Below are 224082 nucleotides of genomic sequence, written 5' to 3'. Positions count from 1 at the left end.
CACCATCCAGCTGATGAACTCTTCGGCGCAGAAGCTCCTGCTCGAAGATCCCCGCGTCTCTGCCGATGGCCGCACGCTGACCGAAATCGCGCCACAGATCGCGCAGCTTGTTGCCAACGGCGAAAGCAGCGGCATCGTACAATATGCCCGCCAAGGTGAACTGCTCACCCTCGCGGTCAAGGCACGGGCCGATCGCCACGGCCACGTGATCACGTTCGAGGACATCACCCGCCAGCTGATCACCCAGCGCCGCGCGGCCTGGTCGGACGTCGCCCGCCGCATCGCACACGAGATCAAGAACCCGCTGACGCCGATCCAGCTGGCGACCGAGCGCCTCAAGCGCCGCTATCGCCGGCAGATCGTGACCGATCCCGAACTGTTCGAGGAACTGACTGCCACGATCATCCGGCAGGTGGGCGACTTGCGCAAAATGGTGGACGAGTTCTCCTCGTTCGCGCGCCTGCCCAAGCCGGTGTTCCGCAGTGAGGATGCCAGCGATCTGGTGCGCCAGGCGCTGTTCCTTCAGGAAGTGGCGCATGGCGAGGTCAGCTTCAGCTTTACCAGCGATGCGCCGGCCGTGCCGTTCCAGTGCGATCGGCACCAGTTCGGCCAGGTGATGACCAACGTGCTCAAGAACGCGGTAGAGGCGATCGAGCAGCAGCGCGCCAAGGTGTCTGACCTTGATTACCGCGGCCGCATCGCGGTGCAGCTTCATGCCGATGATGCGGCCGTCGTGGTCACCGTGATCGACAATGGCGTTGGCCTGCCGGTGGAGCGCGAGCGCATTCTCGAACCCTACGTCACCACGCGTGAAAAGGGCACCGGGCTGGGCCTGGCAATCGTCAACAAGATTGTCGAGGAGCATGGCGGCGACATGGCCTTTGCCAACGAGCCGGAAGGTGGCACCCGCGTGACCATGCGCTTTGCCCGCGATCCCCTGGCCCAGGCCGGGGGCGTGGCCCCTGCCAATGCACCGCCCGTCGATACAGTGGCTGCCGCGCCGCATTGATCCTTTCTGGACCGCACGATTCCATCAGGCTTTTTCCACAGGACTCAGAAATTCCCATGGCTCTCGATATCCTGATCGTCGACGATGAACGTGACATCCGCGAACTCGTGGCGGGCGTGCTCAGCGACGAAGGCTATGGCTGCCGCCTTGCCGGTGACAGCACTTCGGCCCTGGCAGCGGTGGACGAACGCCGCCCCAGCCTGGTCCTGCTCGACGTGTGGCTGCACGGCAGCCCGATGGACGGGCTTGAAGTGCTGGACGAGATCAAGAAGCGCGAGCCGGAACTGCCGGTGATCATCTTTTCCGGCCACGGCAATATCGATACCGCCGTTTCGGCCATCAGCCGCGGCGCGATGGATTTTCTCGAAAAGCCGTTCGAGGCCGAACGCCTGCTGCTGCTGGTGGAACGTGCCACCGAAACGGAACGCCTGCGCCGGGAAAATCAGCGCCTGCGCCAGGGCTTCGTCGCCTCGGAAGAGTTCACCGGCAATTCGGCGGCGATCAACCAGGTGCGTGCCACGCTCAAGCGGGTGGCCAACACCGGCAGCCGCTTGCTGATCACCGGCCCGGCCGGATCGGGCAAGGAAGTGGCCGCGCGCCTGCTCCACAGCTGGAGCCCGCGCGCGCAAAACGCCTTCATTACCGTCAATTCCGCGCGCATCACCCCCGAACGCTTTGAACAGGAACTGTTCGGCGAAGAGGCCGATGGCAAGCTGGTGCGCGCCGGCTTGCTGGAAATGGCCGATGGCGGCACGCTCTTCCTCGATGAAGTGGCCGACATGCCAGCCTCGAGCCAGGCGCGTATCCTGCGCGTCTTGACCGAGCAGGCATTCGTGCGCGTGGGAGGCCATCGCCAAATCCGCGTGGACGTGCGGGTCGTTTCCTCTTCCTCGCGCCCGCTCGAAAAGGAAATCGCCGAGCGGCGTTTCCGCGAAGACCTGTTCTACCGCCTCAACGTGGTACCAGTCGCGATCCCGCCGCTGACCGATCGGCGCGACGACATCCCCTCGCTGGTCGATCATTTCTTCACCCGCTATGCCAGCGAGCAGGGCGTTTCGCCGCCGGGCATCACGCCCGAGGCCATGGCCGCGTTGCAAAGTTATGATTGGCCGGGGAATGTGCGCCAGCTGCGCAATGTGGTGGAGCGCACGATCATCCTCACCCCGCGCGAGCGCCTGGCCCGGATCGAGGCAGACATGCTGCCCGCCGAAATCGTCTCCACCCGGCTTGGCGCCGATACCGGCACCTCGGCGTTGATGGGCGTGCCGCTGCGCGAGGCGCGCGAGAATTTCGAGCGCGAGTACCTCAAGGTGCAGATCCGGCGCTTTTCCGGCAACATCTCAAAGACCGCCAGCTTCATCGGAATGGAACGCTCTGCCCTGCATCGCAAGCTCAAGCTGTTGGGCATGGCCGAGCGGCGCGAGGACGAGGAAGACGACTGACCGTCTGGCGGGCGTTCCACCAGGCTTTTACGCACAAGCGAACGTTTGCGACAAAAACCCGGTTTACGCAGCCGCAAAGCGGCCATAAGACAAGGTTCGAAGCCGGCCCATGGCCATTGCCGTGTCATCTTGCACCGCAATGATCGTGAGCCAGATCGCGAAGCCCCGGAATAGCGCCGAAAGGACCGGGGCCCGCCAATAGAACGGAGTCACAAGAATGACCGGAAAGACCCTGTCTGCGCGTCCCCGCGCCAAGTCCGAAGCCGCAGCCCCTGCCGAGGCCGCTGCGCCTGCGACTACGCCCGCACCTGTCGCCAGCGGCGGCGCCGTGAAGGGCCAGAACCTTCAGGACGTGTTCCTCAACCATCTGCGTAAGAACAAGATTCCCGTCACCATGTTTTTGGTGAAGGGCGTCAAGCTGCAGGGCATCGTCACCTGGTTTGACAATTTCTCGATCCTGCTGCGCCGCGATGGTCAGTCGCAGCTGGTCTACAAGCATGCGATCTCCACGATCATGCCGGGCCAGCAGCTTTCGGTTGCCCACTTCCAGAGCGGCAACGACGAAAACGGCAAGAAGCGCCTGTTGCAGGAAGTGTTCCTGTCGAGCGTGCGCGATGCCGGCGTGCAGGTTACCATGTTCCTGGTCAACGGCGTCATGCTGCAGGGCAAGGTCGCGGCCTACGACCTTTTTTGCATGCTGCTGGAACGCGAAGGCTATGTGCAGCTTGCCTATAAGCATGCCGTCTCGACGATTCAGCCGGCCGGCCATGTCGATCTGACGGGTGACTGGGAAGGCGAAGCGAACTGAGCACTTTCGAATTTGGACGCAATGCGGGTGACATCGAAGGCGAAGTCACCCGTGGCGCGCGCGCCATTGTTGTTCTGCCCGATATTCGCCAGCGCGGCGGCTTGGGCGAGGATGCCGAAGCGCGCCTGGAAGAAGGGCAGGGCCTGGCCCGCGCCATTGGCATCGAAGTGGTCGACGCGTTCATCGTGCCGATCCGCGCGGTGCGCCCCGGCACGCTGTTCGGGGAAGGGCAGGTCGAACGCCTCGCCGTCAGCGCCACGCAGAACGAGGCCGAATTGGTCATCGTCGATGGGGCGCTGTCGGCGATCCAGCAGCGCAACCTGGAAGACAAGCTCAAGCGCAAGGTGATCGACCGCACCGGGTTGATCCTCGAAATCTTTGGCGAACGTGCCGCCACCGCCGAAGGGCGGCTGCAGGTGGAACTCGCCCATCTCGATTACCAGGCTGGTCGCCTGGTGCGCTCTTGGACCCACCTCGAACGCCAGCGCGGCGGCTTTGGCTTCCTGGGTGGCCCTGGTGAAACCCAGATTGAGGCGGACCGGCGGATGATCCGCAACCGCATGGGCCGCTTGCGCCGCGAACTGGAACAGGTGCGCCGCACCCGTGGCCTGCACCGCGAACGGCGCCAGCGCGCGCCATGGCCGGTGATTGCCCTGGTCGGCTATACCAACGCTGGTAAGTCCACGTTGTTCAACCGCCTGACCGGCGCTGCGGTGATGGCCGAAGACCTGCTGTTCGCCACGCTCGATCCCACCATGCGGGCCATCCGCATGCCGGGGGTGGAAAAGGCGATCCTGTCAGACACGGTCGGCTTCATTTCCGATCTGCCCACGCAGCTGGTCGCGGCGTTCCGCGCCACGCTGGAAGAAGTGACGGCGGCCGACGTGATCGTGCACGTGCGCGATATCGCCAACCCGGCGGCGGCCCAGCAAAAGGCCGAGGTGGAAGAAATCCTTACGGACCTGGGCGTGATCGGGGAGGGTGGCAGCGAGATCCCGATCGTCGAGGCCTGGAACAAGTGGGACATGCTCAGCGCCGAAGAGCGCGCCATGCGCGAGGCGATGATTGCTCATGGCGTACCCGAGCAGAAGGTCGTGCCGATTTCCGCGATGACGGGGGAGGGCACAGATACCCTGCTCAGCGTCTTGAGCGACATGCTGACCGGGAATGCGCAAGTGCTGGAACTCACTGTGCCCGTCAGCGATGGCCAGCGCCTCGCCTGGCTGCACGCCCATGGTGAAGTGCTGCGCGAAGAGCCCAACGAAGACCAGACGGCACTGCGCCTCAGCGTGCGGTTAAGCCTCGCTGATATCGGCCGCTTCACTACGCTCTGACACTTTCACCGCCTGCCACAGTGCTTCCTGGGCATCCAGGTCCAGCATGGCAAAGCGGCCTTGCGCCAATGCCTCCATCGCGCGGAAACGCCGCTCGAACTTGGCATTGGCGTGGCGCAGCGCGTCTTCGGGGGCAATGCCATAGGCGCGCACGGCGTTGACCGCGGCAAACAGCAGGTCGCCGGCTTCATCCAGCTGTTCCGCTGTGGTTTGCGCCGCGGCCAGCTCGTCGAGTTCCTCGATCACCTTGGCGGTGGGGCCGGCCGTATCGGGCCAGTCGAACCCCACGCGCGCGGCGCGCTTCTGCAGCTTTTCCGCACGCATCAGTGCGGGCAGGGCGAGGGCGACGCCATCCATCGCACTCTGCGCGCCCTTGGCGGCGCGTTCGGCAGCCTTGCGGTTTTCCCAGCGTTCCTCGCGCGATTGGCCGTGATCGTCCTCGCCGCCAAAGATGTGCGGATGGCGATCCTCCATCTTGTCGGCGATCGCGGCGGCAACATCGTCAAAGGCGAAATGGCCAGCCTCCTGCGCCATGCGGCTGTGAAACACCACCTGAAGCAGCAGATCGCCCAGTTCCTCGCGCAGCGCGGCGATATCATCCCGCGCGATGGCATCCGCCACCTCATAGGCTTCCTCGATCGTGTAGGACGCGATCGAGGCGAAATCCTGCGCCAGATCCCATTCGCAGCCGCCGTGCGGATCACGCAGGCGGGCCATGATCGCCAAAAGGCGGATCAGCGAGGGAGACGATAAGGCGGGTGCGGAAACGGAGTCAGACATGACGCTGTTTCTAGGCTGCAAACGGTCAAATGGCACCCCTCTAGCAATCCGACATGATCACTTTCCATTCTGGAAAATTATCTCTTTCCGAATCGGAAAGTCTGCTGTATCGCTTTCCAACATGGAAAGTGAGGAATGACATGATGAGCGCAATTGGAAAAGATGAAGCCCGCGCCGCCTTGGGTGCCGTCGTTGGCGCCCAGCGCGAGCTGGCCACGCTCGCCTGTCCGCCCTGGCGCCACGCGGCTTTCGCCTTGTGCGAAGCGGTGCTGGTGGCGACGCCAGCGGTGGCGTTTGGCTGGCGCATCGCGCTGTTTGTCGCCGTCATGGCCGGGATCATCGCCTGCGTGATGTCCGACCGCCGCCGGCTCGGTGTGTTCATCAATGGCTATCGCCGTGGGCGCACGCGGCGCGTGGCGCTGCTGCTGCTGGTCGCTATCGCCGCGCTCTACATCGCCAGTGTCTGGGCCAGCCTGCATGCCGGCATGCCGCTGCTCAGCTTGGCGCTGGCCGTCATCACCTTTGGCATCAGCTATTGGGGCAGCGTGACGTGGCAGCGCGTGTTCGTGCGCGAAATGCAAGAGGCGTGAGCATGGCCACCGAGGCTGAAACCACGGCTGATCTCGATGGGCTGGAACCTTTGCTCCAGGCGCCCGCGCGGCTGCAAGTCATGGCGGTGTTGAGCCACGTGCAGGATGCCGAATTTGCCCGGCTGCGCGAGATTACCAAGTGCAGCGATTCCGTGCTGTCCAAGCATCTGTCGGCCTTGGCTGACGCAGACCTGATCGCACTGCGCAAGGCGCCGGTCGATGGGCGGCAGCGCACCTGGGCGCGGATCACCGCAACCGGGCGCACGCGCTTTGGCAAACACGTCGCCGCGCTCAAGCAGATCCTGGCGGGCGCGGCGGTGTGATCGGCACCGTCCTTCACGCGCGATCCGCTGTATGGATAAGATATATTATGTAAAATGCACTTGGCTTGAAGCCCGGATCAGCGGGCTTTGAGCCAGGTATATACCAAGGCCGTCAGTACGATGATAACGCCCCAGATCAGCGCCATCTGGAGCCGTGCCGGCCATTGCACGCGGCGCAGCGCGCCGTTGCGGGATACCAGCACCAGCGCCATGATCAGGCCGATCAAGGCAACGATGCGATCGGGCGTGATCATGGCGCTATCCTTTCAGTGCGCTCAAAGGCTGATTTCCAGGCCATCATAGCCTGGCTGGACGTTGTCGGGCGTTTCGCCGCACAGGGTGCGATAATCCATCGACTTGTCGAGATGCGTCAGAACCGCCTGGCCTGCCCGGCAGGTGTCGACCAGTTCCAGCGCCATCGCCAGATGGGCATGCGTGGGATGCGGCTGCCGCCGCAAGGCATCGACTACCAGCACGTCAACCCGATAGAACAGGTTGATCATCTCATCATTTATTTCAGAAAAATCCGTCGCATAGCCAATGGACTTGCCATTCTGGTCGAACCGGAACGCGGTTGATTGCGCCGGGCCATGGGCCATCTGGCAATGGCTGATGGCAATGCCGGCGACCATGCGCACGCGATCGAGATTATCGAGGTTGCAGATCGTGTGATAGCCGTGCTGCCCGGCAAAGACATAGCCAAAGCGCTGGCGCAGCCGGCGCACGGTCTCATCGGCGGCATAGCCCGGGATCGGTGCGCCGCGGCCCATGCGCAGCGGGCGCAGATCATCGATGCCGTGCGTGTGATCGGCATGGTCGTGCGTCCACACCACCCCATCGATCCGGTCGATTTCGGTGGCGAGCAACTGGTGGCGCAGATCGGTGGGCGTATCGACCAGGATGCGTGCGCCATCGGCGCCTTCCACCACGATCGCCACGCGGGTGCGGCGGTTGCGCGGCTCGGCCGGATCGCATTCCCCCCAGTCGTTGCCGATGCGCGGCACCCCGGTGGAGGTGCCCGATCCCAGCATGACCAGCTTCATGCCGCTGGCCTTTCGGCCTTGCTGAACAGGCGGAAGAAGTTGTCGGTGGTCATCGCGCCAAGTTGTTCGATCGTGACGCCACGCAGCGCGGCGACGAACGCGGCCGTATCGGCCACGAAGGCCGGTTCGCACTTCTTTCCCCGATGGGGGATCGGCGCCAGGAACGGGGCATCGGTCTCCACCAGCAGGCGATCATCGGGAATGTCGGCAACAAAGCCTTGCAAGTCCTTGGCGTTCTTGAACGTGACGATGCCGGAAATCGAGATCGTCAAGCCCAGGTCGAGCACCGCGCGGCCAAAGCCGGCGCTGGCGGTGAAGCAATGGATCAACGCCGGGAAGGCGCCCTTCCCCATTTCTTCGGTCAGGATGCGCAGCGTATCGTCTTCGGCATCGCGGGTATGGATGATCAGCGGCAAGCCGGTGTCTCGCGCCACCCCAATGTGCATGCGGAACAAGTCCTGCTGCACCTGGCGGTCGGAGTGATCGTAAAAGTAATCAAGCCCGGTTTCACCGATGCCGATCACGCGCGGGTCTGCCGTGGCCGCTGCCAGCACCGCAGCGCCCAGATCAGCGTGGCTATCCGCCTCGTGCGGGTGGATGCCCACGCTTGCCCACACGTCCGGCTCGCGATGGGCCACGGCCACGACTTCTTCCCACTCCCGCTGTCGTGTCGAGATGTTGAGGAAGCCGCGCACACCGCGCGCGCGGGCTGCCGCCAGTGCCTCGGCCTGGCGATCAACCAGGCCTTCGTAAATGAGGTGGCAATGGGAATCGATCAGCATCAGGCGCTCGCGCTTTCCTCGGCCGGCAGCTCGAGCCGCGGGAACGCGCCGACCGGCTGTGCCAGCGCTTCACCGGTGGCCACGCGCTCCATGTACCAGCTGGCATGGTGCAAGGCGCCATAGCCGCGCTCGCCGGCCGGAATGCCCAGCTGGTCAAGCACTTTGCCCGCAGCCGTCGGCACGATCGGGGCGATGGCAATGGTCAGGTCGCGAATGGCCATGAACAGGGTAAGCAGCACGGCGCGCATTCGTTCCGGGTCGGTCTTGCGCAGCGTCCACGGTGCCTGCTCGTCGATATAGGCGTTGCAGGCAAAGACCGCGCGCATCCACGCATCGATCCCGGCCGAGAAGTTGAGCGCGGCAAATTCGCGCGGCAGATCTTCGGCAGCGGCAGCGTGGACCGTGGCGAGCAGGACATCGTCGGCCTCCGTGCTCGAAAACGTGTCGAGCTTGCCGTCCATGTTCTTGAAGATCATGGAAAGAACCCGCTGCACCAGGTTGCCATAGCTGTTGGCCAGCTCGGCATTGCAGCGCGTCACGATCGCTTCGGCCGACCACGAGCCGTCCTGGCCGAACGCCACCTCGCGCATGAAGAAATAGCGCACAGCGTCGACGCCAAAGCGTTCGGCCAGCGCGATCGGGTCGGTCACGTTGCCGAGTGACTTGGATTCCTTCTGCCCCCGGTTGAGCAGGAAGCCATGGCCGAACACCTGGTGCGGCACCGGCAGGTTGGCGCTCATCAGGAACGCGGGCCAGTAGATCGTGTGGAACCGCACGATATCCTTGCCGATGAGGTGCAGGTTTGCCGGCCAATACTTTGCAAAGGCGTCGGTTTCTTCCGGCCAGCCGAGGCCGGTAAGATAGTTGGTCAGCGCATCGACCCACACGTACATCACGTGGTTGTCGCTGCCCGGAACCTTGACCCCCCAGTCAAAGCTGGTGCGCGAGACCGAAAGGTCGCGCAGTCCCTGCGAGACAAACGCGATCATCTCGTTGCGGCGCGCCTCGGGCCGGATGAAATCGGGATTGTCGGTATAGAGCGCGAGCAGCTTGTCCTGATACTTCGACAGGCGGAAGAACCAGCTTTCCTCCACGGTCCATTCCACCGGGGTGCCCTGGGGCGAGAGCTTGCTGCCCCCTTCCCCTTCGACCAGTTCGCTTTCGTCGTAATAGGCCTCGTCGCGCACCGAGTACCAACCTTCGTAGCGATCGAGATAGAGATCGCCGTTGGCTTCCATGCGCTTCCAGATTTCCTGGCTAGCGGTGTGGTGGCGTGGCTCGGTGGTGCGCAGGAATACGTCATAATTGACGTTCAATGCGGCGCACATATCAATGAAATGCTGCGACATCTGATCGCTCAGCTGCGCCGGCGTCAGATCCAGGTCGCGCGCCTTCTGCGCCATTTTCAGGCCGTGCTCGTCCGTGCCGGTCTGCAGGCGCACGTCGCGGCCCATCGCCTTGTGGAACCGCGCGATCACATCGGCGGCGATCGCTTCATAGGCGTGGCCGATATGCGGCTTGCCGTTGGGATAGGAAATGGCGGTGGTGATGTAATAGGGTTCGCCCATGGCGACAGTCGCTTCCTTCAGCGGGATGTTGCCCCCGCTCTAGTGCGCGCAGCGCGCGCCAGCAACCCGCCGATTTCCATAACCAGCAATGCCGGATCAAAGTTGTGCGTTGGCACCTCGCGTGCCAGGTCGACCAGATGCTGGTGCGCCGCGATGATTGCCAGACGGTTGTCGGCGCCGGCCTGCGTCACTTCTTCGGCCAGAACGGTGCGCGCCGCCTCGATCGTCGCCAACAATCGCTCGCGATCGGGCCGTGCGCCCAAGGCGCTGCCCAGTTCGCCGCGCAGGCCAAGGTCGGGATCTCCGGTGCGCAGTATCTCGCGCAACAGCGCCAGGGGGCGCCCAAGATCTTGCGTTGCAAAGGTCAGCGCAGCCCCGGGCGAGCCATGCGCCACGGCAATGGCGGCAGCGCGCGTTTCGCCATCGAGTTCGGGCGCGGATAATGAAACGGCTTCGTTCATTTCCTTGAGATCGAGTGGGCGAAAGCGCAGCACCTGGCAGCGCGAACGGACCGTGGGCAGCAGACGGCCAAGCTGATGCACCACGAGCAGAAAGAACGTGCCCTGAGGCGGCTCTTCCAGCCCCTTGAGCAGCGCGTTGACCGCGCCTTTTTCCAGATGATCGGCCGCGTCCACGATCACCGCGCGGCGCGCGCCCAGTGTCGGCCGGGTGTGCAGGCGATGGAGCATCGTACGGATTTGATCGACGTTGATATTGCGCTTGCGGGCATAGGGACGCCCGTCGTCACGCTTCTTCGCTTCATCATCGTTGGCGGGGAGCGGCTCGAGCACCAGGATATCGGGGTGATGCAACGCCGGTGGCTGCGGCACGCCCGGCTCGGCCACCAGCTTGGCTGCAGCTTCGAGCGCAAAGCTGGCCTTGCCCAGCCCTTCACGACCAGCCAGCAGCCAGCCGTGGTGCATGCGCTGCCCGGCCATGGCTGCGTTCCAGGTTTCCCAGGGGTGTTCGTGGCCGATCAGCATGCTGGCGGCATCCATGGCGCCAGCGCGTCAAGAATGCGCGCGCCGACTGCTTCGGGGGTGCCTAGCGCGGAAACGCGGGCAAAGCGCCCTGGCTCGGCAGCGGCGAAGCCATCGAATGCGGCGGCAACGCGCGCATGATAGGCGGCATCGCGCCCGCCGATCCGGTCTGCCTGGCCCTGGTCACGCAGTGCGCAGCGGGCGGCGGCCTCTTCGGCGGGTAGTTCCAACAGGATAGTGCAATCTGGCAGCAGCCCTTCGCTGCCAATGGCGTGCAGTGCCATGACATCGGCATCGGACAGCCCGTTGCCGCCGCCCTGATAGGCGCGGCTGCTATCGATGAAGCGGTCGCAGATCACCCAGTCGCCGCGCGCCAGCGCCGGGCGGATCAACCGCTCGACATGGTCCGCGCGCGCGGCCGCAAACAGCAGCGCTTCGGCCCGCGCGCCCCAGCCTTCGCCGTGCGTGCTCAACAGCAGGTTGCGGATCGCCTCGGCGCCGGGGGTTCCGCCCGGTTCGCGGGTGAGCACCGCGCCGATCCCACGCGCGGCCAGGGCCTGGACCAGAAGGCGCGCCTGGGTCGACTTGCCGGCGCCCTCGCCGCCCTCGAACACCACGAAACGGCCGGTGGGACCAGTGCCACTCATTGCCCGGCCATCGCGGCAAAGCCGTTGCGCAGGCGATCGAACAGGCCGCCCTTGGGCACCGCCTCGGCCGCCGCCAATGGAAGGCGTGCGTCGGGCTGGCCTGGCGCATGCACCACCAGCGTGGCCACTTCCTGGCCCTTGGCGATCGGCGCGCGCAGCGGCCCCTTGTAACGGATCGACAGCGTGGGCCGCACCGTCTGGCCGTGGCCGACGAGCATCGCCAGCGAACGCGGCGCCACCAGGCCAACGCTAGAAATCGTGCCGCCCTGCACCCGCGCACTGCCGACATGGTCTCCGGCGGCAAACAGCGGCTTTTCGTCGAACGCGGCAAAGCCCCATTCGATCAGCGCCGCGCCGTCGCGGGCACGGTCCTGCGGCCGGTCATAACCGCCCACCACCATCATCAGGCGGCGGCCGTTGCGCTGCGCCGATCCCACCAGACCATAGCCGGCCTCGTTGGTAAAGCCGGTCTTCACGCCATCAGCGCCGTTCACCACGCCATAGAGCGGGTTGTGGTTGCGCTGCTCGATCCCGTTCCAGATCATCGTTTCGTGGCCATAGAACCGGCGATAGAGATCCGGGTGTCGGGTGATCAGTGCCGTACTCAGCGTAGCAAGGTCTGCCGCCGAAACATAGGTGCGGCCCTCGTCCATCCAGCCATTGGGCGTGTTGTAGTGGGTGTCACGCATGCCCAGCGTGCGGGCCTGCGCGTTCATCAGCGCGGTAAAGCCGGGCACGTTGCCCGAAACGCCCTCTGCCAGCACGACGCAGGCATCGTTGGCCGAGACGGTGACGATGCCTTCCAGCAGATCGGCCACGCGGGTCTGGCTGTTGTTTTCCAGGAACATCGTGCTGCCGACGCCATGCCACTGGCGGAAGGTTTCAGGCCGCATGGCAAAGCTCGCATCGAGCTTGAGCTTGCCCTGCGCGGCCAGTTCGAACGCGACATAGCTGGTCATGATCTTAGTAAGCGAAGCCGGCACGAAGCGGCGGTGTGATTGCCTCTCGAACAGCACCCGCCCGGAATTGACGTCAATCAGCAGGGCGATCGGCGCCACCACTTCGGGCGGATGCGCCGGATCGGCCGACACCTGCACGTGCGGAGACTTCATGCCCTGGGCAGGCACGGCAACGGTGGCCACAGCGGCCAGGGCAACGGCAACGGAAAGCAGACGGCGCAAGCAAAACCCCGAATTCACGATGGGACCAGCCCGCCTGCCTTATGGCGCGCGCTGGATCTGGGCATCGGCATAGCCCGCCCGCTTCGCCTTGCCCAGAGCCGCCTTGGCATCGTCTTGTGAGCCAGCGGCAATGCGCACGCGGAAGAATTTGCCGGCCGATGCCACCGTGCCCCCCACTTCGCGCGCGGCTTTCTCGGCGTTGGCGCGCGTGGAGAAAGCGCCCACCTGGACGACATAGGCCGTCGAATGGGCTGATGCGGTGGCCTGATGCTCGGCCTTGGGCGCCGGCTTTGGCTCTGCCTTTGCCGGCGCCTTGGGTTCGGGCCGGGGCGTGACGGGCTTGGGCACCGGCGCCTTTGCGGCAACGGCCTTTGGCGCCGCCGAGGGGGCTGACGGCGCTGGCGGGCGCAGCGCGGGCATGGGCGTGGTGTTGCGCACGACCGGCTTGGGCGCCGGGGCTGGCGGCGTTGGTGTCGGCACGGGCGCTGGCGGCTGCTTGCCAGCGAGGGCGGCGGCGAGCAGTTCGGGCTTGGGCTCAGCGGGCGGGAGAATGCCGAGCTTGCGCTTGAGCGCGGTGAGCAAGCCGGGCGGCGTATCCATACGGGCCGGCGCCTGTTGGCCGGCGCGCAGCAGCGCGCGCTCGGCCTCTGGCGGGTTGACGCGGCGCACGCGCACCGGCGAATGCGCTCCGCTCAGCCCGAGTTGCGCGATGGCGCCGGGCGAAAGTGCCACCAGCCCATCGCCTTCCATCGGCCCGCGTCGTTCCAGCCGCACCAGGATCGTGCGCCCGGTATCGAGCGAGGTCACTTCGACATAGCTCGGCAATGGCAGCGTGCGATGCGCGCCGCTGATCCCGCCGCCGCCTTCGGCATCGGGCACGGCATAGCCAACCGCATCATAGTTCATCGTATCGGCGGGGGTATAGGTCACCCCGCCAACCGCGAACGGCGCGCCCAGCACCATGGGATAATCGGCCGCCGGGCCGCTGACCGCCTGGGCCAGGGCCATCTGCGCTGTGCCGCAGCCCAGCATCAGGGGAATGGCCAGGGCGGCGGCGGTCAGGCGAAGGCGATCAGCGGCTGATTTCATCGGCGAGCAATCCCACGGACAGGGCGTAAAAGTTCGAGCAGTTGTAATCGAGGATGACCCGATAATTTCCGGTTAGCAAATAGGCGGTGCGGCCTGGTCCGTCCGGCTCGAAAAATGTGGCGAGCGTATCGTCGCCCGCAGGCCAGACGCCGGCCTGGGGCATGATGCCCATGGCGCGCCATTCACGCAGGGTGCGCCAGCGGCTGTGCCGGGCGAACACCAGCGGGCAGCGCGGGCTGGCCAGCGCGGTGCCCAGGCGGCTGCGATCGAGCCCGGCCGGCGCCGTCACGGCAAAGCCCCAGGGTTCGCCCGGGCGCCAGCCGGCATCGCGGAAATAGTTGGCGATCGAGGCGATGGTATCGGCCCGGCTCGCCCAGATATCAGGCAGGCCATCGCCATCGGCATCCTGGGCCACGCGCAGATAGACACTGGGCAGGAACTGCGGATTGCCAAAGGCGCCGGCCCAGCTGCCGACCAGCTTTTGCCGGGGAACGCCGCGATCGATCATCTTGAGTACGGCGACGAACTCGTCAGCGAACAGATCACGCCGGCGTCCTTCAAAGGCGAGCGAGGCCAGCGAACGCGGCAGATCGAAATCGCCAGTATAGCTGCCAAAATTGCTCTCATGCCCCCAGATCGCCAGGATCACCGGGCCGGGCACGCCATAGCGGCGGCTGACGGCCTCGATCTGCTGCATCGATTCGGCATAGATGCGCCGCCCCTTGGCAATGCGCACGGAATCCACGTGGCGCCTGCGATACGGCTCAAACGAGGGCGTGCCCCCGCCCGACTGCGCGCCGCCGGGCTGGCTGCGATCGAAGGCGATCACGCGCGGGTTGAACGTGAGCCCGGGCAGCACGCTGGTAATGGTCTGCTCGCGCACCCCCGCCCCGCGCGCCTTGGCGGCTAGGAGTTGCAGATAGCCTTGAAATCCGGCTTCTTCGGTATCTTGCGCCACGGCCGGCCCAGCCAGTGCCGCCAGCGCCAGCGCCGCGCCCATCGCCACGCGGCGCCAGGCCCGGCGGCCCCAAGCGGCGGGCGGCATCGGGCGCGAAGAATTAACGGTTGAAACGAAAGGGATCGGTTGGGCCATCATTGCAGGCTGTCTTGCATGCCTTGCCCGACAATGGAACACCCCCGCGCCCAGGTGAGGCGCCAAGCCTGCCGAAAATCGCCCCTTTTGCGCATTTTGCGAGGATGACCGTGCAAAACCTCTTTGCGCATCGCATGACAACCGCTATCGGCGGCGCGCCGGAGGGGTGGCAGAGTGGTCGATTGCAGCGGTCTTGAAAACCGCCGATGTGCAAGCATCCGTGGGTTCGAATCCCACCCCCTCCGCCAACCCAGCCCGTCGGATCAGCCGCCGCGCAGGCCGAGGTCGCGCAACGCGCGGCGATAGAACATCGAACTCATGTCAGCGGTCAGGTGCGCTTCGGCGCTGGGATCGAGCGGCAGTTGTGCGGGCCATTGCGCCTCTACCATGGCGCGGTCTTCCTCGAACACCTGGCGGTTGAAGTCATAGACGCCCTGCACCGGCTGATCGGTATCGAAATTGCGGGCAATCGGCACGAACAGGCGGGTTTCCGTGGCTGAAACCGGTGATGCCGCATTGAGGATCACCAGGCGATCATCGCCGGGGAAATGCACTTCGAGCGTGGCCGTGAAGGGAACGTGGCAGCGGAAGTGGCGCAGCCAGCGAAAGCCAGGCGGCGCCTTGTCCACCCCCTTGGGATAGTTGGCCACGTTGCTCCAGTATTCCGCCTCGAAACCCTGCGCCGTGCGGCGCGGCCGATAATCGGGCACCTGGGCATTATCAGGATCGGCAAAGCTTTCGCTGTGGATGAAGGCAAAATGCGCGACGTCGAGAAAGCCCTCCATCTGCCGTCCGGCCGAGCCGCGAATATCGATCCACGGGCAGACAATCTGCTGAAAGCCAGCCTCGTCCCAATGTGGCATGGCAATGATCGCGTCAGTATCCTGCGCGGTCGCTGCGGGGTCAAGGCAGGTCCAGATCAGGCCGTAGCGTTCCACCGCCGGATAGGTGTGAAGGTGGAACTGCGTTGGGATCGACCGTTGCGGTTGTGCAGGAATATGCACGCAGCGCCCGCCGGCGCCAAAGGTCAGTCCGTGATAGGGGCATTCCACTCCGCGTCCGTTGCCCCGCCCCATGCTGAGCGGAACGCCGCGATGGGGGCAACGGTCAGGTGCGATGACCAGCGTATCCTGGGCGCGATAGAGCACCAAAGGCTGATCGAGCAGCCGCGCCTTGATCGGTGCCTCGCCTACCTCGCGCGCCAGGGCAACGGGATACCAATGGCGCGATAGGATCGCCCAATCCCGCGGCGTAAAGGTGCAACCATGCGGGAGGACCGGTTCGAAAGATGCGAGCGGGGCCGTGGCCATGGGCAGCATTACCTTATCGTTTCAACGCGATGGCAATATGATGGCGGCGCGATGGTGTGCGATCAAACGCAATGATTCTGACGCGCTGTTGCAAAAATGCGCGCGGTCAAATCTCTTTGGGCAGCACCAGGTTGAGCACCAGCGCGATCACGGCCACCGGCATGACGCCCGATGACAGCAGTATCCGGGCGGTTTCCGGCAGGTGGCCCAGCGCCTCAGGCTCAAGCTGGAGCCCGAGCGCGACCGAGAGCGCGGTGCCGGCTACCAGCATGTTGCGCTGGTTCCATGCGACGCTGGAGAGCATGGCGAGCGCGGAGGACGCGACCATGCCGAACATCACGATCACCCCGCCGCCCAGCACTTCGATCGGGACAGTGGTGATCACCGCGCCGATCTTGGGTAGCAGGCCGCAGAGGATCAGGAACAACGCGCCGAGCGTCACGACGAAGCGGCTCATCAGGCCCGACATGGCGATCAGGCCCACGTTCTGGCTGAACGTGGTGTTGGGCATGGCGCCGAACAGGGCAGAGAGCGCCGTGCCCACGCCGTCGGCCGCAACAGCGCCCATCACTTCCGTGTCGGTGGCGCGCCGCCCTGCCCCGTTTTCGCAGATCGCCTCGACATCGCCGATTGATTCGATCGACGAGACGAAGCCGATCAGGCAGAAGCCGACAATGGCAGAGGGCGACAGTTCCCAGCCAAAGGCCAGGAAACGCGGCAGCATCAGCCAGTGCGCCTGCGCCACGGGGGCGAAATCCACGCGCCCCATGATCAGCGCCACGCCATAGCCAGCGAGCAGGCCAAGCAGCACGGCTGCGGTTGAAAACACCCCGCGCCCGAAGAACTTGAGGCCAAGCGTGGCGAACACGACCACCCCGGCCAGCAGCCAGCTTGACGCCGCACCATAGGCCGGCAGCCCGCGCAGCGTTACCCCGCCAGCGGCATATTCGACGCCAACCCGCACCAAAGACAGCCCGATCATCAGCACGACCAGCCCGGTGACGAGCGGCGGCAGGGCAAAGCGGATCGGCCCGACCAGGCGGCTGAGCCCGGCATGGAGCAGACCGGCCAGGAATGCAGCAGTGGTCAGCGCGGCCATGCCCTCAACGCCCTTGCCGGCCACGATCGGGATCATCACCGAAATGAAGGCAAAGCTGGTGCCCTGCACCAGTGGCAGCCGCGCGCCGATCGGCCCCAGCCCCACTGTCTGCAACAGCGTGGCGACCCCGGCAAAAAGCATGGCCGCCTGGATCATGTAGATCAGCGCAGAAGGATCGGCCGAGCCAAAGCCGAACCCGGCCGCGCCGGCCACGATGATCGGCGGGGTGATGTTGGAAACGAACATCGCCAGCACGTGCTGCACGCCCAGTGCCACGGCCATGGGCAGCGGCGGCACATAGGCAGGATCACGCCGCTCGCTTTCGGTCGGCCCGGATAGGGGCGCGGCGCTTTCGGGTATCGCTGCTGTTGCCATGGCTGCCTCCGTCATGCCGATCATCCGTTCCTATGCCATCAGCCGGGCGAGCGCGGCTTGCGCGCCCGCGACGACTTCTGCCTGCGAAGACATCACCAGTTCACCCCCGCGCACCACACCGCGCCCTTCGACAAAGACATCGCGCGGCCCTGCCGGCGGAGCAAAGACCAGCGCTGCCAACGCGTCCCAACTGCCGGTCGAGGCGATCTGCGCCACGGGCCAGATGGCAAGATCGGCGCGTTTGCCCGGTTGCAACTGGCCGCAATCGGGGCGGCCGAGAATTTCGGCGCCGCCGCGCGTCGCCATGCGCAGGGCCTCGCGCGCGGAAAGCACCCCGGCCCCGCCAGCCACGCGTTGCAGCAGCATGGCCTGGCGCGCCTCGGCCAAAAGATGCCCGCTATCGCTCGAGGCGGAACCATCGACGCCCAGGCCCAGCGGCACGCCGGCATCGAGCATGGCGCGCACGGGCGCGATCCCCGATCCCAGGCGGCAGTTCGAGCAGGGGCAATGCGCTACCCCGGTGCGGGTCCGGGCAAACAGCGCGATTTCGTTGGGATCGAGCTGCACGCAGTGGGCATGCCACACATCCGGCCCGGTCCAGCCCAGGCTTTCGGCATAGTCACCCGGTCGGCAGCCGAACTTCTCCAGGCTATAGCGCACGTCGTCGGCGTCTTCGGCCAGGTGAGTGTGCATCATCACACCTTTGTCGCGCGCCAGGATCGCGGCATCGCGCATCAGTTCCCGGCTTACCGAAAAGGGCGAGCACGGCGCCACGCCGACGCGGACCATGGCGCCCTCGCCGGCGTCATGGAACGCATCGATCACGCGGATCATGTCATTGAGGATGGCCGGTTCGGCCTCGACCAGGCTGTCTGGCGGCAGGCCGCCCAGGCTTTCGCCCACGCTCATCGCCCCGCGCGTGGGGTGAAAGCGGATGCCGATGGTCTGCGCTGCGGCGATCGTGTCTTCCAGCCGCACGCCGTTGGGAAAGAGATAGAGGTGATCCGAAGACAGCGTACAGCCCGACAGCGCGAGTTCGGCCAAGCCCAGCCGCGTGGCGGCAAAGACATCATCGGGCGTATAGCGCGCCCAGATCGGGTAAAGCGTCTTGAGCCAGCCGAACAGCGAGGCGTCCTGGCAGCCCGGCACCGCGCGGGTGAGAGACTGGTAGAGGTGGTGGTGCGTGTTGACCAGGCCAGGCGTGACGACGCAGCCGCGCGCGTCGATTGCCTCGATTCCGGCGAGTTGCGGCGCCAGCTCGGCAGTGGGGCCGCAGGCAACGATGGCGCCGTCGCGCCAGATCAGCGCGCCATCGGCAATCTCGGTGCCGGCATCGTCCATCGTTGCCAGCACATCGGCATGGATGATCGCCCCGCTATGCAGGCCGCCGTTGCTCACTTGGGCGGCGCCTTGGCATAGCGTGGCCAATCTGCCAGCAGCGTATCCACCACTTTCGATCCCACGGTATAGAGCGCTTCGAGCGAGGCGCGCATGCCGGAATAGTTGTTGTTTTCCTTGAGCAGATAGTCGGCCGGCGCCACGCCGGGCGGCGGCATGGTGAAGTTGGACGCGCCGCGCAGCACCATCACCCGGTCGCGATCGGCCCGGCCGATCCGCGCCAGATAGTCGATCGATTGGAACGTGCCGGTTTCTTCCATGGCAGAGGTGACGAACACGCCCTTCCCGCCGGTCCAGAAATCGACCCAATCGTGCGCCCACTGCGTCATCATGCCGCCGTGCCAGAAGGTCATCGCGGCCAGATTGTCGCCGGTCATCACGCGCGGCGGAGATTGCGCCGGGGCCATGCCCGTGAACGGCGCGCGCGCGGCGGCCAGTTGCGCGCTGTCGGGCAGCGCGATGTCCTTGGTCAGGCCATAGGCCCAATCGGCCAGCGCGGGGTTGAGTGCAAACATCTCGCCCTCGTCCGCTTGCTGCGGGCGCTTGTCGCGTACTGTGTCATTGGGCCCATTGGAATGCAGCGCGAAATAGCCGCTTTTCCAATCGGCGGGGATTTCGCGGGCATCGATTTCGTGCGCCAGATCGCCATCGACCAGATAATGCGCCCACACGGCCGAGCCGATCGTCGCCTGGTGCGGATCGACCCCGGCAATGCCGGCGACCAGCCAATAGGCGTGTGACAGGTCGAACCGCTGGTCGAGCCCCAGTGCCAGCGTGGCCGTGGCCGAGCGGATCGAGCCCATGCCCGTCACAATGCCCAGTATCTGGCTGTCGGGATTGTAATAGAGATCATGGTGCGACTGCGGGAACGGAATGCGCACGTCCAGCTTGCGCCGCTCGCGCCAGAACTGGAATTCGCCCGGCGCGTCACCCGTGTCCTGCCCCACTTCGAACATGGTGACGATCACCACTTTGACTGGAATCTTGGCCGCGCAGGCTGCGCCCGGCGCACATCGCAAGGCCTTGGCCACCGCAGGCGGAACGGCCGGAGTGGTGGCGGCACGGGCGCCAGTGGCCATGCCAGCGAGCGCCAAGGCGATGGCCGCGTGGCGCAGGCCCTTCATCTGCAACATCATGAATATCCGATAGGCAATTGACAGGGCGGCAAAATATCGCCGCCCTGTACTGAGGATCAGAACTTGTACTGAATGGTCGCTTGGAAATTGCGCGGCACCTGCGGCAGGGCGATATCGGCCCCGAACAGATCCTGGCCACCGGCCCGGAAATAGCGCGCGTTGTTGAGGTTCTTGACCACGGCACGGAACATCCAGTGGCCCGTGGTGAACGAAGCACCGGCATTGACCAGCCAATAGGCCGGCAGGCGCACCGTCTGGCTATAGCTGGAGAAGACCGAGTCCACGTGGCTGACATCGGCGTTGATCGCGATGCCGTTGTCAAAGGCATAGGTGCCGGTGGCCGACACCACGTTGTGCGGAATGCCGGGACGCCGCGCCTGGGCGTTGGTCGAGGGGAACAGGTAACCGATCTGGCTGCCGCCGAGATAGAGCGACGGATCCTTGACGTTCACCATGTCACCGATGCCGAAGTAGTTGAAATAGCCGCCGCTGGTGAGCGCCGAGATATTCACCACGTCGATATAGGTGTAGTTCGCGGTGACCAGCGCGTGCTTGTCGATCGCCCAGCGCAGTTCCGCTTCCACGCCCTTGGTGCGGATCGACTGGTTGGTCAGCGGGCTGTCGGAAACGACGTCGGTGCGCTCCTGCTTGTAGACCGACAGCGCCGCATAGAGCCGCTTGTCGAGGAACTCACCCTTGATGCCGGCTTCATAGAGGCGCGAGGCCGACAGGAACGTGCCCCCAGCAATCGCGGTCGGCTGGATTTCGGCGCCTTCACCGGCCACCACCGTCGATTGGCGCGACGCGGTGACATAGGGAATGATGCCGATCGGCGTCTTGTAGGAAACGCTGGCGTTCCACGACAGGCCGCTGTTGTTGCCGGTGGCTTGGGCCACGCTGGGGTAATCGGCCGGATCATACTTGGTAAGCAGCGCGGTGGACGTGGCGTGGACATGGTCCCAGCGCAGGCCGGCAATCACGTCGAGGCCGAAATCGAAATCGGCATCGACCAGCCCGGCCAAACCGACGTCGAGATAGTGGCCCTTGAGATAGTCGGAATAGTTGCAATCGCAGTCGGTGGAAAGCTGGCGGGTGGATGCGGCGGTATAGCCCGTGGTGATATCGGGACGGTTCCACAGTTCGACGCCAAAGTCATCGGCAAAGTTGAACTTGGTGTAGCGCAGCGAGGGGGCTGCCTGGATCGAAAATTTGCCGGCAGACGTGGTGAAGCTGTCGCTGATCACCACCTTGTCTTCCAGAACGTAGGAATCGATCTTTTGCGAGAAGCCGTAGTAGTTCTCGTTGAGGTTCTTGGTGCCGTCGTAGAAGACCTGGTTCTTGATCTCCAGCTTGCCCGGCCCGGTCCAGATCAGGTCGAAGTAGAACGTCTTCTGATCGTTGTTGAGCTTGTCGTTGGGGCCGGTCAGCGTGTCGCGCTTGCTCAGCTTGGTGGTGCCGGGGTTGACCAGCGCTAGGTCGGGATAGTTGGCCTTGAGGCAGGCGTCGGTCCAGCCCGAAGCGCCGATGCCGCCGCCGCAGCCAAACGAACCAAAGATGCTCAGGCCCTTGCCGCCGTTGGCCGCCCGGGCTTCGGCGCGGGAAATCTGGCCATCGCCATTGGTGTCGAGGTTGTTGGCCGCGTTACCGGTGACGTAATTGCCATTGTCGATCAAGTCTTGCGACAGGCGGTTCCAGCCGCCGTTCTGCTGGCCGCGGAACTTTTGATACATGCCGCCGAATTCGGTGCGCAGGTTGCTGGTGATGTCGGTGTCGAACGCGGCCGACAGCACCAGGTTGCGCGGGTGGATGTTGCGGTAATAGCTGCCCGAATCCTCGGATTCGGCATAGAGGCTGTAGCCGAACTGGTGATCGCCGATCCGGCCCGGTCCAGTGATGCTGCCCTTGAGCACGCTGCGGGCCCAGCTGCCGGTGTCATAGGCAATGAAGCCATGCGGATCGGGCGCATAGGTGCCATTGGCGGCGCGCGCCGTCTTGGGCACGAAGTTCATGTAGCCGCCGGTCTTGGACGGGCCATAGATCGGCGAGGCCGGGCCGCGCACGATGTCGATGCGATCGGCGGCGGCAATCGGGGTGGGATAGTTGCCGGGATTTTCCAGGCGCAGCATGCCGCGGAAATAGACTTCGCCGGGCGTGCCGCGAATATCGAGCGCGCCGCCGGTGCCGAAGAACGAGCTGGTAAACGTGCCGGGCACCTGGCTGACCAGGTCATAGATCTGCGTGATGCCAAAGCGTTCGAGCTGTTCCGAGCTTACCGACGATGCCGCGCGCGGCGTTTCGGCCAGCGTCTTGTCGAACCCGAAAACCGAGCCGACATCCTTCAGCGGCAGCGCGCCGAGCGAGCCCGACACGACGATTTCGGGCTTTTCATCGCCGGCTTCGGGTGCCGGTGCGGCCTGGTCGGCCAAGGCCGGCCGGGCCAGCGCGGTTCCCGCCAGCAGAGCGAGAGCGACCATCGCGCGGCGCGCGGGCTTGGGCTTGTGCAGCCGTGCTTGAAACGTGCTCATTCTTCGTAACCCCCATGATCGGGCCACGCCGCTGTGGGCGTGCCGTCCGTTGCTGTTTTTCTGCCTTCACGCCCCTCCCTGGGCATGATCTTGTTTTTATGACTTTTTATTATTCATTGCGGCGGCCTTGATGGCGTCGTCCTCAAACGCGTCGAGCCGCTGTTCCAACGCCATCTGCAGGCGCGCCTTCTCGCTGGCCGCCAGAAGTGCGCGACACGGCGTGGCCGAGGCAGCCTGCCCCGTGCCACTGCACGGCGCGGCCCATTGCCCGACATGGCGATCGCGCCACAGGCTGGCGCCGCGCACGAAGCTGTATTCCAGCGAAGCGCGCGCAATGGCCTTGAGATCGCCATAGCCCAGGCCCTGCTCTTGCACGCCGCGCTGGAACTCGTTGGTGATGTCGGTGCGCAGCACGCCCTGATCATCGGTGGCAAGAACCACCGGCACGCCGTGGCGGCGATAGAGCGAGAGCGGATGCGCCGGCCCTTTCACGCCCAGGATCACGGCGTTGCTGGTGAGGTTGATCTCCACCGCCACGCCCTGGCGCGCCATCTGCGCCAGCGTCTCGCGGCCCTGGTCTTCAAACGCGATATCCACGCCGTGGCCGATGCGCCGGGCGCCGGCCGCCACCGCCTTGGTGATATGGTCGCGCATGTCGGCCGGCGGCACCTGGCCGAAGGCGAGTTCGCCGGCGTGCATGGAAATGGCGACGCCCGGATGGCGCTGCGCCAGGAAGCGGAACATCGCCATGTGCAGATCGTAATCCGCGCGCGCCACCGGCCAGTCTTCGGGCTGGACGATATTGACGCCGACAAAGCGCGGATCGACTTCTGCCAGGGCAAACGCCAGGATCAGCGCGCGAAACACGGCGGCCGGCGCCACGTCGCGCAGCGCCCAGGCAAGATAGTGCACCGCCACGCCGCAGCCAGGCTCGGCCTGCGGCGTGGCACAGTGCATGCCAGTGCGCGCAGCAGCTTCCTCGGCATCGATCTGCGCGCGCAAGGCGGGCACTTGCGCCAGCAGGCGCGGCGCCTCGGCGGCGTGGAACGCGGCAAGGCCGGCACTGTCGAGCGGCGGCAATGGCGCGGCCAAGGCGGTCTCGAGCAGGCCGGGCGGGTTGTGATCCAGCTCCAGATAGAGCAGCCCCTCCCCCGCCGCCTGGCGCCGCGCAGCGATCATCGCCTCGGCCTCCTGCCCCAGCAAGGCAGGGGTGAAGCGATCGAACGTGGCAAAGAACTGGTCGTGCCCGCTGATGGTAGGGGCGCCCACGCCGTTCTGCCAGCCGCGCGTGGATAGGCTGTCCACCAGCCGGGCATAGCGCGCCGGCTCGGTGCGGGTCAGCGTCGCGATATCGGCATCGGGCGCGCAGGGGGGCGCAGCAAACTCGCTGCCATCGGCAGACAGGCACAGCCCCTTGGCGCCCGCCCAGGCAATCATGTCTTCGGCATAGAGCGCGCCCGACAGGTGATTGTGCAGATCGCCGCCTTTGGGCATGCGGTGCAGGAACAGCCGCAATTCGCCCGGATCGCGTGCGGTCTTGGCCATGATCGCCGCAACCTGCGCGCTGCGCGTGGCATCGCCACCAAGCGAACGCGCCGCGACGGGCGCCGCGCTGCCCAGGGCCAATGCCATGCCGGCCAGGGCCAGCGACACCATGGCGCGTCGGTGGGTCACCATGTGCCGTTCATGGCTGAGCGGCATCTGGCACGCTGTCACGATAACGGACCCAGTCGGCAAGCAGACGGTGCACGACCACCGCGCCCACGCGATAGTTCGCCTCGTAGGCAGCCACCTGCCCCGGCCCTTCGTCGCCCACGCTGGCGAGCGGCGAATGGCCCGGCGGCGGCATCGACGGGTTGCTGGCGCTGCGCAGCACCATCACGCGCTTCATGTCGACCAGGCCAGCCTGGCTGGCGGCGAGCATGGTGCCGGCCATCAACTGGCTTTCCATGTTGGTCATCACAAAGCGGCCTTGGCCGTGGGTCCACAGCTTGACCCAGTCGCGCGCCCACTGCGTGCGCCCGGCGCCGTGCCAATAGCGCAGCGTGCCCAGCGTTTCGCCCATCAGCACGAACGGCGGACGCTGCGCCTGGGGAAAGCCTTTCCATTGCGCGCGCGCGGCCTTGAGCGCCGGCGTATCCGGGATCGGTGTGTCCTTGCTCAGCGCAAAGGCCCAGTCAGCCAAGCCCTGGTTGAGCGGCACAGCCATGCCCAGCGAACCGGTATCGCTCATTCCGGCAAAGCTGTCTGCCGCCTGCGGCAATTGCCCGGGCGCCTTGGCGCCGATGGCGAACAGGCCATAGCGCCAGCCCTTGGGCACCTCGCTTTCGGCAAATTCGCGCAGTGCGTCGCCGCTCACCACCCAACGCGCCCAGGCTGCGCTGCCGACCGAGGCGACCTGCGGGTCGACGCCGGAAATACCGGTGAACAGCCAATACGTGTGGGTGAAATCAAAGCGCGGATCGAGCAGCAGGGCCATCAGCTGCACCTCTGGCGTCACCACCAGCGAATGCGCGTCGCCCCAGACCATGCCATAGAGGCCAGCCGCGTTGCGGCGCAGCGGGTGCAATGCGCCACGCACCGGGATCACCTCGTCCAAATGCTCCCGCTCGGCCCAGAGCTGAAACTCACCGGGGGCATCGCCGGTGTCGGCGCCCGGCTCGAAATTGGCGATGACCATGACTTTGACCGGGATCGGCTGCACCGCCGGTACGACCGGTAGCGCCGGCTCCGCCGCGCGCACGGTGGGCGCAGCGGCAAAAAGGCCCAGCGCCAGTGCCACGCAGACCGCACGGCTTCTGGCCACAAGCCTTTTCCTGCCCCCGGCCGGCCTGCCGGAGAGTCTTGCCGTGATACGCCCCAAAACACGTTCCCTGAATGATATTTTGTGTCTGGAACTTGCTAAAGGACATAGTGTGTTGCAATCAATCACAATGAATTTGACAGAGCGTTGCAAAAATTAGAGAGCCCTAGATGCCAGCGTTTTCCCGCTTCCTGCGCTATTTCATGACCGTTGGCCGGCTCGGCTCGATCCGCAAGGCGGCCGACGAGCTCAATGTCTCGGCCTCGGCCATCGACCGCCAGATCCTCAATGCCGAGGCGGAATTGGGCATGCCGCTGTTCGAGCGCCTGCCCACCGGCCTGCGCCTGACGGCAGCGGGTGAAATCGTCATGGCCGCCGGCGCCCGCTGGCAAAAGGGACTAAGCGAGGTGCGCGCCCAGATCGAGGATCTGCGCGGGCTCAAGCGCGGGCATGTGACGCTGGCGATCATGGACGCGCTGACCAAGGGCTATATCCCGGCGCGCCTCCGCGCGATCCAGAACCGCTATCCCGGCATTTCGGTGGATGTGCGGGTCATGGCCAACGAACACATTCGCGGGGCGATCGCCAGTGGCGAGGTGGATTTCGGCATCTGCTTTGATCCGCAGACGTTTCGCGATCTCACCGTGCTGGCCTATGCCAACATTCGCCTGGGTTTCGTCGTGCCGGCCGATCATCCGTTTGCCCGGCAAGGTTCCGCCCGGTTTTCCGCCTGCGCCGGCATGCCGATGATCCTGCCCGCCCCGCCACTCGCGGTGGCCCAGCAGGTCCAGGTGCTGGCCGGCACATCGAAGATGCCGCTGGATCGCAAGTCTTCGTCGGACAATATCCAGATGATCACCTCGCTGGTGCTGGAAGGGGTCGGCATCGGCCTGTTGACCTCGCTCGACGTCGCCAATGAAGTGCGCGCCGGCCAGTTGGCGTTCGTGCCGCTGACCGATCCGGTGCTAAAGCCGATGACGCTGGCGCTGTGTACGGCTACGTCCCGCGCGACGTCTTATGCCGCCGATGTCGTGCTGCAGGAAATCCAGAACAGCTTTGCCGCGCTGGACTATATGGACCCGAGTTGAGCAAGCCTGTAAGGGCGGCTTCTTCGAATCGGGGGCCGCCGCATCGGCAGGCATCCGCCACCAGACCTTCCCCTTTCCACGCGGACATGCGCCATGACCCAGCCGGTTTTCGATTACATCGCCTATGAGGATTTCCTGGCGATCGTGCGTACGCTGTCGCAAACCGTGGGCACGGGTGACTGGAAGCCGGATTTCGTCGTCGGCATCGGCCGTGGCGGTCTGGTGCCGGCGGTTTACATGAGCCAGATTCTCAACGTGCCGATGCTGTCGATCGACCAGTCGGCCAAGGTTCCCGGTTTTGCCGACGAACTGTTGGTCAAGCTCGCCACGATGACCAAGGCCGGCCAGCGCATCCTGATCATCGATGACATCAACGATTCCGGCCGCACCATTGCCCAGGTCCGCCGCCTGCTCCGCGCGCACGACACGGTGGAAGACAATCTGCGTTTTGCCGTGATGATCAACAACGCGGTGTCGCAGGAAACGGTGGACTATGCGGTGCAGACGATCGATCGCACCACCGACAAGCGCTGGTTCGTGTTTCCGTGGGAAGCGGTCGCCACCACCGAAACCCTCACCGGCCAGGCCAACGAAGTGCCCGAGCGCCTGGCCTGACCTCGGCCGCCTGGTCTACTTGCCCACCAGGCGCGCCAGCATCGTTTCCATTTTCGGCACGTCGATCGCCAGCACCACGTCCTGCGCCTGTTCACCCAGGCCGGGATGATAGGCTTCGTCCCAGCTCAGCGTGTCGCCATAGCCGGCGCCCTGCTGGCTTTCGAAATCGATCCACATCCGGCGCTGGGTTTTCACGATGGCGGGGTCGAGCCAGGCGGCTGCGGCGATTTCATCCCATAGCGGAAAGCCCGGCTCCAACTGCTTGATGAAGCGATCGACACCGGGGCGCGCAGCCTGGCCCAACCTGGCGATCAGGGCCGGGCTCAATTGCGTTGCCGTGGATGGATCGACCGGCACCATGGTGATCCTGCGCCAAGGCGATCGCGCCATGATGCTGGCCGCTTCGGGATCGAAGCGGATGTTGAACTCGCGCCGCGGATTGTTGACGAACTCACGGGCGAAATCGGCTGCCGCCCGGTTGTTCAGCACCTGGCGCGGGGCAAGGCTGCCGCCCATGTAGACCAGTTCCTTGGCCAGGCCGGCAAAGGCGGGATCGAGCCGCTGCGCCAGGGCCAGGTTGGTCATCGGGCCGCAGGCAACGATGGTGATCTGGCCGGGATACCTGTGCACCATGCGGATCAGGAAATTGGCGGCGATCTCGTCGGCGGGATGCGTCGTGGGATTGCCGCCGGGCAGATCTACCGCATCGAACGGGCTGTGATAGGGCGGCGGGGTTTGCTGCGTGTCTTCCACCCAGCGTTTCATGAACGCGCCCTTGAACACCAGGGGCCCGTGCGCCTGCTCCCACCGCTCGGTCCCTGCCTCGGAATTGAGCAGCGGAAACGTGGCGCCCGGCACCACCGGCACATCGGTGCGACCGATCCATTCGAGCCCGCGCAGCGCCTGTGCCGTCACCCGGTTGGCCCAGGCATTGCCAGACACGGTGGTGAGGCCCAGCACATCCACATCGGGCGATGACAGCAGCATGACCTGCATCAGGCCAAAGCCATCATCGTCAATGATCACTTTGCGGCGCTCCGGCGCGGCGTGGGCGGCGCTGGCCACCAGCAGCAGCACGCTTGCTGCCAAAAGGCGCGCCGCGCCCTGCTTAATGCGCTGCAACAGCATAGGCATCGATATCCTTGATATGGCCGGCAATCACTTCTTGCGGCAGGAATGACCCAGCAAAGCTGTTGCGCGCCAGCTGCGTCAGTTGTTCATTCGACAGGCCGCGCGCCCGCGCCACGGCGAGGTAGTTGTCGACCACGTAACCGCCAAAATAGGCCGGATCATCGGAATTGACCGTGGCCGCAAGGCCCAGGGCCAGCATGCGATCGAGCGGATGATCAGCCAGGTCTTCCACGACGCACAGCTTGTGGTTCGACAGCGGGCACACCGTCAGCGTCATGCCCTGCGCGGCCAGGCGGGCGACCAGGCCTTCGTCTTCCAGCGCGCGGTTGCCGTGATCGATACGGTCGACATGCAAAAGGTCCAGCGCTTCGTGCACATAGGCCGGCGGGCCTTCTTCCCCTGCATGGGCCACGCGCTTGAGGCCCTTGGCGGCAGCGGCGGCAAAGACCTGCTCGAACTTGCGCGGGGGATGCCCCACTTCCGAGGAATCAAGCCCTACGGCCGTGATCTGGTCCAGCCAGGGTTCGGCCATGGCCAGCGTGGCAAAGGCCGCATCTTGCGAGAGATGGCGCAGGAAACTCATGATCAGCGCGCTCGTCATGCCATGGCGGGCCTGCGCCTCGGCCTTGGCCGAAAGCAGGCCTTCGATCACTTCGGCAAAGGGCACGCCGCGATCGGTATGGGTCTGCGGATCGAACATGATTTCGGCATGGCGCACGCCATCGGCGGCCGCGCGATCGAAATAGGCCATGGCCAGATCGTGGAAATCCTGCCGGGTCTGCAACACGCCCGCGCCGGCGTAATAGATATCGAGGAAATCCTGGAGGTTGGAAAAGGCATAGGCCGCGCGCACTGCCTCAACACTGGGATAGGGCAGCGCGATGCCATTGCGCTTGGCCAGGGCGAACATCAGTTCCGGTTCAAGGCTGCCTTCGATGTGCAGGTGCAGTTCCGCCTTTGGCAGGCCGCGCACAAAGGCTTCAAGATCAACCACACAATGCTCCTTCCTGGCGCGCGGGGGCGGCGCGCTTGTCCCACGCGCATTCGCCCATGATCCAGGTTTGCGCAACCACCCTGTCATCCCCCAGGATCTGCATGGCAAAGAGCCGCTCAGCCAGGCTCGCCCCGGCGCAGCGCCGTGCCAGCAACGGGGTTGCTGCCGCATCCAGCACCACGAAATCTGCCTCTTGCCCCACCGCCAGGGCGCCCACCTTGTCAGCAATATGCAGCAGCCGCGCGCTGCCCGCCGTGGCAAGGTAGAGCGCCCGGAACGGATCGAGCCGTTCTTCGCGCGCCAAGGCCGCCTGATAGGCCTGCCCCTGGGTGTAGAGCATGGAAAAACTGGTGCCGGCGCCAATATCGGTGCCCAGGCCCAGCTTTACCCCGTGCCGGTCTGCCTGGCCAAAATGAAAGAAGCCCGATCCCAGGAACAGGTTGGACGATGGACAAACGGCAATCCCCGCCCCGCTTTGCGCCAGGCGCGTGCACATGCCGTCTGACAGGTGGATGCCGTGGGCAAACACGCTGCGTTCGCCCACCATGCCAAAGCGATCATACACGTCGAGGTAATCGCTGGCCTGGGGAAAGCGAGCTGCCACCGCCGCGCACTCGTGGCGGTTTTCCGCCAGGTGGGTGTGCAACAGCACATCCGGGTGCGCGGCGAGGAGCGCGCCGGCCATGGCGAGTTGCGCGTCGGAGGAGGTTAACGCAAAGCGCGGGGTGATGGCATAAGACAAGCGCCCTTTGCCCGCCCAGCGCTCGATCAGCGCCTCGGTCTCGCGGCGGGCACTTTCCGCGGTGTCTTTGAGGCCATCAGGCCCCAGGTCCATCAACACCTTGCCCGTCGCCACGCGCATCCTGCGGGCCAGCGCTGCTTCGAACAGCGCATCGACCGAACCTTCGTGGACGGTGGGGAACACCAGCGCCGATGTGGTGCCATGGCGCAGCAGTTCGTCGAGGAACGCCGTGGCCAGGGCATCTGCATGGGCCCGATCGGCAAAGGCCTTTTCGGCGGGAAAGATGTGCCGCTCCAGCCAATCGAGCAGCTGTTCGCCGTGCGAGGCAATGCGATCCATTTGCGGATAGTGCACATGGGCATCGATGAAGCCGGGCACGATCAGGCCTGTGATCGGCGTCACTGGCACATCGGCAAAACGCGCAGCCAACGTGGCATGATCGCCGCGTGCGACGATGATCCCGTCTTCCACCACCAGCAGGCCATCGGCGTGGTGGACGACGGCATCGGGCGTGTGCAGCGGATCATCGCCCACGCTCAGGATTTCGCCACGAAAGGCGCACAGATTACCCAAGGATCGAAACTTTCTCTTTCTTTTCTGCCGCTTCCTGCGGCAATTGAAGAAGCTGTGCCAAGACCGCAATCGCGATCACGTCCGGCTCCTTGCCGGTGATACCGGCCATGCCGATCGGGCAGGTGAGCCGGCCGGGCGTGGTTGCATCCAGGCCTTCGGCTTGCAGACGCGACACGAAGCGCGCCCGCTTGGTGGCCGAGCCGATCAGGCCGACGAAGCCAGGCGATGGCCGCTGCAGCGCGGCGCGGGTCAATTGATAGTCCAGCGCATGATCATGCGTCAGGATCACGATCGCCGCTTCCGCCGGTGCCTCGGTCACGCAGGTGGCGATCGCGTCTTCCGGCACGATGGTGACACCGTCCAGGCTTTCGAACATCGGCCGGGTATCGAACCAGCACAGCCGCAACGGCAGGCCAGCCATGTGGCGGGCGATCGCCTGGCCCACGTGGCCTGCACCAAACAGATAGACCGGCCGCCGCCACTGCCCCACTGCCTCGAGGATGCGAGTGCCGGCTGTGGGCCGCTCGCCCCGCGCGGAAAGCGCGCTGGGCTGCCCTTCGATAATCCAGTGCCGGTCGATCCGTGCCGCCCCGAACTGGCTGACCAGCAGCGCGCCTTCAACCATGCCCTGCAACGGCACCAGACCTTGCGCATCAAGGTGTTCGACCAGCAGCCGCACCCGCCCGCCACAGCATTGGCCCAGCAAGGGGCCGAGCGGATAATCCTGGATGCGCCAGGCGCCGGCCGGCAGTTCGAGCACGCGGCGCGCCTGTTCCTGCGCCTGGAATTCCAGCGCGCCGCCGCCGATCGTGCCCCAGGCGCGTGTAGCGCTGACCAGCATGCGCGTACCCGGCCCGCGCGGCGCCGATCCTTCGCACGCCAGGACGGTGATCATCGCCAGCGGCTCTTCCTGCGCCCAGCCGCGCGCCATGTCCCACCACATCATGATGCCGTACCCCGCTGCCGCGCCAGCGCAGCCAGGATGCGTTCGGGCGTGGCCGGGGCATCGAGCGTGGGCCAGCCCGCCGCCGGATTGCAGGCGGCAATCGCGGCACCCAGCGCGGAAAATACCGCGTTGGCCAGCATGAACGGCGGTTCTCCCACCGCCTTGGAACGATGGATCGTCGGCCGGTGGTTGGCGCCGTCCCACAGGGCAACAGTCAGGCGATCGGGCCGGTCGTTGGCGGTGGGGATCTTGTAGGTGGACGGCGCGTGGGTCAAAAGCGCGCCCTCGTCGTTCCAGACCAGTTCCTCACTAGTCAGCCAGCCCTGCCCCTGAATGAAGCCGCCCTCGATCTGGCCCTTGTCGATCGCCGGGTTCAGCGATCGCCCGCAATCGTGCAGGATATCGGCGGCCAGCACGCGGTGTTCGCCGGTCAGGGTATCGATCACCACTTCGACCAGCGCCGCGCCATAGGCAAAGTAATAGAACGGCTGCCCCTGGTGCGCCGCGCGGTCATAATGGAGATCGGGCGTGGCGTAAAAGCCGGTGGACGATAGCGAAATGCGCGCCATATGGGCGCGGCGGCACAGCACCGGCCACGGTATCGTCTCGCCGCCGGCGCTAACCTGCCCATCGGCAAAGACCACGTCTTGCGCCGCGCCGCCAAAAGTCCGCGCGCAGAATTCGGCCAGCCGACCACGGATCGTCTGCGCCGCATCGAGCGCGGCCATACCGTTGAGATCTGCCCCCGAAGAGGCCGCCGTGGCCGAGGTATTGGGCACCTTGTCGGTGCGCGTGGCGGTGATCCGCACGGTATCCAGTCCCACGCCAAAGGCCTGCGCCACCACTTGCGCCACCTTGGTATAGAGACCCTGGCCCATCTCGGTGCCGCCATGGTTGATCTGGATCGAGCCATCGGCATAGACGTGCAGCAGCGCGCCCGCCTGGTTGAGGTGGGTGGTGGTAAAGCTGATCCCGAATTTCACCGGGGTGAGCGCGAGCCCTTTCTGGAGGATCGGGCTGGCGGCGTTGAACCGCACCACGGTTGCCTGCCGCTCGTCATACCCGGCCTCTGCCCGCAGCCGCGCGATCAGGTCTGGCGCGATATTGTCGGCCACGACCATGCCATAGGGCGTCACGTCACGCCCAGGCCCATAGAGATTGGCGACACGCACCGCGAGGGGATCGCGGCCGAGGTGCCCGGCCACGGCATCCATCACCCGCTCGATCGCCAGCATGCCCTGCGGCCCGCCAAAGCCGCGAAACGCCGTGGCCGAGACCATGTTGGTCTTCAGCCGTTCCGAAACGATTTCCACCGCCGGCAGGAAATAGCAGTTATCGGCATGGAACATCGCGCGGTCGTTGATCGCCGGCGAGAGATCGACCGTGGCGCCGCAGCGCGAGGCAAGGCGCAACTGCAGGCCTGCGATCCGCCCCTCGTCATCAAAGCCGACCTCGTAATTCACCAGGAAATCGTGGCGCTTGCCGGTCTGGACCATGTCATCGTCGCGGTCAGCGCGGAACTTGGCCGGGCGGCCGGTGTGATGCACCACGAGCGCAGCGGCGGCAGCATAGAGGGCGGCCTGGCTTTCCTTGCCGCCAAAAGCACCGCCCATGCGCCGCACCTCAACCGTAACATCGGCCAACGACCGACCGAGCAGGTGGGCGACAAGATGCTGCACCTCGCTGGGATGCTGGGTGGATGACAGCACGTGGATCTGGCCGTCTTCGAGTGGCCGGGCCAGGGCAATCTGCCCTTCGAGATAGAAATGATCCTGTCCGCCCATCGCCAGTTGCCCGGCAAGGCGATGCGGCGCGGCGGCAAGGGCGGCGGCAGCATCGCCCCGCGCCATGCGCTGGGTCGGCTCGATCAGGCTGTGCTGTGTGCGGGCCTGCTCGATCGTCAGGATCGGCTCTTGCGCGGCATAGGTGATCTTGCCCAGGCGCGCGGCCTGGCGTGCCGCGCGGCGGCTCGTCGCGGCCACCAGGAACACCGGCTGGCCCAGCCATACCACCTCGTCCTGCGCCAGCAGGCGATCGTCCCCCGCCACGGGTGATACATCGTTCGCGCCGGGAATATCGGCGGCGGTATAGACCGCCACTACGCCCGGCGCCGCGCGCACGGCGGCAAGGTCGATCGCCACGATCTGTGCGCGGGCCGTGGTCGAAGTGCCGAACGCCAGGTGCAGCAGACCGGGCAGTTCCGGCTCGTCATCGATATAGCGCGCTTGGCCCGCGACGTGCAGGTGCGCGCTATCGTGGCGCTGGCCCATGCCGACCACCGGGCCGGCGGGTGGGCGTGACAGGGTGTCAGCCATGGGCCACCTCCTGCACGCGGACCGGCAAACCCTGGGCCTGATGCCACAGGCGCCACACCAGATTGCCGGCGGCTTCCAGCCGATAGGCCGCGCTGCCGCGCACATCGCTGAGCGGCGCGAAATCGCTGCGGATCGCCTGGGCCGCAGCGGCGATGGTTTCTGCCGACAAGGGCGCGTTGGTCAGCACCGCTTCGGCTTGCGGCGCGCGACGCGGAGTGGCCGCCATGCCGCCAAAGGCCACGCGCGCAGCGGTGATCACGCCCTGTTCCACGCGCAGGCAAAAGGCACCGCACACGGCCGATATGTCGCTGTCAAAGCGTTTCGAAAGCTTGGAAATATGTATGATATCCTGCGGGCCGGGGCGCGGAATGAATAGGCTTTCGACGAATTCGTCGGGGCTGCGGTCCTGCTGGCCATAGGCGATGAAGAAATCGTCGAGTGGCATCGTCCGCCGCCCGCGCACCGATCGCAGCGTTAGCATGGCGCCTAGCGCGATCAGCGCTGGCGGGCCATCGCCGATCGGTGAGCCATTGGCGATATTGCCGCCGATGGTGCCGGCGTTGCGCACCTGCAAACCGCCGATGCGCCTTACCAGTTCGCCCAGATCGGGACTGAGCCGGGCCAGCGCCGCATGGGCATCGGCATAGCGCACCGCGCCGCCGATCGTCAGGCCCTGGTCGGTTTCCGTGATCGTGCCGAGTTCGGCGACGTCGCCCACGAAAATCACCGTTTCCAGATCGATCAGCTTCTTGGTCACCCACAGGCCCACGTCGGTGGCGCCGGCGACGATGCGTGCATCGGGATATTGCGCCAGCAGCGTGGCAAGGGCATCGGCACTGTCGGGAATGAACCAGCGCGCCGTGCCGCCATCGGGCAGCCGCGCTTGGCCGCAAGCCGGCCCGGCTACCGCCACCTGGCGCAGCAGGGCGAGCAGCGCGGCATCGTCCTGCGCCAACTGCGCATGCTGTGCGCCAGCGTCCAGCAGCGGTCCATAGCCGGTGCAGCGGCAGAGGTTTCCGGCCAGCACGTCGCCCACCGGCAGGTCTGCCCCCACCGCGCCAATCGCGCGGCCATGGAGCGACATGACGAAGCCGGGCGTGCAGAACCCGCATTGCGATGCGCCGTTGCAGGCCATGGTCTGCTGCAACGGGTTGAGTCCGGTTCCGAGCCCGTTCACAGTCAACACCGCCTTGCCATGCAGCATTGGCAGGAACTGGATGCAGGCATTGACCGCGCGCCAGATCAGCCGATCCTCGCGCGCCAGCGGCGTGCCCACCAGCACGGTGCAGGCGCCACAATCACCCTCGCCGCACCCTTCCTTGGTGCCGGTCTTGCCGGCCCGCCCGCGCAGGAAATCGAGCACGGTGTCGCCGGGCGCGACATCATCGAGCTCTACCAACTGACCATCGCAGACAAAGCGCAACGCCATGTCAGCTGCCCCGATAGGTGGAATAGGCATAGGGCGAGGCCAGCAAGGGTACATGATAATGCCCTTGCACGCTCACCCCGAAATGGATCGGCACGACATCGAGAAACGGCGGATCGGGCAGTTCTGCGCCCTGCGCGCGGAAATAGTCGGCGACGTGGAATGCCAGGGTATAGGCGCCCTGCTCCAGCGCGGGAAAATCGCGCAGGCGTCCATCAGCGTCGGTCTCGCCCTCGGCCAGCAGGCTGTCTGCCGACCACAGCATCACGCGCATCCCCTGCGCCGGGCGGCCGCTCGTGGTGTCGAGCACATGGGTGGATAGCGTCGTCATGCCGCTGCCTCCGCCACAGAGGCCGGGCGTGGCCATTGGCCCACGAACTCTTCCTCGTCATAGGCGACGAATTGCGCGAGCAGTTCCTCGCGGTCGTCCAGGAACAGCTGGTCGGCGATGCCACGCACCAGGCGGGGCAGCGCGTTCTTCATCCCCGACAGCGCCGAAGCGGACAGCCCCAGGCTGATCAGCGCCGAATAGTTGAATGCAAACAGACCGTGCAGCAGCGGCGCATCGGCCGCGTGGCGCGGGGTGAATTCGAACGCAGGCCCGAGGTAGGGATGCGCGTCGATCAGCGGGTTACGCTCGCCGTCGGGCATGGCCACGACATCGCCCCACAGCGCGATGTGTGGTGCCAGCGCGGCCAGTTCAGGCCGCAGGCGGGGGTCTGAAACGAGGCCGGTCGACAGGATCACGAAGTCGAAGGCAAAGCGATCGTGTGGCGTCGTCACAATCACCTGCCCGTCTTCATAGGCGACGCTTTCCCACGGGCTGGCCAGATGCAGGGCAAAGCCTGGCCAGCTTGCCGCGCGGTTGAATGTATCGTTGGTCGGCGGCTGGTTGTGCGACAGGAATGCTGCCATCGCGCGATACTTTTCGACGTCAGACAGCGCGGGATAGCGCGCGGTGAAGCCCACACGCTCCATGAAGCGGATCGGGTTGATGCGCGGCAAAACGCTGCGGCGCATGAACACGTGGACTTCGCCTACGCCCTCGCCCAGCGCCCAGTTGGCATTGTCGAACGCGCTGGCGCCGCCACCTAGAACGCCAATGCGCTTGCCCTGCAGACGCGAAAAATCGATCGGCTCGCTGGTGTGGGCATAGGCCTGGCGCGGCAGGCTCTGCCGGATCATGTCCGGCGTGTGCCATTCCCCGCCGCCCTGAATGCCGGTGGCCAGCACGACCTTGCGGGCCAGCACTGTGCTTCCATCCCCCAGTTCCACGCTATAAAGGCCGTCGCCCACATGCGTGATTCCCGTGACCTTGGCGCTGTTGCGCACCGGCAGGTTGAGCACGCGGCGATACCAGCGCAGATATTCCATCCACACTCCGCGCGGGATCTTGTCGAGCGCATCCCATGCCGCTGCGCCGAAACACGCGCTAAACCAGGCCTGCGGCGTCAAAGCCGGAATGCCATAATCGATCGGCGTCAGCCCCTTGGGCGTGCGCAGCGTGATCATCCGGGCATAGGTTTCCCATGGCCCTTCAAACCCTTCCGGATTCTCGTCGAGCACCAGGATGTTGTTGATCCGCTCGCGCCGCAGCCCGAACGCGGTGGCCAGGCCGCTCTGCCCGCCGCCCACGATCACCACGTCATAGACATGGCCCTGCGGTGCCGTGCGCGGGCGGGTCCAGTCCGGGCCGAAGCAATCGACCAGCGCCAGTTGGCGTGCCAGTTCGGCTTCCAGCGCGGCAAGCGCCTGGGTATCGATCGCGTGCAGGTCGGTCATGCCATGTCCTCCAATCGGAGCCGGGTGATCTTGCCGATTTCGGCAAGCGCCGTGGCGATTTCGGTATCGGTGTCGTGCTGCGTTCGCGCCGCCATAGCGGCCAGGATGCCGGCCTTGTCGGTTAGCCGCACGCAGATGATGAACGGCATGGCGTGCGCGGCGCGATAGGCAGCGTTGAGCGCGTGGAAGCGGGCGAATTCCTCCGGGGTCAGCCGGTCGAGCCCGGCCGAGGCCTGCTCGGCGGCCGAAGCCTGCGTGAGCGTGCCATCGATCGCCGCCTTGCCGGCCAGTTCGGGGTGCGCGCGGATCAGGGCAAGCTGCTCTTCACGCGTGGCGGCATATACCACCGCCATCAGATCGGCATGGCGATCGCCCGACGCTGGCGCGGCATCGGCGCGTTCCTCAACCCAGGGCGAATGCTCGAACAGGGCGGTCAATGGCTGTTCCCTTCCAGGCTGACATGGGCCGACACGACTTTCCAGCCATCGGCAAACTTGACCCAGGCCTGGCTCTGCCGGCCGCGCTGTTCAGACCCTTCGCGAAAGAATTCGGCGTCGGCCGTGGCAAACCCATCGCCATAGACGGTAATCGCCACGCGCCCCAGGCGGCGTTGCGGCGATCCGCCGCGCCCTTTGCGAAACTCGCGGATCGCGTCGATGCCATAGAGCACTTCGCCCACGCCAAAGCGGTTGGTGGTGGGGGCATCGTGGAACAGCGCGTCCATCGCCGGAATGTCATCGGCCATCAGCGCGCGCTCATAGGCGGCAAAGGCAGCCTCCACCTCGGCCAGCAGTACGGGATCGTTGATCGTCACGCCGCTTGCTCCGCATAAGGGTGGGTGGCGATCCAGTGGCGGGCGATATCGAGCCGCGTGGCGATCCACGCGCGCCCGTCGGCCATGACATGATCGACAAACCGCGCCACCGCCCGCGCCCGGCCCGGCCGCCCGGCAATGCGCCCATGCAGGCCCACGCTCATCATCCGCCCACCTTCTTCGGCAAGCTGGTCATAGGTATCGCGCAGATAGCGGAAGAACTGCTCGCCCTCGGTAAAACCATTGAGCGCGACCATCTTCATGTCGTTGGCATCAAGGCTGTAGGGCACGATCAGCTGCGCCCGGCCGTGCCTGGCGTCCCAATAGGGCACGTCGTCGGCATAGCTGTCGGCATCATAGACAAACCCGCCTTCCTGCGCGACGAGCCGCGCGGTATTGGGGCTGGTGCGGCCCTGATACCAGCCCAGCGGCCGGCTGCCGGTCAGCTGGGTATGAATGGCGATGGCCTGCGCGATGTGCGCGGCCTCTACCTCTGCTGCCACGTCCTGGTAATCGATCCAGCGATAGCCGTGGCTGGCCACTTCCCACCCGGCGTTCAGCATGGCGTCAACCGCCGCCGGGTTCATCGCCATGGCCGCTGCCACGCCGAACACCGTCACCGGCACGCCGCGTTCGGCAAACAGGCGGTGCAGCCGCCAGAACCCGGCGCGGCTGCCGTATTCATAGAGGCTTTCCATTGCCATGGCCCGACCGGGATGACGCGCGGCGCCGACCATGTCTGACAGGAACCCTTCCGACAGTGGATCGCCATTGAGCACGCAGTTTTCCGCGCCCTCTTCATAGTTGATGACAAAGTTCACGGCGACGCGCGCCCCGCCGGGCCAGTTGGCCGCCGGCGGCACCGGGCCATGGCCGATCAGGTCGCGCGTCATGCCGCCATCACCGCGTCCCAGGCCGCGAGCGCGGCGGGCACGGCCGCCCCCATCGGCAAGGCCACGCCCTGGGCGGCAAGGCAGGCTTCCAGTGCGGCGAGCGTGATCAGCACCTTGTGCTTCATGGCGTTGTAACCCATCGCGCCCAGGCGCCAGATCTTGCCGATCAGCGGGCCGAACGCGGTGCCGATCTCGATCTCGAACTGCTCGCGCATCATCGCGCGCACCGCCTCGCCATCGACGCCTTGCGGGATATAGACACCGGTCACGTTGGTCATGCGGTGCGCGTCGTCGCCAAACAGCGTCAGGCCCATGGCGCGCAGGCCGGCGCTCATCGCGGCGCCCGCCGCCTTGTGCCGGGCAAAGCGCGCGTCGAGCCCCTCGCCCAGGGCCACCCGCGCGCACTCACGGGCGCCATAGAGCATGGTGGTCGCCTCGGTATGGTGGTTGAGGCGCTTTTCGCTCCAGTAATCCATGATCATCGCCAGGTCGAAATAGTTCGACGGAATGCGCGGGCCCGCGCCATCCACCGCGTCGGCCGAGCGGATACCCTTTTCATCATGGCGGCGGGCAAAGATCGCCTGCGCGGCGGCATCCGACACGGTGATCGGCGCACTGCCCGATGGCCCGCCCAGGCATTTCTGCAAGCCACCGGTGATCACGTCGGCGCCCCAGCGGTCAGCCGCGATTTCCATCCCGCCCAGCGTGGCCGTGGCATCGACGTAGACCAGCGCGCCCACCTCGCGCGCGATCGCGCCGATATCGTCCAGCGGCTGGGCCATGGTGGTAGAGGTATCGCCATGCACAGTGCAGATCAGGCGCGGGCGCACCCGCAGCGCAGCAGCGCGGATCGCCTCTGCCGGGACGACTTCACCCCAAGGCGCGTCCACCGTTTCGAAGCGCGCGCCAATTCGCAGCAGGATTTCCTGCAAGAGCAGGCCAAAGCGCCCAAAATTGATTACCAAGGCGGTTTCGCCGGGCTGGATCAGGCTGACGAGCGATGCCTCGATGGCGGCACGGGCGGTCCCGTCGATCAGCATCGTCCAGCGGTTCTGCGTGCCGAAGACCGGGCGATAGAGCGCCATGACCTGGTTCATGTAGCCGGTCATTTCCGGGTCGAACTGTCCCAGCAGATCGGCGCTCATTGCCCGCAACACGCGCGGATGGGCATTGACCGGCCCCGGCCCCATCAACAGGCGCTGCGGCGGGTCGATTTCGCCAAATAGCAGGGGATCAAGCACAGGACGCTCCCAGATTGTCGATAAAGCCCAGCATCACCGCCAAGGCGCCTTGCGCGTCGGCCGGTTCTACATGCTCGGCGGGGTTGTGGCTGATGCCGTCGCGGCAGCGGATGAACAGCATGGCCGTGGGGGCCAGATGCGCGAGGTTCATGCCGTCGTGACCGGCACCGGAAACCAGGCGGCGCGGAGGATGGCCGGCGGCCACCAGCGCGGATTCCAACTGCTCCATCAGCGCCGGATCACAGGGCGAAGGCGGCAGATCGTGGATCAGGCGGTGGCTGACGCCCAGGCCGCGTTGCGTGGCAATCGTCGCGATTTCCGCCAGGATGGCCGCTGCCGCGCGGTCGCGTCGGGTGGCCTCGCCAGCGCGCACGTCGATGGTAAAGCGCACCTGCCCGGCGATGACGTTGGCCGCGCCCGGCGCTGCCTCAATCCGGCCCACCGTGGCCACCAGGTCGCTGGCATCGGCCCGGGCGATACGCTCGATCGCCAGGATCATTTCGGCGGAACCTGCCAGCGCATCGCGGCGCAGCGCCATGGCCGATGTGCCGGCATGGCCAGCCAGGCCCACGACCGTCACCTCGTAGCGCAGTTGCGCGGCGATGCCAGTCACCACGCCCAGCGCCAGCCCTTCGGCTTCCAGTACCGGTCCCTGCTCGATATGTGCCTCGAGATAGGCCAAGGCGCCGGGATGGCGTGCGGCCAAAAGGGTTTGCGGGGAAAGGCCCCATTCGCCCAGTGCCTCGGCCAGTGCAACCCCTTGGGCATCGGCCATCTCGGGCACTGCATCGAGCAGGCCGGCCAGCGCCTTGCTGGTCAGCATCGCGGCGGGAAAGCGGCTGCCTTCCTCGTCGCCAAAGGCGATCACCTCGATCGCAAAGGGCATCCGGCGGCCGGCGGCATGAAGCGCGGCCACGCATTCGATGCCCAGCATCACGCCAAGCGGACCATCATAGACGCCGCCATCGCGCACACTGTCAATGTGGCTGCCAATGATCAGCGGCGGCCCGTTGCCGGTGCCGGGATAGCGCCCGATCAGGTTGGCCGCGCCATCGACATGGGTGGTCATGCCTGCCGCTTCCATCCACGCGGCAACCTGCGCCACGCTGGCGCGGTGCGCGGGGGACAGCCACCCGCGATAGAGCCCGCCGGCCATGTCGGAAAAGGGCGCCTGGCCCAGCGCCCGGCAGCGCTCCACCGCGCGAATACCGCCACCGCTTACCATGCGGCCACGCCCCCGTCGCTGCGCGGATCGGTGGCACCGTAAAGCGCGCCATCGGCCTCGCGCACCACCGCGCCGGCATGCCCCATCATCGCCGTCAGCGGGCCGACGCGTTCCACCACATGGCCGGCTTGCTCCAGCGCGGCATAGACGGCCGGATCGAACCCGTCTTCGATCTTGAGCGCGGTGCTGTCCTCGCCCCAGGTGCGGCCCAGCAGCCAGCGCGGCGCTGATATCGCCGCTTGCAGGTCCATGCCGTGCCAGACATGGCGCGAGAACAGCGCAGCCTGGGTCTGCGGCTGCCCTTCCCCGCCCATCGTGCCATAGGCCATCACCCGCCCGTCGGTCAGTTCGGCCAATGCGGGGTTGAGCGTATGAAACGGCTTGCGCCCGGGCTTGAGCGCGTTCCAACCGGTTTCGGCCAGGCGGAACGAAGCGCCGCGGTTCTGCCAGGTGATCCCGGTTTGCGGCAGGACCAGGCCAGAGCCGAATTCGAAATAAGTGCTCTGGATCGCCGAAACCACCTGCCCCTGCGCGTCGGCCGCGCCAAACCAGCAGGTATCGCCCCACTGCGAAGGCTGCGGCCAGGGCAGCGCGCGGGCCGGATCGATCTGCGCGGCCATGGCGGCGCGTGCGTCGGCATCATCGAGCAGGCCTTGCGCATCACGCGCCATGTAAGCTGGATCGCCGCAGTGGGCGTCACGCCACAGGAAAGCCTGCTTGGTCGCTTCCACCAGCGTGTGGACATGGCCAAAGCTTTCGCCAGGGCCGCAGTACGCCTGTTCCGCCAGGGCCAGGATCAGCAGCGAGGCAACGCCCTGCGTGGGCGGCGCGCTGTTGTAAAGCCGCCCCGCCCGGGTCGCGACCGAGAGCGGCTTGGGCCGCAGTGCGCGGTGGGCGGCCAGGTCTGCGGCGGCCACCGGGCTGCCCAGCGCGGCAAGATCGGCCGCCACGGCATCGGCCAATGCGCCGGTGTAGAAATCATCAATCCCCGCCTCGGCCAGGCGGCGCAGGGTCTGGGCCAGCGCGGGCTGGCGCAGCACATCGCCCGCGCGCAACGGGCGTCCGTCCGGCTCGAACGTGGCCGCATAGGCGCCAGGCTGGGCAAGCAGTTCCGGCCCTTTGGTCAGGGCCAGCGAGGCATGGCCGGCAGTGACGGCAACGCCGGCTTCGGCATGGGCAATGGCCGGGGCAAGCAGGCGGCTGAGCGGCAGTGGCGCCGGTTCGCTGGCGAGCACGGCCTGCCAGGCAGACAGCGTGCCCGCCACGGTGTTGGCGGCAAGCGGCCCACGCCAAGGCACCGTGGCATGCCCGGCATAGAGCGCCAGATCAGCAGCTTGCGCCGCGCCGCCCACACCATGGACGCCGTGAACGCGGCCGTCGTTTTCGCGGATCAGCCAGAAGCCATCGCCGCCGATCCCGGTCATGTGCGGATAGACGACAGCCAGCGTCGCGGCGACGGTGATCGTCGCCTGCGCGGCGCTGCCGCCGTCTTTCAGCACAGCGAGCCCAGCCTCTGCGGCCAGGTAATGCGGCGCGGTAACGATGCCGCCACGTCCGCTAACGGTGTGAAGGGTTCGTGCCATCGCCGCGCTCAATCCGGCAGGCCAGCGACGAACGCGCGCACCACCGTGGCGGCGTTCACCGATGCCAGGTGATCGAACACATATTCCATGTTGCGATCTGCGTCCCCACCCGCCAGGTCAGACAGCGAGCGAAACACGATGGCCGGCACGCGGTTGGCGTAGGCCACCTGGATCACCGCGGCGCTTTCCATGTCGAGCAGGCGGGCATGCCAGGCGCGGAAAAGGTATTCGCGGAACTGGGCATTGTCGGCATAGACGCCGGCCGAAACGCCGGTGCCGCCCACCTCCACCTTGGGATCATGCGGCAGGCACAGCTTGGCCTCTGCGCTCATCCCGGCCGAAGGCGCCACGCACCGCTTGAGTGTGAGGCCGGCAGTCACCTTGCGGGCCAGCGCGACAAGCGCGGGATCCGCATCGAGCAGGATGTGGTTGGTAGCAGGCTGCGCCGCATTGCCCACGCGCGTGCCATTGGGAAAGATGAACTGCCAGTTTTCCGGCGCGCCGGCCGGGCTCGGCGCCGGGGTCTGCCAGCCGTGATCGGTCTGGCGGGCAAACATCACTTCCAGATACTGGCCCCAGTGTTCGGGCACGGCAACGTCCCCGATATTGAGCGCCGGGTCCACCCCGCCGGCCACGCCGGAAAAGACCACGCGCTTGACCTTGAAATGGTCGATCGCCAGCTGGGTGTTCATCGCCGCGTTGACCATGCTGACGCCGCTGGACATCAGGATCACCGGGCGCCCGGCCAGCGTACCCAGCACGATCTCGCGATCGTTGATCTTCACCCGGCGGCCATGGGTGATCACCGCCGCCATGGCTTCCCATTCCGGGGCATAGGCGGTGAGCACCAGCGTGCGCGGCGTGGGATCGAGCACAGTGGCTGTGGCGTGGGCCGCCTGCGGCAGGGCGAGCAGCGCGGCAGCGGCCGCCAGGATCGCTTTCATCCGCCGCATCACGCTGCCCCCATCCACACGAAGCGGGCGACGAACAGCGCCGCCAGCACGAACAGGAACCAGTCGCTCTTGCGCGCCCGGCCGCGCAGCAGGGTCAGCACGGCATGGGCGGTGATGCCCAGCGCCAGGCCATTGGCGATCGAGAAGGTGAGCGGGATCATCGCCACGGTCAGGAACGCCGGGATCGCCGCCATCGGGTCTTCCCATTCCACCTCGGTCAACGGCAGCAGCATCAGGCCGCCCACGATGATCAGCGCCGGGGCGGTGGCCGCCAGCGGCACGAGCTGGGCATAGGGCGCCACGAACATCGTGGCGAAGAACAACACGCCGGTGACGATCGCGGTCAGGCCGGTGCGCCCGCCGGCCTGCACGCCGGCCGCGCTTTCCACGTATGACGTCACCGTGCTGGTGCCGGCAAGCGCGCCCACCATCGTGGCCACGGCATCGGTGATGAGAATGCGGTTGAGGCCGGGAATGCGCCCCGCCTTGTCCATCAGGCCGGCGCGCTTGGTCACGGCCACCAGCGTGCCGATATTGTCGAACAGATCGACGAACAGGAACACGAAGACAATCTCGACCACCCCGCCCGACAGCTTGAGCACGCCGGGCAGATCGAGCTGGAAGGCGGTGGCCGTCAGCGCATCGAGCGAGTAGGGCTGCGGCGCCACATGGACCATGCCGGCAAACCACCCGACCAGCGTGGTGGCAACGATGCCCAGCAGCATGGCGCCGCGCACGTTCCACACCGACAGCACGCCGATGATCAGCAGCCCCAGCAGCGCCAGCGCCGGCCCCGCGCTCTTGAGGTCACCAAGCGCCACCAGTGTGGCGGTATTGCCCACGACAATGCCCGCATCCTTGAGGCCGATAAAGCCGATGAACAGGCCGATCCCGCCGGCCACGGCGGCAAACAGATAGTTGGGAATGACCGCAACGATCAACTGGCGCACGCCGGTCAGCGTCAGGATCAGGAACACCAGTCCCGAAATCATCACACAGCCCAGGCCCACCTGCCACGGCACGTGCATCTGCCCCACCACGGTAAACGCGAAATAGGCGTTGAGGCCCATGCCCGGCGCGAGGGCCAGCGGCGTATTGGCGGCAACCCCCATCAGGATCGAGGCAAAGGCCGCGGCAAAGCATGTCGCCGCCGCCACGGCCGCCACCGGCATGCCGGCCTGGCCCAGGATCGAAGGGTTGACCAGGACGATATAGGCCATGGTCAGGAACGTGGTGGCCCCCGCCACCACTTCGGTGCGCAGGTTCGTGCCGCGCCCGGAAAAATCGAAATAGGCGCCGATCCGCTGCGCCATGCCACCTGTCATTGCCGTTCCCCTGCGAATTCTTGTGGCGCGAGTGCCCCCGGCGCGGTTGCCCCGACCACGCCCCGTTCTTCCAGCATTTGTGCACACGCGAAAAGAGCCGTTTCGCCATGGCGCCTGCCGATCAGTTGCAGCCCCAGCGGCAATTGCCCGGGCCGCGCCAAGGGCACGCACAACGCGGGCAGCCCCAGAAAAGTGATCGGCTGGGTATGAATGCCCAGATCGGCCCGCGCCGGCACCATGGCGCCATCGATCAGGATGCGTGGATCGGCGATAAGCGGCGCGACGCAGGGCGCGGCGGGCGCGACCAGCACATCGACGCCCTGCGCTTCGAACAGCGCGTCGACATCGGCCCGCGCCTGCGCCCGCAACGCCTGCGCCGCATCATAGAGCGCGCGGGGCAGCAGGCTGCCGGCAATCAGCCGATCGCGCACCGCCGGATCATACTCCAGTGCCGCGCGCGCCAGATCGGCGCGATGCAGGGTGCCGCCTTCATAGGCCGTAATCAGGAACGCCGCCGAACGATACCGCGCGAGATCGGGCAAGGTGAGGCACGGCCCCTGCCCCACGACAGCGGCGATCGCCATGCGCTGTGCCGGGTCGAGGTTTTCGGCAAAGCGACCGCCCAGCATGCCCAGGCGCGGCGGCGCCAAGGGCGCGGCGTCGGCATGGCCTGACAGGATCATCCAGATCGCGCGCAGATCGGCCAAGTTGCCAGTAAACGGCCCGATGTCGTCAAAGCTGTGGGCAAAGGGAAAGGTGCCATCCACGGGCAGATCGGCATGCGTGGGTTTCAGCCCATAAAGCCCGCACAGGCTGGCCGGCACGCGGATCGAGCCATTGGTGTCCGATCCCAGGGCAAAGGCCAGATGCCCGGCCGCCGCCACCGCCGCCGATCCGCCGGATGATCCCCCTGCCAGGCGCGTGGGATCGTGCGGGTTGCGCGTGGTGCCATGGTGAGCGTTGATCGTGGCAAAGCCATAGGCGAACTCGTCCATGTTCAGCGTCGCCACCAGCACGGCCCCGGCATCGCGCAAGCGCGTGATCGCCACGGCATCGCTGGCGGCCGGCGCGGCATTGGCGCGCACCGCCGAACCGGCCGTGGTTACCTCACCCGCCACATCGAACAGATCCTTGACGCCATAGGGCACCCCGGCAAGCGGGCCAGGATCAATCCCCTGCGCCACCTGCGCGTCGATCCGCGCGGCTTCGTCCAGCGCGCGGGCGGGCAGCAGGCGGGTAACCGCAACATGACGATCGGCCGCCAGGCGCGAAAGCGCCGCCTGCGCCAGATCGACCGCGCGCACGCGCCCGGCGCGCACTGCCGCCGCCTGCTCCAATGCCGCGATCATGCGTGGTCGTCCCCGGCAAAGATCGCGGCATGGCGCGCCAGCAGCGCGAGGTTCGCCATAACGCCGGGCAGGCACGGCGCCGGAATCTGCCACCCGTCTTGCCCGGCGCGGGCTTGCGCCTCTGCCTCGGTACGGGGCAGCGCTTGGGCGTCGTGCGGCGCTGCGGCGCGGTGGTTCGGGACGGGATCGGCCATGTCGGTGGCGATGATAGCCGCCACCCCCCTATCGATCCAACGCAATGATCGGAACGGATCGTTGCAAAAATTAGCGCAGGGTGCTGCCCGCGGCTGCCTGTTCCCGCGCCGCTTCGGCTTGCGCAGCGGCCAGCACGCGCAGCACGTTGCCCGACCAGATCTTGGCCACGTCCGCCTCGCTATAGCCGGCATGCAGCAGTGCAGCCGTCAGCTTGGGCAGATCGGCCACGTCATCAAGGCCTGCCACCCCGCCGCCGCCATCCCAATCCAGCCCGATGCCGACATGATCGACACCCGCCACTTTCAGGGCGTGCAACAGATTGGCCATCACGTCATCAAAGCCCGCGCGCACCTCGGGCCACTGCCTGTCGATCGCGTGGCGCTGCGCCAGATAATCGGCCCGCTCTGCCGCGCTCAACACGCGATCTTCGGGAAAGCGTTGCTCCAGCGCATCGAGCGCGGCCTTGCGTTGCGGGCTCTGCACCAGCTTTTTGACATAGACCGAGTTGATCTGGATGACGCCACCCTGCGCCGCCAGCGCGCGCAGATGCGCGTCGTCGATATTGCGCGGATGGTCATAGACCGCCTTGCAGCCCGAATGGGTCAGGATGATCGGCGTCTTTGACAGGCGCAGCGCATCGTCGAGCGCGGCGTCTGAACTGTGCGAAAGATCGGGCACCACGCCCAGGCGGTTCATTTCCGCCAGCAGTTGCACCCCTGCCGGGCTCAACCCGTCCCACTTGGGCATGTCGGTGCTGCTGTCGGCAAACTGGTTGGTCTTGAAATGGGCAAAGCCGGAAATGCGCACACCCAGCGCGTAGAACGCCTGGAGCAGCGTGGGATCATCGCCCAGCGGCCAGGCGTTCTCGATCGACAGATAGACCACGCGGCGCCCGCTGGCGGCAATCTGCGCGGCATCGGCGGCGCGGTCAGCCAAGGCAAAGGCCTGGGGATTGGCCGCGACCATCGCGTGGATCGCCACCGCACGGCGCAGCGCATAATCGCGCGCGGCGCGCGTGCTGGCGGGATCCAGCGGCCCTTGCGGCGTATAGATTGCCCAGAACCCACCATCGAGCCCGCCCGCCACCATGCGCGGCACGTCAACCTGGGTATAATCATCGGCGGCGCTGTGGCGCTGCACGATCGACCAGCCCGGCAAGACCAGCGAAGCCGGCGTATCGAGGTGGGTGTCGAGCGTCAGCAGGCGTTCGTGCAGCGTGCGCTCTGCCTTGGTGGGCACAGGGGCATCGGCCATGGCCGGCAAGGCCAGCAGGGCGGCGAGCGGAGCGATCGCGAGGGAGAGGAAGCGCATGGCCCTTCATCCGGCTTTCCCTCTGGCGGCGCAAGGGGTAGAGGCGCACCCCATGTTGCGTCTTACCGAACTCAAGCTGCCGCTCGACCACGCCTCCGAAGCCATGCTGCCGGCCATCGCCGCGCGCCTTGGCGTGGGCGAAGCGCAGATTCTGCGCCATGCCGTGGCCAAGCGCGGCAACGATGCGCGCCGCAAGAATGCCATCCAGTTGGTCTATGCGGTTGACGTCACGCTCAGCCCGCAGGACGAAGCCGAAGTGCTCGCGCGCCTGGCCGGCGACACTCATGTGCGCCCCACGCCCGATACCTCCTATCGCTTTCCCGTGCGCGCGCCCGAAGGGTGGCAGGCGGGCGAAGGCGAGCGCCCAGTGGTGATCGGTGCTGGCCCGTGCGGCCTCCTGGCCGGGCTGATCCTGGCGCAGATGGGCCTGCGCCCGATCATCATCGAGCGTGGCAAGGCCGTGCGCGAACGCACCAAGGACACTTGGGCGCTGTGGCGCAAATCGGTGCTGACGCCGGAATCCAACGTGCAGTTCGGTGAAGGCGGCGCCGGCACCTTTTCCGATGGCAAGCTCTACAGCCGGATCAAGGACCCGCGCCACCTGGGCCGCAAGGTGCTGGTGGAGTTCGTGAAAGCCGGCGCGCCCGATGATATCCTGACCGAGGCGCACCCCCACATCGGCACGTTCCGCCTGGTCACGATGGTCATGTCGATGCGCGAGACGATCGAAAAACTGGGCGGCGAATACCGCTTTGGCACGCGGGTGGACGATTTTGCGGTCGAGACCGACGCCGCCGGCGAGCGCCGCCTGGTGGGCCTGCATCTGTCGAACGGCGAATTTCTGCCCGCGCGCCGCGTCATCATGGCGGTCGGCCATTCGGCGCGCGATACGTTCGAAGTGCTGTATCAGCGCGGCGTGCATATCGAGGCCAAGCCCTTTGCCATCGGCGTGCGGATCGAGCATCCGCAAAGCCTGATCGACCAGGCCCGCTATGGCGCCTGTGCCAAGCATCCCATCCTGGGCCCGGCGGCCTATGCTCTGGCGCACCAGGCCAGCAATGGCCGCTCGGTCTATAGCTTCTGCATGTGCCCGGGCGGGCGCGTGGTCGCTGCCGCCAGCGAGGAAGGCCGCGTGGTGACCAACGGGATGAGCCAATATTCCCGCGCTGAATTCAACGCCAATTCGGGCCTGGTGGTGGACATCACGCCCGAGCGCGATTTCCCCGGCCATCCGCTGGCCGGCATTGCGCTGCAACGCCACTGGGAAGAGCGGGCCTTCGTGGCCGGCGGATCGAACTATCAGGCGCCGGGCCAGAAGGTGGGCGATTTCCTGGCCGGCAAGCCCAGCAGCGCGTTCGGCAGCATCGTGCCATCCTATCAGCCGGGCGTGCATCTAACCGCGCTGGAAGAATGCCTGCCCGATTTCGTCACCGACGCGCTGCGCGAGGCGCTTCCCGTCTTCGGTCGGCAGATGGCGGGCTATGATCATCCCGATGTGGTGATGACGGGGGTGGAAACGCGCACGTCTTCGCCAGTGCGGATCACCCGCGGCAAGGATCTGCAAAGCCTCAATACCCGGGGGCTCTATCCGGCAGGCGAAGGCGCTGGCTATGCCGGCGGCATTCTTTCGGCGGCGGTCGACGGCATTCGCGCGGCAGAAGCGCTGGCGCAGGACCTTTTGGCCGGGTGATTCGCGGCCTTGGCGACGGTGCGCGACGGCAGGAGCCATCCTGCAAGGCCGTTGCGGCCAGTTGCGGCCACAGATGCATACCAATGCATTTTGGATTGGTATTTTTTCTGGGCTGGATCGCGGTCTGAGAGCGCTGCGCTGCAAAATCATAAAATCGTTTGCATTTTCAGGGATTCTGCTTGGCTGCCGCTGTCAATCCAGCGTTTTCAAGGAAGTGAATTGCATTAAATGCATGTTGCGTTGCGTGAAACGCATTTGCCTCGCCGCGGCGATTGGGTCATCCAGATAAGGCCTTTCAGGCATCCTCTCCCAAAACTTCCCGGGCCGATCGGATTTCCGACCGGCCCTTTTTTTGTCCGTAGCCTGCGCGAGATGGCGAAATTTGTATGCAACACATACAATGTTTGCGATAGGAGCGCGTGCTGCACCAAGCCGCATTGGCAAACTGTCAAGGGAGAGAACATGGCGACGCTCATCGATGGCAAGGCAATCGCCCGCGCACTGTCGGTCACGACGGCAGAGGCGGTAGCGCAGATGGTGGCTGCAGGCCACAGCGCTCCTGGCCTGGCCGTGGTGCTGGTCGGCAATGACCCGGCCAGCGAGGTCTATGTCGGGCGCAAGATCAGCCAGTGTGCCAAGGTCGGCATCCATTCGATCGAGCATCGCCTGCCCGCCGACACGGCAGAGGAAGACCTGCTTGCTCTGATCGCCGCGCTCAATGCCGATGCCACGGTGCATGGCATTCTGGTGCAGTTGCCGCTGCCGGCGCAGATCGATGCCGGCAAGGTGCTCGACGCGATCGATCCGGCCAAGGACGTGGATGGGTTCCATCCGGTCAATGTCGGGCGCCTGTCCACCGGCACCGGCGGCCTGGTGCCCTGCACGCCGCTGGGCTGCATGATGCTGCTCGATACGGTGATCGACAACTATCGCGGGCTCGATGCCGTGGTCATCGGCAAGTCCAACATCGTGGGCAAGCCGGTGGCTATGCTGCTGCTGGAGCGCGAGTGCACCGTCACCGTCACCCACATTGCCACCCAGGGCCTGCCCGATATCGTGCGCAAGGCCGATATCGTGGTGGCCGCCGCCGGTGCGCCGGAACTGGTCAAGGGCGATTGGATCAAGCCGGGCGCGGTGGTGATTGACGTTGGCATCACTCGCGTGGCCCAAGCCGATGGTACTACTCGCCTGGTGGGCGATTGCGCCGCGCACGAAATGGCCCATGCCCGTGCCGTCACACCGGTGCCCGGTGGCGTCGGCCCCATGACCATCGCCTGCCTGCTGAGCAACACGGTCCAGGCCGCACGGCACGCATGACCGTAAAGAGCCCCCTCTTCTTCAGAGGAGGGGGTTGGGGGTGGTGCGAGGCACAGCGCAAGGCTTCCCCCCCGCCCCCTCCTCTGAAGAAGAGGGGGAGAAAAGCCTAATCACCGTTGGTGAACAAAAAAGGGGCGGTTCGGACTGATCCGAACCGCCCCTTTTTGTTGCTTTGCCAGATGGCTCAGTTGGTCGCCGCGGTGCGGTTGGCCCACAGCGCCACGATCGTGCCGATCGCGCCCGACAGGAGGTAGGCACCCGAAGCCAGCAGGCCATAGTTGGCCGACAGCCACAGCGCCGCATAGGGCGCAAAGCCCGCGCCAAGCAGCCAGGCCAAGTCGCTGGTCAGCGCCGAGCCGGTGTAGCGGTGGCGGGTTTCAAAGGCATCGGCCACGGCACCCGAAGACTGTCCGAACGAGATCCCCAACAGCACGAAGCCGGTGAGCATGAACGAGACTTCACCCGCGACGCCAATCCCCAGCAGCTGCGGAGCAAAGCCCGAGAACGCGGCAATCGCGGCGGCCGAGAAGCCCAGCAGGGTGCGGCGGCCAACGCGGTCGGCCACCACGCCCGAAACCACGATCGCGGCCACGCCCACGGCAGCGGCGATGGCTTCGATGGTGAGGAAGCGAGTCGGCTCTTCCGAGGTGAAGATGAACACCCACGACAGCGGGAACACCGTGACCATGTGGAACAGCGCAAAGCTGGCGAGCGGTGCAAAGGCGCCGATCAGGATGGTCTTCCACTGTTCGCGGATGGTGACGAGCGCGCTTTCGGCGACAAGGTCACGCGATTCGAACAGGCGCTGGAATTCCGGCGTCACCACGATGCGCAGGCGCGCGAACAGCGCCACCACGTTGATCGCGAAGGCTACGAAGAATGGGAAGCGCCAGCCCCACGACAAGAAGTCGTCAGCCGGCAGCGAGGCGGTGAAGAACGCGAACAGCAGGCTGGCCACGATCAGCCCAAGCGGCGCGCCCAGCTGCGGGATCATGGCATACCAGCCACGCTTGCCCGCCGGCGCATTAAGCGCCAGCAGCGAGGCCAGGCCATCCCACGTGCCGCCCAGCGCAAAGCCCTGGCCCAGGCGGAACAGCGCGAGCAGCAGCACCGCGTTGTGGCCGATTTCGGCATAGCCGGGCAGGAACGCGATCGCCGCGGTCGAGCCACCCAGGCCAAACAGCGCCACCGTCAGCTTGAAGCCACGGCCGAATGCACGGTCGAGCCACATGAAGAACAGCGAGCCGACCGGGCGGGCGATGAACGCCAGCGGGAACACCGCAAACGACGCCAGCGTGGCGTTGAGCGGGTCCAGGTAAGGAAAGAAGACCTTGGGAAACACGATCACCGAGGCGATCGCATAGACGAAGAAGTCGAAGAACTCCGAGGTCCGTCCGATGATCACGCCGATGGCGATCTCGCCCGGGGAAATCGAACCGTGCCCGGCGTGGGAATCGCTCCCCAGCCCTTCGTGATTATCGACTACGGCAGCAGTCATGACTGACACAAACTCCTTGGATCCCGCGCATTTCTCGCAAACGCGCCGACCGGCCGGCCGCACGCATGCGACCTGCCCTTATGTGCCCTATTGTCTTTGTGCAGCCGCGAAGGGGATTGGACAAAATGTCCTATCGTTTGCACGGCCCAGCGCTTCTAGGTGCGCCACATGCGTGCGAAACTCTTGAATCGGGCGCGCCTGCTGCGCTGCGCCATCGTCCCGCTCCTGGCCCTGCCGCTTGCCGGCTGCGACTGGGTCGTGCTCAACCCCGCGGGCGATGTCGCTCGCCAGCAGGGCGATCTGGTCATTGTGGCCACGTTGCTCATGCTGTTGATCGTCGTGCCTGTCATGGCCACGGTTGTCATTTTCGCGTGGCGTTACCGCGCCACCAACACCGAGGCCAAGTACGATCCAGACTGGAACCACTCCACCCAGCTGGAACTGATGATCTGGGCCGCACCGCTGATGATCATCATCGCGCTGGGCGCGGTCACCTGGGTCGGCACTCACCTGCTCGATCCCTATCGCGCGATTTCGCGCATTGATGCGCAGACCCCGGTCGCCGCCAATGCCAAGCCGGTAGAGGTCGAAGTGGTGTCGATGGACTGGAAGTGGCTGTTCATCTATCCCGAACAGAACATCGCTACGGTCAATGAACTGGTGGTTCCCGCCGGCCGGCCGCTGCGCTTCCGCATGACCTCGTCCACCGTGATGAACACCTTCTATGTCCCCGCGCTGGCCGGCATGATCTACACCATGCCCGGCATGGAAACCAAGCTGCACGCCGTGTTCAACCAGGAAGGCGCGTTCAAGGGTATTTCCGCACACTTCAGCGGCGCGGGCTTCTCGCAGATGCACTTTGCCACGCGTGCCGTGTCCGATGCGCAGTTCGACCAGTGGGTGGCCAGCGTGAAGGCCGGCAAGAACGACGGCATGCTCAGCCGCGATGCCTATCTCCAGCTCGACAAGCCCAGCATTGCCGATCCGGTGCGTCACTATGCCGGCGTCGCTCCCGATCTGTTCAACGCCGTTGTCGATCTCTGCGTGCAGCCCGGCAAGATCTGCATGAGCCAGATGGCCATGCTCGACGCCAAGGGCGGCGTGGGCAAGGAAGCAGCGCGCCTGAACGTGGCCGCGCTGACCTATGACAAGAACGGCCGCGCCACCGAAACGGCAGTCCTGCCTGGCAGCGTCGTGGCCCAGACCGACCGCTTCGTGAAGGCCTATTGCAGCGACAACCGCCCGATGGCCGCACCCAGCGGTGACGCGCCTCTGCCCAAGACGCTCGATCGCCTGCGTGGCGCCGGAATCAACCAGGCAACTGGTCCCCGGGTCAGCCTGGCCGGCCCGCTACTGCAGCCTGCCTCTTGAGGCAGGTTGCCGATCCGATACGCCGCACCAGATTTGATCCGGCCCCATTTTTCTGACCGATGGATATTGCGATGACCGCTGTCCCCCTTCCCGCCACTGCACCACCGCCGTGGTCTCCGCTCCTGGGACGCATTTCCCTTGAGCAGCTTCCCTTCCTCCACGAACCGATCGTGGCGGTCACCTTCGTTGGTGTGATCCTTGGCGGGATCGCGCTGGTGGGGGCCCTCACCTATTTCCGCCTCTGGGGCTATCTCTGGAAAGAATGGTTCACCAGCGTCGATCACAAGAAGATCGGGGTCATGTACATGATCCTGGGCCTGGTGATGTTCATGCGCGGCTTTGCCGACGCGCTGATGATGCGCTTGCAGCAGGCGATGGCGTTCAACGGCAGCGACGGCTATCTCAACGCGCATCACTATGATCAGGTGTTCACCGCCCACGGCGTGATCATGATCTTCTTTGCCGCGATGCCGTTCGTGACCGGATTGATGAACTATGTCGTGCCGCTGCAAATCGGCGCGCGCGACGTGTCGTTCCCGTTCCTCAACAACTTCAGCTTCTGGATGACCACGGGCGGCGCCGTGCTGGTCATGGCCTCGCTGTTCCTGGGTGAATTCGCCCAGACCGGCTGGCTGGCTTTCCCGCCGCTGTCAGGCCTGGCCTACAGCCCCGGCGTTGGCGTGGACTATTACATCTGGTCGCTGCAGGTGGCAGGTGTCGGCACCACGCTATCGGGCATCAACCTGATCGCCACGATCATCAAGATGCGTGCCCCGGGCATGACCCTGATGCGCATGCCGGTGTTCACCTGGACCGCGCTGTGCACCAACGTGCTGATCGTCGCCTCCTTCCCGGTGCTGACCGCCGTTCTCGTGCTGCTCTCGCTCGACCGTTACGTGGGGACCAACTTCTTCACCAACGACTTCGGCGGCAGCCCGATGATGTATGTCAACCTCATCTGGATCTGGGGCCACCCGGAAGTTTACATCCTCATCCTGCCGATCTTCGGCGTGTTCTCGGAAGTCACCTCCACGTTCTCGGGCAAGCGCCTGTTCGGCTATACCTCGATGGTCTATGCCACCGTGGTTATCACCATCCTGTCCTACGTCGTGTGGCTGCACCACTTCTTCACGATGGGTTCGGGCGCCAGCGTCAACAGCTTCTTCGGCATCACCACCATGGTGATCTCCATCCCCACCGGGGCCAAGCTGTTCAACTGGCTGTTCACGATGTACCGCGGCCGCATCCGCTTTGACCTGCCGATGATGTGGACGGTGGCGTTCATGCTCACCTTCACGATCGGCGGCATGACCGGCGTGCTGCTCGCCGTGCCTCCGGCCGACTTCGTGCTGCACAACTCGCTGTTCCTGATCGCGCACTTCCACAACGTGATCATCGGCGGCGTGGTGTTCGGTACGTTTGCCGCGATCAACTACTGGTGGCCCAAGGCCTTTGGCTTCAAGCTCAACCAGTTTTGGGGCAAGGTCAGCTTCTGGTGCTGGGTGCCGGGCTTCTGGCTGGCGTTCACCCCGCTCTACATCATGGGCCTGATGGGCGTGACCCGCCGGACCCGCGTGTTCGACGATCCCAGCCTGCAGCCCTACTTCATCGTGGCCCTGCTGGGCGCGGTGTTGATCGCCGCCGGCATCGGCGCGATGGTCGTGCAGTATGGCGTGTCGATCTGGAAGCGCGAAGAGCTCAAGGACGAAAGCGGCGATCCGTGGAATGGTCGCACGCTGGAGTGGGCCACCAGTTCGCCCCCGCCGGCCTACAACTTTGCCTTCACCCCGATCGTGCACGATCTCGATGCCTGGGAAGACATGAAGCGCGCCGGCGTCGGCCGTCCGCTTGATGGCTACCGCCCGATCCACATGCCCAGCAACACCGGCGCTGGCGTGATCCTGGCTGGCATCAGCACGGCCCTTGGCTTTGCCCTGATCTGGCATATCTGGTGGATGGCCGGTGCCAGCTTCGTGGCACTGCTCGTGAGCGCCATCGCCCACACCTTCAACTACAAGCGCGATTACCACATCCCGGCCGAAGACGTTGCCGCCGTCGAGGCGCAGCGTACGGCCCAGCTGGAACGCCTTGCCCAGAACCAGGGAGCCGCCGCATGAGCGATGCTGTCCATAGCTCGGGCCATTCGGCTCCCCTGCCTGCCTCGCTGACCAAGCTGGGCAAGTTCTGGGACTTGAACGAGCATGACCATCCCGAAGGCCACAGCACCATGCTGGGCTTCTGGATCTACCTGATGAGCGACTGTCTCATCTTCGCCATGCTGTTCGCAGCGTTCGGCGTGCTCGGCGGCAACTATGCCGCCGGGCCTGGCCCGCGCGAGCTGTTCGAGCTGCCCCTGGTGGCGGTGAACACCTCGATGCTGCTGTTCTCGTCGATCACCTATGGCTTTGCCATGCTGGCGATGCAGCGCGGCTCGGTCAGCCAGACACAGATGTGGCTGCTGGTCACCGCCGTGTTCGGCGCGGCGTTCCTGTCGATCGAACTCTACGAATTCTCCAACCTCATCCACGAGGGCGCCACGCCCCAGCGCAGCGCGTTCCTTTCGGCGTTCTTCACGCTGGTCGGCACCCACGGGCTGCACGTCACGTTCGGCCTGATCTGGCTGTTCACGCTGGTGGTGCAGGTTTCGCGCAAGGGCCTGATCCAGGCCAACAAGCGCCGCCTGATGTGCCTGTCGCTGTTCTGGCACTTCCTCGACGTCGTGTGGATCGGCGTCTTCACCTTCGTCTACCTGATGGGGATGCTGCGATGAGCGCGAAGAACTATACCGACCTGGCCCACCGCCACGCGCACGGGGATGCCAATCCCCACGCCATCGGCCACCACCATGACGAACCGCACGGCTCGCTGCGCGAATATGTCATCGGCTTCGTGCTGTCGGTGGTGCTCACCGCCATTCCGTTCTGGCTGGTGATGAGCGGCGCCATTGCCGACAAGAACACCACCGCCATTGTCATCGCGGCCTTTGCCGTGGTCCAGGTCGTGGTCCACATGATCTACTTCCTGCACATGAACGGCAAGGCCGAAGGGGGCTGGAACATGCTGGCCCTGATCTTCACCGCCGTGGTCGTGCTGATCGTCATCTCTGGTTCGATGTGGGTGATGTACCATATGAACCACAACATGATGCCGATGCACGCCGAGCAGATGGACTGATCATGACTTCGCAAACGGGCAGCAGGCAGCGCTTGCTGCCCGTTTCGATTCTGCTGGTCCTGGCGCTGGTGTTTGCCGGCCTGGGCATCTGGCAGGTAAAGCGCCTCGCCTGGAAAGAAGCGCTGATTGCCGATGTGACGCGCGCCGTGCATGCAGCGCCTGTCTCCATCGCCGCCGTGCCCGCTGGCGCCATTGATCGGCTTGCCTATCATCGCGTCGCGATCACCGGCCAGTTCCTGCCCGTCGCCACCGTTCTGGCCACGGCCACCAGCACGCTGGGCAATGGCTATTGGGTCATGGTGCCACTGGCCACGCCCGGCCAGGCCCCGGTGTGGATCAACCGTGGCTTCGTGCCGATGGGCACCCGGCTCGATACCGCCCGCCGCGCCGTTCCCGTTACCCCCGTTTCCATCATCGGCCTGATCCGCCCGAGCGAGCCCAAGGGCACGTTCCTTCGCGCCAACCGGCCCGAGGCAGAGCGCTGGTATGCGCGCGATCTGCCGGTCATGAACATGCGCCGCGGGGTCGTGGCAGAGCCGCGCTATTTCCTCGACGCGCAAGTGGAAACGCCGCGTCCCACAGCCCAGCCCGTGCCGGTGCCCGGCCTCACGGTCATCGCGTTTCCCAACAATCACCTGTCCTATGCGCTGACCTGGTTTGCCCTTTGCGCCCTCTCGCTTGGCGCGGCAATCATGGTATGGCGCAAGGCGCGATGAGCGCCACCCCGCCCCTTTCCTCCACCCGTCCGATCTATCCCGCGGCCAGCGCGCGCAACATGGCGCTGCTGGTGCAACTGCGCTGGGTTGCCGCCGTGGGCCAGCTCGTGGCGATCTGGGTCAGCGTGCGGGTGCTTGGCGTCAAGCTCGATGTGGCGCCGCTGGTGGCCGTGCCGGTGCTGATGGTGGTGATCAACGGGCTGACCCTGCTGCTCGATCGCGGGCGCGAGGGATATAGCCATGTCGAACTGCTCGGCGCGCTCACCCTCGATATGCTGGCGCTGGCCTGGCAGCTCTATTTCAGCGGCGGCACGTCCAACCCCTTCACCTTCCTGTTCCTGATGCAGATCGTGATCGCGGCAATCCTGCTCCCGCCAAACTGGAGCGCGATCGTGGCGGGCATGGCCGCGCTGATCGTCACCCGGCTGGCCTTCGTCCATCGCCCGCTCGATCTGCCCACCGGCACCTTCGATGGCACGATCGAGCTGTTCCAGCTGGGCAATCTCGTCTGCTTTGCGCTGGTCGCCGCGCTGCTGGTGTTCTTCGTGATCCGCATGGACCGCAACCGGCGGCAGAGCGAGACGGCGCTGGCCGCCTTGCGCCAGCAAGCGACCGAGGAACAGCATATCGTGCGCCTGGGCCTGCTTGCCTCAGGCGCGGCGCACGAACTGGGCACGCCAATGGCGACGATGTCGGTCATCCTGGGCGATTGGCAGCGCCATCCCGCAATCATGGCCGACCAGGACCTGCGCGAAGAGTTGCAGGACATGGCTTCCGAACTCAAGCGCTGCAAATCGATCCTCTCGGGCATCCTGCTCAGCGCCGGGGAAGCGCGCGGCGAAAACCCGCAGATCACTACGCTGGGCGATTTTCTTGCCACCATCGCGGCCGAATGGAACGAGCGTGGCCATGGCGTGATCCGCCTGCGCAACATGGTGGAGACCGATCACCCGATCGTGGCCGATCCCGCGCTGCGCCAGATCATCGGCAATGTCATCGACAACGCCCTGGAAGTATCGCCCGATTTCGTGGAAATCCGCGCCGAGATGACCGGTGGCGACATCGTTTTGACCGTGCTCGATCTCGGCCCCGGTTTCGCGCCCGACATGCTGGAATCGATCGGCCGCCCCTACAATTCCACCAAGGGCCGTGACGGTGGCGGGCTGGGGCTGTTCCTGGTCGTCAACGTCGTGCGCAAGCTGGGCGGCCGGGTCGAAGTGAAGAACCGCACGGCACGCGGCGCGATGGTGCGCCTGGAAATCCCGATGGCCTCGCTGGCCTATCGCACGGGGGAATGAACATGCCCGATCCCGAACTGGAACTCACTGCGCAGGACGAAGCCCTGCCCCTGGTGATCGTGGAAGACGATCCCGCCTTTGCCCGCACCCTGCGCCGCTCGTTCGAACGGCGCGGCTATGCGGTAGAGCATGCCGCCAGCCCCGATGAACTGGAAGTGCTGCTCGATGCGCACGATTTCCAGTTCGCGGTGGTGGACCTCAAGCTCGGCACTGGCTCTGGCCTCACCTGCGTGCAGATGCTGGCCGAACGCGATCCCGAGACGCGTATCGTCGTCCTTACCGGCTTCGCCTCGATCGCCACGGCGGTGGAAGCCATCAAGCTGGGCGCGGCGCACTATCTGGCCAAGCCCGCCAACACCGACGATATCGAGGAAGCCTTTGGCCGCGTCGGCGGCGATCCCACCGTGCCGCTCGATACGCGCAAGACCTCGATCAAGACGGTGGAATGGGAATATATCCACTCCACCCTGGTGGAATGCGATTTCAACATTTCCGAAGCCGCGCGGCGCCTGGGCATGCACCGCCGCACCCTGGCGCGAAAGCTGGAAAAACGGCCTTTGCGGTAACTGCCCACGTGGCGATCTGGCGGCCGCAGGCCAGCAACGACAAGTCATCAATTCAGTTCGCGCAGAGGCGCAGAGAGCGCCAAATCTCTGCGCCTCTGCGCCTCTGCGCGACAACCACTCTATCTGAAAACGGGGCGGCTTGGTCAGCAGATTTGCACACCCGCAACTAAGCCGCCCATTCTATCAAGCCGCCAAACCACGCACCCGCAGCAGCGCGCCAGGATCGGGCGCGCCGCCGCGAAACGCCACATAGTTGTCCATTGCCGGGCGGCCACCGCCTTGCGACAGCACTTCGCGCCGGAACGCGGAGCCCAGTTCGGCCTGCCGCTCCGGCGCCGCAGCAAACTGCTCGTAGGCGTCGGACGAGAGCAGTTCGGCCCAGAGGTAGGAATAATATCCCGCCGCATAGCCGCCAGCAAAGATATGGCTGAAGGCATGGGCAAAGCGGTTCCACGCCGGATAGCGCATCACCGCCACTTCGGCCCGCACGGCATCGAGCAGGCCCTGCACATCTGGTGCATCGGCTGCGGCGCGGTGCAGGCGGATATCAAACAGCGCGAACTCGATCTGGCGCAGCACCGCCAGCGCGCCCATGAAGCCGCGCGCGGCGTTGAGGCGCTCGATCAAGGCATCGGGCAGCGGTTCGCCGGTTTCCTCGTGCGCGGATGCCGCCTTGAGCACGGCAGGATCATAGGCAAAGTTTTCCAGGAACTGGCTGGGCAGTTCCACTGCATCCCATTCCACCCCGCTGATCCCGCCGATTGAGGGGATGTCGCCCTCGCCCAGCAGATGATGCAGGCAGTGCCCCATCTCGTGGAACAGGGTCACCACGTCGGCATGCTGGAGCAACGCCGGCTTGCCCGGCGCGGCCTGGGCGAAATTGGTGATGAGGTAGGCCACCGGCATCTGCGCCCCATCGGCGGCCCGGCTGGGCGAGCGGCACACGTTCATCCAGGCGCCGCCGCGCTTGCCCTCGCGCGCAAAGAAATCGGCATAGAGCCGGGCAAACGGAGCATCCGCGCCGGCGCGAAACAGGTCGAACTGGCGCACGTCATCATGCCACAGGCCGCTGCCCGGCACTTCCTTGAACACCACGCCGAACAGCCGCTCCACATGGCCGAACAGCGCCGGCAATACCCTGTCGAGCGGCAGGTAGCGGCGCACTTCGGACTGGTCGAGCGCATGGCGGGCAAGGCGCGCGCGCTCGGTGGCAAAGCCCATATCCCAGGGTTCGAGCGTCTCGATGCCCAGCTCGCTACGGGCAAATTCGGCCAGATCGGCCAGTTCGGCCTGGGCCAGCGGGCGGGTGCGCGCGGCAAGGTCGGTCAGGAACGCTTCCACTGCATCGGGGCTTTCGGCCATCTTGGTGGCCAGCGACAGGCTTGCGGCATCGCCCTGGCCCAGCAGCTGCGCCGCCTTGGCGCGCAAGGCCAGCAGCGCGGCCATGCGCGGCCCGTTGTCAAACTCGCCGGCGTTGGGCCCCTGGTCCGATGCGCGCGTGGCATAGGCTTGCTGTACCTCGTGGCGCAGCGCGCGATCCTGGGCATAGGTCAGCACCGCCACCACCACCGGGGCATGCAGCGTGATCAGCCAGCCCTCGTCATGGCCCTTCGCCCGCGCCGCTGCTGCCATGCCGGCAAGGTCAGCCTCCGGAATGCCGGCCAGGCGGCTGGCATCGGTCACGTGCAGGCTCCAAGCCTCGGTCGCGTCCATCACGGCATTGGCATATTCGGTCGCCACGCGGCCCTGCTCCACCTGGTTTTCGGCAAAGTCGCGCGCGTCATCGCCATCCAGCGCCACGCCCGAAAGCTCGAAATCGCGCAGCGCCAGTTCGCGGGCGCGTGCCGCCAGCGGATCAAGCGCGGCCGGATCGATCGCGCGGATCGCTTCATAGAGCGCGCGGTCCTGGCCCACGGCGGCAAAGTGCGCGGCGATCAGCGGCTGCGCCTGTGCTTGCGCGGCACGCAATTCCGGGGTGTTGGTCACCGCCAGCAGATGGCCGACCACGCCCCACGCCTCGCTGATGCGGCGATCGGCCTCTTCCTTGAACGCCAGCATGGCTGGATCGCCGGCGCGCGCCACGCACGCGGTCATGGCGGCCTGGTGATCGGCGATCGCGGCGGTTACGGCCGGCACGATGTCATCGGTGCGGATTTGCGCAAAGCGCGGTTGGCCATGCGTGGCCAGCAGGGGAAAGGCAGCGTCGAGCGTGGCAGTATCGGTCAAAGGTGCGCTCCGGCAAGGTGTCTTGCGGCCTAGATAGGAAGGCCATCTGCGCTTGTCTGCCCCGGCACCTGCTTATTTTGCGTTGCGCGCGGCCCCATATCCGGCAGCATGCGCGGCTTCTTCCAGGAATTCCGCCACGGCGCGCACCCGTGGCAGGCGGCGCAGTTCGGCATGCACCACCAGCCAGTAGGCGCGCGGCACAGCCACGTCGGGCAAGACCCGCACCAGGCCAGGATCGCCATCGGCGGCAAAGGTGTGCAGCAGGCCGATACCCCCGCCGGCCTGGACGGCGGCCAGTTGCACCGTGGCCGATGTGCAGCGGAACTGTGCCTGCACGCCCGGCGCCACTTCATCGAGATAGCGCAGTTCGGGCCAATCGATCAGATCGTCGATATAGGAAATCAGCCGGTGCTGCGACAGGTCTGCCACGCTGCTGGGCACACCATGCTGCTCCAGATAGGCCGGCGCGGCATAGAACCCTACCGTGAACGCAGCGAGTTGCCGGGCATAGAGCCGCCCGCGCGGTGGCCGCTTGAGCGTTACGGCCAGGTCTGCCTCGCGCTGGGACAGACTGACTGCGCGGGTTTCGGGCGCCAGTTCCAGCTCGATGCGGGGATGGCGGGCCATGAACAGCGGAATGCGCGGCGCCACCAGATAGGTGCCAAAGGCGGCCGGGGTCGCCACCCGCACTGTCCCGGTCAATTCGGTATCCACCCCGCCCAGCGCGCTGTCTGCCGCATGGGTTTCCGCCTCGATCCGCTCGGCATGCAGCAGCAGCGCGCGGCCCGCCTCGGTCAGCCGGGCGCCGCTGGGCGAACGATCGACCAGACGTGCGCCCAGTCCGCTTTCCAGGCCATCGAGCCGGCGCGAGACGGTGGAATGATCCAGCCCCAGCGCCCGCGCCGCCCCGGTCAGGCGGCCGTGGCGGGCCACTTCCAGAAAGATCCTCAAATCGTCCCACTGGCGAATGCGCATGGTGTTCCTGTAAATTTGCACAGCCTGTTTGGCAAAATTGTCTGTATCAGGATATTCCTGCACGTTCTACAACCAGGCATCAGACTTTTCCCGGGAGTGTTGCCATGCGCCAGATCGACCATTTCCTGAACGGTGCCGCCGTTGCTGCCACCTCTGGCCGCAAGAGCGACGTTTTCGATCCCAATACTGGCGAAGTGCAGGCCCAGGTTGGCCTGGCGAGCGAAGCCGATGTGGATCAGGCGGTTGCCCTCGCTGCCGCCGTGCAGCCGGAATGGGCCGCGCTCAATCCGCAGCGCCGTGCCCGCGTAATGTTCGAATTCAAGCGCCTGATCGAGCGTGACATGGACAAGCTCGCCCATGCTCTCTCCGCCGAACATGGCAAGGTGATCGCCGACGCCAAGGGTGATGTGCAGCGCGGGCTGGAAGTGATCGAGTTCGTCTGCGCCATTCCCCACCTGCTCAAGGGCGAATATACCGAAGGCGCCGGGCCGGGGATCGACGTGTTCTCGATGCGTCAGCCGCTGGGCGTGGTCGCCGGCATCACCCCGTTCAATTTCCCCGCGATGATCCCGCTGTGGATGTGCGGCCCGGCGCTCGCCACCGGCAATGCCTTCATTCTCAAGCCGTCGGAACGCGATCCCTCGGTGCCAGTAATGCTGGCGGAACTGTTCATCGAGGCAGGCGGCCCGGCCGGCCTGTTCAACGTGGTGCATGGTGACAAGGTGGCGGTCGATGCCGTGCTCGATCACCCGCGCATCAAGGCGGTCAGCTTCGTCGGCTCGTCCGATATCGCCAATTATGTCTATCAGCGCGGCGCCCAGGCGGGCAAGCGCATGCAGTGCATGGGCGGTGCCAAGAACCATGGCATCGTGCTGCCCGATGCCGATTTCGACCAGGTAGTCAGCGACATTCTCGGCGCCGCCTATGGCTCGGCAGGCGAACGCTGCATGGCCCTGCCGGTGGTGGTGCCGGTGGGTGACAAGACCGCCGAGGAACTGCGCGCCCGCCTGATCGACGGGATCGCCGGCCTCAAGGTGGGCATTTCCACCGATGAAGCCGCCCACTATGGCCCGGTCGTGACCGCCCAGCACAAGGCGCGGATCGAAAGCTATATCCAGATGGGCGTGGACGAAGGCGCCGAACTGGTCGTCGATGGCCGCGGCTTCTCGCTGCAAGGCTATGAAAACGGAAATTTCCTGGCCCCCACGCTGTTCGACCGCGTGACACCGGAAATGCGCAGCTATCAGGAGGAAATCTTCGGCCCGGTGTTGCAGATCGTGCGCGCGCACGATGTCGATGAAGCCATCGCGCTGGCCACCAACCACGCCTATGGCAATGGCGTGGCCATGTTCACCCGCAATGGCGCCGCCGCCCGCAACTTTGCCGCCAAGGTGGAAGTGGGCATGGTTGGCATCAACGTGCCGATCCCGGTGCCGGTCGCCTATCACAGCTTTGGCGGGTGGAAGCGCTCAGGCTTTGGCGATCTCAACCAATACGGCATGGACGGCGTGCGCTTCTACACCCGCACCAAGACCGTGACCCAGCGCTGGCCCAGCACCTCGGGCGATGTGGTGGACCAGAGCTTCGTGATCCCGACGATGAAGTGAAGCATCACGGTAGAGCCGCGATCAGCGTCTCTATGGGCAGGAACAGGGTTCGGCTATCGGCCGGATATTCCAGGAAGTCGGCGCATTTCAGGTAAAAGCGCCGAGCCTGCTCATTCTTGGCGTGAACCATCACCGCGCCGATGCCGATGCTTTGTGCCGCCAAGGCTATGCGGCGCAGGGCATCGGCCAGCAAATCGCTTCCCAAGCCCTGGCCGGCATGGCGCCGATTCACCGCAAGGCGCCCGATGATCGATACCGGGATCAGATCAGGCGCGTTTCGGCGCAGGCGGGATGGTGCTTCCCGCCGCTCTACTGCACCTGCCAGGATACACACATAGGCCGCCACTCTGCGATCATCGCATACCACATAGGTACGCGCGAAGCGCCCCTCGTTGCGACGCGCCTTCTGCCGCAACCAGGCATTGAGCGCCGGCTCTCCGCAATCGAACTCGTCAACCTCATGGTCATCGGCCAGAGGGACTGGCGCAGTCAGTCTTCCCGTTGCCATGTCGGCACCCGCCGCATCAGTGCCTTCAGCCTTGGGCCAGGCTCGGGCGGATTGTCCAGCGCGGCCATGAAGGCCGCATGGTCCTGGCTTTCCAGTGCGAACAATCGCTGATCGAGCAAGACGTCGATCGCTTGTTGGCGCGCGCTTTCGATCATGAATTCGGTGCGGGTCTTGCCCAGAATGGCCGCTGCTTCGTCAATAAGCTGGCGGGTGGCAGCCTCGATCCGCAGATTGATGCTGCCCTTGCTTGGGATCATTTGGGGAGACTGGTCCATGGCGTGAATATCCGCCTTTGTATGTACAATGTCAATACAATCGCAACCCTATCCCCACCTGTTCCAACGGCCAGCCTCGACAGGGAGTGAGAAATGGAACATAATAGGAACATGGAAAGTGTTTCCGCCTCGATCCTCACCACCCCGGCCTGGCGCCTGCGCCCGGCCTTGCAGCGTCCCGTGCCTATGCTGGCGGCGGGCCAAGTGCATGAAGTGCATGGGCAAGGTGATGATCGCGCGGCGGGGCTTGCCTTTGCCTTGGGGCTGGGCGCGGCGAATCGCAGTGGCACCGTGCTGATGGTGCGCAGTGGCAGGCGCCAGTCGCTGGCGCTCTACGGTGAAGGACTGATGCTGCTGGGTATCGATCCGGCGCGGCTGCTGCTGGTAGAGGCAGGCGACGCCGCCACTCTGCTGCGCGCTGGGCTGGAGGGCGCGCGTTGCCCTGGCCTGGCGCTGGTCTTGCTGGAAAGCGAGGGGCCCTTGAAAGGCTATGACCTGACGGCCAGCCGGCGCTTCGTGCTGGCTGCCGAACGCACGCAAACGCCGGTCGTGCTGTTGCGCCATGCCGCCAAGGCGCAGCCCAGCGCCGCACATACCCGCTGGCAGGTTGCCAGTGCGCCGTCCCAACCCCTCGCAGCGCCACCGGGTGCGCAAGTGCGTCCGCCCGGCTTGCCGGCTTTGGCGGTAGAGGCGCTGCGCTGGCGGGGTGGGCCGGCGGGGCAAACGTGGCATTTGCAATGGGATGAACAACATGGCGGTTTCCGGGACACCACCGGCACCTCCAACCGGAGCGAAAACGGACAGGCGGCGCCATCTGGCGCTGTACTTCCCCTGGCTGCCCTGCGAGCGGGTTAGGGCCACATCGGCAGACCCGCTGCCCGCAGGCGTGCCGCTGGCCCTGGTGGCGCGCAGTGGCCAGGCCTTGCGCCTGATGGCGGTAGAGCGCGACGCCGCTTGCCATGGCCTGGCTCCTGGCATGACCCTGGCTGATGCGCGTGCCCGCTGCCCCGATCTGCTCACCCTGCCCCATGATCCGGCCGCCGATGCCACGCTGCTGGCGCACCTGGCCACGGCGATGCACGCGCTGACCCCCAGCGTCATGCCCGATCCCCCCGATGGTTTGCTGCTGGATATCAGTGGCTGCGCGCACCTCTTCGGATCGGAAGCCAATATGGTGGAAAAGGCTTCTGAAATTACAGCACTTTCCACGATCCATGCCCTCGCCTGCAATCCGGCCGCGGCGCGCGCCCTGGCCCGTCACGGCACGCCGGCGCAACGCCGCGCGGAGGATGTGGCAGCCCTGCCAGTGGCCGCGCTCGACCTGAGCGAGGAGGCCGCCAGCGCACTGCGCCGCGCCGGACTCAAGCGTCTGGGCGATCTGGCCACACGCCCGGCCCCGGCCCTGGCGGCGCGCTTTGGCGAAGGGGTGGTGCTGCGCCTGCGCCAGTTGACCGGAGACGTTGCTGCCCCCTTGGCCCCGCAACCCATGCAGGCCCCGATCCGGGCCGAGGCACGCTTTGCCGAACCCATCGCCCGCACCGATGACGTGCTCGAGGTGGCCGAGGATCTCTTGCGCCAGGTTGCCGCGCAGATGGAGCAACGGCGGTTGGGCGGGCGGCGCTTTGCCCTGACCCTGCATCGCAGCGATGGCGCGCGGCGGCGCCTGCAGGTGGAGACCGGCCAGCCCACGCGTGATCCGCCGGTGCTGGTGCGCCTGCTGCGCGAGCGGATCGACAGCCTGGCCGATCCGATCGATCCCGGTTTCGGGTTCGATGCCATCACCCTGGCGGTCAAGCGGGCCGAACCCCTGGCTGCGCGACAGACCGGACTGGACCAGGCCGAGGAAAACCAGGACAATCTGCAGGCGCTGATCGATCGGCTAGGCGTGCGATTGGGCCAGGATGCCGTGCTGCGCCTGATCCCGGCCGATCGCCATATGCCCGAGCAGGCGCAGGTTCAGGCCCCGGCCACCAAATGGAACGGAACCGTTTCGTTTTCCCTTGCCGCCATGCCCCGCCCCCTGCTGCTGTTCGATCCGCCGCAAGGGATCGAGGTGATCGCCGGGGTGCCCGATGGCCCGCCCTTGCGGCTGCGCTGGCGCGGCACCGTGCATGAAGTGGTCCACGCCGAAGGGCCCGAGCGCATCGCGCCTGAATGGTGGCGCCAGCGCGGCGGGCATATGGGCACCGGCGCAGAGCGCACCACGCGCGATTATTACCGGATCGAGGATGGGCGCGGCCGCCGCCTGTGGGTGTTCCGGCGCGGCCTCTATGGCACGCAAACCACGCCGGCCTGGTATGTCCACGGGTTGTTTCCATGACCGGGGTTCCATTCTTTGCAGAACCTGTTGCTGCCACCAATTTCAGCTTTCTGCGCGGGGCGGCCCATCCGGCGGAAATGGTGGCGCGCGCCCATGCGCTGGGCTTGAAAGGCATCGGCATCGCCGATCGCAACAGCGTGGCCGGTGTGGTGCGTGCCCATGCCGCGTGGCAAGAGATTGGCGGCAAGGCAGGTGGCTTTGCCCTCAAGGTTGGCGCGCGGCTGTGCTTTGCCGATGGCACGCCCGATATCGCCGCCTATCCCACCACGCGCGCGGCATGGGGGCGGCTGACGCGCCTGCTCACCATGGGCAATCGCCGCGTGGAGAAAGGCGAGTGCCACCTTACCCTGCCCGATCTGCTGGACCATACCGATGGCGTGGCCCTGATCGCGATGGACGGCAGTGCCGATCTGCTCGCCCGCCTGACCGAGGCTGCGCCCCACCTCTGGCTGGCGGCCACGATGCCGCGTGCCGGGGCCGATGGCCGCGATCTTGCCCGGCGGATGGCCTTGGCGCAAAGCGCCGGCGTGCCGCTGATTGCCAGCAATGATCCGCGCTATGCCGTGCCCGAAGACCGCCCCCTGCATGACGTGCTGACGGCCACGCGGCTTGGCACCACCGTGCATGCCGCCGGGCGCCGCCTTGCCGCCAATGGCGAGCGGCATATCAAGCCGCCGGCCGAAATGGCCCGTCTTTTCACCCTGTGCCCAGAGGCCCTGGAAGCGACACGCGACTGGCTGGATTGCATCGATTTCACGCTGGACCAGATCGTATATGAATACCCGCACGAGCCGGTACCGGAAGGCTGGAACCCGCAGGCTTGGCTCGAACATCTGGTGCGGGAGAATGCAGCACGCCAGTTCCCCCATGGCCTGCCGCCTGGATACCAAGAGGTTCTGGATGAAGAGTTTCGCCTAATCTCTTCAAAAAATTATGCTTATTATTTTCTGACGGTGCACGATGTGGTGCGCTATGCGCGCAGTCTTTCCCCGCCGATCCTGTGCCAGGGTCGTGGATCTGCGGCCAATTCCCTCGTCTGTTATCTGCTCGGCATCACGCCGATCGATCCGGTTCAGGAAAAGCTGCTGTTCTCTCGCTTCCTTTCCGAAGAGCGCCATGAGCCGCCCGATATCGACGTGGATTTCGAGCATGAGCGGCGCGAAGAGGTGATGCAATATATCTACCACCGCTACACCCGCGAGCGCGCCGGGATCGTCGCCACGGTGATCCGCTATCGCCAGCGCAGCGCCATTCGTGACGTGGGCAAGGCGCTGGGCCTGTCGGAAGATGTCACGGCGCGGCTTTCCGGCACGGTGTGGGGCAGTTGGGGGCGCGGCTCGCTGCCCGAAGAGCGCCTGTCGCAGGCCGGGTTCGACCCTGAAAACCGCGAGATCGCCCGCCTACGCGACATGGTCGATCGGTTGCTGACGTTCCCGCGCCACCTTTCGCAGCATGTCGGCGGCTTTGTGCTGTGCCAGAGCCGGCTGGATGAACTGGTGCCGATCCACAATGCCGCCATGCCCGATCGCACGTTCATCGAATGGGACAAGGACGACATCGACGTTCTCAAGCTGATGAAGGTGGACGTGCTGGCGCTGGGCATGCTCACCTGCATCCGCAAGAGCTTTGACCTGATGGAGCGCCACGGGCTGGGCCGCTTCACGTTGGCCACCGTCCCCCGCAAGGACAAGGCTACGTTCGACATGCTGTGCCGGGGAGACAGCGTGGGCACGTTCCAGGTGGAAAGCCGCGCGCAGATGGCGATGCTGCCCCGGATGAAACCGCGCAAGCTCTATGACCTGGTGATCCAGGTGGCGATCGTGCGACCGGGGCCGATCCAGGGCGGCATGGTTCATCCCTATCTGCGCCGCCGCAATGACGAAGAGAAGGTGGAGTACCCCGGCCCGAAAGGCGAATTGCAAGAGGTTCTGGAAAAAACCCTGGGCGTGCCGCTGTTTCAGGAGCAGGCGATGAAGCTGGCCATCGTGGCCGCCGGCTTCTCCCCGCCCGAGGCCGATGGCCTGCGCCGCGCCATGGCCACGTTCCGCAACCATGGCACGGTCACCAATTACCAGGAGAAGTTCATCACCGGCATGGTTTCGCGCGGCTATCCGCCCGATTTTGCCGAGCGCTGCTTTGAACAGATCAAGGGTTTTGGCGAATACGGCTTTCCCGAAAGCCATGCCCAGGCCTTTGGCTGGCTGGCCTATGTCTCGTCATGGCTGAAATGCCATTACCCCGGGGTTTTCACCTGCGCCCTGCTCAACAGCCAGCCCATGGGGTTCTATGCGCCGGCCCAACTGGTGCGCGATGCGCGCGAACACGGCGTGGAGGTGCATGGGTCCGATGTGAACCGCAGTTGGTGGGATTGCACGCTGGATGATGCTCGCACCCTGCGGCTTGGCCTGCGGATGATCGATGGCTTCAAGGAAGAATGGGCCGCCGCGATCGTGCGCGCCCGCCTGGCTGGCGTGTTTGCCTCTCCCGAAGACTTGGCGCGCCGTGCCGAACTGCCGCCGCGCGCGCTGGCGCTTTTGGCCGATGCCGATGCCATGGTCTCTCTGGGCCGCGATCGGCGCCAGGCTGGCTGGGACATACGCCGCGTGCCGCCCAGGCAACTGCCCCTGTTTGCCGCGCTGGATGCGCCCGAACTGGCGGCTGAACCCGATGCCGCCCTGCCCGCCATGCCCCTGGCCGAAGAAGTCGTGGCCGATTACCAGACCCAGCGGCTTTCGCTCAAAGGCCATCCGATGCAGTTCTTGCGCGCCGGTTTTGTCCGGGAGGGCGTGCTATCGTGCGCGCAAGTCAATGCTGGCAAGGATGGGCAGAAAGTGCGCGTGGCCGGCGTGGTGCTGGTGCGGCAACGGCCCGGCAAGGGCAACGCCATTTTCATTACGATCGAAGATGAAACCGCCGTGGTCAATGCCCTGATGTGGGCCCGCGATTTCGAGAAGCAGCGGCGCCCTGTCATGGCGGCGCGGCTCATGGTGATCGATGGAGAGGTGCAACGCAGCAAGGAAGGCGTGGTGCACCTGATGGTGTCTTGCGTTCATGATGCCAGTGCTGCTTTGGCAGAGTTGCAAGAGGATGGTGGAGTGCCAGCGCCCGATCCCGCCTTGGCACGGCATCCGCGGCAGGTGCGGGTGTTGCCGAGATCACGGGATTTTCATTGAGGGGCAAACCTCGCGTAGGGCCCCGGATCAAGTCCGGGGCGACGGGAGACTTCAAACTGACGAATGAGATCCCACAATCATCGCCCCGGACTTGATCCGAGGCCCCACGCAATCTCGAATGCCAACAAAAAAGCCCGGCCACCCCTCTGGACAACCGGGCTTTTCCATCATGCTCAAATCAATCAGCTTGCCGGCAGCAAGTGCCGTTCGCCGGCGATGCGCTGCATCGCCTTCTGCAGCTTTTCAAAGGCGCGCACTTCGATCTGGCGCACGCGTTCGCGGCTGACGTTATAGACCTGGCTCAGTTCTTCCAGCGTCTTGGGGTCATCTACCAGGCGGCGATCGGTCAGGATGTGACGCTCGCGATCGTTGAGGCTGCCCATCGCTTCGACCAGCATGTCGTGGCGATAGTGCGCTTCCTCGGCGTCGGCCACCGTCTCGTCCTGCAAGGGGCGATCGTCGGTCAACCAATCCTGCCAAGTGCCCTCGCCGTCTTCGCGCAGCGGCACGTTCAGGCTGGCATCGCCACCCATGATCATGCGCCGGTTCATGTTGATCACTTCCTGCTCGGGCACGCCCAAGTCGGTGGCGATCTTCTTGACGTCTTCGGGCGACAGGTCGGTGTCTTCGAACGCCTCGAGGTTCTTCTTCATGCGGCGCAGGTTGAAGAACAGCTTCTTCTGCGCAGCGGTGGTGCCCATCTTGACGAGGCTCCACGAGCGCAGAATGAACTCCTGCATCGAGGCCTTGATCCACCACATGGCATACGTCGCCAGGCGGAAGCCGCGATCGGGCTCGAACTTCTTGACGCCCTGCATCAGGCCGATGTTCCCTTCGGAAATCAGCTCGGACACGGGCAGGCCATATCCGCGATAGCCCATGGCGATCTTGGCCACGAGTCGCAGATGGCTTGTCACCAGCTGCGCTGCGGCTTCAGGATCGGCATGTTCCTGATAGCGCTTGGCGAGCATGTATTCCTGCTCAGCCGTAAGCACCGGAAATTTGCGAATCTCAGAGAGATAGCGGTTGAGGCTAGCTTCCCCGCCCAAGGCCGGAACGGTCGCGGGGGCTTTGGCCACTGCTGTCTTGTTGCTCACCTGAACACATCCTTTCGTCGCGTCAGTTCCCCGATGAAGAACCTCTAGCGAGCATTCCCCGGTGGGGCCACACATCCTTTTGGTACACAGTAATCGATTTATACCATGATCAAGCTCAAGAACCGCCCAGTTCGACAATCAGTTCCGTCATATCGACGGGCGTCGAGCTGGTGAAATGGAGCGCTTCACCGCTAATCGGGTGAATGAAACCCAATTCTGCCGCATGCAGCGCCTGTCGGGCAAAACCGATACGGGCCAGAATGGGGCGAATTCGTGCGGGTGCGCGTCCATAGACAGGATCACCCAATAGCGAATGGCCGATTGATGCAAGGTGAACGCGGACCTGGTGGGTTCTCCCCGTTTCCAGGCGGCATTCGACCAGGGCCGCACCATCGAGCGGCGAAAGCGTGCGATAGTGCGTGACGGCATGCTTGCCGCGACCATCATCGACCAGGGCCATCTTCTTGCGATCGTGCACCGAACGCGCAATCGCGCCGCGGATCGTGCCAGCAGCGGGCATGGGCCGGCCGGCGGTAACCGCCTTGTAGGCGCGCACGATCGAGTGATCGGCAAACTGGCGGGCCAGCCCCTCGTGCGCGGCATCGCTCTTTGCCACCACGAGCAGGCCGGAGGTATCCTTGTCGATCCGGTGTACGATGCCTGGCCGTGCCACACCGCCGATACCCGAAAGCTGCCCGCGGCAATGATGCAGCAGCGCGTTGACCAGCGTGCCATCGGGATTGCCGGCGGCCGGGTGAACGACCAGCCCGGCCGGCTTATCCACCACGATCAAGGCATCGTCTTCGTAGGTGACCGACAGCGGAATATCCTGCGCCACCGCCTCTGCCGGGACCGCGGCGGGAACGCGCACGACGAATGCAGCGCCAGCGGCAACCTTGAGCGAGGCCTGGCGAACGCCCTGCCCATCCAGCGTAATGCGCCCCTCGTCGAGCAGCGCCTTGACCCGCTCGCGCGACAGGCCGCTGGCGTCGGCCAGAGCCTTGTCAAGGCGGCCGGGCGCGGCGATCGTGCCGGTCAGAATGTCGTCTAATTCCCCCATTGGATTGAGGATATGGGTATTCTTTGGCATGGGAACAAGGGGGTAGGCGATAGGGATAGACCAAGTATGGTTGGCCCCTTATCTCACAGCGCTATGGCCTTTCATGCCTACCTGCTGCTCTGCGCCGACGGATCGTTTTATGCTGGGCATACAGACGATCTGGAGGCGCGCATGGCGCAGCACCAACACGGCATAAGCGGCTATACGGCAAAGCGCCGCCCCGTCCGACTGGTCTGGCAGCAGGACTTTGCCACGCGAGACGAGGCGTTGTCCGCTGAGTTGCGAATCAAGGGTTGGTCGCGGGCCAAGAAGCAGGCTTTGATCGACGGTGACCGGGATCGGTTGAAGGCTTTGGCGCGCAATCGGCAAGGCAGTGGGGTTCAGCCAGGGGGCTTCGACAGGCTCAGCCCGAACGGAGGGGGGGATAATGAAGTTGTTGTCACCCAAACGCCGTTCGCCCTGAGCTTGTCGAAGGGCGCCAGCGCAACGCTTGATATGACCCTATCCCCCGCCGCCCTTACCGCCATGCTCGACGCAGCGGCGCGGGCGCACCCTCGGGAGGCATGCGGGCTCTTGCTCGGGCATGGAAATCATATCGCCTTGGCGCAGGAATGCACCAATGTGGCACCAGATCCGTCGCATCATTTCGAGATCAATCCGGTCGGATTGATCGCCGCGCACCGCGCCGCGCGTGCCGGTGGGCCGGCATTGATCGGCTATTTTCATTCGCATCCCAATGGTTTGGCGCGTCCTTCTGTCACCGATTCTGCCCAGGCGGCGGGCGATGGCAGGATATGGGCAATCGTGGCGCAGGGACAGGTGAGCCTGTGGCGCGATGCGCCATCTGTATTTCAGGCGCTTTCCTATCACGTCGCAGACGGTTAAGGCGCATTGCTGGGGAGAGGATGCAGCAGCAGCCAATCCCGACGCATTGCATACCCCGGAAGGCTTCCCAATCTGCCATGACCATTGCCACGCTTGATCTCGCCAGCCTGCTCTGCTCGCGGCTTTGCCACGACCTGTTGAGCCCGGTGGGCGCGCTTACCAACGGGCTGGAACTGCTGGCCGAGGAACGCGATCCGGAAATGCGGCAGAAGTGCATGGAATTGCTGGAGCAGAGCGCCACCAGTTCGGCCAACAAGCTGCGCTTTTTCCGCCTGGCGTTCGGTGCTGCTGGCGGCTTTGGCGATATGGTGCCCGTGGCCGAACCGCGCGCGCTGGTCGATGCGCTGGTTGCAGTCAATCCGCGCATTTCAGTGGCCTGGGCCCTGGCGGACGACATGCTGCCCAAGGCGGCGGTGAAAACGCTGCTGAACCTGTCCCTGATCGGAATCGAGGCGCTGGTGCGTGGCGGCAGCCTGGATATCGCCGGCGAAGTGCGGAATGGCGCGACCGAGCTGGTGATCCGCGCCAGCGGGCCGCGCATCGCGTTCGATCCGCTGGTCGCCCAGGCCCTGGCCGGCACGCTGCCGCCGGCCGAATTGTCCAGCCGCACCGCGCCGGCCGCCATGCTGTATCAATTGGCGCAGAGCCTGGGCGGTGGTTTCCAGACCCATGTTGCCGCCGACGCCCTGGTGCTGGGCGCCGTGCTGCCGGTTCGTTGACAGACCGCCGCGCCGCATGAACCGCTGGCTGGTCCATCGCGAGGAGCCGTCGCCCAATTTCAACGAGCGACGGCTGCCGGTAACGATGATCGTGCTGCATTATACCGGCATGCAGAGCGCGGCCGAGGCGCTGGAGCGCCTGAAAGACCCGGCTGCCGAGGTTTCGGCGCACTACCTGATCGATGAAGACGGCACGGTGATCCGCCTGGTGGACGAGGCCAAGCGTGCCTGGCACGCCGGGCGCAGTTTCTGGCGCGGGATCACCGATGTCAATTCCGCCAGCGTGGGGATCGAACTGGTCAATCCCGGGCACGAGTTTGGCTATCGCCCCTTCCCCAATGCCCAGATGGAGGCGCTGGTGCCGCTGCTGGGCGATATCATGCGGCGGCATGATATTCCGCGCGCCAACGTGGTGGGCCATTCCGACGTGGCGCCGGCCCGCAAGACCGATCCGGGCGAACTGTTCGATTGGGACATGCTGGCCCGCTATAATCTGACCCTTCCCCGCCCCCGCCCCAAGATGCGCCTGCTGTATGACAACGAAGGCGCGTTTTTCCTGGCGCTGGAACGCTTTGGCTATGATGTCAGCGACAAGGAAGCAGCCGTTGCGGCATTCCAGCGGCGCTGGCGGCCACACAAGATCGACGGCGAGGTCGATGGACAAATCGGCGCATTGCTGTTCGAACTGCTGTTGGCGCGCGATCTGGGCCATGCTAGGTGACCGCTTCGCGCCGGGGAGCCGGGCAGCCGCGTCATCACTTCGTCTGATGCCGAGGAAAGTCCGGGCTCCACGAGACAAGGGTGGCGGGTAACGCCCGCCGGCCCGGTGCAAGCCGGGCAAGGGAAAGTGCCACAGAGAGCAAACCGCCGACAGGGCTTTTCAAGCCTTGGGCAAGGGTGAAAGGGTGCGGTAAGAGCGCACCGCGCGACCGGCAACGGAAGCGGCAAGGCAAACCCCACCCGGAGCAAGACCGAATAGGGGCAACGCGCATCCCTCGTGGATGCAGGCGTGTTTCGCGCCAGTTGCCCGGGTTGGTTGCTAGAGCGGCCTGGCAACAGGTCGCCAAGAGGAATGGCTGCCCGTGCCGATACGGTCCACACGTGGGATACCGTCGGTGCGACAGAACCCGGCTTACAGGCTCCCCGGCGCGTATTCAGTCAGACCAGGCAAATGTTAGCTCCACTAGGCCGGTGCGGCGTCTGTCAGTCGTAACAGCCTCAGCCATCTGCCGAGACGTTGAAATCGGCCTGTTTGCAGTATCGTATTCAGGCCATTTGGACTGAGCGTCTGGCAAGATTGGGCCAATGGCCTGCGTACGTCATGATACCATGGCCGTATGGATCAGCCCGCGCCCCGCCCGTTCGCCCGCTTCTTCGCCCCGCTCGCCGGGGAAACCCCGCTGCGCCAGGCGATCACCGCCGCCACGCGTCGCAGCGAGCGGGCCTGCATTGCAGCGCTTGTGCCGCAAGCGACCGTGCCGGAAGACCTGCGCGCGCCGATCGCGGCCACGGCCAGCGCCCTGATCAGCCAGTTACGCGCCGATGCCCGCCCCGGCGCGGTGCAATCGCTGGTGCAGGAATATGCGCTGAGCAGCCCGGAAGGGGTCGCGCTGATGTGCCTGGCCGAAGCGCTGCTGCGCATCCCCGACGTGGCCACGCGCGATGCGCTGATCCGTGACAAGATCGCGCCTGGTGATTGGCGCGGCCACGTGGGCAAGGATCGCCCGCTGTTCGTCAATGCCGCCTCGTGGGGCCTGCTCGTGACCGGTCGCCTGGTCCAGGCCGAGGACGAGGCCGGCCTCGGCGCCAGCCTGACTCGCCTGATCGCGCGGATGGGCGAGCCGGTGATCCGCCGCGCGGTGGACGCGGCGATGCGCATGATGGGCGAACAGTTCGTCACCGGCGAAACCATCGAGGAAGCATTGCGCCGTGCTGCCCCGCGCGAGGCCAAGGGCTTTGCTTTTTCCTACGACATGTTGGGCGAAGCGGCGATGACCGCCGCCGATGCCGATCGCTATAACGCGTCGTACGAGCAGGCGATCACCGCGATCGGCAAGGCCAGCGCCGGGCGCGGCATCCATGGGGGCCCGGGCATCTCGATCAAGCTGTCGGCGCTGCATCCGCGCTATGCCCGGGCCAAGGCCGAGCGGGTCAAGGCCGAACTGCTGCCGCGCGTCAAGGCGCTGTGCGTGATGGCCAAGGGCCATGACATCGGCCTCAACATCGATGCCGAGGAATCCGACCGGCTGGAACTGTCGCTTGACCTGCTGGAAAGCCTGGCGACCGATCCCGACCTCGCCGGGTGGAATGGCCTGGGCTTTGTCGTGCAGGCCTATCAGAAGCGCTGCCCGTTCGTGATCGATTGGATCGTCGACCTGGCGCGGCGCGCGGGCCGGCGTATCATGGTGCGGCTGGTCAAGGGCGCCTATTGGGATGCCGAAATCAAGCGCGCGCAGGTCGATGGCCTCGCTGATTTCCCGGTCTATACGCAAAAGGTCCATACCGACCTTGCCTATGTCGCCTGCGCACACAAGCTGCTGGCCGCGCGCGACGTGGTGTTCCCGCAATTTGCCACCCACAACGCGCAATCGGTGGCGACCGTGCTGCACCTGGCGGGACCCGATTTCACGATGGGCGACTATGAGTTCCAGTGCCTGCACGGCATGGGCGAAGGGCTCTATGACCAGGTCGTCGGCGCCGACAAGCTCAACCGCCCATGCCGCGTCTATGCCCCGGTGGGCACACATGAAACGCTGCTGGCCTATCTGGTGCGGCGCCTGCTGGAAAACGGGGCCAATTCCTCGTTCGTCAACCGCATCAACGATCCGGCTGTCTCGATTGACGAACTCGTGGCCGATCCGGTGGCGGTGGTGACGGCACAGGCAGATCCCGGCGCGCCCCACCCGGCGGTGGCCCTGCCCGCCGCGCTCTTTGCCGATCGCCGCAATTCGAGCGGGCTCGACCTGGCCGATGAAGCGATCCTGGCCGATCTTGCGCCGCGCCTGATGGCGAGCACGGAACGCGCATGGCAGGCAGGGACGCCTGGCGAACCTGGCACGGGCGAGGCGGTGCGCAATCCGGCCGATCACCGCGATATCGTGGGTGAAGTCTGGCCGCTGGACGCCGCAGGTGCGCAAGCCGCCGTGGCCAGCGCCCAGGCCGCCGCGCCGATGTGGGCAACTACCCCGGTGGCCGCGCGCGCGGCGATGCTGGAACGCGCCGCCTGCCTGCTGGAAGACGAAGGCCGCGCCTTGATGGGCCTGATCATGCGCGAGGCCGGCAAGACTGCCGCCAATGCCGTGGGCGAAGTGCGCGAGGCGGTCGATTTCCTGCGCTATTACGCGGTGCAGGCGCGCAGCACCCTGGCCCATACCAGCCCGCTGGGGCCGGTGGTGTGCATTTCGCCGTGGAACTTTCCGCTGGCGATCTTTGCCGGGCAGATTGCCGCCGCGCTGGTGGCGGGCAACCCTGTGCTGGCCAAGCCGGCCGAGGAAACGCCGCTGATCGCGGCACAAATGGTGCGCCTGTTCCATGCCGCCGGCATTCCCGCCGATGTGTTGCATCTGGTGCCCGGCGATGGCGCGATCGGCGCTGCGCTGGTGGAGGCGCCAGGCGTTGCGGGGGTAATGTTTACCGGATCGACCGAAGTGGCGCGGATTATCCAGCGCACCTTGGCCACGCGCAGCGATGCGAGCGGCCGGCCGATCCCGCTGATCGCCGAAACCGGCGGGCAGAACGCGATGATCGTCGATTCCTCTGCCCTGGCCGAACAGGTCGTGGCCGATGTCATCGCCTCGGCATTTGATAGCGCGGGCCAGCGCTGTTCCGCGCTGCGCGTGCTGTGCCTGCAGGAAGACGTGGCCGATCGCACGCTGGCGATGCTGCGCGGCGCGATGGCAGAGCTGACTGTCGGCAATCCCGATGCGCTGGAAACCGATGTGGGGCCGGTGATCACCGCGCAGGCGCGCGACGGGATCGAGGGACACGTGGCAGCCATGGCCGAGCGCGGCGCGCGGGTGCACCGCCTGCCCCTGCCCGATCAGTGCGCCAACGGCACGTTCGTGACGCCGACGCTGATCGAGATTCCTGGCCTTGCTGCCCTTGGTCGCGAAGTGTTTGGCCCCGTGCTGCATGTCGTCCGGTTTGCCGCGCGCGACATGGATCGTCTCGTCGCGCAGATCAACGCCACCGGTTATGGCCTCACCTTTGGCCTGCACACCCGGCTGGATGATACCGTGGCGCGGGTGACGCGGGCGGTGGAAGCGGGCAATCTCTATGTCAACCGCAACACCATCGGCGCGGTGGTTGGCGTGCAGCCGTTCGGCGGCCGGGGCCTTTCGGGCACGGGACCCAAGGCGGGTGGCCCGCTCTATCTGGCGCGACTGGTGCGCGGCGCCACGGGCAACCCGCCCGTTCTGGCTGGCGCGCTGGGGCAACCGGGGCCTGAGGCGGCCATACTGGCCGATTGGCTGGACCAGCATGGCGAGGCCGCAACCGCCCGCGCCGTGCGCCACGATGCCGCGCGCAGCAAGCTGGGCGTCGACGTGGAACTCGCCGGCCCGGTGGGGGAAAGCAACCGCTATCGCCTGGCGCCGCGCGGCCGCATTGCGCTCTATGCCACGACCACCGCTGGGCTGTGGCGACAGCTGGGCGCGGCGCTGACCACGGGCAACCACGCCGTGATCATGCCCGGCGCGCCGCTTGCTGCCCTGCCCGCCGATTTTCCGGCGGCGCTGGCCGCGCGGATCGGCTTTGCCCGCAGCGAACCGGTCGATGATCTGGCAGCCGCGCTGGTCGAACATGTCGGTGCGCCGGCACGCGCAGCGGCAGAGGCGCTGGCCGCGCGCGAGGGCATGATCGTGGCCCTGCACGCCGCCGATACGACAGGCGCCTACCCGCTCGATCTCTTGGTCGAAGAAGTGAGCCTGTCGATCAACACCACCGCCGCCGGCGGCAATGCCAGCCTGATGGCCATGGTCTGAACCCAGGCACCCTTGCGCGTCAGCCCAGGGCCTCGGCCAGGGTGGCGCGCAGGGCGATGGGGGTGATCACCAGGGCCAGCACGGCGCCAAAGCCAAGCTTTGCGGCGAGGGCCACGGACCACGGCAATTGCGCAAGGCCCAGCGCAAGGCACACGGCGGCGGCCCCAGCCAATGCCAGCATGGCCGAAGGCACCGCGAGGATCAGCCCGCGCAACAGCAGGTTGCCCGGCAGGCGCAGCGCGCTGGGGCGCGAGGCCACGCGGCCGGCGCGCAGGGCCTTGCGCGACAGGGCACCGGGCACCAGCGTGCTCATGAACGCCACGGCAAAGGCCTGCGGCCCGAAATCGAAGACGTAGTGGCCCATGCCCCAGATCGGCACCGGCCCGTGCAGTCCGAATACGGCAAGGAAAAATACACCGCTCAGCACGGTATTGATCACCATGCTGATCGCCGTTTCGCGGCGGATATGCAGGTCTGCATTGGTCATCTGCGCTTCTCTCCCCCAGGCACGCATTCCTATGCGGCCCGTGTTACAGCAACGCGGTGGCCGGTCCATCCCCTTCGCAGCGAACCACATCATGAAATGCATCGATCAGCCAGCGCAGGCCGGCGTCTTCGGCGCGGGCCCGGTGGAACTGTGCCATTTCCAGCATGGGCGGCATGGCAAAGGGCAGTGGTGAAACGGACACGGGCCAATGCCGGGCCGCCTTGGCCGCCAGGCGCGCATGCATCACCGCCAGGCGCGTGGTGCCCACCAGCAGTTCGGGAATGATGGTAAAGCCGGAAACCCGCACTTCCACCCGCCGCGTGATGCCCTGGGCGCGCATATAGCTTTCGGCAAAGGACACGCGGTTGAACCGCCCGATCTCCACCGCCACATGCCCGGCGGCCACGAACGCTTCCACATCGATCGGCTTGGCCATGACCGGATTGTCACGCCAGCCGACCACCACGTGGTGTTCTTCAAACAGCAGTTCGGCGGGATGTTCGTCGCTGACATAGCTTTCCGGTGTCAGCAGCAGGTCGATCTCGCCCCGATCGAGCCGCTGCGTGGCATCGTCGCTCAGCGGGATCACGTCGATCCCCACGCCCGGCGCCACCCGCGCCAGATGCGGCAGCAGCGGCGCCAGCAAAACGCTGGCTAGATAGTCTGACAGGCAGATGCGGAAATCGCGCGTGCTGGTGGCCGGATCGAAATGTGGCGAACTGCCGACCAGGCCATCGACATCGTTGAGGATGGCGCGGATGGCCGGCTGCAGGCGCAGGGCAAATGGCGTGGGCATCATGCGCTTGCCGTTCTGCACCAGCAGCGGATCGGCGAAGAACGTGCGCAGCCGGGACAGCGCCGCGCTGATCGCCGGCTGGCTGAGGCTGAGATGCTCGGCGGCGCGCGTGACGTTGCGCAGATCGAGCAGCGCATCGAGACAAACCAGCAGATTGAGATCGAGTCCCTTGAAGCGCATTGCACACCATAATTCTGACAAATCGAAACCGATAAAAACAAATCATTTCCATTATGGCAAGGCGGTGGCGATGCTTGCGCCCATAAAAAGCACAAGAGGGAGAGGCATCTTGCACTTCGACATTCGCCCCGCGGTATCGATCGTGGCCCTGGCCGCAGCGATTGCCATGCCGGCCGCTGCCCACGCCGCATCGGCCCAATCGCCAGATGGACCAGCCCAGCAGCCACCTGCTGCCGCCGCGCCGGAACAACCGCAGGCTGGCCTTGCCGAAATCGTGGTGACCGCCCAGCGCCGCACCGAAAACCTTCAGCGCGCGGCCATTCCGGTCAGCGCCGTGGCCGGTGACGTGCTGACCAAGCAGAGCGTGACGCGCGCCGATGACCTGACCCGCCTGGTCCCGGCACTGCAGGTAGCGCCGGCGGCCTCGTTCACCCAGATCTATCTGCGCGGGATCGGCACGTTCGGGGCGAATGCCTTTGCCGAACAGGGCGTGGCGTTCAACCTCGACGGCGTCTACCTGTCGCGCCCCGCTGCCCCGGCGGCGCTGTTCTATGATCTTGAGCGGATGGAAGTGCTCAAGGGGCCACAGGGCACGCTCTATGGCCGCAATGCCACGGGCGGCGCGGTCAACCTGATCACGGTAAAGCCCAAGCTGGGCGAGGCATCCGGCTTCGTCACCGGGGAATACGGCAATTACAACGCGATCAAGGCATCGGGCGCGATCAACCTGCCGCTCGGCAGCCAGGCAGCCCTGCGCATTTCGGCCCAGCATGCCCAGCATGACGGCTATTACAGCGACGGCTATGACGACGAGGACACGACCGCCGTGCGCGGGCAACTGCGCTTTGACACCGGCGACGGCTTCAACGCCAACCTGATGGTCGATTATGGCGATGTTGGCGGCAAGGGCCTGGGCGGCACGATCATGCCGCTGCTGGCGGGCAAAGACCGCCTTGGCCCCAGCGATCCGCGTGTCCTCGCTGAATACCTGTCACGCGCGCCCACCGCGCCCGTGCCGCAGATCATCGCGCGCGGCGATGGCTATCAGAACAACAAGTATTACGGCGCGCTGGTCACGGTGAATGCCGATCTGGGCTTTGCCAAGCTCACGGTCATCCCGGCGTGGCGGCGCACTGACCTCGACTTTGTCAACTACTCGTCCAGCTTCCTGATCGACGTGACGGAAAAGTCTGACCAGATGTCGCTCGAAGCGCGTCTGGGCAACCAGAATGCCCAGCTCAAGTGGGTGCTGGGCAGCTATTATTTCACCGAAAGCGTCAAGGCGAAGCAGTTCTTCGACCAGGGCAACAACGGCACGCGGATCAATTCCAACCTGGGTACGGACAGCTATGCCGTGTTTGGCGAGGCGACCTATTCACTGACCCCGCGTTGGCGGCTGACCGGCGGCCTGCGCTATACCCACGATACCAAGACGCAGCAGACCGAAGCGCACACCTATCCCTTCGTCGGGTTCGTGCCCCCGGCCTATCCCAACTTCACGCCGATCGTCCTCGACCTGACGACCAATGCCACCACCGATGTGAATTTCAGCAAGGTAACGTGGAAGGCCGGCATGGAATTCGATGCCGGGCCGCATTCGCTGCTCTATGCAACCGTGTCCACCGGCTTCAAATCGGGCATCCTGTTTTCCGCGCTGGGGCAGAACTATTCGCGCCCCGAACGGCTGACGGCCTACACCATCGGCACCAAGAACCGCTTCTTTGCCAATACCCTGCAGGTCAACGTCGAAGGTTTCTACTGGGACTATCGCGACCAGCAGATTTCCCACCTTGCGCCCGTGCAGGTGGCGGCAACGCCGGCCGGCGCGATCTATGGCCCGGTATTCGCCACGGAAAACGCGGGCGCGGCCAAGCTCTATGGCGCAGAAGCCGAAGTGCTGTGGCAACCCACGCGCAACGACCTGTTTTCGCTCAACGTGCAATACCTGCACGCCACGTATGACAGCCTGCAGTACAAGGCCTACTCCACCACTGGGCCCGCGCCCGTGGTGGGCTGCGCGATCACGCCCACGGCACTGATGGGCGCGAGTGCGGCGGCGCGCATCTACAACGTCGATTGCTCGGGCAAGTCGCTGGTCAATGCGCCGCGCTGGGTGGTCAATGCGGGGTATGACCATACGTTCGACATGGGCAGCGCCGGCCGGATCATCGCGGCGGTTGACACCCGCGTGGAAAGCTCGCGCTATCTTTCGATCGACTATCTCGATCTGGGCCGCCAGGGCGCCTACATGATGTCGAACGCGCGGCTGACCTGGGAAAATGCGCCCGGTTCGCTGGCGATCACCGGCTTTGTCAACAACCTGGAAAACGCGCTGGTCTTTGCCAATTCCACGCAAAGCCCAGGCAAGCCCGGCGTGATCTACAACCAGATGCGCCCACCGCGCACCTATGGCGTGCGCGGAACGCTCAAGTTCTGAGCGATCGCTGGGGCCGGTGACAGCACCGGCCCCAGGATATAGCAAATCGTCGCGTCGATCATGGCATCCGCGCGCGTGTCACAATCAGCCAGGCGCTTGATCAGGTCATGGTTACCAAAAGTGATCAGCGCCGCGCCGACCAGGTTGAAATAGGCCACGGCCGGTGGTGCGCCCGATAGCAGCCCTTTGGCACGCAGCGCGACAAACAACGGCTCAAGCAAGTGCCAGACCGGCGCACCAAAGGTTTCCACCACCCAATCGTGACGCTGCGAATGCACCGAAAATTCCTGCAGCATCAATCGGGTAAGGCGCGGGTTGCGGGCAAATACGCGCAGCAGCCCAGGAAGCACGCGTGCGGCGGTTTCGGCGGGCCGCTCCAGATCGTCACCCTCCAAAGCCGCGCGCAGCAGATCTTCGCCCTCGTGGGCAAAGGCTTCCACCACATTCTGCCATAGCGCCGCCTTGGATGGGAAATAGTAGGCCAGGTGCCCCTGTTCGATGCCCGCAGCAGCAGCAATCGCGCGGGTGCTCGCCGCCTCGAAGCCCAATTCTGAAAACACCGTCAGCGCTGCATCCAGCACGGCACGGCGATTGTCGGCCCCGTCATACCGTTGCGGGCGGCGGGCCTTGGCAGATGCGCGCGTGGTCATGACCATGTCATGCCGGCTTGAACAGTTTTGGTCAATTGACAAACATAGTTTGTCGCGCGACAAAGATGATCTAAGCACACCTCGGGAGAATGCTGCCATGGTTCACGCCGCCTATCCGCTCACCGTCGATCAACCCTATCCGCGCGAACAATGGTGGGTTGCGGCCTATGGCGCCGAAATCGGCCGCAGCCTGATGGCACGCGACATTCTGGGCGAGCGGGTGCTGCTCTATCGCACGCTAGATGGCACAGCCGTGGCACTATCGGGGATATGCCCACATCGCGCGTTTCCTCTGGAAATGGGCCGCCTGGTGGGTGACGCCGTGCAGTGCGGCTATCACGGTTTCACGTTCGGTAGCGATGGGGCCTGCCACAAGGTGCCGAGCCAGTCCGGCGTACCGGGCCACGCCAGCCTGCGGCGCTACCCGGCGGTGGAGCGCGGCGGCATGGTGTGGGTCTGGACCGGCGCTCCTGACCGCGTAGACCCCGCTCTCCTGCCCGATCACGATCGCATCGGTCTGGGCGGGTCAGGGTGGACGGTGGATTACCAGAAGATGGTGACGATCGAGGCGCGCTATACCCTGTTGATCGAGAACCTGCTCGATCTCAGCCATGTGACGTTCATCCACAGCCAGACCATCCCCGGTGGTGAAAAGGTGGCCGCGCTGCCTGTGGATGTGGTGCAGGACGGTGACCGGCTGACCGTGCGGCGCAAGGCTGTCAGCATGCCAGCCAACCCGATGATCCGCGCGCAGTTCCCCGGGCAGGAAGGCGCTGTCGACCAGGAATTCGATGCCGAATACTGGGGTCCGTGTCTTATCCGCACTGGTGGCACGATCAGTGACCATGCAACGGGGCAGGCACTCGGCACGCAGAACTTCATCCACATGATCACGCCGGCCATGCCCGGCCGGCTCCACTACTTCGTGGCGACGACCCGCGATTTCGGCTCCGACAACCGGGCGTTGAGCGCGATGAACCTGGCCATGGGCGAACGCATTCAGCCTGAAGACGTGGCCGCGATCACCGCCATCGAGCAAGTCCTGCGATCGGGCACCATACTGCCGCGGGAAATCAGCGCGCGGGTGGACAATGGCGCGCTGCGGGTGCGACGCCTGCTGGAAGCGCAGATCCGCGCCGAGTCAGTACCGGCAGCTGCCTGAAGCGCAATGAAAAAAGGCGGCCGGGCAATGATGCCCGGCCGCCCCTTGCAGCACTATTGAGGCGTGCGATCAGAACACGATGACGCTGCGGATCGACTTGCCGGCGTGCATCAGGTCGAACGCGGTGTTGATCTCTTCCAGGCCCATGACGTGGGTGATCATCGGATCGATCTCGATCTTGCCCTGCATGTACCAGTCGACGATCTTGGGCACATCGGTGCGGCCCTTGGCGCCGCCGAACGCCGTGCCGCGCCAGTTGCGGCCGGTGACCAGCTGGAACGGACGGGTAGCAATTTCCTTGCCCGCTTCGGCCACGCCGATGATGATGCTGGTGCCCCAGCCACGGTGGCAGGCTTCCAGCGCGGTGCGCATCACTTCGGTGTTGCCGGTGGCGTCAAACGTGTAATCCGCGCCGCCATCGGTCATTTCCACGACCTTGGCCACGGTTTCCTCGCGGCTCAGGCCCTTGGAATTGAGGAAGTCGGTCATGCCGAAGCGGCGGCCCCATTCCTCACGCTCGGGATTGAGGTCGACGCCGATGATCTTGCCGGCGCCAGCCAGGCGCGCGCCCTGGATCACGTTGAGGCCAATGCCGCCCAGGCCGAACACCACGACATTGTCACCCACCTGGACCTTGGCAGTGTTGACCACCGCGCCCACGCCCGTGGTCACGCCGCAGCCGATATAGCAGCTGGTCTGGAACGGGGCGTCTTCGCGGATCTTGGCCACCGCGATTTCGGGCAGCACGGTGAAGTTGGAGAACGTGGAGCAGCCCATGTAGTGATAGATCGGCTGGCCCTTGTAGGAAAAGCGCGTGGTGCCATCGGGCATCAGGCCCTTGCCCTGCGTGGCGCGGATCGCGGTGCACAGGTTGGTCTTGCCCGAAAGGCAGCTTTTGCACTGGCGGCATTCCGGCGTGTAGAGCGGGATCACGTGATCGCCGGGCTTCACGCTGGTGACGCCGGGGCCAACCTCGCGCACGATGCCGGCGCCTTCATGGCCCAGCACCGACGGGAAGATGCCTTCACTGTCCAACCCGTCGAGCGTGTAGGCGTCGGTGTGGCACACGCCAGTGGCCATGATTTCCACCAGCACCTCGCCCGCCTTGGGGCCTTCGAGATCGAGTTCAACGATCTCAAGCGGTTTCTTGGCCTCAAAGGCCACGGCGGCACGGGTCTTCATGAAGGTATCCTCCTTATCGATCGCAGTGGCCTACATCATTGCATGGCAGGCACAAAGAGCGCATTTGCGCAAAAGTTCGTTGCTTGCTTGGGATAATGCCATGTCGGACTGGGATGGGCTGGAAGAACTTGTCGCGATTGCCGAAAACGGCACTTTCGCGGCCGCTGCGCGCAAGCTGCGGCGTTCCACCTCGCACGTTAGCCGGGCGATTGCCCAGTTGGAACACCGCACTGGAACCACCCTGCTGCACCGCACGACGCGCCAGGTTTCGCTGACGGCGGCCGGGCGCGAACTGACCGAGCGCGCGCGGCGCATCATCGACGAGCGCGATGCAGCGCTGGCCGTGGCCAGCGGCGATACCGGTCTGCGCGGATCTTTGCGCATCACCTGCCCCACGGCACTGGGGGAATACTTCATCGCCCCGCTGGCGCTGCGCCACGCCATGGCCAACCCCTGGCTCGACGTGACGCTCGATTTCAGCAACCGCGTGGTCGATATCGTCGCCGAGGGGTTTGATGTGGCGATCCGCACCGGGCCGCAGGGCGATTTGCGCCTGGCGGCCCATCACCTGGGCGGGCGCAACCTGGTGACCTGCGCCGCGCCGGCCTATCTCGCGCAGCGCGGCCGCCCGGCCGAGATCGAAGAACTGGATCACCACGACTGCCTGGTCGGATCGGCCGATGTCTGGCATTTCCGCCGCCATCGCGCGGAAACGACCTATCAGCCGCAGGGCCGCTGGCGCTGCAACAATGGCCCGGCGGTGACGGCGGCGGCGGTGGCCGGGCTGGGTATTTGCCAGGTGCCGGATTTCTATGCGGCGGCTGCCTTGACCCAAGGGCGGCTGGAGCCCGTGCTGGAGGCGTTCCGCGCCACCGAGGAAGCCGTCTGGGCCATGCACCCACGCCGCCGCCTGGTGCCGCGCAAGGTCACCGATTTCATTGCGCTTCTGGCGGCCGAACTGCCTGCCGCGATGGCGCGTGGCCTTACGCCAGCGGATCATCCCGGCGCGTGTCCTTGAGCATCAGGCCCGCGACCAAGGCAACAGCGGCCAGCACGGTAACATACCAATAGAACCCGCTTTCATGGCCGATCTGCTTGAAGCCAAGCGCCACGTTTTCCGCAGTGCCACCAAACAGTGCGTTGCCCACGCCATAGGCGAGGCCCACGCCCAGCGCGCGGACGTGCACTGGAAATAGCTCTGCCTTGAACAGCCCGCTGACCGAGGTGTAGAAACTGTTGATCACGAGGCCGGCCATGACCAGCAGCCCGGCCACCCACGCGCTGCGGCTTGCCGCCAGCGCGGTGAAGATCGGTACGGTCAGCGCCATGGCGAGCGCAGCGAACAGCACGATGTTGGAGCGGCGACCGATCCGGTCTGACAGCGCGCCCATGACGGGCTGGATCAGCATGAACGCCACCAGCACTACCGTCATCAGCAAGGTTGCGTCGGGCTTGGTCATGCCCACGGTCAGGACGAGGTATTTCTGCATATAGGTGGTGAAGGTATAGAACGACAGGCTGCCCCCCGCCGTGAGCGCCATGACCAGCAGGAACGGGCGGGTGTGATGGGCGAACAGTTCGCGCAGGGTGCCGGCACCGGCCCGCCCTTGCGCGGCCTGCCCGGTTTCGTGCATGTGCCGCGACAGCCACAGGATCAGCGCCGCACCGCCCGCGCCGATGACAAAGCCGATGCGCCAGCCATAGGCTTTCATCGCGCCCTCGCCCAACAGATGTTGCAAGGCCAGGATCACCAGCGTGGCCAGCAGTTGCCCGCCAATCAGCGTGACATACTGGAACGAGGCCCAGAACCCGCGCCGCCCGCGCCCGGCGATCTCGCTAAGGTAAGTGGCCGCCGTGCCATATTGCCCGCCGGTGGAAAAGCCCTGGAGCATCCGTCCCAGGAGCAGCAGCGCGGGCGCGGCAATCCCCACTTGGCGATAGGTCGGCAGCGCCGCGATCAGCAGGGCGCCCAGCCCCATCATCAGCACCGAGACGACCATGGCCCGTTGCCGCCCGTGGCGATCGGCAAAGCGGCCGAAATACCAACCGCCGATCGGGCGCAGCAGAAAGCCCACGGCAAAGATGCCACTGGTCGCCATGACCTGAACCAGCGCGTTGCTTTCCGGGAAAAATTCCGCCGAAAAATAGAGCGCGGTAAAGGCGTAGATATAGAAATCGTACCATTCGATCAGATTGCCGGCCGACCCGGCCAGGATCGCGCGCAGGCGCTGCGCATCGGTGATGGTGGCAGCATTGCCCCGGTCTGCATGGCTGGCCATGGCCCACATTCTCCCGTGATACGATCAGGTTGCCTTCCCGCTTTAGCTGCCTGGCCTGTCTCCGCAACCACAATGCCCTTGCGATCTCAGATGCAAAGGCCCTATGCAGACGGCGAGGACGGAGCAGCGGCAGGGACGATACGGTGGCAGGATTGGCAGTTCATGATGCACTCGACGCCATTCCGCCAGCCTTTCCGCTGCAACAGGTGCAGGAGCGGGTTCACGCCGAGTGGGGATTGCGCGGCCAGTGGCGTGCGATCAACTCGGAGCGGGACCAGACCTGGCATCTCACCGGTGACGCTGGATCGGATTACGTGGTCAAGCTGTCGCACCGGATGGAGCAACCCGCCACGGTGGATTTCCAGATCGGGGCGCTCGATCATATCGCGCGGATCGACCCGCAACTGGCGGTGCCACGGATGGTGCCCACGCTTGCCGGCGCCAGGCGCACGACGATTACCGCCGATGATGGCACGGTGCACATCCTGCGCATCCTGACCTATCTCGACGGCAGGATCGCCCAGGATGCCTTTGCGGACTGCACCGATCCGGCAGCACTGCGCCGCGCCACGGGCGCCTTCGTGGCGCGGTTGAGCCTGGCGTTGCGTGGCTATTTCCATCCTCATGCAGCCAGCAACCGGCACGATTGGGATCTTTCGCGGGTGACCGCGCTGGCCCCGGCCCTGCCCCGCATTGCCGATCCGGCCCTGCGCGCGCAATGCGCCCAGGTTCTGGCCGAGGCCGACAGCCGCATCTATCCGGCGCTCGCCCGCACGCGCCACCAGGTGGTGCATCAGGACGCGCACATGGGCAACCTGCTGGTCGATCCGGCACAGCCCGCAAACATCGTGGGCGTGATCGATTTCGGCGACATGCTTTATGGTGCGCTGCTGGCCGATCTGGTGACGGCGGCAGACTGTTTTCCCGATGAAAGCGCCGATCCGCTGGTTATCCTGGCCGAGGTGACGCAGGGCTTTGACACGGTCTATCCGCTGGAAGAAGCGGAAATCGACCTGGTGTTCGATATGTGCTGCCTGCGCTTGGTCAACACCGTGCTGGTAGCCAATGCCCGGCGTGATCCGGCAGACGAAACGCCCGATGCGCATCTGGGCGGCGGGCGCAAGCATGGTGCGATGCTGGCCAAGTTGCTGGCAGTGGGCCGCGAGGCCGCAACCCACGCGCTGCGCCGGGCCTGCGGTTTTCCGGTGCCCGCGCTGGCCCCGGATCCGGCAACCGCGCGCACCGACCTGCTCGCGCAGCGGGACGCGGCGTTTGGCAAGATCTGGCACTTCTATGAAACGCCGCTGCATCTTACCCGTGGACAAGGTCCCTGGCTGATCGGCGCGGATGGCACGCACTATCTCGACGCCTATAACAACGTGCCTCAGGTGGGCCATTGCCACCCGGCCGTAGTGCGCGCCATCGCGCGCCAGGCTGCCGCGCTCAACGCCAACACGCGCTATCTGGCCGACAGCCCTGGTTCCTATGCCCAGGCGCTGCTGGCCAAGGCACCGGCCGGGTTCGATGTCTGCTCGTTCGTCAATTCCGGCAGCGAGGCCAACGACGTGGCCGCACAGATTGCCCGCTTTGCCACCGGGCGCACCGGCGCCGTGGTGATGCAAGGCGCGTATCACGGGATCACGGCCACCACGGTAGAGCTTTCCCCGCTCACCAAGGCGCCGCCCGCGCATGTGGCCTGCCTGCCCCCGCCCGACCTCTATCGCGGCGTGGCGCCCGATCCGGCGGAAAGCTGGGCCAAGGCCGTGGCAGCGCTGGCCCAAGCCGGCCACCAGCCGGCGTTCCTGATGATTGACACCGCGCTGACCAGCAACGGCGTGCCCGGCCAGCCAGAAGGCTATATGCAAGGCCTTGCCCGTGCCGCGCGCGCATCCGGCGCGCTGGTGATTGCCGACGAGGTGCAAGCCGGGCTCGGCCGCATGGGCAGCTTCTGGGGATTTGCCACTCAGGGCCTGGACCAGGTTGACGTGATCACGCTGGGCAAGCCGGTCGGCAATGGCCATCCGCTGGGCGTGGTGTTGACACGGCGCGACCTGTGGCAGGCGTTCTATGCCGATTGCGAAGTGTTCAGCACGTTTGGCGGCAACAGCGTGTCCTGCGCGGCGGGCCAAGCCGTGCTGGACGTGATCGAGCGGGAAGACCTGATCGCCCGCGCCAACCACATTGGAGACTTGCTGCGGGCAGAGTTGCGCACGCTCGCGCAGCACTTTGCCCTGATTGGCGACGTGCGCGGACGCGGCATGCTGACGGCGCTGGAGTTCGTCACCGACCGTGCCGCCCGCACCGCGGCGCCGGCCCAGGCGCGCCTGCTGGTGGAACGGATGCGCGAAAACGGCGTGCTGGTGGGCACGTCGGGCGAATATCGTGCCACGTTCAAGCTGCGCCCGTCGCTCACCTGGACGGAAACCGAAGTGGCGTTCTTCATCGATGCCCTGCGCAAGAGCCTCAACGCCCTCTAACGCCTGCGAAAGAACCGATCGTGCCCAAGCCACTGCTGATCATCCAGCCTGCAACCTCGTATGACGACATGCCCGCCACCTGCGCCGTGCACGGGGACGAGGTCGCCTGGTTCAGCGCCGGCTGCGGGGTGCCACGTGACGAGATCGTGGCGATCAAGGTCTATCAGGACGAGCCGCTGCCCGATCCAGCAGAGGTGCGCGCCACGATCATCACCGGCGCGATCGACATGGTCACCGATGGTCACCCATGGATCGAGCGCACCGCCGCCTGGGCGCGCGATGCCATGGCGCAAGGCGCGCCGATCCTGGGCGTGTGCTTTGGCCACCAGTTGCTGGCCCATGCCCTGGGCGGGGTGGTGGACGACAATCCGCGCGGTGCGATGTTTGGTGGGGTAGACGTGGCCCGCACCCCAGCCGGCGCGCAGGACGCGCTGTTTGCTGCGCTGCCGCCGGTGGCGCGACAGATGGTGTTCCATTTCCAGTCGGTGCTGGCCTTGCCGAACGGGGCGCAGGTCCTGGCCACCAGCGGCCACGATCCGCACCACGCCGTGCGCTATGCCCCCCGCGCCTGGGGCGTGCAGTTCCACCCCGAATTCGATGCCGCGATCATGGCCGGCAGCTATGACGTCTATGCCGATGCCATTGCCCGCGCAGGCTTTTCCGTGCCCGCCCTGCGCGCTGCCAATGCCGATACGCCCGATGGCCCGGCGCTGTTACGGGCGTTCATCGCGGCGGCCGATCAGGCCTGATCACCTGGCGCGATCAGCACCTTGCACTGATGGGTGCGCTGGCGCAGGCTTTCGAACACGTCGGGCGTCTGCGCCAGGGCGATGGTATCGGTTACCAACAGGCGCGGTTCGGCCAGGCCGCGATCGAGCGCGTCGAGCGCGGCTTCGTATTCCTGCCGCGTGAAGAACGCCGAGGTGATCAGCCGCACTTCCTTTGACAGCATGGCAAAGGTGTTGAGCGTATCCGGCCGGGTGCATAGCCCGAGCAACACGATGGTGCCACGGTTGCGCGCGGTTTCTACCCCTTGCGCGATCAGGCCAGGCACGCCGACGCATTCGAACACCAGATCGGCCGGGCCGCCGAGCCCGCGCTGGGCTGCGGCCACCGGATCATCGGGCGCCACCACGAAATCGTGCGCGCCCATGGCAAGCGCACGATCCCGCTGCCACGGGGCGATATCCTGCACCACTACGCGCCCGGCCCCGTGCTGCCGCGCCCAGAACGCCACGGCAAGGCCAATCGGCCCCGCGCCCAGCACCAGCACCTTGTCTCCCCGGCGCAGGCCAGACAGGCCGATGCCATGCAGCGCCACGGCCAGCGGCTCGATAATCGCGCCATCGGCAAGGCTGGCGCTTTGCGGCAGGCGGACGCATTGGTTGGGCCGGGTGAGCGCATATTCGGCATAGCCGCCACCCTGCAGGCCAAACGCGGTGCACCACTGCACCTCGCCGGCGCGGCAGGTCGGGCAATCGCCGCAGCTTTTCAACGGGCTGACCGCCACGCGATCACCCACGCGCCAACCGGAGACATCACGGCCCAGCGCGACCACTTCGCCGGCAAACTCATGCCCGAGGATGGAGCCGGCGCCCTGGCCATAGGCAGGGTCCTCGGTCATGTGCAGATCCGATCCGCAGATGCCGCAGCGCCCCACCCGCACCACCAGATCGCCCGCCTCTGGCACGGGATCGGGCACCGTTTCCAGCGCCAGGGGCCGGTGCAGCCCCTGCATCACCACCGCGCGCATTACTGGTACTTGCCCAGCATCATGCCGCCATCGATCACCACGTGGCTGCCGGTCATATAGTCAGACGCATCTGAGGCGAGCAGCAGCGCGAGCGGCTTGATCTGCTCGGTCTCGGCCAGCTTGCCCAGCGGCACGATGGCATCCCAGGCGGCGCGCGCCACCGGGTCTTTCTTGAGCCAGCCGCCGCCGATGTTGGTCACGAACGGACCAGGCGCGATGGCGTTCACGCGGATGCGAAACTCGGCCAGCTCCAGCCCCAACGCGCGGACCATGTGCAGCACCCCGGCCTTGGCTGGCATATAGGGCAGACCCACGATCGGCTCTGTCACCAGGCCGGCGTTGGATGCGGTGCAGATGATCGAGCCGCCGCTGCGCCCGTTGGCGCGGCCGGGTTGCTTCATGATCCGCACGGCGTTGGAAATGGTGTAGAATACGCCGTTGAGATTGACCGCGATCGACTTGTCCCAGCGCGCCGGATCATAAGTATCGACCTGGCCTTCCGGGTTGCGATGGCCCGCCGGGTTCCAGAAGCCGGCGCCGGCATCGATCCCGGCATTGGCAAAGCAGATATCCAGCCCGCCGAACGCGCTGGCATGGTCGTCAAAGGCGGCTGCCACCGCATCGAAGCTGGATACATCGCAATGGACGGCGCGGGCCTCGTGCCCCGCCTCGCGCAGCAGGGCGGCTTCGCGCTCTGCACCGGGCAGGTCTATGTCTGCCAGAGTGACCGCCGCGCCGCCTTCGGCCATGGCCTGGGCATAGGCAAGGCCAATGCCGCTGGCAGCCCCGGTAACCAGCGCGCTGCGCCCGGTGATGCTGAAACGATCGATAATGGCCATGGTGTTCCTCTCCGATTGGGGGGATGCCCCGCCTTTCAGACGGTGGCTTCGGTGTCTTGCGGCAGGGTGGCGCCCTGCTCGCGTGCGATCAGGCGCTGCAGCAGCCGGCGGGCGCGGATGCCGCCGCCATCGCCGCCCAGCACCAGCGGCTTCAACGCCCAGAAATCAGCCCCACGCATCAGGCGGTGGCTATCGCGGATGATCGGCATGTCTTCGCGTTCGAACGCATGTTCGAGCGCGGCCTGCATGCCTTGTGAAAACACCGCATCGCCCAGCGCGAAATCGCGTCCCGTCGCCCAGATATAGTGCGTGGTATCGGGCGTTTCGGGAGTAAAGGCATGGAGCGAAGGCAGCAGCGTGCACTGTTCACGCGGCGTGCCGGGCGGGCCGGCGACATAGTCAAAGCGCAGGACCGCCGGTGCGTGCCAGGTCACCTCGCCATAGAAATCCTGCGCCTGCCCCACGCGGCCCAGCATGGCGCCGATGCCATCGGACAGCGTATCATTCAGGCGGACATATTCGGCATGCACCGTTTCGCCATCCTGCCAGAAGCGCCGCTCCCCCTCGGTAAAGGCGCGGGCAACCAGCGCCGGATGGACGAAATTGGCATGGCTGAGATCGAGGATATTGTCGCTATAGAGTTCGTAATGCCCTTCCGCGCGGGTGGCGCCGCGCACCACCGCCCAAGCGGGATCGACCAGCCAGGAAAAATCCGGGATCAGCGCGGCATCGGCGCGTTCCGCCTCACCCATCCAGATCCACAGCAGGCCATGGCGCTCGACCAGCGGATAGACCGGCAAGCGTGTGGCGGGCAACTGCCCACCGGGGTGGGGATTGTGCACGCAGGCGCCCGCGCCATCAAAGCGCAGCCCGTGATAGGGGCACGCCAGCGCGCCATCGATCACCCTGCCCTGCCCCAGCGGGGCAAAGCGATGGGGGCAGCGTCCACCCACGGCATGGGCGACGCCCGCCTCGTCACGAAACAGGGCAACCGGCTCTTCCAGGAAGATCCGATCGATCGGGTCGCTGCCCAGCTCATCGGACCACCCCGCCACGTACCAGCAATTGCGCAAGTACGTGCCGCGTGGCTGGCCGGTCAAAAGGGGGATGGAAAGTGCCGGCGCTGGCATCACGCTGCCCCGCTGCTCACAGATAGAGTTGCTTGTTGATCGGGATACCGTGTTCGCGGCAGTAGCTTTCATAGTGGTTCATGAACCACCACACATCGAGCGTTTCCACGTGGTTGCCCTGGGCATCGAAGAACTCGTTGGCGCCCTGCATGTGAAACAGCGCCTTCATTCCCTGGGGATCGTCGGTCACCAGGGTGTGGGCGGTGCCGGGGGTTTCGGTGATGAATTCACCCGGCTTGCACACCCAATCGTATTCGAGATAGCGGAACGAGCCTTCCAGCCCGATCGCCCAGACCTTGCCCCGGTGCTTGTGCGTGCCGATCACGCCGGGGCCCTTGATCCACAGGATGTTGACATAGATGTTTTCGCGTACGTCGAACGCCAGGTGGCGGATCGCGGCGTTGTCTCCGAATGGAACCCACGGGCTTTCCGCCTCACCCGCGCCGACATAGGTGCCTTCCACCCCGCGCGCGCGGATCAGGTCACCATAGAGTTCGGGCACCGAGACGATTTCATAGGCGGATGAGGGCGGCGCCTTCATGCTGCTGGCCATGGCGTTTGCCTTTGTCAGAGATAGAGCTTGGGATTGATCGCAAGGCCGTGCTCGCGGCAGTGCGTCTCGTAGTGGTTGATGAACCACCAGACGTCGGCGGTATCGACCAGATTGGCCTGGTCATCGTAGAAATCGATCGGTCCCTGCATCCAGCCGAACAGCTTGCAGCCCTGCGGGTGATCGGTCACCAGCGTGTGGCTTTCGCCCGGCGTTTCCAGGATCAGGCCCCCCGGCGTTGCCACCCAATCATATTCGAGATAGCGCACCGATCCTTCCAGGCAGACCATGGTGATCGTGCCGCGATGGAAATGGGTGCCGATCACGCCTGGTCCCTTGACCCACAGGATGTTGGAAAACAGATTCTGGCGCACGTCGAACGCCAGGTGCTTGATCGCCGCGCCATCGCCGAACGGCACCCATGGGCTGTCCACGTCGGTGGCGGCGTCGATATAGCGGCCGCCGGGGCTAAGCCGTTCGACCAGGGCCTTGTGCGGGAATTTCACGTCGACGATTTCCGCCTTGTTTGACGGCGGGGCTGTCATCACGGTCATGGGGGGATCTCCGGGGTTCAGCGGATCAGGGTGTCGACGTAATCGGCGCCGATGCCGACAGCGGCATAGTGCGCGCGGGCGGCGGCGATATAATCGAACACGTCGTAATGGCCGATGGTGTTGCCGGCCTCGTCGAGCCACATCAGCGGGCCCGACACGACGAAGAACACCTTCATCGGGTCTTCGTGTTCATAGCATACCAGGGTGTGGCTCTCGCCCGGGGTTTCATAGATGAAATCGCCGGCGGTGGCCGTCCAGGAATGTTCGAGATAGGCCCACTTGCCGCTGATGGTATAGGCCCAGATCGGATGCGGGTGATAGTGGCGGTTAACCAGGCCAGCCTGCTTGCTCATCAGCACGTCGGCCCACATGTTCTTGGATGGGCTGATCCACACCGGCTTGGAAAACACGGTTTCGCTGATCGGCACCCAATAGCGTTCATCGCCTTCGGCAATCTTGGGCATATAGACTTCGGGCAGGCCACCATCGCGGAAGACTTTCTCTACCGGCTTGATGTCTCTCCAGAATTCAGCGTGGGGGGCTTCGGGCATTATCGTTCTCCAGGGGAGGAGCCGGGCAGCGCGGGGACGCGCCGCCCGGCCTTGTTGCGTCAGAACTTCACGCCAACGCGCGCATACCATTCGGCCGGACGGCTATAAGTGCCGTAGATCTGGCCGCCGGCCAGCTGTGCCTGGCCGGTAGTGAGATAGCGTTCGTTGGTCAGGTTGGTGCCGCCGGCCGTAAGCTCCCAGCTGCCGCCGGGCGCGCGGTAGGTGACAGAGCCGTTGAGCACGGTGGTGTGTTGGCGATCGAGCAGGAAGGTGCCTTCGGTGTCATTCTTCATCATGCTGGTGAAGGTGACATCGCCAAGGAACACCAGGGTGCCGTGGCTGCCCAGATCGGCCTGATAGCGGGGCGATACGTTGAACTTCCACTTGGGAGTCTTGGGCAGCGTGGCCCCGGCAAAGACCCCGGCCTGCAGCGCGGAGGGTGCAACCTGTGCCGGGCCATCGACGCTGGTGTACTTGGCATCGGTATAGCCGAGCGAACCGGTTATGGTCAGGCCGCGCGCCGGGGCTGCCACCAGTTCCACTTCAAAGCCCTTGATCCGCGCATCACCGGCATTCTGGATGGTGGGCGAAACCCCCTGCTGGAAGTTGAGCTGGATGCCATTGTAATTGGTGAGGAACACTGCGCCGTTGATCTGCAGATGCCGATCGAGCAGTTCAGACTTGATCCCTGCTTCCCAGGTCTCCGCCTTTTCCGGGCCAAAGCCCGGCGCATAGGGCAAGGGGTTGGACAGGCGCGTGGTCCAGCCGCCGGTCTTGTAGCCCTTGGACCAGCTGGCATAGACCATGATGTCCTGGTTGGGATGCAACTGCACGCCAACCTTGGGCGAGAAGTTGGAGAAGGTCTTGTGCTGCACGCCGGCAACGTAATAGCGCAGCGGCTGCCCGGCATTGGGGAAGCCGTTGTCCACGCGGCACGCGTCGCTGATGGGGTTGAGCGAGGCGCAGTTGGGATCACCGAAATAGTTCGCCAGCTTGTAGTTCAAGCCGTTGGCATCAGACTGGAAGCCTTCGAACTCCTTCTTTTCGTGGGTATAGCGGCCACCCACGGTAAAGGCGATCAGGTCTGACAGGGCGTAGTCGACCTGGCCATAGAACGCATAGTTCTTGGTCGAGAGGTTGTTGGGCCCGTCAACCTGCAGCAGGCCTTCGGCAAAGGTCACATAGTCGTGCAGGTCACCGCTTTCGGTGAAGTAATAAGCGCCAAGGACGTACTTGAGCTTCTTGTCGACAGCCGTGCCAGTGAGTTGCAGTTCCTGGCTGAACTGCTTCTGGTTCATCGAGAAGCTGGTGTGGAGGAAGTTGAGCGGCGAACCGTCAAGGTCCATGCCCACCACCCAGTGCAATTCGCGATAGGCCGTGATCGACTTGATCGAGGCCGTGTCAGACAGATCGAAATCGAGCGTCAGCGCGGCGCCGCCCTGCTTCAACTTGTTGAAGTTGTTGCCGTTGGCATAGGACGTGTCGATGTTGTTGGTGACGAACCGATTGTCATAGGGCAGCCGGTTGTTGTCAGGATTGTTGTCGGTGTTGACGCCATAGATCGCGGGCAGATCGAGGATCGAGTTGAGCCCGCCACGGCGATAGAGATAGGCGGCCGAGGGCGGCCCGCCGATGAAGCTGTCGCACGGGCCGGTAACGCCGCCCACGGTGGTGGTGGGATTGCCGGCGATCGCGCAGTTATAGGTGCCGGCAAACACCGCCGGGAAGGTGGTGATCACCTTGTTGGCGATCTGCGAGGTATCGGTGCGGCTGTAATCCCCGGTCAGCGTGGCGCGGAACGTGGCGCCGTTGTAGCGGATCTTGCCACGCAGGTTCCAGGTATTGTCCCCCCCTTCGGTGCCGTAGCCCTGGTTGCCGTAACCGGCAGCCTTGAGCGAGGTGATCGGATCGAACGTATAGTTGTTGGCGCCCGGATAGGGAATGCGATGCAGGTAGCCATCGCGCTTGGTGATCGCAAAGCTCAAGGAAGAGGACAGCTTGTCGGCCAGCGGCATGTCGACCGTGCCCTTGGCGCTGAACAGGCTGTAGCTGCCGGTCATCGCGCTGCCGACAAAGCGGAACGTATCGCCCGGATCGTGCGTCACGATCGAGATGGCTCCACCGATCGTGTTGCGGCCAAACAGCGTGCCCTGCGGCCCCTTGAGCACTTCGACGCGCTCGACATCGGGCAGGTCCTGGTTCGCGCCGACCGAGCGGGCAAGATAGACGCCGTCAAGATAGATGCCCACGCCCGGATCGATGTTGAAGGCAAAATCGTTGGCGCCGATGCCGCGGATATAGGCCGCCAGCACCTGGCTTGACCCCGAAAACGGCGTACCGGCATCAAGCGTGACGTTGGGCGCGATGTTCGAGAGCGAGGAAACGCTGGTCACCGCGCGCTCCTGCAGGGCCGCTGCGGTGAAGGCGCTGATGGCGATCGGCACATCCTGGACGTTTTCCGCACGCTTCTGCGCGGTCACGACGATTTCCTGGATGCCCCCGTTGCCGCTCTGCGCCTCTGCCTGCGGCGCGGCCTGGCCTTGCGGCGCCTGCTGCGCCATCGCCGGGCTGGCTAGTGCAATGGCCAGTGCGCCCACCGATACCGGTGCGAACTTCATGGTCTCTCTCCCTTTTTTCGATGCGGGTTGTGCCCGGATTCCCCTGACATCCGATCCGCTGTGAATGATGGTAGGTGTTCGGGGTGATCTGCGCTTGCATTGGTGCGCAAGCCGATCAGGATTCTGGCGCAACCACCCCGAAAAATTCAGCGCGCCCGAACAATTCAGCCGGCAAGGTTCAATTACCGGCGCGCCATTCGCGCGGCGCCACGCCAAAGCGCTGGCGAAAACAGCGCGCGAAATAGGCGCTGTCGTTAAATCCCATTTCGAATGCGATCTGCGTGATGCTGGCGCCAGGGCTGCCGGTAATGCGATCGGCCGCGCGCTGCAGGCGCCGCTCGAGGATATAGGCGCTGGGCGTGGTGCCCATCATGGCAAACACGTTCTGCACCGTGCGGACCGAGGTGTGGCAGGCATCAGCGAGGGTCTGCGTGCGCAGCGCCGGATCGCCCAGATGAGCATCGACCAGCGCCACCACCTTGTCGCGCAAGGCATGGTCGGTCACGCGCTCTTCAGGATGGGTGGCGCCGCGCATGGCGAGCGCGGCGAGGTCATAGAACACGGCACTCACGCCCTGCTGCCAGGCCATGTCCTGCCCGCTTTGATCGCCCTGGTGCCACAGCGAGCGCAGGAAATCGTGGAATACCCGGCCGCCCGGACTGGCCCCGCACAGGCGGCGGCTGAGCATGTCATCGAGGCCGGGCACGCGTTCGGCGAGCGGCGCGCGCGGGAACTCTACCACCAGCAGTTCATGCGCGGAAAGATCGAGCGTGTAGGACTGGTGCGGCGATCCGATCACGAAATCGCCGGCTTCGAGCAGGCTTTCCGCCTGCCCCTGGCGATGCAGGCTGCGGCCGCGGCATTGCAGGTGCAGGATCAACCGCTCGGTCGTGGACTGATCACCCTGCCGCCCCACGAACGAGGCGGTCGAGCGCGGGCGGATCATGGCGAGGTCACCCACCGTCCATGACCACATTTCGCCCACGAAATCGCGGCCCTGGGTTTTCACATAGGTGCCGGAATAGATGCGATCGACCAGATCATTCCAATACGACAGGCGCTGGTCGGGCGCGATGGCATCGGTGGCGTAGCGTTGCACGGCATTCATCGGCGTGAACTCCCCCAACGAGAACAAGATCAGGCGCTTGGCACGACCCCCGGTGTTACGGGATGGCGGCCCGATGCCGCCCGCCGCGCGAGCACGCGCGGTGCGCTTTCCTCAAGGCCGAGCGCCAGCACACCGGCCGCCAGGCACAGCACGAGCATCAGCCACACCGGCGCCGCCAGGCCATAGGCATCGGCCAGGAAGCCGGCCAGAAACGGGCTGAGCACCCCGCCCAGCACTTCACCGATACCCATGACCACGCCGGTCAGCGTTGCGGTCAGCCGTGGGTCGACGCTTTCAGCCGGGATCGTGGCCATGAACATCGGGAACAGGCCGTTGAGCGCCCAGCCAAAGAAGAAGATGGCGCCCAAGAGCCAGGCCGAGCCGCCATAGTAGATGGCGCCCAGCGGCAGGATCGCACCCAGGAACGAAAAAGCGATCATCACCGGGCGGCGGCCAATGGCATCGGACAGCGCCGGCACGGCAAAGCTGCCGATCCCCGCCGAAATGCCCAGCGTGGCCATGAGCCAGCCCATCGTGCCCGGATCGAACCCGCGCCCCTTGGTGAGAAATAGCGGCATGAACGCCCAGCACACCACCAGATAGGACACCAGCAGGATCGCGATCAGCGCACACAGCACCACGTTGCGGTGGGCAAACGCTGCGCGCAGCGTCACGCGCGGCGCATCGTCATGATGCTCAACCGCAGGCGGTTCACGCAGGGTGAACCAGATCAGCGCCGCAGTAATCACGCCTGGCGCAGCCGCCAGGTAGAACCCCTCACGCCACCCATAGGCGACCGCCAGTGGCACCAGCAGGATCGGCGCGAGCCCCGAGCCGAGCAGATTGGAGCCCAGGTTCTGAGCCACGCCCATCGCCATGCCCCGCCGTTCCGGCGATACCTCGCCCACGATCATGGCATGGCTGACGGGCATGACCCCGCCTTCGGCCGCGCCCATCAGCAGACGGGCGCCAAGCAGCATGAGGAACGAAGTGGCAAAGCCCGACACCACCGAGCACAGGCAAAACGCCAAGGTGGCGACCACCACCACGGCCTTTTGCGCGCCGAGCCGATCCGAAACGCGCCCCACGACAAAGCCCGACAGCGCCCAGGTGAGCGAGAGGGCCGAGGAAAACAGCCCAACCTGCGTGTTCGACAGGCCCAGATCGGGCTGCACGAACGGCATGAGAAAGTTGAGCGCGTTGCGATCGAAGAACAGGATGCCGAAATTGAGGCTGAGCAGACCGGTCACCCAGACCTGATAGCCGCTGCTGGCGCGCGCCGGCGCGTGGGCCCGCCCGCTCACAGGAAGGGCCTTACCGGATCGCTGCCATCCCACCCGCGCGATGCCTGCCACATCGCGGTGAAATGGCGGTCCATGTCGGGCGTGGCGGGGATCAGTTCGACAAAGCCCGGCGCGCCATCATGCCCCCCTTCGAGATAGGCGACAGCGCCCCCCGTGGGCACCGGGGCGCGAAAGGCCATGGTATAGCCGCGTTGCAGGTAGCCGGGCAGCGCCGCATCGACATCGCGGCAGGCAATGCCAACGTGGTGGAAGCCATGGCCGCGCGCCTCGATCGTCTCGCGATAGACCGACGGGTTATCATCGAGCGGCTGGATCAATTCGATCTGCATGTGCCCGGCAAAACCCATGGCGATCGCCACGTCGGCGGTGGACGGCGTGCCGCGATAGACCTGCCCCTCGGTCAGGAAATGGGGTAGCAGGAAAAATGGTCCTGCCCCGCAATCGCGGATGAAGTGGTCGATCGCGGCGTTGATATCGCGCACCACGAACGCAGTCTGGCAAATTCCGCCGATCGGCTGGCCATAGCCGAGCGTGGCGGCCGGTGTGACGGCAGACGTAAGCTGGTCCAACGGCGTGTCCTTTCCCCTTGCGCACGCGCCCACCGCCGGAAACCCGGCGTCGCACCATGCGCGTATCCTCTTCCCTTGGCGCGCCGGCCGCTATCGGGCCGCGTCACGCCTGCTCTGGCCCAGGGCGGCGATCACACCGTGATCACGACCTTGCCAAACAACCCTGCCGATGCCTGATACTCCCAGGCCTCGCGCGCCTGCTCCATGGCAAAGCGGCGATCGATCACCGGCGTGATGCCGTGGGCATCGATGAACTGGTTAAGCCGGCGCGCCATGCCGGCCGAGCCGACAAAGATTCCGCGCAGGCTGGCGCCCTTGATCATCAGCCCATGCGGGCTGGTATCGCCACTGCGGGTCAAGACGCCGATCAGCGCGATCTCACCAGCAAAGCCGACCGCCTGGATGCTTTGCGCCAGGGTGCCGGCACCGCCCACTTCGACGACATGGTCCACCCCGCCGCCGGCAAGCTCTGCCGCGCGCACGCCCCAATCGGGCGTGGTGCGGTAATTGATCGTTTCGTGCACGCCCATGGCACGCACCCGCTCCAGCTTTTCATCGGATGATGACGTGGCGATCACCCGCGCCCCGGCCGCCAGCGCGATCTGCGCGGCGAGCAGCGAAACCCCGCCGGTGCCCAGCACCAGCACCGAACGCCCCGGCCCGACCGGCCTTGGCCCTTCCATCAAGGCATGCCAGGCCGTGACCCCGGCGCAGGGTAGACAGGCCGCTTCCTCGAACGACAGGCTGGCGGCGATGGGCACCACGCCGTGGGCGGGCAGCACCACCACATCCTGCAGCATGCCGGTGGCGGGCGGCGCGCCGAGCGCGGGACCGGAACCGGGATTGGGCGGTCCATCGTCCCAGTTCTGGAAAAACAGGCCAGCGACACGGTCACCCACGGCCAGGCCAGTCACCCCTTCCCCCACGGCCACGATCTCTCCCGCGCCGTCAGACAGCGGCACGGTGTCACGATCGACTGCGCCGCCGAAATAGTGGCCCAGCGGGATCAACTGATCGCGATAGTTGAGCGAGCAGGCCCGCACGCGTACCGCCACTTCGCCAGGGCCAGGCTGCGGCTCCGGCACGTTGACCAGCGCCATGTCGTCAAGCGATTGCGCGCCCTTGCGGATAAGCCATTGCCGCATATAGCCGTCCATCTCCCCCATGGCATATGGTCTGCTTCTTACGCCTTGTTGCCAATCATGGCACAGGCGACGGGCAAATTAATCAGCTAGACTAACTATTTTCACCAGGTGAAACGCTTTTCGCGCTCGCTGCGGTAAACTGGGCCATGATCGCGCCGCTTGGCGCCCGCCCCTCCGCCGCCAAGGCCGCGCGTTCGATCGCCATGGCGATTTCGCGCGCAGTATGCTTGAGCGCACCCAGATGGCGCAGCATGACCGCATCATCGGTGCCGCGCTTGGCCGGCCAGGTGATGTTGATCGAGGCCACCGGCGCACCATCCAGCAGGATCGGCACCGCCATCGATCGGCGCCCGTCGCGCAGCACCAGTTGCCTCGACCGATCCGGCCATGGGTGCAGCGGCTCGCGCGCAGCATAGCCGCGAGAGCGTGTTTCAGCCAGGATCGCGCGCAGATCGGCTTCGCTACCTTCTTGCGGGTTGCGAGGGCGCAGGCGGGTGATGATCGCCTCGCGCTCTTCCTCGCGGCAGGCGGCGAGATAGGCCCGCCCGGTGGCGGTATGGATATAGGAAAGCTTGACGCCAACCGGGCCGAGCGTGGCCGAATCGAGTCGGAACAGCGGGCTGTTAGTTTCCACGATCTCCATGTGATCGAGGCGCGGCATGGCGAGCACCGATGGCCACGAGACGCGCGTCGACAGTGCCTTGAGCCAGGGCGAGGCCACCTCGGCGACATGCTCCAGCGTCAGCGCCTGCGAACGCGCCCGGGCATCGACGTGGGGCAGATAGGCACCGTCGGCAAGCCGCTGCCATATCAGCCCTTTCTGGCCCAGCGTCTGCAGCATGCGCAGCAACGTCGCCTTGGGCAGGCCCAGCGCCACATGCATTTCGTGCAGGCTGGCCGCGCGGCGGGCCTGCACCTGCAGCAAGACATCCAAGCCACGCTCCAACGCGCGGACGGTCTTCACCTTCCGATCCTGCATCCTGTCTCCCGACCGCTGCTGCGGCTCGTTATGGTTTCATCTTGTGAAACGGAAGAATGGCGCAGCCGGTGGCAAAGTCAAATCCATTGGCGCAACATCAAGGCCAAGGGAGAGAACCGACCATGACCCAGAGCCAAGGCGCCACAGCGCCCAGCGTGCTGCTTGTCATTACGCAGGATACCAAGGAGGAAGAGGCCCGCTTCACCCGTGCCGCGCTGGAAGCGGCGGGCGTGCGCGTGGTGCACCTCGATCCCAGCGTCCGGCGCACCCTGGGCGGCGCAGAAATTGCGCCGGAAGACGTCGCCGCCGCTGCCGGCATGACCATTGCCGAGGTGCGCGCCCTGGGCCACGAGGGCAAGTGTCAGGCCGCCATGATCAAGGGCGCGATCGCCGCCGCCCACGCCTGGGATGCGCGCGAGCCGATTTCCGGCATCCTTGCCATCGGCGGATCGATGGGTTCGGCCCTGGCCGGCGCGCTGATGCAGACGTTTCCCTATGGCCTGCCCAAGCTGATCGTCTCGACCATGGCCTCGGGTTTCACCAAGCCCTACATGGGCATCAAGGACATCGCGATGATGAACGCGGTGACCGATATCTCTGGCCTCAACACCATCAGCCGCGATGTGTTTGGCAACGCCGCGCGCGCCGTTGCCGGCATGGCGCGCGGTTATGACCGCAACGCCCCGGCCGAAAGGCCGCTGGTGCTGATCACCACGCTGGGCACGACCGAAGCTTCCGTGCGTCGCATACGCGAGGCGCTGGAGCGCGATGGCTGCGAGGTCATGGTGTTCCATTCCTCTGGCGCGGGCGGGCCGACGCTGGATGGCCTGGCCCAGGCCAAGGACGTGGCCCTGGTGCTCGACCTGTCACAGACCGAAATCCTCGATCACCTGATGGGGGGATTGGCCGACAGCGGCCCGGACCGCGGCAAGGCGGCCCTGGCGCGCGGCATCCCCACGATCCTGGCGCCGGGCAATGCCGATTTCATCATCGCCGGACCGATCGATGCGGCGCGCGCGCAGTTTCCCGGCCGGCGCTATCACGAACACAATCCGCAGCTGACCGCCGTACGCACCACGATCGAGGATCTGCGCAAGCTGGCCGATCACCTGGCCGCCAATGTGCGCGATGCGCAGGGGCCGGTTCACGTGCTCACGCCGCTGCACGGCTTTTCCAACCATGACAGCCCCGCCGGCCACATCATGGACCGATCGGTGCCCGGCCCCTTTGCGCAATACCTGCGCGAGGTGATGCCGCCGCATGTGCCCGTCACCGCCGTGGACGCGCATTTCAACGATGAAGCCTTTTCCGATGCCGTGATCGCCACGGCGCGGGCGCTGCTGGCCGATGCGCCGGCGTGTGTCGCCTGATCCGTCCAAAGGGACCAAGATGACTCCAGACCTGCCATTGACCGCCGAAGATGTGGCCGAGATTGCCGAGATCCTGGCGCATTCGGGCTATCGCGAGCTTGACCTTTCCACCCGCCGCTTTCGCCTGCGCGTGTCACGCGGGGCAGACCAGGACGGCGGCGGCGATGGCGGCCTGACCCAGGAATGGCAATGGGCGGGCGATGGATCGGCCGGCGCCGGCCCTGCCAGCGCCGAGGCAGCCGGCGAAGCGGCGGCCGATCCCGACGTGATCGCCAGCCCGCTGCCCGGCACGTTCTATCACGCACCACAGCCCGGCGCGCCGCCATTCGTGGCCGTGGGAGACGCCATTACCGCCGATACCGTGGTGGGTATCGTCGAAACCATGAAGCTGATGAACCCGGTCCATGCCGGGCGCGCGGGAACCGTTGCGGCCGTGCTGGCCGCCAATGGCGCACTCGTGGCCAAGGGCACCCCGCTCGTGCGCCTAACCTGAAAGCATCCGTCATGACGATCAAACGCCTGTTCATCGCCAATCGCGGCGAGATCGCCTTGCGCGTGCTGCGCACCGCCCACGCCATGGGAATTGCGACCGTGCTTGGCGTTTCGGAAGCAGACCGTACATCTCTCCCGGCGCGCCTGGCTGGTGCCATCGCCGTGCTGGGCCCCGGTAGTTCGCCGCAAAGCTATCTGGCGATCGACCGGGTGGTGGCAGCAGCGGTGGAGCATGGCTGCGACGCGGTGCACCCTGGCTATGGCTTCCTCTCTGAAAACGCGGCGTTTGCCCGCGCGGTGGCCGAGGCCGGGATGGTCTTCGTCGGCCCGGCGGTGCAGACGCTGGAAGGCATGGGCGACAAGCTCGCCGCGCGCGCACTCGCGCTGGCAGCCGGCCTGCCCGTGCTGCCCGGTGGCGCGGCGGAGACGGCGCAAGACGTGGCCGCCCGCGCGCAGGAAACCGGCTATCCCCTGCTGCTCAAGGCGGTGGCGGGCGGCGGCGGCAAGGGCATGCGCCGGGTGGACCGGGCCGAAGACCTCGATGCCGCGCTGGCCATGGCGCGGGCCGAGGCGCAGGCATCGTTTGGCAACCCTGCGGTCTATGTCGAACGGTTCGTGGCGCGCGGACGCCATGTCGAGGTGCAGATCCTGGGCGATGGCACGCATGCCATTCACCTGGGCACCCGCGACTGTTCAATTCAGCGGCGGTTTCAGAAACTGGTGGAGGAAGCCCCTGCCCCGGCCATGCCCGCAGCCGCCCGCGCCGCCATCGAGGATGCGGCCGTGCGCCTGGCCCGTCACATCGCCTATCGCGGCGCGGGCACGGCCGAATTCCTCGTCGATGCCGACGATTTCTCGTTCTACTTCCTGGAGCTGAATGCCCGCATCCAGGTGGAGCATCCGGTGACCGAGGCGATCACCGGCGTCGATCTGGTGGAACAGCAGTTGCTCGTGGCGATGGGCCATCCCCTGCGGCTAACCCAGGCCATGGTGCGGCCCCATGGCCATGCGATCGAGGTGCGCGTCAATGCCGAAAATCCCGACGCCGATTTCCGCCCGGCGCCCGGCGTGGTGGCGCGCGCGGCCTGGCCGGCGGGGCCGGGCATCCGGGTGGACAGCCACATCGCCAACGGCGGCGAGGTTCCACCATTCTACGATTCGCTGCTGGGCAAGCTGATCGTCCATGGCGTCACGCGCGAACAAGCCGTGGCGCGCATGGCGGCGGCCCTGCAGCACCTGCGCATCGACGGGCTGCCGACCACGGCGCCGCTTCATCGCCGCATCCTGGCCGATCCGCGCTTTGTCGCCGGCGGGGTGGATACCGGCTTTCTTGCCGGCCTCAATCTTACAGGATCCAATCCATGACCGCGATCCGCCTTGTCGATGTGACCATGCGCGACGGCAACCAGAGCCTGTGGGGCGCCACCGGCCTGCACACCGCGCATATGCTCCAGGCCGCCGCCCTGACCCAGGCCTGTGGCTTTGCCGCGGTGGATTTCACCTCATCGAGCCACATGGCGGTGGCTGTCCGCTATTTCCGCAACAATCCTTGGGAACGGCTGCGGCGCATGGCCGCCGCCATGCCGACCACGCCGTTGCAGTTCATCACCACGGGCCTGCGTTTCATCGCCTGGCAGCAGGCCGATCCCGATTTCATGGCGGTGGTCTATCGCACGCTGCAGGCCAATGGCGTGGGCCGCTTCGTGCTGCTCGATCCGATGCATGAAGTGCCCGCCGTGATCGAGGCGGCGCGGCTGGTGAAGCAGGAAGGCGGGGCGCAGGTCATGGCCGCGCTAACCTTCACGCTGTCTTCGATCCATACCGACGCGTTCTACGCCGATTTCGCCCGCGCCCTGGCGCAGTGCCCCGATATCGACCTGTTCTATATCAAGGACCCGGGCGGGCTGTTGTCAGTGGACCGGGTGCGCACGCTGGTGCCGGCGGTCAAGGCTGTGATCGGCGCCAAGCCGCTGGAAATCCATGCCCATACCACGATCGGCCAGGGCATGGTTTCCAGCCTGGAGGCAGCGCGCCTGGGCATCAGCGCCGTGCATGTGGGCGTGGGCCCGGGTGGCGATGGCTCATCGCTGCCCGAGGCGAACCGCATGCTCGCCAACCTTGAGGATGCCGGCCACAGCGTGGAGATCGACCGGGACGCGCTCACGCGCCTGACTCGCTATTGGCAGCGCGTGGCTCTGGCCGAAGGGCTGCCGCCGGGCGCGCCGCAGAATTTCGATGCCAGTTTCCTGCGCCACCAGATCGCCGGCGGGGTAATGACGACCACGGCGCGGCAACTGGCCGAACTGGGCCTGGCCGACCGGATGGAGGCCGTGATTGCCGAAACCGGGCAAGTGCGCGCCGAACTGGGCTATCCGATCATGGTCACGCCGTTTCCGCAGATGGTCATGAACCAGGCGCTGTTCAATGTGATCGGCAGCCATCGCTATGCCCAGGTTTCAGACCAGGTGATCCGCTATTGCCTGGGCAAGTTCGGCAAGCCTACCTCGCCCATCGATCCGGCGGTGCTGGCCACGATCATGGACCGGCCACGTGCGCGCGAACTGGAGCGGGAGCCGGCGTTTCCCACGCTGGCTGATCTGCGCCGCCAGTTCGGCCAGGGCCTACCCGATGAGGAATTCCTGCTGCGCGCGGTCATGCCCGCCGATCAGGTCGATGCCATGCTGGCCGCCGGCCCCTCGCGCGCCACCTACACGCCCGAGGCCGCGCCGCTGCTCAGTCTGCTGCGACAATTGGCGGCCAAGCCCGACGCACGCAACCTGGTGGTCGAACGCCCCGGCTTTCGCCTCGCCCTTCATGCCGGAGCCAGCCTGTGACCGCCCTTTCCCCCGATCACGCGGCGCGTCTGCGCGATGCCGCCGGCTTCATCTTCGACATGGATGGCACGATTGCCCTGGGCGACGCCAAGAGTGGCGGGCACAAGGCCCTGCCCCACGCCGTGGCCCTGCTGGAACGGCTGCGCCAGCGCGGCACGCCCTATGTAATCTTCACCAATGGCACGGCCAAGGCGCCGGCCGACTATGCCGCATCGCTGCGCAATGCAGGATTTCCAGTAGACGATGCGCAGATGCTCACGCCATCGGCATCGGCCGCCGCGTGGTTTGCCGCGCAGGGGTTGCGGCGGGTGCGGGTGCTGGGCAATGCCGGCTGCGCCGCGCCGCTGCGGGCGATCGGGCTTGACGTGATCGATCCGTCGGAACCGGCAGAGCGCGTCGATGCAGTCTATACCGGATGGTTCCGCGAGTTCGATTTTGCCGCGCTTGAGGCCGGCTGCGATTCGCTGTGGCACGGGGCGCGGCTGTTTACCGCCAGCAACGTACCATTCTTTGCCACGGCCACGGGCCGCGCGATTGGATCGAGCTTTGCCATCAATGCGATGCTCACGGCAATGACCGGCAAGCGAGCGCGCATCCTGGGCAAGCCATCGCGCGTGGCCTTTGACGTGGCCCGCCAGATCATGGGCCTGCCGCGCAGCGCCGCGGGCGCGATGGTGGTGGTGGGCGATGATCCCGCCCTCGAAATGCGCATGGCCAACGGCGCTGGCGCCATGGCCGTGGGCCTAACCACCGGCCTGATGAAATCGGCCAGCGACCTGCCGCAGCGCGATCGGCCTGGCGTTCTGCTCGATGGACTGGAGCCGGTGTTACACGCGCTGGCCTGATCACTTGCAGGCGCAGGACGCCTTCTTGGTTTTCTGCTTGGTGGTGACGAATTCGGCACGGGTCAACGCGCCATCGCCATTGGCATCGGCGCTCTTGAACTTGTTCTCGGTGCTCACCGCCCATTCGTCAAAGCTGAGCAGGTTGTTGCCGTCGACATCGAGCTTGCGGAAATCCTTGGCCCGCGGGGCCAGCAGTTCGTTGCGGGTGATGCGGCCATCGCGGTCCTTGTCGAACCGGTCGAAGCGGCGCTGCTCGCGGCTGGCCTCGCTGGCATGTGGCAAGGCCGGGCCTTGCAAGCCGTCACCATCGGCGGTGGGCAGGGTATCGTCCTCGCTCGCCTCGGCTGACGGTGCGCTGCTGGGGACGGCGGCCAGCGCGGGGTTTTTCTGCACGGCAGCGTGGCCTTGCCACCAGAAAACGCCCGCTGCCACCAGCATCAGCGCGCCCAAAGCACCCACCAACGTCCTGTTCATGTCCACCCCCCGGTTTACGCAATTTTACGGTCCCGGGCGGACGTTCACAGGGGAAAGCGATACCGATTTGGCAGGATCAGCGGCCGATCAGACCAAGCCTCAGCGCCGCAAGGAAGCGCAGCGCCGGACTGCCGCCCTCGCCGCGCAGGGCCATGCCGCGTAGCAGCGCCAGTGGCCGCATCGCGCGGGGCAGCGGCGTGATCCCGGGTGTAGACGGTGCCAGGCCGCGCCATTGGCGGGCGGCCAGTTCCACCGGCGTCAGATCGACAATGTCAGACAGACCGGCGAGCGCCAGCATCACGCCCACGCGGGCCTCATCAAGCGCGGCAGTGCCTTCCTCGCCCACGTGCAGCGCCTCATAGCCATCGACCAGTGCAGAAAGCGCGGCGCGTGCCGGGTTCCAGGGGGAAAGCATGGCCAGCAGGGGTTCACCCTTGGGCCAGCGGGCGGCATCCTCGCCCAGGCGATCACGCCACCATGCCAGCCGCAGCTGGATCATGATGGCGTCGCGCCCATCCCGCGCGGCATCGGCCAGGCGCTGTTCGAGCGCGAAATAGCCGATCCACAGCGGGCGTGTGGCTGCCGGAGCATAGCTTGCCGCAAGCCGTTCAAGCGGCGGCAAGCCATCGATCAGATCCTGCATTGCCGGATTATGCACTGCGAGATCCTGCGCCCCGGTCAGCCACCACCGCTTAGCGGTAGCAGACCTTCTTGACCGCAGCCACGATCTTGCCAGCGTCGATCAACGCGGCCTTTTCGAGGTTGGCGGCATAAGGCAGCGGCACGTCTTCGTCGCACACGCGCAGGACCGGGGCATCGAGGTGATCGAAGCCTTCTTCCATGGCGATGGCGATGATTTCCGACGCGATCGAGCAGACCGGGAAGCCTTCTTCGGCAACGACCATGCGGTTGGTCTTGGCGAGGCTGGCGAGCACGGTTTCCTTGTCGAGCGGACGCAGCGTGCGCAGGTCGATCACTTCGGCATCGATGCCTTGCTCGGCCAGTTGCTGCGCCGCGTCGAGAGCAAAGCCCACGCCGATCGAGTACGAGACGATCGTCACGTCCTTGCCTTCGCGCACCACGCGGGCCTTGCCGATCGGCAGCACGAAATCGTCAAGCTGCGGCACATCGAACGTGCGGCCATAGACGAGTTCGTTTTCCAGGAACACCACCGGGTCCTGGCTGCGGATCGCGGCCTTGAGCAGGCCCTTGGCATCGGCCGCGTCATAGGGCGCGATCACCACCAGGCCGGGCACGGCAGCGTACCACGGGCCATAGTTCTGGCTGTGCTGCGCGCCGACGCGAGCGGCGGCGCCGTTGGGGCCACGGAATACGATCGGGCAGCGCATCTGGCCACCGGACATGTAGTTGGTCTTGGCCGCCGAGTTGATGATGTGGTCAATCGCCTGCATGGCGAAGTTGAACGTCATGAACTCGATCACGGGCTTGAGACCACCCATGGCGGCGCCCGCACCAATGCCGGCAAAGCCATATTCGGTGATCGGGGTATCGATCACGCGCTTGTCGCCAAACTCTTCGAGCAGGCCCTGGGTCACCTTGTAGGCGCCCTGGTACTCGGCCACTTCCTCACCCATCACGAAGACGGCGGAATCGGCGCGCATCTCCTCGGCCATGGCATCGCGCAGGGCTTCGCGCACGGTGGTGGGAACCATCGTGGTGCCGGCCGGGATTTCCGGATCAGCCGCAGGCTTGGCGTCATGCTTGGGCGCGATCGCGGCGGCAGCCTGGGCCTTGGGATCAGCAGCGGGGGCCGGCGCCGCTTCGGCCGCCGGGGCGGGCGCGGCGGCAGGGGCAGCCGGCTCGTCTTCACCCTGCAGCGTGGCGATCACGGTGCCGACCTTGACGCCTTCGGTCCCTTCGGAAACCAGCAGTTCGCCGATCGTGCCTTCGTCGATGGATTCGAATTCCATCGTCGCCTTGTCGGTTTCGATTTCGGCGAGGATGTCACCAGACTTGACCGTATCGCCGGGCTTCACAAGCCACTTGGCCAGCGTGCCCTCTTCCATCGTGGGCGAGAGGGCGGGCATCTTGAGTTCAATTGCCATCTCAGTACTTCTCCACCAGCACGTCGGTATACAGCTCTGCCATGTCCGGCTCGGGCGAGCTTTCGGCAAAGTCGGCGGCCTGGGCCACCTGCTGGCGAATCTTCTTGTCGATGTCCTTGATCGCTTCTTCGGTCACGCCGCGCTTGAGCAGTTCCTGCTTGGCGCCTTCGATCGGATCGTGCTTGTCGCGCATTTCCTGCACTTCTTCACGGCTGCGATACTTGGCCGGGTCAGACATCGAGTGGCCGCGATAGCGATAGGTGTTGAGCTCCATCAGCACCGGGCCATTGCCGCCGCGCACATATTCCAGCGCCACTTCGGCAGCCTGGCGCACTTCGAGCACGTCCATGCCGTTGACCGGCATGCCGGGGATGCGGAACGCGGTGCCACGGCGATAGAAGTGGGTTTCGGCCGAACCGCGCTTGACCGCGGTGCCCATGGCATAGCCGTTGTTTTCCACCACGAACACGATCGGCAGCTTCCACAGCGCGGCCATGTTGAAGGTTTCGTAGACCTGGCCCTGGTTGGCCGCACCATCGCCGAAATAGGCCATGCACACGCCGCCATCATCGCGATACTTGTGGCCGAACGCCAGGCCTGCACCCAGCGAGACCTGCGCGCCGACAATGCCGTGGCCGCCGAAGAACTTGTGCTCGGTCGAGAACATGTGCATCGACCCGCCCTTGCCGCGCGAGATGCCCGCGCCGCGGCCGGTCAATTCGGCCATGATCACCTTGGGATCGATGCCATAGGCCAGCATGTGGCCATGGTCACGATAACCGGTGATCACGCTGTCGTGGCCCTCGTTGAGCGCCGACTGCAGACCGACCGCCACGGCTTCCTGGCCGATATAGAGGTGGCAGAAGCCGCCGATCAGGCCCAGGCCATAAAGCTGGCCCGCCTTTTCCTCGAAGCGGCGGATCAGCACCATCTGCTCATAGAACTTGAGCAGTTCGGCGTCCGACGCATCATAGCGCTTGTTGTTCGCGTGCGACTGCTGAAGGCTGCGCAGAGCGAAGGTGGCATCGTCCTCGACCGGGCTGCTCAGCGCGGCCGACACGTCGGGAACCGACGCGGCCACAGCAGCAGGCTTGGGGGCGGAGGAGCGGGGATTGGCGGCACGCGGCCTGGCGGACTTGGCCAAGTCTCAATATCCTTATTCTGGCTGCCTCAAGGCTCTGCGTATTCGCAAAACCGGCTCTCCCATTGAACCATGATCGCGCCTTGCGCAACGGCCAACAGATGCCAAGACGACAATTGATGCAGCGAAAACGCGGTTTCTCGGGATTTATACTAGTATAACGAAAAATCGCTGCAATGCGGCATTGCAATGCACCCTGAAACGACGCGGATGCCGTGCCATGCGCGCTGCCCTTTCCACGCCAAACAAGCCACGAAGCCAGCATGATTTGCCCGGTGCGTCAAATCGGGGTTTGCGTAGTGACAGCCGAAGAGGATGGCGCCGCGCACAACCACAGGCCGGATCGTGGCGTTGCGGCCGCGGCTGCAAACACCAATGCGACCGACTGCCCGAGACAGACGCCGGCTTGGGCGGATCGTGCTGTAGCGTGATGATAAGCGAGTGGCGCACCCGGAACGATTCGAACGTCCGACCCTCAGATTCGTAGTCTGATGCTCTATCCAGCTGAGCTACGGGTGCCTGCCAATGTCGTGCCTGCCGGGATACCCATGCAGACGCCTTTCCAATGGAAAGGTATGGCGCACCCGGAACGATTCGAACGTCCGACCCTCAGATTCGTAGTCTGATGCTCTATCCAGCTGAGCTACGGGTGCCTGCCATGTATGGCCAGTGAAGGCCTTCCCCTGCCCCACGCCCCTGAAAGGAGAATGGCGCACCCGGAACGATTCGAACGTCCGACCCTCAGATTCGTAGTCTGATGCTCTATCCAGCTGAGCTACGGGTGCCGGGGAGCCGCGCCTCTATGTCACACAGCGCAGGTTGGCAAGCACCTTGTTCAGGCGCCGAGCAAATTTTGTGCAGTTATGCACAGTGCGATATCAAGCGGCGGCATGGTTTCGGGAACGGCCAAACTGCGCAGGGTTGCGAGGTCCACCCATTGCAGCGCCGCCCCTTCTTCGGCGACGGGCGTACCGCGCCAGGCGTGGCAGCGATAGAGCAGCAGGACCAGATCACGCCCGCTGGTGGCGCCGGTCGTGGCCGCCGCCTCGTGCACGGCAAAGGTCAACGGCGCCAGATCGGCAGGATCGACGGCAATTCCCAGCTCTTCTGCCAGTTCGCGCACCAGGGCCGCTGCCGGCGTCTCACCTGGCTCCACCTTGCCGCCGGGAAACTCCCACAGCCCGCCGTGATGCTTGCCCAGCGGGCGCTGCTGCAACAGCAGGCGGGATTCGCTGCCCTCGCCCGCCACCAGCGCTGCCGCGACGACCAGCAGCGGCGCGGATGCCTGGTGCGGCAGGGGCGAGGCAAGTGTAGCTGACATTGGTTAATCCGATCCGGCAAAACATAAGGGCAAACCGCCAGTCATGCCGGCAACGGTTTCTTAGGCCATGTCCCGCTAAGCGGAAAGATGCACAGGTGGATGGGGCCAAGACATGAAGAACTTCTTGCGCAGGATCGCGCGCGAAAGCGAGGCGGTGACGCTGGTGGAATATGGCCTGCTGGTGGGGGCACTGGGCCTGTCGATCGTTTTCGGGCTCAACGCGTTTACCAATCAACTCTACCGTCTTTGGCACATTATCGACAATGCAGCGGTGGCTGCGGCCAATCGGCATTAAGCGCATTTTAGGTTTTACTGCCTAGAGACAGCATTGTCCGCAGCGTGACGCAAAACCGAGGCGGGCCGGGAAAAGAAGATCTCTTCAGGAGTAGAATTATGAAGCTCGTCCGCGACCTGTTCCGCAACGAAGAAGGCGCCACCGCCATTGAATACGGCCTGATCGCCGCTCTGATCGCCGTTGCTGCCATCACCGCCATGGGCGCGCTGGGCAACTCGCTCGGCAACACCTTCAACCTCGTGTCGAACGACATGAACAACGCTTCGGACGGCCACCTCTAAGAGGCGCCGTCGCCCGGCGAAACACGCCGGGTGAGCAACAGGAAGGGGCGGAAGAAGGCGGGTGCCTTTTTCCGCCCCTTTTTCTGTCAGCAGCACCAGACGGCCGGCACGAAAAAGGCCGCCAGGCATCGTGCCGGCGGCCTTTTCATGTTTGGCTCGTGCGGATCAGGCGCCGATGCGCAGGAACCGTTCGGCGCGCAGGGCGCGCAGGGCATCGGCGTTCTTGCCGGCCAGGTGATCGAGTTCTTCACCGATCGCGGCGGCGAGTGCGGTGCAGGTGGCGGCCGGATCGCGATGCGCGCCGCCCACCGGTTCGGGCACGATGCGATCGATCACGCCCAGCGAGAGCAGATCCTGCGCCGTCACTTTCATCGCCTCGGCCGCTTCGGGTGCCTTTTCGGCCGTGCGCCACAGGATCGAGGCGCAGCCTTCGGGCGAAATCACCGAATAGACCGCGTGTTCGAGCATCAGCACGCGCTCGGCACTGGCCAGCGCCACGGCCCCACCAGAGCCACCCTCGCCCACGATCGTGGCGACCATCGGCACGCCCAGCGCCAGGCAGGCTTCGGTCGAGCGGGCAATCGCCTCGGCCTGGCCGCGTTCTTCGGCCTCGACGCCCGGAAAAGCGCCCGAGGTATCGACCAGGGTGACCACCGGCAGGCCGAATCGGCTGGCCATTTCCATCAGGCGCACCGCCTTGCGATAGCCTTCGGGCTTGCCCATGCCGAAATTGTGGCGAATGCGGCTTTGCGTATCGTGGCCCTTTTCATGGCCGATCAGCATCACGCGGCGATTGCCCAAACGGGCAAAGCCACCGACGATCGCCTGATCCTCGCCATAGAGGCGGTCCCCACCCAGCGGCATGAACCCGGTGAACATCCGCTCGACATAGTCGCGGAAGTGCGGCCGCGCCGGATGGCGGGCCACCTGGGTCTTTTGCCAGGGCGAGAGCGCACGATAGGTGTTGGCCAGAAGCTCGGCCGACTTGGTCTCAAGACGACGGATCTCGGCGGCGATATCCAGCTCACCGCTGGCGGCAGCCGTATCGCGCAGTTCGGCGATGCGGGCTTCCAGGGCGGCGACGGGTTTTTCGAATTCGAGGTACGAAATCATGGCGCCTGCGCTAGGGACACGCGGCCGTTTGGTCAATGGTCGCGCATGGTCAAAGGTGCCTGAGCGGGTGCTTCTCGTTCACCAGCGCCACCAGGCGGGCCGAATCCACGTGGGTATAGATTTCGGTGGTGGCAATATCGGCGTGGCCCAACAGGGTCTGCAACACGCGCAGGTCTGCCCCGCCCTCCAGCAGATGGGTGGCAAAGGCATGGCGCAGCACGTGCGGGCTGACCTTTTCCGGATCGATTCCGGCGCGCAGCGCCAGATCGCGCACCAGTTGGAACAGCCGCACGCGCGTCAGGTGCCCGCCACGCGGCGAGGGAAAGAGGTGGCGCGAACCACCCGGCCGCACCGCCAGCCAGCGCCGCAGAGCGGCCAGCGCCCGGGTGGACACGGGCACCAGGCGCTGCTGCCCACCCTTGCCAGTGATCGCCAGGAACGGCACGTCGCGCGGCAGCGCGGCCAGCGGCAGCGAGACCAGCTCCGTCGCGCGCAGGCCCGAACCATAGAGCAGCTCCACCAGGGCCAGCAGCCGCACCCCTTCGGGCGTGCCAGCGGCCGCATCGGCCTCTGCCGTTTCCAGGAACCGCCCGATTTCCGCATGATCGAGCAGGCGTGGCAGCGGCCGCCGGGCGCGTGGCCGCACCAGCGCGGTGCTGGGATCATCGGCCCGCAGGCCTTCGTCCTGGGCAAAGGCCATGAACTGGCGCAGCGCTGAAATCTTGCGCGCCTGGCTGGCCGGGGCAAGTTCGGCCCAGGTTTGCGCCAGGCCGGTCAGCGCCTCGACATCGGCAGTAACCAGATTGCCGACCACGCTTTCCGCGCCGGCAAGATCGCGCGCATAGGCGGCCAGGGTATTGGCCGCGGCGCCGCGTTCGGCCGCCATCATCGCCAGGAACGCCGCCACCGCCGGAGAGGCCGAGCCGGCGCCGCGCTTGATCACAACCGCGCCTTCACACCCGCGCCACCGCTTCGGCTGCGATCATCCGCGCCTCGCCATCCAGGCCGACGCGGCGCAGCGCCGAAACGATGTGATAGAGATGCACCGCCGTCATCTTGTCCCAGCTTTGCGCCTGCATGCCAAAGCCGGCGAGCAACGCGACCAGCGCGGGATTGTCGGATTGGGCGGCATCATCGATCGCGCGGGTCCAGCGCGTTTGCCGGCCCATGTTGATCTTGAGCTTGCCGGCAAAGGCATTGGCCGTGGCATCATCCACGCGGCCCAGGCCCATCAGCCCGGCCAGCAGGAACTGCGAACGCAGCGCGCCGCTGCTGTCATCGCCGCTCTGGAAGGATTCCAGTGCAGCGTTGCCGATCGCCGTGCTTTTGGCCGGGGCGGACAGGGCAATGAGGCCCCAGGGCTCGCTGCCCACGGCGACGACACCGCTCCAACGCGCGGCATTGGCATCAAGGCCGGCGGTCAACATCGAGGCAATCAGGCCACCGGCATCGCCTGCCAGATCGGGGCTGGGCAGCATGCGCGCGGCGGCATAGGCCGTGAGCACCAGGCGCGAATAGGCCCGATCGGGGTTGTCGGCCGAACCCCACAGCGCCTTGATCGCGGCCAAGCGGTCTGCGGCCTCGGGCGCGGTATAGGCGGTGCGCAGCTTGTCGGCCAGCGGGCCCCAGGTCTTGTCCTGGTCGGCCCCGTCCTGGGCGTTGATTTCGGCAAGCTGGCTGTAGAGGTCAACCATCGCCGCGCTCGACAGGATGCCCCGGCCGGCGGCCACATCGGCTGCGGCGCAGCGTGCCGGCAGCGGCAGCATGGGCGCACGCACGGCCAGCACCGCGTAATCGGCCCAGGCCTGCTCGCGCAGGTTCTGCGGCGGTTCGATCCCGACTGCAAAGGCCATGCCGGTGCGCCACGGCGTCAGTTGATCGACATCCTTCCATTCGATGTTGACCGCGCGGCGCGTGGCAGAGGTGGCGCCGGCCAGCTTCTGCGCCAGCAGAATATCGATCTTGTCGGTGCCGCCGCGGCGCATCAGGCGATCAAGCTGCGCCATCGCCGGCGGCCCGTCACCGGTAAAGCCGGAACAGATCGCGCGGGTCAGGTCCCACTGCATGCCCTGCCGCCCTGCGGCGGTAAGCGCGGTGATCGGGCACAGCCCGACCGGGTCGGCCGTGGCCAGGAATGCCCCCATCGCGGCGTCTTCCAGGCCCGGCGTGAAAAAGCCGCTATCGACTGACTGCACCATGGCGCGCGCGGGATCAGCCTCACCCATGCGCAGCAGCAGCCCAGCGCGCAGGGCGGCCCAATCCGCGCCGTTCATGCCCACCGGGGTATCCATGCGGCTCATCAGCGCGCGGCGCACCAGGATATGCCCCCAGCGCGACACCATCGGCCCGCGCATGTGGTTGAGCAACTGCTCCACGAACGGGCCGTTGAGATAATGCGTGGACGTGGCCGGAAACCCGCCGTCGACCTGATCGATCACCCCGACCCGCGCCAGGCTGCGCTGGGTACTGGGCGGAATATCGTACTTGGGCTGGGCCTTGGCGATCAGCGCATCGAGCGTGCCGGGATCGATCGAATCGAGCGGATCGGCCGGGCCGCTACTGCCGGTCACATCGGCATTCTCATCCAGCGGAAGCGGCTGGATCACCGGTGACGCAACGGCCGCAGGCGCCGCCGGGGTCGCGGCCGGCTTGGCCGGCGCGGGAGCCGCCTTGGCGGCGGCAGGTGCTGCCGCGGGCTTGGCCTTGGCCGGCTGCGGGCGTGCGGGCTGCGCCGCCGGCTTGTCAAAACCGGGCGGCAGCAGCGATTCCTGCGCCAGCAGCGCGCCGGTCATCCCGGCAATGGCAACGCAGCCGAGCAGGGCATGGCGGAAAAGGCGCGGTTTCATGGCTTGCTTTCCGAATGGGCCGAGCTGGCATTACTGGGCACGGCAACGGGCTGTTCCACCCAAGCGGTCTGGCGTGGCCCGCCCAGCATCCAGGCCAGCATAACCAGGGCCACGATCACGGCCGCCACCAAGCCACCGCCGATCGCCAGCCAGGGCAGCCCCTGAAACGGCGCGAATCCACCAGCGGAAAGCGGCGGCCGATTTTCCGGCCCGCGCCCGTCACCCTTGCCACTTTGCATCGAACCCTGATTGTTCACGTTGCCTCGCTGCCACGGCGCTTGCGCTTGGCCCTAGCGCAAGTATAGGCGGCGCGGCAATGGACCACGAAAGCGCCCTCTTATCCATGGCGGAAATCGCCCGCATTGGCCGCCGGATCGATCGGCCGGTGGTGCTGGTGGGCATGATGGGCGTGGGCAAGACCACGGTGGGCCGCAAGCTGGCCAGCCTGCTCGACGTGCCGTTCGTTGATGCCGACGAAGAGATAGAGCGCGCGGCGCAGATGCCGATCCCCGAAATCTTTGCCACCTATGGCGAACCCTATTTCCGCAGCGGCGAGCGCCGGGTCATCGCACGCCTGCTCGACGGCGCCACGCCAACGCGGCGCAAGATCCTGGCCACCGGCGGCGGCGCCTTTGTCGATCCCGATACGCGGCGGCTGATTCTCGACAAGGCGGTGTCGGTCTGGCTCGACAGCGATATCGACACGCTGGTGGAGCGCGTGGGCCGCAAGGACAACCGCCCGCTGCTGCGCGGCGGCAACCCGCGCGAGATCCTTTCCCGCCTGCGCGAGGACCGGCGCGCCGCCTATGAGCAGGCGGCGATCCATATCACCAGCGGCAACCTGCCCCACGGCGTGACGGCAAACCGCATCCTGAAAGCGATTGACGCATGGCTGTAATCCCCGTCGCCATTGCCGGCGCCCCCTATGACATGGTGATCGAAGAAGGCGCCCTCGCCCGCGCTGGCGCGCTGTGCCGCCCGTTCGTGCGCAAGGACAGCGTCGCGGTGATCACCGACGAAAACGTCGCCGCCGCCTGGCGCGAGACGGTGACGGCCAGCTTTGCCGCGCAGGGCATCGCCAGCCAGTGGCTGGTGCTGCCGGCCGGAGAAGCGACCAAATCGTGGGACAGCCTGGTGCGCGTGGTCGATTGGCTGCTGGGCCTGGAGATCGAGCGCAAGGATAACGTGGTGGCGCTGGGCGGCGGCGTGATCGGCGATCTCACCGGCTTTGCCGCCTCGATGGTCAAGCGCGGCTGCGGCTTTATCCAGATGCCCACCACGCTGCTGGCGCAAGTCGATTCCAGCGTTGGTGGCAAGACCGCGATCAACACCGCCATGGGCAAGAACCTGGTGGGCGCGTTCCACCAGCCCAGCCTGGTGCTGGCCGATCCCCTCAGCCTCGATACCCTGCCCCTGCGCGATGTGCGCGCCGGCTATGCCGAAGTGGTGAAGTACGGGCTGATCGACGATCCCGAATTCTTCTTCTGGTGCGAGGCCAACGCCGCCCGCCTGCTGGCCGGCGACCCCGCCGCTCGCGAGCACGCCATCGCCCGCAGCGTGGCGGCCAAGGCGCGGATCGTGGCGGCCGATGAAAAGGAAACCACGGGCGTGCGCGCCCTGCTCAACCTGGGGCACACGTTTGGCCACGCGCTTGAGGCGCAGACCGGCTTTTCCGATCGCCTGCTGCACGGCGAAGGCGTGGCGCTGGGCATGATCCTGGCCGCGCGCTATTCCGCGCGGCTTGGCCTGATGAGCGGCCAGGATGCCGAGCGCGCGGCCGCGCATATCGCTGCTGTGGGCCTGCCGGCTTCGCTCAAGGCACTCGACATGAATTGCGACGGGCAGACGCTCAAGAATCACATGCTCCACGACAAGAAGATGGACGCGGGCACCCTGCCCTTCCTGCTGATGCGCGGCATTGGCCAGACGTTCCTGGCCAAGGATGTGGACCTGGCGGATGTGGCAGCGTTCCTTGACGAGGAACTGGCGCGCTAAGCGCCCCCTCCACCACCGCTACGCGGCGGTCCCCCTCCCCACAAGTGGGGAGGATCTTGAAGGTTGTGTGATGACAAGACCGTCTTGGGTGGCGGGATCGTCCGGGGATATCCGGGATCATCCGGGGAAAACCCGCTGAAAATCGGCATTTCTGCGATTTTGGCGGGCTCGGCTGGGGCGCGGGGCAATGTCTAATTGGATCGGCCATTTAGACGTTGCGCTGACAAGAGCGGCTTGAGTAGCGCCAGGCGCTCTCAAAACCCTCTTAGCCCCGGATAATCGGCGTTTAAGGGGCCGCTCACGAACCCATGAGGGCACGCGAACTGGGCGGAAGTGGGGTTTTAGTTTGCCCAGATCGCTGCGGGGAGCGGCATGGCCGCGAAAGCCTAATAAATCGGGGCTCTCATCGCGGTGCCGATCGCACTTGCAGCCCAATGCGGCGAGATGGGAAGTGGGACAGTTTTCCGGCTGGCTGATCACGGCTGAAGCATACCTGATCCCTTCCGCACGGCTGTATCGGCGGCTTGGCTGCCGCATTGGCTGTTGAGCGCCGCGAGCGTCGATGCGGCAGCGCGCATGTTGGCTTCCCGCAAGTTGGCCAAGGTTGATCGGCCAGCCTCATCCTGCACGATACCTTGGCTGACGGTGGCCGTTTTCAGTTGGCTCACGCTGTTGAGATAATCGTCTTCCAGCCCGGAGCAGGCCAAATATTGCCGTCCAGCGTAAATGCCCGCGCCGATCACAATCGCCGACACCAAGCCGATGGCTATTTTAACCCATGGCACGCGGTTCGTGCTTGCGCCTCCATTTGCCGATGCGCGCGGCAGCGCGGCGAGGCCCCAGCAGAGCATCACGACAACGAACGCACCAACCAGGAACGGGGTCATAAGCTCTTCACCACTGCGACAACCCTGCCGAACACGTGCAGCTCGCCATCATACGCCGTTTCAGGGGTGACGGCAGGATTATCCGACAGAATTTTGATGCCACCATCAGGCATAGGCCGCAATCGCTTGATCATGCCAATCTGGCCATAAGAGATCGCCCAATACAGATCGCCAAAACGCACATCGATCTGCGATCGGTCAATCAGGATGACGTCCCCATCACTGATCGTGGGCTCCATGGAATTGCCCATGCCGCGCGCCCAATAAAGCAGCTCCGGGGGGCTTGGTGTGATCATCTTGAGCCACGCTATCGGGAACGACATCGTTTCGGCCTGATCCTCGACGATCTCGGTGTCCATGTAAGCGGCACCGAGGCCAAACCGAAGATCGATCTGCTTCACTTCAACCAGGCCTTCAGGGACAACAGCGGGTACCGGAACTGACAGTTTCGGTTCGCTCAACTGTGCAGATGAGACGCCTGGTTCGTCAGTCTCACCCAAAAGATATTCAGGCGTGGTGCCAAGCGTCCGGGCGAGTTCCACCAGTTGACGTGGCCTATCGGTACCACCGCCCTCCAGCCGATTGATCGACGGTTGCGTCGAACCGGTCAGTTTAGCGAGCTGCCCTTGCGACAGGCCGCGCGCTTTGCGGAGCTCGATGAGTCGTTCTGGGCGAAATCTGCTCATGCGCTTCGGCTATCCGTTTACGAATAATTCCGCGCCATACGTTTTCGAGTTGCCAATTCGATTTTGAATGCATATGAATTCGAATATGGATATTCGAACCGCCATGCATGACGCGCTTATCGAGTGTCGCGACAAAGCCGGCTCCGTTAGCCAGCTAGCGCGCGATCTCGATGTTCCCCAACCCACCATGTGGCGCTGGCTCAACCAGACCAAGAGATTGCCGGCTGAGTACGTGCCGCTTGCAGAGAGGCTTTATGGCGTCTCCCGCATGCGTCTTCGCCCCGACGTCTACGGGCAAGGGCAGCGCCGCGCACGGCGGACGGTGGCATCATGACCCAGTTGGCATTGGAACTGGCCGCACGCCGCTCAGGCAATGCCGTCCGCACAGAATATGAACGCCAATTCTTCACGGCTTTGGCGAAATTTGCTGTGCGAGTTGATCCGCCAGTCGACGGAACTGCGCCAGCGAAGCCTGCGCAAGCTGACGCGCCTGCGCAGCCTGCTCGAGCTGATCACAGGCATCGTCCACAATGGCTACGGACATTTCGCAGTGGTCTTCTGACAGGAGCCCAGCTTCCGACAGTGCCGCTATCGATATCGCTGCCAGTTGAAACCCAGCAATGGCCAGCGGTTGCAGTAGATCCGAGGATTGTTCCGACAAGCAATTTCTCCTGGTGTGGCTTCGACTTTGGCGTCGATCCCGATCTCCACTCCGATACCTATCGGGTCACCCTTCCGCATCGTCTAAGTGAGTGCTGCAAATGAGCATTCTTGCTGACGCCCAATTATTTGGCGTCGATCCCAACACCGTCGACGAAGGGAAGCGCATCGGCTTCCTGCACGAGGACAAGGCTGCCGCGATCGGCCGGCTGATGGCCGTTGATGGGCAGCGTGACCCGATCAAGGTGGTTGCCCAGCCCAAGAACACGGCGCAGCCGTGGCGGCTGGTGACTGGCATGCACCGCCTGATCGGTGCGCGGCTGGAAGGCCTGCAGGTGTTTGCCATCGAAGTTTCGGGCAAGCCCGAAGACTTGGCCGACCTGGAAGCATCGGAAAACCTGCACCGCCGCCCGCTGGCGCCGATTGAGCGCGCCAAGTTCACGGCAGCGCTGGTCCAGGCTGCCCAAGATCGGATCGCGCGTGAAAATGGCAACCTCAAGCAGCAGCAGTTAGCCGTTCGTGCTCGCTGGGAGCGGGTCAAAGCCCATCAAATGCGCCCCGACGAAGCGCTTACCGAAGAGGTCAACGATACGTGTGCAAAGATTGCACGCGTATACAGTTGGGAGGATTCGGTAGGCGAAGCGCTCGGCATGTCGCGGCGCTCGATCCATAACGATCTGCAGCTGTTTCGCCTGCTGATCGAACCGTTTCCGGCGCTGATCGAGCCATTGGCCAAGCACCCAGTGGTGGGTGAAAACGCGTCACAGTTGCGCATGCTAGCGACCATCCGTGAGGAAGACGCGCGCCGCCGCGCGATCGAGGCGCTGCTGGCGGACAAGGAAATGAGCGCGGACGATGCGCTGATCGCCGCTGGCATTTCCGGCGATACCGGGCGCAAGCCGACGGACGAGGAAAAGAAGGTTAGCGCGATCGTCGGCAATCTCGGCCGCCTGACCGCGCCCCAGCAGAAGCGCTATATCCCGCTGATCGCCAAAGGCCTGAAATCCGACGACGTGAAGCGCCAGCTGCGCGACCTGTTGAACAGGGACTTGGGCGAGCACGCGGCCGGCCCGGCAACGGGCGCGCTCAAGACCGCGTTCCACGTGCTGACCGCGCTGCTGACTGGCGAACAGGAGATCGACGACGACACGCTGCGGGATGCCTGCGGCGCGGTGCAGAGCGCTCTGTTCGGCCTTGATGCTGAGGTGGCGAAGTGAAGCGCGGGTCGACCTTCGCGACGCTCGACCTGTTTGAGGCGCAATACGTCCTTCTGGCGCTCGATTCCCAGATCAAGCTGCTTGAGTGGAATCTGGCACGGGCTCCCAAGGCCAAGCGCTACGAATTGCGCGTCTCGGTGGGAAGGTACCAACAGCTGCGAGACCGCCTCGCCAAGCGGGTCGTGCCTGCCTTCGCCAAAATCTGCGCGGAGGTAGCGGAATGAAACGCTGGCTCCCCTCCATAGAGGTCCAAGGCAGCTGCATCGGAGCAAGCGATTATGAGGCCGAAGGCCACGTAATAGTCATCCGCTGGGGCAAGTTCATCGTCGAGCTCGGCTTTCTCAAGGTCGACCGGATTTACGCCGAGGAGCCCTCCGATGCGCGCTGAAATCTCCTCTGGCCGCAAGGCGAAGCGCCACCCTTATGACTGGTACGTCGAAGAGGGCTGGGAATGGGAGCAGATCGCCAATGCGATCGGCCTGGAAGAGGCAGAAAGCGGCGCGACGATCTGGGACCCTGCGGCCGGCCAGGGGCGCAGTGCGGAATGGCTGCAGAGCGCGGGCTTCTATGGCCGCTTCGTGCTGTCGGATATCGTCAACCGCGTCGACGTGCGGCGCTGGCAGGCATTCGAACGGCCGGAGCTCATCAGCTTCGAGAACATCTGCTTTATCGAAGACGAGTTGCAGCAGCGCGGCGAACACGCGCGCGTCTCCATCTGGTCCAATCCGCCCTTCAGCTATCGCAAGTATTGGTTCGAAGGCCGGCAGATGATCGTGAGCGAGGCATTTGTGCGGCGGGCGCTGCGCCTCGCCACGGACCGCGTCGTCATGATCATGCCCGCCAAATGGCTGGCCATGGGCAAGAAGCGCTCGTGCCTCGTGCGTATCGACAATCCGCCCCAGTTCGTCCTGCACTTCTGCGAGCGGCCTTCGATGCCTCCGGGCGACATGATCGAGGCCATGGGCAAGCGCGCCTTCCGGGGCGGCATGGTCGATTTCTGCGCCGTCGTCTGGGACGTGCGCCAGCCCACGCAACCCGGTGAAACCCGCACGATCTGGCTCCCGCCGCTGAGCGCCGGGACGATCGCGTCAATCGAAGGAGTGGATTGATGTCTGTCTCGCCCACCCGACGCCAGATGGCGCTACTTCGCTACGTCCACGGCCATATCCTGGCCACCGGCATGGCCCCCACGATTCGCGAGTGCGTGCGCGACATGGGCTTCAGCTCGAAGTCCGTTGTCCACTGGCTCCTCAAAGGCCTGCAGGAGCGCGGAACGGTTCGCATCCTGCCTGGACAAGAGCGCGGCATCGAAGTGCTGACGCCGCCCGCCATTCCCATGATCGACGGAACGCCGCTCTATGCAGTGCCTGTCGCGCTCTCGCGGAGGGTCTGATGGTCGCCTACAGCTTCAAGCCGCAGTTCGAAGAGGACATCGCGACGCTGAACAAGCGCCAGACCGTGCGGAACGAGCGAGCACGGCACGCACGGCCCGGAGAGGCCATGCAGCTTTACACCGGCATGCGGACGCGGGCCTGCCGGAAAATCCTCAATCCCGACCCCATCTGCATCGATGTGCGACCGATCCGTATCCATCTGGATAGCCGGAACCCGCTGCTGATTCACAGCATCGCCATCAACGAAGTGCCGTTGGACGACGAAGAAATCGAGCAGTTTGCCGTTGCGGATGGCTTCGGTGGCGCGCTGGCGACCGGATTTGCGCGTCAGCGGATGGGCGAGTTCTGGCTGCGCCACCACAAGTGGAACGGATTCCTGGGCGTCGTGATCCGCTGGAAGCCGGCAAAGTGACCGGCGCCGCTTCCTTGGCAGAGCACTACCGTGCGCACCGCGAGGCTTTCGAGCTGGCGCTGCAGATGGGCTGCACGCCGAGGGAAGCGGCGCGTCACTTGCGCGACCAGGCCCGTGCGCGGCGCCGCCTGTGCGGCACCGCTGCGCCTGTCGCGCTCGCCGAAAATCTTGATCCGATCGAGCAGCGCCCCGCCGAATTCTCGCAGTGGGACGCCCGCTGGATGATGAGGGACTAAGCCGATGAAAATCGCCGGCCTGATCATCAATCTGATTGCCATCGCGCTACTGACGCTGGCCTTGACCATTGTCATGCTGGCCGATGGCGAAGCGACGGCGAAGCGGAACGGCTGCACACCGCCGACTGACGCGGTGCAGCTTATCCAATGGCACGGGTGCGGCCGATGAGCCGCCCGGCCACCATTGAGTTTCGCGCGATCGATGCGGCTGCGAAGTCGGGCGATTCCTTTCTCGTGAAGCGCGGCGACGACATGGCGCTGGCACGCTGGGCGGGCGACGCGTGGGTCTATCCCGCAACGTCGGGCCGCTCGATCGATTTCGAGCCCGAGGCCTATTACGACCCAAGCTGGCGCAGCGCCGGGGCGGTGGTTCGTGGCTAAGGCACGCGCGCATCCCGACCAGCTGGGCTTTGTCTTCACCGCGCCGGTCGCGGCGACGGGCGCTGCTGCCCTGGCCGGCCTGGAACAGCGCATCTGCCGTACCGTGGGCGCGATGCTCAACAGCGACACGCGCCAGCGCGAACTGATCGCGGCGGAAATGTCGATCCTATTGGACGAGGAAGTCAGCCGGGCGATGCTTGACGCCTATTCGAGCCCGGCGCGCGACCAGCACAAAGTGCCCATGTCGCGGTTTCTGGCGCTGGTGGCGGTTACCCAGCGCCACGATCTGCTCGACCCGCTGATGCGCGAAATCGGCGCCGCGCTGCTGATCGGTGAAGAAGTGAAAACGGCCCGCCTGGGCCAGATCGAGCGCGCCATGGCGATGCTCGATGAAGAGCGCCGCAAAATTTCGGCCACCGCGCCGCTTATCCGAGGGGATCGATTCCTGTGATGCAACCGGCCCGCACCCAACAAGAAACCGCCGCGCCCGCCATCGATGGTCCGCGCGAGTGGTTCACGGCGGCCGAGCTGGCGCAGCTGCAGCTGCCCGGCCTGCCGCATGACAAGCGCGCCATGAACCGCCATGCCCGCGACAACCGCTGGCTGATCCAGCATGACAAGGCAGGCAACCCGCTGTGCCGGCCGCGCGCCGGGCGCGGCGGCGGGCTGGAATTCCACGTTTCGCTATTGCCGGGCCCAGCCCGGATCGAGCTCGGCCGCAAGATGGGCGAAACCGTCCTGATCGAAGCCGAGGACAAGGCCGCGAGCAGCTGGCGCTGGTTCGATCTACAGAGCGGGGCCGTCAAGGCCGAGGCCGAGTTTCGCGCCCGCGTCGTCGGCCAGTTCGAAACGCTGGTGCAGTCGGGCCTGTCGCGCACGCTGGCGGTCACGGTCCTGGCCCATGAAAGCGGCAAGACCGCGCAGACCATCTGGAACTGGCTCAAGCTGGTCGATGGTGTGGCGCCACACAACCGACTGCCGGCGCTGGCGCCGCAGCGCAAAGGCGGCGGGCGCGAGGCCGAGATCGACGATGAACTGTGGCGCATCTTCCTGAGCGATTATCTGCGCCTGGAAGCGCCCACAATGACCAGCTGCTATGATCGCACGGCGGCGATCGCCAAGGATCGCGGGTTGCCGATGCCGTCCGAGCGGGCCTTGCGGCGCAAAGTGGAGCGCGAAGTCGATCCGCGCGTGCTGCTGTTCCGGCGCGAAGGGAGTGAGGCGCTGCGGCGCTCGATTCCCGCGCAGCGCCGTACCGTGGCGCACCTTCACGCCATGGAAGTGGTCAATATCGACGGCCACAAGTTCGACGTGTTCGTAAAGACCGGCGACGGGCGCGTGATCCGCCCGATCATGGTGACAATCCAGGACATTCACAGCCGCAAGGTGCTGGCTTGGCGCATCGGCGGCGAGGAATCGGCGGTGCAGACGCGGCTTTGCTTTGCCGATCTGTTTCAGACGTGGGGCGTGCCGAAGGAATGCGTGCTCGACAATGGCCGCGCGTTCGCCAGCAAGTGGATCACAGGCGGCGCCAATACCCGCTTCCGCTTCAAGGTGCGTGAGGAAGACCCGACCGGCCTGCTGGTCGGTTTGGGCATCCAGATTCACTGGGCTACGCCCTATCGCGGCCAGTCCAAGCCGATCGAGCGCGCGTTCCGCGATATGTGCGACCGCATCGCCAAGCACCCGGCCTTTGCTGGCGCCTATGTGGGCAACACCCCCATGGCCAAGCCCGAAAACTACGGCAGCCGGGCAGTCGAATGGGCCGATTTCGTGGCCCAGGTGGACAAGGGCATTGCCGACCACAACGCCAAGATGGGCCGCCGCACGGAAACCGCTCGCGGGCGCAGCTTCGACGACGTGTTCGCCGAATCCTACGCCACGGCACCGATCGGCAAGGCCACGCCCGAGCTCATGCGCAAGGCGCTGCTGGCGGGTGAACAGCGGCGGATCGACGCGCGCACCGGCGAATTGCGGCTGTTCGGCAATCGCTACTGGTCGTTTGAATGCGGCCGGCTGCACGGCCAGCGCGTCACGGTGCGGTTCGACCCCGACAATCTGCTGCGCGACGTCCATCTCTACGACCAGGACGATCACTATCTGTGCTCGGCCCAGCTGCTGGGCGATGCGCTCTTCCTCGACGCGGCCGAAGCGAAGGCGACGGCCAAGCGTGTGGCTGAGTACCGGAAGAAAATCCGCGAGGCGGCCGATGCCGAAGACCTGTTGCTGGCCGCCCAGGTGGCCGCGTTGCAGGCGGGCGCACCTGAACCGGTCAAGCCCGAGGCGCAAGTGGTGCGCCCGGTGCGTTTTCGCGGCAGCGTTGCTGCGGTGCGCGCAGAACAGGCGATCCCCGAACCGCCGGCCCATGAGGCCAAGGTATTCAAGGCCCTCGGACATTTGAGGGTTGTTGAGTGAAACGGCGACGCGGGGCGAGCCTAGGAAACAAACCCCGCGCCGCCTGTCCCCAAAAAAGAGACAGGAGTTTGATAGCATGAACGACCCCAGCGCACAGCCCATCGACATCGAGGAGATGCGCTCCTGGCTGATCGATCACCGGCAGGCCACCAACTTCAGCTGGTCTGAAGTGAGCAAGCGCGTCGGCATCCCGCAGGGCACGCTGACCCAGTTCGGCAGCGTCAAAGGCTATGCCGGCGACGAAAAGAAGCTGGCCGAGGCAGTTTTCCGGTACCGCCAGCAGCTGGCGCAGCAAGCCAGCATGGCGATCGAACTACCCGAATTGCCGCCATTTTATGATACCCAGACCACCAAGGAACTGACCCACCTGCTGCACTGGGCCAAGCGTGGTCGCATGGCCGTGGCGGCGACGGGTGCCGGTTGCTCGAAGACCGAGACCGGCAAGCATTATGCCGTCTGCTATCCCAACGTCTTCCACGCCACGATGGCGCCGTCTTCGGCTGGCGTGAACAACATGCAGATCGAGGTGTTGCGCGCGATGGGCGAGCGCAATCCGAAGGGCACGCCGCAGGCGTTGACCTATCGGATTTGCGAGCTGGTGCAGAACATGCACATGCCGCTCCTGATCATCGACGAAGCGCAACATCTGACTGAAAAGTCGTTCGAGGAAATTCGCACATGGAATGACAGGGCACGCCTTGGCATCGCGATTTTCGGCAATATCAAGGCGCTCAAGCAAATTGAAGGCGGTGGGCGCGACGATGCTTTCGCCCAGCTCTATAGCCGCCTGTCCATGCGGATAATCCGCCCGGTGCCACTCAAGGCCGATGCCTTGGCGCTCGCAGAGGCGTGGGGTGTCCACGAAGAGCCGCTGGTCAATTTCATCGTCCGTATCGCCACGATCCCCGGTGGCCTGCGCGGTGCTACCTTTGCCATGGAACTGGCAACCATGATCGCGCGCGGCGAGCGCCGACCGTTGGCATTGGACGATCTGCAGGCAGCCTGGGCGCAGCTTTCTATGCGCGGAGGTGCGGCATGAGCCCGGAAAACCTTCGCCAACGGACGCGCGCGGCCATCCTGGCGGTTAAGACTGCCTTCGGTGCGCCAGGCGATTACGGCTATGGGACCAAGCAAGGCGCGGCGCTCGCAGGGCTCTATGACCTGTTCAACGAGATGGCTGCTTTTGCGCTGCTGGCACAGCATGAAACGCAGGAAAACGACGAGACCTTGGAGCAACGCCTCGCCTCTTGTCTCGCGGCGGTTGTCGACACACCGCTGCTTGAACTCTTCGATCCGGTGGGCGGCTATCAGACCAAGATGGCCGTGTATCTTGGCGCGCTGCAACCGGAATTGTCGGAACGCGCCTGCCTCTTGCTCGAGGAGGCCGGGATATGATCACGCAACTGATCCGCGCAGCCAGCATGGCCGATGCCGCGACGCTGCCGCAGCGTCAGGTATCGGTGCAGGTGAGCGGGGCGGGCGTCGAGGTCGTCGGTCGCGTCACCACGCCACTCGCGGGCGCGCGTGCCTCTCTGATGATCGATTGGGAGACGGCCCTGCGCTACCCCGATTCCATCGTGACAGCAGTCGAGATGATGACGGCGCGTGTCATTCGTGAGACGGCGCCGACGGCCGCCATCGTGGTCGAGCACGAAGCTCCCGCCTCGCCGATGGACCGCTTGCTGCGCGGCTCCCTGCTCATCGTCTCGGTGCTGGCCGTCGTGCTGACACTGCTGGGATGGAGGTTGGCATGATGGCCCGCGATTTTTCCATGCCCGTCATGACGGGCAACGCCTCGCCGGAATTCCGCTTCCGTCCGCGCCTGGTGACGGCTCATGCGCCCGCAGTCGTGCTCGCCGCCGAAGCGTTGGGCGTGGAACCGGGCGCGGTGCTGTCACGCGATAGGCACCAGCCCCTTGTGCGTGCCCGTGCGCTGGTGGTCTGGCTGCTGCGCGCGATTCCGTCGCGGCCGATGACGTACCAGCGCATCGGAGAAGTGCTTGGCGGTCTCGACCACAGCACCGTCATCCATCTGCACTGCAAGGCCATCGAGCTCCGCTTGAGCGACCGTGAATTTCGCGCTGCCTGTCGATCATTCCTGGCGCGCTTTTTCCTGACCGAGGAGGACGTCAATGTCCGCAACTAAGTTCGCGCCCAAGGCGCAATTCGACGCATCGTCCCGCGATCGGCGGCTGATGATCGCAAAGGTCAACATTGCGCGTCAGCAGCTGGATATGGACGAGGATTCCTATCGCCAGGCCATTTTTGACGCTTCTGGCCAGATGCGCTTGAGCAAGTGCACCGAGCCGCAGTTGCACCGCATCCTCGACTGGCTCAAGAGCAAGGGGTTCCAGCCCAGGCCCGGCAAGGGCGGCGCGACACATCCCATGGCCCGCAAAGCCCGCGCGCTGTGGATTTCGCTCTATCAGTTGGGCGTGGTCCACAATTCGGCCGACGCGGCGCTGGAAGCCTTCGCGAAGAGGCAGCTGGGCTGCGAGCGCCTCGCCTGGGCGCGCCAGTCCGACGGGAATAGGCTGATCGAGGCGCTCAAGAGCATGGGCGAACGCGCGGGCTGGCTGCAGCATGATCGCTGCACTGGCAAGCGCCTGGAACCGCTTGCCCTGCAGGCCGCGCTGTGCAGCGCGATCCTGGTCAAGCTGAAAGAGCGCGGCGTGGCGCCTGAGGCCTGGGCGCTACACGACGCGGCCTGGAAGCTGTGCGGCATCGAAAACGGGCGTGCGGCGCCATGGACCGCGCAGGATTACGACCGCCTCGCCGCTGCCCTGGGTGCCAAGCTGCGCGAATTCGGAGGCCCGGCCGGTTCGGGAGCAGCAGCATGATCGGGCGGTTCGACCAGAGCCGCTTGTTCGGCCCTTCGCTCTATTGGGAGCGCCGGCCGGCGATAGGTGGCGCCGATCGGCGCGAGCACCTTCGTCGCATCCGTGCCATTCGCCTCGTGGCACTGGCGCTGCTGTGCTTCTGGGCTGGGGTGGTGTTTGCCATCGTGTGGTTCCTCTGATGGCTGGCACAAAGAAAGCCGTTCGCCGTGAACTGCGCGTGTCAGACCACGCGCTGTTTCGCTGGCTCCAACACGCGCACATCGTGGATGTCGAACAGATTCGCACGATGCTGACGACTGCCCTCGATCGCGCATTCCAGGCCGGCGCAGCTATGGGCGGGCGCGAGTTCATCATCCTGGCCGAGGGTATGGTCTTTGTCGTTCGTGAGGACGTTGTCACGACGGTAATCGAAGAGGACAGCCGTCATACCCGAGCACGCGCCCTGACGAAGAGGGCAGACAAATCATGACCGAGTTGCCGGGCGTCCTGCAGCAAATCGCATCGGTGGTCGGCGAAGAGGCCGCCCTTGCGATCGCAACGGCGCGCGGCGGTACCCAAGTCTATATTCCTCCGGTGCCGCCGAGCGACCACTGGCTTTGCAAACTGATCGGCGTAGAGCGCGCGCGGCGCTTGGCCGATGAACTGACGATGGGCATCAAGGGATTGCGTCTGGAACTGCCCCTCGGCCCGGCCAGCAACGCAGCCCAGGCACGGGCTCGGGTTGATGCGATGATCAAGGCGGGTGCCTCGGAGCGTGACATCTGTCTGGCAACCCGCTACAGCATCCGCTCGATCCGGCGGCGCCGTGCCATGCTGAACACGGATCAACTTTCCCTTTTCTGATATGATCCAAGCCGCCCCGGACAGTCGTCCGGGGCGCGTCATATGGCCCACGCGGCCAGAACCGCCGCATGAGCGGCACACCCCAACCATCACCTGACGATATCCTGGTACAGGGATATTCGACGCGCTACGCGGCGGCGGCCAAGAAGCTGCTGCTGATCGAAGGCGGGTTTGTCGACGATCCCACCGATCGCGGTGGCGCCACCAAATACGGCATCTCTCTGCGCTTTTTGGCAGCGGCCGGGGCTTTCGACAGCGACGGCGACGGTATCGCCGATTTTGACCTCGATATGGATGGCGATATCGATGGCGCCGACGTGCGCAAGCTGACGCGCGGCGATGCGGTTTTCCTCTACAGCCGCCATTTCTGGCTGCCACTCAACTGCGATAGCCTGCCGATCCCGCTGGGCGAAGCCATGTTCGACCAGGGCGTGAATGGTGGTCTGAAGGCTGCCCGCAAACTGCTGCAGCGCGCGCTCAACACCTGCCTGCTGCTCATTCCCGTCTCAGCCGCGAAAAAGACCCTGCTCAAAGTCGATGGCGCTATCGGAACCGCTACGATGGCTGCGCTGCGCGAGGTGGCGATGTCCAACAGCGTTGGCATAACCGGCCTGATGAGCGCCTACCGCGACGCGGCGCGCGAGCGGTACCGGAATATTGCGGCCCGCTATCCGGCGCAAAAGCGGTTCCTCAATGGCTGGCTCGCCCGCGCGGACGCGCTGGGCAAATGATCGGCTGGCCGAAAATCGTGGCGAGCGTCGCCACAGCCGCCGGCCTCGCGGCAAGTGCGTGGCTGATCCAGGACCGCTTTCACCAAAAGGCGCTGGCTGATGCAGCTGAGCGCTGTGCCGTCGCGGCAGCCAAGGAAAAGCCGCTCGATGATTGCCTGCCGGCTGTGAAGCTTCAGATCGGCGCCGCGCGGCAGGCAGCATTCTGCGATGCGTCGCTGCTGCCCAACGCCGATGGCCGGTTTGCCATGCTCAACAGCTGCGGCCCTGGCGTGAAAAACCTGGTTGCGCGGCAGGATGCCCTGACCGTCGAGCGCGACACGCTCAACCAGCTGCTGGAACATGCCCAGGCGGATGCCAGCGCCGCCACTGCCCGCGCCGAAAGCCGGGCCACCAGTCAGCAAAAAAGGATGACCGATGCCCTTGCCGCGCTTGCCGCTGCCCCGCGCGATAGCGGCGGCCGGATTGTTTGCGATGCTGGCTGCCTGCGCCAGCTCGCCCAGTAAGCCACCGCCGGCTCGCAAGCCCGATCCGGTTATCGAGACGCGCACGGAAGTGCGCACGGTATGCCCGCCCGAGGTGACGGCGCCGCTGGCACCGCGCCCTGAGCCGGCGGCCGGCGCGGAACTGACCGGCAACGAACTGGGCATGGCCTGGCTGGGCGCGATCCTGTCGCGGCTCGGCCTGGTCGAGGGGCGCGTGCATGACGCGGCGGAGGCCTGCAAGTGATCGCCCAGGTTTCCATGCCCAAGTTCGCCGCCCTGTGGCTCCCGGCCCTGGCGATCAGCGCCACGGCCGACCCCACGCCGCGTCTTGCCGATGCTTTCACCTTCGAAATCGCGCCTGGTGTGCCGATGCCGGCGCTGACCTGCGCGATCGGGGCGATCGGCGTGCTCTGTGCCCGCCCGCTGGCCCGCCGTTCGGAGAGCACGCTGTCCTGGCCGATGTTCGCGCTGGTCAGCCTGATCATGCTGATCACGGCGCAGCTGTGGATCGTCGAAGACCGGCCCGGCCTGCTCTTTGCCTTCGTGGTGTCGCTCGGCCTGGGCTTCGCCGGTTACTCGCTGATCGAAATGGTCGGCGCCCAGGTCGCGCAGTTTGCGCGCGACACGATCGGTCGCGCGGTGGGCGCGGCGCAAGGAAAGGATGGCGACGGTGCCGCGTGATTGGATCGAGCTGGCGATCATCGCCTTCATTCTGGCCGGCATCGGCCTGACCTTCTGGAAGGCTGGCTCTGCCAACCCCGAAAGCACGGGCAGCCTGGGCAAGAAGGTCAACGCCATGTCCAGCAAGGTCGGCACGCTGTCATTGCGACTCGGCCACCTGGAAAGCGAGTTCGCCGAGCTCAAGGCCGAAGCCGCAACGACACAGGATGTGGCGCGCATCGAGCAGCTGATCAACGAGCGCATCAACACGATGCGGGTCGAGATCGCCGGGCACCGGGAGCTGGCAGAGCGAACCAACCGCAGTGTCGAGCGCATCGAGCGGCTGCTGATCGAGAAAGGATTGGGACGGTGAGGGATATGGCCGATGTCCAGGCCGCTGACGCGCGGCTCGCAATCCTGCGCACGCTGGCCGAGCAGGTCGATGGGCAACTGAACGCTCTGCTCATCCGCCGCACGCTCGATATCTACGGCATCAAGCGCGATGACGACTGGATCGAAACGCAGCTGCGCAAGATGGCCATGCTTGGCGCGATCGAACTGATCGATGCGGGCGCTCTCCCGATCGCGCGTATCGCGCCGGCTGGCCGCTCGCACTTGGAAGAACGCGCCGTACTGGCCGGCATCACGCTGCCGTCGGAACTGCGGCGGTGAGCGCGGGCGTCCCCGATGACAAGGCCGGCCAGACCCGCCGCGATGGCCGGGGCCGCCTGTCGACGATCGACCTCTTGCCCGATGAAGCCGAGGCCGATGTGGTCTGGGCGCTCGAGCAGCTGCGCGCCAACAAACTGCCGCAGACCGCGATCCTGGCCGAGTTCAACGAGCGGCTTGCCGATCGCGGCATCCCGCCCGTGTCGAAGTCGGCTTGGTCGCGCTTTGCCGTGCGCAAGGCCATCCAGTTCCGCAAGCTGGACGAAGTGCAGCGCATGTCGGCCGAGCTCGTGTCGTCGCTTGGGACCGAAGGCCCCGACCAGGTGACGGTGGCCGTGGCCGAAATGCTCAAGCTCGCCATGTTCCAGCAGCTGGAAGGCGACGTTTCGACCAAAGGCATCATGGAGCTTTCGCGCGCGCTGCAATCGGCGGTGAACGCGCAGAAGGCTTCGGCCGAGGCCCGGCGCCGGCTGGAAGAAGACGTACAGGCGCGGCTGCAGAAGGCAGCCGAGGCGGTTCAAGAGGTCGGCAAGAAGGCTGGTGTCTCGGATGAGACGCTCGCCGAAATCAACCGCCGCCTGGGGGTAGTGTGATGTCCGGCGAAAACACCGCCTGGATAAAGGTGGCCGATCAGGAAGCTGAAGCGCTGGCGCAGCTGCTGGCCACCAACGGGCGCTGCGTAATGGTGATTGTCATTGGCGCCGAAAGCGACCCGGCAGGTTCCACGTACGTTCTGCATGCGGCGGCAGGCAACACGAAAGGCGCGCACCTGCGGCAGTTTATCGCGGGCGTCGAGCGCAAGCTCGAATGGCTGAAGTCTAAGCTGGTGCGGCGGGGATAATGGGCGCGGCGAAGATCATCCCGGCTAATCCCGACGCGCTTTTTCTGCCCTACCAGGGCAAGTGGATCGCGGATGAGAGCCGCCTCAAGCTGATGGAAAAGGGGCGCCAGATCGGCATCTCCTGGTCGACCGCCTATGCCGCCGTGGCGCGAACCGGCAAGCAGGGCGCGCGGCTCGACCAGTGGGTGTCTTCGCGCGATGACATCCAGGCGCGGCTGTTCCTGGAAGACTGCAAGCTGTTTGCCGGCATTCTCGACATGGCGGCGCGCGATCTGGGCGAGCAGGCGCTCGATCCCGACAAAAACCAGACCGCCTATGTGCTGCACTTCCTGACGGGGAAGCGCATCAATTCGATGAGTTCGAACCCCGATGCCCAGGCCGGCAAACGCGGTGGGCGCATCCTGGACGAGTTTGCGCTCCACCCCGACCCGCGCAAGCTGTGGGCCATCGCTTATCCGGGTATCACCTGGGGCGGCTCGATGGAGTTGATCTCCACCCATCGCGGCAGCCACAATTTCTTCAACCAGCTGGTTCGCGAAGTAAAGGAAAAGGGCAACCCGAAGAACATCAGCCTGCACACTGTCACGCTGCAGACCGCGCTGGACGATGGTTTTCTGTTCAAGCTGCAGCGGTCGTTGCCTGCCGACGATCAAATCCAGGACATGGATGAGGCGGCCTATTTCGACTTCGTGAAGAGCGGTTGCGCGGACGAAGAGAGCTTTCTCCAGGAGTATATGTGCCAGCCCGCTGACGATGATGCGGCGTTCCTGGAATACGACCTGATCGCGCGGAACGAGTACCCGCAAGGCACGGACTGGACGGCGATCGAGAGCGGCGAGCTCTATGCCGGCATCGATATCGGCCGGAAGCGCGACCTCACCGTGCTTTGGGTTGTCGAGCGCCTGGGCGACACGTTTTACACCCGCCACGTCGAGGCGCTGGCCAAGATGACCAAGGGCGACCAGGAGAAAATCCTGTGGCCGTGGATCAGGCGCTGCCGCCGTACCTGCATCGACGCCACCGGCCTGGGCATAGGCTGGACCGACGACGCGCAGAAAGAGTTCGGCACCTACATGGTGGAGGGCGTGACGTTCACGCCAAAGGTCAAGGAAGCCCTGGCCTACCCGGTGCGCTCGCGCATGGAAGATCGCGGCTTGCGCATCCCGTATGATCCGGTGATCCGCGCCGATCTGCGCTCGGTCACCAAGCAAACAACCGAGGCGGGCAATATCCGCTTTACAGCCGAGCGCACGGACGATGGCCACGCGGACCGGTTCTGGGCGCTGGCGCTGGCCGTGCACGCCGCCTCGGCGGCCGACGGCGCGCAATGGCGTCCTGTGTCCTCGAGCACACCCGAGCGGGATGACATCGCTAACCGGCTGCTGAACGCAATCGCCTTCACCATGCTTCGCCACGGTGAAGCGACGGTGGGCGAGTTCAACGACCATCACGGGCCGGAAGGGAAAAAACTACTGCGCCTGCTCGTGCCCGAGCTGGTGATGATCGATGCGCAAGGCCGACTGCGGCCGACCAGCGCCGGGATGATGGCGCTCAGCTCCTCTTACGACAACGAAACGCCGACAGACTGGATACCGGTACGATGAAGTGGTTCACCAAAGCCCTGACCGCGATGCGCCATGTCGCGCGCGCGCCGTTCCTGGCCGGGCTGCTGAAGCGCACCCGGTACGACTATCGCAAGGAAGTGGGCGATTGCCTCGATTCCTCGGTGGTAACCGCGCCGGTTATGTGGATCGCGCGCGCGCTGCCCGAAGCCGTTCTCGAAGTGACGATGCCCGACAAGGATGGAAATCACCAGCCGGTGACCGACCATCCCATGTTGGCGCTGATCCAGCGGCCGAACGCCTATTACGGCGATATCGCGTTGTGGATGGCCACCATCTTTGCGTTCGCGATCACGGGCAACGCCTACTGGCTGATCGTGCGCAACAGCTACGGCGTGCCAGTGGAGCTGTGGTTCGTGCCGCCCTGGATGATGGAGCCCAAGTATCCGCAGGATGGCTCGGTGTTCATCAGCCACTATGAGTACAACTGCGGCGACGGCCTCGGCCCGATGTCGATCGACTTTGCCGATGTGGTGCATTTCCGGCACGGCATGAACCCGCGAAACACGCGGCTCGGCCTGGCTCCGCTCGATGGTGCGATCCGGGAAATCTTCGTCGACCTGGAAAGCAGCAACTTCGTGGCCAGCCTGTTGCGCAATATGGGGGCGCCCGGCGTAGTCATCAGCCCCAAAGGCGGCGCCATGGCCTCGGGCGATGATGTGGCGGCCACCAAGGCATGGTTCCAGCAGCAGTTCGGCGGCGACAATCGCGGCAAAACGCTGGTAATGGGTGCGCCCACCGATGTGCAGCCCTACGGCTTCAACCCGCAGCAGATGAACATGAGTGAAGGCCGGGACGTTGCCGAGGAGCGCGTCTGCGCTTGCCTCGGCATCCCGGCGGCCGTCGTGGGCTTCGGCGCGGGCCTGCAAGCGACCAAGGTAGGCGCCACGATGGAGGAGATGCGCAAGCTCGCCTGGTCGAATGGCGTGCTGCCGATGGCGCGCATGTTCGCCGATGAACTGCAGCGCAGCCTGGTGGGGCAGTTTCGTCGGCCGGCAGGGGAAAGCGTCGGCTGGGATACCTCGGCCGTCGTCGCGTTGCAGGAAGACGAGGACAAGCGTCAGACCCGCTGGAAAGAGGCGCTGGCTTCGGGCGCGGTGACGGTGTTCGAGTATCGCATGGGCATTGGCCTTCCGGCCGACGACAGCCACCGGTTCTATTTGCGCTCGATCTCGGTGATCGAAGTGCCGGAAGGCGATGGCAAGGCGCTGGCCGTGCGCGCTCCCGCGCCGGCACTGCCCGCGCCAAAAGAGCAGAAGGCCCAGGCCGGCGATGGCGCGTATCAGCGCGGCTACGCCTGGGCGCTGCTGATGCAGCAGCAGGGCGAAGGGCTGGCAGCTGCCTTTGAGCAGCGGCTTGAGAAGTGGTTTTCGCGCCTTGGCGCGCAGGCTGAGAAGGCTGCGCTGCCACTGCTCGAAAAAGACCCGAGCATGGCTGGCAAGGAAACCAAGTCCGACGACCTGATTGTCGCCATGATCCTCGACCAGCTGGGCATCACCCGTTGGGACAGCGAACTGCGCGATCTGTACCAAGCCCAGTACCTGGAAGTTGCCAAGGCCGCGAACGACGTGGCCGAGCGCGCCGGCCTGGGCACCTCGTTGCCCGACGTGGTGGCGCGATCGATCCTGGCGGCGGGCGGGCGCCGCGCCGGTCTGGTCGACCTGGAAGGACAGACCAAGGATGCGTTGTTCCAGGCGCTGGCCGAAGGGCGGGCGGAAGGCGAAGGCGCCACGGCGCTGGCGAACCGCATTGCCGACATGGTTGAGGCCGGCCCCAGCGACACGCCGCTGACCAGATCGCGCCGGATCGCACGCACCGAGACGAAGTATGCGCAGAACATCTCGACGATCGAGCGTGCCAAGGCGGCCGGCGTCACATCGCTGATCGTCTATGACGGCCTGCTCGGCCCTGGCCGATCGCTGCTGAGCCATATCGCCCGCAACGGCTCGATCGTGACGATCGCCGAGGGCCTGACCATGGCGGACGAAGAACACCCCAACGGCACCCTGAGCTTTGCCCCCAACTTTGAGGACTGACCCATGCCATTCAAGGCAGTGACGATCGAGAGCATGGACGAAACCGGCAAGGGCCGCGCACGCATCGCGCAGCTTGCCGCCGTCGACTATGATGGTGACACCTATGCACCCGGCGCGTTCAGCTGGAAAACCGGCGGCGGCCAATGGGTGCAGATGATCCCGGCGCACAACCGGCAGGCGATGCCATTCGGCAAGGCTTGGCTGTTCGAGCAGGATGGCTGGGCACTGGCCGACTTCACGCTCAACCTTGCGACCCAGACGGGGAAGGAATGGCACGAGACGCTGAAGTTCGACCTTGCCACGGGGCAGCCGGTGCAGGAGTGGAGCTACGGCTTCCAAACGCTCGACTATGCCTTCGAGCAGCGCGACGGCATGCAGGTGCGTGTGCTCAAGAAGCTCGACTGCGACGAAATCAGCCCGGTGCTGCGCGGCGCGGGCGTGGGCACGGGCACGCTGTCGATCAAGGCAGCCGCGCTCAAGGAAGGCCACTTCGCCGGCCTGATCGAGGCGCTGGGCGAACTGGCCACCGTCACGGCGGCCGATGCGTCTGTGCTTTCCGCAACGGGTCGCAAGCAGCTGGAAGACATCCAGACCGCGCTGGGCAAAGCGCTTGCGCCCGCGCCGATCGAGGCCGACGCCGGCCAGGTGGATGAAGCGCTCTACGGCTTCCTGTTGGCCCAATCGCAGAAGCATCTTCCCCGCCGAGGTTGAACCTCCGCACAGAGGCCGCCAGGGTGCCTGTGAGCGCTTTGGCGGCCGTTCCCCCGGAAAATCCCCTCGCCAGCCTTCTTAGCCCTTCTCAAACGCCAATTTCGCGCTCTTTAAGCCGGCCTGTGCCTCGGCAGTTGTCATCGGCGGGCCTGATCGGCTAGACCTGTTGCGCGGCGTATCGCCATTGCGCCATCCCTTGCATCGACAAATTGCTCAGGCCCCGGACACCCGTCCGGGGCGCTAGGCCTGTTCGAGTGCCGCCATATGGCCCGGTCTTTTGTGGACTGCGGTGCAGTGGAGATCGGCATGTCGGTACAGGAACTGAATTTGGAGCAGGCGCGCCAGAAGATGGCGGCCAAGCAGGACGAGCTGGGCAAGGTTTTCGAGCAGGCCCTGGTGACCGGCGGCGATGGCCGCAAGCAGTACGACTTCAACAAGGTGACCGTGCTGGGCGCCGACGTGAAGGGGTCCATCGCGGTGGCCGAAAAGGTCAACCAGATGAATGCCGAGCTCAACGAGCTGGGCGAGCACGTGCAGCGCCTGGACGCGGCCGAGAAGGCTGCGGCCGAACATGCGGCCCGCAATGCGCCGCAGCGCGGTTTCCGCCTGCCGGGCGGCAAGGGCGATGGACGCGGTGAGCGCAAGGAAATGAAGTCGCTTGGCGAAATGCTCGCCGAAAACAAGTCCTACCAGGACTATGCCAAGGCCGGCGCGTCGGGTGCCATCAGCCTGTCGCTGCAGGACCTGCTGCCTTCGGACATGCTGGCGATGGGCGCCGCGTTCGAAACCTTGGGTAGCAAGGCACTGCTGGCCACCAGCAGCGGCTATGCGCCGGAAAGCCTTCGCCTGCCGAACTATGTCGAGGCAGCAACGCGGCCGATCCAGCTGCTGGACATCATCCCCATGTTCCCGACCGACCAGGCCGCGATCAAGTACATGGAAGAAACCACCCGTACGCATGCTGCGGCCGAACTGGCCGAGGGTGGCACCTATGCGGAAAGCGCCTTCGTGTTCACCGAACGCCAGGGCTCGATCTCCAAGATCGGCGACAGCGTACCGGTGACGGACGAGCAGCTCGAAGACGTCACGATGATGAGCGGCTATATCAACAGCCGCCTCACCTTCGGCGTGCGGCAGCGGCTCGATCGGCAGGTGCTGATCGGCAATGGTACCACGCCCAATCTGCGCGGCATTGCCAACGTCGCTGGCATCCAGACCCAGGCGCGCGGCACCGATCCGGTGCCTGACGTTTTCTTCAAGGCGATGACGAACATCCGCGTCACCGGCCGCGCGATCCCGACGCACCATGTGATCCATCCCACCGACTGGCAGGGCGTGCGCCTGCTGCGCACCGCCGATGGTGTGTATGTCTGGGGTTCGCCCTCGGAAGCTGGCGTCGATCGCCTTTGGGGCCTGCCTGTGGTGCAGCAGGACGCCAGCGGGGCTGGCACGGGTTACACCGGCTCGTTCCAGCCTGCCTGGATCAGCCTGTTCGAGCGCCGGGGCGTCGACGTGCAGGTCGGCTATGTCGGCACCCAGTTCCTCGAGGGCAAGCGCACCGTGCGTGCTGACATGCGAGCGAACCTCACCCTCTTCCGTCCGCCGGCCTTCTGTTCGGCGACCGGCCTGTAATACCGAGGGGCTGCGATTGCGGGGTGCTGCCGTTCGGGGCGGTCCGCATAGCCCGATGCCGTGGCCGGGCGGGCCGCCGCTTCAATAGTCGGCGATAACCCAGGGCCGGTCGCCCGCCGCCGAACAGGCGGGCAAATTTCTTCAGGAGACGGCGATGCCCACGATTTCGGGTTTCTCGAAGGCCATTCAGAGCGCGATCATTCCCGGCGGGCCGGTCGGCGCGTTCAACGTGCCGGGCGATCTGCAGCCCAGCGACACGCTGCTGTCGGTGCTGCACATCACCGACGGCAACCCGGCCACCGCCGTCGAGCGCAAAAGCGAGTTCTCCATCACGGCGGGCAAGGCGAACTCGGTCACCAACACCACCACGGTCACCACGGGAGGCTTTCTCTACGTGACCTGGGTCCGCAACGACTGAGGATTTTGACCATGATGATTGCCAAAGCGCGGTTGTTCCTGACCGCTTCCCGTGATGCGCTGGTGGCCGAGGGCGATCCTGCCGGCCGCTTTCTCTTCGCCGCGCCGGGCGATGAAATCCCCGACAGTGCGGTGGAGCTTTTCGGGCTGGTCGACGGCGATCTGCCGCCCGTGGTGGCGATTGACGCTGCCGCAATCGCGGCGGCCGAGGCGCAGGCCCAGGCGACTGCCCAGGCCAAGGCCGCCGAGGAGGCTGCCGCACAGGCCGAAGCCGAAGCCAAGGCGAAGGCCGATGCCGATGCAGCCGCGCAGGCAGCAGCTGCCGCGCAAGCGGAAGCCGAAGCCAAGGCGAAGGCCGATGCCGATGCAGCCGCGCAGGCAGCAGCTGCCGCGCAAGCGGAAGCCGAGGCCAAGGCAAAAGCCGAGGCGGATGCTGCTGCGGCAAAGGCCGCCGCTGATGCTGCTGCCAAGGAGCAGACGCCGGGCGAAGACAAGGAACAGTCCGCCGGTGAAAACAAGGGCGGCAAGCGCGGCACGCCGCCTGACCAGAAGGGCGGCTGACCATGGCTCTCCTCGATCGCGTCAAGCTGCGCACCGGCAGCGATCTGCCGGATGACGAACTGCAGGCGATGATCGACGGCATCGCCCAGGAGATGGATTCGCGGTTCGGGCCGGCCGGTCCGATCACGGTGGAATTCGGAGACGTGGGCGATCCCTGCTCGCGCATGCTGCGCACCTTGCGCCTCATGCGCCCGCTCGACGCGGCGCAGCCTGTCGAGATCGAGGAGGCCGAGCCCGGCGACACCGGGCAAGCCGCATCCATTACCACGCTGGCGGCGGGCGATTACCGTGTGCTGCACGGTGGCCGCACGCTGCAGCGTCTGATCGATGGGCCGAACGGCCGCTCGTTCTGGGCGCCGCTGGTGACGGTGACGTACATGCCGATCGGCGAACAGGCGGCGCGGGACGAGGCGACGATCAAGCTGATCGCGCTCGACCTGTCCTATCGCGGCGGGCTCAAGAGCGAGCGCGCGGGCGATTACCAGTTCACGCTGGCCGACAACCATGGCGAGGAGCGCGAGCGCATCTTTGCCGGGCTCGAGGCGCGGCGCGGCATGGTGATGGCCTGATGGCCACCCAACGCGCCAGGAAGAAGCGGCCGGCGACAACCCGCGTCGTGCTCGATGCGGAAAAGGCAGCGCCCATGCTCGAGCAGCTGACCGGCCTGGGCGATGGCGCCACGCCGACCGTGATCGGTTGGCGCGGGCGCCTGGGCAACCTGACGCGGGCGCGGGCCGACTATCCAAACGGATGGTCCATCACGCTCAATTTCGCGCGCACCGGGGTGAAGATCAACGGCCAGGGCGCGCTGACCAGTTGGAGCGCCACATGGCGTGGCGCGATCAAAGGAAAGGCCAAGGCCGATGGATGAAGTAGCTGCAAAGACGGGCGCCGCGATGGAAGCGGTTAAGGCAATGCTCGACGCCATGAAAGCGCATGGTGCCGATGCGCGCGGGTTGGCGGTGTGTCGCACCCAATTCGAAACCGCATTTCTGTGGGCCGGCGTTGCGGTCTGCGGCGAGCCGATCCTCTAGGGGCATATAATGGTTGATCTGACCAAGCACGCGGCAGCGATCGTTCAGGCGATGGAAGCCGCTGACTGCGGCCACCATTTGGAGCTGACCCGACTTGTCGATGGCGTGAGCACATACACCGTCAAAGTAGGCGAGGAGACAGCAGAGTTCGAATGGCTGGACGATGCCCAGACCTGGATCGGTGAGGTCAAAACCAAGCGGAAGTCTGCGGCTATCCTTGCCGCCTGCACCGCACTTTGGAACGAAGCTGACGACATGGCCAGCGTTGGCCGAGCGCTCATGGAAGCGCTGCCCGATGGGTATCACTACAACGATTGCCCGTCTGAGATCGTGTCGGACCTGCAAAACCGGATTGCGGAACTGGAAGCCGCACGCGATCCGCTGCCGCCAATGTCCGAACTGTTCGACCACGACGAAGCAGTTGAGTGGATCTCGGCCAACTGCATGGCCATCCGGCGTGACAACGGAAATCTGGACTACAGCTTGGGCGCGATGATCAGGGCTTATGAAGCTGGCCGAGCAGCTACCTTGAAGCAGGGAGCGGCAGGCTAGTCGATGGCAGACGCCCCATCCTGCAAAGACTGCATTCATCTGGCTGGGCGCCTGACATGTGCGCGGCCGGTGGCCAGCCATTGGAATGCGGCGGCCGGGCAGCGCCGATCGCGGCTGAATGTCGACGCGGGAATCGAGCGCTCGGCCCAGCGCTCGCTTTTGCGCAAGCGGCGCTGTGGGCCGGAGGGGCTCTTTTTTGAGGGGGAAGTTGATGGCTAAGCGCGCGCCTTGGAAGTGGTATGCCACACTGGAAGGCGAGACGGACGAATACGCCTACGAGTCCGACACGCGTGAGGCCGCGATTGCTGCCATTGCTGCCGACTTCGGCGCAGGGACCGCCATCGAGGTAGTGGAAGCCCGCTTTTCAGTTGATGAGCGCTATGAAGGCCACGATTTCGTGCCGTTCATCGCAATGCGCAACGCTGAAAAAATCACGCTGGGACCGCGCGCGGCATGATCGCCGGCCGGCTCACCATGCGCGCCGCGATCGAGCGCAACGAGGCGACGGGCAGCGATGCCTGGAACGCGCCCGCTGCGCCCGTGTTCGTGTCGATCGGCGAACCGGTGGCGTGCTTCATCTGGTCTGAGAAAGCTGCCGATCTGGTCGACGGCGGCAAGAACGCCGAGACCGAAACCTATCGCGCGCTGTTCGCCCTGGCGGCGCCGATCCAGCCGCGCGACGTGATCACGACGGTCAAAAACCGTGCCGGGGTGGAAGTGCTGCCCGGCCGCATCGAGATCATGGGGCCGATTCAGCGCAAGCACACGCACTTGGAATGCAACCTGCGGAGGATCAGCTGATGCTGCGCTGGGTACGTTCATGGTTTGCGTGGCGCCGTGTGTTTGTGGCCGGCGTTTGGCTTTATCAAGAAAATGCTGTGACGGGCCGCCGCAGCGCATCACGCATCGATCGCGGCGGCTATTCGCCCGTCGATTTCGATTGGCTCGACGCTGGCATCGGGCATCCCCTGGTAAACCATATGCCCGCGTGGCGTTCGGCCGAGGGCCAAATCAGCGGAAGGTACTGCCACTGATGGCCGAGAAGTCACTCGTCTGGAAAGGCCGGGGCATCACAGCCCGCATGCGCGCCGCGCAGATCGCGGGCGTGAACCGCACGATGGGCGGGGCGGTGAACCATGCCCGGCAGAACCATACCTGGGAGAACCGCACGGGCGTGCTGACCGGCGGCGTCGATATCGTGAAGTATGCCGCCGAGGACGAAAAGGGCGTGTCGGGCACCTGGGGCGTGCACGACGTGGAATATGCACTGATCCACGAACTGGGCGGCACGATCGAGCCGAAGAATGCCAAGTTCCTGGCCATCCCGATCTCGGGCGCAGCAAAGGCGGCAGGCTCGCCGCGCATGATGAGCGGGTTGACCTATGCCCAGTCGGCAAAAGGCCAGCCGATGCTGGTAGATGGCAAGGGCACGGTGCATTACCTGCTGCGCAAGCGGGTGACGATCCCGGCGCGGCCCTATCTGCGCCCAGCGGCCGATGCGAAGTATCCCGACCTGGCTGGCAACATCCGCAAGGAATGGAACAAGCTGCGCCCTTCGAGCACGGGAGGCGAAGGCGATGCCTGAGGTACCGGCCGACGTGATCGGCGCCCTGGTCGGGTTCCTGCTGGCCGATGCCGACGTGGTGGCCAGCGTGGCTACGCGCGGTTTCGGCGCAGAGCTGCCGGCCGGCGAAGCGGCATCGATGCCGCGCGCGGCATTCGTGCTGCGGCCGAGCGGCGGCGCCACGCTCACCAGTGGCAGCTTTGCCGAGGTGGATACCCAGCGCGTCGACCTGTTCACCTATGGCCGCACGCCTGTCGAGGCTGGCATCCTGGCCGATCTGATCGCGCTGAAATTGCGGCGCCTGGAGCGAGCGACGGTGGCGGGCACGCTGCTGCACTGGGCCAAGAGCGCAGGCGGTTTTTCATCCGGGCGCGAGCCCGAAACCGACTGGCCCCGCGCGTGGCGGTCGTTCCAGGTCATGTACGCGCTGGCGAAAGTAGGAGGTTAGAATGGGCCAACCGTATGAGATTGTCGGGCAGCCGCTGTCGCTGTGGCTTGCCGTGGTAGGCACGGCGTTTCCCATCGTGACGGCAGCGCCCGCCGCGCCGTGGGTGCTGGTGGGCACGAGCGGGACGCGCAGCCAGGACGAAAACGGCGTGACGGTGACGCACAACCAGACCGTCAACAAGGTGCGGCCGGGCGGCGCGCTGGGGCCGGTGAAGGCATTCCGCAGCGAAGAAGACCTGATGTTCAAGCTGACCATCTGGGACGTGTCGCTCGAGCAGGTGCGCGTGGCACTGAACAACAACGCGCTGACCACCACGGCGGCCGGCGTCGGCACGCCCGGCACCAAGAAAATCGGGCTGAGCCGTGGGAAGTCGGTGACCGAATATGCCCTGATCGCGCGGGGCGACAGCCCCTATGGCGATGGCATGGTCGGCCAGTACCAGGTGGCGCGCTGCTATGTCTCGAACAGCCCGGCCGTGGTCTATCGCAAGGGTGTGCCGGCGGGCGTGGAAATCGAGTTCACGGCGCTGGAAGACCTGACGGCGGCGACCGAGGACGTGCGGTTCGGTTCGATCGTGTTCCAGCACCAGGCCGCGCTCTGACGTTGCGCGCTGGCGCCGATTGGCGTAGATAGCAAAAGGCCCGAGGCGTTGTGGAAGCGCCTCGGGTCTTTCTGCAAACAGCGATGATATCTAGCGGTCCCGGACAGGCGTCCGGGGCGCGTCACCGCCCGACGTGCGGTCATACCCTCGGGCATGGACACGCCCGACAGCCCCGAAATTCCCGCCGATGATGCGGCTTCCAATGAGCCGCTGCTCAATCTCAACACGCTGATCGTTCGCCCGATCATTGCGATCGACGGCCAGCGCTTCGAGATCATGAGCCCGGATGAGCTCTCGATCCTCGACGGCCAGCGCTTTGGCATTTGGGGCCGCCGCATCAACGCGCTGGCGGAAAGCGATGACGACACAGCCGACCAGGAAGAGCTCGAGCAGCTGGTCGACAAGGTCGCGCGCAAGGTGGCCGTTGGCGTGCCGGACGACGTTTTCGCCAAGCTGAGCGGCGCGAATAAGCAATCCATCGCCGATGTTTTTACCGGGCTCCTGCTGCGCAATCGTCTCGGCGTGGCGGGAGCGATCGCGAAGGCGGCCGGGGTTCCGCTGTCGACTGGGGCAAAGTCATCCCCCAGCTCGTCCGGTTCTATGGTGGCCAGCCACAATGGTGGCTGGCTGAAGCGCCTGCTGCGCTGGTTCGCGCATTCGTGACCATGATGCCGCGCCTCGATGCCCGCGAGCAGCAGGCCGCCATCCGGGCGCAAGGCCTCGCCTTCGGCGCGTTCGAAAAGGCCGATGCCGAACAGATGCAGCGCGAGCTGCGCGACGCGGCGCAGGGCATCCAGCCGCAGGCCGAAGCCGCGCGGCCGAAGCGGGCCACGCCCGCCCAGCTGAGCGCCATGGGTATCGGCGTCTCAATGCCCGTTCAGAAGGGGCAGAACGATGGCTGAGAGCCTGGGCGATGCCGTACTGACACTGCGCACGGACGACAGCGCCTATACCAGCGGCATCGACAAGGCCGAGGCGGCTGCCAATGGCCTGGGCAAGACCCTCGATGCATGCTCGGGCAGCGCGGTTGGCCTGGCTGACAAGATCAACCAAGCGGCGCAGAGCGGTGATCGCGGGGCACGGGTATGGCTTGAGGCTGGCGCCGCGATCGACGCGCTGGCGGCGGCGCAGGCGCAAGCCAAAGCTGAAACAGATCTCGCGAAGGCTTCGTTCAACGCCGGCACCATTTCGCTTGAAGAGTACAATCGGCAAATCCTGCAGACGAAAGCCGGTCTGGCCCTGCTCGAAGATGAGCACCGCAAAGCCCAGGCGCTACTGCGTCAGCACATCGCTTCGACCAACCAGGTCACAGGTGCCACGGCGGGGCAAAAGGCAGGCATGATGCAGCTGACGCAGCAGCTGGGCGACATGTCGACCATGTACTCGCTTGGTATGCGTCCACAGCAGATTTTTGCCAGTCAGATTGGGCAAGTGGCCGGCGCGGTGCAGCTGCTCGCGGGAGAAGGCAGCGGTTTTGCGCGGTTCCTGGCTGGCCCGTGGGGCGTTGCGATTACCGGCGCCGTCATGGTGCTGGGGCCGTTGATCGCCAATCTGCTGGCGGCCGAAGATGCCACCAAGAAGGTGGAACTGGCCTCCGATGGCCTAAGTGATGCCCAAGGGGTCCTGGGCAAGATGTTCGATCTCACCACCGGCAAGGTAAAGGCGCAGAATGACATGCTGCGCCTCAATGCCGAGTTGATGGCGATCAACCTACGAGCGCAGGCCCAGTCCGAAAAATCGAATGCGCAGCAGACGATGGACCGCTTTTCGCAAGGTTCAATCGGCCTTTCGACCAGTCAAAAGGCGCTGGCATCATTGGGTGTGCCGGTTGGCGATGCGATGGCGCGCGAGAGTGAAGTGCGCCAGCTGGTTGCCGACATGCGCAGCGGGAAGCTCTCCGGCATTGGAGCTAGTCGCCGCGTCGAAAATATGGATTTCGGCGGCCTGGCTGTCTCCAAGGAAGAGTTTCTCAAGGCCGTTGCTGACGGTGTCTCGTACCCGGAAAAGGAAAAGGTCGCTCAGGCGATCGAGAACAGCCTGCGCAACAACGAACTTGATCCGACCCTGCGCCAGCCCGACACGGCCAAGAAGAAGAAGGAGCGCAAATCGAAGTCGGGCAAGACTGAGGAACAGATCGATGCCGAATTCCTGAAGGCTATGGAGGGCATCGACGCGGAGGAGTTGGGTGCCCGCCAGCAGCTGGCCACCTCGGCCCAGGAGCGCGCCGATATCGCCTATCAGATGCTCGGCGATCAGCGCAGCCGGCGCGAAGCCGATATCCGCGCCAACAAGGATTTCAGCGAGGCACAGAAAAAGCAGCTGATCGCCGCGCTCGACAGGCTTTACGGGCAGCGCGCGACCGACGGTAGCATTCTGGTTGGAAACCCTGGCGTGTTCCAGCTGCAGGTTGGCCGCGATCAGCGCCAGGCCGAGGCCCAGCAAGCCAACGATATGCTGGCGCGCCAAGCCACGACGCTTGAAGCCTGGGCCCAAGTGGCCACCAGCGCAAAGGAGCGCGCGCGCCTAGAAGCCGATGCGCTGAAAATCCAGCAGCAAATCCAGACCAACCTGCTCGAACAGCAGATCGCGAGCGGCCAAGTGGCGGACGGCGCGAAAGCGCGCCAGGAATTGGCCAGCCAGCAGGCTGCCGCGCGCCAAGGCCTATCCCAGCGCACCGCCGGGCCGCTGGCTTCCTACGCCGCCGGCCTCAGGGCGAATGGCGAAGATGCCGGCCGTCAGGCTGAGCAGCTGGTGGTGAACGAGCTCGACTACATTCACTCCTCGCTGACCGATGCCATCGCCAGCCGCCTGGGCATCAAAGACCCGTTGCTGAAAGCCCTGATCGGCCAGTTCATCGAGCAGCAGATCATCAAGCCGATTGCGCAGGGGTTGGCGCAAGCCACTACGGGCAGCGGTGGCCTAGGCGGCTTTATCGGTTCGCTATTTGGGGGCGGCGGTGGGTCTTCGCTGGCCTCGAGCGCGGCAGCAACCATCGCCGATCCCCAGTTTGCCGGGCTGTTTGCCGACGGAGGCACGATCCCGGCCGGCACGTGGGGCATCGTCGGCGAGGCAGGCCCCGAGCGTGTGCTGGCAACCGGCAACGGCGTCCAGGTCGTACCCAATCCGGCACGCGGCCAGGGCGGCGTACCGTTCAAAGCCGATATCAGCATCAGCGGCGCGCGTGGCAACCAGGAGATCATCCAGATGGTCAATGCCGGCGTGCAGCAGGCGCTGGTTGCGTACGACAGCAACGTCGGTTCGCGGGTCAAAGACAACCTCGCGAGGCACGGATAATGCCGGTGTTCGATTGGCCCGCCTCGTTGATCCCCAAGACGGTCACCATTCGGCCTCCGCGCCGCACCGTGGGCATGAGCGGCAGCCTGACCGACTTCACCCAGGCGGTGCCCTCGATCCGGCCGCCCTTCACGCTGACGATGCAGTTCGATGCGATCGAAGGGTTCGACGTGCTCGCCTATCGCGCCATCCACGCCTCGCTCGAAGGCCGGGCCAACATGGTGCGGGTTCCGCTGTTCGACGTCTGGTACGCGGCCACACAGGCCGAGATCATGGGCGGCATGGTCACCCATTCCGATGGCACGGCTTTTTCGGACGGGGCGCTTTATCTGACCCGTGATCTGTCGGGTGTGCTGGTGTCTGGCTTGCAAGGGGCGAGGACGATCACGGCCGATTTTGGCGGCTATGGGCAGCTGCTGCAGGCGGGCCTGTATTTTGGCCTCGGCGAGCATCCGTACATTGCAACGGGCGTGTCCTGGTCGGGCAGCGTGGCGACGATCCGGTGCTCGCCCAGCCTGCGCAAAGACTACGACGCCGAGCCCCTGCGGCTGAGGCCAACGATGATCGGGCGCCTGCCAGACGATGACAATGGCGCGCTGACCCTTGAGGCGCTGCGCTACGGCACACCCTCGATCGAATTTACGGAGGCTTTCGATGAGCCTTTTTCCTGAGACGATCGCTGCCTCGCTGGCAGGCGCCACGGTGCAATGCGCAGCGCTGGTGCTGTTCGATTTCACCACCACACCCATGCAGCTGTGGACCGGTAACGGCGTGCTGCGCACCAATGATGACCGCCGGTGGCAGGGCATCGGCCATCTGGGCAGCATGAGCGGCATCGAGCAGGCCATCAACGGGGACGCGCCCGAGGCGACATTCAACCTATCCGGCGTGAGCAGCGACATCCTGCTGCTCGCCCGCGATGAGTTCGAGGCGGAAGTCTACGGCCGCACGGCCTATGTGCTGATGCAGTTTTTCGGCGTGGATGACCCCGCCGATCCGCAAAATCAGCGGCCGCTCGATAATCCCTATGCAATCTGGGCGGGGCGCATGCTGCAGCCCACTTTCACCTATGGCGAGACCGGCGAACGATCGGTGTCGATCTCGGCCGAGAGCCTGTTCTCGCTGCGCAGCCGGCCGAAGTACGCGATGTACACCGACGCCGATCAGCAGCGCCGCTTCCCAGGTGACGAAGGTTTCGAGTTCGTTGGCACGCTGGTCAACAAGGTGGTCACATGGCCGGACTACTGACGCGGCCCGGCCCCGACCCGGTGGCAAGCGAACTGGCGCTTTGGGCGGCTACCGATTTCCGGTGGGGCGAAACCGACTGCTGCCAGTCGATCCTGATCTACATCGAGCGCTGCAGCGGACGCCGGCTCGAACCCTGGCCGCGCGCATCGAACGCTTTTCGCGCGCAATTGATCATCGAGCGGGCTGGCTGCCTGGTTGCTTTGTGCCAGGCGCGCTTTGGTGAATTGGGCTGCCCGAAAACCGATGCGCCAGCACGCGGCGATTTCGGCGTGATCGATCTGCCGGGGTCCGGCCATACGCTTTGCCTGTGCCTTGGCCATCGCCGCTGGGCGGCTCGCTGCGATACCGGTGTGGTCATCTTCTGCGGCGTGGCGCTGGCATCATGGAGGCTGCCATGCCCTCGGCACTAGGCGCGCTCATCATTGGGCTGACCGGCGCCAGCGGCCCGGTGGCCGTGCTAATCGGCGGCGTCTTCGGCGGCCTTGCCGGTGCGCTGAACGCGCTCATCTCGACCGTTTTCGGCGCATCGACCCCGAAACCGAGCGATGGGCAGCAGGTGATCCGGCAGTCGATCGGCTCCCGCAAGCGGCACTATGGCATCGTCCATACGGGTGGCCAGCAGTCGTTCCTGGAGAGCTCTGGCGGCACGCTTGGCATGGTGGTGACGCTCGGGACCGGTGAAGAGGGCGACATCCTCGAACACCGGATCAACAACAACAAGGTGACGCTGGACGGTTCGGGCACGGTTACCCAATCGAGCTATCACGGCGCGATCCACATCTATACCCGCAGCGGGACCGCGAGCCAGACGGCCATCTCTCAGCTGACAGCCAAGTTCCCGCAGTGGACCGCCAACCATCGCCAGCGCGGCTGCGCGCATGTGGCGTTGATCTGCGACCCGGTCGACCAGGACAAGTTTTCCGAGGTCTATAACGGCCAGCAGCCGGCTTATACCCAAATCCGGTGGGGCGCCCGCGTCTATGATCCGCGGCTCGATTCGACGGCCGGCGGCACGGGCGCGGTGCGGCTTTCGGATAGCTCCACCTGGCCCCGTAGCGACAACGCGGCGCTGGTGATCGCCGACTATTTTGCCCATCCCGATGGCTATGGCGCCGGCTATGGCAACGTGAACTGGGCGCGCGTGGCGATCGAGGCCGACATCTGCGACCAGACCGTGACCACGGTGACAGCGGCGACGATCAAGCGCTGGCGCATCTGGGCCAGCTATTCGCTCTCGACGGACGAACGGCGGCAGGTGCTGGCCAACATGCTCAAGGCCTCCGACGCCTTCTGCTGGCAGGATGCGGCGGGCAAGTTCAATTTCATGGTCGGGCGCTATGTCGCGCCAAGCGTGGTCATCACCGATGATCACGTGGTCTCGATGACCGCCGTGCTGGGGCCGAAGGCAACCGAACGCGTGAGCGCGGTCAAGGTGCTCTATACCGAGGCGGCGATCGGCTACCGGGAGCAGGAAAGCGCCACCGTCGGGTCAGCCGAAGTGGTCGAAGACCCGAACACCGATCCACAGAGCGTCGAGCTCTATTTCGCGCCCCACCACAACCAGGCCGTGCGCGTGGGCAAGCTGGTGCTCGCGCGCCTCGGCAACCGTTGGCACATCACGGCCGAGCTCAACCTCTACGGTCTCAACCTCTTGGGCGAGCGTTTCTGCCGCCTCGAGCTCGCGCAGCTGGGCGTCTCGGCCGACTTCATGATCGAGAATCTGAAGCTGGATCTGGGCAAGATGCGCGTCACGGCCACGCTGACCGAGATCAAGGCCGCTGACTGGGATTTTGACGCGGCCACCGAGGAGGGCACGCCGCCGCTCATGCCCGAGGACACCACAGCGATCGTGGTCATTCCTGTGCCCTATGCGGTTACACTTTCCTCGGTGCAGATCGCGCTGGGCAGCGGCCAGGGCGTGGCGATCGAGGCCAGCTGGTCCACCGTGCGCGCAGGCTTGACCTATGAGGCGCGATATCGCCCCACGACGGGCGGCACGTGGGTTTCGATGACGGTGGACAATGCGGCGCGCACTGCGCGCAGCGGCCCGGTGAACAGCGGCACGCAATACGAAGTCCAGGTGCGCGCTTTGACCATCAGCTATTGGGCCAGCGCCTGGAGCGCGAGCGTGGATATCACGCCGACTGCAACCGTGTCGCTGAGTGCCCCGACGGAACTGGCCGCCACAGGTGGCGCTGGGGTGGCCGATATCACTTTCAGGATGCCGACCGGGGCCACGCTGGCCTTCGCGCGGCTCTACCGCAATTCGACCAACGATTTCAGCACGGCCACCCAAGTGGGCGGCGATGTCGTTGGCGGCCTGGGCGAGGTCATGAGCGTGCACGACAGCGGGCTTTCGGCCGGCACGGAATATTACTGGGCGCGGGCTTTCGCGACCGGCGGCGGTTCATCCGCTCTCGCCGGGCCGGCCACCGCGACCATCAGCTAGCGAGGACACGACGATGGGAGCCGTAATCGACCAATTCAACCGCGCGTTCCGGGACTTCAACACGGATGGGATCGCCGCGTCGGGTCTGGCTGAAGTGGACAAGGCCGACGCGCGCGCGATCGGCCCGATCATCGAGCAGGCGGTCGCGCAGGTGGGACTTGGTGCGCTCATCAGCGCGCGTTTCGCCACACTGGCTGCGGCCAATGCCAGCCTCGCCTATCCCGATGGTGCAGTGGCGATCGTCTATGCGGATGCTACGGCTACGAACAATGATCTGATCGTCAAATCGGGCGCGTCCGGCACAGGCAATTGGGTTGTATCCGGTATCATCCTCGGCATCATTCAAGCCATTGCCGGACCGGCTACAGCTGCTGCAACCCAAGCTGCCGAACTGGCCGGGCATTATGCGAATGATGCGACGAATACCGATGTTCCTGGTGCACCAGCCGGGTCGCGCGGGGCACGATATTGGGCACTGCAAGCAGCAGCCAGCGCAGCAACGATCGCAGGCATCATCTCGCGTGTGCTCAAATACCCAGGGTGGCTTCTGGCAATCAAGGGCTCTGGCCGGCGTTTGGTGTGGGGTATCAAAGACAGCGGCGCAGTGTGGGCCTACCTGTCCGAGATCGTCACGCTGAACATCACAGCGCTGCTCAGCATTGCCGGTTCGCTGCGCATTGGCACTGTCGCTCTAAAGGCCCCTGGTTCCTATCCTGGCGTGTTCTGGGCCTATATCGACGGGTCGCGTCGCAAGATTTGGGCTCTGCTCACTGATGGCACAATCTGGGCATATCGCGCGCAGGCTGTGACCTTGACTGCGGGCACTATCCGCGTCGGTTCTGCGTCGGTCTATAACGCAAGCTGGATCGTGTTCACCTCTCCCGACGCCAGCGGCAATTATCAGGTCTACAAGCAGTCCAGAGCCACCGGACAGGTCACGGCGCTGACCATGTCCGGTAACCATACAGACCTCAAGATCAATGGCAGTGTGGCTGCCTGGCTGACCGATGGCACTTACAGCGATTATTGCGATCTTGACGCTGGCACGTCCGGCCCCGTCACGGCGCGCCCACTCCTTTGGGCTGTCGGGCACTCAATGTTGGCCAATTACGCCGCGAATCGACAGCCGCCTCTGCCCGATAAGGTAGCTTCTGCGCTGAATTGGCCTTTGGTCAATTTCGCGATCCAGGGGTCGGGATCGGCGCAGCAGGTGGCCCGTGCGGGACTGGTGGCCACGACGCTGACCGTGACCGGCAATACTATCCCAGCGTCTGGGCCAGTGACCATTACCGGCGTAACGCCGAACGATTTTATCATTTCCGCCTATGGCCCGCGATCGATCTACGGTTGGCTCGGTGGGGTCTACGGATATTTGACGTGGGACGCTTCTGCCGGTGAACGATTTTGGCGGGCGACGCCTGGCGACGCAGTACCGATTTCAGCAGCGGCCACCTGGACCCCCGACGTGGGCACAGCATTTTCTGGCGTGGCTTTGATCTGGGCGCTTGTGAATGATGATCATGGTAGCGCTGGACGCGCAGCCTCGCTCGCCAACCTCAACACGATCGTCGCTGCGCTCAAAGCACTGGGAAAACGATTTATCATCCTGCGCGAGTTCCCACGGACTACCGATACTATCGGTTCGGCGAGCCGGGCAGATATCGATGCACTCAACGCAGCAGTCCAGGCCGCCTATCCCAATAATTGGCTTGATCTGATGCCGACGCTCTACGGCAACGCAGCACCGTCGGACGCGACAGCTGTGTCGCAGGGGTTGGTCCCGCCATCATTGAGCGCGGGTGACGGCTTCCACCTGGGCAATGCGGGCAATGATCTGGCCACGGTCGCCATCGTCAACTTCATCAAAGCAAAAGGTTGGGCCTAACTATGCCTACTACTACAGTCGTGGCGCTCGACGGCGCCATCACCACCACCGACGCCAACTGGCCGCTGCTTGCCTATGACGATCAAGTCAATGCGGGCACCATGCTTCTTTGGGACCCATCCATTGCCGCGCAATGGCCGACGGGAGCGATCGGCGGTGCAGTCAACGCGGGGGACGCATGGAAAAACCTGAGCGAGAACTTCGCTGATGGCATCCAGCAGGCCGGGGTTCTGCCAACTTATGATGCCACCGGCGCGCAGTTTGGCGCAGGAACGACGGGCAGCATCTATTGGCCCGCTGGCCTCTTCGACCTCAAGGCGCTGGATTATCCTAATTTCGTGTTCACATGCTGGGGCAAGTTGCCAGCCAATCCCACTACCAGTGGGACGCATCGACTGTTTGGGTTTGGAAACACAACCGGCGCGGTGTCATTCGGCGCGTGGTACGCCTATAACAACACGCCTTTGCTCGGTTTGTCCGCTGTTATCGATGGGTCTGGCGCGTCGGCCGTCGATGCCACCGCGCTCATCAACAAGGCATTTTGCCTACAGTTGACATGCGTTGATGCTGGTGCCGGTCAGCGGAAGATTACGGTCTTTCTCAACAACGCTCAGATTGCTCAGGTCACAAAGACCCCGACGTTGGCCGCGCAGCCCGGAGTGAGTTTCGGACTGGGCAAGGCAACCTCGGGTTTCGCTGGTCCTGATGATGCCAAGATCAGCCGCGTTATCATGGAAAACTGCACGGTGAGCGGCTTCGACCCGGAAGTGCGGCGCGCGGCCGAGTGGAAAGCCAAGCACGCCGCCTTTGCACTCTGATGTAATCCCGCCTCCGGATTTTACGGGGGCGGTTGAGGCGTAGCAGCGCCTCAAACCGCGAGCTGTAACTCGCACCTAGGGCTGTCGCGAGCAGCCTTTCAGTTCCCCCGGCCGTCACGGCGGGGGCATGGTTAGGTGCCAAGTATGAAAGAAGGATTGAACGAAGAAGGTCAGCTCGATCCTGTTCGGGCGACGAAACCGGTGGCGCCTTGGCTCGGTGGGAAACGAGCTCTGGCGTCGCTACTGGGCAGCAGAATCGAAGCGATCCCGCATGCAAGGTACGTTGAACCTTTTGTCGGGATGGGAGGGGTTTTCTTCCGCCGGCGATCACGGCCGAAAATGGAAGTCATCAACGATATCAGCCGCGACGTTGTGAACCTGTTTCGCATCCTGCAGCGACACTTCCAGCAGCTGCTCGACGTGCTGAAATGGCAGGTGTGCAGCCGTGCGGAGTTCGAGCGGCTTGTCCAAGTCGATCCCGATACCCTGACCGATCTCGAGCGCGCCGCGCGCTTCCTTTACCTCCAGCGCGCGGCGTTCGGCGGCCATGCAGTCAAGCAGCATTTCGGAGTCGATTTCAACGGCGGCGCGCGGTTCAACCTGACGAAGCTCGTGCCGATGCTGGAAGACGTCCACGAGCGCCTTGCTGGGGTGCTGATCGAGCGGCTGCCCTATGCCGAGTGCATCAAGCGCTATGACAGCCGGCCGGGCACCCTATTCTATTGCGACCCACCTTACTGGGGCTGCACCGATGACTACGGCAAAAACATCTTCTCACCAGCCGATTTCCAGGCTCTGAGAGACCTCTTAGAGGGTCTTCAAGGGCGCTTCATTCTGTCGATCAACGACAAGCCCGAGATCCGCGAAATCTTCAACGGATTCGAGATCGAGGAGGTTACCCTCAACTATCGGCTGAGCGGGAAGGTGACTCCGGCAAGGGAGCTGGTAATCTCGGGGCCTTGAGGAGGAGGCAATATGCCGAGCAGTTCAAGTGCCATTTGGTTGAAGGCCCGCGAGGAGATCGCCAAGGATCGTTTCAGAGTTGAGGTCCACTCGAACGCAACGGGCTGGCTGGAGATCGGCAGGGTAATCGAAACACGCCATACTGGGATCGCTTGCATTGTCCCGATCGCGGATTCACAGCAACGCATCCATCTCGCGGTGGATGAGATTACGGCAGCGCGCATTACCAAAGCTGGAGACGCGCTCGCTGCCGGCCACACCGATTGAGTGCTCAAAACTGTCTTGTCAAACACTCAAAAAGCTCGCGCCGCGCTACAAAGGTCCTCCCCACTTGTGGGGAGGGGGACCAGCCGCAGGCTGGTGGAGGGGCGATGCCTCAGACTACGTCCGGCACCAAGTCCACCGCTGCAAACTCTGGCAGCATGGCTTCGCGCAGCAAAGTGCGGTGGCATTCGTGCGCGGCGCGTTCATAGCATAGCAGCGCGACGCGCTTTTCCGTGGCCAGGGCATGCAACTGCGCCCCGGCAGCCATCGCCTCGGGCAGTTCAAGCTGGCCGGCATAGATGCGTTCGAGCGCCGCGTGATCATGCGCGCGGGCAGCGGCGCGGCCATCGGCGGGCGTGCCCAGCGCCTTGAAATGAACGTATTGGATGCCAGCCTGCGCCAGCGCTCCGGCCAGCGCGGTCTTGGAAAAGCCGGGCCGGCGCGACAGCGGCAGGGCGCGCACGTCGGCCAGCACGTCGACGCCGGCGGCTTTGAGCGTGCCGATCACGGCATCGAGCGTCGCCTGCTCATAGCCGATCGTCCAGATCGTGGGCGCGGTCATAGCAGGCGGGCGCCGTTCGGCACGGGCCGTTCGGGGCTGGCGAGCACCACGCGGCCTTCGGGATCGGCAAAGCCGAGCGTGAGCACTTCGGAAATCGCCTTGCCCACCTGGCGCGGCGGGAAGTTGACCACGGCGGCCACCTGGCGGCCAATCAGGCTGGCCGGATCATACAGCGCGGCTACTTGCGCGCAGCTTTTCTTGTGGCCCACGCCGGGGCCAAAATCGATCACCAGCTTGATCGAGGGTTTGCGTGCGCCAACCAGGTCTTCAGCGGAAAGCACGGTGCCGATGCGGATGTCCACTTTCAGGAAATCGCTGAAGGCAATCGTTTCTTCGGGCTCGCTGGCGGGATCGTGAATAACATGCATGGGCCAATTGTGCCCCGGCCGCCCCGCATGTGCAAGGCGGCCGGTGGCCCGATCAGTCCTTGTTGGCCTGGGCAAAGGCGGCAGCTGCGCCAAACAGGCCCGGCTGCGGATGGGTGATCAGCTTGACCGGCATCTGCGCCATGATCTGCTCGAACCGCCCCTTGGCGCGGAACCGCTCGGCAAAGCCCGAACGCACCAGGCAATCCTTGATGCGCAGGCCAAGACCGCCGGCCATGACCACGGCCGAGGCACCATGGGCCAGCGCCAGGTCGCCCGCTACGCTGCCCAGGCTCAGGCAGAAGCGGTCGATCGCGGCGGCGGCCAGGCTGTCTTCGCCGCTGCTGCCCAGCGTCCAGATCGCCTTGTCGTCACGCGGGATAAACGGCGCGCCCTCGATCAGCGCCAGCGTTTCATAGATATCGACGATGCCAGGCCCGGCCACCACGCGCTCTACCGACACGCGGCGATGACGCTTGCGCAGGCGGGCGAGCACCGCGTCCTCTATCCCGTCAAGCGGGGCATAATCGATATGTCCGCCTTCGGTGGGCTGCACCTGATAGCCATGCGCATGGCGCCACAACTGGGCCACGCCCAGCCCGGTGCCCGGCCCGACGACGCTGAATACGCCATGATCGGGCAGCGACACGTCGGGGCCAGACAGATGGATGAAGTGTTCTTCGCCGGCCTGGGCCACGGCATGGGCGACGGCGGCGAAATCGTTGACCACGACATAGCGTTCGGCGCCCAGCTTTTCCGGGATCAGCGCCGGGCGGATGATCCACGGGTTATTGGTGAACTTGATCACCTCACCACCCACCGGCCCCGCCACGGCTATGGCGCAGGCCTTGGGCACCACGCCACCGTTCTGCCGGGCGAATTCCTCCCACGCCAGCTGGAAGCTGGCATGTTCGGCCGTCTTGAGTGTGACGGCCTCGCCCAGATGCGTAACCCGGCCATCTTCCACGGTGGCCAAGGCAAAGCGCGCGTGCGTACCGCCGATGTCTACGGCTACGAGTTCCATGATATCCTCTCCCCCGAATGCCGGACGTTACAGGCCTGCTGCGGCCAACATGGCCGATCCGCCGCGCTCGGCCGGATCGGAATAGTGGCGCATCAGTGCAAACAGCTCGCGGCCCACGCCCATTGCCTCGGGCGAGGCCACCACATCTTCACGCGCCGCCCATTCATCGGCATCGACCAGGGCCACCAGTTCGCCGGTCTGCGCGCAGACGCGCACGATATCGCCATCGCGCAGCTTGGCGAGCGGGCCGCCCAGCTTGGCTTCGGGCGAGACGTGGATTGCCGCTGGCACCTTGCCCGATGCGCCCGACATGCGCCCGTCGGTGACCAATGCCACGCGGAAACCGCGATCCTGCAACACGCCGAGCGGCGGCGTTAGCTTGTGCAGTTCGGGCATGCCATTGGCGGCCGGACCCTGGAAGCGCACTACCACGACGACATCGCGTTCGAGTTCGCCGGCCTTGAACGCCTTGAGCACGTCGTTCTGATCGGCAAAGACGCGCGCAGGCGCCTCGATCGTCCAGCGCGATGCATCCACCGCGCTGACCTTGATCGTGCCACGGCCCAGGTTCCCCTGCAGCAGGCGCAGGCCGCCTTCGGGCTGGAACGGCGCGGTGACGGGGCGCAGCATGCTGTCATCCCCGCTCTTCACCGGGGCGGGGTTCCACGTCAGCGTGTCGCCATCCATGACCGGTTCCTGCGCGCCATCGGCCAGCGAAGCGCCATAGACAGTGCGGATGTCGGCATGGGCCAACCCATTGTCGAGCAGTTCGCGGATGACATAGGGCATGCCGCCGGCGGCGTGGAAATAGTTCACGTCGCCCGCGCCATTGGGATAGACGCTGGCGATCAGCGGCACCACGCGCGACAGCTCGTCCATGTCGTCCCAGTCGATCTGCACGCCTGCGGCGCGCGCCATGGCCGGAATGTGGATGACGTGGTTGGTCGAACCACCCGTGGCGAGCAGGCCGACCACGGCATTGACGATGGCCTTTTCATCCACGCAATGGCCCAGCGGGCGATAGTCATCGCCATCCCAGCTGATCTGCGCGGCGCGGTGCACGGCGGCGCGGGTCAATTCCTGGCGCAGCTTGGTGCCGGGCAGGACGAAGCTGGAACCGGGCATGTGCAGGCCCATCATTTCCATCATCATCTGGTTGGAATTGGCCGTGCCATAGAACGTGCAGGTGCCGGCCGAGTGATAGCTTGCGCTTTCGGATTCGAGCAGTTCGTCGCGCCCCACCTTGCCTTCGGCATAGAGCTGGCGAATGCGCACCTTTTCCTTGTTGGCCAGGCCCGTGGGCATCGGCCCCGACGGGACCAGGATCGTGGGCAGATGGCCAAAGCGCAGGCCGCCGATGATCAGGCCAGGCACGATCTTGTCGCAGATGCCCAGGAACAGCGCCGCCTCGAACATGCCGTGCGACAGCCCCACCGCGGTGCTCATCGCGATGGTGTCGCGGCTGAACAGCGACAGTTCCATCGAATCCTGGCCCTGCGTCACCCCGTCGCACATCGCCGGAACGCCGCCCGCCACCTGCGCCGTAGCGCCCACTTCGCGGGCGAAAACCTTGATCTGTTCGGGATAACGACCATAGGGCTGGTGCGCCGAAAGCATGTCGTTGAACGCGGTGACGATGCCGATGTTCAGCGCCTTGCCATCGCGCAGCGCCAGCTTGTCATCCCCGGCGGCGGCAAAGCCATGGGCCAGGTTGCCGCAGGTCAGCTTGGGGCGGTTGACGCCCGCCTCGCGCGCGCGATCGATGAGATCGAGATAGGCGGCGCGGGTATCGCGGCTGCGTGCCACGATACGATCGGTGACCTTGGCCACGGTAGGATGAAGGGCCATCATTCGCTCCAGTAGATGGTAACCGGCGGGCCATCGCTGCCGCGCAGGAAGTCGGAAACAGGATAATCGGCGTTGCCCGCCAGCACGTCTTCGATCAGCGCCTTCTTCGATGCGCCGGTAACGACCAGGATCACTTCCTTGGTGGCCTTGAGCGCCCGCGCGGTCAGCGTCAGCCGATCGAACGGTGCCTCGGGCGGCAGCGGGATCGGCGTGGTGGCAATCACCGTGGCGCCGGGGCGGACCAGCGCCTGCATGGTCGGAAACAGCGAGGCGACGTGGCCATCCTCGCCCATGCCCAGCCACACCAGGTCGAACGGCGCCACTGCAGCGCCCTCTTCCAGGCGTTCGAACCTGGCACCGCTGTCACCCAGCGCGCCGTAAAGCTTGCCGAAATTGCTGGCGGGATGATCGTCGGGCACGCGGCGATCGTCGGTCAGCGCCAGGGTGGCGCCCGACCAATCGAGCCCGCGATCCTTGAGCAGGGCAAAGACCTTGAGCGGGGTGGAGCCGCCGGTCATCGCCAGGCGCTTTTCACCCGGACGCGCCAGTTCGGTGGCGATGCGATCGGCCACGGCGGCAGCATCGCCAGGCTTGGCCCACCGCACGCGCGGGTTGGCGGTCTCAGTCATTCCAGCTTCTCCCGTCGCGCTCGGTCAGGGCGATGGCCGCGTTGGGGCCCCAGCTGCCAGCGGCATAGGGCTTGCACTCCATATCACCACCGGCCCAGACCGCGCGGATCGCATCGACCCAGCGCCACTGCGCTTCTACCTCGTCACGGCGCACGAACAGCGTCTGTTCGCCCTCGATCAGGTCGAGCAGCAGGCGTTCATAGGCAATGCGACGCCGCGCCTTGGCAAACGCCTGGGTCAGCGAGAGATCGAGGTTGACCTCGCGCAGCACCACGCCGCCGCGATCGAGGCCCGGCTCCTTGGCCATGACCTGAAGCCGCACGTATTCTTCTGGCTGCAGGCGGATCACCATGCGGTTGGCCTGCAACTTGCCGCCCCGGCCCGAGAAGATGTTGTGCGGCACCTGCTTGAACTGCACCACGATTTCCGAGCGCCGCTCGGCCAGGCGCTTTCCGGTGCGCAGGTAGAACGGCACGCCCTGCCAGCGCCAGTTGTCGACATGCGCCTTGATCGCCACGAAGGTTTCGGTGTCCGAAGGCTCGCCCAGGTCTTCCTGGTAGCCGGCCACCCCGCCGCCCTTCACCGCCCCGGCACGATACTGCCCGCGCACCATTTCCTCGGCCTTCACCGTGCGCAGTGCGCGCAGCACCTTGACCTTTTCATCGCGGATCGAGGTGGCATCGAAATCGCGCGGCGGCTCCATCGCGATCAGCGCGAGCAGCTGGAGCATGTGGTTCTGCACCATGTCGCGCAGGGCGCCAGTATCGTCGTAGAAACCCTTGCGCCCTTCCAGGCCCACGGTTTCGCTGACGGTGATCTGCACGTGATCGATATTGCCGGCGTTCCACTGCGGCTCGAACATCATGTTGGCAAAGCGCAGCGCCATCAGGTTCTGCACGGTTTCCTTGCCCAGATAATGGTCGATGCGGAAGATCTGGTCTTCGGCAAAGGCCCCGGCAACGGCATCGTTGATCCGGCGGCTGGAAGCCAGATCGTTGCCCAGCGGCTTTTCCAGGCCGATGCGCACGTTGTCATGCGCCAGGCCAGCGCGACGCAGGCCCTCGATCGTCGGCTCGAACAACGCGGGCGCGGTCGACAGGAAGATCGACAGGCCGCAGCTGGTATCGCCCAGCTTGGTGGCGAGATCGGCAAAGCCATCGACGTTCGATGCATCGAGCGTCTGGTATTCCAGGCGCGCCAGAAAACTGGCCAGCTTGGTCTCGTCCTTGCGGTCTTCCGGCAGGAATTCATCGAGCGCAGCGTGGGCAAAATCGCGGAAATCAGCGTCGGTGTGTTCCGAGCGTGCGGTGCCGACAATGCGCAGGCCCGGATCGATCAACCCGTCTTCATGCAGGGCATAGAGCGAGGGCAACAGCATCCGGCGGGAAAGGTCGCCGGTTGCGCCAAAGAGCAAAAGCGCAGAACAACTGCTGTCGGCCATCGGCGGATCTCCTTATCTTTCGCAACACGAATGCCGTGCGCGCTTGCATGGCAACGTGCGACCCCTTGGGTTGGGTCCTTGTCGATGCCTGCCCTAGTCGCTCATGCGGCGCGATGCACGTCGCATAAGTATGCAAGCGGGGTGGGCACTGCCAAGCACGTTTCCATGCCTGGCCATGGTAGCGCGCGCAATTTCCTGCCGCGCGCATGATCGCGCCGTTTTCGTGATAATTCGATTGCAAAGAGGTTGACCATACTGGCATCACGCCTTCAAGGACCGTCCGATTTGTGCGATCCAAAGGGAGAAATAATGCCTGCTGCCCCGCTCAACGGTGCCCCCCTGATCGGTGCGATCGAGGCAGGCGGAACCAAGTTCATCGCCGCACTCGCCACCCCGGAAGGCGAAATCCTGGCGCGCACGCGCATTCCCACGCAAACGCCCGAAACCTGCTTCCCCGCGCTGGCCGATTTCTTTGCCGCCGCGCAGGAAGAGCATGGCCCCGTCGCCGCCTTTGGCGTTGCCAGCTTCGGCCCGATCGACATCGATCCCACCTCGCCCACTTATGGCACGTTCACCACCACGCCCAAGCCGGGCTGGCAGGGCGCGCGTTTCCACGATGTGCTGGGCAGCTTCGGCGCGCCGATCGTGGTCGATACCGATGTGAACGGGGCCTGCCTGGGCGAATGGATGAAGGGCGCGGGCCAGGGTTGCCGCACGCTGGCCTATACCACTATCGGCACCGGCGTGGGCACCGGCGTGGTCAGCCATGGCCGCTCGCTGATGGGCATTTCCCACTTTGAAAGCGGGCATATCCTGCCCCCGCACGACCGCACGCTTGATCCGTTCGCAGGATCGTGCCCCTACCACGGTGATTGCCTGGAAGGCCTGGCATCGGGTCCGGCGATCGAAAAGCGCTGGGGCAAGAGCCTGGACCAGCTGGCCGGTGACAGCGCGGCGATCGATCTGATCGGCGGCTATATCGCGCACCTCGCGGCAAGCCTGGTGCTGCTGCACATGCCCGATCGCCTGATTTTCGGCGGCGGCGTGATGAAGGCGCCGGGCCTGGTGGAATCAGTTCGCCGCCAGACCGAAGCCAAGCTCAACGGCTATGTCAGCCACCCGCGCCTCGATGCTGGGCTGGAAACCTACATCGTCACGCCAGGCCTGGGCGACGATGCCGGCATCACCGGCGCGATCGCGCTGGGCTGCCAGGCGCTGGACGTGGCCCTGCCGGGCTGATCCCGCCTGCCGCACGGCGCATGCAAAAAGCCCGGCAAGGTCTGACCTTGCCGGGCTTTTTGCTGTTCAGCTGTCATGAGAAAGGCGGCCGGGAATGTCCCCGGCCGCCCTCCCGTGGATCAGAACTTGTAACGAACCGAAGCGCTCATCGTGCGGCCCAGCATGGCGCTGTTGTCGAAGATCGCCTGGTTGGCAGACAGGCCGGCCGTGCCCGGGCCCACGGCGATCGAACCGTTGTTGGCGCGGTAGCCGAGCGTGTTGAACAGGTTGTTGACGTTGAAGCTCACTTCCAGCTTGTCGGCCGGGCGAACCTTGACGAAGCCGTTCACAAACGTGCGGCCCGGCGCGGTGTAACCACCCGAAACCAGGAAGTTGGACTGGCCGCTGGCCGAGAAACCGATGGCGGCAACGCCTGCGTCATAGCTGGGCGAGACCAGCCAGGTCCACTTCGGCATGGCGACCGGGGTGGTCTTGGTGCCGACGTTTTCGGCATGGGTATAGACCACATAGCCGTCGAGCGAGAAGTGGCCCGCCGACACGCCACCCGAGGCTTCCACGCCATAGGAGTGGTAGATCGCGTCGATGAACGGGCTTTCCCCGCGCGAAGGAGCGGTGAAGTCGTAATTGCTTTCCTTCACCTGCGCCCGATAGAGCGTGACTTCGGCGTGATAGCGACCGCCACCCACGTTGCCGCGCTGCTTGAGGCCCAGTTCCTGCTGGCTGACATAGTTGACCGACAGGTGATCGCCACCGGCCGTCAGCTTGCCATCAGCCGTAAAGTTGGCGTTGTTGTACAGCAGGCGATCGGCGTTGAAGCGGCCACCGCGGCTGACGCGGACGAACACGCTAGTGTCGTTGCTCACTTCATAAAGCGCGCCGAACGACCAGCTGACATAGCTCTTGGTGTAGTTCAGCACGTTGTCCGGGGTGGACTTGGTGTTGTAGGCCGGGATCGAGGCCGAGCCGAGCGCGTCGGTAACCGTCACGTTGCCCACGGCCTGCGGCGCATAGGCCGCACCCGATGCCTTCACGCTGTCATAGCGCACGCTGCCATCGAGGTTGAGGTGGCCAACCTGGCCTTCGAGCTGACCATAAAGCGCATCGTCGGTGTAGCTGACGTCATACGAACGCCCGCCGCAGCAGCCGCCCCACTGGTTGTTGAAGCCGGTCAGGCCCTGCGCGGTCAGCTGGTTGCCGGCAGCATCGAACAGGTCGAGCGGAACGGGATTGCTCGAACCATTCAGAGTCTGGGTGGCGTTGTTGATGCGCCAATCCATCGCCACGGTCTGGCGCATGTGGAACCAACCGGCATTGGCCTTGACCTTGGCGCCGTCACCCACGTCGAACTTGCCGCTGAACGTCAGGTCGTTCACCAGGCTGCCGACATCCTTCATGTCGACATAGGCCTGCGCGCTGTTGCTGACGAAACGGCCGTTATAGACCTGGCCGGCGTTGGGGCCGGCGGCATAGCGCAGCGTGCCCAGACCCGCGAGCGAGGCAGCGGTGGCTTCACCGGTCCACTGGTTGGCAAAGGTGCCGCTCATCGAGGTCCAGCGGGCCTTGTCGGTCACGGTAAAGGCCGGGGTGAATTCGTAGTGGAATTCGCCGCCCAGCGCGGTGGCGACCGGGTGAATGCCTTCCATCGCCACGGTGCGCACGTTGCCGTTGGCATCAAGGATCTGGAAGTTCTGGTTGTAGATGCCGGTGGAGGCATACTTGCGCGCGTCGACGCCGTCGAACGTGCTGTAGCCGGTGATCTTGTTGCCCGAGAGCGTCACCAGGCTGGGCATCGAGGTAAAGGTCGGTTCCTTGTCGTCCAACCGCTTGAAGTTGAAGCGGATGTAACCCTTGCCGTCGTCAAAGTCCTTGGTGATGTTGCCCTTGATCTGATAGCCGCTCTGCGCCTTGTACGGCAGGTGCGTCGGGCCGTTGCCATCGATCGCATAGCCGCCCAGGTGGAAGCGCACGCTGTCGGACAGGTGGCCGCCGTAATCGAAATCGACGCGGGTTTCGCGATAGTTGAGCGCCTGGCTCAGGCCGATTTCGCCGCCGTCATGCTCGCCGGTCTTGGACACGTAGTTGATGACCGCGCCGGGCGCCTGGCTGGAGAAGGTGGAGGCCGAACCGCCGCGCACCGCTTCCACGCGGTTCACGTTGTTGTCAAAGCGCACCCAGTAGTCGTTGTTACCGAACTGGATGTCGCCGAACAGGGTGACCGGCAGGCCATCTTCCTGAAGGCCGACATATTCCGAACCGCCGGTGGAGACCGGGATGCCGCGCACGCCGATGTTGGCGTTGCCGCCCGGGCCGGCGGTGTCCTGCACGTTGAGGCCGGGGATCGTGCGCAGCACTTCGGCCTGCGAGCGCGGGGTGAAGTTGGTGACCGCTTCCTGGTTGATCTGCGACACCGAGATCGACGAAAGCTGGGCAGACTTGCCGCCGGCAGCGGCGGTCACCACGATCGGGGCGACATCGGCGGCGTCATCGGCGGGGGTCGCGGCCGGCTGGGCATCCTGCGCCAGGGCGGGCGTGGCAATCAGCGCACCGGCAAGGGCGGCGAGCGACGCGCACGACAGAAAAGCGGACGGCTTCATCAGGTACTCTCCCATGAACACGTTCCCACATGCGGAGCGGGAATCGATAAATAGCCTGATACGCAGCACTACAATCGTTTGCAATGCGCATTTGCGCGCTATGCAATGGATTGCATCGTCGGCTATCACTTTGCTTCGGGCTGTGGCATCGCTGCATCACCCATCGCCTCGAAGCCCGGCGTTGCAGGGCTTTAAGTTGCCTGCTCTACCTTGCTTTCAGGGTTCCCCCAGCTAAAAGCGTGGCCATGACCGAAACGTCCAACGAAAAGACCGTAAGAGAGGCAAGCAAACCCAGGATCCGCAACATTGCGGAACTTGCACGCATGGCCGGTGTTTCGGCCGGCACTGTTTCGCGCGCGCTGGCCGGCAAGAGCCTGGTCAACGCCGAAACGCGCGAGCGCATCCAGGCCATCGCCCGCGAACATGGGTTCCGGCCCAACCAGATGGCCCGCCGCCTGCGCACGCAGCGCACCGGCGTGATCGGCGTGGTCATCCCGCTCGGCCACGAGCGCCGCCAACACATTTCCGATCCGTTTTTCATGACGCTGTTTGGGCACTTGGCCGATGCGCTGACGGAAAGCGGGCACGACCTGATGCTGTCGCGCGTGATCCCGGGCGATGACGAATGGCTGGATCGCATCGTCGATTCCGGCATGCTCGATGGCGCCCTGGTGATCGGCCAGTCCAACCAGATGGAGGCGATCGAGCGGGTGGCAGAACGCTATCTGCCGATGGTAGTGTGGGGCAGCCACCGTGACGGGCAGATCCATTGCACCGTGGGCACCGACAACCGCCTGGGCGGCCGCCTGGCGGCGCAGCGCCTGCTCGACCAGGGCAAGCGCAAGCTCGTGTTCTTTGGCGATACCGGCGCGCCGGAAATCGCCGATCGCCTGGCCGGGGCTCAGGATGCCGTGGCGGCGTGCGCGGGGGCCACGCCGCTCGTGGCCTGTTCCACCCATCTGTCCAACGAGGAAATCCCCGAACAGGTGGCCGGGCACCTTGAGCAGTTCGCTGGCCAGATCGACGGCATCGTCTGCGCGTCTGACGTGATCGCGATGACCACGTTGCGCCTGCTGCACGAGCGTGGCGTGCGTGTGCCCCACGATGTGGCCGTGACCGGGTTTGACGATGTGCCGATCGCCACGCAGACCGTGCCGCAGCTTACCACCGTGCGCCAGGATATCGCTGGCGGCGCGCGCGCGATGGTCGACCTCTTGACCCAGCGCATCGCCGGCGTGGAAACCCCATCAACGATCATGGCCCCCGAACTGGTCGTGCGCGAAAGCGCCTGACCAGCACGGGGGGCCAAGCCGCCAGGTTCAGGCCGCGACGGTGACGCGATCCCCGTCGAACGCCAGTTGGAACACCGGCGCCGGCGTGCCACCGAACTGGGCGCGCAGCAGTTCGGGATGATCGGCCAGCTTGCGTCCGTTCATGCCCCAATAGTCGATGAAGCTCCACACCGCGCCTTCGCCCGTCACCCACCAGCTATAGGTCTGGCCGGGCTCGCCGGCCGGATTGGGGGCAACCAGGCCACTGCCGTTGATCTGGCGCCACGGGCCGGTGAGGCTGTCGGCCACCATGCCATAAAGGCCGTTGGGCCCATCGACGGCGCCAGGAGCAAAAGTATGCCGTTGGGTGGACCAGAACAGGTAATAGCGCCCGTCGCGCCATACCACGCAGGGGCGCTCCATTTCGTTGTTGGTGCCGATCGCCTCGACCAGCGGATCTTCCAGCAGCCAGCCGGCATCGCTCAGCGTGGCCAGGCCCACCAGCCCGTTGTGCGGGTTGTCGGTCCAGGCTGCGCTGCCGGTAAAGACGATGTGACGCTGGCCGGTGGCCGGATCACGGAACCACGCCGGATCGCGGAACGCCTTGATCGAACCAGGCTCGGGATTGGTGATTTCCTGGCGATCGGCAATATAGCGGAAGCCATCGGCGGCAACGATCTCCTGCGGGGCCTGCCACTGCCCCGGGCCATCCGCGCCCAGCGTGCCGGGCACTGAGAACAGGCGCTGCTCATAGGAAAAGGCCCCGCCCTGGCGACCGGCCACGGTGTAGAACAGCGTCACCGAAACGCCGTCATCCATCACCACGGCGCAGCCGGCCCATTCGCGGCTGCCGGGGTTGAGCCCATCGGGCAAGGCGTTGCCATGATCGCGCCAGCCATCCGCGCCGTGCGACAGCAGGCGGATACGTGCCACGTCGTGCCGCTGCACCGGATCGGGGAAGCACGGCGCGCTGAGGAAGAACCACCAGGTGCGCCCGGCATGCACCGCCGTGCGCCCGTCTTCGTGCGCCAGCGGCCAGCAATCCCACAGATCGAGGCCCGGCATGATCGGCGCGACATCCGCCGCCGTCACCAGCGGAATTTCGGGCACGGGGTCATAGCCGTGCGGCTCCCAGCGGCTCGGCTGCCGGGTGACCGGGTGAGCAATCGTTTGCGCATCGGGCTGGAAAGAAGGACGATCGGCGGACATGCGACCTCGTGCTGGTTGGCGCGTCAGGCGCGCGAGGAAGGGTGGAGGGTGTAAAGCGGCCAGGTCATTCACCCGGCCTCGATATGAAAGATCGCCACGGTCTGAGCATTCATCGGCGGCATCGGCAACCCGGCATGGGCCAGCCAGCTGCCCGCCAGCGTTACCGGCGCATCCACCATGGCACGATGGAGCGGGGTGGTTGGGGCGGCGTGGCCACCAGTGCCACCGGCCAGGCGCAGCAGGCGCACCTTGCATGCCCCCTGCCCGGCCAGATGCGGCAAGCGCAGCGGCTGTGGCCGACGATCAGCGGCGGGCGCGCGGCGAATGGCAAACAACAATTGCGCCTGGGCGCTGCCCTGCGCCTGCCACACCAGGCCATCGGGGCCTTCGCCCAGCCATACCTGCCCGCCATGCAGCAGATCGCGCCACGTGCGGTGAAACCCGATCCAACCGGCCAGTTCATCCCGCTCTTGCGCGTCAAGCGTGCGCGGGTCCATCTCCACACCGAAATGCCCCGGCATGGCCACGGCGGCGCGAAACGCCAGGGCCTGCGCCCGGCCCGTGGCATGGGCCGGACTGGCCCCCACGTGGCTGCCCATCATCTCGGGTGGAAGGAAAGCCAGGAACCCGCGCTGGATATCCACGCGGCTGACGGCATCGATATTGTCGCTGGTCCAATAGCGGTGGACATAGGGCGCCATGCCGGCGTCGCTGCGCCCGCCACCACCGGCACAGGCCTCTATCTCGACGCCGGGATGGGCGGCGCGCAAGCGGGCCAGCAAGTCGTACAGCCCGCGCACCTGGGACGCGCCACCGGCCGGGGCCAGATCGCGGTTGTGGTCCCATTTCAGATAGCTGATCGGCACCTCGCGGAGCAGGCGATCGAGGCAATCGAACAGATAGTCACGCACCGCTGCCTGGGACAGATCCAGCACCAGCTGGTTGCGGGCCGTGGGCCGCGCACGATCAGGCAATGCCAGTGCCCAATCGGGATGAGCGCGATAGAGATCGCTGTCGGGGTTGACCATTTCCGGCTCGACCCACAGCCCGAATTCCATGCCGGTGGCAATGATCCGGTGCGCCAGCGGCGCCAGGCCTTGCGGATACTTGGCTGGATCGGGCGTCCAGTCGCCCAGCCCAGCCGTATCGTCGTTGCGCCCCACAAACCACCCATCATCGAGCACGAAGCGCTCTATGCCGATCTGCGCGGCGGCTTCGGCCAGGGCGAGGATGCGCGCCTCGTCATGATCGAAATAACAGGCTTCCCACGAATTGAGATGAACCTTGCGCGGCGCCATCATGCCGCCGGGCCAGCGCACCATGGCGCGCACCGCCGCATGGAACACCGCCGTGGCGCCGTTGCGCCCGTAGCTGGACCAGGCTGCCAACACATCGGGCGCGTGCCAGCTGGCGCCGGGGGCCAGAACCACCTCGCCCGGTGCCAGGCGCGCGCCAGCCATGGCGATGAAGAACCCTTCGTCATCGCGCTCCACCCGGATCAGGCTGTCGCCTGACCAGCACAGTTGCAGCGCATGAACCGGGCCCGTGGCATGCCCTGCCCCCTCGCCCAGCACGAACAGCCCGGCCGGGCCGCCATGGCCGGCAATGCCGCGCCGCCCTTCGCGCTGCCAGGCATGCGCCGGCAAGGGCTCGACCTTCTCCACCAGTTCGGCATTGTGCCGCCCGCGCCAGGACACCAGCTGCGCGGCATCGCCCGGCAGCGGCAGCACGGCGCTGGCCAGCCAATCGAGCTGGATCGGCGCAGGCCCGGTATTGGTCAGCGTGGCACTCATGCGAAAGCCACCAAGGCCATCGGCGGCGATGGTCTGCACCAGGCGCACGCCCTGCACCGTATCATCGAGGCAGATCACCAGCCCGTCGTCAGTGCGGGCAACATCGCTGTTGGTCCACGAGACCACCATGCCGGCCCCGGTGGCATCACGCAGTTCCACCGCAGCCGGGCCGAACCAGCCCAGCCCGCCCACCGGGGCGCTATCGAACGGGACGTCTTCGTCAAACGAAAACGATGCCGCGCCGCGCGTGTCCGCCAGCGGCGGCAGGCCAGCAACATCCACCGCCGCGCCCCAATGGCGCCACATGGGAGCGCGGCCCTCGCGCGGCTCCAGCACGATTGCCGCATCGCCACTGTTCAAGGCAAACATGCCGCTCATGCCAGGGCTTGCGCCTGGGCCACGGCATGGGCGCGCCCTTCGCGCACCCACAGGACGGACAGTGCCGCCGCGATCAACAGTGCGCCGCACAGCGACAGCATGTTGCCCGGATCGCCATGCAGCACATGGGAATAGACACCCAGCCCCAGCTTGATGAAGCCCAGGTCCAACTCGCTCATCACCACCGCAAACAGCAACATGGGGATCACGATCATCATGTTGAAAATGCCCATATAGACCCCGGTGCGGGCCGGCGGGATGGAATTGGTGAGGATGGCATAGGGGTTGCCCATGATGCTGCCCCAGGCAAGACCCACGCCCACCGCCGGCACGAATAGCAACGCCTTGTCGGTAATGTGCGGCAGCGCCAGCATGCCGAGGCCTCCCGCCAGCAGGCACAGCGCGTGCAGCGGTCCCGGGCCGATCCGGCGCACCAGCGGCACCATGGCAAAGGCAGTGACGAACGAGATGCCGTTATAGAACGCGGCCATTTCGCCATTGGTCAGCACCGCGCTATGGAACGCCGAGCTATGTGCATCGGCGGTGTGATAGACCGTCCGCGCGATCGAATAGGTGACATAGAGCCAATAGCCCGACATCGCCGACCACTGGAACAGGCTCATCAGCCCAAGCTTGCGCATGGCGACCGGCATGGTGCGGATGGCGTCGGCAATCTCGGCCAGCGCCGCGCCAAAGCCCCTGGGCGCTGCCTCGATATGCGCGCGTTCCTGCGGTGTCAGCGGCAATTCCGGCACGCGCCAGACCGACCACAGAATGGTCACCAGCGACAGGACCGCGCCGAGCGTGAACACCACCCGCACGGTATAGGGAATGCCATGGGCATCGACCCAATCCTGGTTCATGCCCAGGCCGACCAGGATCGAGGGCGTCAGAAACGCCAGCATCTGCGCCAGGCCGGTAAATGCACTTTGCGACAGAAACCCGGTTTGCCGCTGGTTGGGATTGAGCCGGTCGGAGACATAGGCCCGGTAGGGTTCCATGGTGATGTTGTTACCAGCGTCGAGCAGCCAGAGCAGCGACGCGGCCATCAGCACCGAAGAAGACAGCGGCATGATGAACAGCCCGAGGGCGCAGAGCACAGCCCCGATCAGAAAATAGGGCGTGCGGCGGCCCCAGCGGCTGGCGGTGCGATCAGACAGCGCCCCAATCAGCGGCTGCACCAGCAGGCCGGTGATCGGCCCGGCCAGGCCAAGTAGCGGAAGCTGCGCTTCGTTGGCGCCAAGATAGCTGTAGATCGGGCCCATGTTGCCCTGCTGCAGGCCGAAGCTGAATTGCAGACCCAGGAAGCCCAGGTTCATTTCCAGGATGCGCGCCAGGGACAGACGCGGCCGCGCAGATCCCGATGCCACGCAACCGCTGGCCGGCACCGTGCTGCCTGGCGGAGTTTCGGCCTGATTGCGGGCAAATTCCATGACGCTCTCCCAAGGGGCTTCACCGGCCCTTCGCGTGCACCATGGCACAGACAATGCGCCCTTACAACAATCGATTGCAAAATGAGCTCGTCGATCTTCGGCACGAAAGCCGCGCGAACCGCAAGAAAAAGAAACTTGCCGCGAAGGGTTTTGCCACGCCCCTCGTTAAGCCGGTGTCCCTCATCCCTCCCCTCCCACTGATGGACCCTGACGAATGCCCCTTGCACACTCCGAACTCCGCCCAAATCCCGCCGGTGCCATGCGCTTTGCCCGCAACGACGCGATGATCACCGCACCCGCTCCGGCCAACGGTTATGAACCCGCCATGCGCCGCACCCACGATGCCCGCATCGCCCTGCTCGACGAAGATCAGCAGACCCGCGACATGCTGCGTGAATACCTGGAAGGCCAGGGCATGCACGTGGTGCCGGTGGCCAATGGCGCGGAACTGCGCCAGCTGGTGTCGCAGGAACCGATCGATGCGGTGATCCTTGATGTCATGGCCCGCGGCGAGGATTCGCTGGGCCTGCTGCGCGAAATGGCCGAACAGCCCGGCACGCCGCCGGTCATGCTGCTGTCGGCCGTGGCAAGCGACATCGATCGCATCGTCGGCCTTGAACTGGGCGCTGACGATTATCTCGCCAAGCCGTTCAATCCGCGCGAACTGCTCGCCCGCCTGCGCGTGGTGCTGCGCCGTGGCCATGCCGCCACCGCGCGCGCCGCTGCCACTCCGGTGCTGACCTTTGCCGGCTGGGTGCTCGATCCCACGTTCTATGTGGTGCGCGATGCCGCTGGCCGCGACGTTGACCTGACCAGCGGCGAATTCAAGCTGCTCCATGCCCTGGCCGTCCATGCCGGCCAAGTCGTCAGCCGCGAAGCACTGCTGCGCCTGGTCCATGGCGACGAAGCCGAAGCGTTTGACCGCGCCATCGATGTCGCCGTTTCGCGCCTGCGTGCCAAGCTGGTGCGCCACGGCGGCGGCGCGCTGATCCGCACGGTCCGTGGCGAAGGCTATCTGTTCGCGGCCCGCATCTGACCGCAAACTGACGCAACACCCCAAGACCTGGCGCCGCGTCCCTCCGCGCTGCTGCGTCCTGGAAGGCTTGGAACGGGGCTGCATCGCCAGGCGGTGCAGCCCGGTTCGCGTTTGCGCATGTCGCCAGCAAGCGTGCGTTAACCATTCCTTGGCCTCCATCCTTTTATTCCCGCCCTAGCCATAGCGACGGACAAAAAGGGGCAGACGGGGCATGACGCAGATCCACGGCGGCGACACGATCGCACCCTGGCTTTGCGCGCGGGCGCCGCTGTTGGCGCGGGTGCTGGCCTGGATAGCCCGCACGACCTTGGCGATGGATCGCTCCATCAACGCAGCCTTGGCCACAACCGTTGCGTGGACCGGCGCGATTTGCGCGGTTATCGCCCTGCAAATCCTGCTGATCATCACGCACAAACCTTGGTTGGACGAATGGCAGGCCGTGTTGATCGCGGTGCAGACGCCAACCTGGCCCGATCTGCTTGCCGCGCTGCGCTATGAAGGTCATCCCCCGCTGTGGTACGCGATCCTGCGCGGTCTGGCGCACTTTCTATCTGCGCCATTGCTGATCCTGCCGGTGGCAGCCGCCCTGATTGCGGTTCCGGGCCAGCTTGCCATCCTGCTAGCTGCACCCTTTGCGCGCAGCCAGCGGTTGTGCCTGGCCCTGTCGGAATTCGTGCTGTTCGAATTCTTTACCGTGTCGCGCAGCCTGACATTGGGCGCGGCCTGCGTTTTTCTCGCGTTGGCGCTGTGGCGGCGAGGGCATTGGGCCTGGCCGTTCATCGTGCTGTTGCCGCAGTGTGATTTCCTGTTCGGGGTGCTGTCGTTCATATTCGTCGGTTGGCGCTGGGCCGAACGGCGCGCGCCGCTGGGCTGGCTGGGCGGGTGGATCGCCTCGGGCCTGTTGGCAGCATGGTGGGTGCGCCCCGCGCCCGACGTGGCGCCTGCCATCACCCAGCATGGCCCGTTTGCCCGCCTGGTCGATTGGCTGGCAGGGATGAGCGCACAGGGGCTGCCGCTGCAGTGGCATGGCCTGCGCCCGGAATGGGATCAGCCACCGCCTGCGCTATTGGGCGCACTGGCCCTGTTCGCGCTGACCGCCATGGCATGGACGCAACTGCGCGGCCGCTGGGCCGACCGCGTAGTGCTCGCCGCTTTCGTGGGCTTTACCCTTGTGTTCAGCGTGGGGGTCTATGCCCTTTCGATCCGCCATCTCATGCTCTGCACGCTACTGCTGGTGGCGATGGTCTGGCGCCAAGCCCTTGCCGGGGGGCCCGGCCCTGGCGTGTGGATGCGCGCGTGGCTATGGCTTGTGGCAGGGTGTGGCCTGTTCATGGCCGTGGCCGCCCTGATCATGCCGTTCAACAACAGCGATCGCGCCTCCGCCTGGATCGCGTCTCATAACCTGAGCCAGGAACGCTGGCTGGCTTTTCCGGAAAGCGCGGGCGAGGGAATTTCGGGGCTGAGCGGCATGCCATTTCAACGCCTGGGCAAGCGCTGCACGCAAAGTTTTACCCGCTGGAACAATCCCGAACCGCAAAAGCTGGTCGATGGCGCGCAGTTCTATCGCGCGCTGGCCAGCACGGCGAAACACGAAGGCAGCTTTTATCTCCTGAGTGACTTTTCCCTGCCCGACATGCCGCCCCTGATTCGGCGGATCGGCGACGTCCCGGCCGGATTGGATGGCCAAGCCTTTCATTTCTATAGAGTTGGTGAAGGATTGCCGCCGCGCGGCCAGGCAACACCGCCATGTACGGCGCCATTGCGGCCTTTTGTCCGTTTTTAGGGAATCCTGAAGGTTTCCCTCGTATTCACTACGTCTGAAAAGCCGTTCCTGACCATTGTCGGGCTACGGCCCCGGAAGAACGAGTTGACAGGAAAAGACGCATGAGCGCTTTTGGCCGGAAGACAGGTTTGGGTGGAGCCACCGCCGCGCGCCCCTCGTTCGGCGTTGCCCGGCCGATGAAAACTGGCGAAGCCGCAACGGCCGTGCCCGCTGGCTTTGTCGAAGCAAGCCCTCTGCCCGGCGCCAACGATGACATGGGCGGCAAGCATGCCGATGCGATGAGCCGCCTGGCCGAACGCATCAACGGCGTGGTGGACAACACCTACCAGGCCGAAGGCTTCGAGGCGTCGGTCCACAAGATCAAGGAACAGGTGCTGCCGCGCCTGCTCGAACGTGTCGATCCCGAAGCCGCCGCAACGCTGACCAAGGATGAACTGTCGGAAGAATTCCGCCCGATCATCATGGAAGTGCTGGCCGAACTGAAAGTGACGCTCAACCGGCGCGAGCAATTCGCGCTGGAAAAGGTGCTGATCGACGAACTGCTCGGGTTCGGGCCGCTGGAGGAACTGCTCAACGATCCCGACGTGTCCGACATCATGGTCAACGGGCCGGAACAGACCTACATCGAAAAGAAGGGCAAGCTGCAGCTCGCGCCGATCCGCTTTCGCGATGAAAGCCACCTGTTCCAGATCGCCCAGCGCATCGTCAACCAAGTCGGCCGCCGCGTCGACCAGACCACGCCGCTGGCCGACGCCCGCCTCAAGGATGGCAGCCGCGTCAACGTGATAGTGCCGCCGCTTTCATTGCGCGGCACGGCGATCTCCATTCGTAAGTTTTCCGAAAAGCCGATCACGCTCGATATGCTGCGCGATTTCGGCTCGATGAGCGACAAGATGTGCACGGCGCTGAAAATCGCCGGCGCGTGCCGCATGAACATCGTGATTTCCGGGGGCACGGGCTCGGGGAAAACCACGATGCTCAACGCCTTGTCCAAGATGATCGACCCGGGCGAGCGCGTGCTGACGATCGAAGACGCGGCCGAACTGCGCCTGCAACAGCCGCACTGGCTGCCGCTGGAAACCCGCCCGCCGAACCTGGAAGGCCAGGGCGCGATCACCATCGGCGATCTGGTCAAGAACGCGCTGCGTATGCGCCCTGACCGCATTATCCTGGGCGAAATTCGCGGCGCGGAATGCTTTGACCTGCTGGCGGCGATGAACACCGGCCACGATGGCTCGATGTGTACGCTGCACGCCAACAGCCCGCGCGAATGCCTGGGCCGTATGGAAAACATGATCCTGATGGGCGACATCAAGATCCCAAAGGAAGCGATCAGCCGCCAGATTGCCGAAAGCGTCGACTTGATCGTTCAGGTCAAGCGCCTGCGCGACGGTTCCCGCCGTACGACCAACATCACCGAGGTGATCGGGATGGAAGGCGACGTGATCGTGACGCAGGAACTGTTCAAGTTCGAATATCTCGACGAAACCGAAGAGGGCAAGATCATCGGCGAGTTTCGCCCGTCCGGCCTGCGCCCCTATACCCTGGAAAAGGCGCGTCAGTTCGGGTTTGATCAGGCGTTCCTGGAAGCGTGCCTCTGATCGTCAGCTTGCCAGGGCGGCGCGCAAGGCACCGCCCAGCAGCACGCAGGCCATGAAAAAACACAGGGCATAGATCATCGTCCAGGGCATGCAGCCCACGCGATCGAGATCGGCACGCTTGCTGCGCCGCCGTTCGGCCACTAGCGCCACGATCGCCACCGCCAGCAGCACGCTGCCAACGGCCGCCACGGCTTGCCACGGCCCCTGCCACACCTGCTGCCAGTCTATCGTGCGCCACCGTTCGATCATGGCGGCGCCATGGCCGCAGCGCCGGCACGATGCAACCCCGCGATCGACAAGCCTTGCACTCGCATCGCCCTGCGCCTAGGCGCGCGGGCCATGCCGTCTCGTGAAAGACCCTTTCTGGCCCTGGGCCTGCGCCTGGTGGCAATGGCCATGCTGTCGACCATGCTGGTGCTGGTCAAGCTGACCGGCGAACGTGGCATGCCGCTGCACGAAACCATGTTCTGGCGGCAGACGCTGCCGGCGCTCATGCTGCTGGGCTGGCTTGGTGCGCGTGGACAACTGCATCGCCTGCGCACGGCGCGGCCGTGGGTTCATTTCCGCCGCGCGATGATCGGCACGGCCGGCATGTTCCTTACGCTCGGCGTTGTGCAGATCCTGCCCCTGGCCGAGGCGACCGTGCTGGGCTTTACCGCCCCGGTCTTTGCCGTGATCCTCTCTGCGCTCCTGCTCAAGGAACGGGTGGGGCCGTGGCGGTGGACGGCGGTGGCCATGGGCCTGCTGGGCATCGTGATCATTGCCGGCCCGAACCAGACCCACCTGCCCGCGCTGGGCGTCGCGGTTGGCGTCGGCGCGGCGTTCATGGTCGCGCTGGTCTCGATCCAGTTGCGCGACCTGGGTCGCACGGAAGAGCCACTGACAGTGGTATTCTATTTTTCCGCGATGAGCGCGCCGTTTCTGGCGCTGTTCCTGTTCCGCACCGGGGTGCACCATGATGCCCTCGGCTGGCTCATGCTCGGCGGCATTGGCCTGGCCGGCCTAGGCGCGCAATTGCTGATGACAGCCGCGCTGCGGTTCGGCCCGGTGTCCAGCGTGATCGTGATGGATTACTCGCAATTTGGCTGGGCCACGCTGTGGGGCTGGCTGGTCTTTGCCCACCTGCCGCCTGCCGCCACCTGGATCGGTGCGCCGATCGTGATTGCGGCAGGGCTGATCATCGCCTGGCGCGAACATGTGCGGCACCGACAGCAGCAAGCCAGCCCGGCTACTGCCTCTGCCATGGCGTAACTGCGGGGTCCTTAGGGCAAGGAACCGCATGCGAATTGGCTCGTTCTGTGCGCGTTCGGAAGGGCATGTTTCGAGCCTTTCGTCCCAAAAGGAAGGGAGCCAATCCTATGATGCGCAAGATCATCGTCGCGGCCGCCATGGGCGGCCTGCTGCTGGGCACGGCTGCGTGCAACACCGTCAAGGGCGCCGGCAAGGACATCCAGTCTGCTGGCCAGGCCGGTTCGGACGCAATCAACGGCAAGTAATCGCGCCGGGATAAAAAATTGGAAAGGCGCCGCAAGATCAATATCTTGCGGCGCCTTTTTACGTTTTCTTGTCAAGCGTTGGAGCGTGCTTCAGGCGTTCCACACCAAGCGCGGCTTGCGTGCAGCGCGGGTTTCATCGACCCGGCGGCGCGGGGCAAAGTGCGGCGCAGACTTGAGCGCGGGATCACCCGCCTTGGCGCGCGCACCCAGGCTTTCCATCGCCATGATGAACTGGTCGAGCCCGGCCTTGCTTTCGGTTTCGGTCGGCTCCACCAGCATGGCGCCATGCACCACCAGCGGGAAATAGACCGTCATCGGGTGATAGCCCTCGTCGATCAGGCCCTTGGCGAGGTCCAGCGTGGCAAAGCCATCGGCAAAGCCATCATCGCTGAACAGCGCTTCGTGCATGCACGGGCCAGCGGCCGCGAACGGCGCATGCAGCACATGCTCCAACCGGCGCAACACATAGTTGGCATTGAGCACGGCGTCGCCCGATGCCTGGGCCAGCCCGTCGGCGCCGTGGCTCAGGATATAGGCCAGGGCGCGGCTGAACATGCCCATCTGGCCATGGAACGCGCACATGCGACCGAACGCCTCGGGCGCCTCACTGGCGCTATCGGCCTCTTCCACCAGGCGCAGCATGCCATCGGCGCCGGGCGTGACGAAAGGCAGCGGCGCGAACGGCGCCAGTGCGTCTGACAGCACCACTGGCCCGGCACCCGGCCCGCCCCCGCCATGTGGCGTGGAAAAGGTCTTGTGCAGGTTGATGTGCATGGCGTCCACGCCCAGATCGCCCGGGCGCACCCGGCCGACGATGGCGTTGAAGTTGGCGCCATCGCAATAGACATAGCCGCCAGCGGCATGCACCGCATCGGCAATGGTCTTGAGATCGCGCTCGAACAGGCCGCAGGTGTTGGGGTTGGTGATCATCACCCCGGCCACATGCGGGCCGAGCTTGCCGATCAGCGCGGCGGTATCGACGCGGCCATCGTCGGTGGCGGGGATCGCCTCCACCTGGAAGCCGGCAAAGGCGGCGGTGGCCGGGTTGGTGCCATGCGCGCTTTCGGGCACCAGGATCACCTCGCGCTTGTCCCCCCGCGCATCGAGCGCGGCGCGGATCGCTAGCAAGCCGCACAGTTCGCCATGCGCACCGGCCTTGGGCGTCATCGCCACGGCGGCCATCCCGGTCAGCTTGACCAGCCAGTCAGCCAGTTCGTCGATCACCTTGAGCGCGCCCTGCACCGTGCCTACCGGTTGCAGCGGGTGCACATCGGCAAAACCGGGCATCCGCGCGACCTTTTCGTCCAGGCGCGGGTTGTGCTTCATCGTGCAACTGCCGAGCGGGAACGGCCCGAGGTCGATCGCATAGTTCTGGCGCGAGAGGCGGGTGTAGTGGCGCACCGCCTCCGGCTCGCTCAGGCCCGGCAGGTCCACCGGCGCCGCGCGCAGGGCGAGGCCAGCGAGCGGCGATCCGGGTACGTCGTCGAAATCAACGCCGCAGTGGTCCATCCGCCCCACTTCGAACAGCAGCGTTTCTTCCAGGTGCAGCGCGCGGTTGCCGGTCACGGTTTCGGGCGCTTCCAGCGCGGCAGGAATGCGGTCACCCAGTTCGGGGCGCCAGCCGGCGGGGTTCAGAACAGTCATGCCAGTACCTCCGCAAGCGCGGCGCACAGGGCCGCGATGTCTTCATCGGTCGTGAGTTCGCTGGTGGCGACGAGCAGCACGTGGGTGAGATCAGCCTGCCCCGGCACCAGCCGCGACAGGGCAACGCCGCCCAACACGCGACGGGCCGCCAGCGCATCCACCACCTCGGCCGCCGGGCGCGGCAGCGTGATGGCAAACTCGTTGACATAGCTGGCGTTGACCACGGCCACGCCCGGCAGCGCCGCCAGCGCGGTGGCCGCCTGGACCGCGCGCAAATGGCTGGCGCGGGCCATGCGGGCCAGGCCTTCACCACCCAGCAAGCTCAGGTGAATGCTGAAAGCCAGGGCGCAAAGCCCTGAATTGGTGCAGATATTGCTCGTCGCCTTTTCGCGCCGGATATGCTGTTCCCGCGTGGAAAGGGTCAGCACAAAAGCGCGCTTGCCATCGGCATCCACCGTTTCGCCACACAGGCGGCCCGGCATCTGGCGCACGTACTTTTCGCGGCAACCAAACAGGCCCAGGTAAGGCCCGCCGAACTGCAGGCCAACGCCGAGCGACTGACCTTCGCCGACGACGATATCCGCGCCCAGCGTGCCCGGGCTTTCGATCAGGCCCAGCGCAACCGGTTCGGTCACCACCGCGATCAACAGCGCGCCCTGGGCCTCCGCGGCCGCGGCAATGCGCTTGAGATCGGGAATGCGGCCCAGCACATCAGGATACTGTACCAGCACGCACGATGTTTCAGCGTCGATCGCGGCGATCAGCGCTTCGTCATCGGCCTGTGCCGACACTTCGGGCTTGGCCGTTACCAGCGTATCGCCGGTAAAGCGCGCCATGGTCTGCGCCGTTCCCACGTAGTGCGGGTGCAGGCCGCCCGAAAGCACCGCCTTGCTGCGGCGGGTAATGCGGCCGGCCATGGCGATGGCTTCCCAGCACGCGGTCGAGCCATCGTAGAGCGAGGCATTGGCCACATCGGTGCCGAACAGGCGCGCCACCTGGGTCTGGAATTCGAACAGCACCTGCAGGGTGCCTTGCGCGATTTCCGGCTGATAGGGGGTGTAGGCGGTGAGAAACTCGCCGCGCTGGATCAGGTGATCGACCGTCGCGGGAACATGGTGGCGATAGGCCCCTGCCCCCAGGAAGAACGGCACTTGCCCGGCGGTGAGGCTTTCGGCCGAAAGCCGCGCCATATGGCGTTCGACCGCCATTTCGCTGGCATGGCCCGGCAGGCCTGCGATCGGGCCAGAGAGCCGCGCCGCCGCCGGAACATCAGCAAACAGCGCGTCGATATCGGGAGCCCCGATCGTGGCGAGCATCTCGCCACGATCATGGTCGCTCAAGGGAAGATAGCGCATCGTGTCAAAGCCCCGCGACATGGGCGACATAGGCCGCCTCGTCCATCAGCCCGTCGAGCTGGGCCGCATCGGCCAGCGTCATGCGCCACAGCCAGCCCTCGCCTTCCGGCGCGGAATTGACCAGTTCGGGGGCGTCTTCCAGGGCCGGGTTAACTTCGGTAACGGCGCCCGAAACCGGGGCATAGACATCCGAAGCGGCCTTGACCGAATCCACGACAGACGCGCTGTCGCCCTTGGCCAGGGCAGCGCCCACGGCGGGCAGTTCGACAAAGGTGATGTCGCCCAGCTGGCTCTGCGCATAGTCGGTGATGCCGACAGTTGCAGCATCGCCTTCAACCACAAGCCATTCGTGATCAGCGGTGAAATAGCGGGTCATCAGGCGGCTCCTTTGCGCACGTAACGATGGGGATGGAAGGGAAGCGAAACGACAGTGGCGGCAAGGCTCTTGCCGCGCACGGAAAGGGTCAGCGCGGTGCCGGGCACGGCCAGCGCGGTTTCGACGAAGGCCATGGCGATCGGCCGCTCCAGGCTGGGGGCAAAGCCGCCAGAGGTGACGGTGCCCACGGTGCGGCCATCTGACACCACCTCGGCGCCTTCGCGTGCGGCCATGCGGCCTTCAATCAGCAGGCCCACGCGGCGCCGCGCGGTGCCTTGGGCAAAAGCCTTGGCCAGTTGTGGCGCGCCGGGGAAACCAGCGTCAGCCAGTCGGCGGCGAACTGGAATGGCAAAGCCGAGATCGGCCTCTACCGGATCGATATCGGGCGAAAGATCATGGCCATAGAGCGGCAGGCCGGCTTCCAGGCGCAGCGAATCCCGCGCACCCAGGCCAATCGGCTTGACCTGCGGCTGGGCCAGCAGGGCATCGGCCAGCGCCACGGCGTGATCAGCATGGACCGAAATTTCAAAGCCATCCTCGCCGGTATAACCCGACCGGCTGACGCCCAGTGCCACCCCGTTCCACACGAACGGCGCAGCCTCCATGAACACCAGGCTGTCAAGCGTGCGCGCCGGATCGGCGGCCGGCACCAGGCCCAACGCGCCGAGCGCCAGGGCGGCTTCCGGTCCTTGCAGCGCCAGCAGCGCGTGGTCTGCCAGGTGGTCCAGCGTCACGCCGTGCGGCAGGCGCGCGGTGATGTGGGCGATATCGGCATGCTTGGTGGCGCCGTTGACCACCACGTAGAAATCCGGGCCGCGATTGGTCACGATCAGATCGTCAAGGATGCCGCCGTCGTCCGCCAGCAGCAGCGAATAGCGCTGCTTGCCGGGCTTGAGCGTGGTGAACGCGCCGGGCAGCAAGGCCTCAAGCGCCTGCGCAGCATGGTCACCGCGCAGCACCAGCTGGCCCATGTGCGACACATCGAATAGCCCGGCATGCGCGCGGGTCCACTGATGTTCGGCCAGAATGCCTTCGTACTGCACCGGCATGTGATAGCCGGCGAATTCCACCATCCGGCCGCCGCGTGCGCGGTGCCAGGCATCAAGAGGCAGGGTGAGGATAAGCGGCTTTTCGCCCGCAATCGGGGCGAGATCGTATGTGTCACTCACAAGTTTCAACTCCGCACAGAGGTGCACCCAACGGTGCCCCCTCTGTCACGGAAACCTGAGAGCTTTCCCCCGCGCCCCTAGTTGTGGCGCATCGCGGGGTTACCCCTTCGGCGGCCCCATTTCCCTGCGGAAATGCAGCACTTTCCAGAGTGTCGCTATAGACCCCGTGCGGTCCTTTAGCCTGAGAGATTCCGGGGCGGTTGCTCCTTCGGCGTCACTGCTTTTTCACATATGCGAATCAGCAGCAAACTCTCCCGCGCGGGTCAGCGACAGGCCCGCCCTTTCGCGCAGGCACCCCGTGCAAGTCAACTGCCTGGATAAGCAGTCCCGCGCGCAGCGCTGTGGATGGAGCGAAAATGGTGGACGAACTGCCCATCGGCCTGGACGCTGGCCAGGTTTACAATCGCCTGGCCCACCGTGCTGGCGGTGATCGAGCGATAGCGGGAAAGCGCGCCCCTCAGCGCCCAATCGACCAGCGGCGCCACCGCCATGCCCAAGCGCTCTGCCGGGCGGACCGCGCCTTGGCGGGCGCCGCGCAGCAGGCCGGGTCGAAGTATATCGCACCGGGCGAAGCCCAGCGCTGCCACGTCCCGCTCTACCGCGCCCTTGGTGGCGAGATAGAACGTGCGCGCGGCCGGATCAGCGCCGACCGACGAAACCAGGATCGCATGGCCAACGCCCGCCTGGCGCGCCGCCGTCGCACAGCGCAGCGTGAGGTCATGGTCCACCGCCCGAAAGGCGGCGCGATCGCCACCCACCGCCGCGATCGTCGTGCCCAAGGCCAGCACGATCACATCAGGGCGCACCTGCGCCACGGCATCGGCCCAGTATTCGGGCGCGATCACCAATTGGTCCATCTGCGCGCCGGCGGGCAAGGTCGCCGCACGGCGCCCCAAGGCAACCATGCGCAAGCCGGGCCGGCCGGCGGCGGCAGCCAGCACGGCTTGACCCACCAGCCCCGTCGCGCCGACCAGCAGCACGCGGACGGGATCAGACATTGCTAAGTCCCTCAGGCACTTGCCCGACGATCTTCGCGTAACAGTCGATTGCATAGCGGTCGGTCATGCCCGCAATGAAATCGGCGATAACGCGGCTGCGCGCCGGCTCTGCCGCCGGCAAGCGCGCCTGCCAGGCGGCCGGCATGTGTCCGGCATCGGCGCGATAGGCAGCAAACAGCGTTTCCACCACATGCCGCGCACGATCGGCCGCCTCCACCTGCTCGGGATGAAGGTAGAGCCGCGCGTACATGAACTGCTTGAGCGTGCGTTCTTCCCGCCGCACCTCTTCGGAAAACCCGCAAAGCGCGCGCCCGGCCGCGCGCACCGCCGCCACACTGTCGACCCCACTATCATCCAGGCGCCGCCGCGTTTCGCCGATCACGTCGTTGACCATCCGGCCGATCTGCCCCCGCACCAATTCGCGCAGCAGCCGCTCGCGCGGGGCATGGGGATGGCGCGCCTCGATCGCGTACCATTGATCGGCCACGAACGGCAGTTCCAGCAGATCGTCGAGCGTCAGGAAACCGCCGCGCAGTCCATCGTCGATATCGTGGTTGTCATAGGCAATGTCGTCGGAAATCGCGGCGATCTGCGCCTCGATCGAGGCGTGACTGGCCAGGTCGAGCGGGAACGCCGCGTCGAGTTCGGCCAGCGCCCAGGTGGGCTTCTTCACCGGCCCGTTATGCTTGGCCAGGCCTTCGAGCATTTCCCAGGTCAGGTTGAGGCCATCGTGCTCAACATAGGGGCTTTCCAGGCGCATCAGCACGCGCAAGGTATTGGCGTTGTGATCAAATCCGCCGCAGCTTGCCAGCGCCGCCTCCAGCGCGTCCTCGCCGGCATGGCCGAACGGGGGATGGCCAATATCATGCGCCAAGCACAGTGCTTCGGTCAGGTCTTCGTCCGCGCCCAGGGCCCGGGCAATCACGCGCCCGATCTGCGCCACTTCCAGGCTGTGCGTCAACCGCACACGATAGTGATCGCCGTCGGGCGCGATGAACACTTGGGTCTTGTGGCGCAGCCGGCGAAACGCGATCGAATGGATGATCCGGTCGCGATCGCGCTGGAATTCGCTGCGCGGGCCGCGCACCCCGCCCTGCTCTGGTGCGAACTCTCGCCCGCGCGAGGCAGCGGGATCGCAGGCCCAGGGCGCGCGCATGTCGGTCACCCTGCGCCCAGTATCCAGTCTGCCGCCGCCTCGGCATGGATGCGCGTGCCATCATAGATCGGCAGCACGTTGGCATCGACATCGATCACCATGTCGAGTTCGGTGCAGCCGAGCACCACGCCTTGCGCGCCGGCCTGGCCCATGGTGGTCAACAAGGTCTTGAACGTGCGCTCGGCCGAGCGCGTGGCGCGTCCCTGCATCAGCTCTTCATAGATGATCCGGTCGATCTCATCGACATTGTCCATCACCGGCGGCAGCAGCGTCACCCCATGGGCAACCAGACGCTTGCGGTAAAAGCTTTCGACCATGACATTGCGCGAGCCGATCAGGGCAGCGGTCTTGACGCCATTGGCCTGCATCCGCGCGCCAACGGCGTCGGCAATGTGGATCACTGGCACGCCCACCGACGCGGCAACCTGGTCATAGACCTTGTGCATCGAGTTGGCGCCGATCAGAAGCGCGGTGGCGCCAGCCTGCTCCAGCCGCTTGGCGCTCTGCACCAGCACGGTTGCGGCGTGGGCCCACTCATCCGCCGTCGAAAGCCGGGCCAGACCGGCAAAATCGAGGCTTTCGATCAGCAAAGGCGCGCTCGACAACGTGCTTGTGCGCGCCTGAACCAGCTTGTTGAGATGCTCGTAATAGGTGCGGGTCGAAACCCAGCTCATGCCGCCGATAAGGCCAATCTTGCGCAAACCACTATCTCCCACCGGCGCCCCCGCCGGTCAGTCCCGTTTCGATGGTTTTCAGCCTTAGGCAAGACCACCGCCCAGGTCCAGCGGCCCACGGCAGCGATCCACCGTGCGCGCGCACGCGGTTCACCGCTTTTCGGGGGCCAATCCCATGGCGCAGAGCGCAGCAGCGCTGACCGTCACTTGCACCAGTTGCGGATCATCGAGCCGGCGCACGGTCCACACGTAATCGGCCAGGCTGCGCTTGGGTGCCTGCAGCGCCTCCAACCGGCGCAACTGGCCCAGCGACAGGCGATCGGTCATACGCTCGGCCATGCAGGCGGCATTGGCGTGGGACAGGCCGGCATCGACCAAGGCCGTGCGCACGCGGCCCTCGGCCAGTTTAGAGACGCAGCCGGTAGAAACGAGCGACAGCGCGGCGGCGGCGGTGACAAGAACGATGGGCTTCATGCCCGCCTTCTCGCCCCGCCGCGCCGACGCTGTCAACCAGGGGTTATCCTCAATGCTGGAGCGCCTTGACGATCTCCTCCACCATCTTCTTGGCGTCTGCCAGCAGCATCATCGTCTGGTCCATGTAGAACACGTCGTTGTCGACGCCCGAATAGCCGACCCCGCCCATGGAGCGCTTGACGAAGAAGATGGTCTTGGCCTTGTCCACGTCGAACACCGGCATGCCATAGATCGGGCTGGACTTGTCGGTCTTGGCCGCGGGGTTGACCACGTCGTTGGCGCCGATCACGAAGGCCACGTCGGCCTGGGCGAAATCGCCCTGGATGTCTTCCAGTTCAAAGACTTCGTCATAGGGCACATTGGCTTCGGCGAGCAGCACATTCATGTGCCCGGGCATGCGTCCCGCCACCGGGTGGATCGCATACTTGACGTTGACGCCATTGGCCTTGAGCACATCACCCATCTCACGCAGCACGTGCTGCGCCTGGCTGACGGCCATGCCATAGCCCGGGATAATGATGACGTTTTCCGCTTCCTTCATCAGGAACGCCGCGTCTTCGGCAGAACCGCGCTTCCACGGGCGCTGCTCCTTGGCCGCGCCGCCGCTGACGGCTGCTTCGGCGCCAAAGCCCCCGGCGATCACCGACAGGAACGAGCGGTTCATCGCCTTGCACATGATGTACGACAGGATCGCGCCCGAAGAGCCGACCAGCGCGCCAGTGATGATCATGGCCGTGTTGTGCAGGGTGAAACCCATCGCCGCTGCCGCCCAGCCGGAATAGCTGTTGAGCATCGAGACCACCACCGGCATGTCTGCCCCGCCGATCGGGATGATCAGCAGGAAGCCAATCACGAACGACAGCGCGGTGATCGTGGCGATGACCCAGGCGCTTTGATCCTGGGTAAACCAGCCAACCAGCCCGAGGATCGCGATCAGCGTGCCCAGGTTGATCACATGCCGCCCGGGCAGCAGGATCGCCGCGCCGCTCATCTTGCCAGCCAGCTTGAGGAACGCGATGATCGAGCCGGAGAAGGTGATCGCGCCGATGGCAATGCCCAGGCCCATTTCCACCCGGCTTTGCGGTTCGATCAGCCCTTGCGCATCAAGAATGCCGAACGCCTCGGGATTGGCATAGGCCGCCAGCCCCACCAGCACGGCGGCCAGGCCCACCAGCGAGTGGAACGCGGCCACCAGTTGCGGCATCGCCGTCATCTGGATGCGCCGCGCGATGATGAAGCCGATGCCGCCACCAATGGCGATGGCCACGGCGATTTCCGGCAGGCTGGCGATCGAATGGGTAACCAGCGTGGTCGCCACCGCAATCGTCATGCCGATCATGCCATAACGGTTGCCCGCCCGGCTCGTACCAGGTGACGAAAGCCCGCGCAGCGCCATGATGAACAGCACACCGGCGACGAGGTAGGCCAGGCCCACCCAAGGAGAGGAAGCGTGTTCCATCACTTCTTCTCCTTCTTCTTGTACATCGCCAGCATGCGCTGGGTAACGGCAAAGCCGCCGAAGATATTGACCGACGCCAGGACCACCGCACCCAGCCCCAGCACCTTGGCCAGCGGCGACCCCGCCGCTGCCGACGCGACCAGCGCGCCCACGATGATGACCGAGGAAATGGCATTGGTCACCGCCATCAACGGCGTGTGCAGCGCCGGCGTGACCGACCAGACGACGTAATAGCCGACAAAGCAGGCGAGCACGAAAATGCTCAGGATCGATATGAAGTCCATCAGTTTTCCTCCCCGGAACGGGGAGGGGGACCGTCCGCAGGACGGTGGAGGGGACCAGCCACGCGCGCCACGATAGCTTCTGCCGTTCCCACGGCATCGGCCAAGACACGCTTTGCGGAAATCCTCATCACCCTGAACCCGTTCTCATTCATGAAGCGCCGCCTCGTCTCGTCGTGAGCAGCGCGATCGCTATTATCGTGGGCCATGCCATCCACTTCGACCACAAGGCGATGCGAAAGGCAGCAGAAGTCGGCAACATAGGGACCGATCGGATGCTGGCGGCGAAACTTCAGTCCGCGGGGTCGTTGCCGCAGATATTGCCACAGCATCCGCTCGGGCACACTCATGGTACGTCGCAGGCGACGGGCCAACACCACTTCGCGGCGCGGCTGAGGCCGAGAGTCCCCTCCACCGCCCTGCGGGCGGTCCCCCTCCCCGTACCGGGGAGGAAGTACACTCACCCCTTGAGCCTTTCGTGCACGACCTGCCCGCCTTGCGTCAGGCGGATGGCGTTGCCGATTTCCTCGTCCAGCACCGGGCGGCCTTGTTCCTTGTCCCAGAAGGCGGAGAGAAAATTGAACAGGTTGCGCGAGAACAGCGCCGAAGCATCGGCCGGCAGGAGCGCAGGCGTGTTGGCATAGCCGACGATTTTCACGCCGTGGCGTTCCACCACTTGGTCGGCCACGCTGCCTTCCACGTTGCCGCCTTGCGCCACGGCGAGGTCATAGATGACCGATCCCGGGCGCATCGTAGCGATCTGGGCATCGCTGATCAGGCGCGGCGCGGCGCGGCCGGGGATCAGCGCGGTGGTGATGACGATGTCCTGCTTGGCGATGTGGCTCGATACCAGTTCGGCTTGGGCCTTCTGGTATTCGGGGCTCATTTCGGTGGCATAGCCGCCCGCGCCTTCGCCCTCGATCCCCGCCACATTCTCCACGAAGATCGGCTTGGCGCCCAAGGACTGGATCTGTTCCTTGGTGGCAGAGCGCACGTCGGTGGCGGAAACCTGTGCGCCGAGGCGGCGGGCGGTGGCGATGGCCTGGAGGCCTGCCACACCCACGCCCATGATGAAGGCCTTGGCCGCGCTCACCGTGCCGGCCGCCGTCATCATCATCGGGAAAGCCCGGCCATAGAGATTGGCCGCCACCAGCACGGCCTTATAGCCAGCGAGGTTGGCCTGCGATGACAGGATATCCATCGATTGCGCGCGGGTGATGCGCGGCATGAATTCCATCGCCAGCGCCTCGAGCCCGGCGGCGGCATAGGCATCCACCCGCCCGCGCTGGCCAAAGGGATCGAGCCCTGCCACGATCCACGCACCAGGCGCGGCGCCAGCCAACAGTGCCGGATCGGGCCCCTGCACGCCCAGCACGATCTGCGCGCCGGCGGCGGCATCGACGCTGGCAATCGCCGCGCCGGCGGCCTGAAAATCATCGTCGGAAATACCGGCGCCCTTCCCCGCGCCGCTTTCCACCACCAGTTTGGCCCCCAAAGCCGAGAGCTTGCGCACCGTTTCCGGTGTCGCCGCCACCCGGCTCTCCCCCGTCGCGCGTTCCCGAAGAACGGCGATCGTTATGTCATGTGACATTCTTTATTGTATGATCAGGATCACGAAAGCGACGATGAGCGCGATCACCGGCACGGAGACCTTGATCATCGAGATAAAGCCTTCGTAGGTTTCACGTGCAGCCTTCATATCATTGGCAGACGTCATGCTCACTCATCCCTCGTTATTATCCTTGGGAGCACCTTAAACCGCTGGTCCGCGTCTCTCAAGGGCGATTGAATGGCCTGATTGTTTAATCAGGTTTTTACCAGAAATGCGTAATCGGGTGTTGTTTCAACGACGGGAAAATCATGGCCGAAGCCGACGACCGCCTGCTGATGCTGATCGATGATGAGCCTGCGCAATGCCGGCTGATCACGGCACTGGCCGCACGCGAAGGGTGGCGCACGCTCGTGGCCCGCGATTCCGAAACCGCGATTGCCACACTCGGCACGCGCCAGGGCATGCAACTGGGCGCCATCATCCTGGATCAATGGGTTCCGGGCGACGATGCCTGTGCGCTGATCGCCGAACTCAAGGCGCGGCGCCCGGCCCTGCCGATCCTGATGCTCACCACCAGTGCCTCGCCGCTGCTGGCCGTAGAAGCCATGCGCGCTGGCGCGACCGATTATCTGATCAAGCCCGTGGCGCCCGATCGCCTGCTCCAGGCCCTGCGCAGCGCCACCACGCGCGAGGCGCCCGCGGCAGAGCTTCAGCCGCTCACCGAAAAGATCGGCACGACGCTCGACTTTGATTCGATGATCGGCGCCGCGCCGGCATTCCGCGCCGCACTGGCCGTGGCGGCCAAGGCGGCGCGGACCCAGCAGACGGTGCTGATCGAGGGCGAAAGCGGCACTGGCAAGGAAATGCTGGTGCGTGCGATGCACGCCGCGAGCCCGCGCGCCAAGGCGCCGCTGCGCATCGTCAACGCTGGCGGCATTCCCGCCAACCAGATCGAAAGCGTGCTGTTCGGCCACGAAAAGGGCGCGTTTCCCGGGGCCTTCGATCGGCATATCGGTGCGCTGCAACACGCTGACGGCGGCACGCTGGTGATCGACGAGGTCGATCGCCTGCCCCTTCATGTGCAGGAACGGCTGACCCAGTTCGTCGAACGCGGCGATGTACAACCGATTGGCGCGCGCCACTCGTTCCGCATCGACGTACGCCTGTTCGCGTGCAGCAATGCGCCGTTGCGCGATCTGGCCGAGGCGGGTTTCTATCATGCGCCCCTGGTCGATGCGCTCAGCACGGTGCACGTGCATCTGCCCGCGCTGCGCCAGCGGTCGGGCGATATCGCCGCGCTGGCCCGCTATTTCCTTACGCGGATCGGGGAGCAGCCGGGCCTGCGCCCGCTTGGCATCACCGATAGCGCGCTGGCCCTGCTCAAGGCCTATGACTGGCCGGGCAACGTGCGGCAATTGCAGGCCACGCTGTTTCGCGCCGCCGTGTTCTGCGATGCAGAAACACTGACCGCGCAAGACTTCCCCAATCTCTCGACGATGGTGGGCGAAACCCCGCGCAGCCCGGCACCTATCAGCGACGGTGCCGGCGTGATGCTGTTCACCGCCGACGGCAACCTGCGCCCGCTGGAAGAGATCGAGGCCGATGTCATCCGCCTGGCGATCGGCCACTATCGCGGCCGCATGACCGAAGTGGCACGGCGCCTGGGGATCGGCCGCTCGACGCTCTACCGCAAGCTGTCGGAACTGGGCATCGACAACGCGGCCTGACAGGGACGTGCGCGGCTGGGGCTTCGACAAGCTCAGCCCGAACGGTATTCACAAACTGCTCTTTAATCCGTTCGGGCTGAGCCTGTCGAAGCCCCCGCCGCCTCAACCGACCTGCGAAAAATCAGTCAGCGCCGCATCGCGCAGGCCGCGCCACACGCGCATGGCCTGCACCGTTTCAGCCACGTCGTGCACGCGCACCATGTGGCAGCCCGCCTCCAGCGCCTTGATCGCCAGCATGACCGAGCCACCCAGGCGCTGGTCTGCCGGTGCCTCGCCGGCCAAGGCGCCGATCATGCGCTTGCGGCTGGCAGCAAACAGCACGGGTTGGCCCAGCGCGTGGAACAGCGGCAGGGCGTTGATCAGCGCCAGGTTTTCGGCCAGCGTCTTGCCAAAGCCGATGCCGGGATCGAGCAGGATCTTCTCGGCGGCAATGCCCGCGGCCAGCGCGGCATCACGCCGGGTGCGCAGGTCATCGAACACATCGAGCACGACATCGCGATAATGCCCATCGGCGTGGAGGTCGTCCGCACCGCCCGGCGCATGCATCAGCACGACCGGCGCGCCGCTGGCAGCGACAATCTCCATGCTGCGCGGATCGTGGCGCAGGGCGGACACATCGTTGACAATATGCGCCCCGGCGGCAAGCGCGGCGGCGATCACGCTGGAACGCCGGCTGTCGATGGAAATGGCAGCGCCTGTCGTGGCCAGGCGCTCGATCACCGGCACCACGCGCTTGATCTCGTCCCCTTCCCACACCGCGGCGGCATTGGGCCGGGTGGATTCCCCACCCACGTCGATCACCGCCGCGCCCGCCGCCAGCATGGCCGAGGCATGGTCTAGCGCGACATCGGGCTTGTCGAGGAACTGGCCGCCATCGGAAAAGCTGTCGGGCGTGACGTTGAGAATGCCCATGACCAGCGGCTGATCGAGGCGCAGCACCCGCTCGCCACAGCCGATCGGGGCATGGCTCTTGCGCAGATTGGCCCATTGCGCGCTGGCGTCAGCGGCCAGGGCATCGGGCAAGGCAGCAATGGCAGCAGCTACGTCGCCCGCGCTGACAACCTGGCGCGAGACCACCTTGCCGTCACCCCGCACCAGCAGGGCAAAGCGGCTGGCACAGGCGAGCCCGCCGGCCAGGCGCACGGCCTGGCCATCGTCAGCCTGCGGGCTTTCGGTCAAGGCGATGGGGCGAAGGTAAACCGTCTCGTTCATGCCAAAGCCTTTGCCCCAACCACCAACTATTCGTCACCCCGGGCTTGACCCGGGGTCCAGCTTCTTTTGGGCGCCTTGCGCTATCCTTCAGGAAAAGCGGGGCCCCGGATCAAGTCCGGGACGACGGCAATTAACCCGATCAGTCTTCCACCGCCAACAGATAGCGCTGGCGCAGCACGTCGATCGGCTTCATCTCGCCCTTGTCCATGAAATGCCAGAACGTCCAGCCGTTGCACGAGGCGGCGTTCTGCACCTTGGACCCCATGCCATGGATCGACCCGGTATCCTCGCCTACGGCCAGGCTGCCATCGGCGCGCACAACCGCCTGCCAGCGGCGCTTCTTGTCAGCGAGCACGGTGCCCGGCGTCAGCCAGCCGCTTTCCACCAGCGAGCCGAACGGCACCTTGGGCGCGGCGCGCTTGGACTGCATGGTCTTGAGCGCGCTTTCATCGAGCGGCAGGGCCAGGTCGATACGCTCCTGCGCCACTTCAATATAATCGTCCTCGCGCTCGCAGCCGATCCAGTTGCGGCCCAGGCGCTTGGCCACTGCGCCGGTGGTGCCGGTGCCAAAGAATGGATCGAGCACCACGTCACCCTTGTTGGTGGTGGCCAGGATCACGCGATAGAGCAGCGATTCCGGCTTTTGCGTGGGATGGGCTTTGGTGCCGTTGCGCTTGAGGCGTTCCTTGCCCGAACAGATCGGCAGCACCCAGTCAGAGCGCATCTGCAACTCGTCGTTCAAGGTCTTCATCGCGCGGTAGTTGAAGGTGTACTTCGCCTTCTCGCTCTTGGCTGCCCAGATCAGGGTTTCGTGGGCATTGGTGAACCGCGTGCCCTTGAAATTGGGCATGGGGTTGGTCTTGCGCCAGATGATGTCGTTGAGAATCCAGAAGCCCATGTCCTGCAGCATCGTGCCCAGGCGGAAGATGTTGTGATAGCTGCCGATCACCCAGATCGAGCCATTGGGCTTGAGCAGGCGATAGGCCTCGCTCAACCATTCGCGGGTGAAGCGATCATAGACGGCAAAGCTGTCGAACTTGTCCCAGTGATCGGTCACCGCATCGACATGGCTGCCATCGGGGCGGGCCAGGTCGCCGCCAAGCTGCAGGTTGTAGGGCGGATCGGCAAAGATCATGTCGATCGATCCAGTGGGCAGCGAGCGCATCATGTCGATGCAATCGCCCTTGAGGATGCGGTTGACGGGCAGCGCGGGCGCCTGAACCTTGGCGGCCACTTTGGCCCGCAAGGCGCGGGTGCGCGTTTTCACTGCCGTAACCATGATACTTCCTTCCACTGTCGCTTGTTGACGTGGAATCTGAATCATCGCGAGTCGCAGGTCAAGGCGCGACTCGCCGATTTGCGGCGAGTCGCAGCGCTGCAAAAGCGGAACGGAACGAGTCCGCCAACCACATCTAGAGTCTCGGTGGGGTGCGCGACTCAAGATATGGTGCGCGCAACTGTGGAAAATTTATTCGCAGGCCTTGCGCCGAGTCGCGGCTAGAGAAGCAGCAGTTGCGCCACGGGGGCAAAACTGCGCCGATGCAGCGGCGTAGGGCCATGCGTGCGCAGGGCGGCAAGGTGCTGCGCCGTGCCATAGCCGGCGTTGCGCTCCCAGCCATAGTGCGGATGGAGTTCGGCCGCCGCCCGCATCATGCGGTCACGGTGTTCCTTGGCGATGATCGAGGCCGCAGAAATGCACGGCTCGATCGCGTCGCCACCGACAATCGGCCGCGCCGGCCAGCACCAATCGGCATGGCGCCCGTGCGGCGTGAGATTGCCATCGACACGCACCTCGCATACGTCGCCCTGCAATTGCGCCACGAGTTCCTGCACGGCGAGGGTCATCGCCAGCATGGTGGCGCCAAAGATGTTGAGGCGGTCGATCTCGGCCGGGTCCACCACGCCCACGCCCCAGTGGCACGACGCCTTGATCTGCTCTTCCAGCACCGCGCGGCGCTTGGCCGAAAGTTTTTTGGAATCGGCCAGCCCTTCGGGCGGCCGCCGCCCCAGCACCACGGCAGCGGCCACCACCGGGCCGGCCAGGGGGCCGCGCCCCGCCTCGTCGACGCCGATGACGTGCCCCGATACGCGGGTAGTAACACGGGTAATTCTGGTGGCACGGACGCGGGTTTCGGGCATTGTAGCGGGCATGACAAAAGGGATCCTCTGCCTCCTATCGCCGCTCGCGTTCCTGGCTGCAAGCTGCGGATCGCAAGCCCAGCCCGATAACGACGCCGCCACGGCGCCCGAACAGCGCGACGGCTTCGTGATTACCGACCTGGCGCGTTTCGACAGCCCTTGGGCCATGGTGTTCCTGCCCGATGATGGCCAAGGCAAGACCGCCATGCTGGTGACCGAACGCACCGGCGCGCTCAAGCTGTGGCGCGAAGGGGCCAAGGCCGTGATCGTTTCTGGCACGCCCAAGGTGGACGCCGGCGGCCAGGGGGGCCTCGGCGATATTGCCCTCGCCCCCGATTTTGCCACCAGCGGGCTGGTCTATCTCACCTGGGTGGAAGCGGGCGCGGGGGATACGCGCGGCGCCGTGCTGGGCCGCGCGCGGCTGGTGCGCGATCAGGGCTCGCCCCGCCTTGAAGGCCTCACGGTGATCTGGCGGCAGGTACCCAAGGTTTCCGGGCGCGGCCATTTTGGCCATCGCATCGCCTTTGCACCAGATGGCAAAAGCCTGTTCCTGTCTTCGGGCGAGCGGCAGAAGTTCACCCCGGCGCAGGATATGACCACCAACCTGGGCAAGATCCTCCACCTCACGCTCGATGGCCAGCCCGCGCCGGGCAATCCCTTTGTAGCGCAAGGCGGCATTGCCGCGCAGGTGTGGACGCTGGGGCATCGCAACCCGCTGGGGCTGCAATTCGATGCGCAGGGGCGGCTGTGGGATCTCGAACATGGCCCGGCCGGCGGGGACGAGCTTAACCTGCTTTCACCCGGGAAGAACTATGGCTGGCCGCTGGTTTCCGATGGCGACAACTATGATGGCACGCCGATCCCGCGCAACGCAACGCGGCCAGACCTGGCCGCGCCGGCGATCAGCTGGAATCCGGTGATCGCACCGGGGGACTTCGTGTTCTATTCGGGCAAGGCGTTTCCGCAGTGGCGCGGGCAGGCGCTAATCGCGGCGCTGGGCGCGGCCGGGATCGTGCGCGTGGGCCTGGAACCGGGGCCAGACGGCCGCCCCGTGGGCAAGGAACTGGAGAGGATCGACTTGGGGACGCGGATACGCGAGATTCGCGAAGCACGTGATGGTACGCTATGGATTCTCGAAGACGGCGAAAACGCCCGGCTGAGGAGGCTTGCCCCGCGCTGATTTTGCGGGCAGGCGGCGGCACCATGCTCTAAAGGCAGAGCCACGCTCTTAAGGCCAGAGCCAAGCTCGCAAGGATGACGGATGCCCTTTGACCCATCGCGTGTCGATTGCTGGATCTTCGATCTGGATAACACGCTGTACCCGGCCGAAACCTGCCTGTTCGACCAGATCGACGTGCGCATGGGCGCCTATATTGCCGATCTGCTGGGCTGCGACCATGCCGAGGCGCGCCGCGTGCAGAAGATGTATTTCCACGACCATGGCACCACGCTCGCTGGCCTGATGCATTTTCACGGCGTCGATCCCTATGAATTTCTTGGCTATGTTCACGATGTCGACATGGCCCCGCTGAACCGCGCGCCGCGCCTGGAAGAGCGCCTGATGCGCCTGCCCGGGCGTCGCCTGATATTTACCAATGGCGATGCCGCCTATGCCACGCGGGTGCTCGATGCCCTGGGCATCACCCACTGCTTTGAAGGCCTGTGGGACATCCACGCCATGGAATACAAGCCCAAGCCCGAGCCATCGGCCTATCGCGGCTTTGTCTCCGCCTTTGGCATCGACCCTACCCGCTCGGTGTTCTTCGAGGATTCGGCGCGCAACCTCACCCCGGCCAAGGCCATGGGCATGCAGACGGTCTGGCTCGACTTCGGCACGGATTGGGGCGCCCGCGCCCGTGACGAAACCGCGATCGACGAGACGATCGACGATCTTGCTGCCTGGCTCGACGCGCTTGCCGCCGACGGTCACCTCGGCTAGGCGCCCTGCCCAAGCAGACTGTCCAGATCCCCCAAGGCCAGACCATCTCAGTATTGCCCGGAGAAACACACATGACCGCACAGCTTGAAGCCGCCATCGAAGCCGCCTGGGACAACCGCGCGGACGTGACGCCGGCCAGCAACGATGTGCGCGTGGTGGTGGAACAGGCACTCGCCCTGCTCGATGCTGGCAAAGCGCGCGTCGCGGAAAAGGTCGATGGCGCATGGCGCGTGAACCAGTGGCTGAAGAAGGCCGTGCTGCTCTCGTTCCGCCTCAACGACAATGTCGTGGTTGAGGGTGGCGCCGGTGGCGCCCCGGCCTTTGACAAGGTGCCGAGCAAGTTTGCCGGCTGGGACGAAGCCGCCTTTCGCGCCGCCGGGTTCCGCGTGGTGCCGGGCGCCGTGGCGCGCCGTGGCGCGCACATTGCCAAGAACGTCGTGCTGATGCCCAGCTTCGTCAACATCGGCGCGTTCGTCGATGAAGGCACCATGGTCGATACCTGGGCCACGGTGGGTTCATGCGCGCAGATCGGCAAGAACGTGCATATCTCGGGCGGCGTCGGCATTGGCGGCGTGCTCGAACCGCTGCAGGCCGGCCCGGTGATCATCGAAGACGGCGCGTTCATCGGCGCGCGTTCGGAGGTGGCCGAAGGCGTGATCGTGGGCGAAGGCGCGGTGCTGTCGATGGGCGTGTTCCTGGGCGCCAGCACCAAGATCATCGACCGCGCCACCGGCGAAGTGCATATCGGCCGCGTGCCCCCTTACGCCGTGGTCGTGCCCGGCTCGCTGCCCGGCAAGCCGCTGCCCGATGGCACGCCCGGGCCGTCGCTCTATTGCGCCGTGATCGTCAAGACGGTGGACGCGCAAACCCGCAGCAAGACCGGCATCAACGAGCTGCTGCGCGACTGACGCGGAACCACGCGGGCTCTCCGCGCGTAGAATCAGGCAAAAGGGGCGCGCCACCCGTGCGCCCCGCCGATGAAACGCAGGAGAGTCGTCATGCAGAACGACCATACCCAACGACAGGAGCCGCCGGCGCGGCTGTCCACCGACGAAGCGCGTAGCGCCGTCGGCTTGAACGTGGTGCGCTGGGTACTTCTGATCAGCCTCGTGCTGGCAATCCTGGCCTTGTCTGCCATCTGGATCACCGGTGCGCTCACGACACCACAGGCCGATCACAACGGCGTCGTCAGTGGCCAGGCCACGCCATCTTCCTGATCTGCCGGAAACCGCGCGATGCCCAGCGGCTGGAAGCTCGAACCCGATAGCCGCGACCGCCTGATGGCGCTGTTCCCGCCACGCTATCCGCACACTGTGGCAAACCATGTGACGCGCACGGTTCATGCCGGCCCCGGTGATCCCTTGCCACCAGCGATCCGCCACGCCCGCGTTGTCGGCCATATCGATGACGGCGCGGGCGTGGAGGCGCTGGTGGTGGCGCTCGAAGGCTCCACCCGCAGGCCGGACGGTGGCATCTGGCACATCACATGGTCTCTGGCGGAAGACCGCGCGGCCCGGGAAAGCAATGTCGCCCTGGCCATGCGCGCCTGGAAACCCCGCGACGGTGGCGCAATCGTGCTCGTCCCGGCGGTGTGGTAAGACAAGTTCCCGCAAGGGCTGGCGCCCGTGCCCCCAACCTGCCATGGCCCCACCGGGACCACAGCATAAAGGGGCGGGACATGAGCGACGACGAATACGTTTACGATGATGAAAGCGGCGAATGGATGACGGCCGCGGAACTGGCCACGCGGCGCGCGGCGGCCAACGCCGTGGAAGTGCGCGACGCCGTGGGCAACGTGCTGCAGGACGGTGACCAGGTTACGCTGATCAAGGATCTTGATGTCAAAGGCGCCGGGCAGACGCTCAAGCGCGGCACGCTGATCAAGTCGATCCGCCTAACCGGAGACGCGCAGGAAATCGACTGCAAGTTCGATGGGATCAAGGGCCTCGTGCTGCGCGCAGAGTTCGTGCGCAAGCGCTGAACCGGATGGAACGGGCCGCTGGCCAGGGCGTTCAACGGGCAAACCCCATCAAGGAGATGCCCAATGCCCACCAGCACCGCTTCTGCCCGTTATGAAGGGCTTGGCAAGCCCGGCAAGGGATTGATCAGCACGGCCTCGGGCGTGCTGTCAGACCAGCCCTATGGCTTTGGCACGCGGTTCGAAGGCAAGCCGGGCACCAACCCGGAAGAGCTGATCGCCGCCGCGCATGCGGCGTGCTTCACCATGGCCACCAGCTTTGCCCTCGCCAAGGCCGGTTATGCCGATGGCACGCTCGACACGACCGCCAAGGTTACGTTGGAGGCCGATGGCGACGGCTTCAAGGTGACGCGCAGCGCGCTTGCACTCAAGGCGGCAATCCCCGGTATCGCCGAATCGGATTTCGCCAAAATTGCCGATGAGGCCAAGGCCAACTGCCCGATTTCGCGCCTGCTGAACTGCGAAGTCACGCTGGAGCGCACGCTCGAAGCCTAAGCGTTCCGGCACTTTCCCGTGTTTTCGTATGCGCCCGGCCACCTCCCCCGTGGCTGGGCGCTTATTGTTATGCATGAAAACAAACGCTTTTCAAAACCGAGCGCTCGCCACTTGCAAATCATGCAAGCGGGCAGGCAACCTAAGCAATTGCTCGCAAGCGCAGCATGGGTGAAACGCGCTGCAACAAGAACACAACAGACGGGTGTCCGAAGGCAATCTCGCCTTTATGATCAGGGGAAATTGCCATGCTTCGTTCTTTCATTTCGACCGCCGCCGCCGCTCTCGTGCTTGCCGCCCCCGCCGTGGCCTCGGCCGAAACCCAGCCTGACAGCTTCGCCTACAAGGGCGTGAGCTATTCCTACACCACCGAAACCAAGGGCGAAGAAAAGATCGTCCGTGGCACCGCCTATGCCGGCAAGGTGCCCTTCGAACTGCACATCCGCAAGAAGTCGGTGGAAGGCACGTTCAACGATCGCCCGGTCGCCTTCACGCTCAACGACGTGAAGAAGCTCGGCATCGCGGTCGACGCTGCCAAGTAAGCCTGTTGAGGCCCGACGCGGATTGTCCCGCGCCATGCCGACATGAAAAAGGCCCTTTCGCTGCGTGGCGAAAGGGCCTTTTTCATGTGTGCCGATGCCCGGTTGGGGATCAGCGGCAACGCACGTTGTTGCTGTCGATCGCGGCACCGGCGGCAGCGCCACCGATTGCGCCGAGGATCGCGCCGAGCGGACGGGAATCGCCCTGGGCAATCACCGAGCCGAGCAGCGCGCCCGATACACCACCGACGATCAGGCCGGTCGAGCCATCGGAACGGCGGCAATAATAGCGACCATCATTGCCGCGATAAATCCGCTCATTGGCGCTCAGGCGGTGTTCGCCGTAGCGCGGATCGTCGCGGTAATAGCGATCGGCATAATAGCCGCCGTAGCTGGGATCGGGACGGTTATAGTCATAGTTGCCATAGCGGCGATAATAGCCATCGTCGCGATAGCCCCAGCCGCCGCCGCTGGCATAGCCGCCTTCGATGCCGCCATAGCCGCCGCGATGGCGGTGATAGCCGTTGTCATAGCCGGGGCGGCCATCATAACCATCGGTACAAGCGGCGGTCAGGCCCGACGCTGCAAGTGCCACTGCCAGCAAAGCCTTCTTCATGGCGCGATCTCCATCGTGAGAGGAGCGGAGCGCCACCCCATGGCGACGCGACCTTCCAGATGGACAGGCAATGATCGGAAACCGCGCTGGTTCCTGCGCTGGTTACCGACATGGCAACCAGCGCAGGACGCACCGCCTTATTGCGCGGCCGGCAGATAGAGTTCGCTACCGGCCTCGCGATACTTGTCGCTCATGGCCTGCATCCCCGCCTCGGCCTCTTCGGCCGCGATGAAGGTATCGGCGGGCTGGTTTTGTTTCGATGCAAATTCACGCACTTCCTGTGTGATCTTCATCGAGCAGAACTTGGGCCCGCACATCGAGCAGAAGTGCGCGGTCTTGGCCCCTTCGGCCGGCAGGGTCTGGTCGTGGTATTGCTCGGCCGTTTCGGGATCGAGGCTGAGGTTGAACTGGTCGCGCCAGCGAAATTCGAAGCGGGCGCGGCTCAACGCATCGTCGCGCAGCTTGGCCGCCGGGTGTCCCTTGGCCAGATCGGCGGCATGGGCCGCGAGCTTGTAAGTGACGACGCCGACCTTGACGTCATCGCGATCGGGCAGGCCCAGATGCTCCTTGGGCGTGACATAGCACAGCATGGCGGTGCCGAACCACCCGATCATCGCCGCGCCGATGCCGCTGGTGATATGGTCATAGCCCGGCGCGATATCGGTGACGAGCGGCCCGAGCGTGTAGAACGGCGCCTCGCCACAGGCAGCCAGCTGCTTGTCCATGTTTTCCTTGACCTTGTGCATCGGCACATGGCCCGGCCCCTCGGTCATCACCTGCACGTCCTGCGCCCAGGCACGCTTGGTCAGTTCACCCAGGGTGTAAAGCTCGGCAAACTGTGCCTCGTCATTGGCGTCGGCCACGCTACCCGGCCGCAGGCCATCGCCCAGCGAATAGGCGATGTCATAGGCCTTCATGATCTCGGTGATCTCGTCGAAATGTTCGTAGAGGAAGCTTTCGCGGTGGTGCGCCAGGCACCACTTGGCCATGATCGAGCCACCCCGGCTGACGATCCCGGTCACGCGCTTGGCAGTGAGCGGAATATAGGGCAGGCGCACCCCGGCGTGGATGGTGAAATAGTCCACGCCCTGTTCGGCCTGCTCGATCAAGGTGTCGCGGAAGATGTCCCAGGTCAGGTCTTCGGCAATGCCGCCGACCTTTTCCAGCGCCTGGTAGATCGGCACGGTGCCGATCGGCACCGGGCTGTTGCGCAGGATCCATTCGCGCGTGTCGTGGATGTTGCGCCCGGTCGACAGGTCCATCACCGTGTCGGCGCCCCAGCGGATCGCCCAGACCATCTTGTCCACTTCGTTGGCCACATCAGACGCGACCGCAGAATTGCCGATGTTGGCATTGATCTTGACCAGGAAATTGCGCCCGATCGCCATCGGTTCGCTTTCCGGGTGATTGATGTTGTTGGGAATGATCGCCCGCCCGCGCGCCACTTCATCGCGCACGAATTCGGCCGTGACGTAATCGGGAATGCTGGCGCCCCAATCCTGGCCGTCGCGCACCAAGGCTTCCTTCAACTGGCGGCGGCCCAGGTTTTCACGGATCGCCACGTATTCCATCTCGGGCGTGACAATACCCTGGCGGGCATAGTGCATCTGCGTGACATTGGCGCCGGCCTTGGCCCGCAGCGGCGCCGGATTGACATTGGGAAACGCCGGTACGCCGCCCGAACGGTCTGGCCCCTTGAGGCCATTATCCTCGGGCTTCACCTCACGCGCGGCATAGGTTTCCACGTCGCCACGCGCCATGATCCACTCGTGCCGCAGGCGCGGCAGGCCGGCGCGAATGTCGATCGCCTGCTTGGGATCGCTATAGGGGCCTGAGGTGTCATAGACGCGCAGCGGCGGCTCGCCGCAGCCCGGCTCCAACGCGATTTCGCGCATCGCGACGGTCATGCCGGGGAAACGCGGCGATTCCACGTGAATCTTGCGGCTGCCGCGGATGGGGCCGGTGGTGACACCGATTTCGAGTGGGGAATTGAGATCGGCCATACACGAGGTTCCTTTCGTGTGGACGAACGAAAGGCTGTGGCACGCACGTGTAACGCTGGGCCGGCCCTCCCTCCGCCCGTGCTAACGGGTTCAGGTTCGACGGGTCGGGCTGCGTGACCAGCCCCTCTCAGCCTTTGCTCAACCCGGCAACGCAGGCGCGTTGCCCAGGCCACTGGCTCCCCGGGGTGCCCGCATCCTAGGGCCAAGGGCGCAACGCTGCAAGCCGGACGGACGCCATCGTCGGTCGAGTTGAGACAAGCGCTACTTTTTTGAAAATGATTATCACTCTCCTTGACTCATGATAACCATTCGCATTAGCGGGCGGTGAGAAATCATTGTTCAGGAAGGATTGAGACCATGGCCCCCACGCATTTGCGCCACGCGATGCTGGCCTGCGGCGTTTCGCTGGGTGTGCTGGCGGCATTACCCGCCCATGCCGACAGCGCTGCGGACGCCGCGAGTGCCAGCGCCAGTGATGCCGACGCTGGCCGCACCATCGTGGTCAACGGCGAAAAGGGGGAGACGGTGGCAAGCGGCGCTACCGGCCTGGCGCTATCCTTGATGGATACGCCGCAATCGGTCAGCGTGGTCGATCGAAAGTTCCTGGATGACTTTGCGCTGGACGAAACCAACCAGCTGCTGCGCTACGTTACGGGCGTCAATGTCGACCAGGTCGAAACCGAGCGCACGTACTACAACGCGCGGGGGTTCGACATCGTCGACGCGATGATCGACGGGATCAGCCTGCCCAATATCTGGGGCCCGACGATCGGCGCCCAGGATTCGGTGATGTGGGACAACGTGGAAGTGGTGCGCGGGGCCAACGCGCTGCTCACCGGCGCAGGCAATCCTTCGGGCACGATCAATTATCACCGCCGCCATCCCACCGGCCAGCGCCATATGTCGGCCGAGCTGTCCTATGGCTCATGGAACAAGAAGCGCGCCGAGGTGGACCTTGACCTGCCGCTGACCGCCGATGGCAAATGGGCCGTGCGCGTAACCGGCGCGGCGCAGGACGGCGATTCCTACCTGCGCAGCTATCACCACAGCCGCACCGCGATTTCCGGCGTTCTGGATGGCGAAATCACCCCCAACCTGCATCTCTCGGCCGGCTATATGCGCCAGGATGGCAAGTCCACCGGGGTGATGTGGGGCGCCCTGCCCTTGCAGGACAGCAAGGGCAACCAGCTGGAGTTTGACCGCAGCGCCTCTACCACGATGGACTGGACCTATTGGAATACGCATGACCAGACCGCCTATGGCCAGCTGACCTGGGATTTCGCCCCGGGCTGGAGCGTGCGCGCCCATGTCACGCGCAAGTACCACAACGAAGATTCGCGGTTGTTCTATGTCTATGGCACGCCAAAGCAGGACAGCCAGACCGGCGCCTGGGGCGGGCTCTTTGGCAATCCCGGCGCCTATGCCCCCGTCGCCAAAGGCTGGATCTATGACGGCACGGTACAGGGCAGCTATCGCCTGTTCGGCCGCGACCAGCAGCTGACGCTGGGCGTGCAGCGCACGGTGGGAACCTATGAATACTATGGCCGCGCCGTGCCTGACAGCGATCCTGCCTGGGGTCAGATTCGCGGCCTGCCCGGCAGCTGGACCGGACAGGAAGTCGCCCTCCCCGCCTATGGCGCCAGCGTGCAGCAGGAGCATACCGAAGATCGCCAGTGGCGCCTGCGCGGGGCATCGGATGTATCGCTGACCCAAAAGCTCAGCGTGCTGCTGGGCGCCAGTTACCTTGTCGAAAAGACGCGTGGGATCAGCTTTGGCGCCAGCACCGACAAGAATGAAAAGGCGCTGAGCCCATTCGTCGGCGTGACCTACAAGGCCCTGCCCGGCGTCAATCTCTATGCCAGCTATTCCAGCATCTTTGCCCCGCAGGCCAATCTCGACATCGACCGCAGGCCCTTGGGCGCGGCCAAAGGCAAGAGCTATGAAGCCGGGCTCAAGGCGCAGACACCGGGCGGCGGGCTGTTTGGATCGGTCGCCTGGTTCCGCGCCGAACAAAGCAACCTGGCCGATGCGGGCGCTTACGACACGGCCACCGGCCAGACCCTGTACAACGGCATCCGCGCCGTCAGCCGCGGGGTAGAGGCAGAAGTGGGTGGCAAGCTGACCTCCACGCTCACGATCCAGGCCGGCGCCACCACGCTCAAGATGGACGATGGCGCGGGCAGGCAAGTGCGTACGTATGTGCCGCGCAACACCGCCAACCTGGCACTGCGCTGGAATCCCATCGCGCCGCTGCAACTGGGCGCGGCGGTCAAGTGGCAGGACACGATCTATTCCGGCACCGTGCGCCAGGGCGATTATGCCACGCTGCAATTGCAGGCCGGGTATAAATTGAACGAGAACGTTCAGTTCAATTTCAACGTCGCCAATGTGACCAACCACAAGTACCTGACCAGCCTGTATTGGACGCAGGCCTATTACGCCGCGCCGCGCAATGTCACCGGCTCTGTCCGTGTGACGTTCTGACCGTCATGGCGCTTCCCGGCCGTCCGTTCTGGGTGATCGTCCATCGCTGGGCGGGGCTGACTCTTGCCCTGTTCCTGGCGGTGGCGGGGCTCACCGGATCGCTGCTGCCGTGGTTCGAGGAACTCGACGCGGCCACGGCGCCAGCGATGCAGAACGCAGCCCCGCCCCGCCCTGGCATGGCAGCGCTTGATCCGCTGGCGGTGCGCGCCGGGCTGCTTGCGCGCCATCCCGCGGCGCGGGTCGATTTCGTCTATCTCACCCGCCTGCCCGGCCGGGCCGATCGGCTTTATGCCACCTGGCCCGACCCCAGGACCGGCCTGGAACGGCGCGATCGGCCGGATTGGGACGATGTCTTCCTCAATCCCTGGACCGGCGCCGAGCAGGGCCATCGCCGCAATGGGGACATGCGCCAGGGCATCAAGAATCTGATGCCGTTCCTCTATCGCCTGCACTATTCTCTGGCGCTGGGCCCATGGGGCCTGTTCGCCATGGGCGTGGCAGCGCTGGTCTGGACGGTGGATTGCTTTGTCGGGTTCTATCTCACCCTGCCGCCCGGCGCGTTGGGCAAAGGCGGCCTGTGGCGTCGCTGGCGGCCCAGTTGGAAAGTGCGCCGGCCCACCAGCAGCTACAAGCTGACGTTCGACCTGCACCGCGCCGGTGGGCTGTGGCTCTGGCCGATCCTGCTGGTCTTTGCGCTGTCCAGCGTCTCATTCAACCTGCCCCAGGTCTATCGTCCGGTACTTGGCCTGTTGGGTGGGCAGGATGACGAGGCCCTGCTGGAAGCGTCTGCCCTGCCTAGCCCGCGCTGGAACCCCGCGCTCGATTTCCCCGCCGCCGCGCGGCACGGGGCGGCGCTGGCGCAGCAAGAGACAGCGCGCCGCGGGCTGTCCTTGCGCCCGGATGGGCGGGCCTGGCTCTGGTATATTCCGGCAACCGGGCTCTATGTCTATGGCGTCAAGTCTTCGGCTGACATCACGCCGGAAGGCGGCGGCACGCGGATCGCGTTTGATGGCAACAGCGGCGCGCTGCGCCACGTCTCCGTGCCAACCGGAGCCCAGAGCGCGACAACGTTCACCACCTGGATTGTCGCGCTGCACATGGCCCATGTCGGCGGGCTGGCATGGCGCATTGCCGTCAGCGTGATCGGCCTTGGCATCACGGTGCTGTCGGTCACCGGCGTGTTGATCTGGCTGCGCAAGCGATCGGCCCGCGCCGGCCGCCGCTTCAAGGCTGCGGCCCGGCCGGCTCCGGCATGACATCAACACTTCGCCGCGGAAAAGCGCCGTGCATTGCTGACAGGCCCTTAGGGGCGGTTGCATGGTCGCGCCGCCTGGCCTAACGCCATGGCAATGAGCATACGCCATGCCGACATCGCGATCCTGGGCGGGGGCCTTGCCGGGGGATTGATCGCGCTCGCCCTGCGCAAAGCCCGCCCGGATTGCACCCTGCTGCTTGTCGAACAGGACCATGTGCTGGGCGGCAACCACGTGTGGTCCTTCTTCGGATCAGACGTGGGCAAGGCCGGGCGCGAGTTGCTGGCGCCGATGGTCGATGGGGCGTGGTCGGGATATTCGGTGCGCTTTCCGCAGTATCGCCGCGATCTCTCGACCAGCTATTATTCGATGACCTCGGCCCGCTTTGACGCCACGATCCGCGCTGCCTTGCCGGCTGACGCGATCGTCACCGGCGCACGCGTGCTCGCCGCCGGCACCGGCGCGGTGACCCTGGCCGATGGCACCCGGATCGAAGCCGGCGCAGTGGTCGATGCGCGCGGCATCCGCCTCCAGGGGCAGCTTTCGGGCGGCTGGCAGAAATTCCTCGGTCAGCGGGTCAAGCTGGCGCAGCCCCATGGCCTGATCAAGCCGATCGTCATGGATGCCACGGTCGAACAGGTCGATGGCTATCGCTTTGTCTATTGCCTGCCGTTTGGCGATGACGAGATCTTCATCGAAGACACCTATTACGCCGACAGCCCGGCGATCGATCACCCTGCCCTTGCCGCCCGCATCGCCGACTATGCCCGCAGCCAGGGCTGGTCGATCGTGGAGGTGTTGCACGAGGAACAGGGCGTTCTGCCCGTGGTTTCCGCCGGCGATTGGGACGCGTTCTGGCGCTCCTCTGGTGGACAGATCGCCCGCGCCGGCACGCGCGCCGGCCTGTTTCACCCGGTGACCAGCTATTCCGTGCCCGAAGCGGTGCGTTTTGCCCTGGCCCTGGCGCAGCAGCCCGATCTGACGCACGAGGCGCTGGCCGGTTTCAGCGAACGCTGGGCCAAGCGCCACTGGCAGCGCAACAGCTTTGGCCGCCTGCTGTCGGCCATGCTGTTCCAGGCGGCAGAGCCGTTGGCACGCTATCGCATGATGGAACATTTCTATCGGCTGGATACCCGGCTGATCGAACGCTTTTACGCCGGACGCAGCAGCTTGCTGGATCGCGCCCGGATTTTTGTGGGGCGGCCCCCGGTACCGATTTCGCGCGCCCTGGCGGTGCTCGCCGGATCGGGCGCCCGGCCGCGGCCTCTCACTCTGGCAGGGATGCGCAAGTAAATGAAAAGAGCATGCGTCATCGGCGCCGGTTTTGGCGGCTTGGCCCTGGCTATCCGCCTGCAGTCTGGCGGCATCCAGACCACCCTGATCGAAGCGCGCGACAAGCCCGGTGGCCGCGCCTATCACTGGCAGCGTGATGGCTTTACCTTTGATGCCGGGCCCACGGTGATCACCGATCCGGCCTGCCTGGAAGAGCTGTGGGGCCTGAGCGGGCACAAGCTGTCGGAAGATGTCGAACTGATGCCGGTGATGCCGTTCTATCGGCTGAACTGGCCAGATGGCACGAACTTCGATTATTCCAACGATGAATCCAGCCTGCGCGCCGAGATCGCCAAGATTTCGCCGCGTGACGTGGCCGGCTACGAAGAGTTCCTGGGCTATTCCGCCGGCGTCTTCGAAGAAGGCTATGTCAAGCTTGGCGCAGTGCCGTTCCTGGATTTTGCCAGCATGATCAAGGCCGCGCCGGCCCTGGCGAAGTACCAGGCCTGGCGCTCGGTCTATTCGATGGTGTCAAAATACATCGAAAGCGAAAAGCTGCGCGAGGCGTTCAGCTTTCACACGCTGCTGGTCGGTGGCAACCCGATGAACACCAGCGCGATCTATGCCCTGATCCACAAGCTGGAAAAGGATGGCGGCGTGTGGTGGGCCAAAGGCGGCACCAACCGCCTGATCGCCGGCATGCTCACCCATTTCCAGCGCATCGGCGGCGAAGTGCGCATGGGCGATCCGGTGGTGCGGATCGAAACGCTGGGTAACCGCGTGACCGGCGTGCACACCGCCAGTGGCTGGCACGGCAATTTCGATGCCGTCGCCTCCAACGGCGATATCATGCACACCTATCGCGATCTGCTGGGCGACAGCGCCACGGGCAAGAAGCGGTCGCGCGCGCTCAAGCGCAAGAAGTTCTCGCCCAGCCTGTTCGTGGTGCACTTCGGCATCGAGGGCACGTGGCCGGGCATCCCGCACCACATGATCCTGTTCGGCCCGCGCTATAAGGGCCTGCTCGACGATATCTATCAGCACGGCGTGCTGCCGCAGGATTTCTCGATCTATCTGCACCATCCCACCGTGACCGATCCGTCCGTCGCGCCCGAGGGGATGAGCACGTTCTATGCCCTGGTCCCTGTCGCCAACATGGGCAAGCTGCCGGTGGACTGGGCCGAAGTTGGGCCGTTGCTGGAAAAACGCATCCTCGATGAAGTGGGCCGCCGCCTGATCCCGGATATCCACAGCCGCATCGTCACCAAGTTCCACTATGCGCCCACCGATTTCGCGGCCGATCTTTCCGCCTACCAGGGCGCCGCGTTCAGCCTCGAGCCGTTGCTCACGCAAAGCGCCTGGTTCCGCGCGCACAACCGCGATGACGATATCGCCAATTTCTATCTGGTGGGTGCCGGCACGCATCCAGGCGCCGGCATTCCCGGCGTGGTCGGCAGCGCCAAGGCCACGGCGCGGCTGATGCTGGAGGACCTGCAGTGAAACGTATCGCCGTCTATTGTGGATCGGCCAGCCCGGCCGACCCGCGCTATGTCGCGCTGGCTGCCGATGTCGGCCGCCAACTGGCCGAACGCGGCATCGGCGTGGTCTATGGCGGTGGTCGCCTGGGCCTGATGGGCGCCGTGGCCGATGGCGCACTGGCCGCTGGTGGTGAAGTGATCGGGGTGATCCCCCAGGCGCTGGTCGGCGCCGAAGTGGCGCACCATGGGCTGACCCGGCTTGACGTGGTGCCCGGCATGCATGCGCGCAAGCAGGCTTTCGTCGATCTGGCCGACGGTTTCCTCACCCTGCCCGGCGGCGTGGGAACGATGGACGAACTGTGGGAAGCGGTCAGTTGGGCGCAGCTTGGTTATCATGCCAAGCCGGTGGGCGTGCTCAACGCGTTCGGGTTCTATGATCACCTGCTGGCGTTCAACCGCCACATGATCGAAGTGGGTTTCATCCGCCCGGTCCACGCCGGGATCATGGTGGCCGAGCACGAGCTTGACCTGCTGCTGCAGCGCATGGCCGCGCACGAGCCGCACCGTCCGATCATCGCGATGCAGGCGTCGGACCTCTGATCCCATGACTCTGGCTGTTCCCGATCGCGCCGCGCTGGTGGCTGCCGCGCGCGAGACGATCCGGCGCGGCTCGAAAAGTTTTGCCGCCGCCTCCACCCTGTTCGACCGCATCACCCGCGAACGGGTCTGGCTGCTCTATGCCTGGTGTCGGGCGTGCGACGATATCGTCGATGCGCAGGACATGGGCGGCGCGCTGGGCGATCAATCCGGCGCGGCCGAACGGCTGGCGCTGGTGCGTGATCTGACCGCGCGGGCCATGGCGGGCGAGGCTACCGGCAACCCCGCGTTCGATGCGTTGGGCCTGGTCGCGCGCGAAACCGGCCTCACCATGGCCATGGCCGAGGCGGTGATCGACGGGTTCGCCCTGGATGCCGCCGATTGGCAGCCGCGTACCGAGGCAGACCTCATGCGCTATTGCTGGCATGTGGCGGGCGCGGTGGGCGTGATGATGGCGGTGGTCATGGGGGTTTCGCCCGATGACGATGACACCCTTGATCGCGCGGCAGACCTGGGCCTGGCGTTCCAGCTGGCCAATATTGCCCGCGACCTGGCCGAAGACGACGCCGCCGGTCGTTGCTATCTGCCGGCCGAATGGTTGGCCGAGGTTGACCTGCCGCCGGGCGAGCAGCTCAAGCCGCAGTACCGCGCCACGCTGGCCATCCTGGCCCAACGGATGTGTGCCATGGCTCAGGCCCACGAATGCTCTGCCCGGATCGGTGCCGGCCGGCTGCAACCGCGCCAGCGCTGGGCGATTCTGGCCGCAGCGGGCATCTATGGCGATATTGCCCGCAAGGTGGCCGCGCGTGGCGATCGCGCCTGGCACAGCCGCACTGTGGTGTCGGGCAAGGCCAAGCTGGCGTGGATTTTCCGCGCCGGATGGCAGGCGCTGCGCCCGGTGCCGCCGACATGCCGAGAGCGCGCGCTGGCCCGCCGCCACAGCCGGCAAAGCCTAATCGCGCTGGCGCAGGCCCGCCCCTGGGGTTGAAGCCTCGCGCGTCATTCATCGATCAGGGGATGACCCCGGCCGCGATTCAGGGCATGGTATCGGGCATGGAGCGATCCCCTCTTGTCCTGCGCATTCGCTGGCCCGTGCGGCTGTGGCACTGGATCAACGCGCTGACCGTGTTCATCATGCTGATGAGCGGGATGATGATCTTCAATGCCCATCCGCGGCTCTATTGGGGCAAGTTCGGCGCCAACTTCGACAAGGCCTGGCTGGAAATCGGCAACCATGGCGCGCGCGGTTTTCTCGCGCTGGGCGGCCATGAATGGCCCACCACCGGCGTGATCGGCTATGCCCAGGATACCGCGCTGGCGTTTCCGCCCCTGGTAACGCTGCCCACGCATTACAACCTGTCGCTGGCGCGCGGATGGCATTTCCTGGGCGCGTGGATGCTGGTGATCAGTCTGCTGGGCTTCCTCGCCTATGCGCTGCTTTCCGGCCATTTGCGCCGCGATCTTGGCCTTTCGCGGGAAGAGCGGCGGCCACGGGCGCTGCTGCACGACGTTACCGAGCATCTGCGCCTGCGCCTGCCGCGCGGAGAGGCGGCGCGGCATTACAACCCCTTGCAGAAGATCGCCTATCTTTCGGTGCTGCTGGGCGTCTTGCCGCTGATCATCGCCACGGGTCTGGCCATGTCGCCGACGATGAACGCTGCGTGCCCATGGCTGCTGACGCTGCTGGGTGGCCGACAGTCTGCCCGGTCGATCCATTTCCTCTGCGCGCTGGCGATGGCGCTGTTCATTGCCGTGCACCTCGCCATGGTGGTGCTGGCCGGGCCATTCAACGAGTTGCGCGCGATGATTACCGGCTGGTATCGCCTGCCACCGGAGCGCCAGCCATGAGCGGGTTTTCGCGGCGCGGCCTGCTGGTCGGATCGGGTGGGCTGCTGCTGTCGGGGTGCGATCGCATCACCACCTCGCCCACGGCCAGGTCGCTGCTGTCGCTGGGCGAAAAGGCCAGCCGCAGCGCACAGCGGCTGGTCGCCGGCAATGCCCTGGCGCCGGAGTTTTCCGCAGCCGATATCTCCCCGGTGTTTCGCGTCAACGGCAATACCCGGCCCACCGCCGCAGCCTATCTTGCGCAGGTCGAACGCGGCTTTGCCGATTGGCGACTGACGGTTGATGGCCTGGTCGCCAAGCCGATGGCGATGAGCCTGGCACAGCTGCGCGCCCTGCCGCAGCGCACCCAGATCACCCGCCACGATTGCGTAGAGGGCTGGAGCGCCATCGCGCAATGGACCGGCGTTCCGCTCGCCCTGCTGCTGCACGGTGCCGGCGCCCTGCCTCAGGCGCGCTATGCCGTGTTCCACTGTGCCGACGATTTCTCGGGCAAGCCCTATTACGAATCGATCGACCTGGCCGAGGCGCTGCATCCCCAGACGATCCTGGCCCACACCATGAACGGGCAGCCGCTCTCGGTCGGCCATGGCGCCCCCCTGCGCCTGCGGGTCGAACGCCAGCTAGGCTACAAGCAGGCCAAGTATGTGATGCGGGTGGAACTTGTCGCCAGCCTTACCGGCCTTTACGGCGGCAAGGGCGGATACTGGGAAGACCATTCCGGCTATCAGTGGTGGGCGGGAATCTAGGCCGCCACCACCCGCGTTTCGATCAGGCTTTGCGCGCAATCGGTGATCGTCTGTTCCACCGGCCGCGTTGCCCAGCCCAACCGGCTGAGCGCGTGGCCCGCATCGGTATCGCGCACATTGCCAAGTTCGCCGGTCACCTGCCGCACCATCGGATTGACCAGCGCCAGGGCGTGGACCATCCAGTCGGGCACATGGCGCAGCGGCACGCGCCGTGCCTGCTGGCCCAGTTGCTGGCGCAGGATGCGGGCAATGTCGATCATCTTGAGGAACGGGCCTGAAGCGATGAAGCGTTCGCCATCGATCCCCGGCTCGGTCAGGGCGCGCACATGCAGCGCCGCCACGTCGCGCACGTCCACCACGCCAAAGCCAAGATCGGCGCAGCCCGGTACCGCACCCGCCAGCAATTGCCGCACCAGCTCGATCGAGGTGGAATAGTCCTCACCCCACACCGGCCCCAGCACGACCGATGGGTTGATCGAGACGAACTCCATGCCGCGGCCCTCGCGCGCGATCCACTCGCGCGCGGCGCGTTCGGCCAGGGTCTTGGACTTGGCATAGGCGTGCACGCCCGGCCCGTCGGTATCGGTCCAGTCCGCCTCGGTAAAGCGGCGGATGCCCTTGCCATGGCCATAGACGATGGCGGCCACCGACGATGTCTGCACGAACCGCTCCACCCCGGCGGCACGGGCAAAGCGCAAGGCGCGCAAGGCCCCTTCGCGGGCGGGCAGGATCAGTTCATCTTCCTGGCGCGGGGCTTGTACGGTGATGGGCGAGGCGACGTGGCAAACGTGGCTGCACCCGTCCATCGCCGCACGCCAGCCCTTGTCGTCCATCAGATCGGCTTTGAAAAACCGCAAGGTGGCATAGCTGCCGCCAAGCTGGGCACGCAGCTGCGCTTCGCGCGCAAGATCGCGCACCGTGGTGTTGACGGTCCACCCTTCATCCAGCAACGCCCGGATGATATATCCGGCGATATAGCCCGATCCGCCCGTGACCAGCACGGTGCCGCCGATCTTGTCCATTGATTCCGCCCCCAGCCCTCTCCGCCTACAGCCTATCGTACCGGCGGCGCAGTTCAACGGGCATCTTTGGTTAATGCAGAATCCCGATGCGCCCTTTGGGTCAGCGCATGAGAACAAGTTCCTCGGCCATCGACGGGTGCAGCGCCACGGTGGCGTCAAAATCGGCCTTGGTCAGCCCGGCTTTCACCGCAATGGCAGCAGCCTGGAGCACTTCTGGTGCTTCCGGCCCGATCAGGTGTACGCCCAGCACCTTGTCGGTCTGCGCATCGACGACCAGCTTGTACAGCCCGCGTTCGTGGCGGTGGGCGAAGATGTTCTTCATCGGGCGGAAGTCAGAGGTGAATACCTTGACGTTGCTGCCCAGCATCTCGCGGGCCTGCGCTTCGGTGAGGCCGACACTGGCCAGCGGCGGCTGCGAGAACACCGCGCTCGGGATGCAGTCATAGGCCACGCGCGTGTCCTTGCCGCCAAATACGCGATCAGCAAAGGCGTGCCCTTCGCGAATGGCGATGGGTGTCAACTGCACGCGGTTGGTCACGTCACCCACGGCAAAGATGCTGGGGCACGATGTCTGCGCGGTGTCGTCCACGCGGATTTCGCCATGTTCGCCAAGTTCGATGCCGGCGTTTTCCAGGCCCAGCCCGTCGGTCTTGGGCCGGCGCCCGGTGGCGACCAGCACGGCATCGGCGCCAAGCGGATCAGGCTGGCCCTTCATGTGCACGTTGAGGCAGCCGTTCTCGAGCCGCTCGACCCGCTCGATCCCGCAGTTGAACTTGTATTCGATGCCGCGCGCCATGGTGATCTGCAGCAACCGGTCGCGCAGCGACGCGTCATAGCCGCGCAGGATCGTCTCGCTGCGGTTGACCACCGTGACATGGCTACCCAGTGCATTGAAGATGCCGGCAAATTCCAGCGCGATATAGCCAGCCCCGGCAATCACCACGCGGCCTGGCAGGTTTTCCAGGCCGAACACCTCGTTGGACGTGATGCAATGCTCCGCCCCATCGAAATGCGGCATCACCGGCCAGGCGCCCACGGCCACCAGGATATACCTGGCGCTGATCTCGCGCCCGCTCGCCAGCTTGACGCTGTTGGGGCCGGTGATCGTGGCGCGTTCGAGGAAATGCTCGACCTTGTTGGAATTCAATGTGTTGGTATAGGCCGCGTTCAAACGGTCGACATCCTTGGCCACCGCGTTGCGCAGCGTCGGCCAGTCGAACGTCATCTTCTCGACGGTCCAGCCATAGTTGGCCGCGTCCTGCAGTTCCTCGGCAAAATGCGATCCATAGACCAGCAGCTTCTTGGGCACGCAGCCACGGATCACGCAGGTGCCGCCGACGCGGTATTCCTCGGCCACGGCCACCCGCGCGCCATAGCCAGCAGCGATGCGGCTGGCGCGCACCCCGCCCGATCCGGCCCCGATCACGAACAGATCATAGTCGTAGGCGGGTTCGGTCATGGCGGAGCCTTCTTGCTGCTGAATCGGAAACTGGCGCCGGATATGGCAACGATGCCCATCCGGCGCCAGCCCTGGCGTAGCGATTATCTGCGCCGTTTATTCAATTAGGCAGGCTAACGTTCATTCCACGCCGATGCCGGCTTCGGCCAGCAGCGCTTCGGTGCTGGGATCAAAGCCTTCGCCGCCACCGGCATCGATCTTCTTGGCAATCGCCTTGCCCAGTTCCACACCGAACTGGTCGAACGGGTTGATGCCCAGCAGCATCGCCGAAACGAACACACGGTGTTCATGGAAGGCGATCAGCGCGCCCAGCGTGGCCGCGTTGAGTTCGTCGCACAGGATCGTTGCCGAAGGCCGGTTGCCCGGATAAGCGCGCGCGCCATCCTCGCTCGCCTGGCCCGCCATCAGCGCGGCGCCCTGGGCAAAGCAGTTGGACAGCAGGATCTTGTGATGGACCGGATCAAGATCGTGGCCCGGCACCTTCACGGCCAGGAAATCCACCGGGATCAGGTGGGTGCCCTGGTGCAGCAGCTGGAACACGGCATGCTGCGCATCGGTGCCCACGCCACCCCAGGTGATCGGCGCGCTCGGGCGGGTCAGCGGCGTGCCATCGGCCAGCACGCGCTTGCCGTTCGATTCCATTTCCAGCTGCTGGAGATAGTCGGGCAGCAGCGCCAGGCGCTCGTCATAGGCAAAGACCGCACGGGTCTGGCAGCCGCGCGCCTGGGTGTAGAACAGATCGGCAAAGGCCGCGCGCACTACCACGTTTTCATCGATCGCGGCGTCGCGGAAATGCTCGTCGATCGCCTCGGCGCCCGCCAGGAACGCGGCAAAGGCTTCGTTGCCCAGGGCCAGCGCCACCGGGAACCCGATCGAGGACCACAGCGAATAACGCCCGCCCACGGTTTCGGAGAACGGCAGGATGCGGGTTTCGTCAACGCCCCATTCCACCGCCTTTTCCGGCGCAGCAGTCAGCGCGATGACGCGGCCATAGGGATCGGCCACGCCGCCTTCGCGCAGCCATTCCAGCGCGCTGTGGGCATTGGTCATGGTTTCGGTGGTGGTGAAGGTCTTGGACGCGACCGCGATCAGCGTGCTGGCCGGATCGCACTGCTTCATCGCTTGTTCCAGCGCGCAGCCATCGATGTTGGACACCACGTGCACGGCAACCTTGGCGTCTTCGCGGGCCAGCGCGTCGATCGCCAGCGCCGGGCCCAGGGCGGAACCACCGATGCCGATGTGGATCAGGCTCTTCACCTCGCCCAGCACGCCTTCGTGGATGGCTTCGACCAGCAGCGCCATGCGCGCGTGCAGGGCCTGGGCTTCTTCCACGCTGGCTTCGGCGCCCACGCCGCGCTGGGCGGTGTGTTCGGCGGCGCGGCCTTCGGTGTTGTTGATCTTGGCGCCAGACAGCAGCTCTTCACGCTTGCCGGCGAAATCGGTGGCCTGTGCCAGCTGGGCCAGGATCGCCTCGACGTCGGCCGAAAGATGGGTCTTGGACCAGTCAAAGCGAATCGGGCCACCGGGCAGGTCGAGCGTGGTGGCATAGCGCTCAAGACGGGCCGGATCGGCAAACAGCGCGGCGAGCGTTGGCACCTCCAGCGTCTCCAGTGCGTGCCACAGCGTGGCCTGGTCCTGTGCTGCCATTGTCTAACGTCCTTTTTCGCGGTTGCGGGATGCGCCTCTCATGCCCGCTTGCGCACAATCTTCCAAGCGGTGGCGTGGCTCGACGAACGGATCGTGCAAACGTATTTGCCTCGGGCTATGGCACGTGCATTCCTGCTTGACGGATGCCTTTGCCCTCCACATGACCCAGCCGATGAACGAAACGCCCGAACCCGCCAATCCTGCGGTGGAAACGCCTGTGCCGCCCACGGCCGCGCCAACTCCCGCGGGCGCGCCTGCCGCCCCGGCGAAAAAGCAGAAGAAGGAAGACAGCTTCCCGGTGTTCTTGGTGAAGCTGGTGCTGATCGTGGCGATCTTCCGCAGCTTCTTCTTCTCGCCTTTCAACATCCCGTCGGAATCGATGCTGCCCCGGCTGGAAAACGGCGATTATCTGCTGGCGGCCAAGTGGCCCTACGGATTTTCCAAGTATTCCCTGCCGTTCAGCGTGCCGTTGCTGCCCAAGCGCATTTTCGCCAGCCAGCCCAACCGGGGTGACGTGGTGATCTTCAAGGCGCCCCCGGGCAACGATGTCGATTATATCAAGCGCGTGATCGGCGTTCCGGGCGATACCGTGCAGATGATCGGCGGCGTGCTTCACCTCAACGGCAAGGCCGTGCCCAAGGTGAAGGTGGCCGATTTCGTGATCAAGGTTTCGGCCAATACCGAGTGCATCTCGCCCGATTTTGCCGTGACCGAGGCCGATGGCACGCAGACCTGCCACTATCCGCAGTTCCAGGAAACCCTGCCCGGCGGCAAGACCTACAATGTGCTCGACCTGGGCTATCGCCCGCAGGACGATACCCCGCCCGTGGTCGTGCCTGAAGGCCGCCTGTTCCTGATGGGTGACAACCGCGACAACTCGATGGACAGCCGTTTCCCCGCGATCGAAGGCGGCGGCATCGGCCTGGTGCCGCAGGACAACCTGGTTGGCCGCGCCACCATCGTGATGTGGTCCACCGACGGTTCGGCCAACTGGTTCCTGCCGTGGACCTGGTTTACCGCGCTGCGCTGGAACCGGATCGGGGGCATGTTCTGAGCACGCCCCTTTCCCCCGAAACCGCCAAATTCCTGGCGGAACTGACCCAGGCGCCGGTTGCACAACCGGCGCTTTGGCATGAAGCGCTCACCCATGGTTCGCTGGGCGAGGCGCGCGATTACCAGCGCCTGGAATTCCTGGGCGATCGCGTGCTGGGGCTGGCCGTGGCCGAGTGGCTGCACGAGGCCAGCGATGCCGCCGAAGGCAAGCTGTCGCAGCGGCTCAACGCGCTGGTCAGCCGCGAAACCTGCGCCGATGTGGCCCGCGCATTGGGCGTGCCGGCGCATATCCGCCTGGGCAAGCAGGCCCGCGACGATGGCGGGTCCGATAGCGACAACATCCTGGGCGATGTGATGGAAGCGCTGATCGGCGCGCTGTTCCTGGAACGCGGCTTTCCCGCCGCGCGCGATTTCGTGCGCCGCTGCTGGGACAAGCCAATGCGCACCGGCGCCGGGCAGCGCAAGCACCCCAAGGCCGCCTTGCAGGAATGGGCCGCCGGCAACCGCCGCAAGCCCCCGGTCTATAGCCTGGTCAGCCGCGACGGCCCCGATCACGCCGCGATCTTTACCGTAAGTGTAGAGGTCAAGGGCGTGGGCCTGGCGGAAGCACGCGGATCGAGCAAGCAGGAAGCCGAAACGGCCGCTGCGCGCGATTTCCTCAAGCAGTTCGCCTGACCGCACGCACGACCGAGCGTCCATCCCCAATTCCGCCACTTTTTCCGGGCATTTTCCAGTGCCGCACCGGCCGCTTGTCGGCGGGCGCCATGAGGTTCATTCTGTTTCCATGATCGACACTACTTCCATTCCATCCGAATCCGGCCCCACTGAGACTGGCGGCGGGCAAACCTGCGGCCTGGTCGCGGTGCTCGGTGCTCCCAATGCGGGCAAGTCCACCCTGGTCAACGCGCTGGTCGGCCAGAAGGTCGCCATCGTTTCGGCCAAGGCGCAGACCACGCGCGCGCGGCTGATGGGCATTGCCCTGGAAGGTCAGGCGCAGATCATCCTCGCTGATACGCCCGGCCTGTTCGAGCCCAAGCGCCGGCTCGACCGCGCGATGGTCAACGCCGCCTGGGAAGGCGCGAGCGAGGCCGACGCCATCCTGCTGGTGGTTGATGCGCGCAAGAAGAAGCGCGAATACCTCGAACCGATCCTCGCCTCGCTCGCCGGGCGGCCCGAACGCAAATTCCTGGTGCTCAACAAGGTTGATACCAGCCCCAAGGAACCGCTGCTGGTCATGGCCGAGGCGCTGAGCGGCGAAGGCCAGTTCGACGAGGTGTTCTTCGTTTCGGCCCTGACCGGCGATGGCGTGCCCGAATTGAAGACGCGGCTGGCTGCCCTCATGCCGCCAGGGCCGTGGCACTATCCCGAAGATCAGGTCTCCGATGCCTCGGAACGCCTGCTCGCCGCGGAAATCACGCGTGAGCAGCTCTATCGCCAGTTGCACGACGAACTGCCCTATGACAGCGCGGTGCGCCCCGAAAGCTATCAGCACCGCCGCGACGGCTCGGTGGAAATCCACCAGCAGATCGTGATCGCGCGCGACAGCCAGCGCGGCATCGTGCTGGGCAAGGGTGGCGCCAAGCTCAAGGCGATCGGCGAGGCATCCAGAAAAGAGCTGGCCAACCTGCTTGGTGCGAAGGTTCATCTCTTCCTGCACGTTAAGGTGGAAGAGAACTGGGCCGATAGCCGCGAAATCTACGAGGAAATCGGTCTCGACTGGGTGAAGTAATGGCGCTTGACCCGCCGCCGGGGCTGGCGCAGCCTGCAAGGATGCTGACGGGACCGATGACCGCCTTTGACCAGACACCGCCGTACCTGCCGGGCCTGGCCATCATGCCGGTTTTCGCCGCCGCGCCATGCGCAGACCGCGCCACCGTGCTCGATCCGGAACACCCGTGCGCGAGGGGCGTTGTCGCCGCGCCGGGTAAACTCCAGAACGCAGCTGCGGCCCTGCCCTGACCGGATCGGATCGGACTGTCGCGAATGCGCAATTTTGCCGTGTTTTTCCTGGTTGCCTTCGTGTTGCGCGCGCCGTGGCTGGGCGATCCACTGTTTCACGCAGACGAGCAGTTCTACCTGCTGATGGGCGACAGGCTGTGGCACGGCGTGATCCCCTACGTCGATCTGTGGGATCGCAAGCCGCTGGGCCTGTTCCTTATCTATGGCGCGGCGCGGGCCTTTCCCGGCAATGGCGTGCTGGCCTACCAACTCATGGCGATTACCTGCGCCGCTGGCACTGCCGTGGTTCTGGCGCGCTGTGCCCGCCACCTGGCCGGGCCACGCGGCGCGCTGTTTGCCGGGCTTGCCTATCTCATCTACCTGATGGCGTTCAATTGCGGCATGGGCCAGGCCCCGGTCTTTTATGACCTGCCGATGATCGCGGCGGCATGGCTGGTGATCGGTGCCCTGGCCGATACGGCCGCGCCCACCATCGCCGGGCAGCGTTTCGGCCTGATGGCGCGCGGCTGCATGGCGATGGCGCTGATCGGCATTGCCTTGCAGATCAAGACCAGCGTGGTGATCGAAGGCATCGGGTTTGGCCTCATGCTGCTGTGGGCCGGCTGGCGGCGCGGCTGGGGTTGGCCAAGGTTGGCCGGCGCCGGCGCAGCGTGGATTGCCCTGGCACTGCTGCCCACAGCACTGGTCTTTGCCGCCTATGTGGCAGAGGGTGAAGCCCGCGCGTTCCTCATTGCCAATGTGGTGTCCATTCTTGGCCGCGGCCAGGATCTGGGTGAGGCCTCGTTCCGCCTGGCCAAGGTGGCGGCCGCGCTGATCCCGTTCTATGTGGCGCTGGCGATGGGCTGGCGGATCGCGCTGCCCCGCAGCGAAAGCGAAATCGTGCGGCGTGCGGTGCTGATGTGGCTGGGCCTGGCGATCGTCGGGTTCCTCGCGCCGGGCACCTGGTACGATCATTACGTCGCCCCTGCCCTGATGCCGCTGGCGATCCTGGCGGCCCCGGCCCTCGATGGCCGCTGCCGCCCCACCGGCTGGCTGCGCCGCGTGCTGTTCGTCGTGGGCCTTGGCGCGGGCCTGGGCGCAACGACGGTGCAGGCGCACCGCTTTGGCAACACCACCGACCTGGACGAGGCAGCCGCCGCCATTCGCCCCCATATCGACGCCAACCACTGCCTTTATGTCTACGAAGGCGACAGCGCCCTCTACAGCGCGACAAATTCGTGCCTGCCTACGCGCTTTGCCTTTCCCGCGCATCTTTCCACCCGGTTCGAGGAACATGCCCTGGGCATCGATCCCACCGCCGAAGTGGAACGCATCATGGCCAGCCGCCCGGGCGCGGTCGTGATCGACGCCGCGCCAAACCCCTATGGCGCCAACATGCAGACCCGCGCTGTCGTGCTCCAGGCGCTGGCGCAGCACTATCAGCGGATTCGCACCATCACGCTGGGCACGCGGTCATTCGTGCTGTTTGCCGCACGCTGACAGGCCACAACAATTACGTGTCAGCATTGCGACAATAATAGCCCATCCGCATTAAACGCGACGCTGAACGTTATATTGAGATAATAACAACCGCTGCGCTTGATAGCCAATTTCCGAAGCTTTAGCCTGTACAAATACAGCTGAAAACTTCGGAAATAAACGATGATCGATATCTCTGGCCCGTCCCTGATCGCATCACGACCAGAATATCCTGTTGGGGCGAAATCAACGCCGCCTGCCAGAATCGAATACGCTCGTCTCTTTGCCGAGTATTTTGGCCTCGCCCTCGTCTTTCGACTGATGCTGCTGGGCAATCCGCTCGTCCACGTCGATGAAGAGTTCTATCTCTTCATGGCCGATCGCTGGGCGCATGGCGCGGTGCCTTTCATCGATATCTGGGACCGCAAGCCACTGGGCCTCTTTGCGCTCTATCGGCTGTTCGTGAGCCTGCCGGGCGATCCCGTGCTGGCTTATCAGGTGTGCGGCATTGCCAGCACGGCGGCCGCGGCGCTGGTCGTGCGGCGCCTGGCGCTGGAGTTGGCCTCGCCGCGTGGCGCCTGGCTGGCAGGCCTGGTCTATCTCAGCGCCATGCCCGCGTTCAATTGCGCGCTGGGCCAATCGCCCGTGTTCTACAATCCGTTGGTGGCACTGGCGGCGCTGTTGCTGTTGCGCGCATGGCAACGCGCCGATGGCACCGATCTGCTGCGGCAAGGCGCGGTGATCATGCTGCTGATCGGGCTCGCGCTGCAGATCAAGTATGCCGCCGTGTTCGAGGGCCTGGCGATCGGCATCATGCTGCTGGCACTGGGCCGCAGGGTAGGCTGGCCCCTCCCCCGGCTGGCCGGGGCAGCACTGGTGTGGTGCGCCATCGCCCTGGCGCCAACCGTGCTGGTGCTGGGCAGCTACGCCGCGATCGACCAGGCGCACGCCTTCGTCTTCGCCAATTTCACCTCGGTGCTGGAACGCCTGCCCGATGGCGCGCCCAGCTGGCGCCGGTTGCTCAAGCTGTCGGCCGGCCTGTCGCCGTTCGTGCTGTGCATCGCGTTCGATCCCCTGCGCCGCGCCGGGTGGGATGATCAACGCCGCGCGCTCGCCTATCGCCTGCTAAGCCTGTGGGCCGGGGCAGCGGTGCTGGGCTTCCTGCTGTTCGGCACCTGGTATGATCACTATGCCGGGCCACTGGTGGCGCCGCTCGCCGTGCTGTCGGCCCCTGGCCTGGCGGCTGCGGCGCGCGCGGGGCAGCCGTGGCAGGCGCGGTGGAGCGGGCGCTTCCTGATCCTGGCGAGCGCGATCGGCGGCGTCGTGGTGATGGCTGGCGCGGTCCAGAACCACGGCACGGCGCAGCAATTTCAGCGCGCCACTGCAGTGATCCGCAGCGCCGTGAACCGCGGCTGCTATTTCCAGTTCGATGGCGTGCCGGCGCTCTATCGGGGCGTGGGCGCCTGCGTGCCGACGCGCTTTGCCTTCCCCAACCATCTCAACACCTGGACCGAAGGCCCGGCGATCGGCGCAGACCCGGCAACCGAAGTGCGCCGCATCATGGCCACCCGGCCCGACGTGGTACAGGTATCGGAAAGCGCGCCCGAAGACCTCTATCTGCCCAACCACACCACGCGCACGATCATGGCCCAGGCGCTGGCCCAAGGCTACATCCGCTTTGCCGAGATCACACTGGGGCAGGAACGCTACGCGCTTTATCGCCCCCGGTAGCGGGAGGGGCGGGCATGGTCGTGCCCGCCCCGGCACAGGGTTAT

229 protein-coding genes, 4 tRNA genes, 1 other RNA gene and 3 riboswitches (2 of these 237 running past the window's edge) are annotated in these 224082 nt (G+C 65.4%); of the genes, 126 read left to right on the top strand and 108 right to left on the bottom strand.

What is annotated here, in order from left to right; genetic code table 11:
• From C8K14_RS07290 to hflX, 4 genes are all read left to right on the top strand, one after another.
• Positions 1-1009 carry the 3' end of an ATP-binding protein gene (locus C8K14_RS07290; protein ID WP_022678474.1) on the top strand. The gene continues 1259 nt to the left of window position 1, outside the view, so the window shows 1009 of its 2268 coding nt (coding positions 1260-2268); its start codon lies off the left edge, out of view; its stop codon occupies positions 1007-1009.
• A 56-nt stretch (positions 1010-1065) separates the two neighbouring features.
• The gene (locus C8K14_RS07285; RefSeq protein ID WP_022678473.1) at positions 1066-2451 is read left to right on the top strand and encodes a sigma-54 dependent transcriptional regulator; all 1386 of its coding nucleotides are present in this window, start codon (positions 1066-1068) and stop codon (positions 2449-2451) included.
• Positions 2452-2668: 217 nt separating this feature from the next.
• Positions 2669-3259: an RNA chaperone Hfq gene (gene hfq, locus C8K14_RS07280; RefSeq protein WP_022678471.1), complete on the top strand. Its 591-nt coding sequence runs from the start codon at positions 2669-2671 to the stop codon at positions 3257-3259.
• Positions 3256-4593: a GTPase HflX gene (gene hflX / locus C8K14_RS07275; RefSeq protein WP_107716188.1), complete on the top strand. Its 1338-nt coding sequence runs from the start codon at positions 3256-3258 to the stop codon at positions 4591-4593. Before hfq ends, hflX begins: the two co-directional genes overlap by 4 nt.
• Here hflX and mazG read toward each other — a convergent pair.
• Positions 4555-5373: a nucleoside triphosphate pyrophosphohydrolase gene (gene mazG, locus C8K14_RS07270; RefSeq protein WP_107716187.1), complete on the bottom strand. Its 819-nt coding sequence runs from the start codon at positions 5371-5373 to the stop codon at positions 4555-4557. The two genes, hflX and mazG, sit on opposite strands and share 39 nt — an antisense overlap.
• 143 nt (positions 5374-5516) lie before the next feature.
• Between mazG and C8K14_RS07265 the strand changes: the two genes are divergently transcribed.
• Together C8K14_RS07265 and C8K14_RS07260 are read left to right on the top strand one after the other, a co-directional pair.
• On the top strand, positions 5517-5963 hold the full coding sequence (locus C8K14_RS07265) for a hypothetical protein (RefSeq protein ID WP_107716186.1): 447 nt from the start codon (positions 5517-5519) through the stop codon (positions 5961-5963).
• Positions 5964-5965: 2 nt separating this feature from the next.
• A complete protein-coding gene (locus C8K14_RS07260; RefSeq protein ID WP_107716185.1) occupies positions 5966-6286 on the top strand; it encodes a transcriptional regulator in 321 nt (106 codons plus the stop codon).
• A 77-nt stretch (positions 6287-6363) separates the two neighbouring features.
• Here C8K14_RS07260 and C8K14_RS22595 read toward each other — a convergent pair whose 3' ends face one another.
• From C8K14_RS22595 to C8K14_RS07220, 9 genes are all read right to left on the bottom strand, one after another.
• Positions 6364-6540 carry a hypothetical protein gene (locus tag C8K14_RS22595; RefSeq protein WP_022678466.1) on the bottom strand — a complete coding sequence of 59 codons (177 nt, stop codon included), beginning with the start codon at positions 6538-6540 and terminating at the stop codon, positions 6364-6366.
• A gap of 21 nt (positions 6541-6561) precedes the next feature.
• Positions 6562-7329 carry an MBL fold metallo-hydrolase gene (locus C8K14_RS07255; protein ID WP_022678465.1) on the bottom strand — a complete coding sequence of 256 codons (768 nt, stop codon included), beginning with the start codon at positions 7327-7329 and terminating at the stop codon, positions 6562-6564.
• Positions 7326-8111 carry a TatD family hydrolase gene (locus tag C8K14_RS07250; RefSeq protein WP_107716184.1) on the bottom strand — a complete coding sequence of 262 codons (786 nt, stop codon included), beginning with the start codon at positions 8109-8111 and terminating at the stop codon, positions 7326-7328. Before C8K14_RS07250 ends, C8K14_RS07255 begins: the two co-directional genes overlap by 4 nt.
• Positions 8111-9679 (bottom strand): methionine--tRNA ligase, encoded by a 1569-nt coding sequence (gene metG / locus C8K14_RS07245; RefSeq protein WP_107716183.1) that lies wholly within the window; start codon positions 9677-9679, stop codon positions 8111-8113. Before metG ends, C8K14_RS07250 begins: the two co-directional genes overlap by 1 nt.
• A gap of 17 nt (positions 9680-9696) precedes the next feature.
• Complete coding sequence (locus C8K14_RS07240; RefSeq protein ID WP_054131136.1) at positions 9697-10677, bottom strand: DNA polymerase III subunit delta'; 981 nt, start codon at positions 10675-10677, stop codon at positions 9697-9699.
• Positions 10656-11306, bottom strand: a complete 651-nt coding sequence (gene tmk, locus C8K14_RS07235) for a dTMP kinase (RefSeq protein ID WP_107716182.1) — start codon at positions 11304-11306, stop codon at positions 10656-10658. Before tmk ends, C8K14_RS07240 begins: the two co-directional genes overlap by 22 nt.
• Positions 11303-12418 carry a D-alanyl-D-alanine carboxypeptidase family protein gene (locus tag C8K14_RS07230; RefSeq protein ID WP_107716288.1) on the bottom strand — a complete coding sequence of 372 codons (1116 nt, stop codon included), beginning with the start codon at positions 12416-12418 and terminating at the stop codon, positions 11303-11305. Before C8K14_RS07230 ends, tmk begins: the two co-directional genes overlap by 4 nt.
• 108 nt (positions 12419-12526) lie before the next feature.
• Positions 12527-13576 (bottom strand): SPOR domain-containing protein, encoded by a 1050-nt coding sequence (locus C8K14_RS07225; protein WP_233250952.1) that lies wholly within the window; start codon positions 13574-13576, stop codon positions 12527-12529.
• On the bottom strand, positions 13560-14621 hold the full coding sequence (locus tag C8K14_RS07220) for a lytic transglycosylase domain-containing protein (RefSeq protein ID WP_233250951.1): 1062 nt from the start codon (positions 14619-14621) through the stop codon (positions 13560-13562). The genes C8K14_RS07225 and C8K14_RS07220 overlap by 17 nt, the downstream gene beginning before the upstream one ends.
• Before the next feature lie 208 nt (positions 14622-14829).
• Here C8K14_RS07220 and C8K14_RS07215 point away from each other — a divergent pair.
• Positions 14830-14917 (top strand) — tRNA-Ser (locus C8K14_RS07215).
• Positions 14918-14932: 15 nt separating this feature from the next.
• On the opposite strand, the gene C8K14_RS07210 is transcribed toward C8K14_RS07215, so the two are convergent.
• From C8K14_RS07210 to C8K14_RS07180, 7 genes are all read right to left on the bottom strand, one after another.
• Positions 14933-15979: an aromatic ring-hydroxylating dioxygenase subunit alpha gene (locus C8K14_RS07210; protein WP_107716285.1), complete on the bottom strand. Its 1047-nt coding sequence runs from the start codon at positions 15977-15979 to the stop codon at positions 14933-14935.
• Between the two features lie 106 nt (positions 15980-16085).
• Positions 16086-17468 carry a uracil-xanthine permease family protein gene (locus C8K14_RS07205; RefSeq protein ID WP_233250950.1) on the bottom strand — a complete coding sequence of 461 codons (1383 nt, stop codon included), beginning with the start codon at positions 17466-17468 and terminating at the stop codon, positions 16086-16088.
• Between the two features lie 15 nt (positions 17469-17483).
• The gene (locus C8K14_RS07200) at positions 17484-18851 is read right to left on the bottom strand and encodes an 8-oxoguanine deaminase (RefSeq protein ID WP_233250949.1); all 1368 of its coding nucleotides are present in this window, start codon (positions 18849-18851) and stop codon (positions 17484-17486) included.
• Positions 18848-19987, bottom strand: a complete 1140-nt coding sequence (locus C8K14_RS07195; RefSeq protein WP_233250948.1) for a purine nucleoside permease — start codon at positions 19985-19987, stop codon at positions 18848-18850. The genes C8K14_RS07200 and C8K14_RS07195 overlap by 4 nt, the downstream gene beginning before the upstream one ends.
• Before the next feature lie 56 nt (positions 19988-20043).
• Positions 20044-22512, bottom strand: coding sequence for a TonB-dependent siderophore receptor (locus C8K14_RS07190; protein ID WP_107716181.1), 2469 nt, complete (start codon positions 22510-22512; stop codon positions 20044-20046).
• Positions 22513-22608: 96 nt separating this feature from the next.
• Positions 22609-24213, bottom strand: a complete 1605-nt coding sequence (locus C8K14_RS07185; RefSeq protein WP_233250947.1) for an adenosine deaminase — start codon at positions 24211-24213, stop codon at positions 22609-22611.
• On the bottom strand, positions 24197-25318 hold the full coding sequence (locus tag C8K14_RS07180; protein WP_233250946.1) for a purine nucleoside permease: 1122 nt from the start codon (positions 25316-25318) through the stop codon (positions 24197-24199). Before C8K14_RS07180 ends, C8K14_RS07185 begins: the two co-directional genes overlap by 17 nt.
• 167 nt (positions 25319-25485) lie before the next feature.
• Between C8K14_RS07180 and C8K14_RS07175 the strand changes: the two genes are divergently transcribed.
• Positions 25486-26403 carry a LysR family transcriptional regulator gene (locus C8K14_RS07175; protein ID WP_022676735.1) on the top strand — a complete coding sequence of 306 codons (918 nt, stop codon included), beginning with the start codon at positions 25486-25488 and terminating at the stop codon, positions 26401-26403.
• 93 nt (positions 26404-26496) lie between these two features.
• A complete protein-coding gene (locus tag C8K14_RS07170) occupies positions 26497-27018 on the top strand; it encodes a phosphoribosyltransferase (RefSeq protein ID WP_062784372.1) in 522 nt (173 codons plus the stop codon).
• 15 nt (positions 27019-27033) lie between these two features.
• Here C8K14_RS07170 and C8K14_RS07165 read toward each other — a convergent pair whose 3' ends face one another.
• The 19 genes from C8K14_RS07165 to C8K14_RS07075 are packed head-to-tail and all read right to left on the bottom strand — an operon-like array spanning position 27034 to position 47816.
• Positions 27034-28146 (bottom strand): nucleoside hydrolase, encoded by a 1113-nt coding sequence (locus C8K14_RS07165; protein WP_233250970.1) that lies wholly within the window; start codon positions 28144-28146, stop codon positions 27034-27036.
• Positions 28127-29143, bottom strand: coding sequence for an adenosine deaminase (locus tag C8K14_RS07160; RefSeq protein WP_062784368.1), 1017 nt, complete (start codon positions 29141-29143; stop codon positions 28127-28129). The genes C8K14_RS07165 and C8K14_RS07160 overlap by 20 nt, the downstream gene beginning before the upstream one ends.
• Positions 29136-30458, bottom strand: a complete 1323-nt coding sequence (gene guaD / locus C8K14_RS07155; RefSeq protein WP_107716179.1) for a guanine deaminase — start codon at positions 30456-30458, stop codon at positions 29136-29138. The genes C8K14_RS07160 and guaD overlap by 8 nt, the downstream gene beginning before the upstream one ends.
• On the bottom strand, positions 30451-31404 hold the full coding sequence (gene xdhC, locus C8K14_RS07150) for a xanthine dehydrogenase accessory protein XdhC (protein ID WP_107716178.1): 954 nt from the start codon (positions 31402-31404) through the stop codon (positions 30451-30453). The genes guaD and xdhC overlap by 8 nt, the downstream gene beginning before the upstream one ends.
• Positions 31401-33719 carry a xanthine dehydrogenase molybdopterin binding subunit gene (gene xdhB, locus C8K14_RS07145; protein WP_107716177.1) on the bottom strand — a complete coding sequence of 773 codons (2319 nt, stop codon included), beginning with the start codon at positions 33717-33719 and terminating at the stop codon, positions 31401-31403. The genes xdhC and xdhB overlap by 4 nt, the downstream gene beginning before the upstream one ends.
• Positions 33712-35148 carry a xanthine dehydrogenase small subunit gene (gene xdhA, locus C8K14_RS07140; RefSeq protein ID WP_107716176.1) on the bottom strand — a complete coding sequence of 479 codons (1437 nt, stop codon included), beginning with the start codon at positions 35146-35148 and terminating at the stop codon, positions 33712-33714. Before xdhA ends, xdhB begins: the two co-directional genes overlap by 8 nt.
• 1 nt (position 35149) lies before the next feature.
• On the bottom strand, positions 35150-35476 hold the full coding sequence (gene uraH, locus C8K14_RS07135) for a hydroxyisourate hydrolase (protein ID WP_062784738.1): 327 nt from the start codon (positions 35474-35476) through the stop codon (positions 35150-35152).
• The gene (locus C8K14_RS07130) at positions 35473-36927 is read right to left on the bottom strand and encodes an NAD(P)-binding domain-containing protein (RefSeq protein ID WP_107716175.1); all 1455 of its coding nucleotides are present in this window, start codon (positions 36925-36927) and stop codon (positions 35473-35475) included. The genes uraH and C8K14_RS07130 overlap by 4 nt, the downstream gene beginning before the upstream one ends.
• Positions 36924-37364, bottom strand: coding sequence for a 2-oxo-4-hydroxy-4-carboxy-5-ureidoimidazoline decarboxylase (uraD, locus tag C8K14_RS07125; protein ID WP_062784358.1), 441 nt, complete (start codon positions 37362-37364; stop codon positions 36924-36926). The genes C8K14_RS07130 and uraD overlap by 4 nt, the downstream gene beginning before the upstream one ends.
• A complete protein-coding gene (hpxZ, locus tag C8K14_RS07120; RefSeq protein ID WP_022677848.1) occupies positions 37361-37741 on the bottom strand; it encodes an oxalurate catabolism protein HpxZ in 381 nt (126 codons plus the stop codon). The genes uraD and hpxZ overlap by 4 nt, the downstream gene beginning before the upstream one ends.
• Entirely contained in the window at positions 37738-38634 is an 897-nt protein-coding gene (gene puuE, locus C8K14_RS07115; protein ID WP_107716174.1) for an allantoinase PuuE, read from the bottom strand. The genes hpxZ and puuE overlap by 4 nt, the downstream gene beginning before the upstream one ends.
• Entirely contained in the window at positions 38631-39824 is a 1194-nt protein-coding gene (locus tag C8K14_RS07110; protein WP_107716279.1) for an alanine--glyoxylate aminotransferase family protein, read from the bottom strand. The genes puuE and C8K14_RS07110 overlap by 4 nt, the downstream gene beginning before the upstream one ends.
• A 43-nt stretch (positions 39825-39867) precedes the next feature.
• Positions 39868-41100 (bottom strand): allantoate amidohydrolase, encoded by a 1233-nt coding sequence (locus tag C8K14_RS07105; protein WP_107716173.1) that lies wholly within the window; start codon positions 41098-41100, stop codon positions 39868-39870.
• Positions 41094-42683 carry a gamma-glutamyltransferase family protein gene (locus tag C8K14_RS07100; RefSeq protein ID WP_107716172.1) on the bottom strand — a complete coding sequence of 530 codons (1590 nt, stop codon included), beginning with the start codon at positions 42681-42683 and terminating at the stop codon, positions 41094-41096. The genes C8K14_RS07105 and C8K14_RS07100 overlap by 7 nt, the downstream gene beginning before the upstream one ends.
• Before the next feature lie 8 nt (positions 42684-42691).
• Positions 42692-43627 (bottom strand): 5'-methylthioadenosine/S-adenosylhomocysteine nucleosidase, encoded by a 936-nt coding sequence (locus C8K14_RS07095; protein ID WP_107716278.1) that lies wholly within the window; start codon positions 43625-43627, stop codon positions 42692-42694.
• Positions 43628-43635: 8 nt separating this feature from the next.
• Complete coding sequence (locus C8K14_RS07090) at positions 43636-44949, bottom strand: NCS2 family permease (protein WP_369974039.1); 1314 nt, start codon at positions 44947-44949, stop codon at positions 43636-43638.
• An 8-nt stretch (positions 44950-44957) separates the two neighbouring features.
• On the bottom strand, positions 44958-46310 hold the full coding sequence (locus C8K14_RS07085) for an AtzE family amidohydrolase (protein WP_107716170.1): 1353 nt from the start codon (positions 46308-46310) through the stop codon (positions 44958-44960).
• Positions 46307-46528 (bottom strand): hypothetical protein, encoded by a 222-nt coding sequence (locus C8K14_RS07080; RefSeq protein ID WP_062784342.1) that lies wholly within the window; start codon positions 46526-46528, stop codon positions 46307-46309. The genes C8K14_RS07085 and C8K14_RS07080 overlap by 4 nt, the downstream gene beginning before the upstream one ends.
• Before the next feature lie 46 nt (positions 46529-46574).
• Positions 46575-47816 carry a dipeptidase gene (locus tag C8K14_RS07075; RefSeq protein WP_107716169.1) on the bottom strand — a complete coding sequence of 414 codons (1242 nt, stop codon included), beginning with the start codon at positions 47814-47816 and terminating at the stop codon, positions 46575-46577.
• A 52-nt stretch (positions 47817-47868) separates the two neighbouring features.
• Here C8K14_RS07075 and C8K14_RS07070 point away from each other — a divergent pair, with 52 nt between their 5' ends.
• Both C8K14_RS07070 and C8K14_RS07065 read left to right on the top strand, forming a co-directional pair.
• The gene (locus C8K14_RS07070; RefSeq protein WP_107716168.1) at positions 47869-49506 is read left to right on the top strand and encodes an NAD(P)/FAD-dependent oxidoreductase; all 1638 of its coding nucleotides are present in this window, start codon (positions 47869-47871) and stop codon (positions 49504-49506) included.
• 462 nt (positions 49507-49968) lie between these two features.
• The gene (locus tag C8K14_RS07065) at positions 49969-50823 is read left to right on the top strand and encodes a bifunctional 5,10-methylenetetrahydrofolate dehydrogenase/5,10-methenyltetrahydrofolate cyclohydrolase (protein ID WP_022677267.1); all 855 of its coding nucleotides are present in this window, start codon (positions 49969-49971) and stop codon (positions 50821-50823) included.
• 184 nt (positions 50824-51007) lie between these two features.
• Here C8K14_RS07065 and C8K14_RS07060 read toward each other — a convergent pair whose 3' ends face one another.
• Positions 51008-52321: an MFS transporter gene (locus tag C8K14_RS07060; protein WP_107716167.1), complete on the bottom strand. Its 1314-nt coding sequence runs from the start codon at positions 52319-52321 to the stop codon at positions 51008-51010.
• 168 nt (positions 52322-52489) lie between these two features.
• Between C8K14_RS07060 and cyoA the strand changes: the two genes are divergently transcribed.
• The 7 genes from cyoA to C8K14_RS07025 all read left to right on the top strand — a co-directional run bounded on the left by cyoA (position 52490) and on the right by C8K14_RS07025 (position 59446).
• On the top strand, positions 52490-53692 hold the full coding sequence (gene cyoA, locus C8K14_RS07055; RefSeq protein ID WP_022677269.1) for a ubiquinol oxidase subunit II: 1203 nt from the start codon (positions 52490-52492) through the stop codon (positions 53690-53692).
• Between the two features lie 71 nt (positions 53693-53763).
• On the top strand, positions 53764-55809 hold the full coding sequence (cyoB, locus tag C8K14_RS07050) for a cytochrome o ubiquinol oxidase subunit I (protein WP_051146403.1): 2046 nt from the start codon (positions 53764-53766) through the stop codon (positions 55807-55809).
• Positions 55806-56462, top strand: a complete 657-nt coding sequence (gene cyoC, locus C8K14_RS07045; RefSeq protein ID WP_062782950.1) for a cytochrome o ubiquinol oxidase subunit III — start codon at positions 55806-55808, stop codon at positions 56460-56462. The genes cyoB and cyoC overlap by 4 nt, the downstream gene beginning before the upstream one ends.
• Entirely contained in the window at positions 56459-56866 is a 408-nt protein-coding gene (cyoD, locus tag C8K14_RS07040; protein WP_022677272.1) for a cytochrome o ubiquinol oxidase subunit IV, read from the top strand. Before cyoC ends, cyoD begins: the two co-directional genes overlap by 4 nt.
• A gap of 2 nt (positions 56867-56868) precedes the next feature.
• Positions 56869-57582: an SURF1 family protein gene (locus tag C8K14_RS07035; protein WP_107716166.1), complete on the top strand. Its 714-nt coding sequence runs from the start codon at positions 56869-56871 to the stop codon at positions 57580-57582.
• Positions 57579-58880 carry an ATP-binding protein gene (locus C8K14_RS07030; RefSeq protein WP_051146404.1) on the top strand — a complete coding sequence of 434 codons (1302 nt, stop codon included), beginning with the start codon at positions 57579-57581 and terminating at the stop codon, positions 58878-58880. Before C8K14_RS07035 ends, C8K14_RS07030 begins: the two co-directional genes overlap by 4 nt.
• Before the next feature lie 2 nt (positions 58881-58882).
• A complete protein-coding gene (locus C8K14_RS07025; RefSeq protein ID WP_043609993.1) occupies positions 58883-59446 on the top strand; it encodes a response regulator transcription factor in 564 nt (187 codons plus the stop codon).
• A 183-nt stretch (positions 59447-59629) separates the two neighbouring features.
• Here the strand turns inward: C8K14_RS07025 and C8K14_RS07020 are convergent, their stop codons facing one another.
• A complete protein-coding gene (locus C8K14_RS07020) occupies positions 59630-61672 on the bottom strand; it encodes a M3 family metallopeptidase (RefSeq protein ID WP_107716165.1) in 2043 nt (680 codons plus the stop codon).
• Between the two features lie 72 nt (positions 61673-61744).
• On the bottom strand, positions 61745-62647 hold the full coding sequence (locus tag C8K14_RS07015; RefSeq protein ID WP_233250945.1) for a LysR family transcriptional regulator: 903 nt from the start codon (positions 62645-62647) through the stop codon (positions 61745-61747).
• 104 nt (positions 62648-62751) lie between these two features.
• On the opposite strand from C8K14_RS07015, the gene C8K14_RS07010 reads away from it, so the two are divergent.
• On the top strand, positions 62752-64254 hold the full coding sequence (locus C8K14_RS07010; protein WP_062782938.1) for a CoA-acylating methylmalonate-semialdehyde dehydrogenase: 1503 nt from the start codon (positions 62752-62754) through the stop codon (positions 64252-64254).
• Positions 64255-64258: 4 nt separating this feature from the next.
• On the opposite strand, the gene C8K14_RS07005 is transcribed toward C8K14_RS07010, so the two are convergent.
• The gene (locus tag C8K14_RS07005; protein WP_022677279.1) at positions 64259-64762 is read right to left on the bottom strand and encodes a GNAT family N-acetyltransferase; all 504 of its coding nucleotides are present in this window, start codon (positions 64760-64762) and stop codon (positions 64259-64261) included.
• Positions 64744-65037: a DUF1778 domain-containing protein gene (locus C8K14_RS07000; protein WP_043609985.1), complete on the bottom strand. Its 294-nt coding sequence runs from the start codon at positions 65035-65037 to the stop codon at positions 64744-64746. Before C8K14_RS07000 ends, C8K14_RS07005 begins: the two co-directional genes overlap by 19 nt.
• 111 nt (positions 65038-65148) lie before the next feature.
• Between C8K14_RS07000 and C8K14_RS06995 the strand changes: the two genes are divergently transcribed.
• Genes C8K14_RS06995 through C8K14_RS06985 form a run of 3 tightly spaced genes read left to right on the top strand, consistent with a single transcriptional unit; the run spans position 65149 to position 70530 of the window.
• Entirely contained in the window at positions 65149-65892 is a 744-nt protein-coding gene (locus C8K14_RS06995) for an ImuA family protein (RefSeq protein ID WP_233250943.1), read from the top strand.
• A complete protein-coding gene (locus C8K14_RS06990; protein ID WP_369974038.1) occupies positions 65780-67357 on the top strand; it encodes a DNA polymerase Y family protein in 1578 nt (525 codons plus the stop codon). Before C8K14_RS06995 ends, C8K14_RS06990 begins: the two co-directional genes overlap by 113 nt.
• On the top strand, positions 67354-70530 hold the full coding sequence (locus C8K14_RS06985; protein WP_107716163.1) for an error-prone DNA polymerase: 3177 nt from the start codon (positions 67354-67356) through the stop codon (positions 70528-70530). The genes C8K14_RS06990 and C8K14_RS06985 overlap by 4 nt, the downstream gene beginning before the upstream one ends.
• Before the next feature lie 182 nt (positions 70531-70712).
• On the opposite strand, the gene rpoH is transcribed toward C8K14_RS06985, so the two are convergent.
• Both rpoH and C8K14_RS06975 read right to left on the bottom strand, forming a co-directional pair.
• Positions 70713-71627, bottom strand: coding sequence for an RNA polymerase sigma factor RpoH (gene rpoH / locus C8K14_RS06980; RefSeq protein ID WP_022675464.1), 915 nt, complete (start codon positions 71625-71627; stop codon positions 70713-70715).
• Positions 71628-71742: 115 nt separating this feature from the next.
• On the bottom strand, positions 71743-72687 hold the full coding sequence (locus C8K14_RS06975; RefSeq protein WP_022675465.1) for an RluA family pseudouridine synthase: 945 nt from the start codon (positions 72685-72687) through the stop codon (positions 71743-71745).
• Positions 72688-72780: 93 nt separating this feature from the next.
• On the opposite strand from C8K14_RS06975, the gene C8K14_RS23000 reads away from it, so the two are divergent.
• From C8K14_RS23000 to putA, 5 genes are all read left to right on the top strand, one after another.
• Positions 72781-73572: a Mov34/MPN/PAD-1 family protein gene (locus C8K14_RS23000; protein ID WP_233250942.1), complete on the top strand. Its 792-nt coding sequence runs from the start codon at positions 72781-72783 to the stop codon at positions 73570-73572.
• A 77-nt stretch (positions 73573-73649) separates the two neighbouring features.
• On the top strand, positions 73650-74291 hold the full coding sequence (locus tag C8K14_RS06960; RefSeq protein WP_107716162.1) for a histidine phosphotransferase family protein: 642 nt from the start codon (positions 73650-73652) through the stop codon (positions 74289-74291).
• A 16-nt stretch (positions 74292-74307) separates the two neighbouring features.
• Positions 74308-75012, top strand: coding sequence for an N-acetylmuramoyl-L-alanine amidase (locus tag C8K14_RS06955; RefSeq protein ID WP_107716161.1), 705 nt, complete (start codon positions 74308-74310; stop codon positions 75010-75012).
• Between the two features lie 10 nt (positions 75013-75022).
• An RNA gene (gene rnpB / locus C8K14_RS06950) (RNase P RNA component class A) lies at positions 75023-75442 on the top strand.
• Positions 75443-75628: 186 nt separating this feature from the next.
• Positions 75629-79273 carry a trifunctional transcriptional regulator/proline dehydrogenase/L-glutamate gamma-semialdehyde dehydrogenase gene (gene putA, locus C8K14_RS06945; RefSeq protein ID WP_107716160.1) on the top strand — a complete coding sequence of 1215 codons (3645 nt, stop codon included), beginning with the start codon at positions 75629-75631 and terminating at the stop codon, positions 79271-79273.
• A gap of 19 nt (positions 79274-79292) precedes the next feature.
• Here putA and C8K14_RS06940 read toward each other — a convergent pair whose 3' ends face one another.
• Positions 79293-79760, bottom strand: a complete 468-nt coding sequence (locus C8K14_RS06940) for a hypothetical protein (RefSeq protein WP_054131119.1) — start codon at positions 79758-79760, stop codon at positions 79293-79295.
• Between the two features lie 43 nt (positions 79761-79803).
• Positions 79804-80736 (bottom strand): LysR family transcriptional regulator, encoded by a 933-nt coding sequence (locus C8K14_RS06935; RefSeq protein ID WP_084390744.1) that lies wholly within the window; start codon positions 80734-80736, stop codon positions 79804-79806.
• Between the two features lie 109 nt (positions 80737-80845).
• Between C8K14_RS06935 and C8K14_RS06930 the strand changes: the two genes are divergently transcribed.
• Positions 80846-83173 (top strand): TonB-dependent receptor, encoded by a 2328-nt coding sequence (locus tag C8K14_RS06930; protein WP_233250941.1) that lies wholly within the window; start codon positions 80846-80848, stop codon positions 83171-83173.
• Here C8K14_RS06930 and C8K14_RS06925 read toward each other — a convergent pair.
• A complete protein-coding gene (locus C8K14_RS06925) occupies positions 83143-83922 on the bottom strand; it encodes a TetR/AcrR family transcriptional regulator (protein WP_107716272.1) in 780 nt (259 codons plus the stop codon). The two genes, C8K14_RS06930 and C8K14_RS06925, sit on opposite strands and share 31 nt — an antisense overlap.
• Here C8K14_RS06925 and C8K14_RS06920 point away from each other — a divergent pair.
• Positions 83921-84985 (top strand): aromatic ring-hydroxylating dioxygenase subunit alpha, encoded by a 1065-nt coding sequence (locus C8K14_RS06920; protein ID WP_158271881.1) that lies wholly within the window; start codon positions 83921-83923, stop codon positions 84983-84985. The two genes, C8K14_RS06925 and C8K14_RS06920, sit on opposite strands and share 2 nt — an antisense overlap.
• Positions 84986-85054: 69 nt before the next feature.
• Here the strand turns inward: C8K14_RS06920 and C8K14_RS06915 are convergent, their stop codons facing one another.
• The gene (locus tag C8K14_RS06915; RefSeq protein ID WP_054131118.1) at positions 85055-86167 is read right to left on the bottom strand and encodes an S-(hydroxymethyl)glutathione dehydrogenase/class III alcohol dehydrogenase; all 1113 of its coding nucleotides are present in this window, start codon (positions 86165-86167) and stop codon (positions 85055-85057) included.
• Between the two features lie 100 nt (positions 86168-86267).
• On the opposite strand from C8K14_RS06915, the gene C8K14_RS06910 reads away from it, so the two are divergent.
• Positions 86268-87185 (top strand): LysR family transcriptional regulator, encoded by a 918-nt coding sequence (locus tag C8K14_RS06910; protein ID WP_107716158.1) that lies wholly within the window; start codon positions 86268-86270, stop codon positions 87183-87185.
• Here C8K14_RS06910 and C8K14_RS06905 read toward each other — a convergent pair.
• On the bottom strand, positions 87151-88446 hold the full coding sequence (locus tag C8K14_RS06905; RefSeq protein ID WP_166643333.1) for an MFS transporter: 1296 nt from the start codon (positions 88444-88446) through the stop codon (positions 87151-87153). The two genes, C8K14_RS06910 and C8K14_RS06905, sit on opposite strands and share 35 nt — an antisense overlap.
• Positions 88447-88589: 143 nt before the next feature.
• On the opposite strand from C8K14_RS06905, the gene C8K14_RS06900 reads away from it, so the two are divergent.
• Together C8K14_RS06900 and C8K14_RS06895 are read left to right on the top strand one after the other, a co-directional pair.
• A complete protein-coding gene (locus C8K14_RS06900; protein WP_133726774.1) occupies positions 88590-90923 on the top strand; it encodes an aminotransferase class III-fold pyridoxal phosphate-dependent enzyme in 2334 nt (777 codons plus the stop codon).
• A gap of 20 nt (positions 90924-90943) precedes the next feature.
• A complete protein-coding gene (locus tag C8K14_RS06895; RefSeq protein ID WP_022678289.1) occupies positions 90944-91672 on the top strand; it encodes a glutamine amidotransferase in 729 nt (242 codons plus the stop codon).
• On the opposite strand, the gene C8K14_RS06890 is transcribed toward C8K14_RS06895, so the two are convergent.
• From C8K14_RS06890 to C8K14_RS06835, 12 genes are all read right to left on the bottom strand, one after another.
• Positions 91663-92676: an alcohol dehydrogenase catalytic domain-containing protein gene (locus C8K14_RS06890; RefSeq protein WP_107716155.1), complete on the bottom strand. Its 1014-nt coding sequence runs from the start codon at positions 92674-92676 to the stop codon at positions 91663-91665. The genes C8K14_RS06895 and C8K14_RS06890 overlap by 10 nt on opposite strands.
• The gene (locus C8K14_RS06885; protein WP_107716154.1) at positions 92676-93515 is read right to left on the bottom strand and encodes an SDR family NAD(P)-dependent oxidoreductase; all 840 of its coding nucleotides are present in this window, start codon (positions 93513-93515) and stop codon (positions 92676-92678) included. Before C8K14_RS06885 ends, C8K14_RS06890 begins: the two co-directional genes overlap by 1 nt.
• 35 nt (positions 93516-93550) lie before the next feature.
• Complete coding sequence (locus C8K14_RS06880) at positions 93551-94615, bottom strand: aromatic ring-hydroxylating dioxygenase subunit alpha (RefSeq protein WP_158272927.1); 1065 nt, start codon at positions 94613-94615, stop codon at positions 93551-93553.
• A gap of 46 nt (positions 94616-94661) precedes the next feature.
• On the bottom strand, positions 94662-95198 hold the full coding sequence (locus C8K14_RS06875; RefSeq protein WP_062782889.1) for a 2,4'-dihydroxyacetophenone dioxygenase family protein: 537 nt from the start codon (positions 95196-95198) through the stop codon (positions 94662-94664).
• A 14-nt stretch (positions 95199-95212) separates the two neighbouring features.
• Positions 95213-95749 (bottom strand): 2,4'-dihydroxyacetophenone dioxygenase family protein, encoded by a 537-nt coding sequence (locus C8K14_RS06870; RefSeq protein ID WP_022678284.1) that lies wholly within the window; start codon positions 95747-95749, stop codon positions 95213-95215.
• 17 nt (positions 95750-95766) lie between these two features.
• Positions 95767-96300, bottom strand: a complete 534-nt coding sequence (locus C8K14_RS06865; protein WP_107716152.1) for a 2,4'-dihydroxyacetophenone dioxygenase family protein — start codon at positions 96298-96300, stop codon at positions 95767-95769.
• Between the two features lie 59 nt (positions 96301-96359).
• Complete coding sequence (locus C8K14_RS06860) at positions 96360-98918, bottom strand: TonB-dependent receptor (RefSeq protein WP_107716151.1); 2559 nt, start codon at positions 98916-98918, stop codon at positions 96360-96362.
• Between the two features lie 178 nt (positions 98919-99096).
• Positions 99097-100026 (bottom strand): helix-turn-helix domain-containing protein, encoded by a 930-nt coding sequence (locus tag C8K14_RS06855; protein WP_107716150.1) that lies wholly within the window; start codon positions 100024-100026, stop codon positions 99097-99099.
• 29 nt (positions 100027-100055) lie between these two features.
• Positions 100056-101330 carry an MFS transporter gene (locus C8K14_RS06850; protein WP_022678280.1) on the bottom strand — a complete coding sequence of 425 codons (1275 nt, stop codon included), beginning with the start codon at positions 101328-101330 and terminating at the stop codon, positions 100056-100058.
• Positions 101327-101899 (bottom strand): VOC family protein, encoded by a 573-nt coding sequence (locus C8K14_RS06845; protein ID WP_022678279.1) that lies wholly within the window; start codon positions 101897-101899, stop codon positions 101327-101329. Before C8K14_RS06845 ends, C8K14_RS06850 begins: the two co-directional genes overlap by 4 nt.
• A gap of 131 nt (positions 101900-102030) precedes the next feature.
• Entirely contained in the window at positions 102031-103065 is a 1035-nt protein-coding gene (locus C8K14_RS06840) for an NAD(P)-dependent alcohol dehydrogenase (RefSeq protein WP_233250940.1), read from the bottom strand.
• A 70-nt stretch (positions 103066-103135) separates the two neighbouring features.
• Positions 103136-104008 carry an IclR family transcriptional regulator C-terminal domain-containing protein gene (locus C8K14_RS06835; RefSeq protein WP_233250939.1) on the bottom strand — a complete coding sequence of 291 codons (873 nt, stop codon included), beginning with the start codon at positions 104006-104008 and terminating at the stop codon, positions 103136-103138.
• A 137-nt stretch (positions 104009-104145) separates the two neighbouring features.
• Here C8K14_RS06835 and C8K14_RS06830 point away from each other — a divergent pair, with 137 nt between their 5' ends.
• From C8K14_RS06830 to C8K14_RS06810, 5 genes are read left to right on the top strand one after another with little or no spacing between them, the layout of a single operon-like run.
• Entirely contained in the window at positions 104146-105393 is a 1248-nt protein-coding gene (locus C8K14_RS06830; RefSeq protein WP_107716148.1) for a Tm-1-like ATP-binding domain-containing protein, read from the top strand.
• 19 nt (positions 105394-105412) lie between these two features.
• Positions 105413-105886, top strand: coding sequence for a biotin/lipoyl-containing protein (locus C8K14_RS22335; protein WP_082349800.1), 474 nt, complete (start codon positions 105413-105415; stop codon positions 105884-105886).
• Between the two features lie 11 nt (positions 105887-105897).
• A complete protein-coding gene (locus C8K14_RS06820) occupies positions 105898-107250 on the top strand; it encodes an acetyl/propionyl/methylcrotonyl-CoA carboxylase subunit alpha (protein ID WP_107716146.1) in 1353 nt (450 codons plus the stop codon).
• Positions 107247-108719 carry a biotin carboxyl carrier protein gene (locus tag C8K14_RS06815; RefSeq protein ID WP_107716145.1) on the top strand — a complete coding sequence of 491 codons (1473 nt, stop codon included), beginning with the start codon at positions 107247-107249 and terminating at the stop codon, positions 108717-108719. The genes C8K14_RS06820 and C8K14_RS06815 overlap by 4 nt, the downstream gene beginning before the upstream one ends.
• A complete protein-coding gene (locus C8K14_RS06810; RefSeq protein ID WP_233250938.1) occupies positions 108716-109564 on the top strand; it encodes an HAD-IIA family hydrolase in 849 nt (282 codons plus the stop codon). Before C8K14_RS06815 ends, C8K14_RS06810 begins: the two co-directional genes overlap by 4 nt.
• Here C8K14_RS06810 and C8K14_RS06805 read toward each other — a convergent pair whose 3' ends face one another.
• From C8K14_RS06805 to C8K14_RS06770, 8 genes are all read right to left on the bottom strand, one after another.
• The gene (locus C8K14_RS06805; RefSeq protein ID WP_022678297.1) at positions 109565-110038 is read right to left on the bottom strand and encodes an EF-hand domain-containing protein; all 474 of its coding nucleotides are present in this window, start codon (positions 110036-110038) and stop codon (positions 109565-109567) included. It abuts the gene before it with no gap.
• Between the two features lie 76 nt (positions 110039-110114).
• Entirely contained in the window at positions 110115-110696 is a 582-nt protein-coding gene (locus tag C8K14_RS06800; RefSeq protein WP_133726773.1) for a hypothetical protein, read from the bottom strand.
• A gap of 34 nt (positions 110697-110730) precedes the next feature.
• On the bottom strand, positions 110731-112104 hold the full coding sequence (locus C8K14_RS06795; RefSeq protein ID WP_107716143.1) for a pyruvate dehydrogenase complex E1 component subunit beta: 1374 nt from the start codon (positions 112102-112104) through the stop codon (positions 110731-110733).
• Position 112105: 1 nt separating this feature from the next.
• Positions 112106-113185: a pyruvate dehydrogenase (acetyl-transferring) E1 component subunit alpha gene (pdhA, locus tag C8K14_RS06790; RefSeq protein WP_369974042.1), complete on the bottom strand. Its 1080-nt coding sequence runs from the start codon at positions 113183-113185 to the stop codon at positions 112106-112108.
• Between the two features lie 502 nt (positions 113186-113687).
• Positions 113688-113764 (bottom strand) — tRNA-Arg (locus C8K14_RS06785).
• A 57-nt stretch (positions 113765-113821) separates the two neighbouring features.
• A tRNA-Arg gene (locus C8K14_RS06780) sits at positions 113822-113898 on the bottom strand.
• Between the two features lie 55 nt (positions 113899-113953).
• Positions 113954-114030 (bottom strand) — tRNA-Arg (locus tag C8K14_RS06775).
• A gap of 50 nt (positions 114031-114080) precedes the next feature.
• Positions 114081-114566 carry a (deoxy)nucleoside triphosphate pyrophosphohydrolase gene (locus C8K14_RS06770; RefSeq protein ID WP_107716141.1) on the bottom strand — a complete coding sequence of 162 codons (486 nt, stop codon included), beginning with the start codon at positions 114564-114566 and terminating at the stop codon, positions 114081-114083.
• Positions 114567-114678: 112 nt separating this feature from the next.
• Between C8K14_RS06770 and C8K14_RS06765 the strand changes: the two genes are divergently transcribed.
• Complete coding sequence (locus tag C8K14_RS06765) at positions 114679-114861, top strand: Flp family type IVb pilin (RefSeq protein ID WP_062782854.1); 183 nt, start codon at positions 114679-114681, stop codon at positions 114859-114861.
• Between the two features lie 98 nt (positions 114862-114959).
• Positions 114960-115142: a Flp family type IVb pilin gene (locus C8K14_RS06760; protein ID WP_022678268.1), complete on the top strand. Its 183-nt coding sequence runs from the start codon at positions 114960-114962 to the stop codon at positions 115140-115142.
• Between the two features lie 165 nt (positions 115143-115307).
• Here C8K14_RS06760 and C8K14_RS06755 read toward each other — a convergent pair whose 3' ends face one another.
• Genes C8K14_RS06755 through C8K14_RS06740 form a run of 4 tightly spaced genes read right to left on the bottom strand, consistent with a single transcriptional unit; the run spans position 115308 to position 119358 of the window.
• Complete coding sequence (locus tag C8K14_RS06755; RefSeq protein ID WP_022678267.1) at positions 115308-116255, bottom strand: acetyl-CoA carboxylase carboxyltransferase subunit alpha; 948 nt, start codon at positions 116253-116255, stop codon at positions 115308-115310.
• 49 nt (positions 116256-116304) lie between these two features.
• Positions 116305-117198, bottom strand: coding sequence for a tyrosine recombinase (locus tag C8K14_RS06750; protein ID WP_255420053.1), 894 nt, complete (start codon positions 117196-117198; stop codon positions 116305-116307).
• Positions 117199-117208: 10 nt separating this feature from the next.
• Positions 117209-119101 (bottom strand): hypothetical protein, encoded by a 1893-nt coding sequence (locus tag C8K14_RS06745; protein ID WP_107716140.1) that lies wholly within the window; start codon positions 119099-119101, stop codon positions 117209-117211.
• Complete coding sequence (locus tag C8K14_RS06740; protein WP_054131104.1) at positions 119098-119358, bottom strand: hypothetical protein; 261 nt, start codon at positions 119356-119358, stop codon at positions 119098-119100. The genes C8K14_RS06745 and C8K14_RS06740 overlap by 4 nt, the downstream gene beginning before the upstream one ends.
• Positions 119359-119417: 59 nt before the next feature.
• Here C8K14_RS06740 and C8K14_RS06735 point away from each other — a divergent pair, with 59 nt between their 5' ends.
• Both C8K14_RS06735 and aroB read left to right on the top strand, forming a co-directional pair.
• Positions 119418-119999 carry a shikimate kinase gene (locus C8K14_RS06735; protein ID WP_022676393.1) on the top strand — a complete coding sequence of 194 codons (582 nt, stop codon included), beginning with the start codon at positions 119418-119420 and terminating at the stop codon, positions 119997-119999.
• On the top strand, positions 119990-121096 hold the full coding sequence (aroB, locus tag C8K14_RS06730) for a 3-dehydroquinate synthase (protein ID WP_107716139.1): 1107 nt from the start codon (positions 119990-119992) through the stop codon (positions 121094-121096). The genes C8K14_RS06735 and aroB overlap by 10 nt, the downstream gene beginning before the upstream one ends.
• 476 nt (positions 121097-121572) lie before the next feature.
• Here the strand turns inward: aroB and C8K14_RS06725 are convergent, their stop codons facing one another.
• Both C8K14_RS06725 and C8K14_RS06720 read right to left on the bottom strand, forming a co-directional pair.
• Positions 121573-121983, bottom strand: a complete 411-nt coding sequence (locus C8K14_RS06725; protein ID WP_107716138.1) for a hypothetical protein — start codon at positions 121981-121983, stop codon at positions 121573-121575.
• On the bottom strand, positions 121980-122669 hold the full coding sequence (locus C8K14_RS06720; protein ID WP_107716137.1) for a LexA family transcriptional regulator: 690 nt from the start codon (positions 122667-122669) through the stop codon (positions 121980-121982). Before C8K14_RS06720 ends, C8K14_RS06725 begins: the two co-directional genes overlap by 4 nt.
• Positions 122670-122754: 85 nt before the next feature.
• Between C8K14_RS06720 and C8K14_RS06715 the strand changes: the two genes are divergently transcribed.
• Positions 122755-123003, top strand: a complete 249-nt coding sequence (locus tag C8K14_RS06715) for a YdaS family helix-turn-helix protein (RefSeq protein WP_158271879.1) — start codon at positions 122755-122757, stop codon at positions 123001-123003.
• A 72-nt stretch (positions 123004-123075) separates the two neighbouring features.
• Here C8K14_RS06715 and C8K14_RS22590 read toward each other — a convergent pair whose 3' ends face one another.
• A complete protein-coding gene (locus tag C8K14_RS22590; protein ID WP_133816475.1) occupies positions 123076-123330 on the bottom strand; it encodes a hypothetical protein in 255 nt (84 codons plus the stop codon).
• Between the two features lie 100 nt (positions 123331-123430).
• Here C8K14_RS22590 and C8K14_RS06710 point away from each other — a divergent pair, with 100 nt between their 5' ends.
• The 54 genes from C8K14_RS06710 to C8K14_RS06460 all read left to right on the top strand — a co-directional run bounded on the left by C8K14_RS06710 (position 123431) and on the right by C8K14_RS06460 (position 158552).
• The gene (locus C8K14_RS06710; RefSeq protein WP_107716135.1) at positions 123431-124546 is read left to right on the top strand and encodes a hypothetical protein; all 1116 of its coding nucleotides are present in this window, start codon (positions 123431-123433) and stop codon (positions 124544-124546) included.
• Positions 124543-124770 carry a hypothetical protein gene (locus C8K14_RS06705; RefSeq protein ID WP_107716134.1) on the top strand — a complete coding sequence of 76 codons (228 nt, stop codon included), beginning with the start codon at positions 124543-124545 and terminating at the stop codon, positions 124768-124770. Before C8K14_RS06710 ends, C8K14_RS06705 begins: the two co-directional genes overlap by 4 nt.
• Complete coding sequence (locus C8K14_RS22585) at positions 124767-124934, top strand: hypothetical protein (protein ID WP_158271878.1); 168 nt, start codon at positions 124767-124769, stop codon at positions 124932-124934. Before C8K14_RS06705 ends, C8K14_RS22585 begins: the two co-directional genes overlap by 4 nt.
• Positions 124924-125655 carry an Eco57I restriction-modification methylase domain-containing protein gene (locus tag C8K14_RS06700; protein ID WP_107716133.1) on the top strand — a complete coding sequence of 244 codons (732 nt, stop codon included), beginning with the start codon at positions 124924-124926 and terminating at the stop codon, positions 125653-125655. The genes C8K14_RS22585 and C8K14_RS06700 overlap by 11 nt, the downstream gene beginning before the upstream one ends.
• Complete coding sequence (locus C8K14_RS06695) at positions 125655-125939, top strand: hypothetical protein (protein ID WP_107716132.1); 285 nt, start codon at positions 125655-125657, stop codon at positions 125937-125939. The genes C8K14_RS06700 and C8K14_RS06695 overlap by 1 nt, the downstream gene beginning before the upstream one ends.
• Positions 125939-126352: a hypothetical protein gene (locus C8K14_RS06690; RefSeq protein WP_107716131.1), complete on the top strand. Its 414-nt coding sequence runs from the start codon at positions 125939-125941 to the stop codon at positions 126350-126352. The genes C8K14_RS06695 and C8K14_RS06690 overlap by 1 nt, the downstream gene beginning before the upstream one ends.
• Positions 126349-126588: a hypothetical protein gene (locus C8K14_RS06685; protein ID WP_107716130.1), complete on the top strand. Its 240-nt coding sequence runs from the start codon at positions 126349-126351 to the stop codon at positions 126586-126588. The genes C8K14_RS06690 and C8K14_RS06685 overlap by 4 nt, the downstream gene beginning before the upstream one ends.
• Before the next feature lie 4 nt (positions 126589-126592).
• Positions 126593-126757 carry a hypothetical protein gene (locus tag C8K14_RS22580; protein ID WP_158271877.1) on the top strand — a complete coding sequence of 55 codons (165 nt, stop codon included), beginning with the start codon at positions 126593-126595 and terminating at the stop codon, positions 126755-126757.
• Positions 126754-126969: a hypothetical protein gene (locus C8K14_RS06680; RefSeq protein WP_107716129.1), complete on the top strand. Its 216-nt coding sequence runs from the start codon at positions 126754-126756 to the stop codon at positions 126967-126969. Before C8K14_RS22580 ends, C8K14_RS06680 begins: the two co-directional genes overlap by 4 nt.
• Positions 126962-127420 (top strand): hypothetical protein, encoded by a 459-nt coding sequence (locus C8K14_RS06675; RefSeq protein ID WP_107716128.1) that lies wholly within the window; start codon positions 126962-126964, stop codon positions 127418-127420. Before C8K14_RS06680 ends, C8K14_RS06675 begins: the two co-directional genes overlap by 8 nt.
• A complete protein-coding gene (locus C8K14_RS06670) occupies positions 127420-129384 on the top strand; it encodes a transposase domain-containing protein (protein ID WP_107716127.1) in 1965 nt (654 codons plus the stop codon). The genes C8K14_RS06675 and C8K14_RS06670 overlap by 1 nt, the downstream gene beginning before the upstream one ends.
• 76 nt (positions 129385-129460) lie before the next feature.
• Entirely contained in the window at positions 129461-130423 is a 963-nt protein-coding gene (locus C8K14_RS06665; RefSeq protein ID WP_107716126.1) for an AAA family ATPase, read from the top strand.
• Positions 130420-130779: a hypothetical protein gene (locus C8K14_RS06660; RefSeq protein ID WP_107716125.1), complete on the top strand. Its 360-nt coding sequence runs from the start codon at positions 130420-130422 to the stop codon at positions 130777-130779. Before C8K14_RS06665 ends, C8K14_RS06660 begins: the two co-directional genes overlap by 4 nt.
• Entirely contained in the window at positions 130776-131138 is a 363-nt protein-coding gene (locus C8K14_RS06655; protein ID WP_107716124.1) for a hypothetical protein, read from the top strand. Before C8K14_RS06660 ends, C8K14_RS06655 begins: the two co-directional genes overlap by 4 nt.
• On the top strand, positions 131135-131530 hold the full coding sequence (locus tag C8K14_RS06650; protein ID WP_158271876.1) for a helix-turn-helix domain-containing protein: 396 nt from the start codon (positions 131135-131137) through the stop codon (positions 131528-131530). The genes C8K14_RS06655 and C8K14_RS06650 overlap by 4 nt, the downstream gene beginning before the upstream one ends.
• On the top strand, positions 131517-132224 hold the full coding sequence (locus C8K14_RS06645) for a regulatory protein GemA (protein WP_107716122.1): 708 nt from the start codon (positions 131517-131519) through the stop codon (positions 132222-132224). The genes C8K14_RS06650 and C8K14_RS06645 overlap by 14 nt, the downstream gene beginning before the upstream one ends.
• Positions 132221-132403, top strand: a complete 183-nt coding sequence (locus tag C8K14_RS06640; RefSeq protein ID WP_107716121.1) for a hypothetical protein — start codon at positions 132221-132223, stop codon at positions 132401-132403. The genes C8K14_RS06645 and C8K14_RS06640 overlap by 4 nt, the downstream gene beginning before the upstream one ends.
• Entirely contained in the window at positions 132403-132693 is a 291-nt protein-coding gene (locus C8K14_RS06635; protein WP_107716120.1) for a hypothetical protein, read from the top strand. Before C8K14_RS06640 ends, C8K14_RS06635 begins: the two co-directional genes overlap by 1 nt.
• Positions 132690-133067 (top strand): helix-turn-helix domain-containing protein, encoded by a 378-nt coding sequence (locus C8K14_RS06630; protein ID WP_107716119.1) that lies wholly within the window; start codon positions 132690-132692, stop codon positions 133065-133067. The genes C8K14_RS06635 and C8K14_RS06630 overlap by 4 nt, the downstream gene beginning before the upstream one ends.
• Before the next feature lie 68 nt (positions 133068-133135).
• Complete coding sequence (locus C8K14_RS06625) at positions 133136-133798, top strand: glycoside hydrolase family 108 protein (protein WP_107716118.1); 663 nt, start codon at positions 133136-133138, stop codon at positions 133796-133798.
• On the top strand, positions 133795-134301 hold the full coding sequence (locus C8K14_RS06620) for a hypothetical protein (RefSeq protein ID WP_107716117.1): 507 nt from the start codon (positions 133795-133797) through the stop codon (positions 134299-134301). The genes C8K14_RS06625 and C8K14_RS06620 overlap by 4 nt, the downstream gene beginning before the upstream one ends.
• Positions 134270-134524 (top strand): hypothetical protein, encoded by a 255-nt coding sequence (locus C8K14_RS06615; protein WP_107716116.1) that lies wholly within the window; start codon positions 134270-134272, stop codon positions 134522-134524. The genes C8K14_RS06620 and C8K14_RS06615 overlap by 32 nt, the downstream gene beginning before the upstream one ends.
• A gap of 14 nt (positions 134525-134538) precedes the next feature.
• Positions 134539-134961 carry a hypothetical protein gene (locus tag C8K14_RS06610; RefSeq protein WP_108338587.1) on the top strand — a complete coding sequence of 141 codons (423 nt, stop codon included), beginning with the start codon at positions 134539-134541 and terminating at the stop codon, positions 134959-134961.
• A complete protein-coding gene (locus C8K14_RS06605; protein ID WP_107716114.1) occupies positions 134942-135313 on the top strand; it encodes a hypothetical protein in 372 nt (123 codons plus the stop codon). Before C8K14_RS06610 ends, C8K14_RS06605 begins: the two co-directional genes overlap by 20 nt.
• Before the next feature lie 5 nt (positions 135314-135318).
• Entirely contained in the window at positions 135319-135612 is a 294-nt protein-coding gene (locus tag C8K14_RS06600) for a hypothetical protein (RefSeq protein WP_107716113.1), read from the top strand.
• Positions 135609-136202, top strand: a complete 594-nt coding sequence (locus tag C8K14_RS06595) for a phage protein Gp27 family protein (RefSeq protein ID WP_107716112.1) — start codon at positions 135609-135611, stop codon at positions 136200-136202. Before C8K14_RS06600 ends, C8K14_RS06595 begins: the two co-directional genes overlap by 4 nt.
• Complete coding sequence (locus tag C8K14_RS06590) at positions 136202-136450, top strand: hypothetical protein (protein WP_107716111.1); 249 nt, start codon at positions 136202-136204, stop codon at positions 136448-136450. The genes C8K14_RS06595 and C8K14_RS06590 overlap by 1 nt, the downstream gene beginning before the upstream one ends.
• Positions 136450-138054 carry a terminase large subunit domain-containing protein gene (locus C8K14_RS06585; RefSeq protein WP_107716110.1) on the top strand — a complete coding sequence of 535 codons (1605 nt, stop codon included), beginning with the start codon at positions 136450-136452 and terminating at the stop codon, positions 138052-138054. The genes C8K14_RS06590 and C8K14_RS06585 overlap by 1 nt, the downstream gene beginning before the upstream one ends.
• Positions 138051-140108 (top strand): phage portal protein, encoded by a 2058-nt coding sequence (locus tag C8K14_RS06580; protein WP_199223697.1) that lies wholly within the window; start codon positions 138051-138053, stop codon positions 140106-140108. The genes C8K14_RS06585 and C8K14_RS06580 overlap by 4 nt, the downstream gene beginning before the upstream one ends.
• Positions 140109-140111: 3 nt before the next feature.
• Entirely contained in the window at positions 140112-140819 is a 708-nt protein-coding gene (locus tag C8K14_RS06575) for an HK97 family phage prohead protease (protein WP_107716109.1), read from the top strand.
• A 306-nt stretch (positions 140820-141125) separates the two neighbouring features.
• Entirely contained in the window at positions 141126-142451 is a 1326-nt protein-coding gene (locus C8K14_RS06570; RefSeq protein ID WP_107716268.1) for a phage major capsid protein, read from the top strand.
• A 154-nt stretch (positions 142452-142605) separates the two neighbouring features.
• On the top strand, positions 142606-142869 hold the full coding sequence (locus tag C8K14_RS06565) for a hypothetical protein (RefSeq protein WP_107716108.1): 264 nt from the start codon (positions 142606-142608) through the stop codon (positions 142867-142869).
• Between the two features lie 11 nt (positions 142870-142880).
• The gene (locus C8K14_RS06560) at positions 142881-143429 is read left to right on the top strand and encodes a hypothetical protein (RefSeq protein WP_133726771.1); all 549 of its coding nucleotides are present in this window, start codon (positions 142881-142883) and stop codon (positions 143427-143429) included.
• A 2-nt stretch (positions 143430-143431) separates the two neighbouring features.
• A complete protein-coding gene (locus C8K14_RS06555; RefSeq protein WP_107716106.1) occupies positions 143432-143998 on the top strand; it encodes a hypothetical protein in 567 nt (188 codons plus the stop codon).
• Positions 143998-144300, top strand: a complete 303-nt coding sequence (locus tag C8K14_RS06550; RefSeq protein ID WP_107716105.1) for a hypothetical protein — start codon at positions 143998-144000, stop codon at positions 144298-144300. Before C8K14_RS06555 ends, C8K14_RS06550 begins: the two co-directional genes overlap by 1 nt.
• A complete protein-coding gene (locus C8K14_RS22575) occupies positions 144293-144463 on the top strand; it encodes a hypothetical protein (RefSeq protein WP_158271875.1) in 171 nt (56 codons plus the stop codon). The genes C8K14_RS06550 and C8K14_RS22575 overlap by 8 nt, the downstream gene beginning before the upstream one ends.
• Before the next feature lie 9 nt (positions 144464-144472).
• The gene (locus C8K14_RS06545; RefSeq protein ID WP_107716104.1) at positions 144473-145015 is read left to right on the top strand and encodes a hypothetical protein; all 543 of its coding nucleotides are present in this window, start codon (positions 144473-144475) and stop codon (positions 145013-145015) included.
• A 211-nt stretch (positions 145016-145226) separates the two neighbouring features.
• Positions 145227-145472, top strand: a complete 246-nt coding sequence (locus C8K14_RS06540) for a hypothetical protein (RefSeq protein WP_107716103.1) — start codon at positions 145227-145229, stop codon at positions 145470-145472.
• 17 nt (positions 145473-145489) lie between these two features.
• Complete coding sequence (locus tag C8K14_RS06535) at positions 145490-145816, top strand: hypothetical protein (protein ID WP_199223696.1); 327 nt, start codon at positions 145490-145492, stop codon at positions 145814-145816.
• Positions 145816-146049 (top strand): hypothetical protein, encoded by a 234-nt coding sequence (locus C8K14_RS06530; RefSeq protein WP_107716101.1) that lies wholly within the window; start codon positions 145816-145818, stop codon positions 146047-146049. The genes C8K14_RS06535 and C8K14_RS06530 overlap by 1 nt, the downstream gene beginning before the upstream one ends.
• A complete protein-coding gene (locus C8K14_RS06525) occupies positions 146049-146600 on the top strand; it encodes a phage morphogenesis protein (protein ID WP_107716100.1) in 552 nt (183 codons plus the stop codon). The genes C8K14_RS06530 and C8K14_RS06525 overlap by 1 nt, the downstream gene beginning before the upstream one ends.
• Complete coding sequence (locus tag C8K14_RS06520; RefSeq protein WP_107716099.1) at positions 146593-147027, top strand: DUF3168 domain-containing protein; 435 nt, start codon at positions 146593-146595, stop codon at positions 147025-147027. The genes C8K14_RS06525 and C8K14_RS06520 overlap by 8 nt, the downstream gene beginning before the upstream one ends.
• A 1-nt stretch (position 147028) precedes the next feature.
• Positions 147029-147628 (top strand): hypothetical protein, encoded by a 600-nt coding sequence (locus tag C8K14_RS06515; protein ID WP_107716098.1) that lies wholly within the window; start codon positions 147029-147031, stop codon positions 147626-147628.
• A 153-nt stretch (positions 147629-147781) separates the two neighbouring features.
• On the top strand, positions 147782-148291 hold the full coding sequence (locus C8K14_RS06510) for a hypothetical protein (protein WP_107716097.1): 510 nt from the start codon (positions 147782-147784) through the stop codon (positions 148289-148291).
• Entirely contained in the window at positions 148288-148530 is a 243-nt protein-coding gene (locus C8K14_RS06505) for a hypothetical protein (RefSeq protein WP_133726770.1), read from the top strand. Before C8K14_RS06510 ends, C8K14_RS06505 begins: the two co-directional genes overlap by 4 nt.
• On the top strand, positions 148523-150922 hold the full coding sequence (locus C8K14_RS06500) for a hypothetical protein (protein WP_107716095.1): 2400 nt from the start codon (positions 148523-148525) through the stop codon (positions 150920-150922). Before C8K14_RS06505 ends, C8K14_RS06500 begins: the two co-directional genes overlap by 8 nt.
• On the top strand, positions 150922-151593 hold the full coding sequence (locus C8K14_RS06495) for a hypothetical protein (RefSeq protein WP_107716094.1): 672 nt from the start codon (positions 150922-150924) through the stop codon (positions 151591-151593). Before C8K14_RS06500 ends, C8K14_RS06495 begins: the two co-directional genes overlap by 1 nt.
• Positions 151577-152170 carry a hypothetical protein gene (locus C8K14_RS06490; RefSeq protein WP_107716093.1) on the top strand — a complete coding sequence of 198 codons (594 nt, stop codon included), beginning with the start codon at positions 151577-151579 and terminating at the stop codon, positions 152168-152170. The genes C8K14_RS06495 and C8K14_RS06490 overlap by 17 nt, the downstream gene beginning before the upstream one ends.
• Positions 152155-152580: a hypothetical protein gene (locus tag C8K14_RS06485; RefSeq protein ID WP_108350153.1), complete on the top strand. Its 426-nt coding sequence runs from the start codon at positions 152155-152157 to the stop codon at positions 152578-152580. The genes C8K14_RS06490 and C8K14_RS06485 overlap by 16 nt, the downstream gene beginning before the upstream one ends.
• On the top strand, positions 152565-154619 hold the full coding sequence (locus tag C8K14_RS06480; protein WP_133726769.1) for a fibronectin type III domain-containing protein: 2055 nt from the start codon (positions 152565-152567) through the stop codon (positions 154617-154619). The genes C8K14_RS06485 and C8K14_RS06480 overlap by 16 nt, the downstream gene beginning before the upstream one ends.
• A gap of 13 nt (positions 154620-154632) precedes the next feature.
• Positions 154633-156504: a hypothetical protein gene (locus C8K14_RS06475; RefSeq protein WP_107716090.1), complete on the top strand. Its 1872-nt coding sequence runs from the start codon at positions 154633-154635 to the stop codon at positions 156502-156504.
• A gap of 20 nt (positions 156505-156524) precedes the next feature.
• Positions 156525-157322: a hypothetical protein gene (locus tag C8K14_RS06470; RefSeq protein WP_107716089.1), complete on the top strand. Its 798-nt coding sequence runs from the start codon at positions 156525-156527 to the stop codon at positions 157320-157322.
• 144 nt (positions 157323-157466) lie between these two features.
• On the top strand, positions 157467-158285 hold the full coding sequence (locus C8K14_RS06465; RefSeq protein WP_107716088.1) for a DNA adenine methylase: 819 nt from the start codon (positions 157467-157469) through the stop codon (positions 158283-158285).
• Between the two features lie 12 nt (positions 158286-158297).
• Positions 158298-158552 (top strand): hypothetical protein, encoded by a 255-nt coding sequence (locus tag C8K14_RS06460; protein ID WP_107716087.1) that lies wholly within the window; start codon positions 158298-158300, stop codon positions 158550-158552.
• Between the two features lie 109 nt (positions 158553-158661).
• On the opposite strand, the gene C8K14_RS06455 is transcribed toward C8K14_RS06460, so the two are convergent.
• The 6 genes from C8K14_RS06455 to zwf are packed head-to-tail and all read right to left on the bottom strand — an operon-like array spanning position 158662 to position 164418.
• Positions 158662-159111 carry a DUF488 family protein gene (locus C8K14_RS06455; protein WP_107716086.1) on the bottom strand — a complete coding sequence of 150 codons (450 nt, stop codon included), beginning with the start codon at positions 159109-159111 and terminating at the stop codon, positions 158662-158664.
• On the bottom strand, positions 159108-159479 hold the full coding sequence (locus C8K14_RS06450; RefSeq protein ID WP_062782843.1) for a tRNA-binding protein: 372 nt from the start codon (positions 159477-159479) through the stop codon (positions 159108-159110). Before C8K14_RS06450 ends, C8K14_RS06455 begins: the two co-directional genes overlap by 4 nt.
• Before the next feature lie 52 nt (positions 159480-159531).
• Positions 159532-160500 carry an ROK family protein gene (locus tag C8K14_RS06445; RefSeq protein ID WP_107716085.1) on the bottom strand — a complete coding sequence of 323 codons (969 nt, stop codon included), beginning with the start codon at positions 160498-160500 and terminating at the stop codon, positions 159532-159534.
• 27 nt (positions 160501-160527) lie between these two features.
• Entirely contained in the window at positions 160528-162351 is a 1824-nt protein-coding gene (gene edd / locus C8K14_RS06440; protein WP_107716084.1) for a phosphogluconate dehydratase, read from the bottom strand.
• The gene (locus C8K14_RS06435; RefSeq protein WP_022676387.1) at positions 162348-162977 is read right to left on the bottom strand and encodes a 6-phosphogluconolactonase; all 630 of its coding nucleotides are present in this window, start codon (positions 162975-162977) and stop codon (positions 162348-162350) included. Before C8K14_RS06435 ends, edd begins: the two co-directional genes overlap by 4 nt.
• A complete protein-coding gene (gene zwf / locus C8K14_RS06430; RefSeq protein WP_022676386.1) occupies positions 162970-164418 on the bottom strand; it encodes a glucose-6-phosphate dehydrogenase in 1449 nt (482 codons plus the stop codon). The genes C8K14_RS06435 and zwf overlap by 8 nt, the downstream gene beginning before the upstream one ends.
• A gap of 309 nt (positions 164419-164727) precedes the next feature.
• Between zwf and C8K14_RS06425 the strand changes: the two genes are divergently transcribed.
• Positions 164728-165657, top strand: a complete 930-nt coding sequence (locus C8K14_RS06425; RefSeq protein ID WP_022676385.1) for an ROK family protein — start codon at positions 164728-164730, stop codon at positions 165655-165657.
• A gap of 119 nt (positions 165658-165776) precedes the next feature.
• Here the strand turns inward: C8K14_RS06425 and C8K14_RS06420 are convergent, their stop codons facing one another.
• Entirely contained in the window at positions 165777-168251 is a 2475-nt protein-coding gene (locus tag C8K14_RS06420; RefSeq protein ID WP_062782828.1) for a TonB-dependent receptor domain-containing protein, read from the bottom strand.
• 323 nt (positions 168252-168574) lie between these two features.
• Between C8K14_RS06420 and C8K14_RS06415 the strand changes: the two genes are divergently transcribed.
• Positions 168575-169543, top strand: coding sequence for a LacI family DNA-binding transcriptional regulator (locus C8K14_RS06415; RefSeq protein ID WP_233250937.1), 969 nt, complete (start codon positions 168575-168577; stop codon positions 169541-169543).
• A 27-nt stretch (positions 169544-169570) separates the two neighbouring features.
• On the opposite strand, the gene C8K14_RS06410 is transcribed toward C8K14_RS06415, so the two are convergent.
• From C8K14_RS06410 to C8K14_RS06400, 3 genes are all read right to left on the bottom strand, one after another.
• On the bottom strand, positions 169571-170731 hold the full coding sequence (locus C8K14_RS06410; protein ID WP_107716083.1) for a glycoside hydrolase family 68 protein: 1161 nt from the start codon (positions 170729-170731) through the stop codon (positions 169571-169573).
• 68 nt (positions 170732-170799) lie between these two features.
• Entirely contained in the window at positions 170800-172902 is a 2103-nt protein-coding gene (locus C8K14_RS06405) for an alpha-galactosidase (RefSeq protein WP_107716082.1), read from the bottom strand.
• Positions 172899-174221 carry an MFS transporter gene (locus tag C8K14_RS06400; protein WP_107716267.1) on the bottom strand — a complete coding sequence of 441 codons (1323 nt, stop codon included), beginning with the start codon at positions 174219-174221 and terminating at the stop codon, positions 172899-172901. The genes C8K14_RS06405 and C8K14_RS06400 overlap by 4 nt, the downstream gene beginning before the upstream one ends.
• A gap of 373 nt (positions 174222-174594) precedes the next feature.
• Between C8K14_RS06400 and C8K14_RS06395 the strand changes: the two genes are divergently transcribed.
• The 3 genes from C8K14_RS06395 to C8K14_RS06385 all read left to right on the top strand — a co-directional run bounded on the left by C8K14_RS06395 (position 174595) and on the right by C8K14_RS06385 (position 178755).
• Positions 174595-175371 (top strand): winged helix-turn-helix domain-containing protein, encoded by a 777-nt coding sequence (locus C8K14_RS06395; RefSeq protein ID WP_199223695.1) that lies wholly within the window; start codon positions 174595-174597, stop codon positions 175369-175371.
• 211 nt (positions 175372-175582) lie between these two features.
• Complete coding sequence (locus C8K14_RS06390; protein WP_107716081.1) at positions 175583-177154, top strand: hypothetical protein; 1572 nt, start codon at positions 175583-175585, stop codon at positions 177152-177154.
• A gap of 101 nt (positions 177155-177255) precedes the next feature.
• The gene (locus C8K14_RS06385; RefSeq protein ID WP_028657883.1) at positions 177256-178755 is read left to right on the top strand and encodes a CpaF family protein; all 1500 of its coding nucleotides are present in this window, start codon (positions 177256-177258) and stop codon (positions 178753-178755) included.
• A gap of 3 nt (positions 178756-178758) precedes the next feature.
• Here the strand turns inward: C8K14_RS06385 and C8K14_RS06380 are convergent, their stop codons facing one another.
• On the bottom strand, positions 178759-179004 hold the full coding sequence (locus C8K14_RS06380; protein ID WP_107716080.1) for a hypothetical protein: 246 nt from the start codon (positions 179002-179004) through the stop codon (positions 178759-178761).
• Positions 179005-179094: 90 nt separating this feature from the next.
• Here C8K14_RS06380 and C8K14_RS06375 point away from each other — a divergent pair, with 90 nt between their 5' ends.
• Together C8K14_RS06375 and C8K14_RS06370 are read left to right on the top strand one after the other, a co-directional pair.
• Positions 179095-180006: a DMT family transporter gene (locus tag C8K14_RS06375; protein WP_107716079.1), complete on the top strand. Its 912-nt coding sequence runs from the start codon at positions 179095-179097 to the stop codon at positions 180004-180006.
• Between the two features lie 107 nt (positions 180007-180113).
• Entirely contained in the window at positions 180114-180251 is a 138-nt protein-coding gene (locus tag C8K14_RS06370; RefSeq protein ID WP_022676376.1) for an entericidin A/B family lipoprotein, read from the top strand.
• 90 nt (positions 180252-180341) lie between these two features.
• Here C8K14_RS06370 and gcvPB read toward each other — a convergent pair whose 3' ends face one another.
• The 13 genes from gcvPB to C8K14_RS06305 all read right to left on the bottom strand — a co-directional run bounded on the left by gcvPB (position 180342) and on the right by C8K14_RS06305 (position 191554).
• Positions 180342-181895: an aminomethyl-transferring glycine dehydrogenase subunit GcvPB gene (gcvPB, locus tag C8K14_RS06365; RefSeq protein WP_107716078.1), complete on the bottom strand. Its 1554-nt coding sequence runs from the start codon at positions 181893-181895 to the stop codon at positions 180342-180344.
• Positions 181892-183250, bottom strand: a complete 1359-nt coding sequence (gene gcvPA / locus C8K14_RS06360) for an aminomethyl-transferring glycine dehydrogenase subunit GcvPA (protein WP_107716265.1) — start codon at positions 183248-183250, stop codon at positions 181892-181894. The genes gcvPB and gcvPA overlap by 4 nt, the downstream gene beginning before the upstream one ends.
• 4 nt (positions 183251-183254) lie before the next feature.
• Complete coding sequence (gene gcvH, locus C8K14_RS06355) at positions 183255-183626, bottom strand: glycine cleavage system protein GcvH (RefSeq protein ID WP_107716077.1); 372 nt, start codon at positions 183624-183626, stop codon at positions 183255-183257.
• A complete protein-coding gene (gcvT, locus tag C8K14_RS06350; RefSeq protein ID WP_107716076.1) occupies positions 183626-184795 on the bottom strand; it encodes a glycine cleavage system aminomethyltransferase GcvT in 1170 nt (389 codons plus the stop codon). The genes gcvH and gcvT overlap by 1 nt, the downstream gene beginning before the upstream one ends.
• A gap of 32 nt (positions 184796-184827) precedes the next feature.
• Positions 184828-184953: riboswitch (glycine riboswitch) on the bottom strand.
• Position 184954: 1 nt separating this feature from the next.
• Positions 184955-185062: riboswitch (glycine riboswitch) on the bottom strand.
• A 38-nt stretch (positions 185063-185100) separates the two neighbouring features.
• On the bottom strand, positions 185101-185793 hold the full coding sequence (locus C8K14_RS06345) for an NAD(P)H-binding protein (RefSeq protein WP_107716075.1): 693 nt from the start codon (positions 185791-185793) through the stop codon (positions 185101-185103).
• Entirely contained in the window at positions 185786-186949 is a 1164-nt protein-coding gene (locus C8K14_RS06340) for a deoxyguanosinetriphosphate triphosphohydrolase (protein WP_107716264.1), read from the bottom strand. The genes C8K14_RS06345 and C8K14_RS06340 overlap by 8 nt, the downstream gene beginning before the upstream one ends.
• 5 nt (positions 186950-186954) lie before the next feature.
• Entirely contained in the window at positions 186955-187650 is a 696-nt protein-coding gene (locus C8K14_RS06335; protein WP_022676369.1) for an aspartate/glutamate racemase family protein, read from the bottom strand.
• Between the two features lie 123 nt (positions 187651-187773).
• Positions 187774-188097, bottom strand: a complete 324-nt coding sequence (locus C8K14_RS06330) for a hypothetical protein (protein ID WP_062782802.1) — start codon at positions 188095-188097, stop codon at positions 187774-187776.
• Positions 188098-188146: 49 nt separating this feature from the next.
• Entirely contained in the window at positions 188147-189556 is a 1410-nt protein-coding gene (locus tag C8K14_RS06325; RefSeq protein WP_107716074.1) for an NAD(P)(+) transhydrogenase (Re/Si-specific) subunit beta, read from the bottom strand.
• The gene (locus C8K14_RS06320) at positions 189556-189840 is read right to left on the bottom strand and encodes a proton-translocating transhydrogenase family protein (protein WP_022676366.1); all 285 of its coding nucleotides are present in this window, start codon (positions 189838-189840) and stop codon (positions 189556-189558) included. Before C8K14_RS06320 ends, C8K14_RS06325 begins: the two co-directional genes overlap by 1 nt.
• Complete coding sequence (locus C8K14_RS06315) at positions 189840-190214, bottom strand: endonuclease domain-containing protein (RefSeq protein WP_369974041.1); 375 nt, start codon at positions 190212-190214, stop codon at positions 189840-189842. The genes C8K14_RS06320 and C8K14_RS06315 overlap by 1 nt, the downstream gene beginning before the upstream one ends.
• 83 nt (positions 190215-190297) lie before the next feature.
• Positions 190298-191416, bottom strand: coding sequence for an NAD(P) transhydrogenase subunit alpha (locus tag C8K14_RS06310; RefSeq protein WP_107716263.1), 1119 nt, complete (start codon positions 191414-191416; stop codon positions 190298-190300).
• 15 nt (positions 191417-191431) lie between these two features.
• Entirely contained in the window at positions 191432-191554 is a 123-nt protein-coding gene (locus C8K14_RS06305; RefSeq protein ID WP_022676364.1) for an aa3-type cytochrome c oxidase subunit IV, read from the bottom strand.
• A 143-nt stretch (positions 191555-191697) separates the two neighbouring features.
• Between C8K14_RS06305 and C8K14_RS06300 the strand changes: the two genes are divergently transcribed.
• Positions 191698-193116 (top strand): sigma-54 dependent transcriptional regulator, encoded by a 1419-nt coding sequence (locus C8K14_RS06300; RefSeq protein WP_062782799.1) that lies wholly within the window; start codon positions 191698-191700, stop codon positions 193114-193116.
• A gap of 102 nt (positions 193117-193218) precedes the next feature.
• Here the strand turns inward: C8K14_RS06300 and folP are convergent, their stop codons facing one another.
• From folP to C8K14_RS06285, 3 genes are all read right to left on the bottom strand, one after another.
• Entirely contained in the window at positions 193219-194328 is a 1110-nt protein-coding gene (gene folP / locus C8K14_RS06295) for a dihydropteroate synthase (RefSeq protein ID WP_062782796.1), read from the bottom strand.
• A gap of 139 nt (positions 194329-194467) precedes the next feature.
• On the bottom strand, positions 194468-195607 hold the full coding sequence (locus C8K14_RS06290; protein ID WP_062782793.1) for a site-specific DNA-methyltransferase: 1140 nt from the start codon (positions 195605-195607) through the stop codon (positions 194468-194470).
• A gap of 218 nt (positions 195608-195825) precedes the next feature.
• A complete protein-coding gene (locus tag C8K14_RS06285) occupies positions 195826-196467 on the bottom strand; it encodes a ribonuclease HII (RefSeq protein ID WP_062782790.1) in 642 nt (213 codons plus the stop codon).
• A 10-nt stretch (positions 196468-196477) separates the two neighbouring features.
• On the opposite strand from C8K14_RS06285, the gene C8K14_RS06280 reads away from it, so the two are divergent.
• From C8K14_RS06280 to C8K14_RS06245, 8 genes are all read left to right on the top strand, one after another.
• On the top strand, positions 196478-197647 hold the full coding sequence (locus C8K14_RS06280) for a PQQ-dependent sugar dehydrogenase (protein WP_107716072.1): 1170 nt from the start codon (positions 196478-196480) through the stop codon (positions 197645-197647).
• Positions 197648-197728: 81 nt separating this feature from the next.
• The gene (locus C8K14_RS06275; RefSeq protein ID WP_062782784.1) at positions 197729-198406 is read left to right on the top strand and encodes a pyrimidine 5'-nucleotidase; all 678 of its coding nucleotides are present in this window, start codon (positions 197729-197731) and stop codon (positions 198404-198406) included.
• Between the two features lie 71 nt (positions 198407-198477).
• Complete coding sequence (gene dapD / locus C8K14_RS06270) at positions 198478-199314, top strand: 2,3,4,5-tetrahydropyridine-2,6-dicarboxylate N-succinyltransferase (RefSeq protein ID WP_107716071.1); 837 nt, start codon at positions 198478-198480, stop codon at positions 199312-199314.
• Positions 199315-199404: 90 nt separating this feature from the next.
• Positions 199405-199623, top strand: coding sequence for a hypothetical protein (locus C8K14_RS06265; protein ID WP_022676356.1), 219 nt, complete (start codon positions 199405-199407; stop codon positions 199621-199623).
• An 18-nt stretch (positions 199624-199641) separates the two neighbouring features.
• Positions 199642-200004, top strand: a complete 363-nt coding sequence (locus C8K14_RS06260; protein ID WP_062782778.1) for a hypothetical protein — start codon at positions 199642-199644, stop codon at positions 200002-200004.
• Between the two features lie 80 nt (positions 200005-200084).
• Complete coding sequence (locus tag C8K14_RS06255) at positions 200085-200387, top strand: alkylphosphonate utilization protein (protein ID WP_022676354.1); 303 nt, start codon at positions 200085-200087, stop codon at positions 200385-200387.
• 63 nt (positions 200388-200450) lie between these two features.
• A complete protein-coding gene (locus tag C8K14_RS06250) occupies positions 200451-200879 on the top strand; it encodes an OsmC family protein (protein ID WP_107716070.1) in 429 nt (142 codons plus the stop codon).
• 245 nt (positions 200880-201124) lie between these two features.
• The gene (locus C8K14_RS06245; RefSeq protein ID WP_022676352.1) at positions 201125-201418 is read left to right on the top strand and encodes a hypothetical protein; all 294 of its coding nucleotides are present in this window, start codon (positions 201125-201127) and stop codon (positions 201416-201418) included.
• Positions 201419-201527: 109 nt separating this feature from the next.
• Here C8K14_RS06245 and C8K14_RS06240 read toward each other — a convergent pair whose 3' ends face one another.
• Positions 201528-202031, bottom strand: coding sequence for a glycine zipper 2TM domain-containing protein (locus tag C8K14_RS06240; RefSeq protein WP_107716069.1), 504 nt, complete (start codon positions 202029-202031; stop codon positions 201528-201530).
• Between the two features lie 137 nt (positions 202032-202168).
• Positions 202169-204034: a phosphomethylpyrimidine synthase ThiC gene (gene thiC / locus C8K14_RS06235; RefSeq protein WP_107716068.1), complete on the bottom strand. Its 1866-nt coding sequence runs from the start codon at positions 204032-204034 to the stop codon at positions 202169-202171.
• Between the two features lie 64 nt (positions 204035-204098).
• Positions 204099-204220: riboswitch (TPP riboswitch) on the bottom strand.
• 171 nt (positions 204221-204391) lie between these two features.
• Here thiC and C8K14_RS06230 point away from each other — a divergent pair.
• The 8 genes from C8K14_RS06230 (at position 204392) to C8K14_RS06195 (ending at position 213709) form a co-directional block, all read left to right on the top strand.
• Complete coding sequence (locus C8K14_RS06230; RefSeq protein ID WP_107716067.1) at positions 204392-206518, top strand: TonB-dependent siderophore receptor; 2127 nt, start codon at positions 204392-204394, stop codon at positions 206516-206518.
• A gap of 5 nt (positions 206519-206523) precedes the next feature.
• Positions 206524-207774 carry a PepSY domain-containing protein gene (locus C8K14_RS06225; protein ID WP_107716066.1) on the top strand — a complete coding sequence of 417 codons (1251 nt, stop codon included), beginning with the start codon at positions 206524-206526 and terminating at the stop codon, positions 207772-207774.
• A 93-nt stretch (positions 207775-207867) separates the two neighbouring features.
• Positions 207868-209064 carry a lycopene beta-cyclase CrtY gene (gene crtY, locus C8K14_RS06220; RefSeq protein WP_107716065.1) on the top strand — a complete coding sequence of 399 codons (1197 nt, stop codon included), beginning with the start codon at positions 207868-207870 and terminating at the stop codon, positions 209062-209064.
• Positions 209065-210543, top strand: coding sequence for a phytoene desaturase (locus C8K14_RS06215; protein WP_107716064.1), 1479 nt, complete (start codon positions 209065-209067; stop codon positions 210541-210543).
• On the top strand, positions 210540-211121 hold the full coding sequence (locus C8K14_RS06210) for a TIGR00730 family Rossman fold protein (RefSeq protein ID WP_107716063.1): 582 nt from the start codon (positions 210540-210542) through the stop codon (positions 211119-211121). Before C8K14_RS06215 ends, C8K14_RS06210 begins: the two co-directional genes overlap by 4 nt.
• Before the next feature lie 4 nt (positions 211122-211125).
• Positions 211126-212106, top strand: a complete 981-nt coding sequence (locus tag C8K14_RS06205) for a phytoene/squalene synthase family protein (protein ID WP_107716062.1) — start codon at positions 211126-211128, stop codon at positions 212104-212106.
• 65 nt (positions 212107-212171) lie between these two features.
• Entirely contained in the window at positions 212172-212966 is a 795-nt protein-coding gene (locus C8K14_RS06200; RefSeq protein WP_233250935.1) for a cytochrome b/b6 domain-containing protein, read from the top strand.
• Positions 212963-213709 carry a molybdopterin-binding protein gene (locus C8K14_RS06195; protein ID WP_022676342.1) on the top strand — a complete coding sequence of 249 codons (747 nt, stop codon included), beginning with the start codon at positions 212963-212965 and terminating at the stop codon, positions 213707-213709. The genes C8K14_RS06200 and C8K14_RS06195 overlap by 4 nt, the downstream gene beginning before the upstream one ends.
• Here C8K14_RS06195 and C8K14_RS06190 read toward each other — a convergent pair.
• The 3 genes from C8K14_RS06190 to pgi all read right to left on the bottom strand — a co-directional run bounded on the left by C8K14_RS06190 (position 213706) and on the right by pgi (position 217837).
• A complete protein-coding gene (locus C8K14_RS06190) occupies positions 213706-214731 on the bottom strand; it encodes an NAD-dependent epimerase/dehydratase family protein (protein ID WP_210426746.1) in 1026 nt (341 codons plus the stop codon). The two genes, C8K14_RS06195 and C8K14_RS06190, sit on opposite strands and share 4 nt — an antisense overlap.
• A gap of 100 nt (positions 214732-214831) precedes the next feature.
• Positions 214832-216190: a glutathione-disulfide reductase gene (gene gorA, locus C8K14_RS06185; RefSeq protein WP_022676340.1), complete on the bottom strand. Its 1359-nt coding sequence runs from the start codon at positions 216188-216190 to the stop codon at positions 214832-214834.
• A 120-nt stretch (positions 216191-216310) separates the two neighbouring features.
• A complete protein-coding gene (gene pgi / locus C8K14_RS06180; protein ID WP_054131088.1) occupies positions 216311-217837 on the bottom strand; it encodes a glucose-6-phosphate isomerase in 1527 nt (508 codons plus the stop codon).
• A gap of 160 nt (positions 217838-217997) precedes the next feature.
• Here pgi and lepB point away from each other — a divergent pair, with 160 nt between their 5' ends.
• From lepB to C8K14_RS06150, 6 genes are all read left to right on the top strand, one after another.
• Positions 217998-218891, top strand: a complete 894-nt coding sequence (lepB, locus tag C8K14_RS06175) for a signal peptidase I (protein WP_231627573.1) — start codon at positions 217998-218000, stop codon at positions 218889-218891.
• Positions 218846-219565: a ribonuclease III gene (gene rnc / locus C8K14_RS06170; RefSeq protein WP_369801239.1), complete on the top strand. Its 720-nt coding sequence runs from the start codon at positions 218846-218848 to the stop codon at positions 219563-219565. The genes lepB and rnc overlap by 46 nt, the downstream gene beginning before the upstream one ends.
• A 109-nt stretch (positions 219566-219674) precedes the next feature.
• On the top strand, positions 219675-220619 hold the full coding sequence (gene era / locus C8K14_RS06165) for a GTPase Era (protein ID WP_107716061.1): 945 nt from the start codon (positions 219675-219677) through the stop codon (positions 220617-220619).
• Positions 220620-220660: 41 nt separating this feature from the next.
• Complete coding sequence (locus C8K14_RS06160) at positions 220661-220849, top strand: hypothetical protein (protein ID WP_062782746.1); 189 nt, start codon at positions 220661-220663, stop codon at positions 220847-220849.
• 24 nt (positions 220850-220873) lie between these two features.
• A complete protein-coding gene (locus C8K14_RS06155) occupies positions 220874-222328 on the top strand; it encodes a glycosyltransferase family 39 protein (protein ID WP_107716060.1) in 1455 nt (484 codons plus the stop codon).
• 300 nt (positions 222329-222628) lie between these two features.
• Positions 222629-224038 (top strand): glycosyltransferase family 39 protein, encoded by a 1410-nt coding sequence (locus C8K14_RS06150; protein ID WP_233250934.1) that lies wholly within the window; start codon positions 222629-222631, stop codon positions 224036-224038.
• A gap of 40 nt (positions 224039-224078) precedes the next feature.
• Here C8K14_RS06150 and topA read toward each other — a convergent pair whose 3' ends face one another.
• Positions 224079-224082, bottom strand: the final stretch of a protein-coding gene (gene topA / locus C8K14_RS06145; RefSeq protein ID WP_107716058.1) for a type I DNA topoisomerase. It continues 2615 nt past the right edge of the window; the window shows 4 of its 2619 coding nt (coding positions 2616-2619); the start codon falls outside the window, past its right edge — the gene reads right to left on this strand; the stop codon is at positions 224079-224081.

The sequence above is a fragment of the Novosphingobium sp. GV079 genome, assembly GCF_003058045.1.
GTDB lineage: Bacteria > Pseudomonadota > Alphaproteobacteria > Sphingomonadales > Sphingomonadaceae > Novosphingobium > Novosphingobium capsulatum.
The sequence above is the reverse complement of the archived record's forward strand: the minus strand, read 5'-3'. Positions and strand labels throughout refer to the sequence as shown.

Bases quoted from the DNA above. Each gene is read 5' to 3' on its own strand.
- C8K14_RS07285 (WP_022678473.1), top strand. From the start codon at position 1,066: ATGGCTCTCGATATCCTGATCGTCGACGATGAACGTGACATCCGCGAA.
- hfq (WP_022678471.1), top strand. From the start codon at position 2,669: ATGACCGGAAAGACCCTGTCTGCGCGTCCCCGCGCCAAGTCCGAAGCC.
- mazG (WP_107716187.1), bottom strand. From the start codon at position 5,373: ATGTCTGACTCCGTTTCCGCACCCGCCTTATCGTCTCCCTCGCTGATC.
- C8K14_RS07265 (WP_107716186.1), top strand. From the start codon at position 5,517: ATGAGCGCAATTGGAAAAGATGAAGCCCGCGCCGCCTTGGGTGCCGTC.
- C8K14_RS07260 (WP_107716185.1), top strand. From the start codon at position 5,966: ATGGCCACCGAGGCTGAAACCACGGCTGATCTCGATGGGCTGGAACCT.
- C8K14_RS22595 (WP_022678466.1), bottom strand. From the start codon at position 6,540: ATGATCACGCCCGATCGCATCGTTGCCTTGATCGGCCTGATCATGGCG.
- C8K14_RS07255 (WP_022678465.1), bottom strand. From the start codon at position 7,329: ATGAAGCTGGTCATGCTGGGATCGGGCACCTCCACCGGGGTGCCGCGC.
- C8K14_RS07250 (WP_107716184.1), bottom strand. From the start codon at position 8,111: ATGCTGATCGATTCCCATTGCCACCTCATTTACGAAGGCCTGGTTGAT.
- metG (WP_107716183.1), bottom strand. From the start codon at position 9,679: ATGGGCGAACCCTATTACATCACCACCGCCATTTCCTATCCCAACGGC.
- C8K14_RS07240 (WP_054131136.1), bottom strand. From the start codon at position 10,677: ATGGATGCCGCCAGCATGCTGATCGGCCACGAACACCCCTGGGAAACC.
- tmk (WP_107716182.1), bottom strand. From the start codon at position 11,306: ATGAGTGGCACTGGTCCCACCGGCCGTTTCGTGGTGTTCGAGGGCGGC.
- C8K14_RS07230 (WP_107716288.1), bottom strand. From the start codon at position 12,418: ATGAAGTCTCCGCACGTGCAGGTGTCGGCCGATCCGGCGCATCCGCCC.
- C8K14_RS07225 (WP_233250952.1), bottom strand. From the start codon at position 13,576: ATGAAATCAGCCGCTGATCGCCTTCGCCTGACCGCCGCCGCCCTGGCC.
- C8K14_RS07220 (WP_233250951.1), bottom strand. From the start codon at position 14,621: ATGCCGCCCGCCGCTTGGGGCCGCCGGGCCTGGCGCCGCGTGGCGATG.
- C8K14_RS07210 (WP_107716285.1), bottom strand. From the start codon at position 15,979: ATGGCCACGGCCCCGCTCGCATCTTTCGAACCGGTCCTCCCGCATGGT.
- C8K14_RS07205 (WP_233250950.1), bottom strand. From the start codon at position 17,468: ATGACGGAGGCAGCCATGGCAACAGCAGCGATACCCGAAAGCGCCGCG.
- C8K14_RS07195 (WP_233250948.1), bottom strand. From the start codon at position 19,987: ATGATGTTGCAGATGAAGGGCCTGCGCCACGCGGCCATCGCCTTGGCG.
- C8K14_RS07190 (WP_107716181.1), bottom strand. From the start codon at position 22,512: ATGAGCACGTTTCAAGCACGGCTGCACAAGCCCAAGCCCGCGCGCCGC.
- C8K14_RS07185 (WP_233250947.1), bottom strand. From the start codon at position 24,213: ATGCCGCTCAGCCATGAACGGCACATGGTGACCCACCGACGCGCCATG.
- C8K14_RS07175 (WP_022676735.1), top strand. From the start codon at position 25,486: ATGCCAGCGTTTTCCCGCTTCCTGCGCTATTTCATGACCGTTGGCCGG.
- C8K14_RS07170 (WP_062784372.1), top strand. From the start codon at position 26,497: ATGACCCAGCCGGTTTTCGATTACATCGCCTATGAGGATTTCCTGGCG.
- C8K14_RS07165 (WP_233250970.1), bottom strand. From the start codon at position 28,146: ATGCTGTTGCAGCGCATTAAGCAGGGCGCGGCGCGCCTTTTGGCAGCA.
- xdhC (WP_107716178.1), bottom strand. From the start codon at position 31,404: ATGATGTGGTGGGACATGGCGCGCGGCTGGGCGCAGGAAGAGCCGCTG.
- xdhB (WP_107716177.1), bottom strand. From the start codon at position 33,719: ATGGCTGACACCCTGTCACGCCCACCCGCCGGCCCGGTGGTCGGCATG.
- xdhA (WP_107716176.1), bottom strand. From the start codon at position 35,148: ATGGCGTTGCGCTTTGTCTGCGATGGTCAGTTGGTAGAGCTCGATGAT.
- uraH (WP_062784738.1), bottom strand. From the start codon at position 35,476: ATGACGACGCTATCCACCCATGTGCTCGACACCACGAGCGGCCGCCCG.
- C8K14_RS07130 (WP_107716175.1), bottom strand. From the start codon at position 36,927: ATGACCGACCTGCACGCGATCGATACCCAGGCGCTTGCCGCGCTGGAA.
- puuE (WP_107716174.1), bottom strand. From the start codon at position 38,634: ATGACGCGCGACCTGATCGGCCATGGCCCGGTGCCGCCGGCGGCCAAC.
- C8K14_RS07110 (WP_107716279.1), bottom strand. From the start codon at position 39,824: ATGGGGCCGGGGCCGGTCAATGCCCATCCGCGCGTGTTGCGGGCAATG.
- C8K14_RS07105 (WP_107716173.1), bottom strand. From the start codon at position 41,100: ATGGTAAGCGGTGGCGGTATTCGCGCGGTGGAGCGCTGCCGGGCGCTG.
- C8K14_RS07100 (WP_107716172.1), bottom strand. From the start codon at position 42,683: ATGGCACGAACCCTTCACACCGTTAGCGGACGTGGCGGCATCGTTACC.
- C8K14_RS07095 (WP_107716278.1), bottom strand. From the start codon at position 43,627: ATGAAAGCGATCCTGGCGGCCGCTGCCGCGCTGCTCGCCCTGCCGCAG.
- C8K14_RS07090 (WP_369974039.1), bottom strand. From the start codon at position 44,949: ATGGCGCAGCGGATCGGCGCCTATTTCGATTTTTCCGGGCGCGGCACG.
- C8K14_RS07085 (WP_107716170.1), bottom strand. From the start codon at position 46,310: ATGATCGCGGCATTGGAGCAGGCGGCGGCAGTGCGCGCCGGGCGCGTG.
- C8K14_RS07075 (WP_107716169.1), bottom strand. From the start codon at position 47,816: ATGCGCTTCCTCTCCCTCGCGATCGCTCCGCTCGCCGCCCTGCTGGCC.
- C8K14_RS07070 (WP_107716168.1), top strand. From the start codon at position 47,869: ATGTTGCGTCTTACCGAACTCAAGCTGCCGCTCGACCACGCCTCCGAA.
- C8K14_RS07065 (WP_022677267.1), top strand. From the start codon at position 49,969: ATGGCGACGCTCATCGATGGCAAGGCAATCGCCCGCGCACTGTCGGTC.
- C8K14_RS07060 (WP_107716167.1), bottom strand. From the start codon at position 52,321: ATGACTGCTGCCGTAGTCGATAATCACGAAGGGCTGGGGAGCGATTCC.
- cyoA (WP_022677269.1), top strand. From the start codon at position 52,490: ATGCGTGCGAAACTCTTGAATCGGGCGCGCCTGCTGCGCTGCGCCATC.
- cyoB (WP_051146403.1), top strand. From the start codon at position 53,764: ATGACCGCTGTCCCCCTTCCCGCCACTGCACCACCGCCGTGGTCTCCG.
- cyoC (WP_062782950.1), top strand. From the start codon at position 55,806: ATGAGCGATGCTGTCCATAGCTCGGGCCATTCGGCTCCCCTGCCTGCC.
- cyoD (WP_022677272.1), top strand. From the start codon at position 56,459: ATGAGCGCGAAGAACTATACCGACCTGGCCCACCGCCACGCGCACGGG.
- C8K14_RS07035 (WP_107716166.1), top strand. From the start codon at position 56,869: ATGACTTCGCAAACGGGCAGCAGGCAGCGCTTGCTGCCCGTTTCGATT.
- C8K14_RS07030 (WP_051146404.1), top strand. From the start codon at position 57,579: ATGAGCGCCACCCCGCCCCTTTCCTCCACCCGTCCGATCTATCCCGCG.
- C8K14_RS07025 (WP_043609993.1), top strand. From the start codon at position 58,883: ATGCCCGATCCCGAACTGGAACTCACTGCGCAGGACGAAGCCCTGCCC.
- C8K14_RS07015 (WP_233250945.1), bottom strand. From the start codon at position 62,647: ATGCGCATTCGCCAGTGGGACGATTTGAGGATCTTTCTGGAAGTGGCC.
- C8K14_RS07010 (WP_062782938.1), top strand. From the start codon at position 62,752: ATGCGCCAGATCGACCATTTCCTGAACGGTGCCGCCGTTGCTGCCACC.
- C8K14_RS07005 (WP_022677279.1), bottom strand. From the start codon at position 64,762: ATGGCAACGGGAAGACTGACTGCGCCAGTCCCTCTGGCCGATGACCAT.
- C8K14_RS07000 (WP_043609985.1), bottom strand. From the start codon at position 65,037: ATGGACCAGTCTCCCCAAATGATCCCAAGCAAGGGCAGCATCAATCTG.
- C8K14_RS06995 (WP_233250943.1), top strand. From the start codon at position 65,149: ATGGAAAGTGTTTCCGCCTCGATCCTCACCACCCCGGCCTGGCGCCTG.
- C8K14_RS06990 (WP_369974038.1), top strand. From the start codon at position 65,780: ATGAACAACATGGCGGTTTCCGGGACACCACCGGCACCTCCAACCGGA.
- C8K14_RS06985 (WP_107716163.1), top strand. From the start codon at position 67,354: ATGACCGGGGTTCCATTCTTTGCAGAACCTGTTGCTGCCACCAATTTC.
- C8K14_RS06975 (WP_022675465.1), bottom strand. From the start codon at position 72,687: ATGGGGGAATTAGACGACATTCTGACCGGCACGATCGCCGCGCCCGGC.
- C8K14_RS23000 (WP_233250942.1), top strand. From the start codon at position 72,781: ATGGCCTTTCATGCCTACCTGCTGCTCTGCGCCGACGGATCGTTTTAT.
- C8K14_RS06960 (WP_107716162.1), top strand. From the start codon at position 73,650: ATGACCATTGCCACGCTTGATCTCGCCAGCCTGCTCTGCTCGCGGCTT.
- C8K14_RS06955 (WP_107716161.1), top strand. From the start codon at position 74,308: ATGAACCGCTGGCTGGTCCATCGCGAGGAGCCGTCGCCCAATTTCAAC.
- putA (WP_107716160.1), top strand. From the start codon at position 75,629: ATGGATCAGCCCGCGCCCCGCCCGTTCGCCCGCTTCTTCGCCCCGCTC.
- C8K14_RS06940 (WP_054131119.1), bottom strand. From the start codon at position 79,760: ATGACCAATGCAGACCTGCATATCCGCCGCGAAACGGCGATCAGCATG.
- C8K14_RS06935 (WP_084390744.1), bottom strand. From the start codon at position 80,736: ATGCGCTTCAAGGGACTCGATCTCAATCTGCTGGTTTGTCTCGATGCG.
- C8K14_RS06920 (WP_158271881.1), top strand. From the start codon at position 83,921: ATGGTTCACGCCGCCTATCCGCTCACCGTCGATCAACCCTATCCGCGC.
- C8K14_RS06925 (WP_107716272.1), bottom strand. From the start codon at position 83,922: ATGGCAGCATTCTCCCGAGGTGTGCTTAGATCATCTTTGTCGCGCGAC.
- C8K14_RS06915 (WP_054131118.1), bottom strand. From the start codon at position 86,167: ATGAAGACCCGTGCCGCCGTGGCCTTTGAGGCCAAGAAACCGCTTGAG.
- C8K14_RS06910 (WP_107716158.1), top strand. From the start codon at position 86,268: ATGTCGGACTGGGATGGGCTGGAAGAACTTGTCGCGATTGCCGAAAAC.
- C8K14_RS06905 (WP_166643333.1), bottom strand. From the start codon at position 88,446: ATGGCCAGCCATGCAGACCGGGGCAATGCTGCCACCATCACCGATGCG.
- C8K14_RS06890 (WP_107716155.1), bottom strand. From the start codon at position 92,676: ATGCGCGCGGTGGTGATGCAGGGGCTGCACCGGCCCCTGGCGCTGGAA.
- C8K14_RS06885 (WP_107716154.1), bottom strand. From the start codon at position 93,515: ATGGCCATTATCGATCGTTTCAGCATCACCGGGCGCAGCGCGCTGGTT.
- C8K14_RS06875 (WP_062782889.1), bottom strand. From the start codon at position 95,198: ATGGCCAGCAGCATGAAGGCGCCGCCCTCATCCGCCTATGAAATCGTC.
- C8K14_RS06870 (WP_022678284.1), bottom strand. From the start codon at position 95,749: ATGACCGTGATGACAGCCCCGCCGTCAAACAAGGCGGAAATCGTCGAC.
- C8K14_RS06865 (WP_107716152.1), bottom strand. From the start codon at position 96,300: ATGCCCGAAGCCCCCCACGCTGAATTCTGGAGAGACATCAAGCCGGTA.
- C8K14_RS06860 (WP_107716151.1), bottom strand. From the start codon at position 98,918: ATGAAGTTCGCACCGGTATCGGTGGGCGCACTGGCCATTGCACTAGCC.
- C8K14_RS06855 (WP_107716150.1), bottom strand. From the start codon at position 100,026: ATGAATGCCGTGCAACGCTACGCCACCGATGCCATCGCGCCCGACCAG.
- C8K14_RS06840 (WP_233250940.1), bottom strand. From the start codon at position 103,065: ATGGGGGAGATGGACGGCTATATGCGGCAATGGCTTATCCGCAAGGGC.
- C8K14_RS06830 (WP_107716148.1), top strand. From the start codon at position 104,146: ATGACCCAGAGCCAAGGCGCCACAGCGCCCAGCGTGCTGCTTGTCATT.
- C8K14_RS22335 (WP_082349800.1), top strand. From the start codon at position 105,413: ATGACTCCAGACCTGCCATTGACCGCCGAAGATGTGGCCGAGATTGCC.
- C8K14_RS06820 (WP_107716146.1), top strand. From the start codon at position 105,898: ATGACGATCAAACGCCTGTTCATCGCCAATCGCGGCGAGATCGCCTTG.
- C8K14_RS06815 (WP_107716145.1), top strand. From the start codon at position 107,247: ATGACCGCGATCCGCCTTGTCGATGTGACCATGCGCGACGGCAACCAG.
- C8K14_RS06805 (WP_022678297.1), bottom strand. From the start codon at position 110,038: ATGAACAGGACGTTGGTGGGTGCTTTGGGCGCGCTGATGCTGGTGGCA.
- C8K14_RS06795 (WP_107716143.1), bottom strand. From the start codon at position 112,104: ATGGCAATTGAACTCAAGATGCCCGCCCTCTCGCCCACGATGGAAGAG.
- C8K14_RS06770 (WP_107716141.1), bottom strand. From the start codon at position 114,566: ATGTCAGCTACACTTGCCTCGCCCCTGCCGCACCAGGCATCCGCGCCG.
- C8K14_RS06765 (WP_062782854.1), top strand. From the start codon at position 114,679: ATGAAGAACTTCTTGCGCAGGATCGCGCGCGAAAGCGAGGCGGTGACG.
- C8K14_RS06760 (WP_022678268.1), top strand. From the start codon at position 114,960: ATGAAGCTCGTCCGCGACCTGTTCCGCAACGAAGAAGGCGCCACCGCC.
- C8K14_RS06755 (WP_022678267.1), bottom strand. From the start codon at position 116,255: ATGATTTCGTACCTCGAATTCGAAAAACCCGTCGCCGCCCTGGAAGCC.
- C8K14_RS06745 (WP_107716140.1), bottom strand. From the start codon at position 119,101: ATGAAACCGCGCCTTTTCCGCCATGCCCTGCTCGGCTGCGTTGCCATT.
- C8K14_RS06735 (WP_022676393.1), top strand. From the start codon at position 119,418: ATGGACCACGAAAGCGCCCTCTTATCCATGGCGGAAATCGCCCGCATT.
- aroB (WP_107716139.1), top strand. From the start codon at position 119,990: ATGGCTGTAATCCCCGTCGCCATTGCCGGCGCCCCCTATGACATGGTG.
- C8K14_RS06725 (WP_107716138.1), bottom strand. From the start codon at position 121,983: ATGACCCCGTTCCTGGTTGGTGCGTTCGTTGTCGTGATGCTCTGCTGG.
- C8K14_RS06720 (WP_107716137.1), bottom strand. From the start codon at position 122,669: ATGAGCAGATTTCGCCCAGAACGACTCATCGAGCTCCGCAAAGCGCGC.
- C8K14_RS06715 (WP_158271879.1), top strand. From the start codon at position 122,755: ATGGATATTCGAACCGCCATGCATGACGCGCTTATCGAGTGTCGCGAC.
- C8K14_RS06710 (WP_107716135.1), top strand. From the start codon at position 123,431: ATGAGCATTCTTGCTGACGCCCAATTATTTGGCGTCGATCCCAACACC.
- C8K14_RS22585 (WP_158271878.1), top strand. From the start codon at position 124,767: ATGAAACGCTGGCTCCCCTCCATAGAGGTCCAAGGCAGCTGCATCGGA.
- C8K14_RS06700 (WP_107716133.1), top strand. From the start codon at position 124,924: ATGCGCGCTGAAATCTCCTCTGGCCGCAAGGCGAAGCGCCACCCTTAT.
- C8K14_RS06695 (WP_107716132.1), top strand. From the start codon at position 125,655: ATGTCTGTCTCGCCCACCCGACGCCAGATGGCGCTACTTCGCTACGTC.
- C8K14_RS06690 (WP_107716131.1), top strand. From the start codon at position 125,939: ATGGTCGCCTACAGCTTCAAGCCGCAGTTCGAAGAGGACATCGCGACG.
- C8K14_RS22580 (WP_158271877.1), top strand. From the start codon at position 126,593: ATGAAAATCGCCGGCCTGATCATCAATCTGATTGCCATCGCGCTACTG.
- C8K14_RS06680 (WP_107716129.1), top strand. From the start codon at position 126,754: ATGAGCCGCCCGGCCACCATTGAGTTTCGCGCGATCGATGCGGCTGCG.
- C8K14_RS06670 (WP_107716127.1), top strand. From the start codon at position 127,420: ATGCAACCGGCCCGCACCCAACAAGAAACCGCCGCGCCCGCCATCGAT.
- C8K14_RS06665 (WP_107716126.1), top strand. From the start codon at position 129,461: ATGAACGACCCCAGCGCACAGCCCATCGACATCGAGGAGATGCGCTCC.
- C8K14_RS06660 (WP_107716125.1), top strand. From the start codon at position 130,420: ATGAGCCCGGAAAACCTTCGCCAACGGACGCGCGCGGCCATCCTGGCG.
- C8K14_RS06655 (WP_107716124.1), top strand. From the start codon at position 130,776: ATGATCACGCAACTGATCCGCGCAGCCAGCATGGCCGATGCCGCGACG.
- C8K14_RS06650 (WP_158271876.1), top strand. From the start codon at position 131,135: ATGATGGCCCGCGATTTTTCCATGCCCGTCATGACGGGCAACGCCTCG.
- C8K14_RS06645 (WP_107716122.1), top strand. From the start codon at position 131,517: ATGTCCGCAACTAAGTTCGCGCCCAAGGCGCAATTCGACGCATCGTCC.
- C8K14_RS06640 (WP_107716121.1), top strand. From the start codon at position 132,221: ATGATCGGGCGGTTCGACCAGAGCCGCTTGTTCGGCCCTTCGCTCTAT.
- C8K14_RS06635 (WP_107716120.1), top strand. From the start codon at position 132,403: ATGGCTGGCACAAAGAAAGCCGTTCGCCGTGAACTGCGCGTGTCAGAC.
- C8K14_RS06630 (WP_107716119.1), top strand. From the start codon at position 132,690: ATGACCGAGTTGCCGGGCGTCCTGCAGCAAATCGCATCGGTGGTCGGC.
- C8K14_RS06625 (WP_107716118.1), top strand. From the start codon at position 133,136: ATGAGCGGCACACCCCAACCATCACCTGACGATATCCTGGTACAGGGA.
- C8K14_RS06620 (WP_107716117.1), top strand. From the start codon at position 133,795: ATGATCGGCTGGCCGAAAATCGTGGCGAGCGTCGCCACAGCCGCCGGC.
- C8K14_RS06615 (WP_107716116.1), top strand. From the start codon at position 134,270: ATGCTGGCTGCCTGCGCCAGCTCGCCCAGTAAGCCACCGCCGGCTCGC.
- C8K14_RS06610 (WP_108338587.1), top strand. From the start codon at position 134,539: ATGCCCAAGTTCGCCGCCCTGTGGCTCCCGGCCCTGGCGATCAGCGCC.
- C8K14_RS06605 (WP_107716114.1), top strand. From the start codon at position 134,942: ATGGCGACGGTGCCGCGTGATTGGATCGAGCTGGCGATCATCGCCTTC.
- C8K14_RS06600 (WP_107716113.1), top strand. From the start codon at position 135,319: ATGGCCGATGTCCAGGCCGCTGACGCGCGGCTCGCAATCCTGCGCACG.
- C8K14_RS06590 (WP_107716111.1), top strand. From the start codon at position 136,202: ATGTCCGGCGAAAACACCGCCTGGATAAAGGTGGCCGATCAGGAAGCT.
- C8K14_RS06585 (WP_107716110.1), top strand. From the start codon at position 136,450: ATGGGCGCGGCGAAGATCATCCCGGCTAATCCCGACGCGCTTTTTCTG.
- C8K14_RS06580 (WP_199223697.1), top strand. From the start codon at position 138,051: ATGAAGTGGTTCACCAAAGCCCTGACCGCGATGCGCCATGTCGCGCGC.
- C8K14_RS06575 (WP_107716109.1), top strand. From the start codon at position 140,112: ATGCCATTCAAGGCAGTGACGATCGAGAGCATGGACGAAACCGGCAAG.
- C8K14_RS06570 (WP_107716268.1), top strand. From the start codon at position 141,126: ATGTCGGTACAGGAACTGAATTTGGAGCAGGCGCGCCAGAAGATGGCG.
- C8K14_RS06565 (WP_107716108.1), top strand. From the start codon at position 142,606: ATGCCCACGATTTCGGGTTTCTCGAAGGCCATTCAGAGCGCGATCATT.
- C8K14_RS06560 (WP_133726771.1), top strand. From the start codon at position 142,881: ATGATGATTGCCAAAGCGCGGTTGTTCCTGACCGCTTCCCGTGATGCG.
- C8K14_RS06555 (WP_107716106.1), top strand. From the start codon at position 143,432: ATGGCTCTCCTCGATCGCGTCAAGCTGCGCACCGGCAGCGATCTGCCG.
- C8K14_RS06550 (WP_107716105.1), top strand. From the start codon at position 143,998: ATGGCCACCCAACGCGCCAGGAAGAAGCGGCCGGCGACAACCCGCGTC.
- C8K14_RS22575 (WP_158271875.1), top strand. From the start codon at position 144,293: ATGGATGAAGTAGCTGCAAAGACGGGCGCCGCGATGGAAGCGGTTAAG.
- C8K14_RS06545 (WP_107716104.1), top strand. From the start codon at position 144,473: ATGGTTGATCTGACCAAGCACGCGGCAGCGATCGTTCAGGCGATGGAA.
- C8K14_RS06540 (WP_107716103.1), top strand. From the start codon at position 145,227: ATGGCTAAGCGCGCGCCTTGGAAGTGGTATGCCACACTGGAAGGCGAG.
- C8K14_RS06535 (WP_199223696.1), top strand. From the start codon at position 145,490: ATGCGCGCCGCGATCGAGCGCAACGAGGCGACGGGCAGCGATGCCTGG.
- C8K14_RS06530 (WP_107716101.1), top strand. From the start codon at position 145,816: ATGCTGCGCTGGGTACGTTCATGGTTTGCGTGGCGCCGTGTGTTTGTG.
- C8K14_RS06525 (WP_107716100.1), top strand. From the start codon at position 146,049: ATGGCCGAGAAGTCACTCGTCTGGAAAGGCCGGGGCATCACAGCCCGC.
- C8K14_RS06520 (WP_107716099.1), top strand. From the start codon at position 146,593: ATGCCTGAGGTACCGGCCGACGTGATCGGCGCCCTGGTCGGGTTCCTG.
- C8K14_RS06515 (WP_107716098.1), top strand. From the start codon at position 147,029: ATGGGCCAACCGTATGAGATTGTCGGGCAGCCGCTGTCGCTGTGGCTT.
- C8K14_RS06510 (WP_107716097.1), top strand. From the start codon at position 147,782: ATGGACACGCCCGACAGCCCCGAAATTCCCGCCGATGATGCGGCTTCC.
- C8K14_RS06500 (WP_107716095.1), top strand. From the start codon at position 148,523: ATGGCTGAGAGCCTGGGCGATGCCGTACTGACACTGCGCACGGACGAC.
- C8K14_RS06495 (WP_107716094.1), top strand. From the start codon at position 150,922: ATGCCGGTGTTCGATTGGCCCGCCTCGTTGATCCCCAAGACGGTCACC.
- C8K14_RS06490 (WP_107716093.1), top strand. From the start codon at position 151,577: ATGAGCCTTTTTCCTGAGACGATCGCTGCCTCGCTGGCAGGCGCCACG.
- C8K14_RS06485 (WP_108350153.1), top strand. From the start codon at position 152,155: ATGGCCGGACTACTGACGCGGCCCGGCCCCGACCCGGTGGCAAGCGAA.
- C8K14_RS06480 (WP_133726769.1), top strand. From the start codon at position 152,565: ATGCCCTCGGCACTAGGCGCGCTCATCATTGGGCTGACCGGCGCCAGC.
- C8K14_RS06475 (WP_107716090.1), top strand. From the start codon at position 154,633: ATGGGAGCCGTAATCGACCAATTCAACCGCGCGTTCCGGGACTTCAAC.
- C8K14_RS06465 (WP_107716088.1), top strand. From the start codon at position 157,467: ATGAAAGAAGGATTGAACGAAGAAGGTCAGCTCGATCCTGTTCGGGCG.
- C8K14_RS06460 (WP_107716087.1), top strand. From the start codon at position 158,298: ATGCCGAGCAGTTCAAGTGCCATTTGGTTGAAGGCCCGCGAGGAGATC.
- C8K14_RS06455 (WP_107716086.1), bottom strand. From the start codon at position 159,111: ATGACCGCGCCCACGATCTGGACGATCGGCTATGAGCAGGCGACGCTC.
- C8K14_RS06450 (WP_062782843.1), bottom strand. From the start codon at position 159,479: ATGCATGTTATTCACGATCCCGCCAGCGAGCCCGAAGAAACGATTGCC.
- C8K14_RS06445 (WP_107716085.1), bottom strand. From the start codon at position 160,500: ATGGAACTCGTAGCCGTAGACATCGGCGGTACGCACGCGCGCTTTGCC.
- edd (WP_107716084.1), bottom strand. From the start codon at position 162,351: ATGATGGCCCTTCATCCTACCGTGGCCAAGGTCACCGATCGTATCGTG.
- C8K14_RS06435 (WP_022676387.1), bottom strand. From the start codon at position 162,977: ATGACTGAGACCGCCAACCCGCGCGTGCGGTGGGCCAAGCCTGGCGAT.
- zwf (WP_022676386.1), bottom strand. From the start codon at position 164,418: ATGGCCGACAGCAGTTGTTCTGCGCTTTTGCTCTTTGGCGCAACCGGC.
- C8K14_RS06425 (WP_022676385.1), top strand. From the start codon at position 164,728: ATGCCTGCTGCCCCGCTCAACGGTGCCCCCCTGATCGGTGCGATCGAG.
- C8K14_RS06420 (WP_062782828.1), bottom strand. From the start codon at position 168,251: ATGAAGCCGTCCGCTTTTCTGTCGTGCGCGTCGCTCGCCGCCCTTGCC.
- C8K14_RS06415 (WP_233250937.1), top strand. From the start codon at position 168,575: ATGGCCGGTGTTTCGGCCGGCACTGTTTCGCGCGCGCTGGCCGGCAAG.
- C8K14_RS06410 (WP_107716083.1), bottom strand. From the start codon at position 170,731: ATGTCCGCCGATCGTCCTTCTTTCCAGCCCGATGCGCAAACGATTGCT.
- C8K14_RS06405 (WP_107716082.1), bottom strand. From the start codon at position 172,902: ATGAGCGGCATGTTTGCCTTGAACAGTGGCGATGCGGCAATCGTGCTG.
- C8K14_RS06400 (WP_107716267.1), bottom strand. From the start codon at position 174,221: ATGAACCTGGGCTTCCTGGGTCTGCAATTCAGCTTCGGCCTGCAGCAG.
- C8K14_RS06395 (WP_199223695.1), top strand. From the start codon at position 174,595: ATGCGCTTTGCCCGCAACGACGCGATGATCACCGCACCCGCTCCGGCC.
- C8K14_RS06390 (WP_107716081.1), top strand. From the start codon at position 175,583: ATGACGCAGATCCACGGCGGCGACACGATCGCACCCTGGCTTTGCGCG.
- C8K14_RS06385 (WP_028657883.1), top strand. From the start codon at position 177,256: ATGAGCGCTTTTGGCCGGAAGACAGGTTTGGGTGGAGCCACCGCCGCG.
- C8K14_RS06380 (WP_107716080.1), bottom strand. From the start codon at position 179,004: ATGATCGAACGGTGGCGCACGATAGACTGGCAGCAGGTGTGGCAGGGG.
- C8K14_RS06375 (WP_107716079.1), top strand. From the start codon at position 179,095: ATGCCGTCTCGTGAAAGACCCTTTCTGGCCCTGGGCCTGCGCCTGGTG.
- C8K14_RS06370 (WP_022676376.1), top strand. From the start codon at position 180,114: ATGATGCGCAAGATCATCGTCGCGGCCGCCATGGGCGGCCTGCTGCTG.
- gcvPB (WP_107716078.1), bottom strand. From the start codon at position 181,895: ATGACTGTTCTGAACCCCGCCGGCTGGCGCCCCGAACTGGGTGACCGC.
- gcvPA (WP_107716265.1), bottom strand. From the start codon at position 183,250: ATGCGCTATCTTCCCTTGAGCGACCATGATCGTGGCGAGATGCTCGCC.
- gcvH (WP_107716077.1), bottom strand. From the start codon at position 183,626: ATGACCCGCTATTTCACCGCTGATCACGAATGGCTTGTGGTTGAAGGC.
- C8K14_RS06345 (WP_107716075.1), bottom strand. From the start codon at position 185,793: ATGTCTGATCCCGTCCGCGTGCTGCTGGTCGGCGCGACGGGGCTGGTG.
- C8K14_RS06340 (WP_107716264.1), bottom strand. From the start codon at position 186,949: ATGCGCGCGCCCTGGGCCTGCGATCCCGCTGCCTCGCGCGGGCGAGAG.
- C8K14_RS06330 (WP_062782802.1), bottom strand. From the start codon at position 188,097: ATGAAGCCCATCGTTCTTGTCACCGCCGCCGCCGCGCTGTCGCTCGTT.
- C8K14_RS06325 (WP_107716074.1), bottom strand. From the start codon at position 189,556: ATGGAACACGCTTCCTCTCCTTGGGTGGGCCTGGCCTACCTCGTCGCC.
- C8K14_RS06320 (WP_022676366.1), bottom strand. From the start codon at position 189,840: ATGGACTTCATATCGATCCTGAGCATTTTCGTGCTCGCCTGCTTTGTC.
- C8K14_RS06305 (WP_022676364.1), bottom strand. From the start codon at position 191,554: ATGACGTCTGCCAATGATATGAAGGCTGCACGTGAAACCTACGAAGGC.
- C8K14_RS06300 (WP_062782799.1), top strand. From the start codon at position 191,698: ATGGCCGAAGCCGACGACCGCCTGCTGATGCTGATCGATGATGAGCCT.
- folP (WP_062782796.1), bottom strand. From the start codon at position 194,328: ATGAACGAGACGGTTTACCTTCGCCCCATCGCCTTGACCGAAAGCCCG.
- C8K14_RS06290 (WP_062782793.1), bottom strand. From the start codon at position 195,607: ATGGTTACGGCAGTGAAAACGCGCACCCGCGCCTTGCGGGCCAAAGTG.
- C8K14_RS06285 (WP_062782790.1), bottom strand. From the start codon at position 196,467: ATGCCCGAAACCCGCGTCCGTGCCACCAGAATTACCCGTGTTACTACC.
- C8K14_RS06280 (WP_107716072.1), top strand. From the start codon at position 196,478: ATGACAAAAGGGATCCTCTGCCTCCTATCGCCGCTCGCGTTCCTGGCT.
- C8K14_RS06275 (WP_062782784.1), top strand. From the start codon at position 197,729: ATGCCCTTTGACCCATCGCGTGTCGATTGCTGGATCTTCGATCTGGAT.
- dapD (WP_107716071.1), top strand. From the start codon at position 198,478: ATGACCGCACAGCTTGAAGCCGCCATCGAAGCCGCCTGGGACAACCGC.
- C8K14_RS06265 (WP_022676356.1), top strand. From the start codon at position 199,405: ATGCAGAACGACCATACCCAACGACAGGAGCCGCCGGCGCGGCTGTCC.
- C8K14_RS06260 (WP_062782778.1), top strand. From the start codon at position 199,642: ATGCCCAGCGGCTGGAAGCTCGAACCCGATAGCCGCGACCGCCTGATG.
- C8K14_RS06255 (WP_022676354.1), top strand. From the start codon at position 200,085: ATGAGCGACGACGAATACGTTTACGATGATGAAAGCGGCGAATGGATG.
- C8K14_RS06250 (WP_107716070.1), top strand. From the start codon at position 200,451: ATGCCCACCAGCACCGCTTCTGCCCGTTATGAAGGGCTTGGCAAGCCC.
- C8K14_RS06245 (WP_022676352.1), top strand. From the start codon at position 201,125: ATGCTTCGTTCTTTCATTTCGACCGCCGCCGCCGCTCTCGTGCTTGCC.
- C8K14_RS06240 (WP_107716069.1), bottom strand. From the start codon at position 202,031: ATGAAGAAGGCTTTGCTGGCAGTGGCACTTGCAGCGTCGGGCCTGACC.
- thiC (WP_107716068.1), bottom strand. From the start codon at position 204,034: ATGGCCGATCTCAATTCCCCACTCGAAATCGGTGTCACCACCGGCCCC.
- C8K14_RS06230 (WP_107716067.1), top strand. From the start codon at position 204,392: ATGGCCCCCACGCATTTGCGCCACGCGATGCTGGCCTGCGGCGTTTCG.
- C8K14_RS06225 (WP_107716066.1), top strand. From the start codon at position 206,524: ATGGCGCTTCCCGGCCGTCCGTTCTGGGTGATCGTCCATCGCTGGGCG.
- crtY (WP_107716065.1), top strand. From the start codon at position 207,868: ATGAGCATACGCCATGCCGACATCGCGATCCTGGGCGGGGGCCTTGCC.
- C8K14_RS06215 (WP_107716064.1), top strand. From the start codon at position 209,065: ATGAAAAGAGCATGCGTCATCGGCGCCGGTTTTGGCGGCTTGGCCCTG.
- C8K14_RS06205 (WP_107716062.1), top strand. From the start codon at position 211,126: ATGACTCTGGCTGTTCCCGATCGCGCCGCGCTGGTGGCTGCCGCGCGC.
- C8K14_RS06200 (WP_233250935.1), top strand. From the start codon at position 212,172: ATGGAGCGATCCCCTCTTGTCCTGCGCATTCGCTGGCCCGTGCGGCTG.
- C8K14_RS06195 (WP_022676342.1), top strand. From the start codon at position 212,963: ATGAGCGGGTTTTCGCGGCGCGGCCTGCTGGTCGGATCGGGTGGGCTG.
- C8K14_RS06190 (WP_210426746.1), bottom strand. From the start codon at position 214,731: ATGGACAAGATCGGCGGCACCGTGCTGGTCACGGGCGGATCGGGCTAT.
- gorA (WP_022676340.1), bottom strand. From the start codon at position 216,190: ATGACCGAACCCGCCTACGACTATGATCTGTTCGTGATCGGGGCCGGA.
- pgi (WP_054131088.1), bottom strand. From the start codon at position 217,837: ATGGCAGCACAGGACCAGGCCACGCTGTGGCACGCACTGGAGACGCTG.
- lepB (WP_231627573.1), top strand. From the start codon at position 217,998: ATGACCCAGCCGATGAACGAAACGCCCGAACCCGCCAATCCTGCGGTG.
- era (WP_107716061.1), top strand. From the start codon at position 219,675: ATGATCGACACTACTTCCATTCCATCCGAATCCGGCCCCACTGAGACT.
- C8K14_RS06160 (WP_062782746.1), top strand. From the start codon at position 220,661: ATGCTGACGGGACCGATGACCGCCTTTGACCAGACACCGCCGTACCTG.
- C8K14_RS06155 (WP_107716060.1), top strand. From the start codon at position 220,874: ATGCGCAATTTTGCCGTGTTTTTCCTGGTTGCCTTCGTGTTGCGCGCG.
- C8K14_RS06150 (WP_233250934.1), top strand. From the start codon at position 222,629: ATGCTGCTGGGCAATCCGCTCGTCCACGTCGATGAAGAGTTCTATCTC.